The following is a 186,521-nucleotide window of genomic DNA, read 5'->3' as shown; positions in this document are numbered from 1 at the left end:
GAACCGGAGATCGACGTGGATAAGCCAGAGCCCCGGCTGGCAGAACACGCACGCCCGCCCGCCGAAACAACTCAACGAAAAGCGAAACGCGGCTCAACCGAATCGCGACGGTGGATCAGGGCTGAGATGGACGGCATCGAGGCGACCGGCGTGATCGCCTCGCGCTGGCCCGACATCCGCGTGCTCGCGGTCACCACGCTCGACGGCAGCGACACGGTGCTCCCGATGCTGAGCGCCGGCGCTTCCGGCTACCTGCTCAAGGACTCCAGCGCCGACGACATCGTCACCGGCGTGCGCGAGGTCTACAGCGGTGCGAGCTCCCTGTCTCCCCGCATCGCGTCGATGCTCATCAAGCACGTCCGCGACTCCACCCCCGTCGCCACCGACGCGGAGGCTCTCGAACCGCTCACCGAGCGCGAGGTGGAAGTGCTCAACTGCCTCGCACAGGGCATGTCCAACGCCGAGATCGCCAAGACGCTCATCGTCTCCGAGGGCACGGTCAAGGCGCACCTCGGACGCATGATGTCGAAGTGGCACCTGCGCGACCGCGTGCAGATCCTCGTCACCGCCGCCCACGCGGGGCTCGTCACCTTCCGCTGATCACCGTGCCGGTTTTGCCGGTCACAGTGCGAGCAGCACGATCCCGGCGACGACCACCAGCGACGCCCCGATGCGCCACCACGGTCGCGACTCCCTGAGCACGAAGACGCCGAACAGGCTCACCAGCACCACGCTCACCTCGCGCAACGGGGCGACCAACGCGACCGGAGCGATCTGGATGGCCATGAGCACCAGGATGTACGACAGCGGTGACAGGATGCCGAACACGACGAGGCGGCGCCACTGCGTGCGCCCCAGTGCCCACACCGCTCCCCACCGACGACGCACCGCGAGCGAGTAGAAGGGGATCTGCAGCAGAGTCGTGCCCACCATGAACGCGACCGGCGACAGCTCCCAGGTGCGCACTGCATGCGCATCCCAGATCGTGTAGATCGCGATCGCGACGCCGGTGAGCAGCCCGAAGAGCAGACCGGGGTCGATGCGGCGGCCACCCCTGCCAGTGCCGCGGTCGACGAGGCCGATCGCCACCACGCCCACGATCACGGCCGCGACGCCGACGAGTGCCACTACCGAGGGGCGCTCCCCCAGGAGCAGCACGGCCACGATCACAGACAGGAACGGTCCGGTGCCTCGGGCCGTCGCGTACACCGTGGAGAGATTGCCCTCCCGGTAGCCGCGTTGCAGCACCGCCATGTAGCCGACGTGCAGCGTCGACGACACGGCGACGCCGAGGAGGAACGATCCGAGGTCGTCCGTGCCGAGCCCTCCCGTGAAGGGCACGGCGCCGATCCACACCGCCGTGCTGCCGACCGCGCCCCACCAGAGGAACGGCACGCCTGCCTTGCTGATGCCGTGGGCGATGATGTTCCACGCCGCATGGGCGATCGCGGCGCCGAAGACGAGGACGAACGCGAGTGCCGACACGATGAGACCCTTCCGTTCGGCGCGGGCGCGACGAACAGGGTCCTCCGGGCTTTTGTCCTGTCAGATGACGGCCCTCCTGCGGAGGCGGACCGTGGCGCCGCTCGGACCAGTCGGGCGTGAACCCCGGAACCCTAGGCGCTATCGCGTTCACCCTAACCCCGGTGTATGAACGCCAGGGAAACTCGCCTCACCTCCGCCCGGGAGTTGGCACCTGTTGTCGCCATCAGCCCGCCTCGGCGACAACAGGTGCCAACTTCTTGGCGACTACGCTCGAAGGACCGCCCGTCTGCAGGAAGGCCTCCCCATGCCCGTCACTCCGGTCGCTCTCGCCCACGCCGAAGACCTCGCCGACTTCGTCGCCGCATCCCCGTCGAGCTATCACGCGGCAGCCGAGGTCGCACGTCGCCTGGAGGACGCCGGGTTCATCCGACTTCGCGAAGAGGACGCTTGGCCGGCTCCCGCGGGCGGGCGCTACGTGGTGGTGCGCGACGGCGCGACGATCGCCTGGACCGTACCGGCGGATGCCACGGCCACGACCCCCGTGCAGATCTTCGGTGCGCACACCGACTCCCCCGGCTTCAAGCTCAAGCCGCAGCCCACCACGGGATCCCGGGGCTGGCTGCAGGCGGCGGTGGAGGTGTACGGCGGCCCGTTGCTGAACTCCTGGCTCGACCGCGAGCTCCGCCTCGCCGGACGCCTGGCACTCGCGGACGGTCGCGTGGTGCTCGCCGACACGGGTGCACTGCTGCGCCTGCCCCAGCTCGCCATCCACCTCGACCGCGGCGTCAACACCGGGCTCGCGCTCGACAAGCAGGTCGAGACGCAGCCGGTGTGGGGCCTGGGCGACCCGAGCGAAGCCGACATCCTCGCCGAGCTCGCCGCATCCGCCGATGTCTCGGCATCCGAAATCCGCGGCTACGACGTGGTGGTGGCCGACGCCGCACGGGGCGCCGTGTTCGGCAAGGACCGCGCGTTCTTCGCCTCCGGCCGCCTCGATGACCTCGCCTCGGTGCATGCGGGGGTCGTTGCCATGGCCTCCCACGCGCCCGCGGACGGCGCACCGATCGCCGTGCTCGCCGCGTTCGACCACGAGGAGCTCGGTTCGGAATCGCGCTCCGGCGCCGGCGGCCCGTTCCTGGAGGATGTACTCGAGCGCGTCTACGCCGGCCTTGGGGCGGATGCCGCCGACCGTCGTCGTGCGTACGCCTCGTCGTGGTGCCTGTCGAGCGACGTCGGCCACTCGGTGCACCCCAACTACGCCGCCAAGCACGACCCCGTGGTGCAGCCGGTCCTCGGCTCCGGCCCGATCCTCAAGCTCAACGCCAACCAGCGCTACGCGACGGATGCCGTGGGCACGGCGTCATGGCTGACCTGGTGCGAACGCGCCGGAGTGGCCGCGCAGGAGTTCGTGTCGAACAACAGCGTGCCCTGCGGATCCACGATCGGACCGATCACCGCGACCCGGCTGGGCATCCGCACGGTCGACGTCGGCATCCCGATCCTCTCCATGCACTCCGCGCGCGAGCTTGCCGGGGTCTCCGACCTGCACGACCTCACCCGCGTCGCGCAGTCGTTCTTCGCCGGCTGAGCAGGTCGGCGCGCGCCGCCGCCACATCCGCCCTGGCACCGTGCGGCAGTGCCAGGATGTGAGCATGACGGAGAACAAGCCGGGCCTCATCGAGCGTGCGGGCATCGAGATCATCCCCGAGTCCGAGCGCACCGCGAAGCCTCGTGACCTCTTCTGGCCGTGGTTCGCCGCGAACGTGTCGGTGTTCGGCATGTCGTACGGATCGTTCGTGCTCGGCTTCGGCATCTCGTTCTGGCAGGCGACGCTGGTGTCGGTCATCGGCATCGTGGTGTCGTTCCTGCTGTGCGGACTGATCGCGATCGCCGGCAAGCGCGGCTCGGCGCCGACCATGGTGCTCTCGCGTGCGGCGTTCGGCGTGCAGGGGCAGAAGGTACCCGGCATCGTCTCGTGGCTGACCTCGATCGGCTGGGAGACGTTCCTCGCGATCATGGCCGTGCTCGCGACCGCGACCGTGATCACGCAGCTCGGCGGCGACGGCGACAGCATCGCGCTCAAGGTCGTCGCGACCGTGATCGTGGCGGCTCTGATCGTCACGGCATCCGTCCTCGGCTATCACACGATCATGAAGCTGCAGTCGGTGCTGACCTGGGTCACCGGTGCGGTGACCATCCTGTACATCATCCTGGCCGCACCGACGATCGACTTCGCCGCGGTGCTCGCCCGCCCCGACGGCGGCATCGGTCAGGTCATCGGCGCCCTCGTCATGGTCATGACCGGATTCGGCCTCGGATGGATCAACATCGCCGCGGACTGGTCGCGCTACCAGAAGCGCACCGCATCCGACGGGGCGATCGTCGCGTGGAACACGATCGGCGGCTCGGTCGCCCCGGTCATCCTGGTCGTCTTCGGCCTGCTGCTCGGCGGATCGAACGAAGACCTGCTGAACGCGATCGCCGTCGACCCGATCGGCGCACTCGCCGGCATCCTGCCGGTCTGGGTGCTCGTGCCCTTCCTGCTCACCGCCGTGCTGGCGCTCGTCTCGGGCGCCGTGCTGGGCATCTACTCCTCCGGGCTCACCCTGCTCAGCCTCGGCATCCGCATCCCGCGTCCCTCGGCCGCCGCGATCGACGGCGTGATCCTCATGATCGGCACGATCTTCGTGGTGTTCTTCGCCACCGACTTCCTCGGCCCGTTCCAGAGCTTCCTGATCACGCTCGGCGTGCCGCTCGCCTCGTGGGCCGGCATCCTGATCGCCGACATCCTCCGCCGCCGGAAGGACTACGACGAGGACGCTTTGTTCGACAGCCGCGGCCGCTACGGCGCGTGGGACTGGATCTCGATCGGCACGATGGTCGTGACCAGCGTGATCGGCTGGGGCCTGGTGCTGAACGGCTTCGCCGAGGACGCCCCCTGGAACAACTGGCAGGGCTATCTGCTCTTCCTCGTCGGCGGCACGGACGGCGACTGGGCGTACGCGAACCTCGGCGTGTTCTTCGCGCTCGTGCTGTCGTTCCTGGTGACGTACTTCGCACGGGCGGGAAAGATCCGCCGCCAGGAGGCCGTGTGACCGCGCCGGCCGAGGATGCCTGGCTGGTCGTGATCGACCCGCAGGCGATCTTCGCCTCGCCCGACTCCGCGTGGGGCTCTCCGTTCTTCGCCGACGCGGTGCCGCGCATCCAGGCTCTCGCCGCCTCGTTCGGGGACCGGGTGCTCGTCACCCGGTGGATGCCGACGGCCGACCGCTCCACGTCGTGGGGCGACTACTTCGCCGTCTGGCCGTTCGCCGACCAGCCGCCGAGCGATCCGCTGTTCGCCCTCGTTCCGGACGCCGTCGACCTGTCACCGCATCCGACGATCGACCTCCCGACGTTCGGCAAGTGGGGGCCGCAGCTCGAGGCGATCGTCGGGCAGGGGGCGCATGTCGTGCTCACTGGCGTCTCCACCGACTGCTGCGTGATCTCGACTGCGCTGGCCGCGGCCGACGCCGGAGCCCGCATCACCGTTGTCGCCGACGCATGCGCGGGTTCGACGGCGGAGAATCACACCGCGGCGCTGCAGGTGATGGGGCTCTATCCCCCGCAGATCACCGTCAGCGACACAGCCGCCGTGCTCTCCCGCTGAGCATCAGGCCGCGGAGCGCACCGCCGCGGCGATGTCGGACGGGCTGCCATGCCACGGCGCGCCATGACCCGGGAGCACCCAGGAGGCGGAGACCGCGGCCAGCTGGTCGAGCGAGGCGATGGCCTCTGCCGGCTCGTCCGTGAACGGCGCGGGCTGTGCGCCGGTGCGTCCGGTGAGAACGTGACGTGTGGTCAGCGCATCGCCCACGAACACCGCATCGGCCGCGGGAACGTGCACCGCGATGCTCCCCGGCGAATGCCCGGGCATGCCGATCACGACGGGGGCGCCCGGCAGGTCGAGCACGGCGCCGTCTGCCACCTCGGTGACCTCGGAGACGTGGGCCGTGCGCAGCGCGTTCTTGCGGATGCCGTAGGCGAGGAAGCCGAGCGTCGGTCCGAGCCGCGCCGGGCCCATCGCGGTCTTCGGCTTCTCGCCCGTGCGCACCCGATGCGCGTCCGCCGCGTGGATGAAGACCGGCGCTCCGGTCTCACGGCGCAGACGTTCTGCGAATCCGATGTGGTCGCTGTCACCGTGCGTGAGGACGAGGCCACGGACGTCTGACAGCGGCCGCCCGAGCGACGCGAGCTCGTGCTGCAGATCGTGCCAGTGCCCGGGCAGCCCCGCATCGATCAGCGTGATGCCTTCGGGCAGATCGATGAGGTACGAGGCGACGATGTCGTTGCCGAGACGGTGCAGGTGCGGTGCGAGCTTCATGGCGGATCCTCTCAGGATGATTGCGATGGCTACGATACGTAGCTATCATGGCTATTGTCAATAGCCATCCAGGAGGATCCGATGCCCACACCCGAACGCACATCCACCGAGGCGATCGTCGCGGCGGGGCGGGAGATCCTCGAGTCGGCCGGACCCACCGGGCTCACGATGCAGGCCGTCGCCGAGCGGGTGGGCGTGCGCGCACCCTCGCTCTATAAGCGGGTGCGCGATCGCGACGCCCTGCACGCCTCCGTCGCCGCCGCTTCCATCGACGCCCTCACCGCGCGGCTGGAGAACGCCGGCGACGACATCCCCGCCCTCGCCCACGCATACCGGGGATTCGCGCACGACCACCCCGAGGGTTTCCGCTTCATGTTCACGATCGCAGCCCCGCACGACGCCCTGGAGCGGTCGGCGGCACCGCTCATCCGCGCGGCCTCCAGCCTGGTCGGCGAGGCTGACGCCCTCGACGCCGCGCGATTGTTCACAGCCTGGGCCACCGGGTTCCTGCAGATGGAGCTGTCCGGCGCCTTCCGCCTGGGCGGCGATGTCGATCGCGCATTCGAGTACGGCCTGCGTCGCCTCATCGCCGGGATGGCCGCCTGAGTCCGGCACCCGTACATCTTTCGGTGCACGGATGTCGGGAGGACGGACGGATGTCGGGAGTAACCGGGTGGTCTCGCCCGACATCCGGGAACGCTCCCGACATCCGGCACCCGGTTACTTCATCGTGTCGAGGATGCCCACGAGGTCGTCGAACGTGGTGAGCGGGTTCAGGATCGCGAAGCGCGTGTTCGGACGCCCGGCGTGCGAGCTCGGCACCACGAACGCCCGCTGCGAGTCGAGCAGCGCCGCGGACCACCGGTCGTAGTCGGCACGCTCCCACCCGTCCCGCTCGAACACGACGATCGAGAGCTGCGGGTCGCGCACCAGACGCAGCTCCGGCCGTCGGGCGATCTCGTCGGCGATGCGCCGGGTCAGCGCGAGGCCCGCACTTACCGCCTCGCGGTAGGCCGTGACCCCGTAGGTCGCGACCGAGAACCACATCGGCAGTCCGCGCGGACGACGAGTGAGCTGGATCGAGTAGTCCGAGGGGCTGAACTCGTCGACCTCGGTCAGGATGTCGAGGTACTCGGCGTGCTGCGTGTGGGCGCGTCGTCCGCTGTCGGGGTCGCGGTAGATCAGCGCGCAGCAGTCGAAGGGCGCGAACAGCCACTTGTGCGGATCGACGATCACCGAGTCCGCACGCTCGACACCCGCGAAGACGTGCCGCGCTTCGGGCGCCAGCATCGCAGTGAGGCCGTAGGCGCCGTCGATGTGCAGCCAGAAGTCGAACTCGTCCTTGAGCGCGGCGATGCCGGCGATGTCGTCGACGATGCCGAAGTTCGTCGAACCGCCGGTCGCCACGACCGCGCAGATCTCGTCGCCGTGCTCCTCCAGCGCCTCACGCACGGCATCGGCCCGCAGCACACCGTCGTCGCCTGCGGGCACGAGCAGCACATCGGCATCCATGACCTTTGCCGCCGACTTGTTCGAGGAGTGCGCCTCGACGCTGCACAGGATCTTCCAGCGGGCCGGCAGCCCCTTGCCCGCGGTGATCAGGCGCGCCTTCGCGGCCTCCCGTGCGGCGACCAGGGCCGAGAGATTGCCGATCGTGCCGCCCTGCACGAACACCCCGCCCGCGGTGTCGGGCAACCCGAACTCGCTCGCGAGCCACGCCAGCACCTCGTTCTCGGCGTGCACAGCACCCGCCCCCTCGAGCCAGCTGCCGCCGTACAGACCGGATGCCGAGACGACCAGGTCGAACGCGATCGCCGCCATCGTCGGCGCGGTCGGGATGAACGAAAGGTACAGCGGGTGGCTCGTGGTGAGGCACGCGGGAGCGAGCACGTGCTCGAACACGCTCAGCGCACGGGCCGCACCGAGGCCCGCATCGGTGATCGTCGGCCCGACGAGACGGCGCAGCTCGGCCTCGGACTGCGGCTTGTCGAGCGGCACGTCGGCGGCGAGCATACGGCGGCGCGAGTAGTCGAGCACGGCATCGACGATCGCGGTCGATTCGGGCGAGGCCGCGTGCATGCGCACAGCATCCATGGGCATTCCTTACGTGGGTTCGGGTCGGGAGTCGGCAGGGCGGGAATCGACGGGGATGGCGGCGGGTGCGGCGCTGTCGAGCACGGCGGAGAGCGCGCGTCGGGCCAGGTCGGCGCGATCGCGCGGCGCCCACTTGACGAGCGAGTGCGCGTTCATGCCGTCGACCATCGCCAGCAGCAGCCACGCGGCGGTGTCGGCGCGCCCCGCCGCGATGTCGCCGGCCGCCGCCGCGCGCGCGAAGATCTGCTCGAGCGCGCTCTGCCAGCCGTCCATCTCCTGCCGCACGCGGGCGGCGAGCGCATCGTTGCGGGCGCCCAGCGCCCACGCCTGCACCCAGATGAGCGTCACGTCGTCGCGGTCGGCGTCGAGCAGCGTCTCGATCAGTCGGAGCAGCGCCTCCCGCAGGTCTCCGGTGGCACCGAACGCCGCGATCACCTCTTCGCGCTCCGCCGCCACGATCAGGCCGAACACGTCGGCGACGAACGTGTCCATTCCCGGTCGGTAGTGCGCGATGAGTGCGGGGGTGACACCCACACGGGATGCCACGGCGCGCACGGTCAGCGCCTCGAGCCCGCTCTCTCGCGCCAGCCCGATCGCACCCTCGAGGATCGAGTGATCGCGCTCCTCGGGCGACATGCGGCGGGCGGTGGCGCCTGTTGACGTGGTCTTCATCAGGGGCTACCGTAACACCTGTTGATCGCATGTTCAATAGACGAATCAGCCGCAACGAGGAGAGCACCATGAGCTGGCGCATGCCCACGGAGACCGCCCGTCACGAGCGCACCTGGATGGCGTTCCCCGCCGAGGGCGAGACCCTCGGCCACAGCGACACCGCCCGCGAGGAGGGCTACGCCGCCTGGACGGCCGTGGCGCACGCCGTCGCCGAGTTCGAGCCCGTCACGATGCTGGTCGATCCGAGCGAGCTCACCCGCGCCCGACGCATGCTCAGCGGCAGCATCGAGATCGTCGAGGCGCCGGTCGACGAGTTCTGGATGCGCGATTCCGGGCCGACGTTCGTGGTCGACGACGAGCGCCCTGGTGCACTAGGCGCGGTCGACTGGATCTTCAACGGGTGGGGTGCGCCGGAGTGGGCCGAGTGGCGCAAGGCCGCCCAGCATGCACGCATCATCGCGGAAGCGGTCGGTGCCGAGCTGGTGAGCTCGACACTCGTGAACGAAGGCGGCGGCATCCACGTCGACGGCGAGGGCACCGTACTGCTCACCGAGACCGTGCAGCTCGACGCCCGTCGCAACCCCTACGCCGACAAGCAGCGCGTCGAGGCCGAGATGGCGCGCACGATCGGAGCGACCAAGGCCGTGTGGCTGCCCCGCGGTCTCACCCGCGACTACGACGACTTCGGCACGAACGGGCACGTCGACATCGTCGCCACGATCGTCTCACCCGGACGACTGCTGCTGCACGACCAGCAGAACCCCGACCACCCCGACCACGCCGTGACGCGCGAGCTGCGCGCCCTGCTCTCGGAGCAGACCGATGCCGCGGGCCGCCGCTTCGAGATCATCGACCTGCCCGCACCCTCCACCCTGAGCGACGACGAAGGACCTGTCGACTGGAGCTACGTGAATCACCTGGTCACGAACGACGGCGTCGTGGCGTGCGGCTTCGGCGACGAGCAGGCCGACGCCGCCGCGCGCGCCATCCTGTCCGATGCCTACCCCGGACGCCGCGTCGTCACGGTCGATGCGCGTCCCCTGTTCGACCGGGGCGGCGGCATCCACTGCATCACCCAGCAGCAGCCCGCGCTCGACGGGACCCGCTGATGTTCGACGTCGTCGAGGCGTCGATCGCCGAGCTGCGCGACGCCCTCGAGACGGGCGCGACCACGGCGGTCGATCTCGTCGACGCCTATCTCGCACGCATCGTCGCGTTCGACGGGCCCGACACCGCGACCGCGTTGAACGCCGTGGTCGTCGACAACCCGGAGGCACGCGCCGAGGCCGCCGCATCCGACGCCCGCCGCGCCCGCGGCGAGACGCTCGGTCCACTCGACGGCATCCCGTACACCGCGAAGGACAGCTACCTGGTGCGCGGACTCACCGCGGCATCGGGAAGCCCAGCGTTCGCCGCCCTGGTCGCCCAGCGCGACGCATTCACCGTCGAGCGACTGCGCGCGGGCGGGGCGATCTGCCTCGGACTGACGAACATGCCTCCGATGGCCAACGGCGGCATGCAGCGCGGGGTCTACGGACGCGCCGAGAGCCCGTACAACGGTGCCTTCCTCACCGCGCCCTTCGCCTCGGGATCGTCGAACGGTTCCGGCACGGCCACGGCCGCGAGCTACGCCGCATTCGGGCTGGGCGAGGAGACCTGGTCGTCCGGACGCGGTCCCGCCACCAACAACGCCCTCTGTGCGTACACGCCGTCCCGTGGCGTGATCTCGACCCGCGGCAACTGGCCGCTCGTGCCGACCATGGACGTGGTGGTCCCGCACACGCGCACGATGGCCGATCTGCTCGAGGTGCTCGACGTGATCGTCACTGATGACGACGAGACCCGCGGCGACTTCTGGCGCACCCAGCCGTGGATCGAGCTGCCCGCCGCATCCGCCGTGCGCCCGGAGTCGTATCGGTCGTTGGCCGTGGGCGCACAGCTGGTCGGCGCGCGCATCGGCATCCCGCGCATGTACATCAACGCCGACCCGGATGCCGGCCGCGGCGAGCACCCCGGCATCGGCGGCCCGACCGGGCAGCGCATCGAGACGCGTGCGTCGGTGATCGAGCGCTGGGAGGCCGCCCGACGCGACCTCGAACGCGCCGGAGCCACGGTGATCGAGGTCGACTTCCCCGTGGTGTCGAACTACGAGGGCGACCGCCCCGGTGCGCACACCATCGCGACCCGCGGCCTCGTGTCGCCCGAGTACCTGCACCGGGAGATCGTCGACCTCTCGGCGTGGGCATGGGAGGACTTCCTGCAGGCCAACGGCGACCCCGCGCTGCACACACTCGCCGCGGTCGACGGCGCCACGATCTTCCCGCACCCCGAGGATGCACTCCCCGACCGCTACACCGGCTTCGACGACGACATCGCCGAGTACCCCGACCGGGTGCGCGACAACCCCGGCGTCGGCATCAGGGACATGCCCGAGCTCGAAGGCGGGCTGCGCGGACTGGAGGAGACCCGGCGCCGCGACCTCGAGGTGTGGATGGACGTGCTGCGGCTCGATGCGGTGGTGTTCCCCGCAGTCGCCGACGTGGGTCCCGCCGACATGGACGTGAATCCGGAGTCCGCCGACCTGGGGTGGCGCAACGGCACCTGGATCGCGAACGGCAACCTCGCGATCCGCCACCTCGGCATCCCGACGGTCACGGTGCCGATGGGACTGATGAGCGACATCGGCATGCCGATCGGGCTCACCTTCGCGGGGCGGGCCTACGACGACGCGAAGCTGCTGCGCTTCGGTGCAGCGTTCGAGGCGGCTGGCACTCCGGGCAGTCGGCGCACACCGCCACCGCGCACACCCGCACTCTGACCACTCCACGCGAACATTTCACTCCTGTGACGCTCGACACAAAAGTGATATGTTCGGCGCATGAGCACCGAGAACGAACGCGCCCTCGAATCCGGCATCGTCACCGACCTGTCCGGGCGGATGACCTACGGGTCGTACCTGGCGCTCGACCAGCTGCTCACGGCGCAGCACCCGGTGAGCGAGCCGCAGCATCACGACGAGATGTTGTTCATCATCCAGCACCAGACCACCGAGCTGTGGCTCAAGCAGCTCCTGCACGAGCTGTCCTCCGCCCGCACCCTCCTGGCGAACGACGACCTGCGTGAAGCCCTCAAGCGCATCGCCCGCGTCAAGCGCATCCAAGACGTGATGACGCAGCAGTGGTCGGTGCTCGCCACCCTCACGCCCACCGAGTACGCCCAGTTCCGCGGCGCGCTGGGCAACTCGTCCGGCTTCCAGTCGGTGCAGTACCGCGCGGTGGAGTTCGCCCTCGGCAACAAGAACGAGAAGATGCTGCGGGTCTTCGCCGATCACCCCGCCAACCTCGCGCTGCTCACCGCCGAGTGGGAGAAGCCCACGCTGTACGACGAGTTCCTGCGTTTCGCCGCCCGCCGCGGCCTGCCGGTCCCCGCCGAGATCCTTGATCGCGATGTGCGTCAGCCGTACCGCGAGACTCCGGAGCTGGTGCCCGCGATCCGCGAGATCTACCAGGACCCGGGCCGGTACTGGGACCTGTACGAGGCGTGCGAAGACCTCGTCGATCTGGAGGACAACTTCCAGTTCTGGCGTTTCCGGCATTTGAAGACCGTCGCCCGCACGATCGGCATGAAGGTCGGTACCGGCGGCTCCAGCGGCGTCGGCTTCCTGCAGCGGGCTCTGGACCTGACGTTCTTCCCCGAGCTCTACACGGTGCGCACCGAGATCGGCAGCTGATGCACGCGGCGACGTTCTTCGACGGATCCGGATGGCGCGAGGGCGTCGTCGAGGTCGTCGACGGGCGCGTGCGACTGCGGAACGAGGCGCCGTCCGCCGGTCTCCCCCGCCTCGACGGGGTGGTTGTCGGCGGTTTCACGGACCACCATGTACACCTCCAGCTCGTGGATCACACCCTGCTGACGGGCTCCCGCCTCGGCCGCGTGGTCGATTTGGGTGGGAATCCCGCGGTCGTAAGCGATCTCGCCCGGCGCGGGATCAAAGACTCCCCTCCGCGCGCCGAATCCGGCACGTTTTCGACCCCGCACCCGGGGATTGGGGACGGGGGCGGGGACGGGGACGGGAACCCGGTGCGCGTCGAGTACGCCGGCGCGTTCCTCACCGCGCCGGGAGGGTACCCGTCCGACCGGGACTGGGCACCGTCGGGCTCGGTGCGCGAGATCGCCGATGTGGATGCCGCGGCTGTCGCGGTCGCCGCGATGGCCGACGCCGGCGCCTCCTTCATCAAGGTCACCAGCAACAGCACGGCAGGACCGGTGTTCTCGGATGCACTCTTGCGCACGATCGTCGAGTGCGCCGCCGAGCGCGGCCTCCCCGTCGTCGCGCACGCCGAGGGCGCAGGCGAAGCACAGCGCGTCGTGCGCCTCGGCGCCGCACGGCTCGCCCACGCCCCGTTCACCGAACGGCTCGACGGCGACGAGATCGCACGCCAGGTCGCCTCGGCCAGCTGGATCTCGACACTGGCGATCCACGACGAGCCCGAGCGCTCCACCGCGATCGACAACGTGCGCAGGTTCCATGCCGCGGGCGGCACCGTGCTCTACGGCACCGACCTGGGCAACGGGCCGATGCCGGTCGATCTGAACCCGCGCGAGGTCGCCGCCCTCCGCGAAGCCGGACTCGACGACCGCGCGCTCCTGCACGCTCTCGCCCCGGTCGATCCGCTCGACCCCGCCGCCGTTCTCCTCGTGCTGCCCGGAGCCACCCCGGCGACCGCCGATCCACTCGATGCCCGCCCCCTCCTCCCCGCTGATCTGAAGGTGTGACATGACCGCGACCCCCGATGCCTCCCTGCTCGACCTCGCCCGCGCACTCGACGCCGCCGACCCGCTGCGCGACCACCTCGACGCGTTCGCCGAGGCGCCGGGCGTCACGGCCTACCTCGACGGCAACTCGCTCGGACGCCCGCTGCGCGACATGCCGGAGAAGCTGGCGACGTTCGTGCGGGAAGACTGGGGTACGCGGCTCATCCGCTCGTGGGACGAGCAGTGGATGGCGCTGCCGATGGAGCTCGGAGACCGCATCGGACGCGTGGCCCTCGGTGCTGCGGCGGGCCAGACGGTGGTGGCCGATTCCACCAGCGTGCTGATCTACAAGCTCATGCGGGCTGCGTCCGCCGCCGATCGGCACCGCACGGAGCTGGTGATCGAGGCGGGCAACTTCCCCACCGATCGTTTCCTCGCCGAGGGCGTGGCGGCCGAGACCGGCATGACCCTGCGCTGGCTCGAACCCGACCCGGTGCACGGCGTGACGGTCGCCGACGTCGAGGCCGTGGTCTCCGACCGCACGGCCCTGGTGTCGCTGAGCCACGTCGACTACCGTTCGGGCGCTCTGGCGGACATGCCCGGCATCACCGCCGCCGTGCATGAGGTCGGCGCGCTGATGATGTGGGATCTGTGCCACTCGGCGGGCGTCATCCCGATGCAGCTCGACGCGTGGGGCGTCGACATCGCCGTCGGCTGCACCTACAAGTACCTCAACGGCGGCCCCGGCTCCCCCGCCTTCGCGTACCTCCGCCACGGTTTGCAGGGGGTGCTGCGGCAACCGATCCAGGGATGGTGGAGCGCGGCCGACATCTTCGCGATGGGACCGGAGTACGTGCCGGCAGGCGACATCCGCCAGCTGCTGAGCGGCACCCCGCCCGTCACCTCGATGCTGGCCATGCAGGGGATGCTCGACCTGATCGAGCAGTCCACGATCGCCGGCGTGCGGGCGAAGTCGCAGTCGTTGACCGATTTCGCGGTGCGGGCGTACGACGAGCTGCTCGCCCCGCTCGGGGTGCGACTGCTCAGCCCGCGCGATGCCGCGATCCGCGGTGGCCACGTCACGATCGGCCACCCCGACTTCCGCGAGGTGACGCGGCGGCTCTGGGCGGACGGCATCATCCCCGACTTCCGCTTCCCCGACGGCATCCGTCTGGGGCTGTCGCCGCTGAGCACCTCGCACGTCGAGACGCTCACGGGCGTGCTCGCGGTGCGCGACGCCCTGGAGTCCGGTGACTTCTGAGCGCACGGCCGCGACCGTGACCGAGCCCGTGCGGGATGACATCGATGCCCGTCCAGGCAGCACGGCGTCACTGCTGCGGACCGTGGTCGGGGTGTTCCTGCGCCCTCTCGGCGGGTGGGTCTCGGCAGCCGACCTCGTGACGCTCGCGGGCGATCTCGGCATCGACGCCGCCCCGGCGCGCACGGGTGTCGCCCGCCTCAAGCAGAAGGGACTCCTGCTCCCCGAGCGCGAGGGGCAGATCGGTTACCGGCTGAACCCGGCCGCGGTCGGCATGCTGGAGCGCGGCGACCGCCGCATCTTCGAGATGCGCGAGATGACCGACGCCGACCCGTGGTGCCTGGTGTCGTTCTCGATCCCCGAGAGCGCCCGGAGCGTGCGGCACCAACTGCGCCGACGATTGCAGTGGATCGGCGCCGGCGTCGTGTCGCCCGCGCTGTGGATCTGCCCCGGGCACCTGCAGGACGAGGTTCAGCAGATCCTCGACGAGCTGGATGCGCGGCAATGGGCGACCCTGTTCCAAGCATCCGCCCCGACCCCGGCCGGCACGCTGATCGAGGCCGCCGCGCAGTGGTGGGACCTCGCCGCGCTGCGCGGCGAGCATCTGGCGTTCCAGACCTCGCTCGCCTCCCTCCCCGCCGAGCCGTTCGCGGCGTACGTGCAGCTCATCGACCGGTGGCGGGTGCTGCCGTACACCGATCCGGGGCTTCCGCCGTCGATGCTGCCGTCCGACTGGCCGGGACGCCGCAGCTTCGACGAGTTCGCCCGGCTGTCGGCGCAGCTGGCCGCACCCGCCTGGGCGCACGTGCGCTCCCGCACCGGCGGGAGTGCACGCGCCGACTAGCTCGGCTGCCCGGCGACCTCGGCGAGGAACCCGGCGACATGCTCCTGCAGGCGCAGGATGCGCAGGTCGCGCGCGAACTCGCGGTCGAACCCCTGGTACGCCAGCGGCGGCAGGATTCGTACGTTGCGATTGCAGCCGAACTCCGCGCAGGTCAGCACGCCCACCGTGTCACCCTTGCGCCCGGCCGCACCGGCCTTGCGCGCGACGAACAGCTGCACGTCGTTGCGGAGCGTGACGTCTTCGCACCAGGAGCACTGCGCCCTGGCGATCACCCGCTGCTCGGCGCGCTGCAGGAACACGCCGACGGGGGCGTCGTCCACCCACGTCACCACGTAGGCGCGTCGGGGCATCTTGGGGTCCACCCAGCCGAGGAAGTCGATCCGATCGAAATCGATCTCGGCGAAGCCGGGCGGGAGGGTCAGGTCGGAGACCTCTTTGCGGGAGGCGTTGAGGAAGGAGGCGCGGATGTCGCGCTCGTCGATGGGACGCATGAGGAAGTGCTTTCGTGGTGGTCGCCGCGAGCGGCGAGTCGATGTGAGGAAGGATCCCCGGCAGGGACGCCGGGTATGACACGACACCGGGGACGGGGATTCCGCCTCCGGTGAGTCCTCAGCCTCTGTCTGCGGCGCGGAAGGCGCCTGCAGCTCCGCTCTGCGCCACACGGGCGCTCATCGACGACAGCACCCGGCGAGCTTACACCTGTTTGTTTCGCTCCATGTCGGACGACCTGGGCGGGAAGCGGGAGGCGGCTTAGTCTTTCCGGAACGTCCGACCAGAAGGAGACCACCGTGTCCACGCCGCTGAACCGCCTTTCGCCCCTCCCGGTGCGTGAGCGTGCGGCGTGCATGTGCAGCCACGGCGCTCGGTGCTCCTCGTTCGCTCCCGGACACGCCCTGCACCTGATCCAGGCGCGCATCGCCTCGGCGACGCCGTCCGAGTGGGTCGACGGGCTGGTCGAGACGACGCACGCGCTCTCCGGCGACCTCGTCGTGCGCACCCTCGACGGCGATGTGCACGAACTGTGGAACGGCTCCGGCGCAGCACTGGAGGCGACCCCGGGCACGCCGGTGGCCCTGCACGCCCGCTACGGAGTGCTCTCCGTCGGGCGCACGCAGTTCAACGTCGCCGCCGTCTGACCTCTCCCGATCCGCTCCGCGGGTCAGGCGCTCGCCATCATCATGTCCTTCATGGCCATGCAGGCATCCATGCACGCCTGGCACGCCTGAGCGCACATCCGGCACACGTCGCTCATGTCGGCGTGCTCCATGCACTCGTCCATGCAGGTCTGGCACATGGCGATGCATGCGTCGAGCATCGCCATCATCGATGCCGGGGTCATACCCGGCATCCGCATCATCGACCGCATCATGGTGTTGCACATGTCCGCGCAGTTCATGCACGCCGGCGAGCAGTCCATCATCTGGGTCGAGCACACCGTGCACGCCTGCTCGCATGCCGCGCAGGCATCCATACAGGCCTGCATGACGGACATGTCCATCATCGCCATGTCGGGCATCGACTCCATGTTCTTCGACATGGCGCCCATCATCATCGAGTCCATCGCACACCGCTTCCTTGGTCGAGTCCGCGGGCAGGACCACCCGCCTGGCGCCAGGCTAGTCCCTCGCGGGACGCGCGTCGATGGGCTCGGAACCGTGACATGGTCGGCCGCGATTGTCAATCCCGTGGCCCCTTCCGCGCGCGGGTGTCAGGGTCGGAGGACAACAATCCTTCGACGACAGGAGCCTCAGATGAGTGCCGGAGACGACATCAAGAACAACGCCGAGAAGCTGGTCGGCAAGGCGAAGGAAGGCCTCGGCAAGCTGACCGACAACGAGAAGTTGGAAGCTGAGGGCAAGGCGGAGCAGGCGAAGGCCTCCGCCAAGCAGGCCGGCGAGAACGTGAAGGACGCCGCCCAGAAGACGGGCGAGAACGTCCGCGACGCGTTCGAGAAGTAAGCCCCACGACAGCGAAGAGGTGAGGCCCGCCAGTGGCGGGTCTCACCTCTTCGGATCAGATCGTGTGAAGGATCAGACCTTGCGGCTCCCGGTGATGGCTCGGATCAGCCAGGCGATCACAGCGATCGCCAACAGGACGAGTCCGACCCACAGCAGGAACTGGAGCGACTGCACCAGTCCTCCGGTGATCGCGAGGATCACAGCGATGACGATGACGATGATCAGGAGGATGTTCATCGGTCTTTCCCTTCTTCTGGGGCGCAAGCGCCCGACTGCGGTGCCCCCAAGGTAGCCGCAGGCAGCCGAGCGGCCGAGGGGGTTGACTTCCACCCTCCGAGTGCGCGAAGGAGCAGAACCAATGCCAGGACGACGCAACAATTCACTGAAGGACCCCGAGCTCTACGAAGAGCTGCGGGACGACGGCGCCTCGAAGGAGAAAGCGGCGCGCATCTCGAACGCGGCCGCGAAGGAGGGACGCAGCACGATCGGGCGGCGCGGCGGCGAGCACGGCGATTACGAGGACTGGACCGTGCCCGAGCTGCGGGCCCGCGCGAAGGAACTCGGACTGACCGGCTACAGCGGCAAGCGGAAGTCCGAGCTGATCTCCGCCCTCCGGAATCACTGAGGCGCGCGATGACGCGCTTCGGCATCGAGGAGGAGTTCCTGTTCCTCGATGAGAATTCGCTGGTGCCCGTGACGTTGGCCGCGGGCACGCGGGAGCGCATCACCCGCCTGCGCACGGGTGGCGAGGTCACCAAGGAGTACCTGACATCGCAGATCGAGTGCCTCACGGAGCCGGTGGAGACGGCCGCCGAGGCCGAGGAGCAGTTGCGCCATCTGCGTGGGCTCGTCGGCTGGCACGCGCAGGATCAGCACGCGATCGCGGCTGCGACCGGCGCGCCCTTCGCGACCACCCGCTCATCGGCCGTGTCACCGTCGCCGCACTACGACGAGGTGTCCGCGCATCTCGGTCAGCTGACGCGGGATCACGAGGTCAACGGTCTGCACGTGCACGTCGAAGTCGGCGACGACGACGAGCGGGTCCGCGCGCTCGACCGGGTGCGCGGCTGGCTGCCCGTCCTGCTCGCACTCACGGGGAACAGTCCGTTCTCGGGCGGCCGCGACAGCGGTTTCGCGAGTTGGCGCAGCATCCTCATCCGCCGACTCCCGGGGTCGTGGAGCCCTCCGCGGTTCCGCGACTTCGCCGACTACCGTGCCGGAGTGCAGACTCTCATCGATCTGCGTGCCGTCGCCGATGCGGCGTCGCTGTCGTGGGCGGTGCGTCTCTCGGAGCGCTTCCCGACGGTCGAGGTGCGTGTCTTCGACGCGCAGCTCACCGCGGAGGATGCGGTCTTCGCCGCTCTCCTCTCGCGAGCGATCGTGCACACCGACGACCACAGGCACGTCGACATCGGCGTGGACGGCGTCGACGCCTCGCTCTGGGCGGCCGCGCGACACGGGATGGATGCGCGTCTGCTCGATCCGACCAACGGTGAGGTCGCCGCCGCGTGGGCCGTCGCGGAGCGGATGCTGGAGACGATCGGCCCCGCGCTCCGCGAGCTCGGCGACGAGGATCGGGTCGCCGCGGCCATGGACCGGCTGCGCACTCTCGGCACGGGCGCCGACCGACAGCGCCGGACCTTCGACGACGGCGGCACCCTCGCACTCGCGCGACTCCTGCGCGCGGGCACGCCGGCACCGCTGCCCGGCGCTTCTGGTTCGACGCGCACGTCCTGACCCGGACCCGCCCCGACGTCCGTCCCCGGGAGTAGGGTCGGCCTGTGGCATCCTTCGCCCCGCTCCAGCGGCTCGTCATCTCCATCGCCGTGCTCGCGTCGTTCGTGACCTTCCTCGACGGCACGGTCGTGAACGTCGCGCTGCCCGCGATCAGCCGCGAGCTCGGCGGCGGTATCACCACTCAGCAGTGGGTCGTCGATGCCTACCTGATCACCCTGAGCGCGCTGATCCTGCTGGCCGGCTCCGTGTCGGACGCCTACGGCCGCGTGCTCGTGATGCGCATCGGACTCATCGCGTTCGGGGTGGCATCGCTCGCCGTCGCCGCGTCGGTCGATCCGCTCATGCTGATCATCGCGAGGGCCGCGCAGGGTGCTGCCGGCGCACTGCTCGTACCCAGTTCGCTCGCGCTCATCACGGCGACCATGCGCGCCGACGTGCAGGCCAGGGCGATCGGCGTATGGACCGCGTTCACGACCGGGGCACAGCTGGTGGGTCCGCTGCTGGGCGGACTGTTCGTCGACTATCTGTCCTGGCGATTCGTTTTCCTCATCAACGTGATCCCGATCGGCATCAACCTGCTCCTCCTCGCCCGCCTGCGCCTGCCCGAGCATCCGCGCGGCATCCGGGTGGACTGGTGGAGCGGCGCCCTGTGCGCTCTCGGCCTCGGCGCCGTCGTGTTCGCCCTCATCGAGCAGCCGAACCTCGGGTGGGGGTCACCGGCCATCTGGATCCCGCTCGTGGTCGGGGTCGCGCTGTTCGCCCTGTTCCTTATCCGCCAGCAGACCTCCGCGTCGCCGCTCATGCCGCTCTCGCTCTTCCGGGTGCGCGACTTCGGATGGGGCAACCTCGCCACCTTCTTCGTCTATGCGGCACTGTCGCTCAACGGCTTCGTGGTCGGGGTCTACCTGCAGCAGGGCGCGGGGCTGAGCGCCACCGCGGCGGGGCTCGCGATCCTGCCCATGACGATCCTGATGATCCTCGTGAGCTCGCGCGCCGGGCAGTGGGCCGGGAAGTGGGGTCCCCGCATCTTCATGACGATCGGGCCGCTGATCATGGCGGTCGGCGCGCTCATGCTGCTGCTCGTCGCGGCCGACTTCGACTACTGGTGGCAGGTGCTTCCGGCGATGATCGTGATGGGCCTCGGTCTCTCCCTGACGGTGGCCCCACTGACGGCCGCGATCCTCGGTGCGATCGACGAGGGGCACTCCGGCATCGCCTCGGCTGTGAACAACGCCGTGTCCCGCGTCGCCGGTCTGCTCGTGGTCGCGATGCTGTCGACCATCGTCGGGGGCACCCTCGACCTCGACGGGTTCCACAGCGCCGCCTGGGTCACCGCGACCCTGCTCGTGCTGGGCGGGATCGTGTCGTGGATCGGCATCCGCCGGAACCCGGGTGAGCCCGCGCCGGTCGACGCTGCCGCCCTGAGCGGATCCGACCCGCATTGACCGTGTCGGTGGCCACGCGCAGACTGGACGCACCGTCGATCAGCAGCCGGAGGTCACCGTGAGCACAGGACAGACGCCCCTTCCCCCCGTCGTGGACGCCGAGACGTGGCGCCGCGAGCTCGAGGAGCTGCGCGTGAGGGAGAAGGCCGCCACACGTGAGCTCGATGCGATCGCCGCGCAGCGACGACGGCTGCCCATGGTCGAGCTGCCCGAGTACACGTTGATGAGCGCCGATGGCCCGGTGCGTCTCGTCGATGTCTTCCGCGACAGCCCGCAGCTCATCGTCTACAACCACATGTGGTCGGACGGGAGCGAGTGGCAGTGCCCGGGGTGCACGGGGTTCACGTCGCAGTTCACCCGCCTCGATGTGCTCGAGCGCTACTACGACGCGCGCTTCGTGATCGTGACCAACGGTCCGATCGAGGAGGCGCTGGCCTATCGCGACCGCGTCGGCAACCGGATGGAGTGGTACTCGAGCGCCGACAGCACGTTCGGAGCCGATGTGGATGCACCGCCGAACGCGGGATTCGGGGTGAACGTCTTCCTCCGCGACGGCGACACGGTCTACCGCACCTGGCACACGAACGGTCGTGGCACCGAGCGTCTCAGCTCCCTGCAGGGACTCGTCGATCTGCTGCCTTACGGCCGCCAGGAGGAGTGGCAGGACGTACCAGAGGGCTGGCCGCAGCATCCGACCTATGCGCAGGGCATGGGGTCGAAGGAGATCGCGGAGCTGTACGGGGCGACACACTGAACCGGGCGGTCCGGAGCACGATCGGCGCGGTCGTGGTAGCGGGGTCGCTCGCTCTCGGCGGATGCGCGATGTCGACGACTCCCTCGTCCGCGCCCGCCGCGGTCGCGCTTCCGCCCGTCGGCGTCGTTCCGGACTATCAGCTCGGCGGCGCCTACGACCCCGCGCCGGAGGTCGGCATCGTCGGGCGGGACCGCAGCGCGACGCCCGCGGAAGGCGTGTACTCGATCTGTTACGTGAACGGCTTCCAGACGCAGCCCGGCGAGCTCGGTTCCTGGGCCGATGACCTGCTGCTGCAGCACGACGGCCGGACCGTGTTCGACCCGGACTGGCCGGACGAGGCGCTGCTCGACACCTCCACCGCCGATCGGCGAGACCGCATCGCGGCGCAGGTCGTCCCGTGGATCGAGGGGTGCGCGGATGCCGGTTTCGACGCCGTCGAGTTCGACAACCTCGACTCGTACTCCCGGTCGGATGGGGCGCTGTCGCTCGACGACAACGTGGCGCTCGCGGTGCTGTATGTCGACGCAGCACATGCGGCAGGACTGGCGGCCGGACAGAAGAACGCCGCCGAAGATGCCGCCGTGCTGCACGAGCAGGCCGGATTCGATTTCGCGGTGACCGAGGAGTGCGCCGCCTATGGGGAGTGCGGTGCGTACACCGCGGTCTACGGAGAGCACGTGATCGACATCGAGTACAGCGACGAGCTCCCCCGCCCGTTCGCGGAGATGTGCGGCGACGACGAGGCCCCGGCCTCGATGGTGCTGCGGGATCGGAACCTCGTCACGCCCGATGACCCGGCCTACGTATTCGAGACCTGCGCCTAGCGCGACGCGGGAGACGCCTTGAGGTGGGGAGCTCAGCCCTCCGGCCAGTAGTGGCTGTCGGGCACGGCGCGTGCGCCGAAGATCGCCTGCCCGACGCGCACGCAGGTCGCGCCTTCTTCGACCGCGATCTCGTAGTCGCCCGACATGCCCATGGACAACTCGCCCGCGCCGATGAGTTCGGGTGCCTCGTCCCGCGCCCGGTCGCGCAGGGTGCGGAGCAGCGAGAAGCACTCGCGTACACGAAGGTCGTCGGGGGTGAGGATCGCAAGTGTCATCAGCCCGCGGACCCGCAGCGTCTCATACGAGGGCAGCACCTTGAGGAACGCGGACAGCTCTTCGGGCGGCATCCCGAACTTGGAGTCCTCGGCGGACGTGTTCACCTGCACGAACACGTCGAGGCTGCGCCCGGCGGCTTGTAGGCGGCGGTCGAGTGCTTCGGCGACCCGCAGCCGATCCAGCGCCTGGAACTCGGTAGCGATCGCTGCCACGTCGCGCGCCTTGTTGGTCTGCAGATGCCCGATGATCGACCACGACACGTCGAGGTCCCCCGTCTCGCCGTGCTTGCGCACCGCCTCCTGCACCTTGTTCTCGCCGAGCAGACGCATGCCGGAGTCGATCGCGACCCGGACGCGGTCGGTGGGAACCGTCTTGCTCACGGGGAGCAGCGTCACCTCTTCCGGCGCGCGTCCTGCGCGCCGTGCGGCATCGTCGATGCGCGCGCGCACGCCGGCGACGTTGTGCCGGAAGTCGTCGACCGTGAATGCCGTGGGGTACCGATCATCCGCCGCGACCACCTCTTCACCTTTTGACATAGGCCAAACGCTATCACGGCGTGCTCCGCTGACCGCACGACCTTCGCAGAAGTGCAGAGACTTCGCAGGACTCCCGGGGGGGTTCCTGCGAAGTTCGCGTCGATCTGCGTGGTTCTGATCGGTAGCGCTCCTGGAAACTCCCAGGAATCGCCACCTCATCCGTGGGAGAATTTGGCATAGGCCAAAATATTGGCACGTCGTCGGCGAGCCATAGACAGGAGAGACATGCCCACTCGGATCGCCATCAACGGACTCGGTCGGATCGGCCGCAACCAGCTGCGACTTCTACTCGCACGCACGTCGGGACTCGAGCTGGTCGCGGTGAACGACCCCCGCAGCCCGAGCACCCTGATCGACCTGCTCAAGAGCGACGCGAGCGGCGGACCTCTCGCGCGCGGCGCACGCGCCGACGACACGCACCTGTTCGTCAACGGGCACGCGATCCCCGTGTTCCACGAGCGCGACCCGGAGCTGCTTCCGTGGGCGCAGCGCGGGGTCGACATCGTGATCGAATGCTCCGAAGCCGCGTCGCGCTGCGAGGTCGCGAGGAAGCACCTGGCCGCCGGGGCCAAGAAAGTCATCATCAGCGCACCTGCGGTGGGCGACGACGGCACCTTCGTGCTCGGAGTGAACGAAGACTCGTACGACACCGCCCGGCACCACGTCATCTCCAGCGCGTCGTGCACCACGAACTGCCTCGCGCCCGTGGCGAAGGTGTTCCACGAGGCGTTCGGGATCGAGTCCGGGCTGATGACCACGATCCATGCCGGCCCCACCGAGCTGTTCGAGCAGGACATACCGCATTCCGATCCGTGTGCTGCCGGCGGCAAGATCAAGGCCGGCAGCGCCGGCACGGCCCAGGCGATCGGACGAGTGCTTCCCGAGCTCGACGGACGCCTAGACGGATTCGCATTGGAAGCGCCCGCGCTCTGCGGCTCGATCACGCACCTGACCGTCACCGCGTCGCGCCCCGTGAGTGCCGACGAGGTCAGGGCCGCGTATCTCACCGCGTCGGAGGGGCCGCTCAAGGGGATCCTGCGCTGCGCCGATGACGAGATCGCCGTCGCCGAGACGGTCATCGACCCGCACTCCTCGATCCTGGATGCCGGGTTGATCCGGGTGATCGGATCCCAGGTCAAGATCTCCGCCTGGTACGACGACGCCTGGGGGTACTCGCACCGTCTCACCGAACTCGCCGAATACGTGGCAGAAAGGCTGTAATCCCGCAATGACCATCGACTCCCCGTCGCGCACCGCACTCATCTTCCGCCACATCCCGTTCGAGGATCTGGGGATCCTCGAACCACTCCTGCACGAACACGGATTCACGATCGAGCACATCGATCTCGGGCTGGAACCGATCGATCTGCAGCGCGTCGACGACGCCGACCTGATGATCGTCCTCGGCGGCCCCATCGGCGTGCACGATTCCGATGCCTACCCGTTCCTGCACGAGGAGAAGGAGGCGGTTGCACGTCGCCTCCGCATCGCGCGTCCACTGTTGGGGATCTGCCTGGGGGCGCAACTGATCGCCGAGCAGCTCGGCGCGGAGGTCGGCCCCATGGGAACGGTGGAGGTCGGATACGCGCCACTGACCCTCACGCCGGAGGGACTCGACTCGCCGCTGCGTCCCCTCGACGGCATGCCGGTGCTGCATTGGCACGGCGATGCGTTCGCGATTCCGGCGGGTACCCGCCACCTCGCCCGCAGCGCGGCCTTCCCGAACCAGGCGTTCAGCACCGACACCGTGCTCGCACTGCAGTTCCACCTGGAAGCCGACTACCGCGCCATCGAGCGCTGGCTGATCGGAAGCGCGCACGAGCTGCACCACCACGGCATCGAGACCGAGACCATCCGCGAGCAGGCCAAGACGGTCGGCCCGCGGCTCGAGAGCGCGGCGCGCGCCGTGATCAGCGCCTGGCTCGATGAGGTGCACAACTGAGCCTGTTCGGGATGGAAAAGGGGCCGGGTTCTCGCGAATCCGGCCCCTTTTCCGTCCCGTCGTTCAGCTCGCGCGGCGCAGAGCCACGCTCGGGAAATCGATCGGCACGTCGAGGGCGATGTTCACGTAGTTCGTGAACAGGTTCAGCGCCACCTGGGCGATCGTCTCGACGATCTCTTCATCGGTCCAGCCGTGCGCGCGGACGGCGTCGACATCGGCGGACGACACCTGACCGCGCTCGTCGACGAGCTTCAGCGCGAAACCGAGCAGTGCTGCCGTGCGCGGGTCATCGGACTCGCCGGTCTGCGCTGCCGCAAGCGCGTCGCGGGAGAGCCCCGCCTTCGTCCCGAGCGCCGTGTGGGCGGCGAGGCAGTATCCGCAGGCGTTGCGGTCGGCGACGGCGACGGCGATCTGCTCGCCGAGGGCGGGGCCGAGGGCTCCTCCGCCGAAGGCACCGAACGCGCCCCACATGCTGGTGAGTGCGGCCGGCGAGTTGGCCACGGCACGGAACATCGCGGGGACTCCGCCGAACGTCGCCGCGATCTGGTCGAGCTGGTCCTTGACGTTTCCGGTGGTGTTGTCGCGGTCGATGAGAGGGACGTTGGGCACGAGATGCTCCTTCAATCATGGGATGAACCCGGCGCGGGCTCCCTTCCAGTCTTTCGATCACGCGCGGACGATACGCACCAAATAATCTTGATTACTTACCGGATCGTCCAGAGAATGTACTCATGCCTCCCGTAGACCGCCTCACGCCGCTGCTCGAGCGCTTCCGAGTGCGCACCCGCCTGTTCCACAGCGGACCTCTGTGCGGCACCACGACATTCCCGGCGAGCGGCGGCCACGGCTTCCTGCACGTGCTGCGCCGCGGCGAGATGGAGGTGACGCACCGCCGCGCCGACGGCGGCCTGGCACGCGAGAGCATCACGCAGCCGAGCCTCCTGTTCCTCCCCCGCCCGCTCGACCACTCGTTCCTCAACGCGCCGACGGAGGAGTCGGACTTCGCGTGCGCCACGCTGGACTTCGAAGGCGGTGCCACGCACCCGCTCGTGCGCGCGCTCCCCGATGTCATCGTGCTCCCCCTCGACGAGGTCGCAACCCTGCGTCCCGCACTCGACCTGCTGTTCACCGAGGTCGACAACGTGCGCTGCGGGCGCCCGCTGCTGGCCGATCGCCTGTTCGAGGTGGTGCTGATCCAACTGCTCCGGTGGATGCTCGATCACTCCAGCGCGCTCGACCTGCCGCCGGGCCTGCTTCCCGGTCTCGCCGATGAGCGGCTCGCACCGGCACTCGTCGCGATGCACGAGGCCCCGGGCGAGACCTGGACCCTGGAGACTCTCGCCCGCACCGCGACCATGTCGCGCAGCGCCTTCGCCGCCCGTTTCAAAGACGTTCTGGGGCGCTCCCCCGGCGACCACCTCACGGACTGGCGGCTCACTGTGGCACAAGAGCAGTTGCGCGCGGGCAGGTCCGTCACCGCCGTCGCCGCAGAGCTCGGGTACGCGAGCCCCTCCGCGTTCTCGCGGGTGTTCGCCCAACGCATCGGGCGGTCGCCGCGTGCCTGGCGCGAGTCGGAGTCGGCTCCGTCGAGCCCGGTCTGAGGTGGAGGCAGGAATCGAACCTGCGTGTACGGTCTTGCGGACCGCGACCTGGCCACTCGGTCACTCCACCGGGTCGGAGGCGTTCAGCGGCCGGGCGGCGAGTACCCGCTCAGGAACGACCCGAAGCGCTGCAGCGCATCGGTGAGCACCTCGGCTTCCGGAAGGAACGCGATCCGGAGGTGGTCGGGCGAGAACCAGTTGAACGCCGTGCCTTGCACGAGCAGGATCCGCTCCGCGTCGAGCAGATCGAGCACCAGCCGCTCGTCGTCGTCGATGCGGTGCACCTCGGGATCCAGGCGCGGGAAGAGGTAGAGCCCGCCGCCCGCCTGCTGCGTGTGCACCCCGGGGATCGCCTCGAGCGCGGCGAGGGCGGCATCGCGCTGCATCGTGAGCCGACCGGTCGGCGCGACCAGGGCGTCGAGCGAGGTGTCCTGGGTCAGTGCCGCCGTGATCGCGTGCTGTGCCGGAACGGACGCGCACATCCGCATCGACGCCAGCAGACGCACGCCGGACAGGAACGGGTCGTCGGCGCCGAACCCCGTCGTCGTCATCCAGGCGGCGCGGTATCCCGCGACACGGTGGGTCTTGGAGAGCCCCGCGAAGGTGACGCACGGCACATCGGGGGCGACCTGCGCCAGGGAGAGATGTGTGAAGCCCGGGTACACCACACGGTCGTAGATCTCATCCGACAGCAGCAGCAGGCGGTGGCGCCGCGCGAAATCGGCGATCCGTTCCAGCACCTCGCGGCTGTAGACCGCGCCGGTCGGGTTGTTCGGGTTGATGACCACGATCGCGGCAGTGCGCGGGCCGATCATCGCCTCCAGCGCGGCAAGATCCGGCGTCCAGCCGTCTGCCTCCACGCAGGGATAGTGCAGCGCACGCCCGCCGGCCAGCACCGTGGACGCGGTCCACAGCGGATAGTCGGGGCTGGGGATGAGCACCTCGTCGCCCGGTTCGAGCAGCGCCTGCAGGGTGAGCCCGACCAACTCGGACACGCCGTTGCCGACCGTGATGTCGTCGATGCCGAGCGCGGGGAATCCCGACCGGGCGGCATAGTGCGCGGAGATCGCCTCGCGCGTCTCGGGCAGGCCTGCGGAGTCGGAGTAGCCGTGCGCATCGGGGAGCGCCGACCGCAAGGCCTCGACGATGACCTCCGGCGCCTCGAATCCGAAGGGCGCGGGATTGCCGATGTTGAGACGGAGGATCGTCTCGCCCCGCTGCTCCAGCTCAGTCGCTCGCGCCGCCACGGGGCCGCGCAGGTCGTACAGCACACCCTCCAGCCGTGAGGACCGGCCGATCCGATGCCCGAGTCCCGCGGTCATGCCACGACCCCCGACGGCAGGGATCCGACGGCAGCGAGGATGTCGTCAGCCAGGCGCACGAGCTCCGCATCGTCGAGGTCGTGCACCGTGAGCCGCAGGTGATCGGCGCCGGGAGAGGTGCCGGGTTCGAGCGCGAACTCGGCACCGGAGCGCACCAGCCACCCCCGCGACGCCAGACGCCGCCCCACCTCGGCGGCGTCATCGCGCACGTCGACCCACACGTTGAGGCCGCCGTCGCTCTCCGCCGTCAGTCCCCGCTGCTCCAGCAGCGACACGAAGAGGGCGTTGCGTCGGGCGTAGTGCTCACGCGCGGCGACGATGCCCTGCTGGACCGTCTCATCACGCAGCAGGCGCACCGCGAGACGCTGCATCACGTGGCTCACCCACATCGTGCCCGGGCTGAGTCGCTGCGCCAGCCGATGTGCGGTGACCGGATCGGATGCCGTGACGGCAAGGCGCATGTCGGGTCCGAGGAACTTCGACACCGAGCGGACCAGAGCCCACCGCTGCTGCGTCGGTCCGATGATGCTCGCATACGGCGTCGGGGCGAGCATGGAGAAGTGATCGTCTTCGATCACGAGCACGAGAGGGTGGTCGGCGAGCACCGCGCGGAGCTCCTCGGCACGGGCCGCGCTCGTGCCGACGCCGGTCGGGTTGTGCGCTCGCGGTGTGCAGACGATCGCACGCACACCGCTGTCGAGCGCGGCGCGCACACCCTCCACCGTCATCCCCTCGCTGTCGACCGGGATCGCGACGGGCACGTACCCGGCGAGACGCGCGGTGTGGATGCTGGAGAGGAAGCACGGGTCTTCGAGGCCGACGCGGTCGCCGTGCACCAGGGTCTGCGCGAGCAGGCGCTCGACCGCATCGACGGCCCCGGCGGTGATCGACAGGCGGAATGCGCGGGGGTGGTCGGCGGCGATCCACTCGGTCGCCCACTCCGCCAGATCGGGGTCGATGACCGACTCGCCGTACAGCACGTGCGCGGGGGCCACCGCGGCGAAGGCCGGCGCGAGATCGGGCAGGTGCGCGGCGTCGGGGTTGCCGCTGGCGATGTCGCGCAGCACCGACCCCGCGGCGAAACCTTCGTCGGGGTTGCTCTGCGGACCGAGCACGGTGGTACCGGTGCGTCCGCCCGTCACCGCGATGCGCGCGGTCACCAACGATCGGTACGCCGCCAGCACCGTGTTGCGGTTGACGCCGAGTCGCGCGGCGAGCGCGCGGACCGAGGGCAGGTGGTCGCCCGGGATGAAGCCGCCGCTCTCGATGAGATCACGGATGCTCTCGGAGATCTCGGCGGCCGTGGATCCGGTGATGCCGTCGGAAACTTCGACGCGATTCCCTGCCTCTGCCATGCTTCGACGGTAGGGGAATCATTGACCTATGTCAAAGCGGAATACTGCCGCGCCGACCGGACGTCACACCGCGGCGCGCGCATCCTCCAGCGACGGGTAGTCGATGTAGCCCTCGGCCGTCGACCCGTAGAACAGCTCGGGGCGCGGCTCGTTGAGCTCGGCACCCCGACGCCACCGCTCGACCAGATCGGGGTTGGCGATCACGGGACGGCCGGCGGCGACGGCATCCGCCCATCCCTCGGCGAGGAGAGCCTCGGCTCCTTCGCGGTCCGTCATGACGCCGAACCCGGTGTTGACGATCAACGGGGCGCCGGCCGTGCGACGGATGTGCTGCACGATCTCGCTGGACGGATCCGCATTCAGCACGTCGATGAAGGCCAGCCCCAGCGGCGCCAGCCCCTCCGCGACCGCCGTGTAGGTGGCGCGCACGTCGGCGTCGTCCTCTTCGAGCACGCCCTGGATGTTGTGCTGCGGCGAGAGGCGGATGCCGGTGCGGTCGGCTCCGACGGCCGCGGCGACCGCGGTCGTGACCTCGATCGCGAAGCGGGCACGGTTCTCGGGCGTGCCGCCGTAGCGATCCTCGCGGACGTTCGACACCGGGGACAGGAACTCGTGCACGAGGTAGCCGTTCGCGCCGTGCACTTCGACGCCGTCGAAGCCCGCCGCGATCGCATTGCGCGCGGCCTGCGCGAACTGCTCGACGACCTCGGGGATCTCGTCGAGCGTCAGCGCGTGCGCCACCGGGAGGTCGGCCTTGCCCTGCGGGGTGCGCGTCTGCCCCGGCGCGGCGAGCGCGCTCGGCGCCACGACGCGGGGCTGCCCGGAGATCGCGGGGTGTCCCACGCGTCCCCCGTGCATCAGCTGCATGACGATCGTGCCGCCGGCCTCGTGCACCGCGTCGGCGATGCGGCGCCATCCGTCGACCTGCGCCGCCGTCACGATGCCCGGCTGCCCGGGATACGACTTGCCCTCGGCGGCGGGCCACGTGCCCTCGGAGACGATCAGGCCCTGTCCCGCCCGCTGGCGGTAGTACTCCACCATGGTCGCGGTGGGAACGCCGTCGTCATCCGCACGGGTACGGGTGAGCGGCGCCATCACGACGCGGTTGGACAGCTGCAGGGCGCCGAAGACGGCCGGATCGAAGAGAGTCACAGTGAGGGGTAAGGCGCGAGCGCGACGCGCTATTCCCTCAGCCGCCGAGGTCGGCGAGCAGGTCGGCGAAGTGGTCGAGGTCGGCCGCCGTCCAGTTGCGCAGCCGCGCGCCGATGCGCCCTTCGTAGCGGGAGCGGGCGAGGGCGACCCGCTCCTGCGCGAGTTCGGTGGCCACGAGCACGCGGGCGCGGCGATCCTCGGGATCGGGGATGCTCTCGACGAGGCCGAGCTGCTCGAGCTGGCGCACCTGGCGGCTGACGGCGGACTTGTCGGTCTGCAGGCGCTCGATGATCGCGCCGGCCGAGGTCGCCTTGCCGCTCGCGATGGACGTGAGCACCTGGTAGCCGAGGGGCTGCAGGTCGGGGTGCACGGTCACGGCGGCCTCGCGCCAGCCGATGCGGATCCGCGCGAAGAGGCGGCCCATCTCGTGCTCGACCCTGGTGATCGCCTGCTCGAGATCCGACTCCGCCAGGCGCGCTGATGCGTTGCTGTTCGCGGGGGTTTCGGCGGGGGCGTCGGAGGAGGCGCTCATGCTCGCCAGTGTACGGCGAAGCCCCGCTGTCCCCTGCGACAGCGGGGCTTCGGGTCAGACCTCTGCGAGTAGCCGGAAGGCTTTCGATGCGGCGCGGATCTCCTCGGGCGTGAGCTCGTCGATCACGGCCTGCAGGCGGGTGCCGTACGCGCGACGGACCTCGGCGAGCGCACGGCACGCCGAGGTCGTCGCGGTGAGCACGCGGAGCCGCCCGTCGTGCTCGTCGGGGTGCGACACGAGGAGCCCGAGCTCCTCGAGCATCCGCACCTGACGGCTGATCACCGACTTGTCCATCTCGAACCGCTCGGCGATCTCATGCGCGTTCGCGGTCCCGGCCCGATCGATGAACGTCAACAGCTTGTACCCGGCGACCTGCAGGTCGGGGTGCACCCGTGCGGCCGACTCCTTCCACAGCGACCTGGTCCTCGCGAAGATGAGGTTCAGGTGCGCCTGGAGGTCGCCCAGCGCGCTGTCGACGTCCGACGACTCGACCGCTGCGGACGTCATGGCTCAGCGCTCCCCGTCCCGATCCTCGCGTTCGAGGACGCTGACCGATCCCGTCGCGGTGGAGACCGTACCGGTGCCTTCGAGACGGATCGTCTCCGTGGAGAGGGAGGCACCGACCTCGGCCTCGGAGACCTCGATGACGGATTCCTCCGCCTGCTCGAGCATCTGCTCGGCGGCCGTCTTGGTCGACAGCGGCTTGTTCTTGATGAACGCGATCGCGATGATCGCGATGACCGCCAACGGGATCGCGATGATGAAGGCGTCGGCGATGCCGTGGCCGTAGGCGCCCTCGACGATCGCGCGGATCGTGTCCGGCAGCTGGCCGACCTTGGGGACGTCGCCCGAGGCCAGGTGCTTGAGCGCCTCGATCTCATCGGGCGAGCTCGGCACGAAGCCGTCCAGGCCGTCCTTGACGTAGGTGGCGACGCTGGTCGACAGCAGCGATCCCATGACCGTCACGCCGATGGTGCCGGCGATGGTGCGGAAGAAGTTGACGTTCGACGAAGCGGCGCCGAGCTGTCGCGGGTCGGTGTCGTTCTGCACGATCAGGGTGAGGTTCTGCATGACCATGCCGAGCCCGGCACCCAAGACGAACATGTAGAGCGCGACGAGGGTGAACGGGGTGTCGTAGCGGAGCGTCGCCATCAGGCTCACACCGATCGTCGCGAGCACGGAGCCGGTGAGCATCCAGCCCTTCCACTTGCCGAAGCGGCTGACGAGCTGGCCGATGATGATCGATGCGCCCATCTGGCCGATGATCATCGGGATGGTCATGAGGCCGGACTCGGTGGGCGTGGCGCCACGGGCCAGCTGGAAGTACTGCGCCAGGAACACCGAGGTGGCGAACATCGAGACGCCGATCGCGATGGACGCGATGACAGAGAGGGTGAAGGTGCGGTTGCGGAACAGCGACATCGGCACGATCGGTTCCTTGACGAAGAACTCGACGGCGATGAACCCGGCGATCGCGACACCGGCGATGACGGCGAGCATGATGCTCGTCGAGGAGTCCCAGTCGAACTGGCTGCCGCCCATGGAGACCCAGATGAGCAGGGTCGAGACGCCGACCGCCAGCAGCACGATGCCGAAGTAGTCGATCGACACCTTGGTGCCGCGCTGCGGCTTGGGCAGGTGCAGGGTGAACTGCAGCAGGACCAGCGCGACGATCGCGAACGGGACGCCGACGAAGAAGTTGGCGCGCCAGCCCCAGGCGTCGGTGATGACGCCGCCGAGCAGCGGCCCCCCGATGGTGCCGAGCGCCATGATGCCGCCGACGACACCCATGTACTTGCCGCGCTCGCGCGGCGAGATGATGAGGGCCACGGCGATCATGACGAGGGACATGAGCCCGCCGACGCCGATGCCCTGGATCACGCGGACCGCGATGAGCATGTTCGTGTCGGTGGAGAAGCCTGCGATCACGGTGCCGACGGTGAAGAGGATGAGCGAGATCTGGATGAGGACCTTGCGGTCGACCAGGTCGGCGAGCTTGCCCCAGATCGGGGTGGAGACGGCGGTGGCGAGAAGGCTCGCGGTGATGACCCAGGTGTACTGGGACTGCGTGCCGCCGAGGTCGGCGATGATGACCGGCATCGAGGTCGACACGACCGTGCCCGAGAGCACGGCCACGAACATTCCGACGATGAGGCCGGAGATCGCGGTGAAGACCTCGCGGGCCGAGCGCGTCTCGGATGCGGGGGTTGAGGTGGTTGTCACGTGTGGGATGCTCCTGCGTAGAAAGTTGATCGAGGTCAACCATACGCCGATAGTTGCGAAAGCGCAACTATCGGCGTCCACCGGCGCGCATCCGCACACCCGCGGAGGCCGAGCGGTACCTTGTGAGCGTGTCGGCAGATTCACGGAGTGACCGGGCCCCTCTCGCCCCGGCATCCCTCGACGCGGCCATCGGGGACATCGACTGGACGGTGCCGCCGACCGGGGCGACGAGCTCCCGATTCGCAGCACCGAGCGGCGAGCTCGCGGTCGTCTCGCTGGGCGATCCCGCGCACCCACGGGTGGTCCTGGTTCCCGGAGCGACCGGATCCAAGGAGGACTTCGTCCTGATGCTGCCGCTGCTGGCGCAGGCGGGGTACTTCGTGCAGTCGTTCGACCTCGCCGGCCAGTACGAGTCGCACGCGGCCGGCACGGACTCCGCCTACACGTACGACCTCTTCGTCGACGACCTCGTGGCCTTCCTCGAAGCGGGGCAGCCGGCGCACCTTCTGGGGTACTCGTTCGCGGGCACCGTCGCGCAGCTCGTCGCCGTCCGCCGCCCCGAGCTCATCCGCTCCCTCACCCTCCTGACCACCCCACCCGGTTCGGGCAACGTCTTCGCGAGCATGAAGCTGCTGGGACCACTCGCTCCGTTCGCGAGCCCGCACCGCGGAGCCGGCCTGATGATCTGGGGCATCGTGACCAACAAGAACCGGGTGCCGCCGCGACGCCTCGCCTTCGTGCGATCACGGTTCGCCCTCACGAGCCGGCGCAGCGTCGACGAGATCGTCGGCCTGATGATGGCGAGCCCCGATCTGCGGGACGCCGTGCGCGCGCTGTCCCTCCCCACGCTCGTCGTCGCCGGATCGCACGACCTGTGGCCGCTCGCCGCCCACGAGCGCTATGCCCGCGCCATCGGTGCGGAGTTCCGCTCGTACGCGACCGGACACAGCCCCAGCGAGACGACACCGCACCAGCTCACGGCCGACCTGCTCGCGCTCTACGCCCACGCCGACGGCTGACTCAGCGCCCCATCGACGAGGTGTCCTCCTGGTGCCGCATCTGCCGCCGCCGGAGCCGCACCTCCCGCGGAAGGTGCAGTCGCACGGTAGGCAGCACGTAGCTCAGCCGACGCCGCAGCGACGCCCAGTCCTTCAGCGGGCGCGCGGACACCTCCACCACCAGGGAACGGTCGCGGAGCACGGTCATCCCCGGTCGCACATGGAACGACAGGTCGAAGTCGTCGTGGATGTTGCGCTCCTCGCGGTGCACCTCGCCGCTCAGGATCCGCCAGGCCGAGGCACGCATCGCCATGTTCGACCCGTACAGCGGCGCGTGGCCGAGGATCGGGGTCACCGTGGCGTACATGCCTCCGATGTAGAGCCGCTCCCCCATCCAGTGCACCAGCGGGGTCGCCCCGTAGAAGCGCGGCTCCCCCGTGAGGAAGTCCAGATCGTCACGCTCGCGGAACGCGCGCTCGATGCGCGCGATCCAGTCGGGGCCGGGGCGGGAGTCGGCATCCAGCCGTGCGATGACGTCGCCCGTCGCCGCGTCGTAGCCGGCCGCGGCGGCCCGCGGGATCCCCTGCACCGGCTCGGTCACGACGCGGGCGCCGTACCGCTCGGCCACGGCCACCGTGTCGTCGCTGCTGCCGTTGTCGACCACCACGATCTCGTCCGGCCTGCGTGTCTGCCGGTCGAGCGCGCGCAAGCACACGTCGAGCAGGCGGGCGTCGTCGCGCACCGGTATGGCCACCGAGACGGACCGAGGGAAGACGTCCGTCATCATCCTCGTATCGTCGTCATCGCGAGTCGCGCCGCCCACTAGGCGATCGCATCGTCCGAGCGCTCCCGCTTCCCGGTCTCGCCGTGCGGCGGGATCAGTCCGAAGTCGGTGAGCAGTTCGCCCATCTGGGTGTTGTCGAGCCGGTCGAGCAGGCGCCCCTTGACGAAGTTCGGCCCGGGGATGTGCACGGTCTCGCCATCGCGCAGCCGCGCCGTCGCCTTCAGCAGGTAGCGGATGTCATAGGTGGAGTTGAACACCTCCGGCACCCCGCGCTCGATGTCGAGCAGTTGGTAGGTCGCCTCCATCGCCGTGCGCACCGAGTACTCGGTCGTGAAGATCGTGTCGCGGGTCGTCTCGGCGAACTGTCCGAGGAACGCGAAGTTCACGCTCCCCTCCGGCACCACCTGCGGGCGATCTCCCGCCTTGCGCGGCAGGAAGAACGAGGTCACGTACGGCATCATCACCGGAACCGTCTTCGCGCCGGAGGCCGCCAGCTCCGGGATGTCCTCGACGGGAACCCCCAGGTGGTACAGCCACTCCTGCGCGATCTCCTCGCCCGTGCAGTCCTGCAACGGCTTCTTGACGAAGTCACCCGGCGTCTCCACGAACAGGCCGTACACCCACACCACGATCTCGTTCGGCTTCTGCGCCTTGAAATGCGGTTGCCGGTTGACGGTCCAGCTCATCAGCCAGGACGAGTCCTTCGCCGTCACGATGCCGCCCGTGACGACCTTGCCCGAGAACGGGTCGCGCTGGGCGATCCGCTCGATGTAGGCGGGGATGCGCTCGTCGACCGTGGTGACCGTCGCCGATTCCCACTTGGTCTTCGCGATGTCGTTGCAGAACACCTCGGGACGCCCGAAGTCCGGAGACTTCGCGGCGACCTTCTTCCAAAAGTCCCACGCCGGTGCCGGCCCTTCTTTGAGCTTCGCGGGCGTGTGCTGGTCACCATTGTCGGAGTTCTCGGTGAGTGAGCCGATCGTCATGAGGCACAGGTCGTCGGGGCCGAGGTCGACCCCTCCCGGCTCGCCGTCGGCGATCCAGTCGATGCGCGTGGCCTGCTTGCGGCCTTCCGCGATGTCGAACTGCACGTCGGTGACCGTGTGGTGGAAGCGGAACTGCACACCGTGGTCGTCGAGGAACTTCTGCATCGGCAGCACCAGCGACTCGTACTGGTTGTACTTCGTGAACTTGAGCGCGGACAGATCCGGCAGCCCGCCGATGTGATGCATGAAGCGGTGCAGGTACAGCTTCATCTCCAACGCGGAGTGCCATTCCTCGAACGCGAACATCGTGCGCCAGTACAGCCAGAAGTTGCTCGCGAGGAAGTCCTCGCCGAACACCTCGTCGATGCGCTTGCCCTCCATCTGCTCCCGGGTGGCGAGGATGACCTTCACGATCTCCTGCTGCGCCTTCTCCGACAGCGTGAACAACTTGTTCGTGTGGGCGTCCTGGCCCTGTTTCTCGGTGACCCGGCAGAGAGAGGAGTTCGGATCGTCCTTGTTGAGCCAGTAGAACTCGTCGAGCACGCTCGCGCCGTCGATCTCGAGCGAGGGGACGGAGCGGAACATGTCCCACAGGCACTCCATGTGGTCCTCGAGCTCGCGGCCGCCGCGGATCACGAAGCCCTTCTCCGGATACTTGATGCCATCGAGCGCACCGCCCGGGAGCCCGAGCTCCTCGAGGATGGTGATCCGCTCCCCCGCGATCTGCCCGTCGCGGATCAGGAAGATCGCCGCTGCCATCGCCGCGAGGCCCCCGCCGACGAGCCACACGGTCTTGTCATCGGCTCCTTCGGGTTTGCGCGGCCGTGCGAATGCTTCGTAGTTGCCATTGCTCCGATACATCGATCTTCCTTCCCCTCACCGGTCGATTCGCGTCCAGTAGATCGCAGTGCGGCGCACAGCGGAGGGGGTGGCTCACCCTTCGTCGGTGAGCGCACGGGGTGATCGACGGAGACCTCAGTCGCGGTGCACGGGGTCTGCCCGCGACGTGCGCCGACGGAGGAGCGGCAGCAGCCCGGCCGCCGCGGCCACCGCTGCGGCGACGAGGACAGCGGTCGCGTACCCGCCGGTCGCGACCGTCGCGACTGTTCCGAGGATCGCGATGCCGAACCCGCTGCCGAGCGAGAAGGCCACTTCCTGGATGGCGCCGACCTGCCCGGCGTCGTCCTCTGTCGTGGCATCGAACAGGGCGGTCGCGGCGAGCGTCGCGGCGATGCCGAACCCGAGGCCGACGAGCGCAAGCGGCACCGCGACGAGATCGGGGTCGGTGAACAGCCAGGCCATGCCGGCGGCCTGCAGCAGCAGCGCCAGCACGGTCTGCACCTCGGACGCCACCCAGCGGAGCGCGATCGGCGCAATCACCCCGCCGAGCGCGATCGCGACCGCCTGCGGCAGGATCGCGAGGCCCGCCTCGGCCGCGGTCCATCCCCTCGTGTCCTGCAGGTGCAGGCTCACGAGCAGCACGGATGCCGCCGAGACACCGCTCGCCGCGACGATGCGCACGATCGCCGGACTGAATCCGGGCAGCCCGAACAACCGCATGTCGATGAGCGGTTCGGCGAGACGCCGCTGGCGGAGGATGAAGAACACCAGGCTCGCCACGGCGACGACACCGGCGATCGTGGCGGGCACCGGTGCCGCGAGCGCCTCGTGCAGCGCATAGGCGAGAGCGCCGATCGCGACGATGGACGTGAGGATGCTCGCGACATCCCAGGACGGAGGCCGCGAACTGCGGGATTCGGGGACCAGCCAGATCGCCAGCGCGCCGGCCAGCACCGCGAGCGGCACACTCCCCAGCAGCAGCCATCGCCACCCCGGCCCTTCCGCGAGCAGACCGCCGAGGACAGGCCCCAGCGCGCTTCCCGCGCCGAACGTCGCGGTCCACAGACCGTAGGCGAGCACGCGCTCCCTGGCCTGGTACTTCGCCCCGATCGTGGAGACCACACCGGCCACGACGAACGCTTCCGCCACCCCCAGCAGCGCGCGGATCACGATCAACAGCAGCGGGCTCTGCGCGAAGCCGCCGATCGCGTTGAGCACCGCGAACCCGGCGAGCCCGATCAGGACGATCCGCTTGCGCCCGAACGCGTCGCCGATCCGTGCCGCGAGGATGAGGGTGGCCGCGAGGGACAGCGCGTAGACATCCGCGAGCCAGAGCGCCTCGGTGTCGCTCATGGCCAGGTCGCCGCGGATCGCCGGCAGCGCCGTCGACACGCTGCTGATGGCGAGCGCACCGATCAGGATGCCGAGCAGCAGCGGCACCATCGCCAGCCAGAGGCGGAGCGTGGAGCGGGGAGCGTCGGTCGTGGAGGACGCGCTCACATCGACTCGCCGTCGAGGAAGACACCCACGCTGTCGCCGTCGAACACGAACTGCAGCGCACCACCGGACGGGAAGCGGGTGGTCAGCTCCTTCGGGGCGTTGCTGTCGATCGGCATCTCGACGGTGCTGGGGAACACGCCGACGGCGCATCCGGAGTACACCGGGCCTTCGATCGACCACCCCGACGACGAGTCGTAGTCGTCGCGGTCTGGGACCGCACTCGTGGCGATCACGAGGAAGCAGTTCGTGCCGCCGCCGAACCCGTAACTGTAGCCGCTGCTCGTCTCGACGAGCGTGAGCCCATAGAACTCGAACACCGCGGAACTCGGCCCCGCTCCCATCCACCCGGGCGGGATCGCGGCGCCGGGCAGCGGCTCGAGCGTGGCGATCTGCGGGGCCCCTGCGGATGCGGCGACCGGGGTGACGCTCACCAACCCGTAGGTGATCGCCGAGGCGATGGCGGCCGAGGCGGCGATGGCGGCCGCCCACACCACCCGGCTTCCGAACGACGCGGGCCACAGAGGGCGACGCGGGGCGGGTTCATCCGACGTGGCTTCCGGCACCGAGGAATCGCCGTCGGAGGGGGCCGACGGCGCCGGGTCGAACACCTCGAACGCGCGATCCCAGCCGGCTGTCGCAGGCTCCGGATCGCGCACCTCCTCCGGCTCGACCACCGCCGGGGATGCCGTGGAACCACCGCCGGACGCCGCCGCATGCTGCATCGCCTCGAGCTGTTGGAGGCGGCGGAGCGCCGCGGGGTCCTTCTCGATGTCGGCCATCGGGCCGTACGCTCGGGCCCGCAGCGCGCGGAGTTCCTGATCGGTCGCGGTGTCCATCTTCGGCATCGTCCCACATCCCCCGTTCTCAGCCGCAGAGCGCCGAGAGGGAGTCCTTCAGCTGGTCGATCGCCTCGATCGTCTCGGGCGCCTGCAGGTCGGTCATCCTCCCGATCTGCTCGGCGCCGGAGCGGATCACATCGCCCAGCTGCCCGTCCACATCACCGGCCAGACCGTCGAGCGTCGCCACCAGGTCGTCGCGCGCCGCATCGACCTGCTCGGCCGTGGCACCACCCTGGTCGAGCAGGGTCTGATACTGCGCGTAGGCCTCGTCGATCGTGGTGCAGGTCGCGTGCACATCGACGCCGAGCGCATCACCGGCCAGCTGCGTGACGTGCGAGCATCCGGCCAGGAGCCCGACGGCGAGCACGAGAGGAACGACCACGATTCGGCGCATGCACCGAGAGTATCGGCTCCCCCTGACGGTCAGGGCCGGATGGGGGCGGCCGGCGCATCGAGCGGCACGCGCGCGTTGAGCACCACCAGCGCGATGCCTCCGATCGCGGCGATCACGGCGGGGATCCAGAACAGGTGAGGCAGGCCCAGCCAGCTCGACCCGACGCTGCCGAGGAATCCGCCGACCGCGCCGTTGATCGCGTAGGCGCTGAGGAAGACGCTGGTCGCCATCCCCACCCGGGTCGGGACCAGGCGCTGCGCCACGGTGATGCCCAGCACGCCGAACGACGCGATCACACCCGCCATGAGCAGCTGCCCGACGACGAGCATGACGAGGTGTGGGCCGATCGTGTCCGCTGAGGCGTACGACACGTGCGCGGCGACCGCCATCACCGCGCCGCCGAACAGCACGCGCGAGGTTCCGTACCGGGTCGCCAGTCGCGCCGCCACCGGCATCAGGAGGAGTTCGACGAGCGGCTGCAGCCCGATGATCGCGCCGCGCACGCCCGCATCGACGTGGAGCTCGCCGTCCATGTACAGCGGCAGATACGCCAGCTTCACGGTCTCGCCGCACATGATGAGCACATAGATCGCGGTGAAGACCAGCAGGGGCAGCATAGACGTCTCCCGGCGCGGAGCAGATGCGCCGCCGACCGCCGTCTCCGCTTCTTCGCCCGGGTGCCGGAGACGGGTGACGGCCGCGCTCCGCTCCGCGAGGGACGGCGCCTTCGCGCCGATCAGCGGGAGGATCGAGATCAGCACGCAGATCCCGGTCACGAGGAGGAGCGGACGCAGCCCGAGCACGGCGCCGAGCACAGCACCGATGACCGGACCGACGATCCACCCGAATGCCATGGCCATCCGCATCACCGCGACGACCTCGTTGTCGGCGGTCGTGGGCGTGCGGTTCAGCTCGTCGCGCACGGCGGCCTGCAGTTGCGCCGCGCCCGCCCCGGCCATGCTGAGCAGCAGCATGTTGATCGCGAACGGCATCCACGGCTGCATCGCGAACGCCATCAACACCCAGCCGAGGGCCCCTGCGAGCGCGCAGAGGCGGAACACCAAGAGCCGGGACCCCGCACGATCGGACAGCGACCCCACCACGTAGCCGGCGATCGGTGCGGTCAGGTTCGTGAGGAAGTAGAGGCCCGCCTGACCGACGGAGAAATGCAGCTCGTCGACGAGGAAGAGCGTGATCTGCGGCACCGTGATCGAGATGCCGATCCCCGAGATGACCAGGCTGATGAACGCCCCACGCAGCAGGCGCGAGCGCAGGATGTAGCGCGATGCGGAGGGCGGACGCCCGCCAGAGGTGACGGTTCCAGACTGCCGAGCCGCCACGCGGAACCGTCCTTGCTTGCCGGGAGAGAGGGGACGATCCCAATGTATCAACGTGGCTCGCTAGTGGACTCCCCTGGTCCAAACAGTGACGCCATTGCCGGGTGCATCACTCACGCGGAGACGATCATCCGAGGCCACAGAGTCAGTACACCCGGCGGATCTGCTGCGGCCAGCCGCAGGCTTCGGCGAGCCTGCCGCCCCACAGCTTCGCTTCTTCTTCATCGGCGACGTCCACGATCGTCAATCCCCCGATGTACTGCTCCTCGGGGGCATACAGCCCATCGACGATGGTTGCCGAGCCGTCGGAGATGTCTGCCGTGATGGCGGCGTCGGGGTCCTCGTCCACGCCTGCTGCGAAGACGAGAACCCCGGCATCCCGCATCTGCGACACGACGGCGTTCGCGAGAGGGCCGCGCGAGGCGAACCACTCCGGGGTGTGATCTCCGACCCACTGCTGGTTGAAGTAGATGATGTACTGGGTCATCCTGCTCCTCCTCAGGCCATCGTGACGGACGCCGTCAGGAGCTGCCGACGGTGGACTCCAGCTTCTTCATGACCTGGTTGATCGTGAACGAGGCCGACTCCTGGCGGGCGGGGAACTCCGCCAGCGTCGCCAGCATCCGGGCGACGTACGCCTGCGCGGGGATCATCAGGAACACGTGGTCGAGCACCCAGTCCCAATAGGTGTTCGACGTGATGTCCGCACGCTCGAACGGGTCGGTGCGCAGGTTGAACAGCTTCGGGAACCGCAGCTCGATGTACGGCTCCTGCCACACCTGCAGGGTTCCCGCGGCGCGCTGCTCCAGGAACACGAACTTCCAGTTGTCGAAGCGCAGCGCCGTGAGGTCGCCGTCGTCCGACACGTAGAAGAAGTGCCGGCGCGGGCTCTCATCCACGGCCCCGGTGATGTAGTCGAGCTGATTGTGGCCGTCCAGGTGCACGTGGAACTCGGTGCCGTGCAGCGTGGTGCCCGCCTTCAGCCGCTCGGCGATGTCATCGTCCCCCACGGCCGCGAGCAGCGTCACGAACCAGTCGTTGTGGCTCACGATCCCGTTCAGCGTGGTCCCGGCGGGGACGTAGCCGGGCCAGCGGACCATGGCCGGCACGCGGTAGGCGCCCTCCCAGTTGGAGTTCTTCTCGTTGCGGAACGGTGTCATGCCGGCATCCGGCCAGCTGTTCATGTGCGGGCCGTTGTCGGTCGAGTACATGACGATCGTGTTCTCGGCCAGGCCGAGCTCGTCGAGCAGGTCGAGCAGGCTTCCCACCACGTCATCGTGGTCGAGCATCGTGTCGTGGTAGTTCGACTGCCAGCGTCCCGCCCGCCCCTTGCTCTCTTCCTTCGTGTGCGTGCGGAAGTGCATGTGGGTGGAGTTGAACCACACGAAGAACGGGGTGTCTTCCGCGGCCTGCGCCCGGATGAAGTCGGCAGCCGCATCGCGGAACTCCTCGTCGACCGTCTCCATCCGCTTCTTCGTGAGCGCCCCGGTGTCTTCGATGCGCTGCGTGCCATCGGCGTTCGCCCACGAGTGGATGACCCCGCGCGGGCGGAACCTCTCGCTGAACCCGGGGAACTCCTCGTCGGTCGGATAGTCGGGGTGCTCCGGTTCCTCCTCGGCGTTGAGGTGGTACAGGTTGCCGAAGAACTCGTCGAAGCCGTGCGCGGTGGGCAGGTGCTCGTCGCGGTCGCCGAGGTGGTTCTTGCCGAACTGGCCGGTGGCATAGCCGTGGTGCTTGAGGGCATCGGCGATCGTCGGATCCTCGGGCTGCAGACCCAGCTTCGCGCCCGGCATGCCCACCTTCGTGAGCCCGGTCCGATACGGGTTCTGGCCGGTGATGAAGGCTGCGCGACCCGCCGTGCAGCTCTGCTCGCCGTAGTAGTCGGTGAACTTCACGCCCTCTGCGGCGATCCGGTCGATGTTCGGGGTGCGGTAGCCCATCAGCCCGTCGGAGTACGTGCTGAGATTGGCGATACCGATGTCATCGCCCCAGATGATGAGGATGTTGGGCTTCTCCGACATGCGTCGCTCCTTGCGTCACCGGTGAGTACGGGCGGATGCCCTCAGGGGAAGCGAACCAGAAGCCGTCGGCGAAACCCAGCGCCGCTCACTCGGAGCGGGTGAGGCGGAACCCGATGTGCGACATCCCCGTGTCCTCTGCCTGCGGCGAGCGCGCCGCGGGCCGGAAACGCAGGCAGTAGTCGGGCGAGCAGAGGTGGGATCCGCCCTTCAGCACGCGCCGAGGGATATCGGGGAAGCCCTCCTGCGCGCTCGCGGCGGCGAGCAGATTCGTGCGCTTGCCCGCGTCGACGGGGTTGTCGGACAGGCGGATGTGGCGCGGCGTGTAGAAGTCGGTCGTCCACTCCCAGACGTTGGCGATCATGTCGTAGAGGCCGTATCCGTTGGGCGGGTACGAGCCGACGGGTGCGGTACCGCCGACGCCCTGGTTGTCGTAGGGGAAGCGTCCCAGCCACGAGTTGGCCTGCGCGACGCCGCCGGGATACGCCTCGTCCCCCCAGGCGAAGGGCGCGCCGTCGAGTCCTCCGCGCGCCGCGTACTCGTGCTCGGCCTCGGTGGGCAGGCGCATCCCGACCCAGTCGGCGTAGGCGGTCGCGTCCTCGAAAGCGACATGGACGACCGGATGCTGCATCCGCTCGTCGATCGACGAGTCGGGGCCGAACGGCCGACGCCAGAAGGCGCCCGGCTGCCAGCGCCACCAGTTGCGCCAGTCGCGCAGGTCGGTCGGGCCGGCGGTGGGGGTGAACACCATCGACCCGGGGACGAGGTCGGCGGGATCGGCGCCGGCGAACGCGGCCGGATCGAGTTCGCGCTCGGCGACCGTCACGTAGCCGGTGGCGTCGACGAACGCCGCGTACTGCTCGTTGGTCACCGCATAACGGTCGATGAAGAACGACGCGACCTCACGCTCGTGCACCGGCCGTTCATCGGGGTAGAAGTCCTCCGACCCCATCCGGAACGTGCCGCCAGGTATCTGGACCATGTCGCGCGAGTTCGTCACGGGACTCACCCTAGTGTCAGGGTGCCGTGCCGAGGCAGGTCTGATCGCCCTGTCTTCTTCGACCTACGCCTGCGCCCACAGACGCTCGATCGGCACCGGGCGTCCGAGGATGCGCTCGGCGGCGCGGTGCCCCGAGAACAGGGCGGCGGGCACCGTCGCGGGGTCGTCGGTCCAGGTGGCCTCGCCGGCGATGTGCAGCACGTCGCCGACGGGTGTCGCGAGGTCGTCGTGGTCGGCCGTGGTCGATCCGAGCTTCATGTACGCGTAGGAGCCGTGCGAGTAGGGGTCGTCCTGCCAGGCGGTGCGGTGCAGCCCGGTCGGCGCGACGACGCGGTCGCCGTACAGCCGCCGCAGCTGCGCGAGCACCGATTCGACGACGCTCTCGTCGTCCCAGTCCCGGGTGCCCGTGGCGGCGGGTCCCGCGGCGAAGGTCAGCAGCGTGGGCTCGCCGTGCAGCGCGGTGAGGTCGTACCAGGAGTGCCACCACCGGCTCTCCGGTCCCTGCTGGCGGATCGCGTAGACGCCGTCGTCCCAGAAGCGCTCGGGGAACCGCAGGAAGACCTTCTCGAACGCGTTCATCTCGAGTCGGGCGAGCGCGTCGGCGTTCACCGCGGGCAGCGGGGGCACGATCTCGACCGCGCCGGCATGCAGCACGCCGACCGGGAGCGTGACGACAACGGTGTCGGCCGCGAACTCCCCGTGCGAGGTGCGCACCCGCGCGCCGTCCGACCAGTCGATGCCGGTGACGACGTGTTCCAGGCGCACGTCCAGTCCTTCGGCCAGTCGGTCCGGCAGCACACCGTAGCCGTCGGGGAACACGACCTCGTCGCCGTCGATCGAGTCGTCGTCGAGGCCGTGCGCGGCGAGGTCTTCGATCCACGCGCCGTACTGCTCCTCGGAGCGGTGCTCCAGATACTCGCGCACACGCTGCGCACGGTCGGCGCCCCAGTCCTGGCGTGCGAGGGCCTCCTCAGTGACGTCACGGTACGAGGCGTCGGGCACCGAGGCGGCGATCACCTCGACCAGGGTCGCATCGGCGGCGTGCACATCGGCGGCGAACGCCCGCGCCTCGTCGTCGGTGAGCTTCCGGCCGTCGGGGCCGTAGTAGGCGATGGGGCGGCTGTCGACCTGGTATCCGCCGACCGTGAACTCGACCGTGCGCATGCCGAAGGCGGCGGCGGCCGCGGCGACCGGGTTGTCGGTCACGCCGTGGATCCACGAGGCGCCGAGGTCGGTGGCCTCTGCCGTGCGGTCGGTGTGCACGCGGCCGCCCGTGCGGTCGCGCGCCTCGAGCACGATCACTCGACGTCCTGCATCCTGCAGCAGCCGTGCGGCGGTGAGCCCCGACACCCCAGCTCCGACCACGATGGTGTCGACGTGCTCCATGAGTCCTCCTCAGACGCGACCGTCGATCGTCGAGCGAAGCCCGCGATCCCGGCGGCTCCAGAATATCGTCGGGCGTGATGTGGGCGGAAGGCGCTCGGCGGGCGCAGGCTCAGTGCCAGTCGACGGCTTCCAGCACCGGCCACGCCCCGTCCGAGGTGTTCGCGATGACGGTCGCGGTCTCTCCCGAGAGCGGATCGTGCCAGGTGCGGGCCGAGACCCCGGCGTCGTACCCCTCGAGGATCACGAGCTCCGACTCCCATCCGCGCCAGAATCCGCGTCCGTAGCGGAGGTTCTCGTCCTCGACCCGATGCCGGGGCTCGAGGAGCGCCGACCGGGTGGCCGCCGAGACGATCCGGTCGCCGAAGAACGCCGCCCAGAAGGCAGCCAGATCGGCCGCGGTGGTCGCCGCACCCCCGTCCCCGCTGCCACGAACCGGCAGGTGCAGGACGTTCGTGCGGTCATCGTCGTCGCCGAGATAGCCGTGGGCGAGGTCGCCGGGCATCTCGTCGGTGCGCGGGTAGGAGGTGGATGCCATGCCCGCGGGCGTGAACACACGCTGGTGCACGAGGTCGTGGAACGGCACGCCGGAGGCTCGCTCGGCGACCAGCGCGAGCAGCACGAACCCGCTGTTGCAGTAGGCGAAGGCCGAGTCTGGCGCGCTCATCTGCGCACGACCGTCGAGCACCGGGATGTACGCCTCGGTGTCGACGAACTCGTGCACCGGGCGCTCCAGCACGTAGTCCGTGACCTCGCCGTCGGACTCGTCGAGGTAGTCGCCGATCCCCGAGGTGTGCGCGAGCAGGTGCCCGACGCTCACGGCGTCGTCGATGAGCGGAAGGTCGGCGCCGAGCAGCGGCCGCACCGGAGTGTCGAACGAGAGGATGCCGTCATCGATCAGCGCACCCACGGCGAGTGCGGTGAAGCCCTTCCCCACACTCGCCACCGCGCACCGGCTCCCGGTCTCCATGGGCAGCCGCCGTGCCCGGTCGGCGAAACCGTAGGCGCGGGCGAACGGCTCCTCCCCCGGCCGATCGACGCGGATGACCCCGCTGAATCCGCTGGTCTGTGCCGCATCGTCCAGGGTCGAAGCCACGTCGCTCGTCATGACCTCCACGTAACCATGCGGCGGGAGGGTCGGCAACTCAGCCGGCGGCGATCCAGGGGCGGGTGAAGCCGAGCACGGCGCTGCCGTCGGTGTCGGCGAGGGACACCCCCACGAACCGGCTCGCGCCCTCGGAGCTCTGCCAGCGGAAGCGGTACTCGTCGGCCAGGGCCGCCGCGGCGATGGCCGCCCCGGCGGACTCCGCGGACTGGGCGTTCGCGAAGGCTCCGGCGGTGCGGGCGAAGTAGGCGTCCAGCAGAGTGCCGTAGGGGCCCCCGAGCTCGGGGCGGACCGCATTCGCGACGAAGGCACTGGCGACCGCCGCGGGTTCCATCACGCTCACGCGCACCCCGAAGCGCTCGGCGACCACGGCGAGTGACTGCATGAACCCCTCCACGGCGAACTTGGCCCCGCAGTACGCATCGGCGAACGGCTGACCGACCGCGCCGCCGACACTCGTCACGGTGAGGATGCTGCCGCTGCCGCGCTCCCGCATCGCCGGGAGCACGAGCTTGGCGAGATTCACGGGCGCCAGGTAGTTGACGTCGAGCTGGGCCTGGATCTGCGCCATCGTCAGCTGTTCGGCGGTGCCCACGCTCCCCTGCCCGGCGTTGTTCACGAGCACGCGGATGCCGCCGACCTCCGCCTCGACGTCGGCCACGAGCCGAGCGGCCGCCTCGTGGTCGACGACGTCGAGAGCGCGCACGTCGATGTCGACGCCCGCCGTGGCAGCCGCATCTCGCAGCGCCCCGGCCCTCGTGGTGTCGCGCATCGTCGCGACGACCCGCAGCCCCCGCTCGGCCAGTGCCACGGCGGCGTGCAGCCCCATACCCGATGAGGTCCCGGTGATCAGTGCGATGTCATCCATGAGGTGACTCTATGACCGCTCTTGACCCGCGGGGAAAAACACATATAGTTAGGTCAATGCCTAAGTATCAGGATGACCTCGACGCCGTGCTCCGCGCTCTCGCGGATCCCACGCGCCGTGCCGTCGTGGAACGGCTGGCCGTGTCGCCCGCGGTCGTCTCCGAGCTCGCCGAGCCGTTCGCGATGGCGCTGCCGTCGCTCATGCAGCACCTCCGCGTGCTCGAAGACGCGGGAGTGGTCGTCTCGGAGAAACACGGGCGCGTCCGCACCGTGACGCTCCGTCCGGGGGCCCTCGACGTGTTGCACCTGTGGCTCGGCCAGCAGCGCACACCCGCAGAGCATCAGGCCGACCGACTCGGCATCCACCTCACCCGCACCGCTCCGAAGGAGAACTGACATGTCCCGCATCCGCATGGATCTCTTCACCTCGCTCGACGGCTTCACACCGTCCGATGCGACCCCCGACAACCCGATGGGCGAGGACTGGGGCCGGCTCACGGCCGCGTACACCGCGACCCGCACGTTCCGCGCGAAGATCTTCGGCGACGACAGCGGGAAGGGCACCACCGGCGTCGACGACCGCTACGCCGCGGCGTTCTTCGACGGTGTCGGGTCCGAGATCATGGGCGCCGGGATGTTCGGACTCCACAGCTTCCCCGACGATGCGGACTGGAAGGGATGGTGGGGCGCCTCGCCGCCGTTCCACACGCCCGTGTTCGTGATGACGCACACCGCACCGCGCCCCTCGATCCCCATGGAGGACGACACCACGTTCCACTTCCGCGACGACACGATCGAGAACCTCCTCGCCGAGGCGGTGCAGGCGGCGGGCGGACAGGACGTCCGCATCGGCGGCGGCTACCGTACGGCGCGCGCCTTCCTCCGCGCGGGCCTGGTCGACGACCTCCACCTCATGATCACGCCGATCTTCCTCGGCCGCGGGAATCGGCTCTGGGACGACCTGGTCGGCATCGACGCCACCCACCAGGTGACGTCCGAGGTCGCCGAGAGTGGCGTGATCCACGTCCGTCTGACGCGATAGGGCGCCGCGATGACGATCGAACGCCGGCTCGCCCGCTCCGGTTTCACCCTGACCCGCGACTACCCCGCCACAGTCGCGGATGTCTGGCGCGCTTTCGCCGACGAGCAGCAGAAGCGGAGCTGGTGGGGCGCAGGCGACCACGCCGAGACGCGCGAATGGGCCTTCGACTTCCGCGTCGGCGGACGCGACATCGACGAGGGCAAGTTCCACGACGGACCGCTCTCGCGCTACGAGGCCACCTACACCGACATCGTCGAGCACACGCGCATCGTCACCACGTACGACATGTGGGTCGACGGGGAGCACATGTCCACCTCGCTGGCGTCGCTCGAGTTCGAGCCGACCGCGGACGGCACCCGCTTCACGCACACCGAGCACGGCGTGTTCTTCGACCGGTTCTGGGCCGACGGCGCAAGACGAGAGGCCGGCACCCGCGGACTGCTCGATGCCTTGGGGGCGTACCTCGCCGATTGACACCCCCGTACGATGGGGGTTCGCGTGAGGTGGATCGCCGCAACGAGGAGGGGGCGCGAATGAGTATGCCGGCTGGATGGTACGACGACGGTTCCGGGCGTCAGCGCTGGTGGGACGGCGCGCGGTGGACCGACCACTTCGCCCCGGGGCAGGCCGCGGGCCCCGCGGTACCGGCGCCGGGAGCGGCGGTGACGGGCGCTCCGCTCGCCACCACTCCACGATCGCCGGTTCTGGGGTTCGTCGGACTGGGCCTGGCCGCGCTGGGCACGGTCCTCGCCTGCATCCCGCTGCTGTTCGGCATCGGCGTGGCGGTGCTGCTGGCCGGTTTCGTGGTGTCGCTGATCGGTCTGTTCATGAAGGGCGCGGCGAAGTGGCCGTCCATCGTCGGCCTGATCCTGTCGGTCGCGGGCGGGGCGATCGGAACCATCGTGCTCGTCGTCACGCTCCTGGTGAATGCGCCCGGTCTGATCGACTCGGCTCTCCCCACGAACAACCCGCCCTCGGCGCCGGCCGAGGGGTCGGACCCACCCGCCGACGCGAGCGGGAACCGTCCGTCTCCCGCGGAGATCGGCGCGGCCGCCCAGGAGATCAATCGCGCGAACGGGCTGACCACCTATGACGACATGCCCGACTTCTACCCGTGCGTCGGACAGTACGTCTACGACTCCGAGCTTTCCGACGACAGCGTCGAACTCCTCGTCGCAGGCGCGGAACCGCTCGCGTCCGAACGCGAGCTCGCCGTCCAGGTGATCGGGGACGCCACCCTGACCTGCGATCCTCAGGGCTGATCCACACCCGACGCCGTCGGGGCGTTCCGAGAGCCGCAAACCCACCTCGTCAACCCCTGCGGTGCATGTCGCCGGGTCTCAATAGGGTGGAGGGATGACGAGCATGGTGGAACTCGATGACCTGATGACGAGCCTGCCGGCGCTGTTCGGTCGAGTGCAGCGCGAGCAGACGATGACACAGGAGCAGCTGCAGGCAGAGCTCGCGAACCTCGGCCTGCACAAGCCGGTCTATGACGACGGCCTGCCCGAAGACGACGAGGTCGACGAGCACCTGTGGGTGCGCGCGCCGCTGGCCGGGGTGGACGATGAAGCGGCAGCGGAACGGCGGCTGCGGACGGCGATCTCCCGGAAAGCGGGGAAGACCATCGGGTCCGACAAGCACTGGGACCTCGGTCCGTTCAAGGTGACCGCCCGGGTTCGCTCCGGCGGTGAGCTGGAGCTGTGGTTCGTCTCCACGTACTCGCTGCGCGTGCTGCGCGATGCAGCGAAGGACTTCCTGGACGGCGCGGACGGGATGACCTGGCTGCTGACGCACGGGCTGATCGACGCCGACACCGAGCCGAGCGAGCGCGGGATCTGGCCGAAGCCGGCGTGGGTGTCGCAGCATCCGACGGCCCAGATGCTCCCGGACGGATCCGTGAGTGCCAGCCTGTTCTTCCCGGCGGCTCGACGCCCGCCGGGTGTCACCGCGAAGACCGACGACGACGCGTACGCGGCCACCCTCGCCTACCTGGAGGAAGCGCTCGGCGAGCGTGACGACCCGTCCCCGAACCGCACACCGGTGTGGAGCCGTGGACGACGGAAGTTCACGTTCTATCGGATGCGTTCCTCCTCCCGGTCGGCCCGGTTCGGGCACATCGGGTCCGAGGAGTCTGGGGCGGGCGAAGCGGCGAGCGACTCATGAGCTTCACCCCGCTGCGGTCCCGCTCGCGGTCGCTGAGCCCGTGGTTCCGGTCGCACCCCGACCAGTTCGTCGCGGAGCGCTCCGGCCCGCAGATGATCTTCTGGGCCATCACCGCCGCGATCATGGTCGTCGTCGCCCTGCTCGTGTACCTCAACCCGAACGCGACGGTCGAGTTCCTCGGCGGACGCGTGAAGTCCGGGCTCGCGATCGCTGCGGCCTTCGCGCTCCCGCCCGTGATCTTCGTGGTGTGCGTCGTCATGATCCTTCGTCGGGCCCAGCGGTGGCGGATCCGTGGTGGCGCGGTGCTGTCCAATCCGGTCGTCGTCGGTGTGGATGCCTCGTTCCCGGTGGGAACCCTGGTCGCAGCGATCCGTGACGGCGAGGACGACGCGATCCAGGCGGCACTGACCTCCGCGCACCGGCGGCTCGGCGACGCATGGATCGTCACCGCGTACTCGTCCGAGGCCGACCGAGTGGTGTACGTCGGGGTGCTGCGAGTGGACGGCGACACCGTCTGGATCGACGACGAGCCCGTGCGCGTCGACCGGTACGTCGACCTGAAGCGCCTCGACGCTGCTGCGGTGCGAGCCGCGGGTCGAACGGAGGAGGCGCAGCCTCATGTCGACTGAAGAGTTGAAGAGCGGGCTGCACACGACGCTCGACGGGGTCGATTACCGCCTGGTCAGCACCTTCGGCTGGTCGGTGTGGTCGCCGACCCCCGCGCCGGGTTTCACGAAGCGTCCAGGGAAGACCGGCTACTTCCGGGCGATCGATGCTCGGGAGAAACTCCCCTGCTTCGACATCGCGAACCGCGGCACCTACCGCGGCATCGCGGTCGAGGTGGGGTCCAGCACGAAGGGGCGGGTGGTCGCATACGCGAGCGACCCGCGGGCCGGCTCGGCCGGGTTCACGCAGCAAGGTCGCTCCGAGTGGGTCGCACTGATCGACCGCTCCGACCCCGACCTGTCGTTCGAGGAGCGGCGGACCCCGATTCGCGCGCCATGGCTCGGCTAGGCACCCACCGCACTGAGCGCTACTGCACATGGCAGCCGACTTTCGTCAACTCCATCTGCGGCGCCCGGACGGGCTGAACGTTCACTCAGCCATGGACTGCTCAGCCCATCCGGGGGTCTTTGGGGGTCGGCAGGGTCCGGATGACGGCAACCGTCCCGGCCTGAACTCGGCGCGGGTTCATTGCGCACTGATGGCGGCGTCGAAGTACACGTAGTAGTTCGTCGCTGCGGCGTTCTTCACCCAGGCGGCCTCGATCGTGAGCACGTGTGCGCCGAGCGCAAGCCCGCTCTGCTGGAAGATCACCTGCTGGTATTGGTTCGGGGTTGCATACGCATCCACCGTGCCGGCGAACACGCCGTCGAGGTACACGTTCATCACGCCGGCCGTGGCCTGCCTGTTGGCGATGAGATCTATCGATGTCCCGTAGAAGGGGATCTCGACGGTCGCACCCGATGACTGGCCTCTGCGGAGCGTGCCGCCCGAGTACGCCGTACTGGAGAAGCTCGGCCAGTTCCCGGTGTACCGAAGCGAGGTGGAGTCATCCTGGATCGTTCCGCTCGTCGGTTGTACGACGAAGAGGGAGGACGATGGCGTCGACAAGTTGTCGTCGCCATCGACGGCGAACACCACGTAACTCCCGGTCGCGAGTCCGGTCGTGTCGATCGCGGTCGGCACAGCCGCAGTCGCCGGCGCCGTCGCGCCTGAACTCGTCGCTGCAGCGGCGACCGAGGCGACGTCCGCGGCCGTCCCTGCCGGCACGAGGTACAACTCCGATGCCTCATCCGCTGTGGCGACGACGTCTTCGCCCGTCACCAGCGGCCCGGTCGACACGGCGGACAGAGCGGGCGCCAGTGCGGCGCTCTGCACGACTTCGATGTAGTCGAGGGCGATGAACGTGTCCCACGCGGCGGGGCGCGCGGTCCCGGTCACACGCACACTGATCTCGTGCACGCCCTCGCTGAGACGCCCGGTGTCGAACACGAGGTCTTGATAGCGAAGCGGGTTCGCGAAGGTGTCGACCGTCGCCGCGAGTTGGCCATCGACGAACATCTCGGCGATGCCGCTTCCCGGCGTCACCTGCGCATACACCCGCGCCGCACTGCCGTAGAAGAGGAGGTCCGCCGACTCTCCGGCCGCACTGGCCCTCTTCGTCGAGCCCCCGTGATGACTCGCATCGGCGAATGCCCGCCACCCGCTGCTCAACCGCAGTCGTGGATCGGTGTCCTCGACCACGCCCATGTCGGTCGCCAGCAGCACCACCCCCGCGCTGCGCGAGATACCGCCACCGGCATCGATCGCATAGACCCGGTACTCCCCGACGTCGAGCCCCGAGGTGGGGATGCTCACGGAAACACCCGGGGACGCCCCGGACACGGACGCGCCGTCCGCGATCGCGGCCGCCGTGATCGCCGTGGCGTTCTTCGCCGTTCCCGCGGGCACGAGATACACGTCCGCCGCCTTCGAACTCGTGGCGCTGACCGGTTGTCCGGCACCGACGCCGACGGGGACATCGGAGAGCACGGGCAGAGACTCCGTCGTGAACGAGACGTCGATCGTCGCCGCGGGTCCCACCGCCACCGTCGCGGGTCCGGAGACGACATCGACGTAGCCGGACGCGGATGCGACGACGCGCCGCGTGCCGAGCGGCACGCCGCTGATCATGTATGTTCCGAGCGCGTCGGTGACGGCCGTCGCCGAGGGGAAGCCGCTCACCGAGACCGTCGCTCCCGCGACGGGCGCCGCGGCCTCATCCGTCACCGTGCCGGTGAGGGAGCCCGTGACCGGCGCATCGATGACCGGGGACGCGAGCGCGGCGCGGTCCTCGACCGTGTATCCGTGGGCCCCTGTCCACGCGGTGCGCGGGTAGAAGTCCAGTTGCGAGGTCGCGCCGTCGATCGTGAAGCCGGGATCCTGTGTGGCCAACGTTACTGCGGAACCCGTTCCGCGCGGGGCGACGTCTGCGATCTCGTAGCCGCGGGCGGTGCCGTCCGGATGACGAACGATCAGATAGCGACCGACCGCATCTGCCGGCACCGGGGCGTCCGTCACGATGACGTTCGCAGCATCGCCCGCGCTGACGCGCTCGGTGGAGATGACCTGTCCCGCCGCTTCTCCGTCGCCCGCGATCGCGGTCGTACCCTTGCTGAGTCCCGTTCCGTTGACGAGACGCATGTCGACGATGTCGCCATCCACGATCCGGATGAAGCCGAGCTCTCCCGTCATCGAAATGTCGCCGACGGTCATCTCCGACTCGGGATCCTCGGAGTTGCTCAGCAGGATGTCGGTGACGCCGCCGTACGTGATCTGCACCGCCACGGCGCCGTCGGGGCCGCGGTCCACGGGGAGGCGATCCGCCCCTTCGATCGTGGCGGCGGACCCGCTCGCATGCGCCTCGAGCACAGTGGTGAAGGTGCTCGACAGCGCGGTGCCCTCCCTGCGCAGCACGAGCTTGGGCATGGTCTGGTCCTCGAGGATGTCGTTCACGTCGCCGACACGACCCAGCTCACGCGTGTTCTTGATCGACGGTGCGCGCCCGAGGAACAGCTCGTTGTCGCCGTCCTCGAGGAGACCAGTGATCTCGAGGACCGCCCTCTCCGCACCCGTGTCGTCGTAGGTCTCGACCTGCACGTGGTACTGGTCGTCGGGCAGCGCCGCCTTCTTCACGTCGGTCACATAGATGTAGCCGGGGTAGTGGCCTTCCGCGTCACCCGTCTCGCCGGACCCCGTAGCCTCGGTCGCCTCGACCCCCGGAGGGAGGAGGCGGTCGCCGTAGTCGGTGAGCGTGAGGTCGGTCGAGAACTCGGCAGTACCTCCGGCGTAGCCGTTGAGGGTGTACTCGTGCCGCTCGCCGCCCTCGACGCGGAAGACGTCGAGCATGTAGCCGTCGTCGCTTCCGGGGAAGCGGACGAACCACGGCTCCCTGCTGTATTCGTCTGTCTGCGGGTAGGCGCTGGGCTGGGCGGCACGCATCACGCTGATCGGACCGCCGTCCGGCACGAAGCGTTCGATCTGTCCTCCGTCCACCGCGGCGCCGGCGGTGCGCATGTCCGCCCCGTCGACCACGACGGTGTTATGCCCGATGGTGGAAGTCGAGAAGTAGTAGTACTTCGAATGCGTGTATCCGAGGTCGGGCAGCAGCTCCTGACCTTCGTCGAAGAAGCTAAGTGTCAGGGGGTCGAGATGGTTGTGCCCGTACTTCGGCACGAATTGCAGGTAGGTCTGCGCCTGGCTCGCCCCTGTTCCCGATGTCGTGCGGGCGATTCCGGCGGACGGGTACAGGATCGGGGCGCCGGGCAGCGGTGAGGCCACCGTGTTCGCCGCCCACGTGTCCTGCAGCGGGAGCGTGTGCTTGTCCGGATACACGAGAGTGGGGACGAACTGCGACCCCGTCGACAACGCGGGGAAGGACGCCGCCAGGTCGAGGTCGTCGTAGCGCGTGCCGGTGCGCGGGGAGATGTACCCTGCCGGATCGGTATACCCATCGAGCCGCGCGATGGTGGCGAGCAGTCCGCGGTAGGTCTGGTTGTGGTACGAGGTCGTGACCTCGTACCAGGTCCCGTCGGTGAGGAATCGGTTCGCCATGAAGTCCTCGATCCACTCCACGGCGCGGTGGATGTAGTCGGGCTCTCCCAGGATCAGGCCGAGCTCGACGAGTCCATTCCAGATCGGATAGGTGAGGTTGCCGTAGGTGGGCGGGTAGCTCAGGACGTAGTCGAACGAGGGCCGCAGCATCTCCTCACGGACGTAGCTCTCGACGTCGACACCGAGCTCGACGCTGAGCACGTCGAAGGCATCGGTCTGCTGAACAGCGCGATACGCCTTGAGCAGCGGGTCGAGACTGACGAAGTCGTTCACCGACCAGGAGTTCCACATCCCGCCCCAGTAGTTGTAGGGGGCGCCGCTGCTGACGTCCATGGGGAAGTTGTGCCAGCGCTGGTCGGTCGTCGGGACGTAGTTCTGATAGGTCTGCGCGAAGCGATACAGGATGCGTGCCGTCCCGAGCGGGTCGGTGCTCGAGACCTTCTCGGTATCGGTCAGCGCCTTCTCGCGCTGCAGTTGCCAGAGCGCGGCCGAGAGGAAGTACCGTCGCCCCTCGGAGTCCTCGTAGTACGGGTAGTCGACGGGGTTGCCCGTCCGGTCGTACGCCCTGATCGTGTGGGTCTCCGGGTAGGAGGCGTTCGGGTAGACGGTCGAGGTCTTCGTCGCGATCATGCTCTGCCCGTCCGGGGCGAGCGCATAGTGCGCCTCGGGCGACAGCTCAGGCTGTTCGGGGAGCCCGACGAAGCGCATCCCGTTGTGCTCGGGGATGAGGTCGAGGATCGCCTGCACGGTCGGCGAGGCGGGTGCGGAGGCAACCGCGGTCGAACCCGAGGGCGGGGCGGCGGCGAACCCCTGTGCCGCTTCGCCCGCGGCGATGTACGCGGTGCGGTCGAACGTGAACTCGGCGATCCGCGCGGAGGACCCGGTCGTCGCCACCACCCGTACCCGATGCAGACCGTCGACCGTGACAGGGGGGTGGGCGAACTCGAGCGTGGTCCGACCGGATGCCGCGCTCACCGTCGGCGGGGCGAGCGTCTCCCACGCGGAGTCGGCAGCCTTCCACGCGAGCTCATACGTGGGCACGCCACTCGGCGTGTCGAAGCTCAACTCCTTCTGCTCGAGGCCGGTGAAGGCCAAGCGCGGGTCTGCCGGAGCCCACTCCGTCGCCCCCGCTGCCGGTGCACCGAGCATCAGCGTGCCCCACCGCCCCTGATCGACGAGATTCGTCGTGAAGTCGACGCTTCCGCCGTCGCGATCCATGTACCGAGAGGAGACCAGCGGGATCCACGACGCCATCGGCATCGCGCCCGGGTTCGGCACGTGCACGACGTTCAACTGCCACGTATCGCCCTCCGTCGGCGCACCCCCGCCGAGCTCACTCCACGGGATCGAGATCTCGATACTGGTCCGCCCCGAGGCCGTTGCGGTGGCGGTGGTCGCGGCGAGCGCGTTTCGTCCAGCCGCCGGGTCGCCGATGAGGGGGTCACTCCAGGCAGTCGTGAAGGGACCGCTCGGGTTCAGCGCGACCGAGGCCACTCCGTGAACGCTCGTGGCATCGGGGCCGCCGATCACGACCTCGACGGCGGCGATGTCCGCTGCCACCGCAGACGACACGGATCCGCCGATGTAGAGCCCGTCATCGCCGTAGCCGACCCGGTACTCGATCGCCCCGGCGGCCGGCGCCCCTGTGGCAGCGTTCGCGAACGAGGACAAGGGCGCACCGGTCGCCCACGCGGCTTCGGACAGCGTGCCGTCGATCGTCGGCGCCGCAGTCCACTCCTCGGCGATGGCCTGCTGCGTGGTGAGCGCGATCTCGCCGATGTTCGTGAAAGGTGAGAGGGGGGCGAGCGGCACGAGCACCTGCGCCTGCGCCTGCGCGGGGATACCACCGCCCGCGACAACGGCGGCGGACAGGAACAGAGCGAGAGGTGTGACGCGACGCATAGGGAGACCCTTCATTGGGTGTTCATGTACACGAACGATGTCCAGCTGTATGAACCAGAGCGTAGAGCGAGGTGCCGCCGCGCGTCAAGACTGCTGACGACCGAGGTCACTCAGCGACGGATGGACCGACCGGCGGCGAGGTCTGCACCGGCCGCCCCTCGACGCACCACCGGGCGTCCGCCCACGAAGACGTGCTCGATCCCCGTCGACGGCGTCACCGCGGCGAAACTGCCTCTGTCCGTGATCGTCCTCTCGTCCAGCACGGTGATGTCGGCGTCGAAGCCCACGGCGATCCGCCCCTTGCGCTGCATCTGCGGCACGAACGGCGCGAGCATCTCAGCCGGGAGGGTCGAGGTTCTCAACACGGCATCATGCAGCGTGAGGACACTGCGCTCGCGAACCAGTCGACCGAATGTCCGCGCGAACGTGCCCACGCTCCGAGGGTGGGTGTGCATGCCCGGCAATAGTTTCACGGCGTCCCGCACGTATGCACCGGACGCATCGACCAGAGGCATGGCATCCGAGGCCACAACGGTCCCCGCCTCCTGGAAACTGCGAGTCACGAGTCTCTCGTCCGCCGGAACACGCTCGTCGAGATAGTCGATGAGACACAGCCCTCCCGGATCCCGCTCACGCAGAAGCGCGAGCTCGGTTGCATCCCTGACCCGTCGTCCCGTCGGCAGATATGTGATCGCATCGGGTTCGATACCGAGCCGCCACAGCTGCGCGGGATCGAGGAATGCAGCACCGATGCCGGTGCTGGATGTCGTGTACGGATACGCCTCCGTCGTGATGCGCCCACCCTGTGCGCGTGCCCGCTCGATGGCGAGCATCACATCGTCGATCAGGCGCAGCGATGTGCTGTTCACGTGGCAGACGTGCAGGTGGACGCCGGTCTCAGCGGCGACATCGACCATCTCCGTGATCGCGTCCAACGACGACGCCGGTCCGGCATTGGACATGTATCGAACGTGCACGAAGACCGTCACGCCCGCCGCGGCGGCGAGCCGCGCGATGTCGAGGACCTCGTTCCGACCCGCCCCGGGACAATAGCCCAAGAGCATCCCGATCCCCAGCGCGCCGGCCTCCAACGCATCGGACATCGCACCGATGACGGCGGTCCGCTCTCGCGCAGAGGCCGGGTGCTGCCAGCGCGGCGAGCGCTGATTGCGCAGCACGAGCTCGGGTGATGACAGCAGACGACCGGACGGTCCCGTCCCTCGCAACGGCACGCCGTCCATCACGTGAAGCCGGGCGGAGGCCCAGCATGCCGAGAAGCCGAAGCCGATGGGTCGGCCTTCACGCTCGGCGTCCGCGTAGTGGTCGGGAATCGGAAGCGCCCCCGCCTCGAGATCGAGAGCGGATGTGACGCCGTCGAATGCCTGCAGCATCAACCCGAGCGGTGTCTGTGCATGGCTGTGCAGATCGATGAAGCCGGGGACCACGGTCAGCCCCTGCGCCTCCACCACCGTCGTCGCCTGGACGGCGGCCGTGCCCACCGCCACGATCCGACCGTCGCGGACCGCGACGTCGGCGACGCCGTCACGCCCGCTGCGCGGGTCAACCACCCTGCCGCCGCGGATGAGGAGGTCGGCATCGACCACCGGAGGGCTCTCGTGCGGCGTCAGCTCCATCGTGCGTCGGTCTCGAAGGGGAATGCGGGCCGCGGTCGATGCTCGTAGGCGAGCGCGGTGATGTCCGACCGGGTCGCACCCGGGGTGTCGGCCCAGATCAGCCGGCTGGCGATCGGCTCGAACGCCGCGCGTGGAGAGTGGACGCCCTTCGCGATGACGATCGGCGTGCGCTGAGGGTCGATTCCGACGATCGAGAACTGCACGCGGCTGAAGGTTCCGGTCCGGTACGACGAGAGAGCGAGGAGGATCCCGTCATCCGTGCGCACGCCGGCCGAAGCACCGACATCGAAGGTCGTCTGGCCGAGATGCGTCGGCGAGCTGTCCTCGAAGACGCCGTCGTGCAAAGCGATCACCTCGCCGTCGATGTCGAACGGCTCACCGTGCGCATCGTCGGTGCGTCCCCCGACTGATATCCGCACGCGCCCGCCCACTCCCACGCGCGCGCAGGCTTCCACGGCGACCGGATCGCTCAACGGCATGGCGACCCCTCGAACACCGAGTGCGCGTGCAGCATGCAGGAGATGCGTGGAGTCACCCGGGCTTCCGGCACCCACGTTGTCGCCGACGTCGAGGACGACCACCGGCCCTTGCCTCTCCGCCTCCGCCTCCGCCTCACGCAACGCGTCTTCGGGAGACATCCGCGAGCCGATCATCTCTTCACGCGCATCCCACACCGACCTCGCCAGTGCATGAGCAAGCTCGTCGGCGGCATCCGACGACTCGTCGGTGGTGACGAGCACGCACATCCCCATCTCCGCCACGTCGGCATAGGGGAACCCCTCGACCAGACTCACCGAGAGCACATCGCTCCGCTTCTCGACCTCCCGCGCCTGCTGCATGAGCGGCACCATCGGCCCTTCATCCGTGCTCTGACACAGAATGTCGATCGCGATCGGAAGCCGCACCAGCGCCATGTTGGGGCGCAACTGCTCGCGCACCATCCTCGCGACCAGACGAGCACAGTCGAGACCCCGGTCTGCAGCATCGATGTGAGGATTCGTCTGGTAGACGGTGATGATCGAGGACATCTCGACCAGAAGCTCCGACACGTTCGCGTGCAGGTCCAGAGTGACGCCGATCGGTACGTCGACGCCGACGACCTCCCGGACTCGACGTGCGAGAGCGCCGTCGGCGTCGCGTTCGACCTCGCTCACCGCGGCACCGTGCAGATCCAGCAGCACAGCATCCCACGGACCCTGCGCACGGATGCCGTCGACGATGCGATCCGCGAGGCTGGTGTAGGCCTCGTGGGTGCTGATGCCGGTGGGCATGATCATCGAGTGGACGATCGGGACCAGTTCGACGTCGTCCGCCTCTTCCTCGAGCAGCAGGAATCCGGCCGCCACAGTGCGTGCTCCACGATGACATCGACGGATCTCCTCCGCCTCGAACACGCCCTGACGCTGCCACGTCGCCAGATCGGCCCGCTCCGCGACGAAGGTGTTCGCCTCATGCACGAGACCTGCGATCGCGATCCTCATGCGACCCCTTCCTTTCCCTGTTCTTCCCGTTGTCCTCCGGTCCGCAGCGGATCACCCACGAGGTGACGGCGAAGGCGATCCGTCACACGGGCGCGTGCGCCGTCCGGCCAGTCGAAGATCCCTCCGCCAGTCTTGGCCCCCAGCCGCCCCTCCTGCACGCGGTCGCGAAGGAGTTGCGGCGTCGTGATCTCTCGAGACAGCGAGGGCGACAGGTACGTCATGATCTCGTCGACAAGATCGAGACCGATGTAGTCGGCGCTTTCGAGCGGACCGACCGCGCCCCACCGGCGACCGATTGTCTCCCGCGCCACCAGGTCGACCGTGTCCGGCGTCGCGATGCCCTCTTCGACGATGCGCACCGCCTCTCGGAGAAGTGCGAACTGCATCCTGTTTCCGACGAAACCCGGTGCGTCGCACACCGGTACCGGCATCTTGCCCGCGGCGCAGAGCCAGCCCTCGACACGGGCAAGCGTGTCAGCCGAGGTGTTCTCGCCCGCTACGACCTCCACGACCCTGATCAGGTGCGGAGGATTCCACCAGTGCACGCCGACGATCCGCTCCGGGGCGAGCGCCTCCGCGGCGATCTCGGAGATCCGCAGGACGGAGGTGTTGGTCGCGAACACGCAACCGCTCTCGACCTCCTCGACCTGCCGGACCAGGTCCTTCTTCACCTCGAGCCGCTCCGGCGCGGCCTCGCACACCAGGTCGGAACCCGCGACCGCGGCGGCCAGCGTCTCGCACAACTGCACCTCGACGGTGCGGTCCTTCCCCAGCGCCTCCAGGTTCTGGGCGATGCGTCCCGGCAGGTCGGCGAGCGCGACCGGATCCGGATCCCACACCCGCACGTCGGCTCCGGCGACAGCGAACACCTGCGCGATCGCGTGACCCATGAGCCCCGCACCCAGCACCGCGACACGAGGCAGGGCGTCGTTCGCGTCGGCCTGCCCGCCCATGTCGTTCATCGCAGCTCCGTGATCGGCGATGGATCCATGTCGTCGAACGACTGATTCTCGCCTGCCATCGCCCAGACGAACGAGTAGGCCGCCGTCCCGACGCCCGAATGCAGCGACCAGCTCGGTGAGATGACGGCCTGACGGTCCGCGATCAGGAGATGACGGGTCTCGCTCGGCTCGCCCAAGAGGTGAACCACCCGCGCGTCAGAAGGGAGGTCGAAGTACAGATAGCACTCCGTGCGACGGGCATGCGTATGCGCGGGCATGGTGTTCCACATCGATCCGGGGGCGAGTTCGGTCACCCCCATGACGATCTGACAGCTGCGCACGCCGTTCTGGTGGATGTACTGGTGCAGACGACGTTCGTTGCCCGTCAGCGGATTTCCGAGCGACCGCGTTGTCCCCTCCCCCGCTGCGACCAGCCGGGCCGGATACGCCTTGTGAGCGGGGGCGGAGAAGAGGTAGAACTGTGCGCCCGACGCGTCGGCCGCATCCGAGAAGATCACCTCGCGCACGCCGCGACCGAGGTAGAGGCACGAGCCGGTCGCGAGGTCGAAGCGCTCACCGTCGGCCTGAACGACGCCGGGACCGCCGACGTTCACGATGCCCACCTCGCGGTTCTCGAGGAAGTACTCGCTGCGAAGCTGCTCGTACGCTGGCAGCGCCAGCGCGGAGCCACCAGGCTCGACGCCCCCGAGCACGATCCGATCGTGATGCGTGTACGTGAGCCTGATCGCGCCGGGCGCGAACAGTCCGTCGACGAGGTAGGCGTCGCGAAGGTCCTGCTGCGTCATGCCTGACACCTGGTCGGGCGCCGTCGCGTGCCGGACATCGATCGCTGTCGCGGTCATGAGGTCTCTCCTGTCCTTCAATGTCTGCCTGTTGCTCATCGCACCAGCCACCCTCCGTCGACCGGCAGCACGACACCGGTCACGTATGCCGACGCGTCCGATGCGAGGAACACGAAGGCGCCCTGCACGTCGTCCGGCCGACCCCAGCGCTCCGCCGGGATTCGGCGGAGGATCTCGGCCTCCCGTGCCGGGTCCTCCCGGAGCGCGGCGGTGTTGTCCGTCGCCATGTAACCAGGGGCGACGGCGTTGACCGTCACCCCTCCCGCCGCCCACTCATTGGCGAACGCCTTGGTGAGCCCGGCGATCCCATGCTTCGACGCGGCGTATCCCGGCACCAGGATGCCGCCCTGGAACGACAGCATGGAGGCGACATTGATGATCCTGCCGTGGCCCTGCGCGAGCATGCGTCGCCCGGCGGCCTGGGTCAGGTGGAACACCGCGCTCAGGTTGACGGCGATGACCTCGTCCCAGTCTTCCGCAGCGTGCGCGACGGCCGGGGCACGGCGGATGGTGCCGGCGTTGTTGACGAGGATGTCGAGCCCGCCGAACACCTCCGCGGCCTCGGTCACGGCGGCATCCATCTCCGCCGGGCTCGCGGACGCCAGATCCAGGCCGATGCCGTGCACGCGCCGCCCGAGCGCCTGGACGGCACGAGCGGTGTCAGACGCGTCGCCGCGATCCACGAGGATCAGGTCGGCACCCGCCTCGGCGAGAGCGAGCGCGACGGCGCGCCCCAATCCTCGACGAGAACCCGTCACCATGGCCGTGCGCCCGTCGAGACGGAATCGCGAGACGATCATCGCCCGCGTCCATCGTCGAGGACCTTCGCGATCATCTCGATCTCCACAGGTGCGCCGAGCGGGAGGCTCACACAGCCGATCGCCGAACGTGCGTGCCGTCCACGCCCGCCGAGCACGTCACGGAGCACGCGGGAGCCGCCGTCGGCGACCGCAGGATGCTCGACCAGGTCCGCCGTGGCGTTGACGAACACCGTGAGCTTGAGGATGCGGTCGATGCGGTCGAGGGAGCCGAGTGTCTGTTCCAGACGATAGAGGCCGTTGGCGACCGCCAGACCGGCCTGGACGGCTCCCTCGGCGACCGTGAGCTCCCTGCCGACCTTCCCCGGAGTTGGATGCGCGGCGCCGCGGAAGGCGACCACGCCGGAGACGTACGCGATCCCGTCGCTCACGACGACGCCGTCGATCGTCGACTCGTCCGGCACGAGGGGCGGCGACACGTCGAGGACAGCGGCGAGGCGGGCGCGGGCCGTCATCGCGGCTCCCCCGGCTGTCCGACCAGCTCTGTCGTCGCGCGAAACGCCTCCCCCGCTGCGGCGACGGTGGCCGCGATGTCCGCATCGGTGTGCGCCGTCGAGAGGTACCAGCGACCGCCGGGCATCACGTAGATCCCGCGACGAAGCATCTCAACGATTCCCACGTCGTACCAGGCGGCGTCGATGCGCAGGAAGTCGTCGAAGGAATCGATCCGATCCACCCCGGGGCCCGTCTGCACGACCGGACCGATCTGATTGACGGCCAGGGGAACGCCCGCATTCGCCGCGGCACGGGCGAGACCTGTCGCCAGAGCGCGGCCCTTCTCTTCCAGCATCTGATACGTCCCTGGTCTGGCCAACTCGTCCAGAGTGGCTCTCGCCGCGGCCAAGACGATGGGGTTGCCGTTGTAGGTGCCCGCGTGCACGACTCCCGCACTCGTCTGATCGATGAGGGCGGCGGTTCCCGCGACGGCGGCGAGAGAGTAGCCGGCCGCGATCGCCTTCGCCAGGATGACGAGGTCGGGCACGACGCCGAAGCGTTCGACCGCGCCACCGTAGGCGACGCGGAAGCCGGTGATCACCTCGTCGAAGACGAGCACCGCACCGATGGCGGTGCAGGCGTCCCGGAGGCGCGACAGGAAGTCGTGCGACGGGAGGATCACGCCGGAGTTGCACAGCACCGGTTCCACGAACACGGCAGCGAGCTCGCCTCGGTGCGTGCGCATCAGTTCGAGTGTGGCCTCGATGTCTCCCCACGAAGCGAGCACCACATCGTCCAGCGCAGCGGCACTCTGACCTCGGGTGCCCGGCCCCGACAGCCGCCCATCGGCGTCGGGGCGGTAGCCGATCAGGGCGGGATCGCTCCACCCGTGATAGTGCCCCACGAACTTCATGTACTTCTGACGCCCGGTCGCCGCTCTGGCCAGCCGCAGAGCCACTTGGAAGGCCTCGGATCCAGTGTTCGCATACAGCACTCGGTCCATGCCGGGGATCGCATCCACGATCCGCTCCGCGACCTCGTACTCCAGCCTGTGCCCGTTGCCGTAGGTCGCGCCGTGCGGCGCCTGGGCCACGACGGCCGATGTGACCGCCGGATGCCCGTGACCGAGGATGACGGGTCCCCAACCGAGGACGTAGTCCAGATAGGAGTTGCCGTCGACGTCGGTCAGTCGTGCTCCGGAGCCACCGCTGAACGACAGCGGATGCGGCTTCATGGCGGCACGGAGACCTGTCGAGACACCACCGCCGAGGGTGCGCTTCGCCCGCTCCCAAGAGGACAGCGACGTGGGCCACGAGTCGATGAGGGTGATGGTCACGCTGCACTCCTGCCTGAGACCGCCTGAACGCGGTGGCGAACACGATTGGTGAGGGTGCCGATCCCCTCGATCTCCGACACCACGGCATCGCCCTCATCCAGGTGCGTCGGCGGGGACGCGAACTCCCCGCAGCCCCAGGGCGTGCCGGTGAGGAGCACATCGCCCGGCTCCAGGGTGAACAGGTGAGAACAGTAGGAGATGAGCGCAGCCACCGGGAAGAGCATCTCGGCGGTCGAGGAATCCTGGACGAGACGTCCGTTCACGCGCGTGCGCAGCGCGAGAGCCTGCGGGTCGACGATCTCGTCCGCTGTGACGATGCCTGGGCCGAGCGGGCAGAACGAGTCGAGGTTCTTGCCCCGGATCCACTGCCCGTCGGCGAACTGGAGATCGCGCGCCGACACGTCGTTCGCGATGGTGTAGCCGAACACGTGCTCGAGCGCCGACTCCTCCGCGACGTCGCGAGCACGGGAGCCGATCACCACGGCGAGCTCGGTCTCCCAATCGACCCGCTTGGCGACGGTCGGGTCGAACGCGATCTCGTCGCCGTCGGCGATCACCGTCGAGGGGAACTTGGCGAAGATCAGGGGACGGGTCGGGGGTTCGACTCCGGCTTCCCGGATGTGATCGAGGTAGTTCAGTCCGATCGCGACGATCTTGCCGGGGACGAGCGGGGGCAGAATCCGGGATGCCGGGTCGAGGATGGTCTCCTCGTGCGTCCGGGTGCCTGCGAGCATCTCGCGGATACCCGCACCGGGAGGAGCGATGGCCCGCAGGGTGCCGTCAGCCTCCCGTCGGACGAACTGCGCCCCATCGGGTGTTTCCCTTCGCTGGATGTGCATCAGCGGATTCCCTTCTCGTCGACACGGCGGAGTGCCGCGCTCGGTGCCGCCCCGACCCAGACGGGACGAGGCGATTCTGCGATCGTGGTGCGGGTCGCCGAGAGACGCCCCGTCTCGGCATCGATGTCCCAGGCGTGGACGGCATCGTCGTCGCGTGCCGCGCAGTAGAGGCGGCTCCCTCGAACCTCGAGCTTCATGGGCCAACGACCACTGGCGTGCTCGTCGACGACGACCAGTTCGGTGCCGCGGCGGACGATGTGGGTGATCAGGTCGGCGCCGCGCGTCGCCGCGAAGACGTGCTGTCCGGCGACGACGACGTCTGACGGATAGTCGCGCACTCCCGCGGAGGGCGAACCAGGGAGGGCGAGGCGCGCCACAGTCTGCCCCGGAGTGTCGCCGGAGCTGCGCCGAACCAGCGACAGCGACGCGTCGAGCTCGTTCGCGGTCAGGAGATGCTCGTCGGTGAGAACCGCGGCATGGCGCGGACCGGTCCCCGGGGGGAGGGTCGTATCGGCCGGTCGCCCCACGACGCCGGACAGCCCCCAGTCGTGGATATGCACGCGATCCGCGCCCAGATCGACGCTGAACAGCTTTCCCGGGGTGGCGAGGACGGCGTGGATGTGCGAGGCGTCCTGGCGGCGCCCGTCCGGTCCTCCGCCTTCGTAGAGCACGGTCTGGATGGCGTCGCCGGGAACGCCGTCGGTGAGGCGATGGATGCGCACCGCGCCCCGGCGATAGTCGGCGACGGCGAGCAGGTCGTCCCTGACGACCAGCGAGCACGGCAGGTCGCCACCGGAGGGTGTGCTCGCGATCGGTGACAACACGCCACCGGAGTCCTCGAGCGTCAGAATGCTCCCCTCATCGGCGGCGACGGCGATGTACAACCGCGCCCCGCGGCCTGTGCTCACCGCCGTCGCAGAGAACGCCTGGCCGGGGTGTTCCACGGTCGAGACCGTGCTCCATGCGGTGGTGCCGCGATCCTCGATCCGCGCGGCGGTCGTCTCGCCGACGACATAGAGGGACGCACCCATCGTTCGTTCCGTTCATTCGTGCGGCCGGAGCCGCGGGCGGGCGCGATGGACGACGCTCTCGCCGGGTGATCGCGGCAGAGCGCCGCTCGGGTCCGGGGTGCGCGCCGCGGCGCGCACCCCGTGTGACGATCAGCCGATCGTCACACCCTTCGTCGAGAACACGCTGCTCGTCGCCCAGGGCTCGAGCCCCTTCACCGTGGATGAGACGAGGAGGTTGTACCCGCCCCAGAGCACCGGGATGCGGGCGTACACGGCCTCGAGCTTCGATGCCGCATCGAGCAGAGCGGCGTTCTGCTCTTCTCCGGCGCTCATCTTCTCGGCGGCGGCGAGAGCCTTGACGTAGGCGTTCCACTCCTTCGGCGCGTGTTGGGCGATGATCTCTGCCTGCGCCGAAGACTTGTCCTGCGGGCTCAGTGCGGTGTCCGCTCCGACGGCCTGATACTCGGCGGTTGCGTCGGCGGGGAGCAGGAAGGTGCTCCAGCGCTGTCCCGCGGCCGATGTCGCGGCACGGTAGGCGGTGGGAGGTGTGAGGGAGTAGTTGATGTAGTAGAACCCGGCATAGTCGGCTTCATGCAGTTGCGCGCGCTTCTCGACGTAGACACCGGCCTCGACCACGTCCAGGGAGAAGGTCACGCCGAGTTCCTTGTTCCACATCTCACCGATGGCCTCGAGGAACGGCGCAGCCTGGCTGGTGAGGATCGTGATCGTGGGCATCCCCGCGCCGTCGGCATAGCCCGCGTCCGCCAGGAGTTCGCGAGCGCGCTCAGGGTCGTAGTCCGTCTGTGCGACGTCCTCGGAGCCGGGCACGGCATCCGGCACGAGGCTCGTGCCGGGAACGTCGGGGGCCTGGATGGACGCGAGCGCTTCGCGGTCGATGGCCAGTGAGAGCGCCTCGCGGACGCGGACGTCCTGCAGCGCCTCGTTCTTGCTCGACATGACCTGCAGGCTCCTGATCTGGTTCGCCGGAGCCGCGACCAGCTGCTCGAGGAGCTCAGGATCGCTCGTCACGGCGCTCAGGTCCGCTTCGACGCGCATGACGTCGATCTCCCCGGACTGGAAGGCGAGGAGCTGTGCGGTGTCACCGCCGTCCGAGAAACGGAAGTCCCACTCGTCGAGGTGGTACTCGTCGCGGTTCCAGTACTTCTCGTTCGGCACCAGCGTCGCTCCGGCATTGAGGCGGAACTCGTCGAGCACGTAGGCCCCGTTTCCGACCCAGTTCTCGGGCGTCGCCCAGGTGTCGGGGAACTCCTCGACGGTCGCGGGGTGGAGCGGGAGACCCCAGTGCAGCGCGAGCGTCGAAAGGAAGTCCGGGTTGGGACGCACGAGCGTGAACTCGAGCTCCTCGTCGGACAACGCCTTCACACCGACGGTGGAGAAGTCGGTCGTCGCCCCGGCGAGGAACTCGCTCGCCCCCACGACGCCGACGCTCGTCTCATAGGCCCTTGCTTCGGTGCCGGCTTCACCCGGCGTGAGCAGCCGCTGCCAGTTCCAGACGAAATCCTGCGCCGTCACGGGATCGCCGTTGGACCACTGGGCCTCCGGGTTGATCGCGAACGTGTAGACGGTGCCGTCGTCGGAGACCTCCCACGACGTGGCGGCACCCGGGACGACCTCGCCTCCGGGCTCGACGACGACGAGTCCTTCCAGCAGACCGGCGAGCATGATGTGCGCACCACCGGCACCGCTGCGGAACTGCGGATCCAGGTTGTTGACCGGCGTCATGCCCTGATGCAGCACCTGGGCGGCGGTGGAGGTCTCGTCGGGGGTGTCGGCCGAGAAGCTGCAGCCGCTCAGCACGAGTGCACCGATGATCATGAGACCGCTGAACTTCTTCATCCGGGTTGTGACTTTGTGGCCCACGGGGTTTCCTTCGTTGGTGTGGGGCTCGGCATCTTCGCCGATCCGTTGTTCGGGTATGGGAACAGATAACACGTAGACGAACACTTCGAGGCTAGACCGCTCCCCTCGTCCTGTCAATCGGCAGGCGGAGGGAGCGGTCTATGCGGTTCTCAGCCCCGGTGCTCCGGCTCGTCCGACGGCTGCCAGCCGACGAAATCGCGACAGAATGCCACCGCCCGCGCCATCGCCGTCGCCAGGATCCGCTCGCCGAACTCCCGGGTCGCAGCCTTCGGGTGCCCCCACACGCCGTTCGTCGTGAGGTCGGCGAAGTCCGCGGCGATGTCGACGTACCCGAGCGGTGGTCGCGCGGCCGCAGGGAAGGCGGTCACGAACTCCGGGTCCGGAATCCGTTCCGGACGCACGATGTCGGGCGCGAGGACGAGCGCGAGAGAAGTCTCCGATTCGCACGCATGGCCCCGCTCCGGACCGACAGACCCCGCATCGACGACATCGGGGGCCAGCCTCGCCCACATCATCGACGCCACGGGCAGGCGCAGCTCGGTTCGGGCGCGGAGCGAGACCTCTGCGAGGGATGCGATGTTCCCGCCGTGTCCGTTGACGATCACGACCCGGCGAACACCGTGCGCGTGCAACGACCGCAGGACATCCATGAGCAGAACGACGAACGTGTTCGAGGAGAGGCTGATCGTTCCCGCGAAGCGGAGGTGATGATCGGAAACCCCGTACGGCAGCGGCGGGCACAGGACGGCGAGGTCGCCCAGTTCGCCCACCAGCAGCTCGGCGAACTCCGCCGCGATACGCGCATCGGTCTGCAGCGCCAGATGCGGTCCGTGCTGCTCTGTCGCCCCCACCGCGATGACCGCGATCCCGCACGTCGGGAGGATCTCCGCCGCGTCGCCGGTGGTCATCTCAGCGAGACGCCGCACCGCGCTCATCGTGCCACCACCGGCCACGGCCGCACGGCTGTGAGCCGATCAGACGGCGTCCACCCGATCGCATTCGCCGTCTCGGAGAGATCGACATATTCTCCCGTGCGGTCGCCGCTGACCGGGACGACGAGGAAGTCGCCCCCCTCACGCTCCAACGCCGCCAGGAAGGCCGCGGCGACATCAGCGGGCGAGGTCGCGGTCGGATACACGGGACCGCTCCATTCCTCCGTCGTGGAGGGGTGCGCCAGCCGGAGCGCCGTGACGGTGAGACCCCATTCGCGCACGGCGGCTCGGCACACCTCCTCGCCGAGCCTCTTCGCCAGCCCGTACGCCCGGAAGGCATCCGGCGGCGTGGGGCTCGATGGATACCGATCGCCGGGAGGCGTCGCGAACACGCTCAGGCTGCTCGCATAGATCACCCGTGACGCGCCGCGACGCCCGGCCCAGTTGAGCGCGAGGTACAGTCCCCGCACGGAGATGTCGAACTGCCGTGCGGCGACGCTCAGATCGTCGGGGTCCGCCGTCGTCGGCATCGCGAGGAAGATCAGCGCATCCGCCGGCGGCATCGCCTCCCACGCCGCGGGGTCGGTGATGTCGAAAGGAACGTGCTGCGGCACGGGCTGATCGGATCCGGCGATGTCGGCGACGACGACCTCGTGGTCGCCGCCCAGCGCCGGGACGATGATCCTGCCGACCTTGCCCGCTCCACCGATGACCAGGACCTTCATGCCCGCACCTCCGCGACGAGAGCACGCGTGGTGGCCGCCTCGCGGATGCGCGCACCGGCGAACACCGCCATCGTGTCCAGGCGCTCGCTCGCCGCCGCGGCCTTCGCGACGATGTCGGCCCGTGCACCCGCGAGGTCGTCGAGGATGCGTGACGTCGCCGCCACGAGTTCGTCACCCGTGGCGTCCTCGACCTCCAGGATGCGATCCGAGAGGCCGAGGTCCGCCCACATCGCCCCCTTGATGGTGTCGGTCGGCTGCCGCACATACAGGGCAGGAACGCCCACCCGCGCAGCGAGGATCGGGGAGTGGCACTCCATGCTGACGACCACGGCCGCGTCGGCGTAGATCGCCGTCGCAGACTCGGGATCCCAGAAGTCGATCAATGCCGATACACGTTCCCGCACATCATCCGGCAGCTCGGCCGCGATCTGCGCACCCAGCGGACCGGCGTAGTCCATCTCGGGGCAGATCAGCACGCGGAGGCCGCGTTCACGGACCAGATCGATGATGACGGCGCGGAGCGCATCGAACTCTCGATCGGACGATGCCGCGTTGATGGCGTCCTTCAGCATCTCGGCCTGGCCGACCGGCAAGCCCAATGACCGGTGATACGGCGTGTACCGCAGTCGCGGAACAACGCAGGCGTACGGCTCGTTCCCGAGCGACAGGCTCCGCTGCAGCTCCAGGTGCGGACGCACCCCACCGGGCGGAGCGAATGCGAACACGGCGTCCGGCCCGAAGCCCACGGCCTCGCTCGGTCCGAGCCCATGCTGCGCGAGGTACCGGGCCGAGATCGAGTCGCGGCAGTACACGAACGACGCCTCCGAAAGCAGCTGACGGCGCTGCGCGGTCATGTGGGTGTCGCCGAGGTGCCGGACGATGTCGTCCATCTCCGCGAGCGGCCCCACCCAGCCGTGGGAGCCGTCGACCGGCGGCGAGAGCGGATCGACGGAGATGCCGAGAAAGCCGTACGGGCGTCCGGTGAGCTGCCTCCAGCGGATCACATCGGGCTCACCAGCGAGCAGACGACCGGATCCGTGCAACAGGAAGTCGCACGCGTCGAACTCCTCCTGCAACTCCGGTGTCGAGAGGCGTCCGAGCTCGTCCACCTCGCCCGTGACGATCCGGAGGCCCGGGTACCAGGACGTGAGCGTCCGGCGCTCCGTGTCGGAGATGCGTCGTGCCCACAGCACGACGTCGATGTCGGGAGCGTGCCGCGCGAGGAGACCGATGGCGGAGGGCGCGTGCGCCATGTCTCCGATGTTCGCCATCTGCCACGATGACCTCAACAGCACGCGCGGTCGCCGGGGATTCGTCGATGCCGAGGAGGTCGGGTCCATATGATTCGCAGCCTTCCGCAGAGTCGGGTGGGGAGAGATCGGGCTCATCGCCAACGCGGGCGATTCGTGAGTGCGCGGTGTTCGCGATCGAAGTCCGTACTGCCGTCGTCGGCGCGCACGGAAAGCCGCGCTCCCTCACCGGTCAGAGGGACGTTGCCGTACTCGCGGCAGTCGCGCCACATCTGCGCCATCGTGGTGTACTCGCGGATTCCACCGCCGGGCAGCGACAGGGACAGGATCGTGCGGGGATAGTCGATCCGATGGCCGTGATCGACTGCGAACCGCTCGATCGTCGACGTGTCGACGTCGACGCCGAGACCAGGTCCGTCGGGAACGTGTGCCAGTCCGTCGGCGATCCGGATCGGCGCGGTGGCGAGATCGTCCTGGTAGATGTTCATGGCTGTGACGAGCGGCCATCTGGCAGCGGGGAGCACGGAGGTCAGGTGGAGGGTGAACGCGGTGGTGAGCGCCGTGCCGACCATCTGCATCCAGCCGCTCTTGTTGAAGGCTTCCGCCAGGATGCCCTGCCGCAGCAGCCCACCGACACCTTCGCCCTGCGTGTTGGGAGAGAACACGTACCCGTCGTAGGCGTGAGCGAGCGCACCCGGCGCGAACGGACCCTGATCGAAGTGCTCGACGATCGGATGCCGCAGGCGCTCGCGCAGGAGCCGATAGTCGTCGAAGTTCCCGTCGGCCATCGGTGCTTCGAAGATGCCCACCTTCGGGTGCTCGTCCAGGCGCCCGAGAACTCGCAGCGCCGTCGGACGGTCCAGGAGCATCCTGTTCCAGTCGATGTCGAGCCGATAGTCATTCGGAGTCACCCTCGCGACGGCATCCACCTGCTCGAACGGATCGAACCACGGGCGAGCCTTGAACTTGTGGGCACGGTAGCCGCTCGCCACCGCGCGCTCCGCCTCCGCAGCGAGCGCCTCCGGGGGCATCTTCGTGCTCCACCAAGCGATCGGTGCGGCATCTCGGACCACGGGCAGGTTCAGCAGCCGCGACATCGGCACCTGCAGCTGCTTGCCGACGGCATCGAAGAGTGCCATCTGCAGCCCCATGCCAAGGCGAGCGTCCCAGAGGTACTCGGCCGCTCTCTCCCCGACGAGGGATGAGATGGCCTCATCGCTGACGGTCCGCGACGTGTAGGCGGGGACGGATTCCCCCCATCCGGTGATATCGGGGTCTTCCGTGCGGACCTCGACGAGTTCCACGACACCCCATTGACCGACCAGGAGCGCATTCCACTGCGCAGTTCCGGCCGTGAAAGGCACATGCAGCGTGTGGCGACGGACTTCGGTGATGCGCGGCGAACGGTGGATCATGCGCTTCTCGCCTCCTGAGCTTCGACCGTGTACCCCTCGCCGACCACGGGAAGCACCGCGGAGAGCAGCTGACGCGTGTACGGGTCCGCGGGGTTCCCGAAGACCTCGGCCGTCGGTCCGCTCTCCACGATGCGACCACCGCGCATCACGATGATCCGATCGCTGACGCGCTGCGCGACCGCGAGATTGTGCGTGATGAACACCATGGCGAACTTCTGCTGCGCCTGGATCTCGCTGAGCAGCTCGAGGATCTGTCCCTGGATCGACACGTCCAGGGCCGATGTCGGCTCGTCGCACACCAGCAGCGACGGCGAAAGCGCCAGCGCTCGCGCGATCGCGATGCGTTGTTGCTGTCCGCCCGAGAACTGTCTCGGATACGCGCGGGCGCGCGTGCGCGCAATGCCCACGGCTTCCAGGAGCTCCTCGGCGCGCGCCATCCGCTCGGCCGGCGTCCCGATCCGATGCACACGCAGCGGCTCCGCGACGTTCGCGGCGGCGGTGAGCTGCGGCAGCAGCGACCCGAGCGGGTTCTGGAAGACCATCTGCATGGACCGACGGGCTTCCCGCATCGCGGACGCGGACATCGCCGATACCGGCCGGCCGTGTAGGAGCACCTCTCCGCTCGTCGGCTCGATCAGGTTCAAGAGCAGCCTCGCCAACGTGGACTTGCCCGAGCCCGACTCGCCCACGATCCCGAGAGTCTCCCCCGACCGAAGCGTCAGCGTGGCGTCCTCCACAGCGGGGGGAACGGCGGAGGAGAACACCTTGGTCACTCCGCGCGCCTCGAGCAGCGGTGGTCCGGACTCTCGGGGTTCTTCGGGCGACACGGCAGCCGGGTCCTCGATCTCGACCGAGGCGGCGAGGAGCTTTCGCGAATACGGGTGCTGGGGATGCGAGAGGAACGCGGACATCGACGTGGACTCGACCGCCTCGCCGTGGCGCATCACCATGACGTCGTCGCACACATAGCGCGCCGCCGCGAGATCGTGGGTGATGAAGGCCATGGTGAGCCCGTCGCTGCGGAGGTCTCTGAGCAGGTCGAGCACTTGTCGCTGAATGGTCACGTCGAGGGCCGTCGTCGGCTCGTCCGCGATGAGCATGTCGGGCCGAGCGACAAGCGCCATCGCGATCATGGCGCGCTGGCGCATCCCGCCCGAGAGCTGGAACGGGTACCAGTTGATGCGCTCCTGAGGTTTGGGGATGCCGACGCGATCCAGCGCGGCTATCGCTCGTGCGAGTGCCTCCTCGCGAGAACAGAGACGATGCCACAGCAGATGCTCGGTGAGCTGCGTGCGCAGGGTGAGCGTGGGGTTCAGCGCCTGCATCGCGTTCTGGAAAACCATGCCGATGCGCGTGCCACGGACAGCCCGCAACTGCTCGGCGTCGGCACCGACCAGGTCGATGCCGTCGAAGAGTGCGCGGCCCTCGACCACGGCGTTCTCCGGCAGGAGGCCGAGCAACGATCGCATCGCGACCGTCTTCCCCGATCCGGATTCGCCGACGACGGCCAGCGCGCCGCCGCGAGGGACCTCGAAGGAGATGGATCGGACGATCTCGGAGGTGTCTCCTCGTCGTCCGCGGAACCCCACGGTGAGGTCGGTCACCGACAAGAGGGGCGAGGTGCTCATGAGTGATCCTCTTCGTTGGAATCGAAGGCGTCGCGGAGCCCGTCGCCCAACCAGGTGAAGGCGAGCATCGTCACGGCGAAGATGACGAGCGGGACGGCGATGAGATACGGCGAGGTGAGCACATAGCGGTAGCCGTCGACGATCATCCCGCCCCACGACGGCGTGGGCGGGGCGACGCCGAGTCCGAGGATCGCCAGCCCCGACTCGGCCATGATCGCGGCGGGGATGCCGAAGCTCGTCGTGACGAGCAGCGGGCCGATGGCGTTCGGGAGGATGTAGCGCACGGCGATGGTCGGGCCCTTCGCCCCGAACGACCTCGCGGATTCGACGAATTCGTAGTTCTTCACCTTCAGGACCTGTGCTCGCACGAGTCGGGCCTGGGTCACCCAGGATGTGATCGCGATGGCGATGACGATGGCGAAGACCTCACGTCCCATCACCACGACGATCAGCACGGAGAAGAGGTAGGCGGGGAATGCGTACATCACGTCCGTCACCGACATGAGGAGCTGGTCGAGCCGACCGCCGCGATAGCCGGCGAGCATACCGATGACGAGAGCGATCAGGAGCGCCCCGAGCTCGGCGGCGAACCCGATCGTGAGCGCGGTACGGAGGCTGAACAGCTGCCGCGAGAGCATGTCGCGACCGAGCGCGTCGGTCCCGAGCACGTGCCCCTCCGAGAGCGGAGGGAGCAGTCGTGCGGTGAGATCCTGCTCCGCGTATCCGTATGGCGCCAACAGGGGTGCGCACACGGCGAGGATGCACAACAGCCCCACGATCACGAGGCCGGCGAGGGCGAGGCGGTTTCTGCGGAAGCGCCGCCACGCGCGCATCGTCTCGCTCTGGGCGACGACGGTCTTCTGCGCGACGACGCGGAATTCCTCCGTGGTGACGGCATCCATCAGATCGTTGCCTCTCTCGCGATGTCGGCGCCCGTCTCTTCCCGATCGGTCCGGGCGGTGCGGAGGCGCCGCCTCACGACGCGGGTGAGGGGGCCCGCGTGGCGGATCCTCGGGTCGATGACCCCGTAGAGGACGTCGACGATGAAGTTGGTGAGCACCAGGATCAGGGCGAAGAAGAGCGTGGTTCCCATGAGCAGGGGGATGTCGCGAGTACGAGCGGCGACGGTGAAGAACATGCCGAGCCCGGGGATCCCCATGAGCGCCTCGATGAACACGGTCCCGGTCGCGAGGCCGGCGAAGAGGGGACCGACCACGGTGACGAGCGGGATCAACGAGTTCCGCAGTGCGTGCTTGACCAGGACGACGGGTGTGCGACCCCCTTTCGCGTAGGCCGCGGTGACGTACTCCTCGCGCAGCGACTCGAGCATGGAGGAGCGCACGTAGCGGGCGAGCATGGCGGTCGGCGCGACGGCGAGCGCGATCATGGGGATGATGGCGTTCTGCGGGCCGTCCCAGCCTCCGGTCGGGAGCACCCGCAACCAGGTCGAGAAGATCAGCACCAGCAGTAGCGCCGCGAGGTATCCGGGGAATGCGTGTGCGGTCGTGACGAGGAACATCGGCACGTAATCAGCCGGTCGATCCTTGCGGACGGCCGCGATCACCCCGAGCGGCACGGCGACAGCCACCGTGAGCAGGGTGGCTCCGACGGCGAGCGACAGGGAGACAGGGAAGGCGCCGGCGATGATGCTCTCGACGGTGGCCTGGGGGTACTTGAAGCTCGGTCCGATCTGTCCTGTGACGACGTTGCCCATCAGGGTGAGGTATTGCTCCCAGAAGCCGCGGGTGTCGGCGGTTCCGGTGCCGAGCTCGCCGCCACTGGAGCCTCCGCCGCCGAGGCCAGACCCTTCGATGTCGGCGAGTTGGTCGAACGACCCCGGCACGAGCATCAGGAGCGCGTAGGTGACGAACGACACCGTCAGCAGCGTCAGGATCAGCCGGAGAACGCGTCCGGCGACGTACTTCACCACGGGTGGTGCCGTTCACTCAAAGCCATCATTGCCTTCGTTCAGATATATGAACGCTTTCCGCGTTCTTGAACAGATGCTGCGATGCTAGAGCGCCCGGGCGCGATTTGTCAATCCGACCCGGCGGCTCGACCCGACAGGGCCGCGGTCATCCCGTGCGACCGACCCGCAGGTTGCGCGCGACGGTCCGGACCGCGTGCGAGAGGTGTTCGATCACGACCTTCTCCAACTCGTCGGTCACGCGGGCGGTGGGGATCTCGCAACTGATCGAATCCACCGGGTAGCCTTCCGACCCGGGGATCGCCATCCCGAAGCAGGTGATGCCCGGGGTGCTCTGGTCGCGCTCGCGGGCCCAGCCGCGCGTGCGAGCCTCCTCCAACGTCGCCTTGAGCTGCTGTCGGTCCACCACAGTCTCCGGGGTGAGCGCGGGCAGCGGGTCCGGCAACAGGGCATCGACCTCCTCCCACGAACGCTCGGCGAGCAAGGCCAGACCGAGTGCCGTGGCGTGTGCCGGCAGCCTGCCGCCGATCCGCGAGCCGACTCTGAGGTGATGATGCGTCTCCCGGCTCGCGAGATGGAGGATGGAACCGCCGTCGAGGCGCGCGAGGTTCACCGTCTCGTCGATCGCTTCGCTCAGCTCGGTGAGTGCGCTCGCAGACGCGGCCACGACCGGATCGCGGTCGAGGTACTCGGTGCCGACCCGAAGCGCCCGCAACCCGATCTCATACGTATGCCCCCGATCCCGGGATTCGATCCAGCCGCGACTGCGGAGGGTCTGCAAGAGACCCGAGAGACTCGACTTCGGCACGCCCATCGCCTTCTGTATCTCAGTGAAGGTGAGCGAGCGCTCGCTGTCGGCAAGGAGCTCGAGGAGAAGAATCGTGCGATCTGCGGACTTGATGCGCCCCGGGGCAGCGCCGCTCGGGTCGCCGTCGCTGTTTGTCATGACGCCACCCTAACGACAAGCAGCCCATTTCTCGGCACGACGTTCGCGGTTGCGAACAGGGACCCCGCACCCTGACGAGGCCCCAGGCCGTCCACCGATCCGATATGTTCATGTATGAGAATCATGTACCTGTAAGTGAACAAAGGAGTTTCCATGCCGAACATCCGCGTCGAGTTGCTCGCCGGACGGACCACCGCGCAGCGACGCGACTTCGCCGAATCAGTCACCCGTGCCGCCGTCGGTATCCTCGGCGCGCGGCGCGAAGACGTGCGCATCCTCTTCGAGGAGATCGCCGCCGAGAACGTCGCGAACGGAGGGGTCCTGGCATCTGAGGACGCCTCGCGGAGTGCACTCGTCGCACGCGTGACAGCGACAAAGGCATGAAGGTGTCCGGTCGTCGTTGGAGGGAGGTCTGACATGGCGCGCGCGATCATCATCGGCGCAGGAGTCGTCGGCCTGTCGACGGCGTGGCACCTCCAGAAGCGCGGCCACGAGGTCACCGTCATAGATCGCACCGGCATCGGCGCTGGATCCTCGTGGGGGAATGCCGGATGGCTGACGCCTGGCAAAGCGATTCCGCTGGCGGACCCGAGCCTGTGGTCGTACGGACCGAGGGCACTGCTCGACCCCGACGCGGCACTCCACGTGCCCTTCCGTTTCAACCCACGCCTGTGGGCGTTCCTCGTGCGTTTCGCCGCGCACGGCACGCACCGCGCTTGGGACCGGGCGATGGCGGCGCTGACGCCGATCGACCGCATTGCGCTTGCGAGCTTCGACGAGCTTGGCGATTCCGGCGTGGAGGTGACGACGAAACGCGGACCGTTCGTCATCGGCTTCACTCAGGAGTCGCACTCACGAGGATTCCTCCGTGAGCTCGCAGGGGTGGCCCGCCACGGTCAAGACGTGCCTTTCGAACGGCTCCCCCATCCGCGCGATCTGTCGCCCCAGCTCTCGGAAGCCGTGGTGGTGGCCTATCGCCTCGACGGTCAGCGATTCTTGGAGCCCGCCCCCTTCGTCGACGCACTGGCAGAGGCGTTCGTCGCGGAAGGAGGGACGATCCGCCTTGGGAGGAAGGTCCGCTCGGTCGAGGGAGGCGTGTCCCCGCGGGTGACGTTCGACGACGGGGAGACGGAGACCGCCGAGAGCATAGTGATCGCCACCGGCGCGTGGCTACCGGAACTCGCGCGCACCGTCGGCGTGCGGGTTCCGGTCTTCCCCGGCCGCGGCTACTCGTTCACCGTGCGCACGCAGCAACCGGCAGAACATCCCGTCTACTTCCCTTACCAGCGCATCGCATGCACGCCCTATCAGGGGCGCTTTCGGATCGCCGGCACCATGGAGTTCCGCGGTGCCGATGAGCCAGCGCACCCCCGCCGCATACAGGCGATCGTGAACCAGTCGCGGCATCTGTTGACCGGTGTCGACCTCGACGACCGTCGAGATGAATGGGTAGGATCGCGGCCGGTCACTCCTGACGGCCTCCCCGTGGTCGGACCGACGCGCTCGCCGGGTATCTACGTGGCCGGCGGCCACGGGATGTGGGGGTTGGTGCTGGGGCCTGCGACCGGAAAGCTCCTGGCAGAACGCATAGATACGGGAGAGACACCCGCCGCCATGGCACCATTCGACCCGCTCAGATGAACAGGGCTGGGCGTCGCTTCGTCCATTCCCGCGACGTTCGGGGTCGCCGGCTCGTTCGCGCATCGTTCGTCGCGGGACAGGCGTGGGTAGCGGCGGCCAGCGAGCAACTCCTTGTGAAGGGATGCAGTGAGGTCGCGCGCCACAGTGCACTACGGATGCACCACAACCCACTCCAGATACGGGAAAACCCCCGATTTCTCGGGGGTTTCCATGGCGGTGACGGTGGGATTTGAACCCACGGTAGGGGGTTACCCTACACAACTTTTCGAGAGTTGCACCTTCGGCCGCTCGGACACGTCACCGCGGAATAGCTTACGCGACGCGAGGCGAGCGCGCGAATCGAGAGCCGCGCGCATCACCAGGCGGCCGCGACCTCCGCGTGCGTACGCAGGATTCCTTCCGTCGAACCCGCGGGCGCGCGCCCGATTCCGCACTCGGTCGCGACGCCGAACTCCGGCACGAACGGGAGGGCCGCGGCGATGCGGCGTGCCGCGCCTTCCGCTCCGTCCTCGCGGTGCACGAGGCCCAGATACAGCTCCTCGACGGGGGCGAGGTCGGCGAGCGGGGCGAAGTACCCCTCGTCGTCGTGCGCGATCGGCACGGGCAGGTGGAGCCACGTGAGCGGACGGCCGGAAGCCACCACCACGGCGTTGGCGTACCGGACGAGGTTCGCCGCATCCGTCGGTTCGAAGAAGTGCTTCTCGCCAGCGTCGCCGTAGCAGAGGTGCACGCCCACCTCGACGTCGGCGGGCACGGCGTCGACGAGGGCGGCGAGGCGTGCGACGAGACCGTCGAACGGGTCGCCGGGCCACCACGCCTCCATCACCGCTCCGTACCCGGCCGCCCGTTCGATGATGCCCATCTCGCTGGCGACATCCCACTGGATCGCGAGGTCGTCGTGCGGGATCGCGGCGAGGATCTCGTCGAGCTCGCGCAGGATGGCGGCGGTGTAGACGGGCTCGATCGCGGCCCGGTCATCGCCAGGGAAGAACGAGGAGATCACGGCGAGCGGCGTCGGCAGCGACACCTGGAACCGGATGCCCGCCGGCACAGCCCCCTCGCCGCGCAGGCGCGTGTACACCGCATACGACTCGATCGCCGCGGCGGCATAGCCCAGGGGCGGCAGCTGGATGCTCGCCGCCTCCACTCCGTCGCTGATGCGCAGGCCGCGGGCGTCGATGCCGGCCGGGAACGGGATGGGCTTGTCGCCGATGCGCTCGATGCCGTCGGCCTGGCCGATCACGTCGGGCTGGAACATGATCCAGTGGAACCGCTTGCCGACCTCGCCATCCGGGATGCGGCGGAGCCGATCGCCGAGCGTCTCGATGGCCGCGCGCATCGTGGTCTCGGCGTCGTCGTAGTTCACACTGCCCACGAGGAGGGCACCCTGCGGCTGAGTCATGCCCCCAGGGTATCGCCGCCGCTTTCCCCCGCCGCCGCGCGAAGAGTTAGGATTGCCTAAGAACCCGCCGCCTGTGGGGGCAGCGATGACGGGAAGGACGCGCAGCATGGGCTTCATCACCTCGGAGGCACTCGCCGAGACCGGATACGTGGTGCTCGACGACCACTCCTCCCCCGCAGATCCTGCCGAATGGCTCGACCTGGAGTACGTCGGCTGGCGCTCCTCCGGCATCACCCGCTTCGCCCCGCTCTCGAGCTACGCGGGCGACGTCGACTGCAACGGGTTCTGGAACCACACCCCGCCTCGCGCCGACAAGGACGGCGTCTGGGTCGACTCGCAGGTCGCGGTCGCCCCGACGCTCCAGCGCCTCGCGCAGGAACCGGGCGCGGGCATCGGCCGCTGCCGCGTGATCGAGCTGCAGCCCAACGAGTACGCCGATGCGATCTACAACCTGCACCAAGACGACAACAACCGCCTCAACGAGGAGGGCACCGGCTGGGTGGTCCGGGGGTTCTTCAACCTCTCCGACGACACCGCGTCGATGCTCATCCTCCGCTCCGACCGGTTCGACCCGGCGACCGAGATCCGGCTCCCCCTGCGCGCGGGATCGAGGATCGTCGTCGATACGCAGCGCTTCTGGCACGCGGTCTGGCACCGGGGCACCGCACCGCGCTACGCGCTCATCGCCTCGTGGACGAGCGGCCCCGAACTCGACGCGTACATCGCCGCGCACCACGGCGACCCGCACCCGGCGACGGTCGACCTCGATCCGCAGTTCGTCGATGCCGCGCAGGTCGAGCTGCATCGCCGCATCGAGGAGCGCCGCCGTGCGTTCGAGGCGCAGGGCATCGTGATGGAGCCGCCCGTCGCGCTGTACAGCTGACGGCGCCCACAGTCCACTACCCGCGCGGTGCCGCCGTCGAGGCCCGCACGATCAGCTGCGAGGCGAGCGTGGCGACGTCGCCGAGCGCCGTGCCCGAGATCGCCTGCAGCAGCAGGTCGACGCCGAGGGCTCCGCTGCGTTCGATCGGCATCTGCACGGTCGTGAGCCCCGGCGTGACCGCGCTCGCGAGGTCGATGTCGTCGATGCCGACGAGGCTGATGTCGTCGGGGCAGCGGCGACCGAGCTCCAGCATGCCCGCCTCGAGGCCCAGGGCGACCAGATCGTTGTAGGCGACGACGGCCGTCGCACCGCTGGCGGCGGCGGGCGCGGCGGCCGCTCGTCCCCCTTGGATCGACGCGGCATGGTGGCTGAGGCGCGTGAGCCGGATGCCGTGCCGCTCGCAGGCCGCCGCGATGGTGTCGAACCGGCGGGCGTCGGCCCAGGATCCGAGTGGTCCCGAGGCGTACGCGATGTGGCGATGCCCGAGCGCGACGAGGTGCTCGATCGCCTGCGCGGGACCGTGCTCGGCGTCCATCAGCACACTGGGAACGCCATCGATCTGTCGGTTGACCACGACGGTGGGGGTGGCGCCGATCAGCGCGATCACCTCGTCGTCGGGGAGTCGCGGCGAGCACAGCAGCAAGCCGTCGAGCTTGCGGCCCAGCTCGATCTGCTCGCGCTCGCGGCGCAGGTCCTCGTCGGCGTCGAACAGCACGATGCGGTGGCGCCCGTGCCAGGCCTGACCCTGGATCGCCTTGAGGAGCTTGCCATAGACGGGGTTGGCGACGTCGGGGACCATGACCCCGATCGTGCGGGTGGCGATGCCGGCCTGTGGACCGGCGTAGCCGAGGTCGCCCGCCGCTTCGAGCACGCGTCCGAGCGTCGCGGGGGCGAGTCGATCGGGCTCTCCGAAGGCGCGGGATGCGGTGGCGATCGACACGCCTGCGCGCTTCGCCACGTCTGTCAAGGTCGCTGCCACGTTCGCCTTCCGCTTCGCCGCAATCCTAAGGCACGCACGCACGATTGAAAGCGGCTTGACAAGTTTGTACAACTCATACACACTGCTTTACATGACGATCAACGCCGATCTCCGGATCCTGAGCCGCGCCACCTCCGCCGCCATCGCGCCGCAGGTCGCCCCCACCGGCGCAGGCATCCTGCACCTCGGACTCGGCAGCTTCCACCGCGCACACCAGGCGATGTACACCGCCGCCGCGATCCAGCAGAGCGGCGGCGACTGGGGCATCATCGGCGCCTCCTCCCGCTCGCGCACGATCGTCGACGCGATGCACGCGCAGGACTTCCTCTACTCCGTCGCCACGATCTCCCCCGCCGGCACCTCGCTCGCGATCCCCGGCGTGCACACCGACGCCTTCGTCGCCGCGGAGCAGCCGGAGCGCGTGGTGACACACCTTGCCGACCCGCGCATCCGCATCGTCACGCTGACCGTCACCGAGAACGGCTACAGCTACTCCCCCGCCACCGAGCACCTCGACCTGGACGACCCGATCGTGCGCGCCGACGTGCAGGGCGGGTCCCCGCGCTCCACGATCGGCCAGCTCGCCCGCGGCATCCAAGCCAGGGCCGCGGCGGGCGGCGAAGCGCTCACGATCCTCAGCTGCGACAACCTCGCCTCCAACGGCACGCACACCGAGAAGCTCGTGCGTGAGTTCCTGCACGCACTCCCCGGCGGCGACGCCGCCGACGCGCTCGCCCTGCTCGACCGCTCCGTCGCGTTCCCGTCCAGCATGGTCGACCGCATCGTGCCGTCCACCACCCCGCAGCTGCGCGACGAGGTCGCCGCTCTGCTCGGTGCGCACGACCGCATCCCGGTCCCCGGCGAGCCCTTCACGATGTGGGCCATCGAAGACCGGTTCCCCGGCGGGCGCCCGGACTGGGAGGCCGGCGGCGCCGTGTTCACCTCCGAGGTCGGCCGCTACGAGCAGATGAAGGTGCGGCTGCTCAACGGCACCCACTCCCTCATCGCCTACCTGGGCGCCCTCCGTGGCGTCGGCACCATCCCCGAGGCCATCGGGATCCCCCGGATCGAGGATGCCGCCCGCACCATCATGCGCGGCGAGTACGAGCCCTCCGTCGAGGTGCCCTCCGGCGTCGACGTGCGCGCCTACGAAGCGGAGCTGTTCGACCGTTGGAGCAACAGCGCCCTCGGCCACCGCACCAGCCAGGTCGGGTCCGACGGATCGGTCAAGCTGCGCCAGCGCATCCCCGAGCCTGCGATGCTCGCCCTCGACGCCGGACGGATGCCGCACTTGATCGCCCTCACGGTCGCCGGCTACCTCTCCTGCCTCGCCCCGCTCCCCGGCTTCGACCCTGGCGTGCACGCGGCGTCGATGACGGACCCCGCCCGCGAACGCCTCGCCGCTCTGTCGGCCTCGGCCCGCGACGGAGACGAGCTGGCCCGCCGCGTGATCGGAGAACGGCAACTGTTCGGCGCCGACCTCGCCCACCAGGACGCCTTCATCGCCCGGGTCGGTGCTCTCGTCGACACGATCCACCGCCACGGCGTCGACGCCGCGATCTCGGATGCCGTCTCGGCCGCCGAAGAGAGCATGCTCGAGAAGAACCTCACGACCACGAAGGAGGGACGACGATGAGATCGCTCGTCATCCACGGCAAGGAAGACATCCGCTGGGAGGACCGGGACGCCCCGGAGCCCGGCGACGGCCAGGTGCGGCTGCGCGTCGGCTTCGTCGGCATCTGCGGCTCCGACCTGCACTACTACTTCCACGGGGCGAACGGCGAGTACACGATCCGCGAGCCCCTGGTCCCCGGCCACGAGATCTCCGGTGTCGTCGACCTCGACCCGTCCGGCCGCCTCGCACCCGGCACGCCCGTCACCGTGCATCCCGCGCGTTACGGCGCCTCCGTCCCCGGGCTCGAGGATCGACCGCACCTGCGTCCGGGCGGCGACTACCTCGGCAGCGCCGCGGCGAACCCGCACCGCCAGGGAGGGGCCTCCGAGCTCCTGATCGTCGAGGATCACATGATCCGCGTGCTACCCGCCGGTCTCCCGCTCGAACGCGCGGCCCTCGCCGAACCGCTCGCGGTCGCCCTGCACGCGGTGAGCCTCGCCGGCGACGTCTCCGACCGCCGCGTGCTCGTGATCGGCGCCGGCCCCATCGGTCTCCTCGTCGTCGCGGCCGCCGTGCACGCGGGCGCCGCCGTCGTCGGCGCGAGCGATGTGCGCCCCGAGCCCCTCGACCGCGCCCAGGCCCTCGGCGCGACCGAGTTCGCCCTGGTCGGTCGCGACACGATCGAGGACGAGTCGTACGACGTCGTCTTCGAATGCTCCGGAGTGGGCGCGGCCCTGACCCAGGCCGTCCGGGCGACCCGTCGCACCGGCACCATCGTGCAGGTCGGGATGCTCCCCAATACCGACACCGGTCTGAACCTGGCGCCGATGCTGGCGAAGGAGCTCACGATCCGCGGCGCGTTCCGCTTCTCCACCGAGATCGACGACGCCGTGCGGATGCTCGCCGAGTCGGATGCGCTCGACCCCGTCATCTCGCACGTCATCCCGGCATCCGATGCCGTCCACGCCTTCGAGGTCGCCCGCGATTCCGCGGCCTCGGCGAAGGTCCTCCTGTCCCTCTGACATCCACCCGTACTGCCCCGCGCGCTCCCTGCGCACGACACTTACAAAGGAGTAACCCGATGAGCAGCACCTCCGTACCCGGCGTGGACGCCCCGGCGCCCCCGCCCACCGCCAAGCGGTCGATGGGTGACCTCGTCCGCGCCGCCGTCTCCGGCTGGCTCGGCACCGCCCTGGAGTTCATGGACTTCCAGCTGTACTCGCTGGCCGCGGCCCTCGTCTTCAGCCAGTTGTTCTTCGCCGGCGAAGACCCCGGCATGGCGGTCGTCCTGGCGATGGCGACCTACGGCGTCGGCTACATCGCCCGCCCAGTCGGCGCGTTCGTGTTCGCCCGCATCGGCGACCGCGTCGGCCGCCGCAAGGTCCTCTTCTACACGATCCTCCTCATGGGCGCGGCGACCACGCTGATCGGCTTCCTGCCGACGTACCAGCAGGTGGGCATCATCGCTCCGATCCTCCTGGTCGTTCTCCGCCTCGCCCAGGGCTTCGGCGCCGGCGCCGAGATCTCCGGCGCTGGAGTCATGCTCTCCGAGTACGCACCCAGCAACCGCCGCGGCATCATCGCCTCGCTCGTCGCCCTCGGCACCAACTGCGGCACCCTGTTCGCCTCGGCGATCTGGGCCATCCTGCTCGCCGTCATGCTCGAGGCCGACGTGATCGAGTGGGGCTGGCGCATCCCGTTCATCGGCAGTGCGGTCATCATGCTGTTCGCCCTGTGGGTGCGGTTCAACCTCAAGGAGAGCCCGGTCTTCGAGGAGCGCACCGATGTCGTCGACGGCAAGGCCCTCTCCCGTGACGAGATGGTCAAGCTCGCCACCGAGACCAACGACATCCGCACGCTGGAGTCGCTCGACCGCAAGCCGATCAAGGCCGTCATCGTGTCGTTCTTCCTGCGCTTCGGCCAGGCCGGGAACTCGGGCCTGGTGCAGACCTACCTGATCTCGTTCATCACGATCACCCTCGCGATGTCGAAGGAGGTCGGCCCCGAGGTCGTCATCGTCTCGTCGCTCATCGGGTTCCTCACGATCCCGCTCATGGGCTTCCTCGGCGACAGGTTCGGCCGCCGCCGGATGTACATCATCATGACGTCGCTGTCGCTCCTGCTGATCGTCCCGACGCTGCTCATGATCAACACGGCAGAGCTCCTGTGGGTCTTCGTCGGCTACGCCCTGATCCACAACATCTCGGTGCTCGGTCTCGCGTCGATGGAGAACATCTCGATCCCCGAGATCTTCGGTGCCCGCAACCGCTACACGCTCACGGCCATGGTGCGCGAGATCGCTGCGATCATCGCGACCGGCATCGGCCCGATCATCGTCGCAGCCTGGGTCTCGGCGACCACGGGCAGCATCGTCCCGGTCATGATCCTGATGGGCATCTTCACCGCCTCGGCGCTCGTCGCCGCCATCTGGGCACCGGAGTGGACGGGGCGCGATCTCACCGATCCGCGCGCCGCCATGTGACCCGAACCCGACCAGACCACCCCGGGGTGCGGCCGAGCACCGGCCGCACCCCCGCACCCTGAGGAACCCCCGCCATGACCATCGAGCTCGTCGACGTCAACATCACCAGCCCCGGACGCAACTTCGTCACGCTCAAGATCACGACCTCGGACGGCGTGACCGGACTGGGGGATGCGACCCTGAACGGCCGCGAGCTCGCGGTCGCCGCGTACCTCTCCGAACACCTCGCCTCGATGCTCGTCGGCCGTGACGAGGACCGGATCGAAGACACCTGGCAGTACCTGTACCGCGGTGCGTACTGGCGGCGCGGGCCGGTCACGATGGCCGCGATCGCCGCCGTCGACATGGCGCTGTGGGACATCAAGGCGAAGAAGGCCGGGATGCCGTTGTATCAGCTGCTCGGTGGCGCCAGCCGTGACGGGGTCCGCGTCTACGCGCACGCCTCCGGCACGGACTACGCCGCGCTCAAGAACGCCATCACCGGCTACGAGGAGCTCGGTTACACCGCCGTGCGCGTGCAGACCGGTGTGCCCGGCCTCGGCTAGATCTACGGCGTCTCGTCGTCCGGCCCCGGCGTGCGCTACGACTACGAACCCGCCAAGCGCGCCGCGGACGGCCGCCCGAGCGAGGAGCGCTGGGACACCCGCCAGTACCTCAACCACATGCCCGGCGTGTTCGCGCAGATCCGCGAAGACTTCGGCACGGGTCTGCGCATCCTCCACGACGGCCACCACCGGATGTCGCCGATCGAGGCCGCCCGCTTCGCGAAGGACATCGAGCCCTACGACCTGTTCTGGCTCGAGGACTGCACTCCCGGCGAGGATCAGGCCGCGCTGCGACTCGTGCGCCAGCACTCGACCACGCCTCTCGCGATCGGCGAGATCTTCAACTCGGTGTACGACTACCAGACGCTCATCACCGAGCGGCTGATCGACTACGTGCGCTCGGCCGTCACCCACACGGGCGGTATCACCGCGATGAAGAAGCTGCTCGACTTCGCCGCGATCTACGGCATCCGCTCGGGCATCCACGGCCCGACCGACATCTCGCCGGTGGGCATGGCCGCGGCCCTGCACCTCGACCTCGCGATCCACAACTTCGGCATCCAGGAGTACATGCCGCACAACGCCGAGACGCTCGAGGTGTTCCAGACCTCGTTCACGTTCGACCGCGGCTTCCTGCACCCGGGCGACACCCCGGGTCTCGGGGTCGAGCTCGATGAGCAGGCTGCGGCCGGTCACGACTACACGAAGGCGTACCTGCCCGTGAACCGTCTGCTGGATGGGACCGTGCACGACTGGTGAACACGGATCGATGCCCCGGCCGCGCGCTCGCGCTGCCGGGGCATCGTCGTCTCCTGCCCGAGCGGTCGTGCGTTCAGATCGTGCGCCCGCCCTCGATCCGCACGACACGGTCGACGGTCCCGGGCGGCGGCGCCACGTGCGAGATCAGCAGCACCGACTGCTCCCCCGTCGCCTGCAGCAGGTCGCGCAGCAGGGCGTCGGAAGCATCGGGATCCACGCCCGCCGTCGGCTCGTCGAGCACCAGCACCGGGAAGCCGCGCAGCAGGGCGCGGGCGAGCGAGATACGCTGCGCCTGACCTCCCGATACGAGAGCGCCGCGGTCGCCGACCCGGGCATCGAGACCGCCGCGTGCACGCACCCACTCCCCCAGGCCCACCCGGTCCAGCACGTCCTGCAGCTCGGCATCCGTCGCGGTGTCCCGGGCGAACAGCAGGTTCTGCCGGATGTCCTCGTCGAACAGCTGCGGGCTCTGCTCGCACAGTCCGATCGTCCGGCGCAGTGTGGGTCCGGACAGGCCCGCAGCGTCGTGACCGTCGATCAGATACTCGCCCTCGACCCGCAGGAAGCCGACCAGCGCCGCCGCCAGCGAGCTCTTGCCCGCACCGCTCGGACCCGCGACCAGCACCCGTTCCCCGGGGCGGAGGTCGAGGTCCACACCCCGGAGCGCCGGGGCGCCGCCGGGCCAGTTCGCGCGCACGCCGCGCATCCGCACGGTGGGGGTGCCGACGACCTCGAGGTCTTCGCCCACGTCGGAGCGCAGCTCCTCCGGCATCCGCTCCGGCAGCACGTCGACGATGCGCTCCGCGCTCGATCGCACGCTCCGCCAGGATGCTGCGGCGATCGGCACCGCACCGAAGATCTCGAACACCACCATCGGCACGAGCACGGCGACGGCCAACCACGGACCGTCGATCGATCCGTCGGCGAGTCCGGGAGCCGCAGCGGCGAGCGCCCACACCGAGGCCGCACCCGCGACCGCGGAGACGACACCGGCGGCGATGGCCTGGGCGAGCGAGGCGCGGTCGACCACGCGACGCAGGGCCGCATCCGCCGCGGTGATGCGTGCCCGCGCCTGCTCCTCGGCACCGTAGGCGATCAGCACGTCGAGGCTGCCGAAGTAGTCGACGAGCGCGGCGGACAGGTCTGCCCGTCGCGCGGACACCTGCGCCTCGGCCCGCGAGCCGAAGACCCACCCGAGTCCGACCGCGGCGACCGCGGCGATCAGCAGGCATGCGGCCAGGGTGAGCGCGGCAGGCGGCGAGACGAACGCGATGAACCCGACCGCCCCCAGCGCGACGAGCGCGGCGACACCGAGCGGCTGCACGACCCGCAGCGGCAGATTCTGCAGATTCTCGACGTCGTCGACCAGAGCCGTGAGCACGCGACCGCGGTCGGTCGCCCCGAGTCCGGCCGGAGAGAGCGGGGTGAGCCGGCGCACCAGGTCGGCACGGGTGCGGGAGAGCTGGCGCAGCGCGGCGTCGTGGCCGCTCAGCCGCTCCAGATAGCGGGTGACCGCCCGCGAGACCGCGAAGAAGCGCACGCCGACGACCGCGATCGACAGCGGCACGAGCGAGTCGACGATCGAGGCGCTCACGATGAGCCAGCCGCTGACCGCGAGCAGGCTCACAGCCGCAGCGGCGGAGAGGGCGCCCCAGATCAGCCCGGGCAGGAAACGACCGAACGGCGGCTGCGCGAGGCGGAGCGTGTCCCGGATGCGCGCGCTGCGACGGCTCTGCGGGCTGCCGGTGGACGCGGTCATGCGCGCACCCTCAGTTCGACGACCTGGTCGGCGATGTCCCTCGCGGAGCGGCGGTGCGAGACGAGCACGACCGTCGCGCCGGCATCCGCACGCTCGCGCAGCGACCGCCACAGCCGGCCCTCGGTCTCCGGGTCGAGTGCGCTGGAGGGCTCGTCGAGCGCGAGCACGCGTGCGGGGTCGGCGGCGTGGCGGTAGAGCGCGCGTGCGACCGCCACGCGCTGCGCCTGGCCACCCGAGAGACCGCTCCCCTGCACGCCGAGTTCGAGAGCGGGGTCGATGGTCTCGGCGCAGGCGTCGTCGAGTGCGGTGCGGACACCGCGGGCATCCGGCGCGGGATCGCCGAGGGTCACGTTCGCCGCCACGGTCCCCCGCGTCAGACCCGGTGCCTGTCCGGCCCAGGCCAGCCACGCCGACGGTGCGACGTCACGGACGTCCTGCCCGGCGAAGGCGGCTGTGCCCTCGAAGTCGGCCGCCCCGCGCAGTGCCGCGAGCAGGGAGGACTTCCCCGCACCACTCGGCCCTTCGATCAGTGTGATGGTGCCTGGCACCGCGGTGAACGATACGGGCGGCAGATCGCGCACACGGAGGTCCGCGACCACGAGGTTTCCGACCTCCCCCCGTTCCACTTGCAGGACCGATTCCCGGATGTCGGGTGCATCGACGGCGATCCCTCCGACATCCGTGAAATGGCCCTGCATCCGTGCCCGCTCCCCCGCCGCATCCAGCACGTCGAACACGTCCTCGGTCGCGGCGACACCCTCGGCGGCCGCATGGAACTGCACCCCCACCTGGCGGATGGGCAAGAACGCCTCGGGCGCGAGCAGCAGCACGAACAGGCCCACCTCGAGCGTCAGGTCGCCCGACAGCAGCCGAAACCCGACCGACACGGCGATCAGGGCCACCGCGATCGACGCCAGCAGCTCCATCGCGAACCCGGAGAGGAACGAGAACCGCAGCACCTTCATGGTCTCGCGGCGGTAGTCGTCGGCGGTGACCTCGATGCGGTCGGCCGCGCGGCGGTCTCGACCGAACAGACGCAGCGTCGACAGCCCCTGCACGGTGTCGGCGAAGCGCGCCGCCAGATGCTGCAGCGTCTGCCACTGCCGCGTCTGCACGGTGCGGGTGGCCATGCCGATCAGGATGAGGAACAGCGGGATCAGGGGCAGCGTGATGACCGCGGTCAGGCCGCTCGGCCAGTCCTGCCACCACATCACCGCGACCAGCACGGGCGTCGCGATCACGGTGAGCACGAGCTGCGGGATGTACCGCGCGAAGTAGGCGTCCAGCGCCTCCAGCCCGTGGCCGGCCGTGACGGCGAGGGCGGTCTGGTTCCGTCGCGCGAGCCATCCCGGCCCCAACTTCCCGACCGCGGCGATGAGCGCCGCGCGCAGCTGCATGCCGGTCTTCGCCGCGGCGCGTGTGCCGGCCGCGTCCGACGCGGCGATCAGCAGTCCGCGCAGCAGCGCCGTCAGCAGCAGCCAGAGCAGGGAGGAAGTGACGTCGCGGCCCGCGATCGCACCGGTGATGGCATCTGTCAGCAGCCAGGCGAAGGCGATCGTGACGGCGGTCTGCACGACGCCGATCAACGCGGATGCCGCGAGGAACACCCTCGCGGCACCCGCGTATCGCAGCAGTCTCGGATCGACGGGTTTCACGCGTGCGCCGGAGCCCCCTCGATGGACTTCCGGGTGACGCGCTTGCGGAAGACCCAGTACGTCCAGGTCTGGTAGGCGATCACGAGCGGCAGGGCGATCAGCGCCGTCCAGCTCATGATCTGCAGCGTGTACGGGGTGCTCGAGGCGTTCGCGATCGTGAGGCTGTACGCGGGGTCGATCGTCGACGGCATCACGAACGGGAACAGCGCCGAGAACAGCATGACCACGGCGAACAGCACTGTGAGGATGCCGGCGAAGAACGCCCACCCGTCGAGCTTGCGCAGCGAGAGGACCACGGCGCTCAGCAGGGCGACGGCGGCGAGCGCGCCCGTCCCGACCACGAGCCACAGCAGCGGCGCCTCACGTCCGGCGGCGATCATGATCGTCCACAGCACGGTGGCCGCGGCGGCGATCACGGTCGGGATGGCCGCGCGGGCGGCGAGCTTCTGCGCATCCTGGTGCACCTGTCCGTCGGTCTTGAGCGCCACGAACAGCACGCCGTGCAGGAAGAACAGCAGCAGCGTGGTGACGCCGACCAGCAGCGAGTACGGGTTCAGCAGCGATAAGAAGCCGCCGACGTAGATGTGGTTCTCGTCGATCGCGACGCCCTGCACGATGTTGCCGAAGGCGACCCCCCACAGGAGGGCGGGCACGACCGAGCCGATCACGATCATCCGGTCGAAGCCGGCCTTCCATTTCACGCTCTCGCGCTGATGGCGGTACTCGAACGAGACGCCGCGCAGGATGAGCGCGAGCAGGATGAGCAGCAGCGGCAGGTAGAACCCGCTGAACAGCGTGGCGTACCACTCGGGGAACGACGCGAACAGGCAGGCGCCGGCGACGATGACCCAGGTCTCGTTGAGATCCCAGACCGGGCCGATGGTGTTGATGACCTGGCGACGCGAGACGTCGTTCTTGCCGAGGAACGGCAGCGACATGCCGACGCCGAAGTCGAATCCGTCGAGCACGAAGTAGCCGACGAAGAGGAAGGCGACGACCCAGAACCAGAGTGTTGCGAGATCCATGATGCTCCTCCCTCTCAGTAGACGACGGACGGCAGCTGGGCCGACTCTTCGTGTGGTTGCTCGGTGGTGTCAGGCCCCTTCTGGGCGGCCTTGACGATGAGGCGGATCTCGACGACCGCGAGGGCCGCGTAGATCGCCGTGAACGAGATCAGCGAGATGAGGACCTCGAGCCCGCTGACGCCCGGCGAGACGCCGTCCTGCGTGGTCATCAGGCCGAACACGATCCAGGGCTGTCTGCCCATCTCGGTGAAGACCCAGCCCATGATGTTGGCGCCGAGTGCGAGCGGGAACGACCAGATCGCGAGCTTCCACATCCACTGCGCCGGGGGCTTCTTGGCGCCCTTGCGGGTGAGCCAGAGTCCGACGACGGCGACGAGGGCGGCGGCGATGCCGAGGCCGATCATCCAGCGGAACGTCCAGTACGTGATCCACAGCACCGGGTTGAACTCGGTCAGTCCGGTGGCCGCATAGGTCTGGGCGTATTCGGCGTTCAGGTCGTTGATGCCGTGCACGCAGGCGTCGAGCGTGTGCGTCGACAGCAGCGAGAGCAGATACGGCACGCGGATCGAGAACAGCTCCGAGGTGCCGTCCGGCGTGCCCAGCGTGAAGATGCTGAACGAGGCGTCCGGTCCGCAGACCGTGTTGAAGGTCGCTTCCGCCGCCGCCATCTTCATCGGCTGCGCGGCGTACATCGCCAGACCCAGCTGGTCGCCCGTGAGCACGACGCCCGCGGTCGAGAAGATCATGGCCCACAGGCCGAACTTCAGCGAGATGCGCATGGTGTCGAAGTGCTGGCCGCGGGACAGGTGCCAAGCCGAGACCGAGATCACGACACCCGCCGCGAACATCAGTGCGCCGAAGATCGTGTGCGGGAAGGCGGCGAGCGCGACCGGGTTGGTCAGCAGTGCCCAGAAGTCGGTGAGCTCGGCCCGGTTGGTGGCCTCGTTGAACGTGTAGCCGACCGGGTTCTGCATGAACGCGTTGGCCGCGATGATGAAGTACGCCGACAGGATGCTGCCGATCGAGACGCACCAGATCGTGGCGAGGTGCAGCTTCTGCGGGAGCTTGTCCCAGCCGAAGATCCACAGGCCGATGAAGGTGGCCTCGAAGAAGAAGGCGAGCAGTCCCTCGAACGCGAGCGGGGCGCCGAACACGTCGCCGACGAAGCGGGAGTAGTCGGACCAGTTCATGCCGAACTGGAACTCCTGCACGATGCCGGTGACGACACCCATGGCGAAGTTGATCAGGAAGATCTTGCCGAAGAAGCGGGTCAGGTGCAGGTACTGCACCTTTCCGGTGCGCACCCACGCGGTCTGGAAGATCGCGGAGACGAGAGCCATGCCGATCGTCAGCGGCACGAAGAGGTAGTGGTAGACGGTCGTCAGCCCGAATTGCCATCGGGCGAGAGCGAGCGGATCAAGCCATTCCATGCACGACTCCTGTTCTGTGATGCCGCTGCGTCGTGCTGTGATGCAGCCGCCCCGTTCGATCGGTCAGCTGCGCGGTGGTGTCGCGCAGCTGCACGGTGCAGTCCGACGGCAGCACCGCGTCGCGCACGCACTCGGCTTCGAGTGGTCCGCCGGCCTCGTTCAACACGCCCTGCATGAGCTCGAGGTGCACGCGGCACAGCAGGGGGCGGTCTTCGGGGCGGCCGGCGGCGTGCGGGCACGGGCTGAGGTCGACGGTCAGTCGCTGGTCATCGAAAACGGGCTCGAAGCCGCTCTCCTCGAGGTGTTCCACGAGGGCGTCGAGCTGGTAGGTGGCCTCGCGGCCGAGGTCGGTGGCGGCATCGGGCAGCATGCTGCGCATCAGGTCGCCACGGCGGGCGGCGGCCTTGGCCTTGTCGCGGGCGACCGGGCTGGAGGCGCCGGGCACCCCGGTGGCTGCGCTGTACAGCGTGCGCGGACGACCGCGCGTGGTGCGGTGCTCGATCGAGGGGATGACGTATCCGCCTTCGATGAGACGCTGCAGGTGTTCGCGGACCGTGTTGGGGTGCAGTCCCGTGGCCTCGCAGAGTTCCCCGATCGACAGCTCGCCGCGGGTCTTCTCGGATCCCGCTTCGAAGAGCAAGTGCAGGATCTGCACCCGGGAGTAGCTCGAGATCGGCCCGCAGACGGGCCCGCCGTTGGCCATGACCCCAGTATCCCGCGGGACTGCGAGTTTGCCGAGAGGATGGGCCGTGAATAAACACCTGGCCGATAGGGATGTCCGATCCCGGCGATAGCCTGAGAGCATGGCCACCCGGAAATCCGCTCCCCCTGCCTACGTGTGCACGGAATGCGGGTGGACGACGGCGAAGTGGGTCGGCCGCTGCGGCGAGTGTCAGCAGTGGGGCACGGTGCAGGAGCAGGCCGCGCAGACCGGCATCCTGCGGCGCGTGGGTCCGGTCGCGCCGACCGCCGATCGTGCGGCACGGCCGATCACGCAGATCACGACGCAGGATGCCCCGAGGCGCACGAGCGGCGTCGGCGAGTTCGACCGCGTGCTGGGCGGCGGCATCGTCCCGGGTGCGGCGATCCTGCTGAGCGGCGAGCCCGGCGTCGGCAAGTCGACCCTGCTGCTCGAGGTGGCGGCACAGGCCGCCAGGGGCGGACGCCGCGTGCTGTACGCCAGCGCCGAGGAGTCCCCTGGCCAGGTGCGGCTGCGCGCCGAGCGCACGGGCGCGCTGCACGACGAGCTCTACCTCGCGAGCGAGACCGACCTGGCGACGATCCTCGGCCACATCGACGAGGTCGATCCGCAGCTCGTGATCGTCGACTCCGTGCAGACCGTCTCGTCATCGATGATCGATGGCGCCGCAGGACAGCCGAGCCAGGTGCGCGAGGTCGCGGCCACTCTGATCCGCGTCGCGAAGGACCGGGATCTGCCGATCATCATCGTCGGTCACGTCACGAAAGACGGGCAGGTCGCCGGCCCCCGGATGCTCGAGCACCTGGTCGACGTGGTGTGCCACTTCGAGGGCGACCGCCAGACGTCGCTGCGCTTCATCCGTGCGCTCAAGAACCGCTTCGGCCCCACCGACGAGGTCGGCTGCTTCGAGATGACGGGCGACGGCATCGCCGAGGTGCCCGACCCCTCCGGTCTCTTCCTCTCCCAGGGCGCGACCGAACCCGGGACCTGCGTCGCCATCTCGCTCGAGGGCCGGCGCGCCCTCCCGGTCGAGGTGCAGGCCCTCACCGTGCCCAGCAACGCCCCGAACCCGCGACGCATCGTGAACGGACTCGACTCGTCCCGGGTGGCGATGGTGCTGGCGATCCTGGAACGCCGCGCGGGTGTGCCCACCGGCAGCCTCGACGTGTACGTGTCGACCGTCGGCGGCGTCCGCTTCACCGAACCCGCCGCCGATCTGGCGATCGCGATCGCGGTGGCGGGCTCCATCCAGCAGGTCTCGGTGCCGCGCACGGTCGCGGCCGTGGGTGAGCTGAGCCTCGCCGGAGAGATCCGTCCGGTCACGCAGGCCGCGCAGCGACGGTCGGAGGCAGCACGTCTCGGCTACGAACAGGTGGTCGACGACCGCTCGAAGACGCTCCGCGCCGCCCTCGGCGATGTGCGCGCTCGCAACACGTCCCGTCGCGCCGACCGCGACATCCCGCCGTTCTGACCGCGGCGGCGACCCGATCTCAGGCGTCGAGAGCCTTGAGCAGCTCGGCCGGGTCGGCCTGCATCGGGTGGGGCCCGGCGATGTCGAGGAACACCGTGGTGATCGGGTGCTGCGCGAGGAACTTCCGCAGCCAGTCCGCCGTGTAGATGCCGACGCCGGGCGGGAGGTTGTCCGGCTTGTTCTTCGCGTCGCTGAACAGCAGCAGCGCCAGGTCGCCGCTGTTCGGGTCGCGATAGGTCCACACCTCGCCGCTGTCGAGCGGGTTGTCGCGCGCTCCGGGCTTGATCAGCGGCACGACGGTGATGCCGTGGCGGAGCGCGAGGGCGACAGCGGCGACATCCTGCTTCTCCAGGGCCTGAGCCAGAGCGTCCGACCGGAAGTCCTCGGGTGCGGGCTTCTTCTTCGCGGTCTTCGCCTTCTTCGCTGCCATGCATCCAGCTTATTCACGGCGCGACGTTCAGCGCGCCGAATCGGCCGTGGATACGATTGGGGCCCTCTCGAGTCCCACATTGGGGACTGGGGTACTCGAGAGGGCCCTCGGACTCTCGAGCGGCGATGTCGAAGCGCTGGGGACGCTGTAGTTCGACGCCACTGGGGATGGCTTGTTGCCGCTAATGCGGAGAGTCACCTCTATGGTATCCCAAAGAATCGCGCCTGTCAGCCGTGCGTGCCGATGGTCCGCAAGTCGCGTCATTTCGCAGGGTGGTCCACATCGGGCAACGATTCTCGAAGCCCTCGGCGCTGATCGCTTCGATCTCCACAGGGATCAGTACAGCAGGATCTGCGCGGTGGTGACGCTGGCGAAACCGCCGATCGAGACGGCCACGTGGTACGAGGCGCCGCCGCCCGGAGCACGCTGGCGGTTCTCCTGCGCACATGTCTCGACGCTCGATCGTGTGCGATCCCAGGTGACCGGCTCCTTGCTGACGACCGTGGTGCCGGCGGTCAACGTCGCGATCATGCTGCTCGGATTCTCCTGGCAGTCGGTCGAGCGCCACCACACGTCGGCACCGCTGGAGACCGTGAACACCTGCGTCGTCGAGCCCACGTCGATCGTGCAGTCCTTCGCGCCCTTGTTGGTCAGCGAGATGGAGAGCTGGGGCAGGACGCCGGCCGCGTAGGTGTCGGAATCGGTCACGGCCGTGACCTCGATGTCCTTGGCCTCGCACGCCGCGATGGCCGGAGCCTCGTCGGTCGTGGCATCCGGCGACGGAGATGCGGTGTCGTCGATCGTCGGCGGCGCAGTCGGCGTCGATTCGGTGGTGGCGGAGGGCGTCGGTTTCGGCGCGGACTGCGCGGCGGCCCACGGCTGAGCGATGAGCAGCCAGACACCGACGCCGATGGCCGCGACGAGCAGGACGAGGCCGCCGATCACGACCATCCGCCGACGACGGTAGACGGCGGCGGAGCGGCGACGGGACATGCTTCCAGGCTAGGTGATCAGACGACCGCTCCCTGGGAGATCGAGGGGCAGTCGCGGGATGCGACGTGTGCTCAGAGCACCTTGAGCATGCGGGTGTTGCCCAGCGTGTTCGGCTTGACGTGCGCGAGGTCGAGGAACTCCTCGACACCGGCGTCACCGCTGCGCAGCAGTTGCGAGTACACGTCGGGGTCGACGACCTGTTCGCCGATGGGAGTGAAGCCGCGACGCCCGAAGAACTCGACCTCGAACGTGAGGCAGAACAGGCGCGACAGCCCGAGCATCCGGGCGTTCTCCTCGAGCCGGTCGACGATGGCACGACCGACCCCGTGATGCAGCCAGTCATCGCGCACCAGCAGAGTGCGCACCTCGCCGAGGTCTTCCCAGATCACGTGAAGCGCCCCGCAGCCGATCAGCAGACCATCGGCCTCGGCGACGACGAACTCCTGCACGGCGCCGTACAGCACCGCGAGGTCCTTGCCGAGCAGGATGCGCTGCTCCACGAGCGGCTGCAGCAGATTGCGGATGCCGACGATGTCGGCGCTTCGCGCCGGCCGGACGATGTACTCGCTCACCCATCCAGCCTAGAACCCGTCGCCCGCCGAGCCTGAGCCGCACACAGAGAAGGGGCGGATGCCGCAGCATCCGCCCCTTCTCATGATTCGGTCGAGGTCACTCCCCGCTGGCGATCGCCAGGTCGGGGGTGCCGGCGATCGCGCCGCCGCCGGTGTTGACGCCCACCGACACGGCCTCGCCGCGCGGGCCGTGCTCGAACAGGAACTGCCCGTCCTTCGCGTCGACCTTCACGTGGTCGCCCGAGTTGAGCTCGCCGTGCAGGATCTTCTCCGACAGACGGTCCTCGATCTCGTGCTGCATCGCGCGACGCAGCGGTCGGGCGCCGAGTGCCGGGTCGAAGCCGATCTCGATCAGCCGCTCCTTGGCCGCCTGCGAGAGCTCGATCGTCATGTCGCGGTCCAGCAGACGCTCACCGAGGCGCTTGGTGAACAGATCCACGATCTGCACCAGCTCCTCCTTGGACAGCTGCGGGAACACGATGATGTCGTCGACACGGTTCAGGAACTCGGGCTTGAAGTGCCGCTTGAGCTCTTCGTTCACCTTGCCCTTCATCCGGTCGTAGCTCGTCGAGTCGTTGCCTTCCATCTGGAAGCCGACCGGACCGCCCGCGATGTCACGGGCGCCGAGGTTCGTGGTCATGATGATGACCGTGTTCTTGAAGTCCACGATCCGACCCTGACCGTCGGTCAGGCGACCCTCTTCGAGGATCTGCAGCAGCGAGTTGAAGATGTCCGGGTGGGCCTTCTCGATCTCGTCGAACAGCACCACGCTGAACGGCTTGCGGCGCACCTTCTCGGTGAGCTGGCCGCCCTCTTCGAATCCGACGAATCCGGGAGGGGCACCGAACAGACGCGAGACGGTGTGCTTCTCACCGAACTCGCTCATGTCGAGCGAGATCAGCGCGGCCTCATCGTCGAACAGGAACTCGGCGAGTGCCTTGGCGAGCTCGGTCTTTCCGACACCCGTGGGGCCGGCGAAGATGAACGAGCCCGAGGGACGCTTCGGGTCCTTGAGGCCGGCGCGCTGGCGACGGATCGTCTTGGAGAGGGCGGCGATCGCCTCCTCCTGACCGATGACGCGCTGGTGCAGAGCCTTCTCCATGAAGACGAGTCGGCTGGACTCCTCCTCCGTGAGCTTGAAGACCGGGATGCCGGTGGCCTGTGCGAGTACCTCGGCGATCAGGCCCTCGTCGACGACCGCGGAGGTCGCGACATCGCCCGCACGCCACTGCTTCTCGAGGCGCAGGCGCTCGGCGAGGAGGCTCTTCTCCTCGTCACGGAGGGAGGCGGCCTTCTCGAAGTCCTGCTCCTCGGAGGCGATCTCCTTCTGCTCGCGCACGGCGGCGATCTTCTCGTCGAACTCGCGCAGCTCGGGCGGGCTCGACAGGATCGACAGACGCAGGCGCGCGCCGGCCTCGTCGATCAGGTCGATGGCCTTGTCCGGGAGGAACCGGTCGGAGACGTAGCGGTCGGCGAGGTTCGCCGCGGCCACGATCGCGCCGTCGGTGATCTGCACCTTGTGGTGCGCCTCGTAGCGGTCGCGCAGCCCCTTGAGGATGTTGATCGCGTGCGGCAGCGTCGGCTCGTTCACCTGCACCGGCTGGAAACGGCGCTCGAGCGCGGCATCCTTCTCGAAGTGCTTGCGGTACTCGTCGAGCGTGGTCGCACCGATCGTCTGCAGCTCGCCACGGGCGAGGAGCGGCTTCAGGATGCTGGCGGCGTCGATCGCGCCCTCGGCGGCACCCGCACCCACGAGGGTGTGGATCTCGTCGATGAAGACGATGATGTCGCCGCGCGTGCGGATCTCCTTGGTGACCTTCTTCAGGCGCTCCTCGAAGTCACCGCGGTAGCGGGAGCCGGCGATGAGCGAGCCGAGGTCGAGCGAGTAGAGCTGCTTGTCCTTCAGCGTCTCGGGCACATCGCCCTTGACGATCGCCTGGGCGAGACCCTCGACGACGGCCGTCTTGCCGACGCCGGGCTCGCCGATCAGGACCGGGTTGTTCTTGGAGCGGCGGGAGAGGATCTGCATGACCCGCTCCGCCTCCTTCTCGCGCCCGATCACCGGGTCGAGCTTGTTGTCGCGCGCGGCCTGGGTGAGGTTGCGACCGAACTGGTCGAGCACCGCCGACCCGCCCTGAGCACTGGCCTGCGAGTCGTTGGTCTGCGCGCCGACGGAGGCCGGCTCGCGGCCGGGAGCGCCGGAGAGCAGCTGGATGACCTGCTGGCGGACCTTGTTGAGGTCGGCGCCGAGCTTGACGAGCACCTGGGCGGCCACGCCCTCGCCCTCGCGGATGAGGCCGAGCAGGATGTGCTCGGTGCCGATGTAGTTGTGGCCGAGCTGCAGGGCCTCGCGGAGGCTGAGCTCGAGCACCTTCTTGGCGCGCGGCGTGAAGGGGATGTGGCCGGTCGGCTGCTGCTGACCCTGGCCGATGATGTCCTGCACCTGCTCGCGCACGGCGTCGAGGGAGATGCCGAGGCTTTCGAGGGCCTTGGCAGCGACACCCTCGCCCTCGTGGATGAGGCCGAGCAGGATGTGCTCGGTTCCGATGTAGTTGTGGTTGAGCATCTTCGCCTCTTCTTGGGCGAGGACGACCACTCGACGGGCTCGGTCCGTGAATCTCTCGAACATGCTGTGACTCCTTATTCGCACGGGGCGAAGCGCTGACACCTATGGCGTTCTCTGCGCCTGTACATCGAGAGTAACCACCGCGCACGGCCGGTATGCCCGTGTTCGCCGTGGGCATACCGGGGGTTGCCCGAGTTATCGACAGTCGTTATGTTAACGAAAGTCGATAACACCTACCTGGAGGAGGCAGGGATGCGCAGCACAGAAAGAAGGCCCTCGCTCGCGGATGGGATCGCCCTCGGCGTGATCGCCACCGGAGCGGTCAGCGTGGCGATCGGCACCATCGTCGCGGTCGTGACGTCCGCGATCGGCATCTTCGGTGCGGCGCCCACCGTGTCGATGCCGGTGCACGACGTCGAACTCACCGCCCTCGACGATGTGTCGGGTGTGAGCGCGGCCACCGTCGAGTCCGCGCTCGTCACGGTGCCGGCGATACCCACCGGCGCGCGCTGGATGCTGTTCCTCGAGACCGCCCTCCCCGCCCTGGCCACGGTGGCACTGTGCGCCGGCGTCTGGTGGCTGGGCGTTTCCTTCATCCGCTCACGCCCGTTCCGCGTATCGCTCGGCTGGATGTTCGGTGTCGCCGCGTGCCTGATGATCGCGGGCTCCCTCTTCGGCCAGCTGGCAGGAGGCGTCGGCCGGGCCATGATCGTGCAGGACCTGGCGACCACCGACCCCGGAGCCGAAGACGTGCTGTGGACCCTGCTCGTGCAGTTCGACCTCGCACCCGTCGGCTGGGCGTTCGCCCTCGCCCTCGTCGCCGGCCTCTTCGAGATCGGCCGACGCCTGCAGAAGGATACGGAGGGCCTGGTCTGATGCTCACATTCGGATCGGACGAGATCTGGCCGCCCCTGCTCAACATCGCGATCGGGCTCGCGGTGATCGCCGTCATCGTCGGACTCGTCGTCTGGAACGGACGTCGGCGCGGGAGTCGGACGATCGCGCTCGACGCCGCCCTCACCCTCTCCGGGTGGTGGATCCTGCTCTCCACCGTCGGCGCGATCATCATCGTCATCAAGGCGCTCACCGTCGACTGGGCAGAGCTCAACGGCTCGACCTACGTCTACCTGCCGTGGCCCGACAACCTCCCCTGCTCCGAGTTCGGGGACAGCGTCACGACGATGCTCACCTGCCGCGGCGAGAGCCTGTCGCAGTTCACCGTGACGAACGCCTCGCTGGGGCTCCGGCTGCTCGCGGCCGCAGCGCAGCTGAGCACCCTCGCTCTGACCGTCCTGCCGGCCGTGGTCGTCGCCATCATCTGTTTCTCCACGCTGCGCGGCCGGGTCTTCTCGCACACCGTGACCCGGGCGCTGGTCGGCGGTGCCATCTCGGTTCTCGTCCTCGGCGTCGCTTCCGATCTTCTGAACGGCATCGCCGCCACGACGGGCCTTCGCGAGGTCTTCCCGCCTGACAGCGAGTGGTACCCCGCGGCGTACCAGCTCACCGTGACACCTGTGCCGTTCGCCGCGGCGCTCGCCCTCGCCGCCCTCGCCGCAGTGTTCCGGCAGGGGATGCGTCTCGAACAGGAGAGGGAACGACTGCAGCAGGAGACCGAGCGCCTGCAGAAAGACACGGAGGGACTGGTGTGACTCCGGCCGAGAGCGACGACGAGTTCACCGGCATTCACTGCCGCCTCGACGAACTGCTCGCCGAACGCGGCATGACCCTCACCGAGCTGAGCGCCGCGGTCGGCGTGAGCATCGTGAACCTGTCGGTGCTGAAGAACGACCGCGCCCGGGCCATCCGCTACTCCACGCTGCGCGCGATCTGCGAGGCTCTGAACTGCTCCCCCGGCGACCTCCTGGTGCTCGCCCCTCCCGCCACTTCTTGAGCCCCGACCCACCCCTTTCCGGTCGACCCGGCCCCTTGCGTGCGCGCGCAGGGGGCCGGGTCGCGTGGATGGGGCCGGGTCGGCGCCACAGCCAGCGCCCGCGTCATGGTTCGTCATATCCACCCAGGGAATTCTCAGGCTCTCCTAGCGTTGACCCTCATGGCGTGCACTCGGCGCGCCGCGATTCCTGGAGTCCCCACCCCCATGAGCACCACCGCCCGCGCCCAGAAGGCGCCAGACACCCGCGGACCGGTCCGGAAGCTGCTGACCTCGTTCGGCTTCCAGATCCTCGCCGCCCTCGTCCTCGGCATCGCCGCCGGTCTGATCGGACGCCAGCTCGGCGCCACCGCAGAGAACCCGACGGGGCTGTCCGCCACCCTCGACACGATCGGCAACTCGTACGTCACGCTGCTGCGCGCGGCGGTCGTCCCGCTGATCTTCACCGCCATCGTCGCCAGCATCTCGAACCTGCGCCGCGTGCAGAACGCCGCACGCCTGGCCGGCCAGACCATCCTGTGGTTCGCGATCACCGCGTTCATCGCCGTGGTGATCGGCATCGGGCTCGGCCTCATCATCCAGCCCGGCAACCGCGCCGGCGAGGGCCTCGAGACCGGCGACCCGTACACGGTCGGCACCTGGTGGAACTTCCTGCTGGGCCTCATCCCGCAGAACTTCCTCGGCCTCACCGTCAGCACGAACCCCGGCGCCGTCGAGGGCACGTTCTCGTCGAGCGTCGGCTTCAACATCCTGCAGGTCATCGTCGTCGCGGCCGTCGTCGGCATCGCGGCGCTCAAGGCCGGCAAGAAGGCCGAGCCGTTCCTCGTCTTCACCGAGTCACTGCTCAAGGTCATCCAGCGCGTGCTGTGGTGGATCATCCGCATCGCCCCGATCGGCACGTTCGGCCTCATCGGCTCGGCCGTGATCAAGTACGGCTGGGAGAAGCTCGCCGCCCTCGGCTGGTTCGCCGCCGCGATCTACATCGGCCTCGCGCTCGTACTGTTCGTCGTCTACCCGATCCTCGTCCGCACGCACGGCCTGTCGATCAAGCAGTACTTCTCGGGTGTCTGGCCCGCCGTGCAGCTGGCCTTCGTCAGCCGCTCCTCGATCGGCACGCTGCCCCTCACCGAGCGCGTGACCGAGCGCAACCTCGGGGTGCCCCGCTCCTACGCATCGTTCGCCGTTCCCCTCGGCGCGACCACCAAGATGGACGGCTGCGCGGCGATCTACCCGGCCATCGCCGCGATCTTCGTCGCACAGTTCTTCGGCATCGAGCTGAACTTCGTGCAGTACCTGCTGATCGTGATCGTCTCGGTCGTCGGCTCGGCAGCGACCGCCGGCACCACGGGCGCGGTCGTCATGCTCACGCTCACGCTGTCGACCCTGGGTCTGCCGCTCGAGGGTGTCGGACTGCTGCTCGCGATCGATCCGATCCTCGACATGGGCCGCACCGCGGTGAACGTCGCCGGCCAGGCGCTCATCCCGACGATCGTCGCCAAGCGCGAGGGCATCCTCAACGAGGAGCTCTACAACGCGCCGCGCGAGGGCCTGCCCTTCGCCGACGACTCCGGAGACGACGAGGACGCCCCGGAAGCGGATGCCTCCTCCGACAAGGAGCCGGTCGGCGCGCGCTGACCCGACCCTCCCGAGAGCGCCCCGCCCCCTTCCGGGGACGGGGCGCTCTCGCGTTCCCGCTCCCGCTCCCGCTCCCGCTCCACCCTCCCTCCCGCCGAACCACCCCGTTCTGTGGGAACCGGCCCTTTGCGTACGGATGCAGAGGGCCGGATCGCACAAAAGGGGGTGGCTCGACGAGGACGAGGGGAAGAACGGGCGGGCGGTCAGGCGCGACCGGGCTGGCGCGTGGCGCCGCGGGTATCGAGCGCGAGCTCTTCGGCATCCATCGCGGCGATCAGCTCCCGCATGACCTCCTCATCGAGGTTGCCGGCGTCGCGTTCGGCGAGCAGGATCTCGCGACGCACCTGCAGCCAACCCCGCGAGAGCGACACCAGATCCTCGTACGACGGCCGGCTCGATGCCTCCTCCATCTCCTGCACCTGATCGGTGTCCTTCTCGACCCGGGTCATGCGCTTGGTGAAGGCGTCGAACACGCTCAGATCGACCTCGCCGTACTTCGCCTCCCACTCGACGCGCTTCTCGGCGAGGTAGGCCTTGCCGGCCTCGCGGCTCTTCTCCCTGACCGCGGCGAGCGCGATCCGGTCCTCTTCCTCATCGGCGTCGGTGGCGATGCCGAGGCCGCGGATCAGCATCGGCAGTGTCAGCCCCTGGATCAGGAGCGTGCCGACCGTGACGATGAACGCGACCACGACGATCGCGTGGGAGGCCTCGGTGTCGAGCGTGGCGAGGTCGGCTGCAGCCACCGCGATCGCGAGCGTCACCACCCCGCGCATGCCTGCCCAGGAGATGACGGCACTGTCCTTCCAGGTGAGCTTGAGCCCGGCCATCTGCTCGCGCACTATGCGATCGCGCAGTTCATCCGGCGTGGAGTCGCCCCACCGCCGTGACTTGCGATGCCGCTTCTCGAACTCCCCGGATTCGACGCCGCGATCCCAGCGTTCGAGCCGCTTGCGGTCTTGGAAGTTCGACCAGGCGCTGGTGGGGTAGATGTAGAGGGGACGGATGATGAGCACCACCAGCAGCACGGCACCGGCGAGGAGCAGGATCTGCTCGACCGACTCGCTGCCGAGGTCGCTGAGCACACGCGGGAACTGCAGCCCGATGTACGCGAACACGAAGCTCTCCAGCAGCAGGTCGGCCGAGAGCCACAGCGGCTTCTCCTGCTGACGCGTCGTGTAGTCGGTGCGCGGCGAGTTGTAGCCCACGAAGAGACCCATCGCCACGACGGCCAGGACGCCGGATCCGAGCAGGTGCTCGGCGATCGCGTACGCACCGAACGGGGCGAGGAGTCCGAACGTGCCGATCACGACTGGATCGCTGATGCGCATGCGCAGCTGGTGCAGCACGATGCCGAACACGAGGCCGACTGCCACGCCGACGCCGACCGCCACCAGGAACTGCCAGATGCCGCCCCACACGGAGACCGTCGCACCCGCGAGGATCGCGGCGAACACGCGGTACAGGGTGAGCGAGGTCGCGTCGTTGATGAGGCTCTCGCCCGAGAGCACGTTCATGATGCGTCGAGGCAGTCCGAGCCGTCGGCCGATGGCCGCCGCGGAGACCGCATCGGGAGGCGCGACGATCGCGCCGAGCAGCAGCGCGCCCGGAAGCGTGAGGGACGGGAGGATCCACCACGCCACGAAGCCGACCGCCACGGCTGTGAGGAGCACGAGCCAGATGCCGAGTCGGCGGATCTGCGGGAGGCTGCGCTTGAATCCCACGAACGAGACGTCGAGTGCGGCCGAGTACAGCAGCGGCGGAAGGACCAGGCTCAGCAGCACGTGCCCGTCGATGTCGAGATCCGGCACGAACGGCAGGAAGGATGTCGCGAGCGCGACCACCGTCACCAGCAGCGGGGCCGGCCACCCGCGCCAGCGCGCGAACGCGGCGACGGCGACGGACCCGACGAGGACGTAGAAGATGCCTGCTTCCATGGGGGAAGCGTAGCGGGGGCCTGTCCCCGTTCCCGTGCCGTCGAGACCCCGGGCTCCCGCGGAGGCCCCTGGGAGTCGGCGTGAAGGTGGGGTCTTGCGGGGAGGCGGCGGGGCGGGAATGGGGGTGGGGTGAAGCGCGTTGCAGACAAGGATGTCCGATACAGCCCTCTCCGTCCTCGACCTCGTCCCGGTCCGCGCCGGCCAGACCAGCGCCGAAGCCATCGCCGCCTCACTCGCCCTCGCGGAGACCGCCGACCGCCTCGGCTATCGCCGCTACTGGTTCGCCGAGCACCACAACATGCCGTCCGTGGCATCCACCACTCCCCCGGTGCTGATCGCCGCCGCGGCGATGCGCACCTCCCGTCTGCGTCTCGGCTCCGGCGGAGTGATGCTGCCCAACCACGCGCCCCTCATCGTGGCGGAGCAGTTCGCCGCGCTCGAGGCCATGGCACCCGGACGCATCGACCTGGGACTCGGCCGCGCGCCCGGAAGCGACCCCGTGATCACGCAGCTGCTGCGCGGCTCGGGGACCACGAGCGACGTGGAGCAGTTCCCGCGCCATGTGCAGGACATCGCGGCGCTGCTCTCCGCGGACGGCGCCGCCCTCCGCTTCACCTCGGGCGGCGAGTACACCGTGCGCGCGACTCCCGCGGCGACCGGATCCCCCGAGGTGTGGCTGCTGGGTTCGAGCGACTACTCGGCACAGCTCGCCGCCTCGCACGGACTGCCCTACGTGTTCGCGAACCACTTCTCGGGTCAGGGCCTGGAACGCGCGCTCGACCTGTACCGCACCGGCTACCGGCCGAGCAAGGAGCACCCGGAGCCGCGCACGTTCCTCACGGTCAACGCGGTGGCCGCACCCACACAGGAGGAGGCGGAGGCCCGCGCTCTCCCGCAGCTGCGGATGATGGCGCGTCTGCGCCTGAACCAGCCCCTTGCCGCACTGGAGACCGTCGAGCAGGCGGCCGCAGCCGTGACGGACGCGGCGACGGACGAGGTCGTGCAGGCCGCCCGTTCGCGCTGGTTCGTCGGCACGGGTGAGAGCGTCGCCGCCGAGGTGCAGGCCTTCGCCGAGCGCCACGGTGTCGATGAGGTCATGCTCTCTCCGGTGGCCGGTGCATACGATGCCGAGCCGAACGACGCCCCGACCGGCCGCGCCCAGACCCTCGAGCTCATCGCCACCGCCCGCTGACCGTCCCGCGCGGGTGCCCCCTCTCCCCCTGCCCGTTCCCGCGCCCGTGCGGGATCGAAAACGCACCTCCGGGGGCGCTCAGGGACACGTTTCTCATCCCGCACCGAAGGCACGAGTTGTACACAGTGGCCGAGTTCTCCACAAAGGCTGGACTTCGGCGTCAATAGCCCGGAGGAACGACCGATGCTCGGGCGACCATGGGCGGGTGAAACACCGGATCTCCCTCCCTCCTGAACTCGGTACGCGCTTCTCCGTCCGCGATGCGGAGCACCACGGCGTCGGACGCAAGCGCTACTCGGCGCGCGATCTCGCTCGACCCTACGCGGGTGTCCGAGCCCGGGAGATGCCCCTCACCTTCATCGAGCACGTCGAATGCTACGTTCCCCGACTCAGACCGGGTCAGCTCTTCGCCGGTCGCACGGCCCTGCGACTGTGGGGGCTGCCGTTTCCCGTGCGCTGGACAGCGACCGAACGCCTCGACATCGCGGTGGCCACGGGCACCTCCCCTCCCCGAACGGTCGGCGTACGCGGTCGTCGCATCGCGCCGGGGAGAGCTGACGCCTGGCAGATCGGCGAGGCTCCGGTGATCGACCCGGTGGCGGCACTCTTCCTGTGCGCACAGGAGCTCGCGCGCGTGCCGATGGTCGTCGCGCTCGACGCCCTGACCACCGCGGCCGACAACTATCCCGGACTGGTCGTCGGCCGTCCCGTGGCGACAGTGCCGATGATCGAGGAACGTCTGGCCGCTTGGGGCCGATTCCCCGCATGCGGGCAGGTTCGGGCGGCACTCCCCTGGGTCCGCGATGCGGTCGAGTCGCCGAAGGAGACCGAGACGAGGATGCTGCTCCTTGACGCCGGACTCCCCGAGCCCGACGTCCAGCACGTCGTCCGAGTCGCGGGACGGCTGGTAGCTCGCGTCGACCTCGCCTACCCGCAGTGGCGCATCGCGATCGAGTACGAAGGCGACGGTCATCGCACCGACCGTGAGCAGTGGCGCACGGACATCCGTCGCCAGCGCGACCTCGAGGACTGCGGGTGGATCGTGATCCGGATCACCGAGCTCGACCTGTGCGACGGCGGCGAGGCGCTCGTCGCACGCATCCGCCGGGCCATCGCCTCTCGCTGATCGCAGTGCCGGGATGCCGAGTTGCTGAGTTGCTGAGTTGCTGAGTTGCTGAGTTGCTGAGATCAAGAACACCCCTCGGCGAGGGCACCAAGGTGCAGCTCTGCTCCGGCAACCATGAGGAGGGGCGCGTCAAAGAACGAGCGCGCCACGGGGAAGAGCGTGTCAAGGGGTGTCGGGAGCGCATCGACGCGCGTAGCCTCGACTGCAGAGAGGGGTTCGACGATGAGCACCACCAAGACACTCGCACTCTGGGTCGCGTACGGTCGGAACGGCGTGGTCGGAAGCGTCCGCCACGACGACGACGGTTACCACGTCACGATGTCGGGAGCGGATGCCGCCGCCGGCACCTATCCCAGCCTCGCGTCCGCGAAGGGCGCCCTGCACGCGCGCATGGCACCGGGGAGCGACTGGCCCCGATTCCAAGAGCACTGACCGAGGTTCCGCCACCGCCGCCGCGGGATGAAAGCCGCTCCTCCGAGGGGCCTAGGAGGCACGCTTTTGATCCCGTCGACGCTGGGCGGGACGCGGGACGCGGGACGCGGGACGTGCGGACCGGGCCGGGATCAGGACTCGGGCTCGCCCGAGAGGATGCCGCGCAACCAGTCGCGCGCCTCGACGAACACGTCGTCGTCGTAGCGCTCCGGGTACTGCACGATCTGGCGGTCGGCCCGCGGATACGAGCCGAGGAACACCACGCGGGGGCTGAACCGGCGGATGCCGAGCAGCGCGTCGGCCATCCGCTCGTGCTCGATGTGGCCGTCGGCGTCGATCACGAACCGGTAGCGGCCGAGTTCGTCGCCGATCGGTCGGGACTCGATGAGCGACAGGTTGATGCCGCGGGTCGAGAACTGCTCGAGCATCTCGAGGAGCGAGCCCGGGTGGTCGTGCGGGAGCTCGACGATCAGCGAGGTCTTGTCGGCTCCGGTCGGCTCCGGGGAGCGGGTGGTGCGCGTGACCAGCACGAAGCGGGTCACGGCCTGGGCGTTGTCGCCGATGCCCTCCGCGAGCACCTCGACGTCGTAGTGGTTGACGATGCCGGGCGCCGCGATGGCCGCCTGCGCGGGCAGCGTGCCGTCGAGCACACCGATCGCGGATGCCACGTTGCTCGCCGCGGGGATGTGCGAGTGGGACGGCAGATGCTCACCGAGCCAGCCGTGGCACTGCGCGTACGCGACCGGGTGCGCGGCGATGACCTTCACCTGGTCGATCGTGGTGCCGCGCGGCGCGACCAGCACGAAGTTCACCCGCACCAGGTACTCGCCGATGATGCGCAGGCCGGGGAGCGTCGCCAGCGCGTCCTGCGTGGTGGAGACACCGCCCTCGATCGAGTTCTCGATCGCGATCATGGCCGCGTCGCTACGTCCCTCCAGCACGTCGGCAAGCGCCTCGCCCACGTTGTGCACGGGCCGCCATTCCTGGCCGCGGGCCTCGGCCACCTGATCGAGCGCCGCCTCCGTGAAGGTTCCGGCCGGGCCGAGATAGCTGTAGGTTCGGCGTTCAGTCACGGGTTTCACCTTAGCCCTCGGCGCACCGGCCGGGTTTCGGATGACATCTCGGATGCGGTCCCGCCGATCAGGGGGCAGACTGAAGACATGACCAGCCGTGCCGGCCTCCCCGCGGAGGAAAGTGACCTGATCGACGTCGACGAGCTGATCGCCGCGTACTACGACCGCTCGCCGAACCCGGACGTTCCCGCGGAGCGCGTGGTGTTCGGCACCAGCGGGCATCGCGGATCCTCGCTGTCGAACAGCTTCAACGAGAACCACATCCTCGCGACCACGCAGGCGATCGTGGACTACCGCGCCGCGCAGGGCATCACAGGGCCGCTGTTCCTCGGCCGTGACACGCACGCGCTGTCGCTGCCCGCCGAGCGCAGCGCGATCGAGGTACTGCTGGCGAACGGTGTGGACGTGCGCGTGGACTCGCGCGATTCGTGGGTGCCGACGCCCGCCCTCAGCCACGCGATCCTCACCTACAACCGGGGTCGCGCCGCGGACGACCCGGGGCGCGCGGACGGCATCGTCGTCACGCCCTCGCACAACCCGCCGCGCGACGGAGGCTTCAAGTACAACCCCCCGCACGGCGGACCTGCCGACACCGACGCGACCGGCTGGATCGCCGACCGGGCGAACGCGCTGATCGGGGCCGGGCTCGAGGGCGTCAAGCTCGAGCGGTTCGCCGACATCGACTGGGACGCGATCACCGGCTACGACTTCCGCGACGCCTACGTGCGCGACCTGCCGTCGATCATCGACATCGACGCGATCCGCACCGCGGGCGTGCGCATCGGCGCCGACCCGCTGGGCGGAGCATCGGTCGAGTACTGGGCGCTGATCGCCGAGATGCACGACCTCGACCTCGACGTCGTGAACCCCGAGGTCGACCCGACCTGGCGCTTCATGACCCTGGACTGGGACGAGAAGATCCGGATGGATCCGTCGTCGCCGTCGGCCATGGCGTCGCTGGTCGCGAAGAAGGGCTCGTACGACGTGCTCACCGGGAACGACGCCGACGCCGACCGGCACGGCATCGTCACCCCGGATGCCGGGCTCATGAACCCGAACCACTACCTCGCGGTGGCGATCGACTACCTGTTCTCGCACCGGCAGGAGTGGCCGCGCGACGCCGCGATCGGCAAGACCCTGGTGTCGTCGATGATCATCGACCGTGTCGCCGAGTCGCTGGGCCGACGTCTGCTGGAGGTCCCGGTCGGATTCAAGTGGTTCGTCCCCGGCCTGCTCGACGGCTCGGTTGCTTTCGGCGGCGAGGAGTCCGCCGGAGCCTCGTTCCTGCGCAAGGACGGCTCGGTGTGGTCGACCGACAAGGACGGCATCCTTCTGTGCCTGCTGGCGGCCGAGATCATCGCGGTGACGGGCAAGTCGCCGTCGGAACGCTACGCCGAGCTCGAGCAGGCGTTCGGCGCCTCCGCGTACCAGCGCGTCGATGCCCCCGCGACCCCCGAGCAGAAGGCCACCCTCGGCAAGCTCGCGCCCGAGGCCGTGACGGCGACGACGCTCGCGGGCGAGGAGATCACCGCGAAGCTCTCGCACGCGCCCGGCAACGGCGCGGCGATCGGCGGCCTCAAGGTGCAGACCGCGCACGCGTGGTTCGCCGCGCGCCCCTCCGGCACCGAGGACGTCTACAAGCTGTACGCCGAGAGCCTGCGCGGCGCCGAGCACCTCGCCGAGGTGCAGGCCGAAGCGCGCGCCGTGGTGTCCGCCGCCCTCGGGGGCTGACGAGCCTGCAAGGTCGGCCTGCGGAGTTGACACCTGCTGTCGGAAACGGCCAGTTGTTCCGACGGGAGGTGCCAGATCCGTCTGGCGCGGGGAGTCCGGGTCAGGATGCTGCGGCGCGAGCCAGTGCGGCTCCGGCGTCGCGCAGCCAGCGCGCGGGTTCGGCGAGCGCGGCGTCCGCCGACCCGGCGAGCACGGTGAGCGAGGCGGATGCGGCGAACAGAGACGTGTCGGAGTCGTCGGCGATGCGGCCGGCCGCGAGCATCGCGCGGGCTCCCGCGGAGGCGGCGAGGGATGCCAGGAACGAGGGCACCTTGCCGTCGCCGGACTGCCCATCGTAGGACCCTTCCCCCGTGATGACGACGTCGGCGTCGGCGATCGCATCGGCCAGCCCGATGAGCTCTGCCACCTCGGCCGCCCCCGGTGCCAGCACCGCACCCCAGACGACGAGCGCGCCGCCGGTGCCACCCGCCGCGCCACTCCCGGGAAGCGTCGCATCGAGGCCGAGCAGTGCCGCGAGACGACCCAGACCGTCATCGGCGAGTGCGATGTCGTCCGCCTCGCGCAGACCCTTCTGCGGCCCGAAGACCGCCGCGGCGCCCCGCGGACCGGTGAGCGGATTCGTGACGTCCGTGAGCACGCGCACCTCGGGGGCCGCGCGCAACCCGGACAGATCGACCGTGGCGATGTCGCCGAGACCCCGTGCGCCGCGGGCGACAGGAGCGCCGGCGGCATCGAGGAAGCGGGCGCCGAGCGCGGTGAGCATCCCGGTGCCCCCGTCGGTCGAGGCGCTCGATCCGATGCCGACGACGAGACGCGAGACGCCGTGGTCGAGCGCGGCGGCCATCGCCTGTCCGAGACCGGTTGTGTCGGCATCCCAGGGGCGCAGCTCGTCCAGCAGCTCGATGCCCGAGGTGGAGCCGAGATCGACGACCGCGGTTCCGTCCGGGGCGTCGGCGGTCGGCGGCAGCAGCAGCCAGAACGCGTCGATGACTGCACCCGTGGGACCTTCGACCGCGACCGGCATCCGCCGTGCGCCCGGCACCGCCGCCTCGAACGCGGCGACCGTGCCCTCACCGCCGTCGGCCATGGGCCGGTGCACGAACTCGGCGGTGGGATCGAGCGTCGCCCACCCCTGCGCCAGCGCCGTCGCGGCATCCGCCGCCGTGATCGTGCCCTTGAAACTGTCCGGGGCCAGCACGACCCGGGTCACGCCACGATCCCGGGGGTGCTCGCGCGCACGACCACCTCGAGCGGCAGCGGCGGCTGTTCCCAATCCGCATCGACGGTCGCGCGGAACGCCTGATATCCGACCTCGCTCAACGGCACGCGCACGGTCGTGAGCGCGGGCGTCACGTCGCTGCTGGCCGGCACGTCGTCGAAGCCGCACACGGCGATGTCGGCGCCGACCTCCCGTCCGGCGTCGCGGATGGCCGACATCGCCCCGATCGCGATCACGTCGCTGATCGCGAAGACCAGCGTCCCCGGGGCGACCCCCTCGGCGAGCGCGGCCGCCATGCCCTCGTAACCGGACTCGCGTCGGAAGTCCCGCCGGAGGGTGCTCGTGACGGCACCGCCCGCGCTCTCGAAACCGGCACGGAAACCGTCCAGACGGTCGTCCGAGGTGCGCGCGCCCTCGGCGGCTCCGAGAGCGATGGCGGAGCGGTAGCCGAGCTCGCCCATGCGCCGGCCGAGTGCCTCGGCACCGGCACGGTTGTCGATCACGACGCGGCGATCACCGGCGCCGTCCGGCCCGAAGGACACGCTCCGGCCGCCCAGCCGCGCGAACTCCGCCAGCTCGTGCGTGGTCTCGGCCTCCATCGGCTCCTGCGTGCGGGACGCGACGAGGATGAGGCCCTGCGGTCGCTGCCCTCGCAGGGCGCGGACGATCCGCGCCTCGCGGGCAGGATCGCGGTCGGTGATGGAAATCGTCACGACGAGGCCGAGCTCGTCGGCACCGCGGGCGACTCCGGACGCGATCAGACCGAAATAGGGGTCGGCGATGTCGGCGACCAGCAGAGCGATGACCGGCGAGGTTCCCCGAGCGGTCGCCTGCGCGGAGACGTTCGCCGTGTAGCCGAGGTCGGCGGCAGCGGACTCGACGCGCTCACGGAACGACTCCGCGACCTTGCGCTCGGAGCCGTTGAGCACACGTGATGCCGTCGCCAGCGACACCCCGGCCTCCCGGGCGACATCGTGCAGGGTGGGCGCGCCGCCGGGGTGACGACGGGCGCGCGACGCGGACGGTCGCTCCGCGGACGATGCGGGCTTTGTCATGCCCCAGAGCCTACTGGCCGAGGAACAGCGCCGCCGCCGACGGGCCGCACGCCCAGGACCTGCGTCACCGGAGGTGCGGGGACACCGCGGCGGCGAACGAGTCGGCTGTGCGGCGCACCACACGGTCCGGAGCATCCGCCCAGATGTCGGCGTTGAAGATCTCCACCTCGATGTCGCGGTCGTACCCGGTCGCGACCACCGCCCTCGTCAGCGAGCCGAAGTCGATCACCCCATCACCCGTGTAGTGCCGGGACAGCAGCACGTCCGCCGCGAGCGGCGTCTTCCAGTCGCACACCTGGTATGTGGCGATGCGTCCCTCGCGGCCGGCCCGCGCGATCTGGTCGAGCACCTGCGGATCCCACCAGATGTGGAACGTGTCGACCGCCGCACCGACGACCTCGGGCTCGAAGTCGGCGGCGATGTCGAGCGCCTGGCCCAGGGTCGAGACGACCGCCCGGTCCGAGGCGTACATGGGATGCAGCGGCTCGATCGCGAGCGTCACCCCCGCCGCCTTCGCCTCGGACGCCAGCACGCCGATCGCATCCCGGACGCGCTCGCGGGCGCCGACGAGGTCGCGCGATCCCGCAGGCAGCCCGCCCGCGACCAGCACGAGCACCGCCGTCGACCCGGCGGCCCCTGCGGCGGCGAGCGTCGCCGTCTCCTCGATCGCGCGGCGGTTGTCGTCGAGGGCGGCGTCACGTTCCGACCCCGCCGGCAGCGTGAAGAATCCGCCACGGCAGTGTGTCGAGAAGCGCAGGCCCGAGTCGTTCAGCATCCGGGCCGCGACGGCGAGGCCCACCTCGTTCACGGGCTCCCGCCACAGACCGATGGCCTGCACCCCCGCCTCAGCCGTGACGCGGAGGGCGGTCGCGAGGCCGGCATGCTTGATGGTCGCCTGGTTGATCGAGAGGCGCGGGTCCGGGCCGGCGGTCACGCGTCCACTCCGTTCAGGCGGAGCATCCCGTGCCACCGTTCCCGGGCGAGCTCGGGCTGCTCCAGGGCGAGCGAGGCGTTCGCCAGCTCGACGATGCGACTCAGATGCGGCAGGCTGCGCGCGGAGTGCAGGCCGCCGACCATCTGGAACGCCGACTGATGCCCGTTCAGCCATGCCAGGAACGCGACACCCGTCTTGTAGTAGAAGGTGGGCGCGGCGAACACCTGACGGCTGAGCGCCTCGGTCGGACCGAGGATGCGCAGGTACGCCTCCGCGTCGCCGGCATCCAACGCCTGGATCGCGGCCGAGGCCACCGGGGTGATCGCGGCGAACGCGCCGAGCAGCGCATCGGAATGCGAATCGCCCTGACCCACCGTGTCGCCGCCGATCAGACCGACGTAGTTGAAGTCATCGCCCGTGAACATGCGCACGCCCTCGGGAAGGCGCTCCCGCACGGAGATCTCGGACTCGGCGTTGAGCAGGCTCATCTTGACGCCGGCGACCTTGCCAGGGTTCTCCTTGATGACATCGAGCAGCACGCCGGACGCGGTCTCCCAGTCGTCGGCACCGAAGTACCCGGCAAGCTCGGGATCGAACGCCGTGCCCAGCCAGTGCAGCACCACCGGCACGGTCGCCCGCGAGAGCACCTCACGGTAGACGCGACGGTAGTCCTCGGCCCCCGTGGCCACCCGGGCGAGGTGCCGGGAGGCCATGAGCACGGGTCCCGCCCCCTGCTCCTCGGTGAAGTGCAGCTGTTCGAGGTACGCGGCGATGACCTGCTCGATCGAGATGTGCGTCTCGGCGATGTGGTCGGTGTTCACCCCGACCACGACCGAGCCGCCCTCCTCGCGGGCGACCTCGGCACTGCGGGCGATCAGCTCGCGGGTGGCCGCGGCGTCCAGCCCCATGTTGCGCTGGGCGGTGTCCATCGCGTCGGCGACGCCGAGACCCCAGGAGTACACGCTACGGCGGAAGGCGAGCGTGGCGTCCCAGTCGATGTCGGCGGGCTGACCCGGCGTGTTGTCGGCGTGCGTCTTCGGCACGACGTGGGCGGCCGCGTAGGCGACGCGGCTGCGCAGCGGCGCTGTCGGACGGGTGTACGAGCCACCGTCGTTCAGCACGGCATCCGTCACCGCACCGTCGGCGGAGAGGAGGCGGAGAGCACTCATCGCGTCAGTCCAGGGCCAGTGCCGACAGGGCGACCTTGCGGCCCTCGGCGCTGGAGGTCAGACCGGCCTCGGCGAACTGCACACCGCGGGCTCCGGCGAGCAGGTCGAAGGCGTACTCGGTGCCCTCGACGTACGAGACCAGGTACTCCTCCCACTGCTGGCGGAAGCCGTTCAGGAACACCTCGTTGGTCGGCACGTTCTGCCAGTCGGCGTCGTAGTCGCGGGTGTCTTCCAGGTCGGGGTTCCACACCGGCTTCGGGGTGGCGTTGCGCGGCTGGATCTTGGCGCCGAAGAGTCCGACGACCGCGGAGCCGTGCGTGCCGTCGACCTGGAACTCGACCAGCTCGTCGCGGTTGACGCGCACGGTCCAGCTGGAGTTGATCGTGGCCGTGATGCCGCCGGCGATCTCGAAGATGCCGTACGCGGCGTCCTCGGCCGTGGCGGTGTAGTGCTCACCCTTCTCGTCCCAGCGGTCGGCGATGTGCACCGCGGCCTGGGCGTAGACGCTGGTGACCTCGCCGAACAGGTTCTCCAGCACGTAGTTCCAGTGCGGGAACATGTCGGTGATGATGCCGCCGCCGTCTTCCGTGCGGTAGTTCCAGCTGGGTCGCTGCGCGGGCTGCCAGTCGCCCTCGAACACCCAGTAGCCGAACTCGCCGCGCACCGAGAGGATGCGGCCGAAGAATCCGGAGTCGATCAGGCGCTTGAGCTTCTGCAGGCCCGGGAGGTAGAGCTTGTCGTGCACGACGCCGGTCTTCACGCCGGCCGCATCGGCGAGGCGGGCGAGCTCCAGCGCCTCCTCGAGCGATTCGGCGGTGGGCTTCTCGGTGTAGATGGCCTTGCCTGCGGCGATGGCCTTGCGGATGGCGGTGGCGCGGGCCTTGGTCACCAGGAAGTCGGCGTAGATCTCCCACTGCGGGTCGGCGAGGGCGGCGTCGAGGTCGGTGGTCCAGTCCTCGATGCCGTGCAGTGCGGCGAGCTCGGCGAGCGTGGCCTCGTTGCGGCCCACCAGGAGCGGCTTGACCGTGATGCGCGAGCCGTCGGGAAGCTCGATGCCGCCCTCGTCGCGGATCGCGAGGATCGAGCGCACCAGGTGCTGGCGGTACCCCATCCGCCCGGTGACGCCGTTCATGATGATCCCGATCTCGCGGGTGCTCGCCTGTGCCATTGTGTTCCGTTCCTGTCGCGGGGAGAGTCGTTCCCGCGTCTTCCCCATCCGTGCAGGAAAACGCTTTCCAGGATCATGGCACGAGACTCCGATCGCGCGCAACCGCGCTATCGGATCAGCGGTTGTCGCCGACGCCCCAGCCGTACGCGAGCTTGTGCGCCTTCAGCACGAAGAACGACTCGGTCTGCAGCACGCCGGGGATCTTCTGCAGGGTGCCGAACATCAGCTCGGTGTAGTGGTCGATGTCGCGGCAGACCACTTCCACCATCACGTCGAAGGACCCGCTGGTGAGCACGACGTAGCTCGTCTCGGGCAGCGCGGACATCGCCTCGCACACGTCGGGACCGGTACCGGGCGCGCAGCGCACGCCGATCAGCGCGAGCCGGTCGAACCCGATGTTGAGCGGGTTCGCGATGCCCACGATCTGGAACAGGCCGCTGTCCTGCAGCCGCTGCACGCGGTAGCGCACCGACGATGCCGAGACGCCGAGATCCTGCGCGAGGACGCTGAACGGCGTACGACCGTCGATCTGCAGCGCGGCGATCAGCTTGCGATCGAGGTCGTCCAGGTCGAGGTGCGAGGCCGACTGTTCGCGATCCGGCATTGAGGCCCTCCTCGGCTCAGCGTGACGTCCCTCATCCTATAGACGGGCGGCGGCCGCACCGTGGTGCGACCGCCGCCCGATCATCGATCAGTCGCCGATGTGGATGACGGAGGTGCGCAGGTCGGTCATGTCCTGCAGCGTGTACATGCCGCCGATGCGACCCCATCCGGTGCCCTTGCCCCCGGCGCCGCCGAACGGCATGTTGATGTCCCACCAGCCGTTCGACTCGTTGAGCAGCACCTGCCCGGTCTCCAGCTCCTCGAGGAAGCGGAAGCCACGGGCGATGTCGCGGGTGAACACGGCCGACTGCAGACCGAGCGAGTCGGCGTTCGCGATGCGCAGCGCGTCGTCGTCGTCCTGTGCGGTGATGATGGGCAGCACCGGGCCGAAGGACTCCTCACGCGACAGCAGCGACTGCTCGGTCACGCCGTCGACGATCGTGAAGTCGTAGTACAGGTCGGTCGCGAAGCCGGATGCCCGTCCGCCGCCGAGCAGCACGTCGAACCCGAGCGCGCGGGCCTCGTTCAGGTGGCGGTCCATCTTCTCGGCGACGCCGGCGTTGTTCAGCGGGCCGAGGTTGGTCGACGGGTCGAACGGGTCGCCGAGCTTCACGGTCTTCGCATAGGCGAGCGCGGCCTCGACGAAGGCGTCGTGGGCGTGCCGGTGCACGATCACGCGCTCGGTGGCGCAGCACACCTGCCCCGCGCAGTAGAACGCCGAGTCGACCGCGGCCTTGGCGGCGCGCTCGATGTTCGCGTCGTCGAGCACGACGACCGGGCCGTTGCCGGAGCACTCCATGATGGAGCGCTTGAGTCCCGCCGTGGCCTGGATCTTCGCGCCGGTCGCCGACGACCCGATGAAGCCGACCGCGTGAATGCCGGGGTGCGAGACGAGCTGGGATCCGAACGCGCCCTCACCGGGCAGGATGTTGACCAGTCCGTCCGGGAGCCCCGCCTCGGCCAGGTACTCCATGGCCTTCAGCACCGTCAGCGAGGTGTGGATCGGCGGCTTCACGACGAGCGCGTTGCCGGTCGCGAGGCCCGGGGCGGCGAACTCGGTGAACATGAGCAGCGGGAAGTTCCACGGCGTGATGATCGCCCACGTGCCGACGGCCTGCCGCCAGGTGTGCATGCGCTTCTGCGGGTCGGAGGAGGGCAGCGTCTCACCGTAGAGGCGCAGTGCGTCTTCGGCGTGGAGGTGGAACAGCTGCGCCGCCTCGTTGACGTCGGCGCGCGACTCGGCGAGCGGCTTGCCCTGCTCGAGGGTCTGCAGCAGGGCGAGCTCCTCGACGTGCAGCGAGATGATGTCGCCGATGCGGTGGCAGATCTGCGCCCGCTCCCACACGTTGACCTTGCGCCATTCCCGCTGGGCGCGGTTGGCGGCGGCGACCGCGCGGTCGAGGTCGCCCACGGTGGGAACGGGGAGCGCGGCGATCCGCTCGCCCGTCGCCGGGCTGATCACCTCGAAGCGCTCGCTTCCGGTGCCGTCGGTGTAGGCACCGTCGATGAAGAGCTGAGGCGTGGGCGCGGGTACCTGCAGTGACATGACGCGAATCTCCTGTCGTCGTTGACCGTTGTGAGTGCTGGCCAGCCTAGTCTTTGCTTGCGGAATTGACAATAGATGTCGCGTTCTTTCGGTCGATCCAATAATCTTGAAGCAGACAACTTGCTGATCCAACATATCTTTGGCTCACTTCTGCTCGATGCATCATTCGTGCGGGACATCGGCCTCGGAACTCCCGCGACGGCGCGACGAGCTCCGCGCTGCGGCGGGACCCGGATCAGCACAGAGACGAGGAGGGCACCCGCCGTGCAGACACCGACGAGCTTCGAACGAGCCGAGCAGCATGCCGACTGGGGGAAGGCCGCCGCGGCGATCGCCGACGCCCGCCGCACCCCGTTCTGGCTGGACGATCTCGATCATCGCCCCTCCCTCCCGCGGCTCGACGAGGACACCACCGCCGACCTCGTCGTGGTCGGCGGCGGCTACGCCGGGCTCTGGACCGCGCTGCGCTCGAAGGAGCGGTACCCCGACCGCGAAGTGGTGCTCGTCGAGGCGAACCGCATCGCCTGGGCAGCATCCGGACGCAACGGCGGTTTCTGCGAGCCGAGCCTGACCCACGGCCGTGCCAACGCCGTCATCCACGTCGCGGGCGAGGAGAAGCTGGCCGCGAGGCTCGGCGCGCAGAACCTCGCGGACCTCCTCGCGACGATCGACCGGTACGGGATCGACTGCGACATCCAGCCGCACGGGGTGATCAAGCTCGCCACCGAGCCCCACCAGGAGGCGACCATCCGGAACCTCGCTGCGGCGGACTCCTCCATCGTCGTGCTGGCGGACGAGGAACTGCAGGCGCAGGTGCGCACGGCTGCCGCGCGAGTGGGCGGCTGGGCGACCGAGGAGGGCGTGACCCTGAATCCCGCCAAGCTCGCCATGGGACTGCTCGACGCCTGCATCCGCCTCGGGTGCCGGGTGCACGAGAGCACCCCGGCGACGCGGATCGTGAACCTCGGTCGCGGCGCCGGCGTGGCCGTCGAGACGCCGCACGGTCGCATCACCGCCCGACACGCGGCACTCGCCACCAACGGCTTCCGCTCGCTGCTGCGCCGCAACCGACTGTTCACGGTGCCCGTCTACGACTACGCGGTCGTGACCGAGCCGCTGACGCCAGCCCAGCGCGACAGCCTCGGCTGGGAGAAGCGACAGGGCGTGACCGACCTGAACAGCCGGTTCCACTACATGCGACTACTCAAAGATGCCGACGGCAACGACCGGCTGCTCCTCGGCGGCTACGACGCGATCTACCACTTCGGCAAACGGATCACCCCGGAGTACGACGCCAGCGAACCCACGTTCCAGCGACTCGCCGTGCACATGGGCGTGCTGTTCCCGCAGCTCGAGGGGGTGCGCATCAGCCATGCCTGGGGCGGCATGATCGACACTTGTAGCCGCTTCTTCGCGTTCTTCACCCGCGCGTTCCACGGCCAGGTCGTGTCGGCGTCCGGGTTCACCGGTCTAGGGGTGGCGTCGACGCGTTTCGCGGCGGACGCGATGCTCGACCTCCTGCACGGCGAGGACACGGAACGCGTCCGGTCGAAGCTCGTGCGCCGCCGCCCCTTCCCGTTCCCGCCCGAGCCTTTCGCGTGGCCGGCGATCCGGTTCACGGCGGCACAGATGGCGCGATCCGACCGCCGTGGCGGCAAACAGGGACTGTGGCTCTGGGTGCTGGAGAAGTGCAAGCTCGGCTTCGACTCCTGACCCGCGGTCACGCCTCCTGACCCGCGGCGGCAGAGAAGGGCCCCGATCGCAATCCGCGATCGGGGCCCTTCGTCGATGCGGCAGCCGTCAGACGATCACGGCCTCCTGCGGAACCCGACGGACGTCCTTGGCGAACAGCGCGCACACGAAGTTCAGCACGAACGTCGCCGCGACCATGGCCACGAAGCCGATCGTGTAGTCGCCCGTCGCATCCTTCACGACACCGAGCAGGTACGGGTAGACGAACCCGCCGACGATGAAGCCGATACCCAGGACGAAGCCGTTCACCGCGCCGATCATGCGCGTCGGCACCGATTCCGCAGCCAGGGCGAGCGCGAGCGGCATACCCGTGTAGACGCCGAGGCCGACGAGCGGCAGGAACAGCGCGACCAGGACGTAGTCGCCCGACGCCAGGCTCAGCGTGAGCGCACCGAGGAACACGGTCATCGCCAGTCCTGCCGCGACGATCAGACCCTTGCGACGCCCCATCCGGTCGGACACGAGCCCGAAGACGATCGAGGTGATCATGCCGATCAGCACGTACAGCGAGGAGAAGAGACCGGCGAGCGCGGGGTCCCAGCCGGCGCCTTCGATGAGGATCGTCGGCATCCAGACGGCGACCACGGCGAAGATGCCCCACTCGCCGATGAAGAACGCCGCGGCGATGAGCACGTTGCGGCTGAACAGCCAGCTCACGAGCGAACGCCCGGAAGTGTCCGCTTCCTCGGCCACGCCGGGAGCGTCGTCGCGCGGGGCATCCTTCAGGAACAGGGCGGCGATGAGGAACACCACGGCCAGCAGGCCCCCGCCGATCGCGGAGCCGGTGCGCCAGCCCACCGCGACCAGGAGCAGTGCGAAGACGTAGAGCGCGAAGGCCGTACCGATGCCGTCCGAGGTGAACATGACACCGAGGGCGATGCCGCTGCGGCGCTCCCGCTCGAACCAGTTGACGGCCATCGTGTACGGGCCGACGAAGAGCAGCCCCACGCCGATGCCGCTGATCGCGCGGCCCAGCATGAGCAGGGTGTAGTCGGGCGCCCAGGCGAAGAGCAGTTGTCCGACGATCGCGGCGGCGATGCCGACGAGGATGATGCGCTTGATTCCCCAGCGGTCGCCGATGATGCCCGCGAACGGCAGCACGAGGCCGCCGACGAGAGCGGTGATGGAGCCCAGGAGCCCCGCCTGCGCGGCGCTCAGGTCGAACTCCGCGGAGATGTCGAGCAGGCTGACGCTCCAGCCGATGTAGGGGATGAAGCAGGCGATCAGGACCAGATAGGACAGGCCGAGCATCGCCCACTTCGTCGTGGGTTTGGTCGAGTGCATGGTCACGTACTTTCCATTCGGTGCGGACGAGCCTCGGGCAGACTCATCGGCGAGCTACGAATACGACAATGTTGTAGAGCACTTGTTTGTGATCTGAGCGAGAATCTATACCCATGACTGCGCGATTGCTAGCCTCAAGGCGATTTCGATTGCGGAATCCGCATCGTTCTTCGGGAGCTTTCGCGGGCGCGGCGGAATGGGCATCCGGCGCAGATTCACCGGACGATGCAGCAGGGCTCAGCGCGGGCCGGCGCTCGCACGCTCGACGAGGCGCGTCGGCACGACATCCGCGCCCGCGAGCGCTCCGCCCGAGCCTTCGATCTCCGCGACCAGCAGGGCGACGGCACGGGCGGCCAGCGCCTCGAAGTCCTGGCGGATCGTGGTGAGCGGAGGGCGATAGTTCGCCGCATCCGGCAGATCGTCGAAGCCGATCACGCTGACCTGCTCGGGAACGCCCCGACCCGCCTCGGCGAGGGCGCGCAGCAGCCCCAAGGCCATCTGGTCGTTGGCGCAGAACACGGCGGTCGCATCGAGCAGCGCGCATCCTGCGGCGAAACCCGAATCGGCGCTCCAGTCACCGCGCACGACCTCCGGGCGAGGCACACCCGCCGCCGCCAGCGCCTCGCGCCAACCCTGCTCGCGCTCAGCCGCGGCGAAGGAGTCGGCAGGACCGGCGAGGTGATGCACGCTCTCATTCCCGAGCGCGAGGAGCCGGGCTGTGGCAGCCGCTGCGCCTCCGCGATGATCACTGTGGACGGACGCGAAGGGGCCGTCGGTGGGAGCATCGACCACGACCAGTCGCAGCCCGGGGGGCGGCTGCGCTCCCGGCACCTGCGCGGACGCCTCGTTCAGGACGATCGCCCCGTCGACCTCCTGCTCGGCGAGCCGTTCGAACGCCGCCCCGACGCCGTCCGCCGCGGTGACCACCGTGAGGGCATAGCCCCGTTGCGCCGCCGCCTCGGCCGTGGCCTGCAGCATGCGGGAGTTGCCGATCGTGGCGAGGGTGGTGACGACGAGGCCGATCGTCTGCGAGCGCCCGGTGCGCAGCGCCCGTGCGGCGCGATGCGGACGGTAGCCGAGGGCAGCCATCGCCTCCTCGACCCTGGCGCGGGTCGCGGGATCCACGCGCGGGCTGCCGTTGGCGACGCGCGAGACGGTCTGTCCGGAGACTCCGGCCCGAGCGGCGACCATGGCCATCGACACGCGTCCCGTGGGAGCCGTCGCGTTCGCACCGCGCTCGGTCATCCGCCGCCCTCCTTTCACAACTCCTCGATGTTGACGTTACCATACGGCCCTGCGTAGCATGTTGACGTGAACACGCCCGATCTTCCTGAGTTGCGAACCGACACTCTCGGCGCCGGCGTCGTCCGACGGACCACCACCCTCGCCGATGGCCGCGACCTGATCTACTACGACGATCCCGACACCGTCCTCGGGGCCGAGCGCGCCATCGACACCCGCGACCTCGATCCACGCCCCAGCACCGCCACCATGCGCCTCGACGTGCTCACCGGCGACTGGATCACGGTCGCCGCGAACCGGCAGAACCGCGTCATGATGCCCGCGGCCGACGCGGATCCGCTCGCCCCGCAGACGCCGACGAATCCGTCGGAGGTGCCGTCGCGCTACGACGTCGCGGTGTTCGAGAACCGCTCCCCCGCCTTCGGACCCGCACTCGCCCAGGCCGTCGGCGACGCCCCGGCGGCAGCCGACGCCCCGCGTGGGCTCGACGACCTCGCCACCCTCGACCTCGGCCGCACCCGCACCTCGGTCGGACGCTGCGAGGTCGTGTGCTTCAGCCCCGAGCACACCGGTTCCTTCGGCACGCAGACCGTCACCCGCGCCCGCACCGTGATCGAGGCATGGGCCGACCGCACGGCCGCCCTCTCGGCACTCCCCGGCATCGAGCAGGTGTTCCCCTTCGAGAACCGCGGCGAGGCGATCGGCGTGACCCTGCCGCATCCGCACGGACAGATCTACGCCTACCCCTTCGTGACCCCGCGCACCGCACGCGTGCTCGACGCGATCGACCGGACCGCCCCCGACCTGTTCGCACGCATCCTCGAGTCCGAGCAGGCATCCGAACGCGTGGTGTTCCGCGGCGAGCACTGGACGGCATTCGTGCCGTTCGCCGCACGCTGGCCGCTCGAGGTGCACCTGATGCCGCACCGCCACGTGCCCGACTTCGCCGAGACGAAAGCCGCCGAACTCGATGAGCTCGCTCCGCTCTACCTGCGGCTGCTGCGCGGGGTCGATGCGCTCTACGGCTCCCCGACCCCGTACATCGCCGCGTGGCACCAGGCCCCCGTGCACATCGGCCGCGACACCGTGAGACTGCACCTGCAGCTGACGAGCCCCCGCCGCGCCGCCGACAAGCTGAAGTTCCTCGCCGGTTCCGAGGCCGCGATGGGCGCCTGGACCGCGGAGGTCCCTCCCGAGGCGGGTGCCGCGCGTCTCCGTGAGGCGATAGAGCGCGCCGCGCGGCAGCCGGGCGAGGGAGGCGCCTCCGCATGACCGCCGTCCACGACGCTCGTGCCCTGTTCACTGCTCTCACCGGCCACGAGCCCGAAGGCTCCTGGTCGGCGCCGGGACGCGTGAACCTCATCGGCGAGCACACCGACTACAACGACGGCTTCGTCCTGCCGTTCGCCATCCCGCAGCGCACCGCGGCTGCGGTCGGGCGCCGTGACGACGACCGCATCCGGGTGAGCTCCACGTTCGCCCCCGAGCCGGTCGAGGTGGGCATCGACGACCTCGACAGTCTCTTCCCCACCGCGGCGGGCGCGCATCCGGCCATCGCGGAATGGGCCGCGTACCCGCTCGGCGTCGCCTGGGCGCTGCATCAGGCCGCACCCGATGCCGATCACATCGGCGGGCTCGACATCGCGATCGCGTCCGACGTGCCGGTGGGCGCGGGTCTCTCCTCGTCGGCGGCGATCGAGGGGGCCACGGCATCCGCCCTGAACGACCTGTGGCACACCGGACTCGACGGCACGGCCCTCGCTCGCGTGGGACGCCGCGCCGAGAACGAGGCCGTCGGAGCACCCACCGGGATCATGGACCAGATGGCCTCGATGCTCGGCGCCCCCGACACCGCGATCTTCCTCGACTGCCGCTCGCTCGAGACCCAGCCGGTGCCGCTCGGCGTCGCCGCAGCCGGACTCGCGATCCTCGTGATCGACACCCGCGTGAAGCACGCGCACTCGACCGGCGGCTACCGCGAACGCCGTGCCTCCTGCGAGCGCGGCGCCGCGATCATGGGCGTGCCCGCGCTGCGCGACCTGACCACCGCCGACCTTCCCCGCGCGCAGGCGCTCATGGACGACGTCACGTTCCGCCGTGTGCGCCACATCGTCAGCGAGAACCAGCGCGTGCGCGACACGGTGCGCGTGCTCCGCGAAGAGGGTGTGCGGGGGATCGGCGATCTCCTCGTCGCCTCGCACGCGTCGATGCGCGACGATTTCGAGATCTCGATCCCGGAGCTCGACACCGCGGTCGACTCCGCACTCGCGGCGGGAGCCCTCGGTGCGCGCATGACCGGTGGGGGCTTCGGCGGCGCCACGATCGCGCTGGTCGAGCAGGATGCCGTCGACCCCGTGTCGGACGCCGTGACGGCCGCGTTCGCGGCATCCGGATTCGCCTCTCCCGTCCTGTTCACGGTCATCCCCGCCGCGGGTGCCCACCGCGACGACTGAGAGAATGGTCCATCGGGCCGCGATGACGCCGCGGCAGGAGAGGAAAGCAATGTCCTGGATCGTGACCGGCGGCGCCGGCTACATCGGTGCGCACGTGGTGCGCGCCCTCGCCGACGCCGACCTCACCCCCGTCGTGCTCGACGACCTCTCCAGCGGCATCCCGTCGTTCGTGCCCCAGGGCGTGCCGTTCGTGCAGGGCAGCATCCTCGACCGCGCGCTCGTCGAGAAGACCCTGCGCGACCATGACGCGGTGGGCGTGATCCACGTCGCCGGGTACAAGTACGCCGGAGTCTCGGTGCAGCGCCCCCTGCACACCTACGCGCAGAACGTCGAGGGCACCCGGGTGATCCTGGAGGCGATGGCGGCCACCGGCGTCGCCAACATCGTGTTCTCGTCGTCCGCCGCTGTGTTCGGCACCCCCGATGTCGCGCTCGTCGTCGAAGACACCGCGAAGCGTCCGGCCAGCCCCTACGGCGAGTCGAAGCTCATCGGCGAATGGCTGCTGCGCGACCAGGGCATCGCGACCGCCGACTCGGAGCGGCCGCTGCGCCACACCTCGCTGCGGTACTTCAACGTGGTGGGCTCCGCTGATCCGACCGTCTACGACGTCAGCCCGCACAACCTCTTCCCGATCGTCTTCGAGGCGCTGCTCGCCGGCCGCACCCCGAAGATCTTCGGCGACGACTACGCCACGGAAGACGGCACCAACGTGCGCGACTACGTGCACGTCGGCGACATCGCGGCCGCCCATGTCGCGGCGGCTCAGCGCCTCGCCGACGGACGCCCGATCGAGCCCGCGTACAACCTCGGCTCGGGCGACGGGCTCAGCGTGAAGCAGATCATGGACGCGATGGTGCGCGTGACCGGCATCGATTTCACGCCCGAGATCGGCCCCCGCCGCCCCGGCGACCCCGACCGCATCGTCGCGACCGGCGAACTCGCCGCCCGCGACCTCGACTGGGCCATGCGGTACACGGTCGACGACATGGTGCGCACGGGGTGGGAGGCGCGGCGGGCTCAGTCGTAGTCGTCTCTTTCCGTCAGGCGTGCCGAGCTCAGAGGTCGCGGGTGCGGATGGGGTAGAGCCAGAAGCACAGCCACGCGAGCGCGGTGAACCCGAGCGGGATGACCGCGAGCATCAGCCGGATGCCACCGTCGACGGTGTCGGGCTGCGCGTCCTTCAGCGTGGCGTCGAAGCCGGACGCGGTCAGCACCACGGCGGCCACGATCGCCTGCAGCACCACCGAACCGCGCACCACGAAGCCGTTCACCCCGAAGTAGGCGCCCTCGCGGCGGTGGCCCGTGCGCACGGCATCGTCGTCGATGATCTGCGACAGCATGACCTCGAGCAGTTGGAGCAGTCCGCCGACACCGACGCCCACCGCCACGCCGACCAGCGCCGCGCCGAGCACGCTCGATGGCACGAGATACCCGAGGACCGCGACCCCGAACACCGCGACGCTCCAGAGCAGGGCGGTGCGCGGCGAGGTGCGCCGCACGACCGCGCTCCACAGCACGATCGACGGGATCGCAGTGACGAAGATGGCGCCGAGCAGCAGGCTCCCCTCCCCCTCGGGCGCGTGCAGGGAGTAGCGCACGTAGAACGGGATCGCGGCGAGGATCACGGCGATCGACGTCTGCACGAACAGCGAGCCGAGCACGTAGGGGACGAACGCCCTGTTGCGGAACGTGTAGGTCAGCTGATCGCCCCAGCTCATGGACTCCGCCGCCTCGGACGACACCTCGGGAGCGCGCCGCTCGATCATGCCCCCGAAGAACGACCACACCAGCAGCACGAAGCACACCACGGCCAGCACGATGGCCATGCCCGGCCAGCCGAGCGCGCCGTACAGGGCCGGCGCTCCCGCCGTGCCGAGCACCATCCCGAGAATTGCGAAGATCTGCCGCGGCACATTCCCCCGTGCGCGCTCCTCCGTGGTGCGGAAGATCTCGGGGAACAGTGCGGAGATGTTCAGCACGACCACCACGAACGCGATGTCGTACACCGCCACGACGACGAGGAACCACACGATGAGGCCGGCGACGGGCAGCTCGGGCGGCATCCACACCAACGCGAAGGCGACCACGAGCGGCACGATGCCGAGGCCGATCCAGGGGACGCGGCGCCCCCAGGGAGTGCGCAGTCGGTCGGACACGGCACCGACGATCGGGTTGAGCACGGCGTTCAGGATGCCGTGGGCGACCATGGCGACCGCCACCCAGGTGGCCGGCACGGCGAGGTGCGAGACGTAGAAGTAGACGACGAAGGCCGAGAACGTCTGCGCCATCAGCTGCGTAGGGAAACCCGATGCGCCGAAGGCGATGGTCTGCGATCGCCGGGGCGCGGCGTCCAGCCGGCGGTCGCGCAGCCGTTCGCCCATCGACGTCATCGCGCACCTCCTCGCTGCAGATCGCGCAGGTCGCGCCAGCTGATGCGCACGAGCGCTTCGTCCTCGATCGCCTGCAGCACCGCCGGGTCGTCGAGCAGGCGCAGCTCGTAGCCGCGCTTGGCTGCGCTGAAGTCGACGGCGGAACGGAGCTCGTCGTCGTCGACCATCGGGTGCAGGTAGATCTCGGTCACACCGGCGGGCACGGCACGCAGCAGCGCGATGAAACCGTCGCGCACCTGCTCGTACGGCTCCTCGTCCGCGGTGCCCTCACCGAGGAGTTCGAAGGGGTGCGACCACAGCCGGTCCAGGATCTCGACACCGAGCGCATCGGCCGCGGCAGCCGCGACGTCGAGCGTGGCCTGGAGCGCGGCATCCTCCCCCACGCCGTCCGTGTTGCGGGGCAGCCGGAACGGGAGGCCGTGGCGTGCGGCCAGTTCGAACACCGGCCGGAGGAAGTCGCGTCCGGTGACGAGGCCGTAGACCGACCCCATGTGGTTGTCGAGGTGGGTCACGTCCACGCCGGCATCGAGTGCGGCCTGCAGCTGGGCGGCGATCTCGGCGGCCACGTCGTCGGCGGCGGCGTTCTGTTCGACGGCGGCCACGTCGGCCGGGAAGAACCCGGCCTCGTCGACCAGGCTCGTCGCCGTTCCGGTGAGCGGGCGCCAGCGGTACCGCGACCACTCGCTCGTGAGCACGAGGTGCACGCCCACGTCGAGGTCGGTGCGGGACGCCGCGAACGCCAGCGCCTCGGGAGACCAAGCGCACGGGACCATGACGGTCGTGGAGTCGAGTCGGCCGGCGCCGAGCAGCTGGATGATCGCGGTGTTGGCCGCGTGGCACATGCCGAAGTCATCCGCGTTGAGGATGATCGCCCTGGCGCCGGGGGCGAGTCCGAGGCGGTCGGCGAGGTCGGAGGGAGCGGTCATCGGGGATCCTGTCGATGGGAGCGGACGTCAGCGGGTGGTTTTCGCCGGCGGTGTGAGGATGCGGGTGAACACGGCGCCGCGGAGCGCGTCGGCCGCTTCGCCGACCGCGCCGACGAGCGGGGCCTCGGGGCCGAACGAGGAGGTGTCGAACCGCAACGGCAACTGGGCGGCGTAGTCCTCTGCGATGCGTTCGATCGCGGCGACGAGCACGGGATGCGCGGCGTGGCCGCTCAGGATGAACACCTCGGGGTCGAGCACCAGCCCGACGCTGCCGGCGACGATCACGATGCGACGGGCGATCTCGTCGACGATCTGCTGGGCGGCATCGTCGCCGGCGGCGGCATCCTCGAGGTGCACCGGCAGCGGCGCATCGACGTCGCGCCCCACTCCGAGCGCCAGATCGTGCACGACGGCCTCGCTCACGAGAGGCGCCCCGATGGGAAGCGGCGTCTGCGGCAGATACATGACCTCGCCCGCGACACCCGAGAATCCGCGGTGCAGGGCGCCGTCGATCACGATGCCGCCGCCGAGTCCCTCGTCGAGGAGCAGCAGCGCGAAACTCGTGAGCGTGGCCCCGGCGCCCGCGGTGAGCTCGGCGACGGCGGCGAGGTTGACGTCGTTCTCGATGCGCACCGGGCAGCCGAGAGCGCTCTCCAACGCGGAGCGGAACGCCCCGCCGTCGGGTCCCTGATCGTCGCGGATCCCCCCGTCGAGCGTGACGATGCCGGGAACGGCGACGACAGCGAGCTGCACGGGCGACTTCACCGACCGTCGGCACGCGGTGATGAGGGCGAGGATGTGGGCGACCCGGTCACCGCCCGCGGGGAAGTCCGCGTGGCGTTCGGCGCGCACGGCTCCGGTCGGATCGACGAGCACGACGTGCGCGGCGTGGTGATCGACGTGCACGGCGGCGGCGAAGCCCAGTTGCGGATGCAGGCCGGCGCGTCCGGCCACGGGCCCTCGCGTGTCCCGATCGACGCCCGCAGCGGCAACCGCCCCTGCCCCTTCGAGCATGCGCAGCACCTGGGTGACAGCCGTGCGGGACAGACCGGTGGCGGACATCAGCTCGGCGCGTGTCTGCGGCCCGCTGTGTGCCAGGACATCGAGGATGGCACGACCGTTGAGGGTGCGGAGGAGGGTCTGCGGTCCTGCGAGAGGTTTCGACATCGCTTTCCGGAGTGCGCTCTCTGGTCGTGTCCCGCGTCGTCGCGGGGAAGTCCTGTGCGGTGCCTGAGAGAATGCCACATCGAGTCGTACTTGTCGACACTTCGAGTCATACTCGAGGAGCGCTCTCGATTTGACCCTCGGCGTTTCGCCACATAGATTACAGATCGGTAACGGTCCTTCCCGAGGGGATCGGCCCCTCGAGCACATCTGCTCCCCCGGAAGGATCCCGTCACGAATTCCCTGCCACCCGAGCGCGCCGACGGCGCCTCGGAAGCTCCCACCGAAGTCACGTCCGCACCCCGACCCCTGTTGCGCCGCGACCTGCGACGAACGGCCGCCGAACGGCCCCAGAGCGAACCAGCGAACCTCGCGACAACCGCCGCCACCGAGGCTCCCGCCGCCGAACCGGCCCACGAGACTCCGGCCACTGCGACTCCCGTCGCCGCTGAGACCCCGGCCGCCGCCGAGACTCCCACTGCAGAGGCCCCCGCCGCCGAGACTCCCGCCTCCGACACCCCCACCGACGATGCCGCGCACGAGCCCGCACGCGGGTCCCGACGCCAGGGCCACCCCGGGCCTCGCCCGCGTCACCGGTCCACGGCCGCTCAGCCCGCTGCCCCCGCTCCCCGCACGGCACACCGCCCGAAGCGCCGCTGGGTGAAGACCAAGACGCTCGGTGCCACCTTCGCCATCGGCGTGATGGTCACCGGAGCCGCGCTTCCCGCACTCAACCCCATTGGCGATCAGAGCGCCGCGTCGGCCGTCAGCGCCCTCGCCGGCGCCGACGGCGTCGCCCAGTCGTACACCTCGACGAGCGAGATCCGCACCGAGATCTCCGCGAGCGAAGGCTTCTCCGCGACGACGCCCGAGGAGATCAGGCAGACGCGCTCGCGCGCCGCTGCCGCCGCGATCGCCGCCGGCATGCCGCTCGGGAGCGCACTGGACATCCCGACCGCCGACAAGATCATGATGCCGATGGCCGCGGGGAGCTACACGCTCACCGACGGCTTCGGCGCCTCGCGCCCCGGTCGGTCCCACCTCGGCCAGGACTTCGCCGCACCCGTGGGCACTCCGATCACCGCCGCGATGAAGGGCTGCGTCTCCCGCTCCACCGAGAGCTACCAGGGTTACGGCGTGACCATCCAGATCGAGACGATCGTCGACGGACAGGCCGTCAGCACCGTCTACTCGCACATGACGTACGGGAGTCGTGCGGTCGAGGTCGGCGACTGCGTCGAGGCCGGCCAGTACATCGGCGACGTCGGGTCGACCGGCTACGTCTTCGGCTCCTGCCTGCACTTCGAGGTGCACATCAACACCGTGGCCGTCGACCCCAAGCCGTGGCTCGCGAAGAACGTCAACGCCTGACCCGAACCCCACCCCTCACCCTCCCGTAGGGTGAACGGATGACGCAGTTGGTGATCCGCGAGGGCCGCATCGATGACGCCGACGAGGTCGCCGGCGTGCACGTCCGCTCCTGGCAGGCCGCCTATCGCGGTCTCATCGACCAGGCCGTGCTCGACGGCCTGTCCGTCGAGGAACGCGCCGCGGGATGGCGGCATTTCCTCTCGTCGACACCGCAGAACGGATCGGGCCTCCTCGTCGCCGAGCGCGATGGTGTGGTCGTCGGGTGGACCTCGTTCGGCGCCGGACGCGACCCCGAGAGCACGGACGACGGCGAGGTGTACGGCATCTACGCCGACCCGTCCACGTGGTCGACCGGCGCGGGTCACGCGCTGCTCTCGGCGGCCGAAGAGCACATGACGGATGCCGGCCGCACCCGCGCCTACCTCTGGGTGCTCGACGGCAACGACCGCGCCGATGCCTTCTACGCCCGCCACGGCTGGGAGCTCGACGGAGCGATCAAGATCGACGAGCGACCGCAGCTCACGCTCCGCGAGCATCGCCGGGCGAAGCCCCTCGGAGCGTGATGCCGCCTCCTCAGTCGAGCGCGCTCATCACGTGCTTGATGCGGGTGTAGTCGTCGAACCCGTACTGCGAGAGATCCTTGCCGTAGCCGGAGTGCTTGAAGCCACCGTGGGGCATGTCCGACACGAACGGGATGTGGGTGTTGATCCACACGCAGCCGAAGTCGAGGTCGCGTGAGAAGCGCATCGCCCGCGCGTGGTCGGTGGTCCACACCGAGGCCGCGAGCGCGTAGGGCACGTCATTCGCCATGGCGAGGGCTTCCTCGTCGAGGGAGAACGCCTGCACGGTGAGCACGGGTCCGAAGATCTCGCCCTGTACCACCTCGTCGTCCTGGTGCACGCCCGAGACGATCGTGGCCTCCCAGAAGTAGCCCGCGTCGCCCTGACGACGTCCGCCGGTCTCGACCTTCGCGTGGGCGGGGAGTCGGTCGACGAATCCCTGCACCTGGGCGAGCTGCGCCGCACTGCTCAGCGGACCGTAGAGCACGCCGTCCTCGTGCGGGCCGCCGGTGCGCGCATGCGTGCGGGCGCGGGCGACCAGCGCCGCGACGAGCTCGTCGTGCAGCGACTCGTGCACGATGACGCGGGTGGCCGCGGTGCAGTCCTGCCCGGCGTTGAAGAACGCACCGGTGATGATGCCTTCCACCGTCTTCTCGATCGACGCATCCGGGAACACGATCGCGGGCGCCTTGCCGCCGAGTTCCAGGTGCACGCGCTTGACGTCGTTCGCCGCCGACCGCGCCACGGCCATGCCCGCACGCACGGATCCGGTGATCGCGACCATCTGCGGCGTCGGGTGCTCGACCAGGGCCACGCCGGTGTCGCGGTCGCCGAGCACGACGTTGAACGTGCCCGCCGGCGTGTGCTGTGCGACGATCTCGGCGAGCAGCAGCGTGGTGAGCGGCGTGGATTCCGCCGGCTTGAGCACGACCGTGTTGCTGGCGGCGAGCGCGGGGGCGATCTTCCAGACCGCCATGTTGAGCGGGTAGTTCCAGGGGGTCACCTGTCCGATCACGCCGATCGGCTCGCGGCGCACGAACGAGGTGTGTCCGGCGAGGTACTCGCCCGCGGCCCTGCCTTCGAGGCTCCGCGCGGCACCCGCGAAGAACCGCAGCTGGTCGACGGACTGCATGATCTCGTCCGCGACGAGGCTCGCCCGCGGCTTGCCGGTGTCCTGCGATTCGAGGTCGGCGAACTCCTCCGCCCTGGCCTGCATCTCATCGGCGATGCGGAACAGCGCCAGCTGCCGATCGGCGGGCGTGGTGTCGCGCCACACCGGGAAGGCGGCGGCTGCGGCGCTGTAGGCGGCATCCACGTCGCTGGCGTCGGAGACGGGGAGCTCACCGTACGTGTTCTCGGTGACCGGGTCGATGAGCGGCATGCGTCCCGTGCCGCTGACGGGCACGGAGCGTCCGCCGATGAAGTTCTGCAACGGCGCGGAGTTCTTCGGGAGGTGACTGGGCATGCTGTCATCGTAGCGAGTGCGATACGGAATCTGAAGATCTGATCATGTGAAACAACTGAATCAGTTGCAGAATCCTATCCCGGCTGACAATATCAACACATGAGCAAGCCTTCTCAGCCCGCCTTGGACGACATCTCGAAGCGCATCGTCGAGTTGCTGCAGGAGGACGGTCGTCGTCCGTACGCCGAGATCGCCCGCGAGGTCGGGCTCAGCGAGGCCGCCGCCCGCCAGCGCGTGCAGCGGATGACCGAGGCCGGGATCATCCAGATCGTCGCGGTCACCGACCCGATGCAGCTGGGGTTCCGCCGCATGTCGATGATCGGCATCCGCGTCTCCGGCGACCCGCGCGCGATCGCCGAGGAGCTCACCACGATCCCCGAGCTGGCGTACGTCGTCGTCACTCTCGGCACGTTCGACATCCTCGTCGAAGCGGTGTGCGAGGACGACGAGCACCTGATCGACCTCATCGCCACCCGCATCCGCACGATCCCCGGGGTCGCGCACACCGAGAGCATGCTCTACGCCGGGCTCTACAAAGACCTCTACAACTGGGGAACGCGCTGACGCGCGCCCCGCACACCACGGAGAGAACCAATGGGAACCACCGTCTTCGAACGCCAGCGGCCCGCGCAGTCCGTCATCGACGACGCGCTCCGCGACACCGCGCTGCAGGTGTTCTGGCTCGACGATGTCGAGCGGCCGACGCATCCGCGCCTCAACGGCACCGTGCGCACCGACCTCGTGATCGTCGGCGGCGGCTACGCCGGCCTGTGGACCGCGGTGCGCGCGAAGGAGCGCGACCCCGAGCGCCGGGTCGTGCTGTTGGAGGCGTCGCGCATCGCGTGGGCGGCGTCGGGTCGCAACGGCGGCTTCTGCGAATCGAGCCTCACGCACGGCCACGAGAACGGGGTGAACCGCTGGCCGGAGGAGATCGACCTGCTCGAGAAGATGGGCCACGCCAACCTCGACGGCATCGGCGAGACCGTCGAGCGCTACGGGATGGACGCCGAGTTCGAGCGCACCGGACAGCTGGCCGTCGCCGTCGAACCGCACCAGGTCGAGTGGTACCGGGACGAGCCGGGGTTCCTCGACCGCGAGGCGGTGCAGGCCGAGGTGCACTCCGAGACCTTCCTCGGTGGCGACTGGGACCGCGACGGGTGCGCGATGGTGCACCCCGCGAAACTCGGCATGGAGCTGGCCCGCGTGGCCGCCGAGCTCGGCGTCGAGATCTACGAGCACAGCCTGGTGCGCAGCATCGAGGGCGACGGCTCCGGCCCGATCACCGTCGTCACCGCGAACGGCCAGGTGGTCGCCGACGCCGTCGCGCTCGGCACCAACGTGTTCCCCTCGCTCCTCAAGCGCAACCGCCTGATGACCGTGCCCGTGTACGACTACGTGCTAATGACCGAGCCGCTCACGACCGAGCAGCTCGCGTCGATCGGCTGGTCGAACCGTCAGGGTCTCGCCGACAGCGCCAACCAGTTCCACTACTACCGCCTCACCGCCGACAACCGCATCCTGTTCGGCGGCTACGACGCGATCTACCATTTCGGCGGCAAGGTGCGCCCGGAGTACGAGGACCGCATGGAGAGCCACCGCAAGCTCGCCTCGCATTTCTTCACGACGTTCCCGCAGCTGGAGGGTCTGCGCTTCACGCATCGCTGGGCGGGTGCGATCGACTCGTCGAGCCGCTTCTGCGCGTTCTTCGGCACCGCACGCAAGGGGCGGGTGGCCTATGCGACCGGATTCACCGGCCTCGGCGTGGGCGCCGCGCGCTTCGCGGCCGACGTGATGCTCGACAAGCTGTCCGGTGAAGAGACCGAGCGCACGGCGCTGCGGATGGTGCGCGAGAAGCCCATCCCGTTCCCGCCCGAGCCCGCCGCATCCATCGGCGTGAACCTGGTGCGCGCGGCGATGAACCAGGCCGACCACAACGGCGGCAAGCGCAACCTGTTCCTCAAGACGCTCGACGCCCTCGGCATGGGGTTCGACTCGTGAGCGCCCTCGCCCCCGGAACCGGCGTGGATGCCAGGGCCCTCGACCTCGCGCACACCCCGCTGCCCGCCGATGAGGTGCTCGCCGGGTCTCCGACGACCGCCGTGCAGGAGCTGTCGACCATCGACGGCGTCGGCATCGGCGTCTGGGAGATGACCCCCGGCACCGCGACCGACACCGAGGCCGACGAGGTCTTCGTGGTGCTGTCCGGCCGCGCCACGATCGCCTTCGACGATGCGGCGCTGCCCGACCTCGAGGTCGGCCCAGGCTCGGTCGTACGGCTCGCCGAAGGACAGCGCACCGTCTGGACCATCACCGAGACGCTGCGGAAGATCTACATCGCCTGAGGGTGTGCCGCCCGCAGGAACCACACGCGCCGCTCCTGATCCCGCCGCAGCCACGGCAGGAACGCCCACCACAGCAGCAGCGCCACCCCGGCCCCGCCGATCAGCCCGGCGCACGTGTCGGTGAACCAGTGCGCGTTGATGAGTGTGCGCTGCCACACCATGCCTGCGGCCAACAGCACCCCGAGCACGATCCAGGCCCGGCGCGCCCAGACCGCGGATGCCGGGATCAGCGCGAGCACCGTGATGATGATCGCCGCCATGCTCACCGAATGGCCGGACGGGAACGAGCCGTGATCGACCTCGACGAGCGGACCGAACAGTCCCGCCACGATGTCATCGGCCGGACGAGGACGATCGACGAGGTTCTTCGTCAGCTGCGACAACAGCCCGGGGCCGGCGAGCTGCACGGCGATCACGAACAGGGCCGAGCGCCAGCGTCCGACCAACACGAGCGCGAGCGGCAGCAGCACCATCATCAAGACCGCACCGGGCAGCTGCCCGAGGTGCTGGAACATCTGCGCGAGCGCGAATCCGGGCAGCGCCGACTCCGGTCCGACGCCGATGATGCCGCGCCACAGGTCGTCGAGGCCCTGCGACCACGGCGCTTCCGGTGCGGCGAGCACCCCGACGGCGAGAGCGACGAACACGGCGAGGAGTCCGAGCGCGGTCCAGAGCATCTTCCGCGGGCGCACCACTGCGACCGACCGGGTCTCGTCCCCGGCCGTCACCGCAGCTGTCACGACCCCACCGCCAGCAACGGACGCACGGACGCATAGGCGTCGGCGACGTCGCGCGTCGGCACGTCGTAGACCCGCGCGATGCCCGTGGCCCCTTCGTGGCGCGGCCAGCCGGGATCACCCTCCGTGATGAACGCGACCGCGGCGCCGTGCACCTCGTCGGCGAGCTGTTGCGGCGGGTTCGGTCCCGCGAGGGGTTCCATGGCGGGACCGTCGAGGCAGTCGAAGAAGAAAGGCACGTCGAGGCAGTGCTCGGCGAACCCGAAGTGCCCCGACGGCCAGGAGAACCGGTAGAGCCACGTGGGTGCGGATCCCCGGTCGGCGACGACCTTCAGCAACTGCGAGCGGAACATCCGGTCGGTCAGCACACGGCCACCCACCCGGGCGTTGCCGAGTCGGGTGATGTCGGCATTGGCGGCGAGGTACTCCCGACGCACACTCTTCGGCAGCCCCAGCTTGTTGAGCAGCAGCGAGCGCGGCACCCAGCGCAGCTTCTTCTCGGACCCCGCGAACACCATCGTGAACTCGTCGTCGGTCGCCCCGAGCACGAGCGGCTTGTCGGCGCCGACTCCGGCAGCGAGGGATTCGCGTGTGGCGCGAGGCAGCAGATCTCCGTCCACGGCAGGCCCGAGGGGCAGGCCCTCGTCGACCACGCTCCCGAGCGAGTCCGGGCCGAGCTCGGTCGCCTTCTTCTGCAGTTCGAGGATGCGCTCCTCGGACAGCGATGAGAACCCGGCGACCGTGGGCTCGACGCCGGCCGCCGCAGCCAGATCGCGCCCGAACGCCTCGGACCGCGACGGGGCGACATCGGCGAGGGCACCCGAGATCGCGTACACCCCGTGGAACAGGTGCTGGGCCTTCTCCATCGCGAGCAGCGTCAACACTGCCCCACCGCCCGCGGACTGTCCCGCGATCGTCACGCGCTCCGGGTCGCCGCCGAACGCCGCGATGTTCTGCTGCACCCACTCGAGAGCGAGCAGCCAGTCCCGCACACCGCGGTTCGAGGGCGCATCCTCGATCCAGCCGAAGCCGTCGAAGCCCAGGCGGTACGACAGCGACACCGTGACGACGCCGTCGCGGTTGAAGTTGCGGCCGTCGTACCACGGGCTCGCGGGAGACCCGGCGAAGTATCCGCCGCCGTGGATCCACACCAGCACCGGCAGTCCCTCCCCCGGCACAGCCGGGAGCGGGGAGGGTGTGAACACGTTCACGTTGAGCGTCGAATCGCCCGCGATGCTCGGCTCGGGGATGAGCGTCACGCCGGGATCGCCGCGCTGGGCGGTGGCCGCGAACTCGAGCGCATCGCGCACTCCCTCCCACGGCGCCTTCGGCACGGGCGCCTGGAAGCGGCGCTCGCCGATCGGAGCCTCCGCGAACGGAATGCCGAGGAACGCCGCCGACCGTGGATTGCCGCGGCCGCCGGTGGTCGGACGCCAGCGTCCGCGCACGCGTCCGGCGGTGGTGGTCACTTCGACGAAGTCGGTGTCGGTCATCACAGCATTCTCCTGTCTCTGCGCGGTCATCAGCGCACTCCCTTGATCGGCGCGGTCGCCACGGCGGCGAGGATCACGAACACGATCGCGAAGACGAACAGCATCGCGTAGCCGCCGAGCGTCGAGATGATGAGCAGCGCGATCGCCGGGCTCATGGCCTGCGGGATGTTCGTGGCGACGTTGAGGATGCCGAGATCCTTCGCCGCGGCACTGCTCGCGTTCGGCAGCACCTCGGTCATCAGCGCCGCATCCACCGCCATGTACACGCCGAAGCCGATGCCGTTGATGATGCTCATCACGATCATCCCGGTCAGGTTCGGCATGACCAGCGGCATCACGAAGCCGACCGCCATGATCGCCGACGACACGTAGATGAAGACCTTCCGGCGTCCGACGCGGTCGCTCCACCAGCCGGAGATCCCGATCGCGAGCAGCGTCGGCACGAACGCCACGAGCGTGAGCGTGAGCACGGCTCCCTGCGCCTCGGCCAGCGACAGCCCGATGTACTTCTGCAGCATGTACAGCTGGTAGGTCGAGACGACGAAGTAGCCGAGGATCAGCAGGAAGCGCGCCGCGAACGCCCAGGCGAAGTCGGGATGCCGGCGCGGGTTCACCCAGAAACCTCGGAAGAACGCACTCCACCGGAACGGCTCGACCGCGGCGTCCTTCGACGACCAGTCGCGGTTGATGATCACGAACAGCACGGTGGAGAAGATCACGATCACACCGAACACCGAGTACGCGACGCCGAACTGGGCGGCGAGTGCGCTCGCGATCATGATCCCGATCATGCCGCCGACCTGCATGCCGATGCCCAGCATGGCGCTCGCGCCACCGCGCTTGGAGCGCGGGAAACGATCGGCGGTGATGGTGGTCAGCGGTGCCTGCAGGAAGTTCAGCGCCACCTGGATGACGACCCAGAACACCGTGATCCACACGAGCTGGGTGAGCGATCCCATGCCGAGCAGCAGGATGCCGCCGATGAGCGCGCCCGCGAGCATCCAGGGTGCGCGGCGGCCGAGTCGCGAGCGCGTGCGGTCGCTGAGGGCCCCGGCGAGGGGCTGCGCGAACAGCGTGAAGATGAACGAGACGGTGGTGACGACCGCGAGGTTGGCCTCCTGCCCTTCCTCGCCGAAGACGACCTGGATCTGCGTCGGGAGCAGGATGCCGAGGAGCCCGGCGTAGCTGGCGAAGAGCGTGAGTCCGGCGATCAGCATGCTGGGCAGGAGGCGCTTGTTCGCGGGCGGGCTCGCGGCCACCTCACCCGCGCCGGGCGGTTCGGTCGCGATCGCTCCGGTGGCGGCGATCTCCTGCGCGGGGTCGAGCGGGGGAAGGGTCATGGCTGCTCCTCGTCGAGCGGTTCGGGATGAATACCAAACACTGTTCGGGATTCAATCGTCATCGTGGCAGAACACCTGCCGACCCGCAATCCATTCACGAACGTTGTTTGGTTTTCGTGATCTCCCCGTGACGGATAACCTGGTGCCATGGCGACTCGAGGGGCATACGCGAAAGGCGTCGCCAAGCGCGAGGAGATCCTCGACGCCGCGCTCGCCGTCGTCGCCGAGCACGGCTACCGCAAGGCCTCCGTCCGCGAGATCGCCGACGCCGCCGGTCTCAGCCCGGCCGGGATCCTGCACTACTTCGGCTCCAAGGAAGAGCTGTTCGTCGCGATCCTCCGCGCCAGGGACGCCCGTGACGAGCAGCGCTACGCCGACGAGGACGATGCCACGACCGCGTTCCTCTCCGTCATGCGGCACAACGCCTCCGTCCCCGGACTCGTGCAGCTCTACGCACAGCTCGCCGCCGAAGCCGGCGACCCCACGCACCCCGCCCACGCGTACTTCCGCGAGCGGACCGCGCATGTCGAAGCCTTCATGCGCGGACAGATCCTCGACGACCAGCAGGCGGGCCGGATCCGCGCCGACCTCGATCCGGACTGGATCATGCGCGCCGTGCACGCCCTCGCCGACGGATTGCAGACGGCGTGGATGCTCGACCCCACACTCGACATGGCCGCCGAGATCGAACAGTTCCTGGTGCTGCTGCGGCCGGCCTGACGACGCGATTCAGTCGAGCGTCGTCACCTCGGCCCGCGGCATCCGCGCCTTCATGATGCGGACCGCCTCGGGGTTGTCGTCGACCAGCACGGCGTCGCGACCGAGCGTCGAGGCCACCGCGCCGGTCGTGCCACTGCCTGCGAAGAGGTCGAGCACGCGGTCGCCCGGACGGCTCGACGCCGTCACGATACGACGCAGGATCCCCTCGGGCTTCTGCGTCGGATAGCCGGTCTTCTCCCGCCCCGTCGTCGGCACGATCGTGTGCCACCACACATCCGTGGGGAGCTTCCCGCGGGCAGCCTTCTCGGCCGTGACCAGCCCCGGCGCCATGTAGGGCTCGCGGTCGACCTCGTCGGAGTTGAACACGTACTCCCGCGGGTTCTTCACGTAGACCAGGATCGTGTCGTGCTTGGTGGGCCAGCGGCTGCGCGACTTCGCGCCGTAGTCGTACGCCCAGATGAGCTCGTTCAGGAAGCAGTCGCGTCCGAACACCGCATCGAGCATGACCTTCGCGTAGTGCGCCTCCCGATAGTCGAGGTGCAGGTACAGCGTGCCGTCATCGGCGAGCAGCCGCCACGCCTCCTCGAGCCGCGGCATCAAGAAGGAGCCGTAGTCGTCGAAGCGGTCGTCGTAGGCGCGCAGCATCCCGCGCACCCGCTCGTACGCGTGGCCGTGGAAGCCGTGGCGCACCTCCGTCTCGGGCTCGGGGCGTTCGGGATTCAGGACGACGGAAGCGGTCTTGGCCGGTTCGACACCGGAAGCATCCGGATCGGACGGTTCCTCCTGAGTTGTGAACGTACGACGCGCGGTGACCACCTGTCGCTCCTGCGTGCGACCGGTGTTGAACGGCGGGTCGAGGTAGACCAGCGTGAACGAGCCGGACGGCAGGGTCGCCGCGACCGCGAGGTTGTCGCCCTCGATGATCGAGACCGAGCCGAGCGGCGTCACGGCACCCGATGCAGCCACGCCTCGGTGGCGAACTTCGACTCCACGAGGGCTTCGGCGTCGGCGTACTCGTCGGCGGAGATCGCTCCGGTCTCGGCGTCGGTGAGGGAGCGGAAGGTGTCCTTGAAGCGTTCGATGATCTCGGCGCGCTCGAGGCCGGTCTGGCTGCGCAACGGATCGACGCGCTTGGCGGCCGACGTGGTGCCCTTGTCGCTCAGCTTCTCGCGTCCGATGCGCAGCACCTCGGTCATCATCTGCCCGTCGATGTCGTACGACAGGGTCGCGTGATGCAGCACTCCCCCGTTGGCGAGGCGCTTCTGCGCGGCACCGCCGATCTTGCCGGTCGGGCTCGCGATGTCGTTGAGCGGCTGGTACACCGCGTCGATGCCGAGCGACCGCAGCGCCTGCAGCACCCAGTCGTCGAGGAACGCGTAGGAGTCGGCGAACGTCATGCCCGCGACGAGCGACGCCGGCACGTACAGCGAATACGTGATGATCTGCCCGGCGGCCATGAGCATCGCGCCGCCGCCGGAGATGCGACGGACGACGTCGAAGCCGTGGCGGGCCGCGCCCTCCGGGTCGACCTCGTTGCGGTAGGACTGGAACGATCCGATCACGACGGCCGATTCGTCCCATTCCCAGATGCGGAGGGTCGGGCGACGGCGCCCTTCGCCGACACGCGAAGTGAGCACCTCGTCGAGGGCGAGGTTCATGCGCGGCGACACGGCCTTCTCGTGCACGATCTCCCAGTCGAAGTCACGCCAGCCCGGCGCGGTCACGAGCGCGCGGCGCACCGCCGTGCCGACCGCCTCCGGCGAGAATCCGAGCAGCTGGGCACCCTCGGGGAGCGCCTCGCGAACCGCGCGGGCGATCGTCGTCGCGTCCGATTCGGCGGGAAGTCCGTTCACCGCGGCGTTGATGTCGTCCAGTGCCGTGTCCGGCTCGAGGAAGAAGTCGCCGGCGAGGCGGAAGCGGGCGATGCGGTCGTCTTCGATCTCGAGGTCGACGACGACGAGCTTTCCGCCTGGAACCTTGTATTCACCGTGCACGGTTCCAGCTTAAGGCGCAGGGCTGTGGTTGCGGCGGGTCAGCCTCCGAGCACGACCACGCGCTCGCCGGCACGGATCGGCGTGGAGTACCGGTTGCCCGCGGGCGGGAGCGGGCAGACGAACTGGTCCGAGAAGGCGCACGGCGGCAGGTATGCGCGGTTGAAGTCGATCACGGCCGTACCGTCCTCGGCGGGTTCGTCGACCGGCAGGAAGCGGAAGCGATACGTCTCGAGCCCGTTCGTCCCATCCGCGAAGACGGCACTGAGCGCCCCCTGCCCGCTCCGGGTCACGGTCAGCGTCTGCGGCGCCCCGGCCAGCTCGAAGCGCAGCCGTCCGGCGATGGGTGTATCCCGCTCCTCGCCGTCGACCGAGGTGATCACGATCTGCTCGTCCGGGGTCTCCTCGAACACGGCGGGCAGTCGCCAGCGCTCGTCGGGAGCGTACGCGTCGATCGCGGTGAACCACTCGCGCTGCGGGCGCGCGGGGTTCAGCACGCGCAGGGCGAGCGAGCCGTGGCGGTCGAACACCCGCAGCTCGCGACGACCGAGGCGGATGCTCTCGCCACCGCGCAGCGTGACGGTCGAGCCGGCCTGACCGAGCTCGCTGCCGCGGATGCCGCCGTCGCCGGTCAGAGCCCAGAGCCCGGGGATGCCGTCGACCGCGGCCGCCTCCGTGATGAGCCAGTTCGTCGACTCCAGCGCCGACGGGCCATACTCCGAACCCGCATAGCGCTCGCGTGATGCGTGCCAGTCCTGCCAGTCCTTGACGAAGCTCATCGGAGCGGGTCCTCCCTTGCCAGGGCGCCGCGCCGCGGGCCACCCTCGCTCATGCGCGGAATATTGCCCCGAATCTATGCGGCTCCTCGGCCCCGCGGCATCCCCCCGTCACACACCTTCATCCCACGTCATCCCACGTCACACGCCCCCGCCCGCGAAGCTCCCACGCACGAGTTCCATCCCGCAGCAACGCATCCCGGCCGCCACGCACCCGGGAGATCGAAAACGCACACCCGCGCCACGCCGCCCACGAACGCTGACGAGCTCAACAACGCACGCGCACGACGCTCACCACGCACGAATTCGATCCTGCTGCGACGCATCCCGGCAGCCCCAAACCGAGGGATCAAAAACGCGCCGCCGAGGGGGCTGCCCGGTGCGAAATCCATCCCGCGAACGGGCGCGCGCGAACGGGCGCGCGCGAGCGAGCGGGCGCGCGCGAACGGGCGTGCGCGAACGGGCGCGCGGGAAGGGTCAGCGGGCGGGGATGTGCTTGTCGAGCCACGCCAGCACGTCGGCACGCACCTCGTCCTGCTGCAGCTCATTGAAGATCTCGTGCCGCGCATCCGGGTACACCAGCGTGGTGACGTCGGTGAGTCCGGAGCGGTTGCGGTACTCGTCGGCGAGCTTGTGCACGCTGCGGGGACCGCCGACCGGGTCGTCACGTCCGACGAGCAGCAGCATCGGGATGTCGCGCCCGAGGTCCTTGGCCGGACGCCCGTAGAGCTTCGCGGCCTCGATCGGTCCGAACAGCTTGAGCAGCGGCACGTCGGTGGTCAGCGGATCCTCAGCGAACTCGGTCCATACGGCCGGGTCGCGGCTCAGCCACTCGAACCCGGTCGCCCCGTCGCTCGACCAGCGCGCATTCAACGGCGCGGCGTTGAGCGAGCCGGGCATCCGCAGCGCGGAACCGGAGAGGATGACGGCATCCCATGCCTCCGGGTGGTCGTTCACGAGCATCTGCGCGAGGAACGAACCCCAGGAATGACCGAGGAGCACGAGCGGCAGGTCGGGGTTGTCGGCGCGGATGATCTCGGTGAGCTGCCAGACGGCCTCTTCGGCGGCGCGGAGCCCGCCTTTGCCGAGGCGACCGAGCTTCTCGGGCCCGCCGTGCTGACGCAGGCCGGTGCGGCCGTGTCCGCGATGGTCGTCGGCGTAGACGTGGAAGCCTGCGGCGGTGAGCGCCGCGATCAGAGCGTGGTACCTCCCGGCATGCTCTCCGACGCCGTGCAGCAACTGCACAACGCCACGCGGCGTCCCCTCAGCGGGATGGACGTCGTAGACGATGTCGACACCATAGGCATCGGTGAACTCGCGGGTATCCATCACGGTGCGAGCCTACCCACCGGGTAGGACGGGCGGCTACCGCGCGAGCGCATCCCGGATCGCGAACGCGATGTCACGGTCGGTGACCTCGTACCCGCCGACGCCGTCGGAGGCGGAGCCCATGCGCACGCCGCCGTCCTCGACCACGGCCCGCTTGGCGGAGAAGTGGATGGCATCCACACCGGCCGAGGCGAGCACGGGTGCGCTTGCGACGTCGACCCCACTGCCGGCCATGATCTCGATCTCGCCCTCGGCCGCGGCGACGAGCGCGCGCAGGGTGTCGATGCCGTCGATCGCGGCGGATGCCCCACCGGAGGTGAGCACGCGACGCAGGCCGAGCTCGCGGGCGCTCTGCAGCGTCGCCACCGGGTCGGCGGTCACGTCGATCGCCCGGTGCAGGGTGGCAGGAGCACCGCCGGCGGCATCGCGCAGGCGCGCCATCGCGAACAGGTCGAGGCGCCCCTCGGCGTCGAGCGCGCCGATGACGACGCCGGCCGCGCCCGCGGCGATCGCGTGGCGCACGTCACGCTCGGCGACGGCGAGCTCATCGTCGTCGTAGTGGAAGCCGCCGGCGCGGGGGCGGATCAGCACGTGCACCTCGGGGCCGTCGGAGCCTGCGGCCTCGAGGGCCAGCTCGAGCGTCGCGGGCGAAGGCGTGAGTCCTCCGAGCGCGAGTGCGGTCGCGAGTTCGACGCGTGCAGCGCCGACCTCGCGGGCGATGCGCACTCCGGCGGGGTCCTGCACGGCGATTTCCAGGGCGAGCGTTCGGGTCACCTGTCCATTCTGCCCGCTGCCGCCCCCACGTCCGGAAAATTAGATAGACTAACTAAGTAATGTCTGCGTCTGATGAATCCCTCCACCTCACCGCCACAGACCTGCGCATGGCCACGTTCCGGCTGGCCCGTCGCCTGCGTTGCGCCCGCGCCGACGGTTCGATGAGCGATGCCCAGCTGGCGGTGCTCGCCGACCTGCGCATGAACGGCCGCCGCACCATCTCGACTCTCGCCGAGCGTGAGCGCGTGACCGCACCGTCGATGACGAACACGATCAACGGCCTCGAAGAGCAGGGCTTCGTGGTGCGCATCCCCGACGAGGACGACCGCCGTCGCGTGCAGGTCGAGATCACCGAGGCGGGCGCCGAGATCGTCGTCGAGACGATCCGCCGCCGCGACGAACTTCTGGCCGACATGCTGCGCGAGGTCGACTACACCGAGGCCGAGCTCAGCACGCTGCGCGAGGCGAGCGCCCTGATGAGGCGGGTGGTCGAGCGATGAGCGCCATGTTCCGCTCCTTCGCGAACGTCAACTACCGCATCTGGTTCGCGGGCGCCCTGGTCTCCAACGTCGGTGGCTGGATGCAGGCCACCGCGCAGGACTGGGTGGTGCTGACCGAGCTGACCGACAACGACGCCACCGCGATGGGTGTGACCATGGCGCTGCAGTTCGGCCCTCCTCTCGTGCTCGTGAGCCTCACCGGGTGGGTCGCCGACCGCTTCGACCGTCGGCACATCCTGTTCGCTACCCAGTCGGCGCTGCTCGCCCTCGCCATCGCGGTGGGCGTGCTGCTGCTGAACGACCTGATGACGCTGCCGATGATGTTCGGCTTCGCTCTCGGCTTCGGCATCGTCAACGCGTTCGATGCTCCCGCGCGGCAGGCGTTCGTCTCCGACATGGTCTCCACCGGCGACACCTCCAACGCCGTGGCCCTCAACTCGGCATCCTTCAACCTCGCCCGCATGGTGGGACCGGCCGTCGGCGGCCTGCTGATCGTCGCGATCGGTTCCGGATGGGTGTTCATCGTGAACGCGGCGACCTTCCTGGCGATGCTCCTCGCCCTGCTGCTCATGCGCCGGAGCCTGCTCGCTCCTCGCCTCAAGAACCGGCGACGCGGCGGGCTCGCCGAGGGCTTCCGCTACGTGTGGGGGCGCAGCGACCTGAAGGTCGTGTTCGTCACGGTGTTCCTGATCGGCGCGTTCGGCATGAACTTCCCGATCTTCGCCTCGACCATGGCGCTCGAGTTCGGGGCTGGCGCCGACGGATACGGCGTGCTCAGCTCGGTGCTCGCGATCGGTTCGCTCATCGGCGCGCTGCTCGCTGCCCGACGCGATCGGGCCAGGGTGCGCGTCGTGATCATGGCCGCGGGCGGATTCGGCATCGCCGCGTTCGTGTCCTCCGCGATGCCGACCTATGCGTCGTATGCAGTGACCTTGACGTTCACCGGCTTCATGATCGTGACACTGCTCACCACAGCCAATGGCTACGTGCAGATCACGACCGACCCCGCGCTGCGCGGCCGCGTGCTCGCGCTGTACATGGCCGTGATCATGGGGTCGACCCCGGTCGGCGCCCCGATCGCGGGATGGGTGGCCGATACGTTCGGGCCCCGTGCCGCGATCATGCTCGGCGGCACGGCGGGATTCGTCGCCTGCGCGATCGGCGTGATCTGGGTGGCGACCTCCGGACGCCTGCGACGGGACGAGAACCGCCGCTTCCTGCTGACGCTCGACGAGACCAGGCCCCTGCGCGTGATCGAGGTCGACCCGATCGAGTTCAGCGACGAAGCGGCGGTGACCACACCGATCCGCAGTGCCAAGAAGCGCGACGTCGACGATCTCTGAACCGGTCTCGCGTGTTTGTCAACGCCCTCGCCTGGTCGCGAGAGGCGGACGTAGCGTCGCGGCATGGACGAGAACACGGAACGCACACCCCACCCCGAGGATCCCGCCGAGGGAGTGGCTGAGGAGAACGCGGGTCAGGGCGACGGCACCGGCGGCGCGATCCAGGGCGACAGTGCGCGCGGCGAGTCGACCGGTGGCGCTATTCAGGGCGATGCCGGCCAGGGTCACCGCGCGGCTCTCGGCGGCGACGAGAACACCGAGGAGCAGCTCGACGCCGACAACGGCGCCGAGGAGGACACCCTGAAGACGCTCGACCCGGACTCCCCGCCCGCCTGACACGCCCCACCCCGCCCCACCGAACCACCCCTTTGTCGGCGAACGACCCCCTTGCGCACGTTCGCAAGGGGGTCGTTCGCACCGAAAGGGGTGGGTCGGCGGGAGCAGCTCAGGCGAGGACGAGCTTGAGCTGCTCCACCGCCCAGTCGAGCTCCGTCGCACGGATCACGAGCGGCGGCGCGATGCGCACCGTCTGACCGTGCGTGTCCTTCACGAGCACACCGCGATCGAGCAGCTTCTCCGCGATCTCGCGGCCGGTGCCCTTCGCCGGGTCGATGTCGACACCGGCCCACAGCCCCGCGATGCGCACGGCCGTGACGCCATGGCCGATCAGCGGCTGCAGCGCCTCCTCCAGGTGCGCACCCAGTGCCCGCGCCCGCTCCTGGAATTCGCCGGTCTGCAGCATCTCGACCACGCGCAATCCCACCGCCGCCGCGAGCGGGTTGCCGCCGAACGTGGAACCGTGCTCGCCGGGACGGATGACGCCCAGCACGTCACTGTTCCCGACCACCGCCGACACCGGGAGGATGCCGCCGCCGAGCGCCTTGCCGAGCAGATACAGGTCGGGGACGACGCCCTCGCGGTCGCACGCGAAGGTCTCGCCGACGCGGCCGAGACCCGCCTGGATCTCATCCGCGATGAAGAGGACGTTGTTCTCGTCGCAGATCTCACGGATGCGGCGCAGGTATCCCTCCGGCGGGATCACGACCCCGGCCTCGCCCTGGATGGGCTCGACCAGCACCGCGACCGTGTCGGGAGTGATGGCAGCGGCGACGACCTCGGGGTCTCCGAACGGCACCCGATCGAACCCCGGAGTGTAAGGGCCGAAGTCGTCGTGCGCGGTCTCGTCGTCGCTGAAGCTGACGATCGTGGTCGTGCGTCCGTGGAAGTTGCCCTTCGCCACGATGATGCGCGCCTTGCCCTGCTCGACGCCCTTGACGCGGTAGCCCCAGGCACGGGCGACCTTGATGCCGGTCTCGACGGCCTCGGCCCCGGTGTTCATCGGCAGCACCAAGTCCTTGCCCGCGAGCTCGGCGAGAGCGGCGGCGAACGGTTCGAGCCGGTCGCTCTGGAACGCGCGGCTGACGAGCGTGACCTTGTCGAGCTGCTCGGTGGCCGCGGCCACGAGAGCCGGATGACGGTGCCCGAAGTTCACCGCCGAGTAGGCGGCGAGCAGGTCGAGGTACCGCTTGCCCTCGACATCGGTGACCCAGGCGCCCTCGGCGTGCGCGATCATGACGGGCAGCGGGTGGTAGTTGTGTGCGACGTGCGGCTCGGTGGCCGCTTCCGTCGTCTCGTCGACCGCGGTCACTTCGCACCCCGCAGTTCGAGCGTGCAGCACTTGATGCCGCCGCCGCCGAGCAGCAGCTCGGAGAGGTCGACCGTGATCGGGTTGTATCCGCGCTCGCGCAGCTGCTTCTCGAAGCCCTTCGCGCGCGGCGAGATGATCACGTTGTAGCCGTCGCTGGCCGAGTTCAGGCCGAACACCGCGCCGTCCTCGTCCGACACCAGGATCGCGTCGGGGAAGCGCTCCTCCAGGATCGCGCGGCTGGCGTCGTCGAAGGCCCCCGGGAGGTACGCGATGTTCGCGCGCTCCGGCCCGCCGTTCTCGATGCCCTGCACCGGGTCGAGCACGGCGATCGCGGTGTCGAGGTGGTAGAAGCGCGGATCGACGAGGTTCAGCGACACGACCTCGCGGCCGAACACCTCGCCGACCTCACGGTGGCTGTCGCCGGTCGACCGGAATCCGGTGCCCGCCAGGATCACGTCGCCGACGAGCAGGAAGTCCCCCTCCCCCTCGTTGACCTCTTCCGGCATCACGGTGTCGTAGCCCGCGGCGCGGAACCAGTCCGCGAAGGCCGGCGCCTCGCCCTGACGCTCGACGAAGCGGAACTCGGGCACGTACGCGCGTCCGTCGATGAGGAACCCGCCGTTGGCCGTGTAGACCATGTCGGGATAGCCGGCGAGCGGCTCGATGAGCTCGACCTCGTGGCCCAGTTCGAGGTACAGGTCGTACAGCTTCTGCCACTGCGCGACCGCGTTGGCGGTGTCGGTCGGCTTCGTCGGCTCCATCCACGGGTTGATGGAGTAGTTGACGGTGAAATGCTCCGGCTTGCACATCAGGTAGTGGCGGTGATGCGCGGTGCGGGCGGGTGCGGTGGAGACGGCGGTTTCCGGCGTCGACATGGATGCTCCTCGAATGAACGGGCGCGGCGGACGCTGTCCAGGGGCCCGGCGGTCCTTCGACCCGCCGCTCGCGGGGAGCGGGGCGGGGAAGATGCGACTCGAGCACGCCGCGTCCATTGTGCCATCCACCCCTGTGCGCCGCCAGGGTCCGCGCCGTGCCCGCCCGCCGACTTGTGACGAAGGTCTCTGGCGCACAGCATCCTCACAGCGATACCTTGAGCTGTTTCTCTCCTCGTCGCGCTGAAAGGACCTCCCCATGCGACTTCTCGAAACGATCACGCCGATCAGCTACGAATACCAGGGCTTCTGGGGTTCGTTCTGGGACATCATCTGGTGGTTCCTGACGATCTTCATCTTCATCAGCTACCTGTTCGTGCTGTTCGCGATCATCGGCGACCTGTTCCGCGACCACAAGCTCAACGGCTGGTGGAAGGCGGTGTGGATCGTGTTCCTGTTGTTCTTCCCGATCATCACTGCGCTGGTGTACCTGATCGCGCGCGGTCGCGGCATGGGCGAGCGCAGCCAGGCGCAGGCCAAGCAGCTGCAGGAGGCGCAGTCCGAGTACATCAAGTCCGTCGCGGGCGCCGGTGCGGCGAGCCCCGCCGACGAGATCGCCAAGGCGCGGGCGCTGCTCGACGCCGGCACGATCGACCAGGCCGAGTACGACGCACTCAAGGCCAAGGCTCTGGCCTGAGCCACGCGCCGACCGACGGGTCCGTCGCCCTGCCGGGCGGCGGACCCGTCTGCGTTGTCACGTCTCCCTCAACCCCACACCCCACGCAACTTGGGTGTGGCCGCGCGGGTCAGGAAGCCCCGCGCACCACGACCTTGCCGACCGTGTGACCGCGCTCGAGGTGGGCGAGGGCGGTGGATGCCTCGGCGAACGGGTACTCGCGCTCGATCACGGGCACGAGCCGGCCTTCGGCCACGAGGTCGAGGAGGGCGGCGAGCACTTCCGGTCGCGGTGATGCCGCGAGCGGACGGATGCGTCGGGAACCGATGGAGAGGAACGCGGCGCAGAGCATCCGCGGGATGGGTCCGAGCACATGGCCACCGTCGCCGGTGACGAGCACCACCACCCCACCGGGGATGACGAGACGCTTCAGGGCGCGCAGCGGCATCCCGCCGGCGATGTCGATGATCGCGTCGAACCGTCCGTCCGGGAGCGCGCTCAGCGGCGACTCCCGGTGGTCGAACGTGTGCGCGGCGCCCAGCCGCTCGACCAGCGGTGCGTTGCGCGTGCGGCAGGTCGCCCACACCTCGGCGCCGCGGAGGGCCGCGAGCTGCACCGCGAACGTGCCGACGCCTCCCGAGGCACCGATGATCAGCACGCGCGGGGTGGTGCCGTCGGCCATGGCGCCGCCGGGAAGGCCCACTCCGGCGAGGTCGAGCGCCTGCCACGCGGTCCCACCGGCCACGGGCAGGCAGGCCGCCGCGTCCGGAGCGATGCCGGTCGGGATCGGCACGAGTCGCGAGGCCGGAACCCGCACGTACTCCGCCAGCCCCCCGCCGCCGACGAGCTCCCCGACGACCTCTTCGCCGACCTCGGCGCCGACCACGTCGGGGCCCACCGCGACCACGGTGCCGGCGACCTCCATCCCGCGCACCGGATGCTTGGGCCGGGTCAGACCGAACACGGGACGCACCAGGAGCGGGTCGCCGAGCAGCAGGCGCACATCACCCGCGTTCAGAGCCGTGGCCCGCACGCGCACCAGCACCTCGCCGTGTGCGAGCACCGGCACCGGGATGCTCTCGAGCTTCACGCCGTCGGCCGGGCCGTACGTCTCGCGGCGCCACGCCTTCATCGGCCGGCTCATGAGGATGCTCCTGACGTGTCGGGGTAGGCGAAGAGGTCGTCGAGGCCCACGCCGAACGCGCGGGCGATCTGGAAGGCGAGCTCGAGCGTGGGCGAGTACTTCTGCTGCTCGATCGCGATGAGCGTCTGCCGCGTCACGCCGATCGTGCGGGCGAGCTCGGCCTGGGTGAGCCCGGCCTGCTCGCGATGCACGCGGATGCTGTTGGAGACGAGGGTGGGCTTGACCATCAGACGAGCCCCCGCCGGTAGGCGATCACGCGGGCGATGCCGCCGACGATCGCCGAGACCGCGAACCCGGCGAACATCGTGTTCGCGATCCAGAACACGTCGGCCCCGACGGCGCAGAGCACGATCACGCCGAGCCCCGCGATCACGACGAACGCCTGTTCGACGCGTGCCCCCATGCGGCCGATGTCGCGATCGCGGATGTCGGAGCGACCCACGCCGTCGGGATCCTTCGCCCCGGCGATCATGCCCCACACGATGCTGAGCAGGATCGTCCCGAGGATGCCGCCGCCGATGACCCACAGCATGAGCGGGAACCAGTCGACGTCGGGGAGCGGCCCTCCGGCTGCCTGCTGCAGGACGAGGACGACGTACACGATGAGCACGATCGGGCTCACGATCAAGCCGGCCCAGACGTTCCGTTCTTCGTAGACCATGATGCCTCCATGTAAAAGATTCTTGACACGGTCAGCGTACGTCCACGCCGACGCGGTGTCAAGAATTCTTTACATGACGAACCGGTCTAGTGGCGTCAAGGAAGCACATCGCGCGACCATACCGAGATGACACGACATCAGCCAGTGCTGTTTTATGACTAATGTGTTACACATAAACCATGAAGCGACAACGACGTCTCACCTCCCTCGCACTCATCGCCCTCCTTGTTGCGTCGTCCTCCGCCACGAGTACGCTAGCCGCGTCCGCCGCCACGGCCTCAGGGCCGTGCGATGCGCACGTTGTCATCATCGGGGTACGGGGGACCAATGCACCAGAGGGATCTGGTCTTGCGTCAGGAGGACGAGTTTGGACATCAGGCGGCTTCGGCAGCAACGTCACCCCCGTTATCGAAAAGCTGAGGTCTGAGTTTCCAATCGACCTCAAGTCGTGGGTAGTGAGTTTGAACTATCCCGCCACGGCCGAAGTCAACCTCATCGACACAAGCAATTCATACATCAGCAGCCGAGACAGCGGCGTCGCGACATTGAGCGCGGAGCTCGAATCGTATAGCTCTTGCGCCATACGGCCCATGGTCCTGCTAGTCGGATACTCTCAGGGCGCCGACGTCGTATCCACGACTCTGGGAAGCGCCATGAACACGACGGCGCGGGGGCAAGTCAAAGGCGCCGTTGCGTTTGGGGACCCAGGATATCGCCCAAATCAGCCGGTCAACGCACCCGGCGTGAATCCTGGAGCTATCGGCATGTGGCCACGCCCAGACGCGGTGCAGGGCCAACTCAATGAGCTGAAGACGTATGGTTGGTCAATTGACACCAACTCAGACACCTCACGGCAAGTGCTCCGAATCTACTGCCGGTCGGGAGACGCCCCCTGCCAGAACAACCTGATCGCTGGCTGGGGTGTCCACAGCGACTACAGCATGTATGTCAATGATGCAGCGGCTTTTCTCGGCAACTTCATCCGATGGGGGTAATTCGCCGATGGCAAGCCCCGGAACGATAGAGACAGGAGGGTCGACGGTATTGCCGTGGCTCCTCACCGTCTTCGTCGCTGTCGGCACGCTGTTGGCGTCCGTCATCACGTCCATCGCAACGGTGAACATGCCGGGCGACTCACCCTCGCTCAAGGATGCCGCCAACACTGCTGCGCTGGTCTTCTGCGTGGTATCCGTCGCGGGCGGCGCGGTCGCCTCATTGCTCTTCCGTTCGAGCGCGACGAAGCGCCGCGTCATCGCTTGGATGGCTCTCGGCGTCGCTGTGCTCGGTGCGGTCGTGACCCTGACGCTCATGATGACCGCCACGAACTGAGCAGTCCCCCACCCGCCCGCCTCTTCCCGTCGCGCTTTCTGTCGGTATGCGCGCCGAGTACCGACAGAAAGCGCGACAGAACGGGACGCGTACGTCGCGATACAGAACGCCTGGCGATGGCCTCAGATCGCGGAACTGCTCCAGGGATCGAGGTTGCCGTAGCGGTGCGCCGTGATCGAGATCGACTGCTCGTGAACGAACGGCAGCAGCTCGATGCGGGCGGCCGCGGTCACCTCGCCGTCGTACACCGCGAGGTCGGGGTCACCGCCCGATGCCGTGGCGAGAGCCGTGTGCAGTGCGGCGACCGCAGCACGACCGCCCACGAGTCGCACCCGATGGCGGGACGCCGGAGCCGGAACGCCCTCGGCGACCTCGGCGCGGAGCACGCGCTGCATCCACTCCTCGTCGCTCTCGAGGAACACCGTCGCATCGAGGTCGCCGAGGGTGCGGCGCACCTCGCCCGGCAACCCGACCGGCGTCGAGATCACGAACTTCGCCCCGGAGCGCACACCGGCGATCACGACGCGCAGCAGATCCTGCAGCGCCGCATCCTCCGTCGCCCGCACCTCCACCGGAACCGGACGGTAGCGGAAGAGGTTGCGTTCGACGCCGAGCCGCGAGACGTCGCGCACCTGACCGAACTCGCGATCCCACGCCAGCGCGTCCGACAGCGCCGAGCGCCGCAACCACTCGAACGACTCGTACCCGAGCGACGACTGGGCCGACTCGATGAGCGCCGTGATGCGCGAGTCGAGCCCCCGCAGATGCAGGGTGCTGGATGCCGGCCCGCCCGGCTGCGACCGCCAGGACCCCAGACCGATGAGGTAGTTCGGGCCGCCGGCCTTGGCACCGGGACCGACCGCGGAGCGCTTCCACCCGCCGAACGGCTGCCGCTGCACGATCGCGCCCGTGATGCCGCGGTTGACGTACAGGTTTCCCGCCTGCACCCGGTCGATCCAGAACGCGAGCTCCTCCGGGTCCTGGGTGTACAGCCCCGCGGTGAGACCGTAGGCGACGGCGTTCTGCATCTCGACGGCTTTGGCCAGCGTGGGCGCGTGCATCACCCCGAGCACCGGGCCGAAGAACTCCTCGGTGTGGAACCGCGATCCCTCCTGCACCCCGACGCGGATGCCGGGGCGCCACAGTCGTCCGCTCCCGTCGTCGGCGGGGTCGAGGGCGGGCTCGATCAGCCACTGCTCGTCGCCCTCGAGCCGGCTCAGCGCCCAGGCGAGCTTGCCCTGCGGCGACTCGATCACCGGCCCGACCTCGGCCAGCGGATCGGTGGGGGCTCCGACGTGCAGCGAGCGCACGGCATCCGCCAGCTGCCGGGCGAACCGCGGCGACCGTCCGATCGGGCCGACGAGGATCGCCAGCGACGCGGCCGAGCACTTCTGCCCGGCATGCCCGAAGGCGCTCTTGACGAGGTCGGCGACCGCGAGATCGAGGTCGGCCGACGGTGTGATGATCATGGCGTTCTTGCCGCTGGTCTCGGCGAGGAGCGGCAGATCGGGGCGCCAGGAGCGGAACAGCGCGGCGGTGTCCCAGGAGCCGGTGAGGATCACGCGGTCGACGGCGTCATGGGTGATGAGCTCACGGCCGAGCTCGCCCTCCTCGATGTCGACGAGGGCGAGCAGGTCGCGCGGCACGCCCGCCTGCCACAGCGTCTCGGCGATCACGGCGGCGCAACGGCGGGCCTGCGGGGCGGGCTTGAAGACCACACCGGAGCCTGCGGCGAGCGCGGCGAGCACCCCGCCGGCCGGGATCGCGAGGGGGAAGTTCCACGGCGGCGTGACGACGGTCACGGATGCGGGCACGAACACGGCGCCCGCGATCGCATCCAGTTCCCGCGCCTTGGCCGCGTAGTAGCGGGCGAAGTCGACGGCCTCGCTCACCTCGATGTCGGCCTCCGCGAACACCTTGCCGGTCTCGGCCGCGGCGACCTCGATCAGATCGGCCCGCCGCGATTCGAGGGCGGCGGCGGCGCGCAGCAGCACCTCGGCGCGTTCGGCGGCCGGGCGTCCGCCCCACGCGGGGGCGGCGCGGCGCACGCCCTGCACGAGGCGTTCGAGGGCTTCGACGTCGGGCACGCGGGCCGCGTCGATCGTGGCGGCGCCGAGGCCGGAGGTGGAGATCCGCTCGCGCACGGTGCGGGCCCAGTCGCGGTTCGCCGGGAGAGCCGGGTCGGTGTCGGGCGTGTTCGAGAAGCCGGGCGCGCCACCGGCATCCTGTTCCACCTCGCGGGCGGAGTACACCGCGGTCTCGAGGAACGCCTCGCGACCGCCGTCGCCGTCCGAGCCCCGGGAGATCCCGAGCACCGCCTTCGTGAGGTCGGTCTCGGGCGCGGGCGCGAGCGGCGCGGGACGCACCGATTCGTGCACGGGCGCGCGCCGGTCCTGGGTGCGTCGCGGCCCGGTCCGGAGGGTCGCATCCGTGGAGCGGTCGAGCGCATCGAGGAAACGATCCTGCTCCCGCACGAACAGGGCCTCGTCGTCGCCGAGCCGGAATGCCGCGGAGAGGAAGTTGTCAGGCGAGGCGTTCTCCTCCAGCCGCCGCACCAGATAGCTGATCGCCACGTCGAACTCGGCGGGCGCCACGACCGGCACGTACAGCAGCACCGGGCCGACCTCACGGGACACGGCCTGCACCTGCCCCTGGGCCATGCCGAGCAGCATCTCGAACTCGACGGCCTCGCGCACGCCGCGCTCCCCCGCCAGCAGCCAGGCGTAGGCGATGCCGAAGAGGTTGTGTCCAGCGACCCCCACCTTCACGGCCGCCGTGTGCTCAGGCCGCAGTGCCCAGTCGAGCACCCGCAGGTAGTTCGCGTCGGTGTCGAGCTTGGTGTCGTAGGTCGCGGACGCCCAGCCGTGCATGCGCGCCTCGACATGCTCCATCGCGAGGTTGGCGCCCTTGACGAGTCGCACCTTGATGCGGGCGCCGCCGTGCGCGACGCGGTCCTGCGACCATGCGGTGAGCTCCTGGAACGCGGGCAGCGCGTCGGGCAGGTACGCCTGCAGCACGATCCCCGCCTCGAGTGCGGCGAGACGCGGGTCCTCGAGGAGGCGCGTGAACACCGCGATGGTCAGGTCGAGGTCGCGGTACTCCTCCATGTCGAGGTTGATGAAGGTGCCGTCGGCGGCAGCCGTGACGTAGAGCGGCAGGAGCCGGGCGACCACCTCGTCGACGACCTCGTCGAACGCCCACATCGACAGGTGGCTGATGATCGCCGAGACCTTGACCGAGACGTAGTCGACGTCGGGGCGACGGATCAGCGCATGGATGCCGTCGAGTCGACGTCGCGCCTCGGCCTCGCCGAGCACGGCCTCGCCGAGGAGGTTGAGGTTGAGGCGGGATCCACTCGCCGCGATCCGTTCGATGGCCGCACCGAGCTTCGCGGGGCGCGCATCGACGACGAGGTGTCCGACCATGTCACGCAGCACCCGGCGGGCGATGGGGACCACCGGCGCGGGGAGGATCTGCGCGACGCCGCCGCCGACCCGCACGACCGACCGCAGATACCAGGGCAGGAACTCGGGCACGATGGGCGCGATCCTGTGCAGCTGCGACGCGGCGGCGCTCAGGCTCTCCGGTCGCATGACCCCATCGACGAATCCGAGCGTGAACGGCAGTCCGTTGGCATCCTGCAGCACGCCCGCGAGTCGGGCGGCGGCGGGGTCGGGTTCGATCGCCGCGGCCTCGATCGCCCAGCGACGAGCGAGCTCGACGGCGCGGTCTGCGAGGGGTGCGGATGCCACGGCATCCGTGGGGGATGACGACGACTCTGCCATGGTCTCCACCCTAGGTCTGGATGCGCGCGCCGAACGGGATCCCGCACCCCTCGCCGCGACTCACAGCGCCGCGATGATGTCCTCCACGCGCCGCTTCGCGTCGCCGAACAGCATCGACGCGTTCTCGCGGAAGAACAGCGGGTTCTGCACGCCCGCGTATCCGGCGGCCATGGAGCGCTTGAACACGATGACGTTCTCGGCCTCCCACACCTTGAGCACGGGCATCCCCGCGATGGGGCTTCCCGGGTCTTCCGCGGCGGCCGGGTTGACGGTGTCGTTCGCGCCGATCACGAGCACGACCGAGGTCGCGGCCAGGTCGTCGTTGATCTCGTCCATGCTCAGGACGATGTCGTACGGCACCTTCGCCTCGGCCAGCAGCACGTTCATGTGGCCGGGGAGGCGACCGGCGACCGGGTGGATGCCGAACCGCACCTCCACGCCTCGCTCGCGCAGGCGGCGCACCAGGTCGGCCACCGGATACTGCGCCTGCGCGACGGCCATGCCGTAGCCCGGGGTGATCACGACGCTGCCGGCGGCGGCGAGCATCTCGGCCGCCCCCTCCGCCGTGATCTCGCGGTGCTCGCCGTACTCGGTGTCGTCCGTGGTCGCTGCCGCGATCCCGAATCCACCCGCGATGACCGAGAGGAACGAGCGGTTCATGGCCTTGCACATCACATAGGAGAGGTACGCACCCGACGATCCGACCAGCGCACCCGTGACGATGAGCAGGTCGTTGTTGAGCAGGAAGCCGGCCGCGGCCGCCGCCCACCCGGAGTAGCTGTTGAGCATCGAGACGACGACGGGCATGTCGCCGCCGCCGATCGAGGCGACCAGGTGCCATCCCAGCGCGAAGGCGAGCACCGTGACGGCGATCAGGAGCCACAACTGCTGGTCGTTCACGAACCACACGGTCAGGGCGAGGAAGGCGACGAGAGCGCCGATGTTGAGGCCGTTCTTGCCGGGGAGCATGAGCGGCTTCGACGACATCTTCGCCGAGAGCTTGAGGTACGCGACGATCGAACCGGTGAAGGTCACCCCGCCGATGAAGATGCCGATGAACACCTCGGCGTTGTGGATGCCGACCAGTGCGGGTGCGATCTCGGGGTGGGCGAGGTAGCCGTTCCAGCCGACGAGCACCGCGGCGAGGCCGACGAAGCTGTGCAGGAGCGCGATGAGCTCGGGCATCCCGGTCATCTCGACGACCCGCGCCCGCCAGAGCCCGATCGCCGCGCCGATGAGCACTGCGGCGACGAGGAGACCGAGTCCGAGGAAGGCACCGGTGGTCCAGGCGTCCGCGACGGTGAGGGCGACCGTCGCGACCAGCGCGATGGTCATGCCGGAGATGCCGTAGACCACGCCCGCGCGGGCGGACTCGTGGCGGCTGAGCCCGGCGAGGCTGAGGATGAACAGTAGCGCGGCGACGATGTAGGCCGCGCCGGCGAGCGCGTCGACCGTCACTTCTGGCCGCCCTTCGTGAACATGGCGAGCATCCGTCGGGTGACCGCGAAGCCTCCGAAGATGTTGATCGAGGCCAGCAGCACCGCGACAGCGGCGAGCACCTGCACGATCGGGAGCGGCGAGGTGATCTGCAGCATCGCGCCGACCACGATCACGCCCGAGATGGCGTTGGTGACCGACATCAGCGGGGTGTGCAGCGCGTGGTGCACCTTGCCGATCACGTAGAACCCGATCACGACGGACAGCACGAGCACGGTGAAGTGCTGCGGGAGAGGAGCCGGAGCGAACGCGTTCACCGCGAACAACGCGGCGACACCCACGACGATGAGCGCCACGCGACGCGCGACCGACATCTTCTTCGGCGGCGCGACCTCGATCGGGGCGGCCTCGGCCTTCGCGGTCGGGGCGGCGGCGACCTGCACCGCGGGCGACGGCCAGGTGACCTCGCCGTCGCGGACCACGGTGACCGAACGCTGCACGACGTCGTCGAAGTCGATCACCAGCTGTCCGTCCTTGGCGGGGGTCAGCAGCGCGACGAGGTTCGCGAGGTTGGTGCCGTAGAGCTGAGACGCCTGTGCGGCCAGCCGCGACGCGAGATCCGTGTAGCCGAGGATGATCACGCCGTTCTCGGTGACGATGCGCTCCCCCGCGACCGATCCCTCGACGTTGCCGCCCTGCCCTGCTGCCATGTCGACGATCACGCTGCCGGGCTTCATCTGCGCGACATCCGAGGCCGTGATCAGACGCGGTGCGGCGCGACCGGGGATGAGCGCGGTGGTGATGATGATGTCGACCTCGGCGGCCTGCTCTGTGTAGATCTCGGCGGCCCGGCGGTCGTAATCGGCACTCGTGGCCTTGGCGTAGCCGTCGGTGGATGCGGCGACCTCGACGTCCACGGGGAGGTACGAGCCGCCGATCGACGTGACCTGGTCGGCGACCTCGGGGCGCGGGTCGGTGGCGCGCACGATCGCTCCGAGGCTGGATGCCGCACCGATCGCGGCGAGTCCGGCGACACCGGCTCCCGCGACCAGCACCTTCGCCGGGGGCACCTTCCCGGCGGCGGTCACCTGGCCCGTGAAGAAGCGTCCGAACTCGTGCGCGGCCTCGACCACCGCCCGGTAGCCGGCGATGTTCGCCATCGAGCTGAGCACGTCCATCGACTGCGCGCGCGAGATGCGGGGCACGGCGTCGAGGGCGAGGGCGGTGATCCCCCGCTGCGCGAGCGCCTCGACCAGGTCGGGCCGCAGCGCGGGCGAGAGCAGGGCGATGAGCGTGGCGTCGTCGGCGAGCAGAGCGATCTCCTCCGCGCCGGGGGCCGTGATCGCGAGCACGATCTCGCTCCCCCATGCCTCCCCGCGGGACACGAGCGCGGCGCCCGCCGCCTCGTACTCCGCATCGGGATAGGACGCTGCCGCGCCGGCTCCCCGTTCCACTCTGACCGTGTGGCCCAGCTTCCCGAGCGACACGATCGTCGCCGGGGTGGCCGAGACCCGTGCTTCGCCCGCAGGCTCCCGCACGATGCCGATGACTGCCACTGCTTCCTCCTCCGCCCGTCTGCGTCGACGGGATCACCGGGGCGTCCGTGCCCCTGACTTCTCGCTCAGAGTACTGAGGCGCGCGCGGAGAACACCCCTCTTTCGCTCCTGTGACAGGGAAAGAAAAGGGGTTCTTACGGAAAGCGGAGGAGCGTGAGTCGTCAGTTCCAGACGCTCGGTGCGGAGGTGCGCACCGGCGGGAGGGCGGATGCTGCAGCCCAGTCATGCACCCACGGGTCGATCTCGGGCAGTCCCTCGGGCATACCGACCGCGGCGAACAGCTCCTCGTTGCTGACCGTGCCACCCGAGCGCCGCAGCATCCGAGCCCGTACGATGGCGCGGGCGTAGACCTCGCCGCCGACGACCGCACGGTGCTCGAGGAAGATGGCCTTGTCGTCGTGGCCGATGAACCGCGACTGCACGTCGAACCGCTGCCACAGCTGCAGCGACTTGCGGAACGTGACGGTCTCGCTGGAGACGACCGCGTACCAGCCGCGATCCTTCATCGCGTCGAAGAGCCCGGTGCGGATCAGCTGGTCCCAACGTCCGAGGTCGAACAGCGACAGGTACCGACCGTTGTTCATGTGGCGCAGGATGTCGAGGTCGGTCGGCAGGGTGGTGATGCGCAGGCTCCCCACGGCGGCCGGGTCGAGGGTCTTGCCCTGCCGCACGCGGCGACGGGCGCCGAGGATCACCAGGAGGGTCCGCCAGATCACGTTCACGAGGATCGATCGTAGCCAGACGCGCACGATCTGCGAACATCGTTGTGCGAAACCTCTAGGGGATGACGCTGGGTCTCATCGGGCATCCGCTCGATTTCCGGATCCGGTATGCCGCGCGTAGAGTCGCCGCATGAGCGCCGAAGCCCAGCCCGAAGTCATCGTCCGTCCGGTCCGTGATGTGGACGCGGAAGCCCTCGGTCGCGTGCATGCGCAGTGCTGGCATGAGACGTACGACCACCTGATCAGCAAGGCGGCACTGGAGAAGGTCTCGCCGCGGCGCATGGCCGAGCTGTGGACGCACTGGGCCTCGCAGGGCCCCGAGTTCAAGATGAACGCCGCGCTCGTCGACGGTGAGATCGTCGGCTTCGTCGGCTCGGGACCGGCCCGCGACAAGGACGCTCCGGCGTTCCGCGAGCTGTACTTCATCTACCTGCTCGACGCGTGGCACTCCACCGGCATCGGCCAGAAGCTGTTCGACGCCGCTGTCGAGAAGGATGAGCCGCTGTACCTGTGGGTGGCCGAGGACAACCCCCGCGCGCACCGCTTCTACACGCGCAACGGGTTCCGCCTCGACGGCGCCTCGCACACCGAGCCCTTCCTCGGCGAGACGCTGACCGAAGTCCGCTTCGTCCGCCCCTGACGCGGCACGCATCGATTCCACGAAGGCCGCCGCACCTCGCACGGTGCGGCGGCCTTTTCGCGCACGCCGGCAGTGCGGGGTGGGTACGGGATGGATTTCGCGCCCCGGAAGCGTCTCCCGGGCACGTTCTTGATCCCGATACGAGTTGCAGGCGGTGCGAGTTGCAGGCGGTGCGAGCTGGAGACGTACTGTGGGGACATGACCGTCGCGATCCTCGTGGGCCTCACCGGCGGGATCGCCGCGGGCAAGAGCACGGTCGCTCGCGCCCTGGCGAATCACGGGGCGCGCATCGTCGACGGGGATGCGGCCGCGCGCGCCGTGGTCGACCCGGCGACACCTGCGGGACACACGCTCCTCGCTCGGATCGCCGAGCTCCTCGGCGACGAGGCTCTCACCGCGGACGGGGCCCTGGATCGCGCCGCGGTCGCACAGCGCGTGTTCGGCGACGATGAGCTGCGCGGGCGGTACAACGCCCTGCTGCGCCCCGCGATCCTCGACGAGGTCGGCCGCCGCATCACCGAGGCCCGGAGTACCGGCGGCATTGTCGTGCACGAGATCCCGCTGCTGAACCGGACCACCGCGGCACTGCCCTGGACCTACGACCTCGTCGTGACGGTCGAGGCCGCCGAGCCGGAGCGGATGCGACGACTGATGCACGAACGCGGGCACGACGTCGCGGAGGCCGAGCGCCGCATCCGTGCGCAGGGGGCGGAGGCGGATCGGGTGGCGATCGCCGACGTGGTGCTGCGCACCGACGGGACGCACGACGAGACGCGGCAGGCGACAGCCGCCCTGTGGGAACAGCTCAGCGCAGCGCGTCCGCCGCGGTGACGATCTCAGCCAGCGCCCGCTCGACGTCGCCCTGCGCGTAGCCGAGCAGCGCCGTCTCCGCAGGGTCGGTCTCGTACGCGATCACCGCGCCGCGACCCTGCACGATGAAGCGGTCGGGCTGGAAGGGATGCTCCTCATCGCGCTCCTCGATCCGGTTCCCGCTGCCGGCGGCATCCGCCAGGGACTGGAAATACTCGCGGTAGGTGAGGTTCTGATCGCCGACCAGATAGGCGCGGCCGGCCTCCCCCGCGTCGAGCGCACCCTGCACCGCCTGGGAGAGGGAGCGGACCGACATGTAGTTCGTTCCCCCGGGAGGAGCGAACAGCGCGGGCTCGTCGAGCTCACCCCGCGTCCACGCGATCATCCGGGCGAAGCGGCGCACACCACGCTCATCCGCACCCACGATCGACGGCGGGTTCAGCGTGATCGCGGCGAAGCCGTCGTCGCTGAGGGCTCTGGTGCGCTCATCGGCGTCGCGGCGCGCGGCCACGTACGGGATGCGCTCCGCCCATTCCGGATGCAGCTGGTGGTAGTAGCTGCCGATCTGCACGAAACGGCCGACCCCGGCGGACTTGGCAAGCGCGGCGAACCGCGGCACTCCCCCGCTCTGCGTCCGCTCCCAGAACGTCTCGTCCTCCTGCTCGGCGGGTACGTGACGGATGTCGTTGCCGGCCGCGAACACGATCACATCGAAGCCGTCCACCACGCCAGGGGCCATCGACGGGTCGGTGTAGTCGCCACGCAGCCGCGGCATCCCCTGCACGGCCCGGGGGTCGCGGTCGGACGGATCCCGACGCGCCATCACCGTGACCTCGTCGCCGCGGGCGGCGAGGTCGGCGGCGACGTGGCTGCCGATCATCCCGGTCGCGCCGACCACCAGCACGCGGCTCACGCGAACACCGCGCGACCGTCGGAGATCGCCGGAGCACCGCCGCGCCGCACCTCGAACGCGCCGTCGGGCCAGGACTCGACCTCGAGGGCATCGCCGGGCACCACCGGTCCGCTGAACCGACCCTGCAGTGCGGTGAGGTCGGCGGGATGCGCACCCTGTGCCGCGGCGAGCACCAGCGTCGTGGCTGCCAACGTGCACAGGCCCTGCAGGATCGGGACCGGCTGACCGATGCGGGCGGAGGCCTCCGGGTCGATGTGGATGTGGTGCCGGTCGCCGGTCAGCCGATACAGCGCCGCCTGCGTCGGGAAGGTCTGCATCGTGGCTGTAGCGCCCGCCGGACGCTCCTCGGCCGCGGCACGTGCCGGCCCGCGTTCTCCCCCGAAGCCGCCGACACCCGGGGCGAACAGCGACCACGTCGCCGTGAACTCCGCGCACTCCACGATCACGTCGAAGATCGCCGCGGAGCCCTTGTCCCACACGTCGCCGACTCGGGCAGAGAGGTGCAGTTCGCCGGCACGCGGCAGCGGCCGGTGCACCTCCAGCGACTGCGAACCGTGCACGGCACGGTTGTCGAAAGCACCGGCCGCGGCGAGCACGTCGGGCGCCCACTGCGCGAGAGTCAGTCCGAACGTCGGCAGCACGCGCAGCCGATCCTCGAACACGAGGTCGAGGTCGGTCGCCGCAGCTCCCACCGCGAGCGCGTAGAGGATCGCATCCCTCTCGTCGTAGGCGACGGTCCGCTGACCGAGATCGCGGCCTGCCCACTCGCCCGCGCTCATGCGCCGTACACCGGCTCGGGGGCGACGCCCTCTCCGGCGAGCGCTCGCACGGCATCGCCGACCTCGGCGGCCGACCACCGGCGGTCGAGCTCGCGCACGGCGCCGTGCCGCCATCCCTCCTCCAGGCAGATGCGTCCGCCCTCGACCTCGATGACCCGTCCGGTGATCGAGCAGTCCGCACTTGCGAGCCAGGCCACCACGGGCGAGACGTTCGCGGGATCCATCCGGTCGAAGCCGTCGACGGGCGCGGCCATCGCGTCGGCGAAGGGCCCCTCGGTCATGCGTGTGCGGGCGGAGGGGGCGATCGCGTTGACCGCGACGCCGTAGCGTCCGAGTTCCGCCGCGGCGACGAGTGTGAGCGAGGCGATGCCGCCCTTCGCCGCCGAGTACGCCGCCTGTCCGATGCTGCCCTGCAGCCCGGCGCCCGACGACGTGTTGATCACGCGCGCGAGCGGCTGCCGTCCGTCCTTCGCCTCCGCGCGCCAGTACGTGCTCGCGTGCCGAAGCGGTGCGAAGTGTCCCTTGAGGTGCACGCGGATCACCGCGTCCCACTCGTCCTCGCCGGCGTTCACCAGCATCCGGTCCCGCACGAAGCCGGCGTTGTTGACCAGGATGTCGAGGCGCCCGAACGTCTCCACGGCCTGGTCGACGAGGGCGGCGGCCTGAGCGAAGTCGGCGATGTCGGCACCGTTGGCCACAGCCTCGCCGCCGGCCGCACGGATGATGTCGACGACCTCCTGTGCAGGCCCCACCGAGACCCCGGCGCCGTCGAGCGTCGTGCCGAGGTCGTTCACCACGACCGCGGCTCCCTGTCGGGCCAGTTCGAGCGCGTGCTCACGCCCCAGACCGCGACCGGCGCCGGTCACGATGGCGACGCGGCCTTCGAGGATTCCTGCCATGGGGACTCTCCTTTGAGACGGGGCGGCATGCGCGAGCGTCCATGCTCGCGGACGGCGGATGCGCTCGATCGTACCAACCAAGCAATTGCTAGGGCAAATGTCCGAATGGGGTTACGGGCCAAACCAAGCAAGTGCTAGGGTTCCCTGAGCAAACGTTAGGTTAGGTGTCCGATGACGATCACTTCCACCCTGCATCCTGCCGGTGTCCGCACCGTCACGATGGATTATCCGCCGGTGAACGCCCTGCCCGTCGCCGGCTGGTTCGACGTCGCCGCCGCGATGCGCGAGGCCGCCGCCGACACCGACACCCGCGTCGTGATCCTCCGCGCGGAAGGCCGCGGCTTCAACGCGGGCGTCGACATCAAGGAGATGCAGCGCATCGAGGGGTTCTCCGGGATCCTCGGCGCGAACCGCGGATGCTACGAGGCGTTCAAAGCCATCTACGAATGTGCCGTCCCCGTGATCGCCGCCGTGAACGGCTTCTGCCTCGGCGGCGGCGTCGGCCTCGTCGGCAACAGCGACGTGATCGTCGCCTCCGATGACGCGACGTTCGGCGTGCCCGAGGTCGACCGCGGTGCCCTCGGTGCCGCCACCCACCTGTCCCGCCTCGTGCCGCAGCACATGCTGCGCTCCATGTACTACACCAGCCGCACCGTCACGGCGCAGCGGCTGGAGGAGTTCGGCTCCGTCGCCGCCGTCGTCCCCCGCGACGAGCTCGACGCCACCGCACTCGCGATCGCCGAGGAGATCGCGACGAAGGACCCCCGTGTCATCCGTGCGGCCAAGGAGGCGCTCAACGGCATCGATCCGATCGACGTCAACCGCAGCTACCGGTTCGAGCAGGGGTTCACGTTCGAGCTCAACCTCGCCGGTGTCGCCGACCAGCACCGGGACGCGTTCGTGGCCACCGGCGAGAACCTCGCGACATGAGCGTCGTGGCCTCCTCCCCTGCGGAGGTCGCCACCCTGATCCACGACGGCATGACGATCGGGATCGGCGGGTGGGGCTCGCGCCGCAAGCCGATGACCCTGGTGCGTCAGATCGTGCGCTCCGGAGCCCGCGGCCTGCGCATCGTGAGCTTCGGCGGCCCCGACGTCGGCATCCTGTGCGCCACCGGGCAGGCGGCGGAGATGGTGCACGGCTTCGTGTCGCTCGACAGCATCGCGACCGACCCGCACTTCGCCGCCGCACGCCAGGCCGGCACCGTGCGCAGCGTCGAGTACGACGAGGGGATGCTGGTCGCAGGCCTCCGCGCCGCCTCCCGCCGACTGCCGTTCGAGGTCACCCGCTCCGGAGCGGGCTCCGACGCCGTGACCCGCAACCCGGACATCCGCACGATCGCCTCTCCGTACGCCGACGCGGAGGTGCTGGTGGCGATGCCCGCCGTGCCACTCGACCTCGCCCTCGTGCACCTCGACCGCGCGGATGCCCCCGGGACTGCGGTCTGCCTCGGCCCGGACCTGTTCTTCGACGACCTGTTCGCCGGTGCCGCCGCCCACACCGTGGTGAGTGTGGAGTCGGTGGTCGACACGGCCGCCCTACTCAAGGATGCCGGCCCCGCGGCATCCGTCCTCGACCGCACGCTCACCGGCACGATCGTCGCAGCACCGGGAGGCGCCGGCTTCACGGCGCACCCGCCGCACCACGACCGCGATGAGCCGTTGCAGCGGGCATACGTCGAGGCCGCGGCCAGCCCCGCCGCGTGCGCCGACTTCCGCGCCCGATTCCTCGACGTCGACGACGACACCTATCGCGCGAACGTGAACGCCATCCACGCGGAGCGCGCGTCATGAGCGCCACCCGGGCCGAGGTCGCCGTGGCCGCCTGCAGCGACCTGTTCCGCGGAGCCGGCACGATCCTCGCGAGCACGGTCGGCGTCGTGCCCACGATCGGCGCCCGACTCGCCCGCCTCACCCACGCACCCGACCTGCTGCTGAGCGACGGCGAGGCGACGCTGTACGCCGACACCCCCGCCGTCGATGAGCCGTTCCGCGAGCCGGAGGCACCCTTCCCCTATGCGCGCCTGTTCGAGCTGATCGCGCGCGGCCGCCGTCACGTGGTCATGAGTGCCGCGCAGCTCGACCGCGAGGGCAATCAGAACCTCTCGGCGATCGGCGATCGCGACCGTCCGACCCGGCAGCTGCTGGGCGCCCGCGCCGCCGCGACGAACACGGCCAACCATGCCACCAGCTATTGGATCGCGCGGCATAGCCCGCGGGTCTTCGTGGAGCGGGTGGATGTCGTCACCGGGGTCGGACCGGCGCGGGCGCGCACGACCGGAGCCGACCGGTTCCAGAACCTGCGGCGCATCGTCACCGATCTCGCCGTGCTCGACTTCTCCGGCCCGGGCGGCACGGTCGCCCTCGCGAGCGTCCATCCCGGCGTCGTGGTCGAGCGCGTGGTCGACGCCACCGGCTTCGCACTGCACCTCCCCTCAGACATCCCCGAGACCCGACTCCCCACCGCCGAAGAGCTCCGCCTCGTGCGCGAGCGCCTGGACCCGCGCGGACTCCGCGACCGAGAGGTGACCGCATCATGACCACTCCCCCGCAGCTCGCCACCCCGCTGACCCGGCTCACCGGCGTCGACCACCCGATCGTGCAGACCGGCATGGGCTGGGTCGCGGGTGCCCGCCTCGTCTCCGCCACTGCGGAGGCCGGCGCACTCGGCATCCTCGCCTCGGCGACCATGACCTACGACGAGCTCGAACGACAGATCATCGAGGTCACCGAGCGCACCGATCGACCCTTCGGGGTGAACCTCCGGGCGGATGCCGGAGACGCCGCCGAACGCGTCGAACTGCTCATCCGCCACGGCGTGAAGGTCGCCAGCTTCGCCCTCGCACCCCGTCGTGAGCTGATCGAGCGGCTCAAAGAGCACGGCATCGTCGTGATCCCCTCGATCGGCGCCGTGCGTCATGCCGAGAAGGTCGCCTCCTGGGGCGCGGATGCCGTGATGGTGCAGGGCGGCGAGGGCGGTGGCCACACCGGCGCCGTGCCCACGTCGATCCTGCTGCCCTCGGTCGTCGCCGCCGTCGACATCCCCGTCATCGCGGCGGGCGGCTTCCACGACGGCCGCGGCCTCGCCGCCGCGCTCGCTTACGGTGCCGCGGGCGTCGGCATGGGCACCCGGTTCCTGCTGACGAGCGACAGCTCGGTGCCGGATGCCGTCAAGCAGCGCTACCTCGGCTTCGGACTGGACGGCACGGTCGTCACGACCAAGGCCGACGGGATGCCGCATCGCCTGCTGCGGACCGAGTTCGTCGAAGGGCTCGAAGGCGGGAATGGACTGACGCGACTGGGCCCGACGCTGCGGCGGTCGCTGGAGTTCAAGAAGATGTCGGGGCTGAGCTGGCCCCAGCTGGTCAAGGACGCCCGGTCGATGAAGAAGGCCACCGGACGCTCCTGGGCGCAGATGACCCTCGCCGCGAACACGCCGATGCTGCTCAAGGCCGGGCTCGTCGAGGGCGACACCCAGGCCGGGATGCTCGCGGCCGGTCAGGTGGTCGGCATGATCGACGACCTGCCCAGCTGCGAGGAGCTCGTCGACCGCGTGGTGCGCGACGCCGTCGTGCACCTGCGCGCCGCGGCATCCTCCGTGATCGCCTGAGGCGCGGCGACAAAAAAACTCGGCCCCTGAGGGGCCGAGTGGTATGTCGTCAGCCTATCACCCCTTCACCATCCTGCGGGCCGGACGAGACGTCCGACAGACCGGGGCAACTGACTCGCCTCGATCTGCGCGGCAGTCAGTTGATGCCACCAGTGCTGGCCGACGCCGTCCATGGTGCTGCCGGCGAGCGCGCCGGCGCGATACGAGCGGGTAGGGTTCACGGTTCCGACCGGAACCCGCTTGCGTGCCTCCTGGATCGGTAGCGCCAGGTCACTGTCGTTGCTGACGACGATCGCGGCTTCGATCCGGCATTCCAGCACATCGAGGAGAAGGTGGGATGCGACGTTGACGTCGGACCCTTTCTCTTCGCGTCGCGCGACCGACGCCATGAAGGTCGCCGCCGGTTCATCGGCGCCCTCCGAGTTCCTGACCATGAGCGGCCATCTGGGCTGCGCGAGTACGGGCCGGTTTCGACTGCCTGCTGTCGCCAGTGGAGCAGTCGCCACTCGGGAGACGTAGGTGCCCATCGCCATGACATCGAAGGACTCGTTCGACGCGAGTGCGCGCAGGTAGGTGTCCTGATCTCGCTGTCCCGAGGGATTGTCAGCACCGCTGACACGGGCGGTGCAATAGACGATGCGACTCACGTGCGCGCCGTCCCAGCCTCTGCCCGGTCCCTCGACGAGGTTCTGCGACAACGCTCGAAGGTCGAGCCACCGCCATCCGGGGGCTCCTCTTCCGCAGATGCCCCGGGCGCCGTAGTAGAGATTGAAGCCATCAAGATACACGCCGACTCGCATGCCTCACCGTATGTCAGGTGGCACGGCTCTCGGGCGGGCTTTCCACAGTGCTCCCACCCTCGAGGGGCAGTCGTCAGAGGCGCTCGATGATCGTGGCGTTCGCCAGTCCGCCGCCCTCGCACATGACCTGCATGCCGTAGCGGCCACCGGTGCGCTCGAGCTCGTTGAGCATCGTCGTCATGAGCCTTGTGCCGGTGGCACCGATCGGGTGTCCGAGCGCGATGCCGCCGCCGTTCACATTGAGCTTCTCGCGCGGCACCCCGGTCTCCTTCAACCACGCGAGCACGACCGACGCGAACGCCTCGTTCACCTCGAACAGATCGATGTCGTCGAGCGACATGCCCGAGCGCTCCATCGCGTATGCGGTCGCCGGGATCGGCGCGGTGAGCATGAACACGGGGCTGTCCCCGCGCACAGACATGTGGTGGATGCGCGCCCGCGGCGTGAGGCCGTGGTCCTTCACGGCCTGCTCGCTCGCGATCAGCACCGCGCTGGAGGCGTCGCTGATCTGCGAAGCCACGGCCGCGGTCAGCCGCCCACCCGGGGTCAACGTCGCCAGCCCGGCCATGCGCTCCAACGAGGTGTCCCGGCGCACACCCTCGTCGTGGTCGAGGCCGTTCAGCGGGGCGATCTCGTTCGCGAATCGACCCTCGTCCTGCGCGACCGCCGCCCGCCGGTGGCTCTCCAGCGCGAACTGCTCCATCTCCTCGCGGGTGATGTCCCACTTCTCGGCGATCATCTCGGCGCCGACGAACTGCGAGATCTCCTGGTCGGGGTAGCGCGCCTGCCATCCCGGCGACTCGGCGAACGGCGTCGTGAAGCCGTAGGCCTCGCCCGCGACCATGGCCGACGAGATCGGCAGCTGCGACATGTTCTGCAGCCCGCCCGCGATCACCAGGTCGTTCGTGCCGCTCATCACGGCCTGCGCCGCGAAGTGCACGGCCTGCTGGCTCGACCCGCACTGCCGGTCGATCGTGACGCCGGGCACGTGCTCGGGGAAACCCGCGACCAGCACGGCGGAGCGCCCGACGTTGCCTGCCTGTCCGCCGATCGTGTCGGTCGCGCCGATGATCACGTCGTCGAGTGCGCCCGGATCGATGCCGGTGCGTTCGACCAGCGCCTTCAGACTGTGCGCGCCGAGGTCGGCCGGGTGGATGCCGGAGAGCGAGCCGCCGCGCTTGCCGACGGGCGAGCGGACCGCATCGACGATGTATGCCTCTGCCATGTTCTTCCTTCTCTCTGAACTCACGCGTGCTGACTGCTGACGGCGACGACCTCGCCGGTCATATAAGAGGAGTATGCGCTGGCGAGGAACACCATGACGTTGGCGACCTCCCAGGGTTCCGCCGCGCGACCGAACGCCTCACGGGCCTTGAGCTGCTCGAGCAGTTCGGGCGAGGTGACCTTCTCGAGGAACGGATGCATGGCCAGGCTCGGCGAGACGGCGTTCACGCGGATGCCGTGACCGGCGAGGTCCATCGCGGCACTGCGGGTCAGGGCCATCACCCCGGCCTTGGCCGCGGCGTAGTGCGCCTGCTCGACCTGCGCGCGCCAGCCGATCACGGAGGCGTTGTTCACGATGACCCCGGCGGTGCCGGCGGCGACCATGCGGCGACCTACCGCGCGGATGCACCGGAACGTGCCGGTGAGCGTCACATCGAGCACTTTGCCCCACTGCTCGTCGGTCATGTCGAGGATCGAGATCGACCCGCCGAGACCGGCGTTGTTGATCATCACGTCGATGGGTCCGCCGTCTTCGGCGAGATCGAGGAAGGAGGCGATCTGCTCCTCGACGGTCACATCGCACACGGCGGTGCGCACGCGGTCGGCGCCGAACCGGTCGCCGAGCTCCTGCTGCGTCTCGGCCAGGCGTCCGGCATGCGTGTCGCCGAGCACGACGAGCGCCGCGCCCTCCTCCAGGCAGCGGATCGCGGCGGCCTGACCGATGCCGGCACCGGCGGCGGCCGTGATGACCACGCGCTTTCTGGTCAGCAGGCCATGGCCGGGGACGTACTCGGGGGCGGTGGTACTCACGGGCGGGCCTCTCGGGGCAGGCCGAGCACACGCTCGGCGATGACGTTGCGCTGGATCTCGTCGGAGCCGCCGTAGATCGTGTCGGAGCGGCTGAACAGGAACAGGGTCTGCAGGTCATCGAGCGCGTAGTCGGCGCCGACGAGGAGGGAGGCGAGACCGGCGACGTCCATCGCGAGCTCTCCGAGCGCGCGGTGCCAGTTCGACCACAGCAGCTTGGTCACCGATGCGCTGTCGCCCTGCTCGCCGCCGAGCGTGCGTAGCGCATGCTGACGGATGACCTCCAGCTCCATGCGGGCGCGTACGAGCCGGTCGCGGATGACGGCGTCGTCGATCGCGCCGGTGCGGGTGGCCGTGTCGATCACGGCATCCAGTTCTCGGCGGAACGCGATCTGCTGCGCCAACGTCGACACGCCCCGCTCGAAGCCGAGCGTCGCCATCGCCACCTTGAAGCCGTTGCCTTCGCCGCCGACGACCAGGTCGGCGGCGGTGCGGGCGTCGTCGAAGAAGACCTCGTTGAACTCGCTGGTCGCGGTGAGCTGCAGGATCGGCCGCACCTCGACCCCCGGCTGCCGCATCGGTACGAGCAGGTACGACAGCCCCTGGTGACGGGTGGAGCCGGGTTCGGTGCGGGCGATCACGAAGCACCAGTCGGCGTGCTGCGCGAGCGATGTCCACACCTTCTGCCCCGTGATCGACCACTCATCTCCCACGCGCTGCGCCTTTGTCGAGACGGCGGCGAGGTCGGATCCGGCGCCCGGCTCGGAGTACCCCTGGCACCACAGCTCCTCGACCGCGACGATGCTGGGGAGGAACCGTGCCTGCTGCTCGGCCGTGCCGTGCGCGATGAGCGTGGGCCCGAGCAGCTCCTCGCCGAGGTGGTTGACCCTCGCCGGGGCGTCCGCTTTCGCGTACTCCTCGTGGAAGATCACCTGCTGGGCGATGCTGAGCCCGCGACCGCCGTGCTCGACGGGCCAGGCGACGCAGGTCCACCCGGCTGCGGCCATGTGGCGGTTCCATTCCAGACGCGCGTCGAAGTCCTCGTGCTCGCGTCCGGAACCCCCGCGTCCGCGCAGCTCGGCGAAGCGGCCGGTGAGGTTCTCCTCCAGCCAGCCGCGGATCTCGGCGCGGAAGCGCTCATCCGCGTCGTGCTGCGTCGCGTCCATCTGTGCTCCTCATCGAGTCGTGGTCTTCGGCGTGCTGTTCACGTATAGTATCAAACTAAACCAAGCGATTGTTTGGTTGGCATTGGGAGTTCAGAGAGGAACCCGTCATGACCGTCGAATCCGCCGACGCCGTGGTCACCTACGAGGTGCGCGGGTCCACAGCGATCATCCGCCTGAACCGCCCCCAGTATCGCAACGCGCAGAACTCCGCCGTCACCTATGCGCTCGACGCCGCCTTCACCCGCGCGGTCGACGACGACGCGGTCAAGGTCATCGTGCTCGGCGGCAACGGGAAGCACTTCTGCGCCGGACACGACATCGGCACGCCAGAGCGCGACATCGACCGGAGCTTCGAGCGCAAGGCCGTCATCTGGTGGGACCACATCGGCGCGCAGGGCGTCGACTCCCGGTTCGCCCGTGAGTCCGAGGTGTACCTGGGCATGTGCCGACGCTGGCGCGAGATCCCGAAACCGGTGATCGCGATGGTGCAGGGCGCGTGCATCGCGGGCGGCCTCATGCTCGCGTGGTCGTGCGACTTCATCGTGGCGGCCGACGACGCCTTCTTCCAGGATCCGGTCGTGGCGATGGGCATCCCGGGCGTGGAGTACTTCGCCCACCCGTGGGTGACCAACCCGCGCGCCGCGAAGGAGATGCTGTACACCGGCGACCGGATGCCGGCCGCCCGCGCGCACGAGCTCGGCATGGTGAACCACGTCGTGCCGCTCGATGAACTCGAGGAGCGCACCCTGGCGCTCGCGGAGCGCATCGGACGGATGCCGCGGCTCGGACTCGCCCTCGCCAAGAAGGCCGTGAACCAGGCCGAGGATCTGCAGGGCATGCGCGCCGGCATGGACTCGGTGTTCGGCCTGCACCACGCCGCCCACGCGCACAATGCCGAGGTCGGCGGCGACTCCCTCGGCGGGGTCGATGTGCGCTCGATCAAGGCCGACACGACGGGAGCCGCGCAGTGAACCTCGATCTCACCCCCGAGCAGGAGGCCTTCGCTGCCGAGGCGCGCGCCTGGCTCGCCGCCCACGTGCCGGCCACGCCGCTGCCGTCGATGGACACCGCGGAGGGATTCGCCGCACACCGGGAATGGGAGGCGACGCTCGCCGAGGGCCGGTGGTCGGTCGTGTCCTGGCCGGAGCAGTACGGCGGACGCGATGTCGGCATCACCGAGTGGGTGCTCTTCGAGGAGGAGTACTACCGCGCAGGCGCCCCGACGCGCGTGGCGCAGAACGGCATCTCGCTGCTCGCGCCGATCCTGTTCGAGCACGGCACCCCGGAGCAGCACGAGCGCTTCCTCTCCCCCATGACCGACGGCTCGCTGATCTGGGCCCAGGCCTGGTCGGAGCCGGGCGCGGGCAGCGACCTGGCCGCGATCCGCAGCACCGCCCGACGCGACGATGCCCGCGGCGGCTGGGTGCTCAACGGACAGAAGATCTGGAGTTCACGGGCCGTCTGGGCCGATCGCGGCTTCGGACTGTTCCGCTCCGACCCCGAGGCGACACGGCACCACGGCCTCACGTACTTCCTGTTCCCGATGGATGCCGAGGGCATCACGGTGCGGGCGATCGCGCAGCTCGACGGTACGACCGGATTCGCCGAGATCTTCTTCGACGACGTGTTCGTGCCCGACGCCGACGTGCTGGGTGCGCCCGGCGACGGCTGGCGGGTCGCGATGAGCACCGCCGGCAACGAACGCGGGCTCTCGCTGCGCGCGCCGGGACGCTTCCTTGCCGCGACCGAGCGGCTGATCGCACTGCAGTCGACGCGGGGCGCTGCGGCGGAGGACGCCGCGGTCGTCGACGCCTGGATCGGCGCGGAGGCGTATCGGCTCTTCACCTGGCAGACGGTCAGCACCCTGCTCGAGGGCGGCTCGGTCGGCGCGGAGGGCAGCATCAACAAGGTGTTCTGGTCGGAGCTCGACGTGCACATCCACGAGACCGCGCTGCGCATCCTCGGCCCCGAGGGCGAGCTGCGGGGCGCGTCCGCTGTCGACGACGGGCGTTGGGTCGACGACTATCAGTTCTCGCTGGCCGGACCCATCTACGCGGGCACGAACGAGGTCCAGCGCAACATCATCGCGGAGCGGATCCTCGGGCTCCCTCGCGGCGGAGACGGAAGGCGCGCATGATGCGGTTCCTACCCACGGAAGAACAGGTGGCGTTCGCGGAGGCGATCGACGAGATCGTCGAGGGGTCGGGCGGCGCGGACATCGCGCGCAGCTGGGCCGACGGCGACACCGCCCCCGGTCTGGCTCTGTGGGAGCAGTTCGCCGAACTGGGGCTGCTCGGCCTGCGGGTGAGCGAGGAGGCGGGCGGTTTCGGCGGCTCGCGCAGCGACCTCGTGGTCGTGTTCGAGCGCCTCGGATATCACGGCGTGCCGGGGCCCTATCTCGAGACGGTCGCCCTGCTGCCCGGGCTCGTCGACGACACGGTGAAGGCCGAGCTCGCGGCGGGAGCCATCGCGACTGCGGCGGTCGACGGCACGGCACCGGCGGCCCTCGATGCGGCGCTCGCGACCCATCGCTTCCTCGTGCGCGACGGCGCCCTGCACGCGGGTGACATCGCGGAGGAGCTGACCTCGGTCGCGCCGACCAGGCGGCTCGCACGGCTCACACCCACCGGCACCCCGACCCCGCTCGAGGCCGGTGCGCTCGATGCCGCCCTGAACGAGGCATCCCTCGCGGCGGCAGCGACCCTCGTCGGCGCCGGAGAGCGGATGCTCGACGAGGCCGTGTCGTACGCCAAGGTGCGCGAGCAGTTCGGCCGCCCGATCGGCGAGTTCCAGGCGCTCAAACATCAGCTGGCCGACGTGCGCATCGCCCTGAGCTTCGCCCGTCCGTTGGTGTGGAACGCGGCGCTGCGCGCGGCAGCCCCCGACGGGGACCGCGCGATCTCGGCCGCGAAGGTGGCCGCGGCCGATGCGGCACAGCGTGCCGCGCGCACCTCGCTGCAGGTGCACGGAGCGATCGGCTACACGGCCGAGCACACGCTGCGCATCTGGCTCGGCCTCGCCCCCGCGTTGGCCGCGGTGTGGGGCACGTCCGACTTCCACCGGGCGCGCATCGCCCGCGATATCCTCGCGAAGGAGCGGTGATGTCTTTCGAACCCGATGAGGATCAGCAGGAGCTCGTCGCCCTCGTGCGCGGCGTCCTGAGCCAGCGCGCCGACAGCGCCGCCACTCGCCGTGCCCTGGAGAGCGACGCACGCTTCGACGTCGAGCTGTGGCGCATGCTGTGCGAGGAGATCGGCATCGCCGGCATGGCGATCCCCGAGGAGTTCGGCGGCGCCGGGTTCACCCTCCGCGAGGCACAGCTGGTGCTGGAGGAGATCGGCTACGCGCTCACCCCTTCGCCGTACCTCGGCTCGGTCGCGATCGCCGCCCAGGCGATCCTGGCCACCGGGGATGCGGAGACGGCGGCACGGCTGCTTCCCGGCATCGCCGAGGGGTCGTCGTCGGCGGCACTCGCCTGGGCGGATCCGGCGGGACGATTCGCCCCGGAGCGGGTCGACGTGCACGCCGAAGAGAGCGACGGCTGGAGCCTCAGCGGAGCGTGCGGGTTCGTGCTCGACGGCGCCACCGCCGATGTGCTGCTCGTGATCGCGCAGACCGCCGAGGGGCCGCGCCTGTTCGAGGTGATCGACGCCGCCACGGTGACACGCACCGACAGCCCGACGATGGATCAGACCGTCCGCCTGGTGTCGCTGCGGTTCGATGCGGTTCCGGCGCGTCCCCTCGGCGCGGCTGATCCCGCGGTGCTGGCGACGGTCAGGGCACTCGCTCTCGCCGCCGTCAGCGCGGTCCAGGCCGGCACCGCGGCCCGTGCTCTCGACGACACCGTGGCCTACGCGAAGCAGCGGGTGCAGTTCGGTCGCGCGATCGGGTCGTTCCAGGCGATCAAGCACCGCCTCGCCGACATGCACGTGCGGGTGGAGGTGGCCCGCACCGCGTCGCGCGCGGCATCCGACGCCCTCGCCACCGGCGCAACGGATCGCTTCGCTCTCGCCGACATCGCGAAGGCCACCTGCTCGGAGGCGCTGGAGCATGTCGCGGCCGAGACGATCCAGCTGCACGGCGGCATCGCGATCACGTGGGAGCACGACGCGCACCTGATCTTCAAGCGCGCACACGCCCTCGGACAGCTGTTCGGCACAGCCCGCGAGCTGCGCGCGCAAGCCGAGGCGTGGGCGCTGACCCCCCACTGAGACCCCGGCCTCAGCGCCGCAGCGCGACCGACTCGGTCCAGTCGGTGTACTTGCGGCGCTCGCGGAAGAGCCAACCACCCTCGATCCGCACGAGCGTGTCGTCGTAGCGGTCGGCGAGGGTGAAGCGCGTCCTCCCACCCGTGGTCTCGCGGATGTGGTGCGCCATGCAGGAGGTGCGCGCCCGCGCGGTGTCTCCGTCGATCTCGATCTCGCTGGGGGCGAGCATGTGGCTCGTCACGGCGAATGCGGCGAGGGCTTCGAACGCCGCGATCAGCTGGGCACGGCCCTGCGGTGCCTCGGCGGGTTCGGCGGCGCGCGGGCGGAACATCACCATCCGCCCGTCCGGTTCGAACAGCTCCGCCATGTCGGCGAACCGCCGTTGATCCGCGTAGCGGCCGTATCGCGCAATGACCCTCCCGATCTCCCGCCAGTCAGCGAAATCGTCGCTCACGAGGACCCCTCGGCACGCTTCCGGTGCAGCGGCGTCGCGGCGTCCGGAGACCAGGTCGTGCGGCGGCGATCCGGCTCGACGGCACTGAGCGGCTCGACCGGTCGCAGCGTCTCCCGGCTGCGCTGCGCCAGCTCCTGGTAGATCCGCACGCCGTTGCGCTTCCATGCCATGGCCTGCTCGTCGAGGGGTCCGACCACCCTGGCCGGCGCCCCGAGCACCTTCGATCCAGGTGGGATCACCGCGCCCGCCGTGACCACCGCCCCGGCGCCGATGAGCGAGTCGGCGCCGATCTCAGCGCCGTCCAGCACGGTCGCTCCGATGCCGATGAGCGCGAACGAGCCGATCCGGCACCCGTGCAGCACGGCGCCGTGGCCGACATGGCTGTTCGGTTCGAGCACGGCATCGGCGCCGGGGAACGCGTGGATCACACACGAGTCCTGCACGTTCGACCCCGCGCCCACGATGATCCTGCCGAAGTCCCCGCGGAGGCTCGCGAACGGACCGATGTAGCATCCGGCGCCGATGATCACGTCGCCGATGAGACTGGCCGTCTCGTGCACGAACGCGGTCGGATCGACGACCGGCGCGACGTCGTCGAACGAATAGGCGGGCATCAGGCGACCTGGCCGCCGTCGATGATGAAGTCCTGTCCGGTGCAGTAGCTGCTCGCGGAGCTGGCGAGGTACGCCACGAGGTTGGAGATCTCTTCGGGTCGACCGACGCGCGGGATCGGGATGCGCGAGATGAACCCCACCCCCGCCCGGGTGTCCTCCGTGATCATCGGGGTGTCGACGGCACCGGGGCACACGGTGTTCACCCGGATGCCGGTGCCGGCGAGCTCCCGCGCCAGGGCGTGGGAGACGCCGCGCAGGCCCCACTTGGACGCGGAGTACGGCACGCGGTTCGCGTAGCCGGCGACCCCGGCGGTCGAGGCGATGTTGATGATCGACGTCCCCTCGGCCATCAGCGGCAGCAGTGCCTGCACCCCCAGCATCGGCCCGATCAGGTTCACGTCGAGCGTGAGCCGGATGACGCGCTCGGGGGTTTCGACGAGCGGACCCTCCGGGCAGAATCCGGCGTTGTTCACGAGCACGTCGACGCGGCCGAACCGCTCCTGCGTCGCCGTCGCGACCTGCGCCCACGCCTCGGCCGAGGAGACGTCGTGGGCGAGCCCGATAGCCCGGTCGCCATAGGCGGCGGCGACCTCGGCGACCGCCGCGCCGTCGAGATCGGTGAGCACCAGGTCGGCGCCGAGATCATGGAACAGGGCAGCGTGCGCGCGTCCCTGTCCTCCGGCGGCTCCGGTGATCACGGCGATCCGGCCGGTGAGGTCGATGATGGGCGTTGCGTTCATGGGTTTCCTCCGCGATAGTTGGCGAACAAGCATTTGGTTGGAACGAGGGAGTCAGGATGCCGCGGCTGCACCACATCGGGATCACCGTCAGCGACACGGCCGCGGCCACCGCGTTCTACCGCGCCGCCACCGACGGCGAGGTCATCGGTCCGCTCGCCAAGAGCGGACCGGCTGTCGAGGCCGCGACCGGCTACCCGGGGGTCGAGATCCTGTTGACCTTCATCCGCCTCGATGACGGCGTCTTCCTCGAACTCGCCGAGTACCGCGGCGCGGACGCCCCACGCATCGATCCGGACAACGGGCACATCGGCGCCGCGCATCCGGCCATCGTGGTCCCCGATATCGAGGCCAGCCTCGCCCGCGTGGCCGCACTCGGCCACCGACCACTGTCCGCGACCATGACGGCGACCGCGGGGCCCCTCGAGGGCTACCGGTACGTCTACGTGCTCGGACCCGACGACGTGCGGGTGGAGCTGCTGCAAGAGCCTCACTGACCCTCCCTGCCTACCCCGTCGAGCAGTCGCAGGTCGTCGGCGTCGAGGACGAGGTCGACGGCCGCGGCCGAGTCGCGCACGCTCTCCGGACGACTCGCCCCGGGGATCGGGATGAGCACGGGCGAGAGCGCGAGGAGCCAGGCGAGTGCCACGCGCTGCGGGCTGACTCCGTGCCGCTCCGCCACCGCGGCGACCGATGCCGCGGCGCCGGCGAGCCCCTTCGCCGCGCGCATCCCGCCCAGTGGGCCCCACGCCAGGAAGGCCAGGCCGTGCTCCTCGCACCGCCGCAGCACGGGCTCACTCGACCTCACCAGCAGCGAGTACTCGTTCTGCACGCTCACGAGCGCGTCGCCCACGACGCGGAGCGCGATGTCGAGCTGCGCGACGTCCACGTTCGAGACCCCGACGCGCACGACCACCCCCTCGTCGACGAGCTGTCGCAGCGCACCCATCGATTCCTCGAACGGCACCTTCACGTCGGGTCGATGGTGCTGGTACAGCGGCAGGGCGTCCACGCCGAGTCGTTGCGCCGAGGCGCGTGCGGCAGCAGCGAGGTGCGTGGGCGATCCGTCGACCCACCACGTCGCGGCCGGGCCCCGGGTGTGCCCGCCCTTGGTCGCGATGAGCACGCGGTCGAGCGCGCCGGGGCATTGCCGCAGCGCCGCGATCAGTGCACGCTCGTTCACGCCCATCTCCCCGGTCGGGCCGTACGAGTCGGCGGTATCGAACAGGGTGATCCCGGCATCCACCGCCGCCTGCACGGCACGCACTCCGCGCTCGACGTCGGCGTCCGGCACCTGGGTCAAGGTCATCGCGCCCATGCCGATCGCCGAGACACGCAGGTCGCCGATCGCACGAGAGGGCATCACTTCCCGACCGCCGTCCATCCGCCGTCGACCGGAAGGCATTGGCCGATCACATGGGTGGCGTCGCGCAGCATCCACACGATGGCGGCGGCGATCTCGGTGGGATCCGCGAGGCGTCCGCGAGGCGTGCGCCCTTCGACCGCGCCGAGGTCGTACCCGCCGTCCACCATGTCCTGCACCATCGGGGTGAGCGTGTGGCCGGGCGCGATCGCGTTGACCCGCACGCCCAGCGGCGCCCATTCGATCGCGAGGTTCTCCATGAGCTGGCGCTCGGCGGCCTTGGCCGGTCCGTAGTCGGCCTGGTTCGCCCAGCCGCGGTAGGCGGTGGTCGACGACACCATCACGATGGAGGCGGGCGCGCCCATGAGCCGGCGCACGAGGGCGCGGGAGACGGCGAGCGTGCCGACCACGTGGACGTCGTAGAGCAGGCGGAGCCGGTCGAGATCGATGTCCAGCGCGGGCACGAACGCACCGCGGATGCCGTGGCACGCGACCAGCCCGCCGACGGGGGCGGTACTCCACGCGGCCTCCATCGCCGCCTCGACCGCGGCTTCGTCCCGCAGGTCGACGATCGTGGTCTTCACCTCCGGGCGCGCACTCGGCGCGAGGTCGAAGACGGTGACGCGACATCCGCGTTCACGCAGCAGGGCGACGACTGCATCGCCGATCCCACTGGCACCGCCGGTCACGACGATGTGGTCCGCCATCGAGTCTCCTGGCATGTGCAGCTCCCTCGCTGATCGTCCTCCCGGGCATGCTACTGTGATTCCCAAACAAGCGCTAGGTTTAGTGCGAATCGCGCGAAGGAGCGGGGATGTCGGACAAGCGGGTCAGCATCGAGGAGGCAGTCGCCACCATCGAGAGCGGGATGACGATCGGCATCGGCGGGTGGGGGTCGCGGCGCAAGCCCATGAGCCTGGTCCGCGAGATCCTCCGGCGCGACATCACGGACCTCACCGTGGTGGCCTTCGGCGGCCCCGACGTGGGACTGCTCGCCGCCGCCGGACGCATCCGCCGCCTCGTCTACGGCTTCGTGTCGCTCGACAGCATCCCCCTCGACCCGCTGTTCACGCAGGCGCGCGAGCGCGGCGAGCTGGAGATCGAGGAGTACGACGAGGGGATGTTCGTCGCCGGGCTCCGCGCCGCGAACGCCCGCCTCGACTTCCTCCCGATCCGCGCAGGCCTCGGCTCCGACGTACTCCGGGCCAACCCGCGGCTGCGCACCGTACGGTCGCCCTACTCCGACGCCGAGTACGTCGCGATGCCGGCACTCCCGCTCGATGTCGCGCTCGTGCACGTGAACCGCGCCGACGCGCAGGGCAACGCTCAGTACCTCGGCCCCGACCCCTACTTCGACGACCTCTTCGCGATGGCCGCCCAGCGCACCATCGTCTCCGCCGAGAAGGTGGTGCCCACCGCGGCACTCCTCGACGAGGGCTCGTTCCACACGCTGCTGTTCAGCCGGATGTACGCGTCCGCGGTCGTCGAGGCTCCCCGCGGAGCGCACTTCACGACCTGCACGCCCGACTACGAGCGCGACGAGGCCTTCCAGAAGCACTACGCCGCCTCCGCCAAGGATCCGGACGCCTGGGCCGCGTTCGACCAGACCTTCCTGCAGACCGATGAGACCGGCTATCACGCCGCCGTCGCCCGCTTCCACGCCGACCGAGGAGAGTCATGAGCACCGAGACCATCACCGCCCCCGCGGCGACCGCCACGACCGCAGAGGTCTGCATCGCCGCCTGCGCGGACACCTACCGGGAGTCCGGCGAGATCCTCGCGCACGCGGTCGGCATCATCCCGGCGCTCGGCGCCCGGCTCGCGAAGCTCACCTCCGCGCCCGACCTCGTCCTCAGCGACGGCGAGGCGTTCTTCCTGAGCGGCCCTCCGACACCGGGCGACCCGGAGGCTGCGGCACCGACCATCGAGGGATGGGCGCCGTTCCGCCGCATCTTCGACATCCTCGCGACGGGCCGCCGGCAGAGCATGATGGGTGCGAGCCAACTCGATCGCTTCGGCAACCAGAACATCTCGCTCATCGGCGGTTGGGTACGCCCGACCCGGCAGCTCATCGGCGTGCGCGGCGCGCCGGGGAACACCGCCAACCACCGCGTGGACTACTGGATCTCCCGGCACAGCACCCGCGTGTTCGTGCCCTCGGTCGACATGGTCTCCGGCGTGGGCAACGACCGCGCACGCGAAGCGGGCCTCGAGCATCACCGCCTCGGCGTGATCGTGACGAACCTCGCCGTGCTCGGCTACGACGCCGACGGTGCCGTGACCGTGCTGTCCGTGCACCCCGGCGTCGACCCGCAGACGGTCACCGACAGCACCGGCTTCCCCCTGGACGCGTCGGACGCCCCGCTCACGCGGACACCCGATGCCGAGGAGCTGCGCCTGATCCGCGAAGTGCTCGACCCGCGCGGCACCCGCACCCGGGAGGTCGCGGACTGACGCGGCATCCGCTCAGTCGGCGAGGAGGCCCTTGTGGAGCAGATCCAGGTAGTTGTCGGTGAGGCTCGCCGCGGTGTGTCCGCGGCCCGGCCGGTACCACGCGACCGTCGACCACACCGCGTCGCGGATGAAGCGGTACGCGATGGGCGCGTCGATCGAGTCGCGGAAGACGCCGACCTTCTGCCCCTCGGTGATCTGCGACAGCCACAGCGCCTCGATGCGCTCGCTGTTCTCGCCGAGGAACTCGAAACCTTCCTGGCGAGCGAGGAACGACAGCTCGTTCTGGTACAGACCGACGGCATCGGGCTGGCTCTCGATGGTCGCGAAGGCGTGCGCGATCAGCTTGTCGAGGATGTCGCGGGGGCTGCCTCCCTCGGCCACGATCTCCTCGAATCGACCGAGCAGACCGGCCATGAAGCTGCGGAGGATCTCCTGCAGGATCGCTTCCTTGGAGGAGAAGTGGTGGTACAGGCTGCCCGACAGGATGCCCGCCTCGTCGGCGATGTCTCGAACCGTGGTCGCGGAGTACCCGCGCTTGGCGATCAGGCGCGCGGCGATCGAGATGATCTGGTCGCGGCGTTCGGAGCTCTGCTCCTGCCGGCCCCCGCTTTTGGTCGTTGCCATTGCTGCTCCTTCACAGAGAATCTCACAAGCGCTTGTTCAAGTGTGCCGCATGTGAGCGTTTTCCCGAAACATCCACTCGGAGTGTACGCATGATATTGGAAAGGACGTCCATGACAGTCTCGGAAGCCACCACAGTGCCCGCCCTGCTCTCGGAGATGGCGGCCCTCGGCGAGCATCCCGCCATCGTCGACGGCGACGTGGTCATCGGATACGCCGAGCTGCGGGACCGAGTGCGCGCCGTCGCGGCCGCCTACCTCGCCCAGGGCGTGGTGCCGGGCGACCGGATCGGACTGTGGGCGCCGAACCGGCACGAGTTCATCCTCGCGATGCTGGGCGCGCAACTGGTGGGCATCGCCGTGGTCCCCCTCAACACGCGGTTCACCGGGCACGAGGCCGCCGAGATCCTCGCCCGCTCCCGCGCCACCGGACTCGTGCTCGCGGACGGATTCCTCGGCAAGTCCTACAGCGACATGCTGCGTCTGGCCGCCGCCGAGCGTGGCGACGACGGACCCGTCTTCCCCGGACTGCCCCACCTGCACACCGTGGTCACGATCGACGGCGCGGGCGGTGACGGCGTCCTGAGCTGGGCCGCGTTCCTCGCGTCCGGGGAGGCGGTCGACGAAGGCGTCGTCACCGCCGCCGCCGAGGCTGTGACCCCCGACGACATCATGGATGTGCTGTTCACCTCGGGCACCACCGGCGTGCCGAAGGGGGTGCTGAGCGCGCACCGCCAGACGCTCTCCGTCGCCCGCGCGTGGGGACTCGGCGCACGGCTGACCCCCGAAGACCGCTACGCCGTGGTCAATCCCTTCTTCCACGGCTTCGGCTACAAGGCCGGCATGATCACCTCCCTCATGGCCGGCACCACGATCTACCCGCTCGCGGTGTTCGACGCCGACCGCCTGCTGGAGCTCGTGCAGTCGGCCCGCATCAGCGTGCTCCCCGGTGTGCCGACGATCTTCACCTCGCTGCTCGACCACCCGCGCCTGCAGGAGTACGACCTGTCGTCGCTGCGCTTCGCGATCGCCGGCGCCACGGCCGCCCCCGCCACGCTCTTCCACGACATGGTGGACATCCTCGGCTTCGAGACGGTTGCGCAGGCGTACGGGCTCACCGAGTGCGTCGTGGCGACCCTCTCCCGCCCCGGCGAATCGTTGGAGCACACCGCGCAGACCACCGGCCCCGCGGTCGAGGGAGTGGAGATCCGCGTCGTCGCCGAGAACGGAGCGGATGCCGCACTCGACACCGACGGCGAGATCCTGCTGCGCGGCCCCAACGTGATGCTCGGCTACTTCGAGGACCAGGCCGCCACGGATGCCGTGCTCGACCCGGACGGCTGGTTCCACACCGGCGACGTCGGTCGCCTCGACGAGCACGGCTGCCTCAAGATCACCGACCGCCTCAAGGACATGTTCATCGTCGGCGGCTTCAACGTGTATCCGGCCGAGGTAGAGAACGCGCTGCGGAAGCATCCTGCCGTGAACGAGTCGGCCGTGATCGGCGTGGACGACGCCCGTCTCGGCACGGTCGGACGCGCCTATGTGCTGCTGCTGCACAATGCCGCACCGCGTCCCGATGCCGCCGAGCTCGAGGCGTTCTGCCGCACCCACCTGGCGAACTTCAAGGTGCCGCGCGAGTTCGTCTTCGTCGAGGACTTCCCCCGCAACGCGACCGGCAAGATCCTGAAGTCCGACCTGCGCGCACGGGCCTGATCCCCCTCACACCTCGTAGCGAGTGTAAAAACGTGCCTCCCCGGGCCCGGGGAGGCGCGTTTCTGCGCTCGCGACGGGTTCCGTCACGCCTGCGAGGCGAGGGCCGACGTGTATGAGCACCCCGCCACGCGCGAAGACACGCAGTTGACCAGAATCCCAGGATCCTGTCAGAGTCGTGCGGGGACCGGAGACGGGTCTGGTCTCGGATCGCAGTCGAGGGGCGCGACATGGTGGCAGGTGTGCGGAGAACGGAGCCGGTTCCCGCCGAGTTCCGGGTCCTCGGGCTGGATAGACGGACCTTCGCGGGCGCGATCTTCGTGATCGTCGTCTTCGTGCTGTTCTCCGTCGTCATGCCGAAGGTGAATGCCGCGATCCCGTGGAACGATGCCGTGGTCGCCGGCGAGGATCTCGCGCTGACGAAGGACATCGCATTCACGCCGGCCGTCGGCTGGAACGTCGAGGACGGACACCGGCTCGACGCCGACGGAACCGCGACCCAGAGCGGCGACGCCACTCTCACGGGTGCCGGAGTGGAGTTGTCCATGTCCACCGGCGCGTTCGATGGCACGCCTGCCGACCTGATCGCGCAGTTCGACACGTCCATGACTGCGACGAGCGACGGCACATTCCGGGCGAACGGGACAGCGACCACGACGCGCACCGACAGCGGCGAGGTGGGTGTGATCCAGCAGTTCGGCAGCCTCACCGACGACGGTCTGATCGCGGCGTTCGTGATCGACGGAACCGGCGTGAAGGTGACCGTTCAGGGAAGCCCCGCGCAGATGAAGGCCGCTGCGACGCAGATCGAGCAGATGATCGCCAGCCTCCGGGCGCTCGACACCAAGGAGGCATCATGACCGCGTCCGCCAGCGACATGACGAACACCAGCACCCTTGCTGTCGACCGCCAGCGTGAGGCGATCGAGATCTCCGGATGGGGGAAGCCGTTCCGCTCCGTCCAGCCGCGCAATCTCGCCTTCTGGGTCTTCCTCACCCTCACGGCGGTCGGCCTCTTCCAGATCTGGTCCTACTTCCGCGGCTCGGTCGCGTTCTATGCCGAGCCGTTCATCGTCGCCGCCGTGCTGTGCCTGCTGTGCGGCGCGGCCTGGGCGGGCTGGTTCCACCACATCGACCGCTGGGAACGCCAGCCCGCCGGGCTGGTCGTCGCCGCACTCGCCTGGGGCGCGATCCCGGCGACGTTCGCGTTCGCACTGCCAGTCAACTCGGCGATGCTCGGCATCTACCCCAAGCTGTTCGGACAGGACTGGGCATCGAGCTGGGCCGCGGGCCTCACGGCGCCGTTCACCGAGGAGACCGCGAAGCTGTGCGGCCTCATCCTGCTCCTCGCGCTCGCGCCCCGGCTCATCCGCACCGCGAACGACGGGCTCATCGTCGGTGCGTTCATCGGTCTCGGCTTCGCGGTGTTCGAGGACTTCCTCTACGCCGCGAACGCCACGATGACATCGTTCAGCAGCAACCCGGACAGCGCTGCCGTCACGATCTCGCTCACGCGCATCGCCACGAGCGCCGTCTCCCACCCGCTGTTCAGCGCGCTGGTCTGCAGCGGAGCGATCTACCTCATCGGCACTGCTGCTCAGCCGCGGCGGATCCTCCGCGGCGTGCTCTTCATCCTGGCCGGCATGTTCCTGCACTTCACCTGGGACGACGCGTCGGGCCTCGGCGGGAACAACGGGCTGGGCATCATCGCCGTCATGGCGGGATCCATCGTGCTGGCGCTGGTGATCCTGACGATCGCGTTCCGGATGGCCGCCCCGCGCGAGCACGAGTTCGTGCGCGATCTGCTCGCTCCCGAGGTCGAGTCGGGCGCAGTCACCGCCGAAGAGGTGGAAGCGCTCGTCGACCGCAAGGCCCGCAAGGCATGGCTCCGCGAGGCGCCGACGCACCGGGCGAGGAGCGCGAGGAAGCATCTGCGGCATTCACTGTTCGACCTCTGCCACGAGATCGCCCGGGCCGAGCGCGCAGAGACACCCGACCTCGCACACGCCCGATCCGAGGTCGCCCGCCTCCGCGAGCGCACGCAGGACTGACCGCGCCGGCTCCCTCTCCCCCCTCACACCTCGTCGCGAGTGCGAAAACGTGCCTCCCTGGGGCCCGGGAGGCACGTTTCTGCGCTCGCGTGGGCGGGCGGGTGCGTGGGCGCGGGGCGGGCACGGGCGGGCGGGTGAGCGGGTGGGCGGGCAGGTCAGCTCAGGCGCTCGAGCACCAGTGCCATGCCCTGGCCGCCGGCGGTGCACATGGTCTCGACCGCGAACTGCTCATCACGCTCGCGCAGCGCGTTGATCGCCGTCGTGGTGATGCGCGCGCCCGTCATTCCGTAGGGGTGGCCGAGGGCGATCGCGCCGCCGTTC

Annotated in this window: 180 protein-coding genes, 2 tRNA genes and 1 pseudogene (1 of these 183 cut by a window edge); 77 read left to right on the top strand and 106 right to left on the bottom strand. The window is 69.5% G+C overall.

All coding sequences use genetic code 11. The features are described 5' to 3' along the window. Positions 1–126 precede the first annotated feature (126 nt). Positions 127–600 (top strand): response regulator transcription factor, encoded by a 474-nt coding sequence (locus WFM69_RS04505; RefSeq protein ID WP_337002059.1) that lies wholly within the window; start codon positions 127–129, stop codon positions 598–600. Between the two features lie 21 nt (positions 601–621). On the opposite strand, the gene WFM69_RS04500 is transcribed toward WFM69_RS04505, so the two are convergent. Then, the gene (locus tag WFM69_RS04500; RefSeq protein ID WP_337002057.1) at positions 622–1,485 is read right to left on the bottom strand and encodes an EamA family transporter; all 864 of its coding nucleotides are present in this window, start codon (positions 1,483–1,485) and stop codon (positions 622–624) included. Positions 1,486–1,789: 304 nt separating this feature from the next. Here WFM69_RS04500 and WFM69_RS04495 point away from each other — a divergent pair, with 304 nt between their 5' ends. The 3 genes from WFM69_RS04495 (at position 1,790) to WFM69_RS04485 (ending at position 5,134) form a co-directional block, all read left to right on the top strand. Next, positions 1,790–3,073, top strand: a complete 1,284-nt coding sequence (locus WFM69_RS04495) for a M18 family aminopeptidase (RefSeq protein WP_337002055.1) — start codon at positions 1,790–1,792, stop codon at positions 3,071–3,073. A gap of 64 nt (positions 3,074–3,137) precedes the next feature. Continuing rightward, positions 3,138–4,580, top strand: a complete 1,443-nt coding sequence (locus WFM69_RS04490; RefSeq protein ID WP_337002053.1) for a purine-cytosine permease family protein — start codon at positions 3,138–3,140, stop codon at positions 4,578–4,580. Continuing rightward, positions 4,577–5,134: a cysteine hydrolase family protein gene (locus tag WFM69_RS04485; RefSeq protein ID WP_337002051.1), complete on the top strand. Its 558-nt coding sequence runs from the start codon at positions 4,577–4,579 to the stop codon at positions 5,132–5,134. Before WFM69_RS04490 ends, WFM69_RS04485 begins: the two co-directional genes overlap by 4 nt. A 3-nt stretch (positions 5,135–5,137) precedes the next feature. Here WFM69_RS04485 and WFM69_RS04480 read toward each other — a convergent pair whose 3' ends face one another. Continuing rightward, the gene (locus tag WFM69_RS04480) at positions 5,138–5,848 is read right to left on the bottom strand and encodes an MBL fold metallo-hydrolase (protein ID WP_337002049.1); all 711 of its coding nucleotides are present in this window, start codon (positions 5,846–5,848) and stop codon (positions 5,138–5,140) included. A gap of 81 nt (positions 5,849–5,929) precedes the next feature. Between WFM69_RS04480 and WFM69_RS04475 the strand changes: the two genes are divergently transcribed. After that, a complete protein-coding gene (locus WFM69_RS04475) occupies positions 5,930–6,454 on the top strand; it encodes a TetR/AcrR family transcriptional regulator (RefSeq protein WP_337002047.1) in 525 nt (174 codons plus the stop codon). 114 nt (positions 6,455–6,568) lie between these two features. Here the strand turns inward: WFM69_RS04475 and WFM69_RS04470 are convergent, their stop codons facing one another. Beyond that, positions 6,569–7,942, bottom strand: a complete 1,374-nt coding sequence (locus WFM69_RS04470; RefSeq protein WP_337002045.1) for a pyridoxal phosphate-dependent decarboxylase family protein — start codon at positions 7,940–7,942, stop codon at positions 6,569–6,571. Positions 7,943–7,951: 9 nt separating this feature from the next. Then, positions 7,952–8,614: a TetR/AcrR family transcriptional regulator gene (locus WFM69_RS04465; RefSeq protein WP_337002043.1), complete on the bottom strand. Its 663-nt coding sequence runs from the start codon at positions 8,612–8,614 to the stop codon at positions 7,952–7,954. Between the two features lie 68 nt (positions 8,615–8,682). Here WFM69_RS04465 and WFM69_RS04460 point away from each other — a divergent pair, with 68 nt between their 5' ends. Genes WFM69_RS04460 through WFM69_RS04450 form a run of 3 tightly spaced genes read left to right on the top strand, consistent with a single transcriptional unit; the run spans position 8,683 to position 12,344 of the window. Continuing rightward, complete coding sequence (locus tag WFM69_RS04460) at positions 8,683–9,723, top strand: agmatine deiminase family protein (protein ID WP_337002041.1); 1,041 nt, start codon at positions 8,683–8,685, stop codon at positions 9,721–9,723. Continuing rightward, positions 9,723–11,432, top strand: a complete 1,710-nt coding sequence (locus tag WFM69_RS04455) for an amidase (RefSeq protein WP_337002039.1) — start codon at positions 9,723–9,725, stop codon at positions 11,430–11,432. Before WFM69_RS04460 ends, WFM69_RS04455 begins: the two co-directional genes overlap by 1 nt. A 60-nt stretch (positions 11,433–11,492) precedes the next feature. Then, a complete protein-coding gene (locus WFM69_RS04450; RefSeq protein ID WP_337002037.1) occupies positions 11,493–12,344 on the top strand; it encodes a tryptophan 2,3-dioxygenase in 852 nt (283 codons plus the stop codon). Here WFM69_RS04450 and WFM69_RS04445 read toward each other — a convergent pair. Further along, a complete protein-coding gene (locus WFM69_RS04445) occupies positions 12,314–12,493 on the bottom strand; it encodes a hypothetical protein (RefSeq protein ID WP_337002035.1) in 180 nt (59 codons plus the stop codon). The genes WFM69_RS04450 and WFM69_RS04445 overlap by 31 nt on opposite strands. Before the next feature lie 201 nt (positions 12,494–12,694). Between WFM69_RS04445 and WFM69_RS04440 the strand changes: the two genes are divergently transcribed. The 3 genes from WFM69_RS04440 to WFM69_RS04430 are packed head-to-tail and all read left to right on the top strand — an operon-like array spanning position 12,695 to position 15,471. Continuing rightward, positions 12,695–13,390 carry a hydrolase gene (locus WFM69_RS04440; RefSeq protein WP_337002033.1) on the top strand — a complete coding sequence of 232 codons (696 nt, stop codon included), beginning with the start codon at positions 12,695–12,697 and terminating at the stop codon, positions 13,388–13,390. Position 13,391: 1 nt separating this feature from the next. Next, positions 13,392–14,630, top strand: coding sequence for a kynureninase (locus tag WFM69_RS04435; RefSeq protein WP_337002031.1), 1,239 nt, complete (start codon positions 13,392–13,394; stop codon positions 14,628–14,630). Further along, entirely contained in the window at positions 14,620–15,471 is an 852-nt protein-coding gene (locus WFM69_RS04430) for a PaaX family transcriptional regulator (RefSeq protein WP_337002029.1), read from the top strand. The genes WFM69_RS04435 and WFM69_RS04430 overlap by 11 nt, the downstream gene beginning before the upstream one ends. Here the strand turns inward: WFM69_RS04430 and WFM69_RS04425 are convergent. Further along, positions 15,468–15,962: an FBP domain-containing protein gene (locus WFM69_RS04425; RefSeq protein WP_337002027.1), complete on the bottom strand. Its 495-nt coding sequence runs from the start codon at positions 15,960–15,962 to the stop codon at positions 15,468–15,470. The genes WFM69_RS04430 and WFM69_RS04425 overlap by 4 nt on opposite strands. 297 nt (positions 15,963–16,259) lie before the next feature. Here WFM69_RS04425 and WFM69_RS04420 point away from each other — a divergent pair, with 297 nt between their 5' ends. Beyond that, positions 16,260–16,607 (top strand): hypothetical protein, encoded by a 348-nt coding sequence (locus tag WFM69_RS04420; protein ID WP_337002025.1) that lies wholly within the window; start codon positions 16,260–16,262, stop codon positions 16,605–16,607. Between the two features lie 23 nt (positions 16,608–16,630). Here the strand turns inward: WFM69_RS04420 and WFM69_RS04415 are convergent, their stop codons facing one another. Next, positions 16,631–17,023, bottom strand: coding sequence for a hypothetical protein (locus tag WFM69_RS04415; RefSeq protein WP_337002023.1), 393 nt, complete (start codon positions 17,021–17,023; stop codon positions 16,631–16,633). A gap of 199 nt (positions 17,024–17,222) precedes the next feature. Here WFM69_RS04415 and WFM69_RS04410 point away from each other — a divergent pair, with 199 nt between their 5' ends. Further along, on the top strand, positions 17,223–17,429 hold the full coding sequence (locus WFM69_RS04410) for a CsbD family protein (RefSeq protein WP_337002021.1): 207 nt from the start codon (positions 17,223–17,225) through the stop codon (positions 17,427–17,429). A gap of 72 nt (positions 17,430–17,501) precedes the next feature. Here WFM69_RS04410 and WFM69_RS04405 read toward each other — a convergent pair whose 3' ends face one another. After that, positions 17,502–17,666 carry a hypothetical protein gene (locus WFM69_RS04405; RefSeq protein ID WP_164498167.1) on the bottom strand — a complete coding sequence of 55 codons (165 nt, stop codon included), beginning with the start codon at positions 17,664–17,666 and terminating at the stop codon, positions 17,502–17,504. Positions 17,667–17,787: 121 nt separating this feature from the next. Here WFM69_RS04405 and WFM69_RS04400 point away from each other — a divergent pair, with 121 nt between their 5' ends. From WFM69_RS04400 to WFM69_RS04380, 5 genes are all read left to right on the top strand, one after another. Beyond that, positions 17,788–18,054 (top strand): DUF7218 family protein, encoded by a 267-nt coding sequence (locus WFM69_RS04400; protein WP_337002019.1) that lies wholly within the window; start codon positions 17,788–17,790, stop codon positions 18,052–18,054. 8 nt (positions 18,055–18,062) lie between these two features. Continuing rightward, positions 18,063–19,166 carry a carboxylate-amine ligase gene (locus WFM69_RS04395; RefSeq protein ID WP_337002017.1) on the top strand — a complete coding sequence of 368 codons (1,104 nt, stop codon included), beginning with the start codon at positions 18,063–18,065 and terminating at the stop codon, positions 19,164–19,166. Positions 19,167–19,210: 44 nt separating this feature from the next. After that, entirely contained in the window at positions 19,211–20,611 is a 1,401-nt protein-coding gene (locus WFM69_RS04390; RefSeq protein ID WP_337002015.1) for an MFS transporter, read from the top strand. Between the two features lie 58 nt (positions 20,612–20,669). After that, a complete protein-coding gene (locus tag WFM69_RS04385) occupies positions 20,670–21,365 on the top strand; it encodes a DUF899 family protein (RefSeq protein ID WP_337002013.1) in 696 nt (231 codons plus the stop codon). A 68-nt stretch (positions 21,366–21,433) separates the two neighbouring features. Continuing rightward, a complete protein-coding gene (locus WFM69_RS04380) occupies positions 21,434–22,189 on the top strand; it encodes an endo alpha-1,4 polygalactosaminidase (protein WP_337002011.1) in 756 nt (251 codons plus the stop codon). Between the two features lie 32 nt (positions 22,190–22,221). Here the strand turns inward: WFM69_RS04380 and WFM69_RS04375 are convergent, their stop codons facing one another. Beyond that, complete coding sequence (locus tag WFM69_RS04375) at positions 22,222–23,001, bottom strand: YggS family pyridoxal phosphate-dependent enzyme (protein ID WP_337002009.1); 780 nt, start codon at positions 22,999–23,001, stop codon at positions 22,222–22,224. Between the two features lie 225 nt (positions 23,002–23,226). On the opposite strand from WFM69_RS04375, the gene WFM69_RS04370 reads away from it, so the two are divergent. Beyond that, the gene (locus WFM69_RS04370; protein ID WP_337002007.1) at positions 23,227–24,222 is read left to right on the top strand and encodes a type I glyceraldehyde-3-phosphate dehydrogenase; all 996 of its coding nucleotides are present in this window, start codon (positions 23,227–23,229) and stop codon (positions 24,220–24,222) included. Between the two features lie 7 nt (positions 24,223–24,229). Beyond that, positions 24,230–24,943, top strand: coding sequence for a glutamine amidotransferase (locus WFM69_RS04365; RefSeq protein ID WP_337002004.1), 714 nt, complete (start codon positions 24,230–24,232; stop codon positions 24,941–24,943). Between the two features lie 63 nt (positions 24,944–25,006). On the opposite strand, the gene WFM69_RS04360 is transcribed toward WFM69_RS04365, so the two are convergent. Beyond that, a complete protein-coding gene (locus WFM69_RS04360; RefSeq protein ID WP_337002002.1) occupies positions 25,007–25,552 on the bottom strand; it encodes a carboxymuconolactone decarboxylase family protein in 546 nt (181 codons plus the stop codon). Between the two features lie 122 nt (positions 25,553–25,674). Between WFM69_RS04360 and WFM69_RS04355 the strand changes: the two genes are divergently transcribed. Then, the gene (locus WFM69_RS04355; protein ID WP_337002000.1) at positions 25,675–26,544 is read left to right on the top strand and encodes an AraC family transcriptional regulator; all 870 of its coding nucleotides are present in this window, start codon (positions 25,675–25,677) and stop codon (positions 26,542–26,544) included. On the opposite strand, the gene WFM69_RS04350 is transcribed toward WFM69_RS04355, so the two are convergent. The 7 genes from WFM69_RS04350 to WFM69_RS04320 all read right to left on the bottom strand — a co-directional run bounded on the left by WFM69_RS04350 (position 26,544) and on the right by WFM69_RS04320 (position 33,302). Then, positions 26,544–26,614 (bottom strand) — tRNA-Cys (locus tag WFM69_RS04350). The two genes, WFM69_RS04355 and WFM69_RS04350, sit on opposite strands and share 1 nt — an antisense overlap. A gap of 13 nt (positions 26,615–26,627) precedes the next feature. Then, on the bottom strand, positions 26,628–27,866 hold the full coding sequence (locus WFM69_RS04345) for a pyridoxal phosphate-dependent aminotransferase (RefSeq protein WP_337001998.1): 1,239 nt from the start codon (positions 27,864–27,866) through the stop codon (positions 26,628–26,630). Further along, positions 27,863–29,221 (bottom strand): aminotransferase class I/II-fold pyridoxal phosphate-dependent enzyme, encoded by a 1,359-nt coding sequence (locus WFM69_RS04340; RefSeq protein ID WP_337001996.1) that lies wholly within the window; start codon positions 29,219–29,221, stop codon positions 27,863–27,865. The genes WFM69_RS04345 and WFM69_RS04340 overlap by 4 nt, the downstream gene beginning before the upstream one ends. A 63-nt stretch (positions 29,222–29,284) precedes the next feature. Continuing rightward, positions 29,285–30,373, bottom strand: a complete 1,089-nt coding sequence (locus WFM69_RS04335; protein WP_337001994.1) for an alkene reductase — start codon at positions 30,371–30,373, stop codon at positions 29,285–29,287. A 37-nt stretch (positions 30,374–30,410) separates the two neighbouring features. Next, positions 30,411–30,905 (bottom strand): MarR family winged helix-turn-helix transcriptional regulator, encoded by a 495-nt coding sequence (locus WFM69_RS04330; protein ID WP_337001992.1) that lies wholly within the window; start codon positions 30,903–30,905, stop codon positions 30,411–30,413. Positions 30,906–30,959: 54 nt separating this feature from the next. Beyond that, positions 30,960–31,412 carry a MarR family winged helix-turn-helix transcriptional regulator gene (locus WFM69_RS04325; protein ID WP_337001990.1) on the bottom strand — a complete coding sequence of 151 codons (453 nt, stop codon included), beginning with the start codon at positions 31,410–31,412 and terminating at the stop codon, positions 30,960–30,962. 3 nt (positions 31,413–31,415) lie between these two features. Next, on the bottom strand, positions 31,416–33,302 hold the full coding sequence (locus WFM69_RS04320) for an MDR family MFS transporter (protein WP_337001988.1): 1,887 nt from the start codon (positions 33,300–33,302) through the stop codon (positions 31,416–31,418). Between WFM69_RS04320 and WFM69_RS04315 the strand changes: the two genes are divergently transcribed. Further along, positions 33,251–34,147: an alpha/beta fold hydrolase gene (locus WFM69_RS04315; protein ID WP_442928434.1), complete on the top strand. Its 897-nt coding sequence runs from the start codon at positions 33,251–33,253 to the stop codon at positions 34,145–34,147. The two genes, WFM69_RS04320 and WFM69_RS04315, sit on opposite strands and share 52 nt — an antisense overlap. A gap of 1 nt (position 34,148) precedes the next feature. Here the strand turns inward: WFM69_RS04315 and WFM69_RS04310 are convergent, their stop codons facing one another. From WFM69_RS04310 to WFM69_RS04255, 12 genes are all read right to left on the bottom strand, one after another. Further along, positions 34,149–34,913, bottom strand: a complete 765-nt coding sequence (locus WFM69_RS04310) for a glycosyltransferase family 2 protein (RefSeq protein ID WP_337001984.1) — start codon at positions 34,911–34,913, stop codon at positions 34,149–34,151. 35 nt (positions 34,914–34,948) lie between these two features. Beyond that, on the bottom strand, positions 34,949–36,757 hold the full coding sequence (locus WFM69_RS04305; RefSeq protein WP_337001982.1) for an oleate hydratase: 1,809 nt from the start codon (positions 36,755–36,757) through the stop codon (positions 34,949–34,951). Positions 36,758–36,871: 114 nt separating this feature from the next. Next, a complete protein-coding gene (locus tag WFM69_RS04300) occupies positions 36,872–38,236 on the bottom strand; it encodes an MFS transporter (protein WP_337001980.1) in 1,365 nt (454 codons plus the stop codon). Continuing rightward, a complete protein-coding gene (locus tag WFM69_RS04295) occupies positions 38,233–39,081 on the bottom strand; it encodes a hypothetical protein (RefSeq protein WP_337001978.1) in 849 nt (282 codons plus the stop codon). The genes WFM69_RS04300 and WFM69_RS04295 overlap by 4 nt, the downstream gene beginning before the upstream one ends. A 19-nt stretch (positions 39,082–39,100) precedes the next feature. Next, positions 39,101–39,469, bottom strand: a complete 369-nt coding sequence (locus WFM69_RS04290) for a hypothetical protein (protein WP_337001976.1) — start codon at positions 39,467–39,469, stop codon at positions 39,101–39,103. A 29-nt stretch (positions 39,470–39,498) separates the two neighbouring features. Then, a complete protein-coding gene (locus WFM69_RS04285) occupies positions 39,499–40,809 on the bottom strand; it encodes an MFS transporter (RefSeq protein WP_337001974.1) in 1,311 nt (436 codons plus the stop codon). Positions 40,810–40,951: 142 nt separating this feature from the next. Next, the gene (locus WFM69_RS04280) at positions 40,952–41,293 is read right to left on the bottom strand and encodes a YciI family protein (RefSeq protein ID WP_337001972.1); all 342 of its coding nucleotides are present in this window, start codon (positions 41,291–41,293) and stop codon (positions 40,952–40,954) included. A gap of 34 nt (positions 41,294–41,327) precedes the next feature. Beyond that, positions 41,328–42,827, bottom strand: a complete 1,500-nt coding sequence (locus tag WFM69_RS04275; protein ID WP_337001970.1) for an arylsulfatase — start codon at positions 42,825–42,827, stop codon at positions 41,328–41,330. 85 nt (positions 42,828–42,912) lie between these two features. Then, positions 42,913–43,806 (bottom strand): formylglycine-generating enzyme family protein, encoded by an 894-nt coding sequence (locus tag WFM69_RS04270; protein WP_337002106.1) that lies wholly within the window; start codon positions 43,804–43,806, stop codon positions 42,913–42,915. Positions 43,807–43,887: 81 nt separating this feature from the next. Next, a complete protein-coding gene (locus WFM69_RS04265; protein WP_337001968.1) occupies positions 43,888–45,210 on the bottom strand; it encodes a flavin monoamine oxidase family protein in 1,323 nt (440 codons plus the stop codon). A 109-nt stretch (positions 45,211–45,319) separates the two neighbouring features. Next, the gene (locus WFM69_RS04260) at positions 45,320–46,303 is read right to left on the bottom strand and encodes a serine hydrolase domain-containing protein (RefSeq protein ID WP_337001966.1); all 984 of its coding nucleotides are present in this window, start codon (positions 46,301–46,303) and stop codon (positions 45,320–45,322) included. A gap of 49 nt (positions 46,304–46,352) precedes the next feature. Next, the gene (locus WFM69_RS04255) at positions 46,353–47,180 is read right to left on the bottom strand and encodes an SDR family NAD(P)-dependent oxidoreductase (protein ID WP_337001964.1); all 828 of its coding nucleotides are present in this window, start codon (positions 47,178–47,180) and stop codon (positions 46,353–46,355) included. A 56-nt stretch (positions 47,181–47,236) separates the two neighbouring features. On the opposite strand from WFM69_RS04255, the gene WFM69_RS04250 reads away from it, so the two are divergent. From WFM69_RS04250 to WFM69_RS04220, 7 genes are all read left to right on the top strand, one after another. Next, positions 47,237–47,575 carry an ArsR/SmtB family transcription factor gene (locus WFM69_RS04250; RefSeq protein WP_337001962.1) on the top strand — a complete coding sequence of 113 codons (339 nt, stop codon included), beginning with the start codon at positions 47,237–47,239 and terminating at the stop codon, positions 47,573–47,575. A 1-nt stretch (position 47,576) separates the two neighbouring features. Further along, entirely contained in the window at positions 47,577–48,221 is a 645-nt protein-coding gene (locus WFM69_RS04245) for a dihydrofolate reductase family protein (RefSeq protein WP_337001960.1), read from the top strand. 9 nt (positions 48,222–48,230) lie between these two features. After that, positions 48,231–48,695 carry an SRPBCC domain-containing protein gene (locus tag WFM69_RS04240; RefSeq protein ID WP_337001958.1) on the top strand — a complete coding sequence of 155 codons (465 nt, stop codon included), beginning with the start codon at positions 48,231–48,233 and terminating at the stop codon, positions 48,693–48,695. Between the two features lie 59 nt (positions 48,696–48,754). Further along, positions 48,755–49,483, top strand: coding sequence for a DUF2510 domain-containing protein (locus WFM69_RS04235; RefSeq protein ID WP_337001956.1), 729 nt, complete (start codon positions 48,755–48,757; stop codon positions 49,481–49,483). Positions 49,484–49,577: 94 nt separating this feature from the next. Further along, complete coding sequence (locus tag WFM69_RS04230; RefSeq protein ID WP_337001954.1) at positions 49,578–50,387, top strand: hypothetical protein; 810 nt, start codon at positions 49,578–49,580, stop codon at positions 50,385–50,387. Next, positions 50,384–51,016 carry a hypothetical protein gene (locus tag WFM69_RS04225; RefSeq protein ID WP_337001952.1) on the top strand — a complete coding sequence of 211 codons (633 nt, stop codon included), beginning with the start codon at positions 50,384–50,386 and terminating at the stop codon, positions 51,014–51,016. Before WFM69_RS04230 ends, WFM69_RS04225 begins: the two co-directional genes overlap by 4 nt. Further along, the gene (locus WFM69_RS04220) at positions 51,006–51,401 is read left to right on the top strand and encodes a hypothetical protein (RefSeq protein WP_337001950.1); all 396 of its coding nucleotides are present in this window, start codon (positions 51,006–51,008) and stop codon (positions 51,399–51,401) included. The genes WFM69_RS04225 and WFM69_RS04220 overlap by 11 nt, the downstream gene beginning before the upstream one ends. A 177-nt stretch (positions 51,402–51,578) precedes the next feature. Here WFM69_RS04220 and WFM69_RS04215 read toward each other — a convergent pair whose 3' ends face one another. From WFM69_RS04215 to WFM69_RS04125, 19 genes are all read right to left on the bottom strand, one after another. Beyond that, a complete protein-coding gene (locus WFM69_RS04215) occupies positions 51,579–56,885 on the bottom strand; it encodes a carboxypeptidase regulatory-like domain-containing protein (RefSeq protein WP_337001948.1) in 5,307 nt (1,768 codons plus the stop codon). Between the two features lie 110 nt (positions 56,886–56,995). Next, positions 56,996–58,519, bottom strand: a complete 1,524-nt coding sequence (locus WFM69_RS04210) for an amidohydrolase family protein (protein ID WP_337001946.1) — start codon at positions 58,517–58,519, stop codon at positions 56,996–56,998. Further along, on the bottom strand, positions 58,510–60,000 hold the full coding sequence (locus WFM69_RS04205; RefSeq protein WP_337001944.1) for a M81 family metallopeptidase: 1,491 nt from the start codon (positions 59,998–60,000) through the stop codon (positions 58,510–58,512). The genes WFM69_RS04210 and WFM69_RS04205 overlap by 10 nt, the downstream gene beginning before the upstream one ends. Then, complete coding sequence (locus WFM69_RS04200) at positions 59,997–60,962, bottom strand: 3-hydroxyacyl-CoA dehydrogenase family protein (protein WP_337001942.1); 966 nt, start codon at positions 60,960–60,962, stop codon at positions 59,997–59,999. Before WFM69_RS04200 ends, WFM69_RS04205 begins: the two co-directional genes overlap by 4 nt. Continuing rightward, complete coding sequence (gene kduI, locus WFM69_RS04195) at positions 60,959–61,804, bottom strand: 5-dehydro-4-deoxy-D-glucuronate isomerase (protein WP_337001940.1); 846 nt, start codon at positions 61,802–61,804, stop codon at positions 60,959–60,961. The genes WFM69_RS04200 and kduI overlap by 4 nt, the downstream gene beginning before the upstream one ends. 35 nt (positions 61,805–61,839) lie before the next feature. Further along, the gene (kduD, locus tag WFM69_RS04190; protein ID WP_337001938.1) at positions 61,840–62,604 is read right to left on the bottom strand and encodes a 2-dehydro-3-deoxy-D-gluconate 5-dehydrogenase KduD; all 765 of its coding nucleotides are present in this window, start codon (positions 62,602–62,604) and stop codon (positions 61,840–61,842) included. Next, on the bottom strand, positions 62,601–63,077 hold the full coding sequence (locus WFM69_RS04185) for a RidA family protein (RefSeq protein ID WP_337001936.1): 477 nt from the start codon (positions 63,075–63,077) through the stop codon (positions 62,601–62,603). The genes kduD and WFM69_RS04185 overlap by 4 nt, the downstream gene beginning before the upstream one ends. After that, entirely contained in the window at positions 63,074–64,393 is a 1,320-nt protein-coding gene (locus tag WFM69_RS04180; protein ID WP_337001934.1) for an aspartate aminotransferase family protein, read from the bottom strand. Before WFM69_RS04180 ends, WFM69_RS04185 begins: the two co-directional genes overlap by 4 nt. After that, positions 64,390–65,232 (bottom strand): fumarylacetoacetate hydrolase family protein, encoded by an 843-nt coding sequence (locus tag WFM69_RS04175; protein ID WP_337001932.1) that lies wholly within the window; start codon positions 65,230–65,232, stop codon positions 64,390–64,392. The genes WFM69_RS04180 and WFM69_RS04175 overlap by 4 nt, the downstream gene beginning before the upstream one ends. Further along, complete coding sequence (locus tag WFM69_RS04170) at positions 65,232–66,263, bottom strand: lactonase family protein (RefSeq protein ID WP_337001930.1); 1,032 nt, start codon at positions 66,261–66,263, stop codon at positions 65,232–65,234. The genes WFM69_RS04175 and WFM69_RS04170 overlap by 1 nt, the downstream gene beginning before the upstream one ends. Before the next feature lie 129 nt (positions 66,264–66,392). Next, entirely contained in the window at positions 66,393–68,099 is a 1,707-nt protein-coding gene (locus tag WFM69_RS04165; RefSeq protein WP_337001928.1) for a peptide ABC transporter substrate-binding protein, read from the bottom strand. Between the two features lie 173 nt (positions 68,100–68,272). Further along, positions 68,273–69,058: a creatininase family protein gene (locus WFM69_RS04160; RefSeq protein WP_337001926.1), complete on the bottom strand. Its 786-nt coding sequence runs from the start codon at positions 69,056–69,058 to the stop codon at positions 68,273–68,275. Beyond that, positions 69,055–69,780 carry an NAD-dependent epimerase/dehydratase family protein gene (locus tag WFM69_RS04155; RefSeq protein ID WP_337001924.1) on the bottom strand — a complete coding sequence of 242 codons (726 nt, stop codon included), beginning with the start codon at positions 69,778–69,780 and terminating at the stop codon, positions 69,055–69,057. Before WFM69_RS04155 ends, WFM69_RS04160 begins: the two co-directional genes overlap by 4 nt. Then, positions 69,777–71,051 (bottom strand): polysaccharide pyruvyl transferase family protein, encoded by a 1,275-nt coding sequence (locus WFM69_RS04150; protein WP_337001922.1) that lies wholly within the window; start codon positions 71,049–71,051, stop codon positions 69,777–69,779. The genes WFM69_RS04155 and WFM69_RS04150 overlap by 4 nt, the downstream gene beginning before the upstream one ends. Positions 71,052–71,164: 113 nt before the next feature. After that, the gene (locus WFM69_RS04145; protein ID WP_337001920.1) at positions 71,165–72,445 is read right to left on the bottom strand and encodes a mandelate racemase/muconate lactonizing enzyme family protein; all 1,281 of its coding nucleotides are present in this window, start codon (positions 72,443–72,445) and stop codon (positions 71,165–71,167) included. Beyond that, on the bottom strand, positions 72,442–74,073 hold the full coding sequence (locus WFM69_RS04140; RefSeq protein ID WP_337001918.1) for an ABC transporter ATP-binding protein: 1,632 nt from the start codon (positions 74,071–74,073) through the stop codon (positions 72,442–72,444). The genes WFM69_RS04145 and WFM69_RS04140 overlap by 4 nt, the downstream gene beginning before the upstream one ends. Further along, a complete protein-coding gene (locus tag WFM69_RS04135) occupies positions 74,070–74,975 on the bottom strand; it encodes an ABC transporter permease (RefSeq protein ID WP_337001916.1) in 906 nt (301 codons plus the stop codon). The genes WFM69_RS04140 and WFM69_RS04135 overlap by 4 nt, the downstream gene beginning before the upstream one ends. Next, positions 74,975–76,003 carry an ABC transporter permease gene (locus WFM69_RS04130; RefSeq protein WP_337001914.1) on the bottom strand — a complete coding sequence of 343 codons (1,029 nt, stop codon included), beginning with the start codon at positions 76,001–76,003 and terminating at the stop codon, positions 74,975–74,977. Before WFM69_RS04130 ends, WFM69_RS04135 begins: the two co-directional genes overlap by 1 nt. A 145-nt stretch (positions 76,004–76,148) precedes the next feature. Beyond that, positions 76,149–76,946, bottom strand: coding sequence for an IclR family transcriptional regulator (locus tag WFM69_RS04125; protein ID WP_337001912.1), 798 nt, complete (start codon positions 76,944–76,946; stop codon positions 76,149–76,151). A gap of 153 nt (positions 76,947–77,099) precedes the next feature. On the opposite strand from WFM69_RS04125, the gene WFM69_RS04120 reads away from it, so the two are divergent. Continuing rightward, positions 77,100–77,330, top strand: a complete 231-nt coding sequence (locus tag WFM69_RS04120) for a tautomerase family protein (protein ID WP_337001910.1) — start codon at positions 77,100–77,102, stop codon at positions 77,328–77,330. Positions 77,331–77,363: 33 nt separating this feature from the next. Then, positions 77,364–78,587, top strand: coding sequence for an NAD(P)/FAD-dependent oxidoreductase (locus WFM69_RS04115; RefSeq protein WP_337001908.1), 1,224 nt, complete (start codon positions 77,364–77,366; stop codon positions 78,585–78,587). A 211-nt stretch (positions 78,588–78,798) separates the two neighbouring features. On the opposite strand, the gene WFM69_RS04110 is transcribed toward WFM69_RS04115, so the two are convergent. Together WFM69_RS04110 and WFM69_RS04105 are read right to left on the bottom strand one after the other, a co-directional pair. Then, positions 78,799–78,889, bottom strand: a tRNA-Ser gene (locus WFM69_RS04110). Between the two features lie 53 nt (positions 78,890–78,942). Next, positions 78,943–79,989 carry a hypothetical protein gene (locus WFM69_RS04105; RefSeq protein ID WP_337001906.1) on the bottom strand — a complete coding sequence of 349 codons (1,047 nt, stop codon included), beginning with the start codon at positions 79,987–79,989 and terminating at the stop codon, positions 78,943–78,945. A 106-nt stretch (positions 79,990–80,095) separates the two neighbouring features. Here WFM69_RS04105 and WFM69_RS04100 point away from each other — a divergent pair, with 106 nt between their 5' ends. Next, positions 80,096–80,872, top strand: a complete 777-nt coding sequence (locus tag WFM69_RS04100; protein ID WP_337001904.1) for a hypothetical protein — start codon at positions 80,096–80,098, stop codon at positions 80,870–80,872. A gap of 16 nt (positions 80,873–80,888) precedes the next feature. On the opposite strand, the gene WFM69_RS04095 is transcribed toward WFM69_RS04100, so the two are convergent. Beyond that, the gene (locus tag WFM69_RS04095; protein ID WP_337001902.1) at positions 80,889–81,830 is read right to left on the bottom strand and encodes a LacI family DNA-binding transcriptional regulator; all 942 of its coding nucleotides are present in this window, start codon (positions 81,828–81,830) and stop codon (positions 80,889–80,891) included. Between the two features lie 112 nt (positions 81,831–81,942). On the opposite strand from WFM69_RS04095, the gene WFM69_RS04090 reads away from it, so the two are divergent. The 4 genes and pseudogenes from WFM69_RS04090 (at position 81,943) to manD (ending at position 87,252) form a co-directional block, all read left to right on the top strand. Next, entirely contained in the window at positions 81,943–83,487 is a 1,545-nt protein-coding gene (locus WFM69_RS04090) for a mannitol dehydrogenase family protein (protein WP_337001900.1), read from the top strand. Further along, the gene (locus WFM69_RS04085; RefSeq protein ID WP_337001898.1) at positions 83,484–84,488 is read left to right on the top strand and encodes an L-idonate 5-dehydrogenase; all 1,005 of its coding nucleotides are present in this window, start codon (positions 83,484–83,486) and stop codon (positions 84,486–84,488) included. Before WFM69_RS04090 ends, WFM69_RS04085 begins: the two co-directional genes overlap by 4 nt. A 59-nt stretch (positions 84,489–84,547) precedes the next feature. Beyond that, entirely contained in the window at positions 84,548–85,948 is a 1,401-nt protein-coding gene (locus tag WFM69_RS04080) for an MFS transporter (protein WP_337001896.1), read from the top strand. 74 nt (positions 85,949–86,022) lie between these two features. Continuing rightward, positions 86,023–87,252 (top strand): annotated as a pseudogene (gene manD, locus WFM69_RS04075) (D-mannonate dehydratase ManD). 73 nt (positions 87,253–87,325) lie between these two features. On the opposite strand, the gene cydC reads toward manD, so the two are convergent. From cydC to WFM69_RS04050, 5 genes are read right to left on the bottom strand one after another with little or no spacing between them, the layout of a single operon-like run. Further along, positions 87,326–89,011 (bottom strand): thiol reductant ABC exporter subunit CydC, encoded by a 1,686-nt coding sequence (gene cydC / locus WFM69_RS04070; RefSeq protein WP_337001894.1) that lies wholly within the window; start codon positions 89,009–89,011, stop codon positions 87,326–87,328. Next, complete coding sequence (gene cydD, locus WFM69_RS04065) at positions 89,008–90,666, bottom strand: thiol reductant ABC exporter subunit CydD (RefSeq protein ID WP_337001892.1); 1,659 nt, start codon at positions 90,664–90,666, stop codon at positions 89,008–89,010. The genes cydC and cydD overlap by 4 nt, the downstream gene beginning before the upstream one ends. Next, complete coding sequence (cydB, locus tag WFM69_RS04060; protein WP_337001890.1) at positions 90,663–91,691, bottom strand: cytochrome d ubiquinol oxidase subunit II; 1,029 nt, start codon at positions 91,689–91,691, stop codon at positions 90,663–90,665. Before cydB ends, cydD begins: the two co-directional genes overlap by 4 nt. A 14-nt stretch (positions 91,692–91,705) precedes the next feature. Next, positions 91,706–93,121 carry a cytochrome ubiquinol oxidase subunit I gene (locus tag WFM69_RS04055; RefSeq protein ID WP_337001888.1) on the bottom strand — a complete coding sequence of 472 codons (1,416 nt, stop codon included), beginning with the start codon at positions 93,119–93,121 and terminating at the stop codon, positions 91,706–91,708. Beyond that, positions 93,108–93,824: a helix-turn-helix transcriptional regulator gene (locus WFM69_RS04050; RefSeq protein ID WP_337001886.1), complete on the bottom strand. Its 717-nt coding sequence runs from the start codon at positions 93,822–93,824 to the stop codon at positions 93,108–93,110. The genes WFM69_RS04055 and WFM69_RS04050 overlap by 14 nt, the downstream gene beginning before the upstream one ends. A 100-nt stretch (positions 93,825–93,924) precedes the next feature. On the opposite strand from WFM69_RS04050, the gene radA reads away from it, so the two are divergent. Next, positions 93,925–95,292 carry a DNA repair protein RadA gene (gene radA, locus WFM69_RS04045; RefSeq protein WP_337001884.1) on the top strand — a complete coding sequence of 456 codons (1,368 nt, stop codon included), beginning with the start codon at positions 93,925–93,927 and terminating at the stop codon, positions 95,290–95,292. 19 nt (positions 95,293–95,311) lie between these two features. Here radA and WFM69_RS04040 read toward each other — a convergent pair whose 3' ends face one another. The 4 genes from WFM69_RS04040 to WFM69_RS04025 all read right to left on the bottom strand — a co-directional run bounded on the left by WFM69_RS04040 (position 95,312) and on the right by WFM69_RS04025 (position 99,916). After that, the gene (locus WFM69_RS04040; RefSeq protein ID WP_337001882.1) at positions 95,312–95,722 is read right to left on the bottom strand and encodes a dehydrogenase; all 411 of its coding nucleotides are present in this window, start codon (positions 95,720–95,722) and stop codon (positions 95,312–95,314) included. Positions 95,723–96,058: 336 nt separating this feature from the next. Next, complete coding sequence (locus tag WFM69_RS04035) at positions 96,059–96,715, bottom strand: hypothetical protein (RefSeq protein ID WP_337001880.1); 657 nt, start codon at positions 96,713–96,715, stop codon at positions 96,059–96,061. 71 nt (positions 96,716–96,786) lie between these two features. Next, on the bottom strand, positions 96,787–97,287 hold the full coding sequence (locus WFM69_RS04030; protein WP_337001878.1) for an amino-acid N-acetyltransferase: 501 nt from the start codon (positions 97,285–97,287) through the stop codon (positions 96,787–96,789). A 97-nt stretch (positions 97,288–97,384) separates the two neighbouring features. Next, the gene (locus WFM69_RS04025; RefSeq protein ID WP_337001876.1) at positions 97,385–99,916 is read right to left on the bottom strand and encodes an ATP-dependent Clp protease ATP-binding subunit; all 2,532 of its coding nucleotides are present in this window, start codon (positions 99,914–99,916) and stop codon (positions 97,385–97,387) included. Positions 99,917–100,105: 189 nt separating this feature from the next. On the opposite strand from WFM69_RS04025, the gene WFM69_RS04020 reads away from it, so the two are divergent. The 4 genes from WFM69_RS04020 (at position 100,106) to WFM69_RS04005 (ending at position 103,376) form a co-directional block, all read left to right on the top strand. After that, positions 100,106–100,729 carry a hypothetical protein gene (locus tag WFM69_RS04020; RefSeq protein ID WP_337001874.1) on the top strand — a complete coding sequence of 208 codons (624 nt, stop codon included), beginning with the start codon at positions 100,106–100,108 and terminating at the stop codon, positions 100,727–100,729. Beyond that, positions 100,729–101,502 carry a hypothetical protein gene (locus tag WFM69_RS04015; protein WP_337001872.1) on the top strand — a complete coding sequence of 258 codons (774 nt, stop codon included), beginning with the start codon at positions 100,729–100,731 and terminating at the stop codon, positions 101,500–101,502. The genes WFM69_RS04020 and WFM69_RS04015 overlap by 1 nt, the downstream gene beginning before the upstream one ends. Next, positions 101,499–101,744, top strand: a complete 246-nt coding sequence (locus tag WFM69_RS04010; protein WP_337001870.1) for a helix-turn-helix domain-containing protein — start codon at positions 101,499–101,501, stop codon at positions 101,742–101,744. Before WFM69_RS04015 ends, WFM69_RS04010 begins: the two co-directional genes overlap by 4 nt. Positions 101,745–101,948: 204 nt before the next feature. Next, positions 101,949–103,376, top strand: a complete 1,428-nt coding sequence (locus tag WFM69_RS04005) for a dicarboxylate/amino acid:cation symporter (protein ID WP_337001868.1) — start codon at positions 101,949–101,951, stop codon at positions 103,374–103,376. Positions 103,377–103,579: 203 nt separating this feature from the next. Here WFM69_RS04005 and WFM69_RS04000 read toward each other — a convergent pair whose 3' ends face one another. Then, positions 103,580–105,310, bottom strand: coding sequence for a cation:proton antiporter (locus WFM69_RS04000; RefSeq protein ID WP_337001866.1), 1,731 nt, complete (start codon positions 105,308–105,310; stop codon positions 103,580–103,582). Between the two features lie 151 nt (positions 105,311–105,461). Between WFM69_RS04000 and WFM69_RS03995 the strand changes: the two genes are divergently transcribed. From WFM69_RS03995 to WFM69_RS03985, 3 genes are all read left to right on the top strand, one after another. Further along, entirely contained in the window at positions 105,462–106,502 is a 1,041-nt protein-coding gene (locus WFM69_RS03995) for an LLM class flavin-dependent oxidoreductase (RefSeq protein ID WP_337001864.1), read from the top strand. A 205-nt stretch (positions 106,503–106,707) separates the two neighbouring features. Further along, entirely contained in the window at positions 106,708–107,628 is a 921-nt protein-coding gene (locus WFM69_RS03990) for an endonuclease domain-containing protein (RefSeq protein WP_337001862.1), read from the top strand. Positions 107,629–107,850: 222 nt separating this feature from the next. Continuing rightward, a complete protein-coding gene (locus WFM69_RS03985; protein ID WP_337001860.1) occupies positions 107,851–108,060 on the top strand; it encodes a methyltransferase in 210 nt (69 codons plus the stop codon). A 131-nt stretch (positions 108,061–108,191) separates the two neighbouring features. Here the strand turns inward: WFM69_RS03985 and pheA are convergent, their stop codons facing one another. After that, the gene (gene pheA, locus WFM69_RS03980) at positions 108,192–109,142 is read right to left on the bottom strand and encodes a prephenate dehydratase (RefSeq protein ID WP_337001858.1); all 951 of its coding nucleotides are present in this window, start codon (positions 109,140–109,142) and stop codon (positions 108,192–108,194) included. A 78-nt stretch (positions 109,143–109,220) separates the two neighbouring features. Between pheA and pgm the strand changes: the two genes are divergently transcribed. Further along, positions 109,221–110,864 (top strand): phosphoglucomutase (alpha-D-glucose-1,6-bisphosphate-dependent), encoded by a 1,644-nt coding sequence (pgm, locus tag WFM69_RS03975; RefSeq protein ID WP_337001856.1) that lies wholly within the window; start codon positions 109,221–109,223, stop codon positions 110,862–110,864. A 100-nt stretch (positions 110,865–110,964) separates the two neighbouring features. On the opposite strand, the gene WFM69_RS03970 is transcribed toward pgm, so the two are convergent. The 7 genes from WFM69_RS03970 to WFM69_RS03940 form a co-directional block, all read right to left on the bottom strand. After that, positions 110,965–112,074 (bottom strand): glycerate kinase, encoded by a 1,110-nt coding sequence (locus WFM69_RS03970; RefSeq protein WP_337001854.1) that lies wholly within the window; start codon positions 112,072–112,074, stop codon positions 110,965–110,967. Continuing rightward, the gene (locus tag WFM69_RS03965) at positions 112,071–113,138 is read right to left on the bottom strand and encodes a LacI family DNA-binding transcriptional regulator (RefSeq protein ID WP_337001852.1); all 1,068 of its coding nucleotides are present in this window, start codon (positions 113,136–113,138) and stop codon (positions 112,071–112,073) included. The genes WFM69_RS03970 and WFM69_RS03965 overlap by 4 nt, the downstream gene beginning before the upstream one ends. Before the next feature lie 64 nt (positions 113,139–113,202). Continuing rightward, on the bottom strand, positions 113,203–114,072 hold the full coding sequence (locus WFM69_RS03960; RefSeq protein ID WP_337001851.1) for a sugar phosphate isomerase/epimerase family protein: 870 nt from the start codon (positions 114,070–114,072) through the stop codon (positions 113,203–113,205). Next, positions 114,069–115,241: a dihydrodipicolinate synthase family protein gene (locus WFM69_RS03955; RefSeq protein WP_337001850.1), complete on the bottom strand. Its 1,173-nt coding sequence runs from the start codon at positions 115,239–115,241 to the stop codon at positions 114,069–114,071. Before WFM69_RS03955 ends, WFM69_RS03960 begins: the two co-directional genes overlap by 4 nt. A gap of 4 nt (positions 115,242–115,245) precedes the next feature. After that, the gene (locus WFM69_RS03950) at positions 115,246–116,409 is read right to left on the bottom strand and encodes a Gfo/Idh/MocA family protein (RefSeq protein ID WP_337001849.1); all 1,164 of its coding nucleotides are present in this window, start codon (positions 116,407–116,409) and stop codon (positions 115,246–115,248) included. Between the two features lie 115 nt (positions 116,410–116,524). Further along, a complete protein-coding gene (locus WFM69_RS03945) occupies positions 116,525–117,013 on the bottom strand; it encodes an Lrp/AsnC family transcriptional regulator (RefSeq protein ID WP_337001848.1) in 489 nt (162 codons plus the stop codon). A gap of 87 nt (positions 117,014–117,100) precedes the next feature. Beyond that, a complete protein-coding gene (locus WFM69_RS03940) occupies positions 117,101–118,558 on the bottom strand; it encodes an aldehyde dehydrogenase family protein (protein WP_337001847.1) in 1,458 nt (485 codons plus the stop codon). Between the two features lie 264 nt (positions 118,559–118,822). On the opposite strand from WFM69_RS03940, the gene WFM69_RS03935 reads away from it, so the two are divergent. Continuing rightward, on the top strand, positions 118,823–120,271 hold the full coding sequence (locus WFM69_RS03935; protein WP_337001846.1) for an NAD(P)/FAD-dependent oxidoreductase: 1,449 nt from the start codon (positions 118,823–118,825) through the stop codon (positions 120,269–120,271). A gap of 87 nt (positions 120,272–120,358) precedes the next feature. On the opposite strand, the gene WFM69_RS03930 is transcribed toward WFM69_RS03935, so the two are convergent. Further along, positions 120,359–121,594: an MFS transporter gene (locus tag WFM69_RS03930; RefSeq protein WP_337002104.1), complete on the bottom strand. Its 1,236-nt coding sequence runs from the start codon at positions 121,592–121,594 to the stop codon at positions 120,359–120,361. Between the two features lie 237 nt (positions 121,595–121,831). Continuing rightward, on the bottom strand, positions 121,832–122,839 hold the full coding sequence (locus tag WFM69_RS03925; protein ID WP_337001844.1) for a LacI family DNA-binding transcriptional regulator: 1,008 nt from the start codon (positions 122,837–122,839) through the stop codon (positions 121,832–121,834). A 66-nt stretch (positions 122,840–122,905) separates the two neighbouring features. Between WFM69_RS03925 and galT the strand changes: the two genes are divergently transcribed. From galT to galE, 3 genes are read left to right on the top strand one after another with little or no spacing between them, the layout of a single operon-like run. Next, positions 122,906–124,108 (top strand): galactose-1-phosphate uridylyltransferase, encoded by a 1,203-nt coding sequence (gene galT / locus WFM69_RS03920; protein ID WP_337001842.1) that lies wholly within the window; start codon positions 122,906–122,908, stop codon positions 124,106–124,108. Further along, on the top strand, positions 124,105–125,289 hold the full coding sequence (gene galK, locus WFM69_RS03915) for a galactokinase (protein ID WP_337001839.1): 1,185 nt from the start codon (positions 124,105–124,107) through the stop codon (positions 125,287–125,289). The genes galT and galK overlap by 4 nt, the downstream gene beginning before the upstream one ends. A 49-nt stretch (positions 125,290–125,338) precedes the next feature. Then, positions 125,339–126,316: a UDP-glucose 4-epimerase GalE gene (gene galE / locus WFM69_RS03910; RefSeq protein ID WP_337001837.1), complete on the top strand. Its 978-nt coding sequence runs from the start codon at positions 125,339–125,341 to the stop codon at positions 126,314–126,316. Between the two features lie 28 nt (positions 126,317–126,344). On the opposite strand, the gene WFM69_RS03905 is transcribed toward galE, so the two are convergent. From WFM69_RS03905 to WFM69_RS03895, 3 genes are read right to left on the bottom strand one after another with little or no spacing between them, the layout of a single operon-like run. Beyond that, entirely contained in the window at positions 126,345–127,679 is a 1,335-nt protein-coding gene (locus tag WFM69_RS03905) for an MFS transporter (protein WP_337001835.1), read from the bottom strand. After that, the gene (locus WFM69_RS03900; protein WP_337001833.1) at positions 127,676–128,605 is read right to left on the bottom strand and encodes a polysaccharide deacetylase family protein; all 930 of its coding nucleotides are present in this window, start codon (positions 128,603–128,605) and stop codon (positions 127,676–127,678) included. The genes WFM69_RS03905 and WFM69_RS03900 overlap by 4 nt, the downstream gene beginning before the upstream one ends. Before the next feature lie 27 nt (positions 128,606–128,632). Next, positions 128,633–129,772: an ROK family protein gene (locus WFM69_RS03895; RefSeq protein ID WP_337001831.1), complete on the bottom strand. Its 1,140-nt coding sequence runs from the start codon at positions 129,770–129,772 to the stop codon at positions 128,633–128,635. A gap of 309 nt (positions 129,773–130,081) precedes the next feature. On the opposite strand from WFM69_RS03895, the gene WFM69_RS03890 reads away from it, so the two are divergent. Next, the gene (locus WFM69_RS03890; protein ID WP_337001829.1) at positions 130,082–131,140 is read left to right on the top strand and encodes a M23 family metallopeptidase; all 1,059 of its coding nucleotides are present in this window, start codon (positions 130,082–130,084) and stop codon (positions 131,138–131,140) included. 38 nt (positions 131,141–131,178) lie between these two features. Then, entirely contained in the window at positions 131,179–131,703 is a 525-nt protein-coding gene (locus WFM69_RS03885) for a GNAT family N-acetyltransferase (RefSeq protein WP_337001827.1), read from the top strand. 10 nt (positions 131,704–131,713) lie between these two features. Here WFM69_RS03885 and WFM69_RS03880 read toward each other — a convergent pair whose 3' ends face one another. Next, positions 131,714–133,165, bottom strand: a complete 1,452-nt coding sequence (locus WFM69_RS03880) for a gamma-aminobutyraldehyde dehydrogenase (RefSeq protein ID WP_337001825.1) — start codon at positions 133,163–133,165, stop codon at positions 131,714–131,716. 99 nt (positions 133,166–133,264) lie between these two features. Here WFM69_RS03880 and WFM69_RS03875 point away from each other — a divergent pair, with 99 nt between their 5' ends. Genes WFM69_RS03875 through WFM69_RS03865 form a run of 3 tightly spaced genes read left to right on the top strand, consistent with a single transcriptional unit; the run spans position 133,265 to position 135,507 of the window. Further along, the gene (locus WFM69_RS03875; RefSeq protein WP_337001823.1) at positions 133,265–133,729 is read left to right on the top strand and encodes an Lrp/AsnC family transcriptional regulator; all 465 of its coding nucleotides are present in this window, start codon (positions 133,265–133,267) and stop codon (positions 133,727–133,729) included. Positions 133,730–133,759: 30 nt separating this feature from the next. Next, positions 133,760–135,163 carry an NAD(P)/FAD-dependent oxidoreductase gene (locus tag WFM69_RS03870; protein ID WP_337001821.1) on the top strand — a complete coding sequence of 468 codons (1,404 nt, stop codon included), beginning with the start codon at positions 133,760–133,762 and terminating at the stop codon, positions 135,161–135,163. Further along, positions 135,160–135,507, top strand: a complete 348-nt coding sequence (locus WFM69_RS03865; protein WP_337001819.1) for a cupin domain-containing protein — start codon at positions 135,160–135,162, stop codon at positions 135,505–135,507. Before WFM69_RS03870 ends, WFM69_RS03865 begins: the two co-directional genes overlap by 4 nt. Here WFM69_RS03865 and WFM69_RS03860 read toward each other — a convergent pair. The 3 genes from WFM69_RS03860 to WFM69_RS03850 are packed head-to-tail and all read right to left on the bottom strand — an operon-like array spanning position 135,495 to position 139,077. After that, complete coding sequence (locus WFM69_RS03860; RefSeq protein ID WP_337001817.1) at positions 135,495–136,247, bottom strand: phosphatase PAP2 family protein; 753 nt, start codon at positions 136,245–136,247, stop codon at positions 135,495–135,497. The two genes, WFM69_RS03865 and WFM69_RS03860, sit on opposite strands and share 13 nt — an antisense overlap. Next, positions 136,244–137,737 (bottom strand): carboxylesterase/lipase family protein, encoded by a 1,494-nt coding sequence (locus WFM69_RS03855; protein ID WP_337001815.1) that lies wholly within the window; start codon positions 137,735–137,737, stop codon positions 136,244–136,246. Before WFM69_RS03855 ends, WFM69_RS03860 begins: the two co-directional genes overlap by 4 nt. Before the next feature lie 29 nt (positions 137,738–137,766). After that, positions 137,767–139,077, bottom strand: a complete 1,311-nt coding sequence (locus tag WFM69_RS03850) for an MFS transporter (protein ID WP_337001813.1) — start codon at positions 139,075–139,077, stop codon at positions 137,767–137,769. Positions 139,078–139,224: 147 nt separating this feature from the next. On the opposite strand from WFM69_RS03850, the gene WFM69_RS03845 reads away from it, so the two are divergent. After that, the gene (locus WFM69_RS03845) at positions 139,225–139,797 is read left to right on the top strand and encodes a TetR/AcrR family transcriptional regulator (protein WP_337001811.1); all 573 of its coding nucleotides are present in this window, start codon (positions 139,225–139,227) and stop codon (positions 139,795–139,797) included. A 9-nt stretch (positions 139,798–139,806) separates the two neighbouring features. Here the strand turns inward: WFM69_RS03845 and WFM69_RS03840 are convergent, their stop codons facing one another. The 5 genes from WFM69_RS03840 to WFM69_RS03820 form a co-directional block, all read right to left on the bottom strand. Continuing rightward, positions 139,807–140,763 carry a DNA-methyltransferase gene (locus tag WFM69_RS03840; protein ID WP_337001809.1) on the bottom strand — a complete coding sequence of 319 codons (957 nt, stop codon included), beginning with the start codon at positions 140,761–140,763 and terminating at the stop codon, positions 139,807–139,809. Continuing rightward, the gene (locus WFM69_RS03835; RefSeq protein WP_337001807.1) at positions 140,742–141,791 is read right to left on the bottom strand and encodes a lipoate--protein ligase family protein; all 1,050 of its coding nucleotides are present in this window, start codon (positions 141,789–141,791) and stop codon (positions 140,742–140,744) included. The genes WFM69_RS03840 and WFM69_RS03835 overlap by 22 nt, the downstream gene beginning before the upstream one ends. A 38-nt stretch (positions 141,792–141,829) precedes the next feature. Continuing rightward, a complete protein-coding gene (locus tag WFM69_RS03830) occupies positions 141,830–142,567 on the bottom strand; it encodes a DUF1684 domain-containing protein (protein ID WP_337001805.1) in 738 nt (245 codons plus the stop codon). Between the two features lie 474 nt (positions 142,568–143,041). After that, positions 143,042–143,893 carry an alpha/beta hydrolase gene (locus tag WFM69_RS03825; protein ID WP_337002102.1) on the bottom strand — a complete coding sequence of 284 codons (852 nt, stop codon included), beginning with the start codon at positions 143,891–143,893 and terminating at the stop codon, positions 143,042–143,044. A gap of 36 nt (positions 143,894–143,929) precedes the next feature. Further along, complete coding sequence (locus WFM69_RS03820; protein ID WP_337001803.1) at positions 143,930–144,667, bottom strand: copper homeostasis protein CutC; 738 nt, start codon at positions 144,665–144,667, stop codon at positions 143,930–143,932. A 59-nt stretch (positions 144,668–144,726) separates the two neighbouring features. Here WFM69_RS03820 and WFM69_RS03815 point away from each other — a divergent pair, with 59 nt between their 5' ends. The 3 genes from WFM69_RS03815 (at position 144,727) to WFM69_RS03805 (ending at position 146,846) form a co-directional block, all read left to right on the top strand. Further along, positions 144,727–145,167, top strand: coding sequence for a MarR family winged helix-turn-helix transcriptional regulator (locus WFM69_RS03815; protein ID WP_337001801.1), 441 nt, complete (start codon positions 144,727–144,729; stop codon positions 145,165–145,167). A 5-nt stretch (positions 145,168–145,172) separates the two neighbouring features. Further along, positions 145,173–146,510, top strand: a complete 1,338-nt coding sequence (locus tag WFM69_RS03810; protein ID WP_337002100.1) for an MFS transporter — start codon at positions 145,173–145,175, stop codon at positions 146,508–146,510. Positions 146,511–146,573: 63 nt separating this feature from the next. After that, positions 146,574–146,846, top strand: a complete 273-nt coding sequence (locus WFM69_RS03805; RefSeq protein ID WP_337001799.1) for a hypothetical protein — start codon at positions 146,574–146,576, stop codon at positions 146,844–146,846. 109 nt (positions 146,847–146,955) lie between these two features. Here the strand turns inward: WFM69_RS03805 and rocD are convergent, their stop codons facing one another. Together rocD and ddaH are read right to left on the bottom strand one after the other, a co-directional pair. Next, entirely contained in the window at positions 146,956–148,158 is a 1,203-nt protein-coding gene (rocD, locus tag WFM69_RS03800; RefSeq protein WP_337001797.1) for an ornithine--oxo-acid transaminase, read from the bottom strand. Continuing rightward, complete coding sequence (ddaH, locus tag WFM69_RS03795) at positions 148,155–149,033, bottom strand: dimethylargininase (protein ID WP_337001795.1); 879 nt, start codon at positions 149,031–149,033, stop codon at positions 148,155–148,157. The genes rocD and ddaH overlap by 4 nt, the downstream gene beginning before the upstream one ends. A 256-nt stretch (positions 149,034–149,289) precedes the next feature. Between ddaH and WFM69_RS03790 the strand changes: the two genes are divergently transcribed. Continuing rightward, on the top strand, positions 149,290–149,727 hold the full coding sequence (locus WFM69_RS03790) for an SHOCT domain-containing protein (protein WP_337001793.1): 438 nt from the start codon (positions 149,290–149,292) through the stop codon (positions 149,725–149,727). Between the two features lie 109 nt (positions 149,728–149,836). On the opposite strand, the gene WFM69_RS03785 is transcribed toward WFM69_RS03790, so the two are convergent. The 3 genes from WFM69_RS03785 to WFM69_RS03775 are packed head-to-tail and all read right to left on the bottom strand — an operon-like array spanning position 149,837 to position 151,511. After that, positions 149,837–150,850, bottom strand: coding sequence for an NAD(P)-dependent alcohol dehydrogenase (locus tag WFM69_RS03785; RefSeq protein ID WP_337001791.1), 1,014 nt, complete (start codon positions 150,848–150,850; stop codon positions 149,837–149,839). Continuing rightward, on the bottom strand, positions 150,847–151,077 hold the full coding sequence (locus tag WFM69_RS03780; RefSeq protein WP_337001789.1) for a helix-turn-helix transcriptional regulator: 231 nt from the start codon (positions 151,075–151,077) through the stop codon (positions 150,847–150,849). The genes WFM69_RS03785 and WFM69_RS03780 overlap by 4 nt, the downstream gene beginning before the upstream one ends. After that, positions 151,077–151,511, bottom strand: coding sequence for a hypothetical protein (locus tag WFM69_RS03775; RefSeq protein ID WP_337001787.1), 435 nt, complete (start codon positions 151,509–151,511; stop codon positions 151,077–151,079). Before WFM69_RS03775 ends, WFM69_RS03780 begins: the two co-directional genes overlap by 1 nt. 179 nt (positions 151,512–151,690) lie before the next feature. Here WFM69_RS03775 and WFM69_RS19410 point away from each other — a divergent pair, with 179 nt between their 5' ends. After that, positions 151,691–152,506, top strand: coding sequence for a cutinase family protein (locus WFM69_RS19410; RefSeq protein WP_442928446.1), 816 nt, complete (start codon positions 151,691–151,693; stop codon positions 152,504–152,506). 49 nt (positions 152,507–152,555) lie between these two features. Beyond that, complete coding sequence (locus tag WFM69_RS03770) at positions 152,556–152,840, top strand: hypothetical protein (RefSeq protein WP_337001785.1); 285 nt, start codon at positions 152,556–152,558, stop codon at positions 152,838–152,840. Positions 152,841–152,962: 122 nt separating this feature from the next. On the opposite strand, the gene WFM69_RS03765 is transcribed toward WFM69_RS03770, so the two are convergent. From WFM69_RS03765 to WFM69_RS03750, 4 genes are all read right to left on the bottom strand, one after another. After that, positions 152,963–156,625, bottom strand: coding sequence for a bifunctional proline dehydrogenase/L-glutamate gamma-semialdehyde dehydrogenase (locus WFM69_RS03765; protein ID WP_337001783.1), 3,663 nt, complete (start codon positions 156,623–156,625; stop codon positions 152,963–152,965). Positions 156,626–156,685: 60 nt separating this feature from the next. Further along, on the bottom strand, positions 156,686–158,083 hold the full coding sequence (pntB, locus tag WFM69_RS03760; protein ID WP_337001781.1) for a Re/Si-specific NAD(P)(+) transhydrogenase subunit beta: 1,398 nt from the start codon (positions 158,081–158,083) through the stop codon (positions 156,686–156,688). Then, entirely contained in the window at positions 158,080–159,618 is a 1,539-nt protein-coding gene (locus tag WFM69_RS03755; protein WP_337001780.1) for a Re/Si-specific NAD(P)(+) transhydrogenase subunit alpha, read from the bottom strand. The genes pntB and WFM69_RS03755 overlap by 4 nt, the downstream gene beginning before the upstream one ends. A gap of 161 nt (positions 159,619–159,779) precedes the next feature. Further along, the gene (locus WFM69_RS03750; protein ID WP_337001779.1) at positions 159,780–160,340 is read right to left on the bottom strand and encodes an acyl-CoA thioesterase; all 561 of its coding nucleotides are present in this window, start codon (positions 160,338–160,340) and stop codon (positions 159,780–159,782) included. 130 nt (positions 160,341–160,470) lie between these two features. Here WFM69_RS03750 and WFM69_RS03745 point away from each other — a divergent pair, with 130 nt between their 5' ends. Next, positions 160,471–160,980 carry a GNAT family N-acetyltransferase gene (locus tag WFM69_RS03745; RefSeq protein ID WP_337001777.1) on the top strand — a complete coding sequence of 170 codons (510 nt, stop codon included), beginning with the start codon at positions 160,471–160,473 and terminating at the stop codon, positions 160,978–160,980. A 198-nt stretch (positions 160,981–161,178) separates the two neighbouring features. Beyond that, positions 161,179–161,811: a dephospho-CoA kinase gene (gene coaE / locus WFM69_RS03740; RefSeq protein WP_337001775.1), complete on the top strand. Its 633-nt coding sequence runs from the start codon at positions 161,179–161,181 to the stop codon at positions 161,809–161,811. Here the strand turns inward: coaE and WFM69_RS03735 are convergent. Genes WFM69_RS03735 through WFM69_RS03725 form a run of 3 tightly spaced genes read right to left on the bottom strand, consistent with a single transcriptional unit; the run spans position 161,786 to position 164,381 of the window. Further along, positions 161,786–162,703, bottom strand: coding sequence for an NAD-dependent epimerase/dehydratase family protein (locus tag WFM69_RS03735; protein WP_337001773.1), 918 nt, complete (start codon positions 162,701–162,703; stop codon positions 161,786–161,788). The genes coaE and WFM69_RS03735 overlap by 26 nt on opposite strands. Further along, complete coding sequence (locus tag WFM69_RS03730) at positions 162,700–163,482, bottom strand: MaoC/PaaZ C-terminal domain-containing protein (RefSeq protein WP_337001772.1); 783 nt, start codon at positions 163,480–163,482, stop codon at positions 162,700–162,702. Before WFM69_RS03730 ends, WFM69_RS03735 begins: the two co-directional genes overlap by 4 nt. Further along, positions 163,479–164,381, bottom strand: a complete 903-nt coding sequence (locus tag WFM69_RS03725) for an SDR family oxidoreductase (protein ID WP_337001770.1) — start codon at positions 164,379–164,381, stop codon at positions 163,479–163,481. Before WFM69_RS03725 ends, WFM69_RS03730 begins: the two co-directional genes overlap by 4 nt. A gap of 171 nt (positions 164,382–164,552) precedes the next feature. On the opposite strand from WFM69_RS03725, the gene WFM69_RS03720 reads away from it, so the two are divergent. The 4 genes from WFM69_RS03720 to WFM69_RS03705 are packed head-to-tail and all read left to right on the top strand — an operon-like array spanning position 164,553 to position 167,990. Further along, a complete protein-coding gene (locus WFM69_RS03720) occupies positions 164,553–165,311 on the top strand; it encodes an enoyl-CoA hydratase family protein (RefSeq protein ID WP_337001768.1) in 759 nt (252 codons plus the stop codon). Beyond that, on the top strand, positions 165,308–166,174 hold the full coding sequence (locus WFM69_RS03715) for a CoA transferase subunit A (protein WP_337001766.1): 867 nt from the start codon (positions 165,308–165,310) through the stop codon (positions 166,172–166,174). Before WFM69_RS03720 ends, WFM69_RS03715 begins: the two co-directional genes overlap by 4 nt. Continuing rightward, positions 166,171–166,920: a CoA-transferase subunit beta gene (locus WFM69_RS03710; protein ID WP_337001764.1), complete on the top strand. Its 750-nt coding sequence runs from the start codon at positions 166,171–166,173 to the stop codon at positions 166,918–166,920. The genes WFM69_RS03715 and WFM69_RS03710 overlap by 4 nt, the downstream gene beginning before the upstream one ends. After that, positions 166,917–167,990 carry an NAD(P)H-dependent flavin oxidoreductase gene (locus WFM69_RS03705; protein ID WP_337001762.1) on the top strand — a complete coding sequence of 358 codons (1,074 nt, stop codon included), beginning with the start codon at positions 166,917–166,919 and terminating at the stop codon, positions 167,988–167,990. The genes WFM69_RS03710 and WFM69_RS03705 overlap by 4 nt, the downstream gene beginning before the upstream one ends. Positions 167,991–168,055: 65 nt before the next feature. On the opposite strand, the gene WFM69_RS03700 is transcribed toward WFM69_RS03705, so the two are convergent. The 4 genes from WFM69_RS03700 to WFM69_RS03685 form a co-directional block, all read right to left on the bottom strand. Then, positions 168,056–168,637 carry an NYN domain-containing protein gene (locus tag WFM69_RS03700; RefSeq protein WP_337001760.1) on the bottom strand — a complete coding sequence of 194 codons (582 nt, stop codon included), beginning with the start codon at positions 168,635–168,637 and terminating at the stop codon, positions 168,056–168,058. Between the two features lie 226 nt (positions 168,638–168,863). Continuing rightward, positions 168,864–170,015: an acetyl-CoA C-acetyltransferase gene (locus tag WFM69_RS03695; RefSeq protein ID WP_337001758.1), complete on the bottom strand. Its 1,152-nt coding sequence runs from the start codon at positions 170,013–170,015 to the stop codon at positions 168,864–168,866. 20 nt (positions 170,016–170,035) lie between these two features. Beyond that, positions 170,036–170,824, bottom strand: a complete 789-nt coding sequence (locus WFM69_RS03690; protein ID WP_337001756.1) for an SDR family oxidoreductase — start codon at positions 170,822–170,824, stop codon at positions 170,036–170,038. Further along, the gene (locus WFM69_RS03685; protein WP_337001754.1) at positions 170,821–171,987 is read right to left on the bottom strand and encodes an acyl-CoA dehydrogenase family protein; all 1,167 of its coding nucleotides are present in this window, start codon (positions 171,985–171,987) and stop codon (positions 170,821–170,823) included. The genes WFM69_RS03690 and WFM69_RS03685 overlap by 4 nt, the downstream gene beginning before the upstream one ends. Before the next feature lie 107 nt (positions 171,988–172,094). Between WFM69_RS03685 and WFM69_RS03680 the strand changes: the two genes are divergently transcribed. Genes WFM69_RS03680 through WFM69_RS03665 form a run of 4 tightly spaced genes read left to right on the top strand, consistent with a single transcriptional unit; the run spans position 172,095 to position 176,198 of the window. Beyond that, positions 172,095–172,958, top strand: a complete 864-nt coding sequence (locus WFM69_RS03680; RefSeq protein WP_337001752.1) for an enoyl-CoA hydratase — start codon at positions 172,095–172,097, stop codon at positions 172,956–172,958. Continuing rightward, positions 172,955–174,124, top strand: a complete 1,170-nt coding sequence (locus WFM69_RS03675) for an acyl-CoA dehydrogenase family protein (RefSeq protein WP_337001750.1) — start codon at positions 172,955–172,957, stop codon at positions 174,122–174,124. The genes WFM69_RS03680 and WFM69_RS03675 overlap by 4 nt, the downstream gene beginning before the upstream one ends. Then, positions 174,124–175,089, top strand: a complete 966-nt coding sequence (locus tag WFM69_RS03670; protein ID WP_337001748.1) for an acyl-CoA dehydrogenase — start codon at positions 174,124–174,126, stop codon at positions 175,087–175,089. The genes WFM69_RS03675 and WFM69_RS03670 overlap by 1 nt, the downstream gene beginning before the upstream one ends. Next, positions 175,089–176,198 carry an acyl-CoA dehydrogenase family protein gene (locus WFM69_RS03665; protein ID WP_337001747.1) on the top strand — a complete coding sequence of 370 codons (1,110 nt, stop codon included), beginning with the start codon at positions 175,089–175,091 and terminating at the stop codon, positions 176,196–176,198. Before WFM69_RS03670 ends, WFM69_RS03665 begins: the two co-directional genes overlap by 1 nt. A gap of 10 nt (positions 176,199–176,208) precedes the next feature. Here the strand turns inward: WFM69_RS03665 and WFM69_RS03660 are convergent, their stop codons facing one another. The 3 genes from WFM69_RS03660 to WFM69_RS03650 are packed head-to-tail and all read right to left on the bottom strand — an operon-like array spanning position 176,209 to position 178,003. Further along, the gene (locus tag WFM69_RS03660) at positions 176,209–176,649 is read right to left on the bottom strand and encodes a nuclear transport factor 2 family protein (RefSeq protein ID WP_337001745.1); all 441 of its coding nucleotides are present in this window, start codon (positions 176,647–176,649) and stop codon (positions 176,209–176,211) included. Continuing rightward, on the bottom strand, positions 176,646–177,263 hold the full coding sequence (locus WFM69_RS03655; RefSeq protein ID WP_337001743.1) for a gamma carbonic anhydrase family protein: 618 nt from the start codon (positions 177,261–177,263) through the stop codon (positions 176,646–176,648). The genes WFM69_RS03660 and WFM69_RS03655 overlap by 4 nt, the downstream gene beginning before the upstream one ends. After that, the gene (locus tag WFM69_RS03650) at positions 177,263–178,003 is read right to left on the bottom strand and encodes an SDR family NAD(P)-dependent oxidoreductase (RefSeq protein WP_337001741.1); all 741 of its coding nucleotides are present in this window, start codon (positions 178,001–178,003) and stop codon (positions 177,263–177,265) included. The genes WFM69_RS03655 and WFM69_RS03650 overlap by 1 nt, the downstream gene beginning before the upstream one ends. A gap of 56 nt (positions 178,004–178,059) precedes the next feature. Here WFM69_RS03650 and WFM69_RS03645 point away from each other — a divergent pair, with 56 nt between their 5' ends. Then, entirely contained in the window at positions 178,060–178,497 is a 438-nt protein-coding gene (locus WFM69_RS03645; RefSeq protein ID WP_337001739.1) for a VOC family protein, read from the top strand. On the opposite strand, the gene WFM69_RS03640 is transcribed toward WFM69_RS03645, so the two are convergent. Together WFM69_RS03640 and WFM69_RS03635 are read right to left on the bottom strand one after the other, a co-directional pair. After that, positions 178,491–179,363 carry an aldo/keto reductase gene (locus WFM69_RS03640; protein ID WP_337001737.1) on the bottom strand — a complete coding sequence of 291 codons (873 nt, stop codon included), beginning with the start codon at positions 179,361–179,363 and terminating at the stop codon, positions 178,491–178,493. The two genes, WFM69_RS03645 and WFM69_RS03640, sit on opposite strands and share 7 nt — an antisense overlap. Continuing rightward, the gene (locus WFM69_RS03635; protein ID WP_337001735.1) at positions 179,363–180,070 is read right to left on the bottom strand and encodes an SDR family NAD(P)-dependent oxidoreductase; all 708 of its coding nucleotides are present in this window, start codon (positions 180,068–180,070) and stop codon (positions 179,363–179,365) included. Before WFM69_RS03635 ends, WFM69_RS03640 begins: the two co-directional genes overlap by 1 nt. 107 nt (positions 180,071–180,177) lie before the next feature. On the opposite strand from WFM69_RS03635, the gene WFM69_RS03630 reads away from it, so the two are divergent. Next, positions 180,178–181,044 (top strand): CoA transferase subunit A, encoded by an 867-nt coding sequence (locus tag WFM69_RS03630; RefSeq protein WP_337001733.1) that lies wholly within the window; start codon positions 180,178–180,180, stop codon positions 181,042–181,044. After that, the gene (locus WFM69_RS03625) at positions 181,041–181,817 is read left to right on the top strand and encodes a CoA-transferase subunit beta (RefSeq protein WP_337001731.1); all 777 of its coding nucleotides are present in this window, start codon (positions 181,041–181,043) and stop codon (positions 181,815–181,817) included. Before WFM69_RS03630 ends, WFM69_RS03625 begins: the two co-directional genes overlap by 4 nt. A 12-nt stretch (positions 181,818–181,829) precedes the next feature. Here WFM69_RS03625 and WFM69_RS03620 read toward each other — a convergent pair whose 3' ends face one another. Further along, the gene (locus WFM69_RS03620; protein ID WP_337001729.1) at positions 181,830–182,441 is read right to left on the bottom strand and encodes a TetR/AcrR family transcriptional regulator; all 612 of its coding nucleotides are present in this window, start codon (positions 182,439–182,441) and stop codon (positions 181,830–181,832) included. A 110-nt stretch (positions 182,442–182,551) separates the two neighbouring features. Here WFM69_RS03620 and WFM69_RS03615 point away from each other — a divergent pair, with 110 nt between their 5' ends. The 3 genes from WFM69_RS03615 to WFM69_RS03605 all read left to right on the top strand — a co-directional run bounded on the left by WFM69_RS03615 (position 182,552) and on the right by WFM69_RS03605 (position 186,200). Then, a complete protein-coding gene (locus tag WFM69_RS03615) occupies positions 182,552–184,153 on the top strand; it encodes an AMP-binding protein (RefSeq protein WP_337001727.1) in 1,602 nt (533 codons plus the stop codon). Positions 184,154–184,380: 227 nt separating this feature from the next. Then, complete coding sequence (locus tag WFM69_RS03610) at positions 184,381–185,010, top strand: hypothetical protein (RefSeq protein ID WP_337001725.1); 630 nt, start codon at positions 184,381–184,383, stop codon at positions 185,008–185,010. Next, complete coding sequence (locus WFM69_RS03605) at positions 185,007–186,200, top strand: PrsW family intramembrane metalloprotease (protein ID WP_337001723.1); 1,194 nt, start codon at positions 185,007–185,009, stop codon at positions 186,198–186,200. The genes WFM69_RS03610 and WFM69_RS03605 overlap by 4 nt, the downstream gene beginning before the upstream one ends. Positions 186,201–186,355: 155 nt before the next feature. On the opposite strand, the gene WFM69_RS03600 is transcribed toward WFM69_RS03605, so the two are convergent. After that, positions 186,356–186,521: the end of an acetyl-CoA C-acetyltransferase gene (locus tag WFM69_RS03600; RefSeq protein ID WP_337001721.1), read on the bottom strand. 1,055 nt of this gene lie beyond the right edge of the window; 166 of the gene's 1,221 nt are visible here — the last part of the coding sequence; its start codon lies off the right edge, out of view; its stop codon occupies positions 186,356–186,358.

The organism is Microbacterium sp. LB12 (assembly GCF_037150835.1).
Classification (GTDB): domain Bacteria; phylum Actinomycetota; class Actinomycetes; order Actinomycetales; family Microbacteriaceae; genus Microbacterium.
Note: the sequence above shows the minus strand (reverse complement) of the source record. Positions and strands in the feature narration are given on the sequence as shown.

Excerpts from the sequence above, each read along its gene's own strand:
- WFM69_RS04505 (WP_337002059.1), top strand. The coding sequence starts at position 127 with ATGGACGGCATCGAGGCGACCGGCGTGATCGCCTCGCGCTGGCCCGAC.
- WFM69_RS04495 (WP_337002055.1), top strand. The coding sequence starts at position 1,790 with ATGCCCGTCACTCCGGTCGCTCTCGCCCACGCCGAAGACCTCGCCGAC.
- WFM69_RS04490 (WP_337002053.1), top strand. The coding sequence starts at position 3,138 with ATGACGGAGAACAAGCCGGGCCTCATCGAGCGTGCGGGCATCGAGATC.
- WFM69_RS04480 (WP_337002049.1), bottom strand. The coding sequence starts at position 5,848 with ATGAAGCTCGCACCGCACCTGCACCGTCTCGGCAACGACATCGTCGCC.
- WFM69_RS04475 (WP_337002047.1), top strand. The coding sequence starts at position 5,930 with ATGCCCACACCCGAACGCACATCCACCGAGGCGATCGTCGCGGCGGGG.
- WFM69_RS04470 (WP_337002045.1), bottom strand. The coding sequence starts at position 7,942 with ATGGATGCTGTGCGCATGCACGCGGCCTCGCCCGAATCGACCGCGATC.
- WFM69_RS04465 (WP_337002043.1), bottom strand. The coding sequence starts at position 8,614 with ATGAAGACCACGTCAACAGGCGCCACCGCCCGCCGCATGTCGCCCGAG.
- WFM69_RS04460 (WP_337002041.1), top strand. The coding sequence starts at position 8,683 with ATGAGCTGGCGCATGCCCACGGAGACCGCCCGTCACGAGCGCACCTGG.
- WFM69_RS04455 (WP_337002039.1), top strand. The coding sequence starts at position 9,723 with ATGTTCGACGTCGTCGAGGCGTCGATCGCCGAGCTGCGCGACGCCCTC.
- WFM69_RS04450 (WP_337002037.1), top strand. The coding sequence starts at position 11,493 with ATGAGCACCGAGAACGAACGCGCCCTCGAATCCGGCATCGTCACCGAC.
- WFM69_RS04445 (WP_337002035.1), bottom strand. The coding sequence starts at position 12,493 with ATGGTGGTCCGTGAAACCGCCGACAACCACCCCGTCGAGGCGGGGGAG.
- WFM69_RS04435 (WP_337002031.1), top strand. The coding sequence starts at position 13,392 with ATGACCGCGACCCCCGATGCCTCCCTGCTCGACCTCGCCCGCGCACTC.
- WFM69_RS04425 (WP_337002027.1), bottom strand. The coding sequence starts at position 15,962 with ATGCGTCCCATCGACGAGCGCGACATCCGCGCCTCCTTCCTCAACGCC.
- WFM69_RS04415 (WP_337002023.1), bottom strand. The coding sequence starts at position 17,023 with ATGATGATGGGCGCCATGTCGAAGAACATGGAGTCGATGCCCGACATG.
- WFM69_RS04410 (WP_337002021.1), top strand. The coding sequence starts at position 17,223 with ATGAGTGCCGGAGACGACATCAAGAACAACGCCGAGAAGCTGGTCGGC.
- WFM69_RS04405 (WP_164498167.1), bottom strand. The coding sequence starts at position 17,666 with ATGAACATCCTCCTGATCATCGTCATCGTCATCGCTGTGATCCTCGCG.
- WFM69_RS04400 (WP_337002019.1), top strand. The coding sequence starts at position 17,788 with ATGCCAGGACGACGCAACAATTCACTGAAGGACCCCGAGCTCTACGAA.
- WFM69_RS04395 (WP_337002017.1), top strand. The coding sequence starts at position 18,063 with ATGACGCGCTTCGGCATCGAGGAGGAGTTCCTGTTCCTCGATGAGAAT.
- WFM69_RS04380 (WP_337002011.1), top strand. The coding sequence starts at position 21,434 with ATGTCGACGACTCCCTCGTCCGCGCCCGCCGCGGTCGCGCTTCCGCCC.
- WFM69_RS04375 (WP_337002009.1), bottom strand. The coding sequence starts at position 23,001 with ATGTCAAAAGGTGAAGAGGTGGTCGCGGCGGATGATCGGTACCCCACG.
- WFM69_RS04370 (WP_337002007.1), top strand. The coding sequence starts at position 23,227 with ATGCCCACTCGGATCGCCATCAACGGACTCGGTCGGATCGGCCGCAAC.
- WFM69_RS04365 (WP_337002004.1), top strand. The coding sequence starts at position 24,230 with ATGACCATCGACTCCCCGTCGCGCACCGCACTCATCTTCCGCCACATC.
- WFM69_RS04355 (WP_337002000.1), top strand. The coding sequence starts at position 25,675 with ATGCCTCCCGTAGACCGCCTCACGCCGCTGCTCGAGCGCTTCCGAGTG.
- WFM69_RS04345 (WP_337001998.1), bottom strand. The coding sequence starts at position 27,866 with ATGACCGCGGGACTCGGGCATCGGATCGGCCGGTCCTCACGGCTGGAG.
- WFM69_RS04340 (WP_337001996.1), bottom strand. The coding sequence starts at position 29,221 with ATGGCAGAGGCAGGGAATCGCGTCGAAGTTTCCGACGGCATCACCGGA.
- WFM69_RS04330 (WP_337001992.1), bottom strand. The coding sequence starts at position 30,905 with ATGAGCGCCTCCTCCGACGCCCCCGCCGAAACCCCCGCGAACAGCAAC.
- WFM69_RS04325 (WP_337001990.1), bottom strand. The coding sequence starts at position 31,412 with ATGACGTCCGCAGCGGTCGAGTCGTCGGACGTCGACAGCGCGCTGGGC.
- WFM69_RS04320 (WP_337001988.1), bottom strand. The coding sequence starts at position 33,302 with ATGCCGGGGCGAGAGGGGCCCGGTCACTCCGTGAATCTGCCGACACGC.
- WFM69_RS04310 (WP_337001984.1), bottom strand. The coding sequence starts at position 34,913 with ATGATGACGGACGTCTTCCCTCGGTCCGTCTCGGTGGCCATACCGGTG.
- WFM69_RS04305 (WP_337001982.1), bottom strand. The coding sequence starts at position 36,757 with ATGTATCGGAGCAATGGCAACTACGAAGCATTCGCACGGCCGCGCAAA.
- WFM69_RS04295 (WP_337001978.1), bottom strand. The coding sequence starts at position 39,081 with ATGCCGAAGATGGACACCGCGACCGATCAGGAACTCCGCGCGCTGCGG.
- WFM69_RS04290 (WP_337001976.1), bottom strand. The coding sequence starts at position 39,469 with ATGCGCCGAATCGTGGTCGTTCCTCTCGTGCTCGCCGTCGGGCTCCTG.
- WFM69_RS04280 (WP_337001972.1), bottom strand. The coding sequence starts at position 41,293 with ATGACCCAGTACATCATCTACTTCAACCAGCAGTGGGTCGGAGATCAC.
- WFM69_RS04275 (WP_337001970.1), bottom strand. The coding sequence starts at position 42,827 with ATGTCGGAGAAGCCCAACATCCTCATCATCTGGGGCGATGACATCGGT.
- WFM69_RS04270 (WP_337002106.1), bottom strand. The coding sequence starts at position 43,806 with ATGGTCCAGATACCTGGCGGCACGTTCCGGATGGGGTCGGAGGACTTC.
- WFM69_RS04265 (WP_337001968.1), bottom strand. The coding sequence starts at position 45,210 with ATGGAGCACGTCGACACCATCGTGGTCGGAGCTGGGGTGTCGGGGCTC.
- WFM69_RS04255 (WP_337001964.1), bottom strand. The coding sequence starts at position 47,180 with ATGGATGACATCGCACTGATCACCGGGACCTCATCGGGTATGGGGCTG.
- WFM69_RS04250 (WP_337001962.1), top strand. The coding sequence starts at position 47,237 with ATGCCTAAGTATCAGGATGACCTCGACGCCGTGCTCCGCGCTCTCGCG.
- WFM69_RS04245 (WP_337001960.1), top strand. The coding sequence starts at position 47,577 with ATGTCCCGCATCCGCATGGATCTCTTCACCTCGCTCGACGGCTTCACA.
- WFM69_RS04240 (WP_337001958.1), top strand. The coding sequence starts at position 48,231 with ATGACGATCGAACGCCGGCTCGCCCGCTCCGGTTTCACCCTGACCCGC.
- WFM69_RS04235 (WP_337001956.1), top strand. The coding sequence starts at position 48,755 with ATGAGTATGCCGGCTGGATGGTACGACGACGGTTCCGGGCGTCAGCGC.
- WFM69_RS04230 (WP_337001954.1), top strand. The coding sequence starts at position 49,578 with ATGACGAGCATGGTGGAACTCGATGACCTGATGACGAGCCTGCCGGCG.
- WFM69_RS04225 (WP_337001952.1), top strand. The coding sequence starts at position 50,384 with ATGAGCTTCACCCCGCTGCGGTCCCGCTCGCGGTCGCTGAGCCCGTGG.
- WFM69_RS04220 (WP_337001950.1), top strand. The coding sequence starts at position 51,006 with ATGTCGACTGAAGAGTTGAAGAGCGGGCTGCACACGACGCTCGACGGG.
- WFM69_RS04215 (WP_337001948.1), bottom strand. The coding sequence starts at position 56,885 with ATGCGTCGCGTCACACCTCTCGCTCTGTTCCTGTCCGCCGCCGTTGTC.
- WFM69_RS04210 (WP_337001946.1), bottom strand. The coding sequence starts at position 58,519 with ATGGAGCTGACGCCGCACGAGAGCCCTCCGGTGGTCGATGCCGACCTC.
- WFM69_RS04205 (WP_337001944.1), bottom strand. The coding sequence starts at position 60,000 with ATGAGGATCGCGATCGCAGGTCTCGTGCATGAGGCGAACACCTTCGTC.
- WFM69_RS04200 (WP_337001942.1), bottom strand. The coding sequence starts at position 60,962 with ATGAACGACATGGGCGGGCAGGCCGACGCGAACGACGCCCTGCCTCGT.
- kduI (WP_337001940.1), bottom strand. The coding sequence starts at position 61,804 with ATGACCGCGACAGCGATCGATGTCCGGCACGCGACGGCGCCCGACCAG.
- kduD (WP_337001938.1), bottom strand. The coding sequence starts at position 62,604 with ATGATCGTCTCGCGATTCCGTCTCGACGGGCGCACGGCCATGGTGACG.
- WFM69_RS04185 (WP_337001936.1), bottom strand. The coding sequence starts at position 63,077 with ATGACGGCCCGCGCCCGCCTCGCCGCTGTCCTCGACGTGTCGCCGCCC.
- WFM69_RS04175 (WP_337001932.1), bottom strand. The coding sequence starts at position 65,232 with ATGCACATCCAGCGAAGGGAAACACCCGATGGGGCGCAGTTCGTCCGA.
- WFM69_RS04170 (WP_337001930.1), bottom strand. The coding sequence starts at position 66,263 with ATGGGTGCGTCCCTCTATGTCGTCGGCGAGACGACCGCCGCGCGGATC.
- WFM69_RS04165 (WP_337001928.1), bottom strand. The coding sequence starts at position 68,099 with ATGAAGAAGTTCAGCGGTCTCATGATCATCGGTGCACTCGTGCTGAGC.
- WFM69_RS04160 (WP_337001926.1), bottom strand. The coding sequence starts at position 69,058 with ATGAGCGCGGTGCGGCGTCTCGCTGAGATGACCACCGGCGACGCGGCG.
- WFM69_RS04155 (WP_337001924.1), bottom strand. The coding sequence starts at position 69,780 with ATGAAGGTCCTGGTCATCGGTGGAGCGGGCAAGGTCGGCAGGATCATC.
- WFM69_RS04150 (WP_337001922.1), bottom strand. The coding sequence starts at position 71,051 with ATGGCGAACATCGGAGACATGGCGCACGCGCCCTCCGCCATCGGTCTC.
- WFM69_RS04145 (WP_337001920.1), bottom strand. The coding sequence starts at position 72,445 with ATGATCCACCGTTCGCCGCGCATCACCGAAGTCCGTCGCCACACGCTG.
- WFM69_RS04140 (WP_337001918.1), bottom strand. The coding sequence starts at position 74,073 with ATGAGCACCTCGCCCCTCTTGTCGGTGACCGACCTCACCGTGGGGTTC.
- WFM69_RS04135 (WP_337001916.1), bottom strand. The coding sequence starts at position 74,975 with ATGGATGCCGTCACCACGGAGGAATTCCGCGTCGTCGCGCAGAAGACC.
- WFM69_RS04125 (WP_337001912.1), bottom strand. The coding sequence starts at position 76,946 with ATGACAAACAGCGACGGCGACCCGAGCGGCGCTGCCCCGGGGCGCATC.
- WFM69_RS04120 (WP_337001910.1), top strand. The coding sequence starts at position 77,100 with ATGCCGAACATCCGCGTCGAGTTGCTCGCCGGACGGACCACCGCGCAG.
- WFM69_RS04115 (WP_337001908.1), top strand. The coding sequence starts at position 77,364 with ATGGCGCGCGCGATCATCATCGGCGCAGGAGTCGTCGGCCTGTCGACG.
- WFM69_RS04105 (WP_337001906.1), bottom strand. The coding sequence starts at position 79,989 with ATGACTCAGCCGCAGGGTGCCCTCCTCGTGGGCAGTGTGAACTACGAC.
- WFM69_RS04100 (WP_337001904.1), top strand. The coding sequence starts at position 80,096 with ATGGGCTTCATCACCTCGGAGGCACTCGCCGAGACCGGATACGTGGTG.
- WFM69_RS04090 (WP_337001900.1), top strand. The coding sequence starts at position 81,943 with ATGACGATCAACGCCGATCTCCGGATCCTGAGCCGCGCCACCTCCGCC.
- WFM69_RS04085 (WP_337001898.1), top strand. The coding sequence starts at position 83,484 with ATGAGATCGCTCGTCATCCACGGCAAGGAAGACATCCGCTGGGAGGAC.
- WFM69_RS04080 (WP_337001896.1), top strand. The coding sequence starts at position 84,548 with ATGAGCAGCACCTCCGTACCCGGCGTGGACGCCCCGGCGCCCCCGCCC.
- cydC (WP_337001894.1), bottom strand. The coding sequence starts at position 89,011 with ATGACCGCGTCCACCGGCAGCCCGCAGAGCCGTCGCAGCGCGCGCATC.
- cydB (WP_337001890.1), bottom strand. The coding sequence starts at position 91,691 with ATGGATCTCGCAACACTCTGGTTCTGGGTCGTCGCCTTCCTCTTCGTC.
- WFM69_RS04055 (WP_337001888.1), bottom strand. The coding sequence starts at position 93,121 with ATGGAATGGCTTGATCCGCTCGCTCTCGCCCGATGGCAATTCGGGCTG.
- WFM69_RS04050 (WP_337001886.1), bottom strand. The coding sequence starts at position 93,824 with ATGGCCAACGGCGGGCCCGTCTGCGGGCCGATCTCGAGCTACTCCCGG.
- radA (WP_337001884.1), top strand. The coding sequence starts at position 93,925 with ATGGCCACCCGGAAATCCGCTCCCCCTGCCTACGTGTGCACGGAATGC.
- WFM69_RS04040 (WP_337001882.1), bottom strand. The coding sequence starts at position 95,722 with ATGGCAGCGAAGAAGGCGAAGACCGCGAAGAAGAAGCCCGCACCCGAG.
- WFM69_RS04035 (WP_337001880.1), bottom strand. The coding sequence starts at position 96,715 with ATGTCCCGTCGCCGCTCCGCCGCCGTCTACCGTCGTCGGCGGATGGTC.
- WFM69_RS04025 (WP_337001876.1), bottom strand. The coding sequence starts at position 99,916 with ATGTTCGAGAGATTCACGGACCGAGCCCGTCGAGTGGTCGTCCTCGCC.
- WFM69_RS04020 (WP_337001874.1), top strand. The coding sequence starts at position 100,106 with ATGCGCAGCACAGAAAGAAGGCCCTCGCTCGCGGATGGGATCGCCCTC.
- WFM69_RS04015 (WP_337001872.1), top strand. The coding sequence starts at position 100,729 with ATGCTCACATTCGGATCGGACGAGATCTGGCCGCCCCTGCTCAACATC.
- WFM69_RS04005 (WP_337001868.1), top strand. The coding sequence starts at position 101,949 with ATGAGCACCACCGCCCGCGCCCAGAAGGCGCCAGACACCCGCGGACCG.
- WFM69_RS04000 (WP_337001866.1), bottom strand. The coding sequence starts at position 105,310 with ATGGAAGCAGGCATCTTCTACGTCCTCGTCGGGTCCGTCGCCGTCGCC.
- WFM69_RS03995 (WP_337001864.1), top strand. The coding sequence starts at position 105,462 with ATGTCCGATACAGCCCTCTCCGTCCTCGACCTCGTCCCGGTCCGCGCC.
- WFM69_RS03985 (WP_337001860.1), top strand. The coding sequence starts at position 107,851 with ATGAGCACCACCAAGACACTCGCACTCTGGGTCGCGTACGGTCGGAAC.
- pgm (WP_337001856.1), top strand. The coding sequence starts at position 109,221 with ATGACCAGCCGTGCCGGCCTCCCCGCGGAGGAAAGTGACCTGATCGAC.
- WFM69_RS03965 (WP_337001852.1), bottom strand. The coding sequence starts at position 113,138 with ATGACAAAGCCCGCATCGTCCGCGGAGCGACCGTCCGCGTCGCGCGCC.
- WFM69_RS03955 (WP_337001850.1), bottom strand. The coding sequence starts at position 115,241 with ATGAGTGCTCTCCGCCTCCTCTCCGCCGACGGTGCGGTGACGGATGCC.
- WFM69_RS03950 (WP_337001849.1), bottom strand. The coding sequence starts at position 116,409 with ATGGCACAGGCGAGCACCCGCGAGATCGGGATCATCATGAACGGCGTC.
- WFM69_RS03945 (WP_337001848.1), bottom strand. The coding sequence starts at position 117,013 with ATGCCGGATCGCGAACAGTCGGCCTCGCACCTCGACCTGGACGACCTC.
- WFM69_RS03940 (WP_337001847.1), bottom strand. The coding sequence starts at position 118,558 with ATGTCACTGCAGGTACCCGCGCCCACGCCTCAGCTCTTCATCGACGGT.
- WFM69_RS03930 (WP_337002104.1), bottom strand. The coding sequence starts at position 121,594 with ATGCACTCGACCAAACCCACGACGAAGTGGGCGATGCTCGGCCTGTCC.
- WFM69_RS03925 (WP_337001844.1), bottom strand. The coding sequence starts at position 122,839 with ATGACCGAGCGCGGTGCGAACGCGACGGCTCCCACGGGACGCGTGTCG.
- galK (WP_337001839.1), top strand. The coding sequence starts at position 124,105 with ATGACCGCCGTCCACGACGCTCGTGCCCTGTTCACTGCTCTCACCGGC.
- galE (WP_337001837.1), top strand. The coding sequence starts at position 125,339 with ATGTCCTGGATCGTGACCGGCGGCGCCGGCTACATCGGTGCGCACGTG.
- WFM69_RS03905 (WP_337001835.1), bottom strand. The coding sequence starts at position 127,679 with ATGACGTCGATGGGCGAACGGCTGCGCGACCGCCGGCTGGACGCCGCG.
- WFM69_RS03900 (WP_337001833.1), bottom strand. The coding sequence starts at position 128,605 with ATGACCGCTCCCTCCGACCTCGCCGACCGCCTCGGACTCGCCCCCGGC.
- WFM69_RS03895 (WP_337001831.1), bottom strand. The coding sequence starts at position 129,772 with ATGTCGAAACCTCTCGCAGGACCGCAGACCCTCCTCCGCACCCTCAAC.
- WFM69_RS03885 (WP_337001827.1), top strand. The coding sequence starts at position 131,179 with ATGACGCAGTTGGTGATCCGCGAGGGCCGCATCGATGACGCCGACGAG.
- WFM69_RS03880 (WP_337001825.1), bottom strand. The coding sequence starts at position 133,165 with ATGCCCAGTCACCTCCCGAAGAACTCCGCGCCGTTGCAGAACTTCATC.
- WFM69_RS03875 (WP_337001823.1), top strand. The coding sequence starts at position 133,265 with ATGAGCAAGCCTTCTCAGCCCGCCTTGGACGACATCTCGAAGCGCATC.
- WFM69_RS03870 (WP_337001821.1), top strand. The coding sequence starts at position 133,760 with ATGGGAACCACCGTCTTCGAACGCCAGCGGCCCGCGCAGTCCGTCATC.
- WFM69_RS03855 (WP_337001815.1), bottom strand. The coding sequence starts at position 137,737 with ATGACCGACACCGACTTCGTCGAAGTGACCACCACCGCCGGACGCGTG.
- WFM69_RS03850 (WP_337001813.1), bottom strand. The coding sequence starts at position 139,077 with ATGACCCTTCCCCCGCTCGACCCCGCGCAGGAGATCGCCGCCACCGGA.
- WFM69_RS03845 (WP_337001811.1), top strand. The coding sequence starts at position 139,225 with ATGGCGACTCGAGGGGCATACGCGAAAGGCGTCGCCAAGCGCGAGGAG.
- WFM69_RS03830 (WP_337001805.1), bottom strand. The coding sequence starts at position 142,567 with ATGAGCTTCGTCAAGGACTGGCAGGACTGGCACGCATCACGCGAGCGC.
- WFM69_RS03825 (WP_337002102.1), bottom strand. The coding sequence starts at position 143,893 with ATGGATACCCGCGAGTTCACCGATGCCTATGGTGTCGACATCGTCTAC.
- WFM69_RS03815 (WP_337001801.1), top strand. The coding sequence starts at position 144,727 with ATGTCTGCGTCTGATGAATCCCTCCACCTCACCGCCACAGACCTGCGC.
- WFM69_RS03810 (WP_337002100.1), top strand. The coding sequence starts at position 145,173 with ATGTTCCGCTCCTTCGCGAACGTCAACTACCGCATCTGGTTCGCGGGC.
- WFM69_RS03805 (WP_337001799.1), top strand. The coding sequence starts at position 146,574 with ATGGACGAGAACACGGAACGCACACCCCACCCCGAGGATCCCGCCGAG.
- ddaH (WP_337001795.1), bottom strand. The coding sequence starts at position 149,033 with ATGTCGACGCCGGAAACCGCCGTCTCCACCGCACCCGCCCGCACCGCG.
- WFM69_RS03790 (WP_337001793.1), top strand. The coding sequence starts at position 149,290 with ATGCGACTTCTCGAAACGATCACGCCGATCAGCTACGAATACCAGGGC.
- WFM69_RS03785 (WP_337001791.1), bottom strand. The coding sequence starts at position 150,850 with ATGAGCCGGCCGATGAAGGCGTGGCGCCGCGAGACGTACGGCCCGGCC.
- WFM69_RS03780 (WP_337001789.1), bottom strand. The coding sequence starts at position 151,077 with ATGGTCAAGCCCACCCTCGTCTCCAACAGCATCCGCGTGCATCGCGAG.
- WFM69_RS03775 (WP_337001787.1), bottom strand. The coding sequence starts at position 151,511 with ATGGTCTACGAAGAACGGAACGTCTGGGCCGGCTTGATCGTGAGCCCG.
- WFM69_RS19410 (WP_442928446.1), top strand. The coding sequence starts at position 151,691 with ATGAAGCGACAACGACGTCTCACCTCCCTCGCACTCATCGCCCTCCTT.
- WFM69_RS03765 (WP_337001783.1), bottom strand. The coding sequence starts at position 156,625 with ATGGCAGAGTCGTCGTCATCCCCCACGGATGCCGTGGCATCCGCACCC.
- WFM69_RS03745 (WP_337001777.1), top strand. The coding sequence starts at position 160,471 with ATGAGCGCCGAAGCCCAGCCCGAAGTCATCGTCCGTCCGGTCCGTGAT.
- coaE (WP_337001775.1), top strand. The coding sequence starts at position 161,179 with ATGACCGTCGCGATCCTCGTGGGCCTCACCGGCGGGATCGCCGCGGGC.
- WFM69_RS03730 (WP_337001772.1), bottom strand. The coding sequence starts at position 163,482 with ATGAGCGCGGGCGAGTGGGCAGGCCGCGATCTCGGTCAGCGGACCGTC.
- WFM69_RS03725 (WP_337001770.1), bottom strand. The coding sequence starts at position 164,381 with ATGGCAGGAATCCTCGAAGGCCGCGTCGCCATCGTGACCGGCGCCGGT.
- WFM69_RS03720 (WP_337001768.1), top strand. The coding sequence starts at position 164,553 with ATGACGATCACTTCCACCCTGCATCCTGCCGGTGTCCGCACCGTCACG.
- WFM69_RS03715 (WP_337001766.1), top strand. The coding sequence starts at position 165,308 with ATGAGCGTCGTGGCCTCCTCCCCTGCGGAGGTCGCCACCCTGATCCAC.
- WFM69_RS03710 (WP_337001764.1), top strand. The coding sequence starts at position 166,171 with ATGAGCGCCACCCGGGCCGAGGTCGCCGTGGCCGCCTGCAGCGACCTG.
- WFM69_RS03705 (WP_337001762.1), top strand. The coding sequence starts at position 166,917 with ATGACCACTCCCCCGCAGCTCGCCACCCCGCTGACCCGGCTCACCGGC.
- WFM69_RS03695 (WP_337001758.1), bottom strand. The coding sequence starts at position 170,015 with ATGGCAGAGGCATACATCGTCGATGCGGTCCGCTCGCCCGTCGGCAAG.
- WFM69_RS03685 (WP_337001754.1), bottom strand. The coding sequence starts at position 171,987 with ATGGACGCGACGCAGCACGACGCGGATGAGCGCTTCCGCGCCGAGATC.
- WFM69_RS03680 (WP_337001752.1), top strand. The coding sequence starts at position 172,095 with ATGACCGTCGAATCCGCCGACGCCGTGGTCACCTACGAGGTGCGCGGG.
- WFM69_RS03670 (WP_337001748.1), top strand. The coding sequence starts at position 174,124 with ATGCGGTTCCTACCCACGGAAGAACAGGTGGCGTTCGCGGAGGCGATC.
- WFM69_RS03665 (WP_337001747.1), top strand. The coding sequence starts at position 175,089 with ATGTCTTTCGAACCCGATGAGGATCAGCAGGAGCTCGTCGCCCTCGTG.
- WFM69_RS03655 (WP_337001743.1), bottom strand. The coding sequence starts at position 177,263 with ATGCCCGCCTATTCGTTCGACGACGTCGCGCCGGTCGTCGATCCGACC.
- WFM69_RS03650 (WP_337001741.1), bottom strand. The coding sequence starts at position 178,003 with ATGAACGCAACGCCCATCATCGACCTCACCGGCCGGATCGCCGTGATC.
- WFM69_RS03645 (WP_337001739.1), top strand. The coding sequence starts at position 178,060 with ATGCCGCGGCTGCACCACATCGGGATCACCGTCAGCGACACGGCCGCG.
- WFM69_RS03640 (WP_337001737.1), bottom strand. The coding sequence starts at position 179,363 with ATGCCCTCTCGTGCGATCGGCGACCTGCGTGTCTCGGCGATCGGCATG.
- WFM69_RS03635 (WP_337001735.1), bottom strand. The coding sequence starts at position 180,070 with ATGGCGGACCACATCGTCGTGACCGGCGGTGCCAGTGGGATCGGCGAT.
- WFM69_RS03630 (WP_337001733.1), top strand. The coding sequence starts at position 180,178 with ATGTCGGACAAGCGGGTCAGCATCGAGGAGGCAGTCGCCACCATCGAG.
- WFM69_RS03625 (WP_337001731.1), top strand. The coding sequence starts at position 181,041 with ATGAGCACCGAGACCATCACCGCCCCCGCGGCGACCGCCACGACCGCA.
- WFM69_RS03620 (WP_337001729.1), bottom strand. The coding sequence starts at position 182,441 with ATGGCAACGACCAAAAGCGGGGGCCGGCAGGAGCAGAGCTCCGAACGC.
- WFM69_RS03615 (WP_337001727.1), top strand. The coding sequence starts at position 182,552 with ATGACAGTCTCGGAAGCCACCACAGTGCCCGCCCTGCTCTCGGAGATG.
- WFM69_RS03610 (WP_337001725.1), top strand. The coding sequence starts at position 184,381 with ATGGTGGCAGGTGTGCGGAGAACGGAGCCGGTTCCCGCCGAGTTCCGG.
- WFM69_RS03605 (WP_337001723.1), top strand. The coding sequence starts at position 185,007 with ATGACCGCGTCCGCCAGCGACATGACGAACACCAGCACCCTTGCTGTC.